224 protein-coding genes, 2 tRNA genes, 3 pseudogenes and 1 riboswitch (1 of these 230 cut by a window edge) are annotated in these 225,250 nt (G+C 62.2%); of the genes and pseudogenes, 113 read left to right on the top strand and 116 right to left on the bottom strand.

Annotation, left to right across the window (positions count from 1 at the left end; genetic code table 11):
* From NP945_RS28655 to NP945_RS28640, 4 genes are all read right to left on the bottom strand, one after another.
* A protein-coding gene (locus NP945_RS28655; protein WP_256748194.1) for an ABC transporter ATP-binding protein crosses the window boundary here: on the bottom strand, positions 1-1,768 show its 5' portion. Its footprint begins 38 nt before the window's first position; 1,768 of the gene's 1,806 nt are visible here — the first part of the coding sequence; it begins with the start codon at positions 1,766-1,768; its stop codon lies off the left edge, out of view.
* Positions 1,769-2,146: 378 nt separating this feature from the next.
* Positions 2,147-2,557 (bottom strand): GNAT family N-acetyltransferase, encoded by a 411-nt coding sequence (locus NP945_RS28650; RefSeq protein WP_127268639.1) that lies wholly within the window; start codon positions 2,555-2,557, stop codon positions 2,147-2,149.
* Between the two features lie 39 nt (positions 2,558-2,596).
* Complete coding sequence (locus NP945_RS28645; RefSeq protein ID WP_256748193.1) at positions 2,597-4,273, bottom strand: NAD+ synthase; 1,677 nt, start codon at positions 4,271-4,273, stop codon at positions 2,597-2,599.
* Positions 4,274-4,402: 129 nt separating this feature from the next.
* The gene (locus NP945_RS28640) at positions 4,403-5,119 is read right to left on the bottom strand and encodes a DNA-3-methyladenine glycosylase I (RefSeq protein WP_127268644.1); all 717 of its coding nucleotides are present in this window, start codon (positions 5,117-5,119) and stop codon (positions 4,403-4,405) included.
* Between the two features lie 92 nt (positions 5,120-5,211).
* Between NP945_RS28640 and NP945_RS28635 the strand changes: the two genes are divergently transcribed.
* Both NP945_RS28635 and NP945_RS28630 read left to right on the top strand, forming a co-directional pair.
* The gene (locus NP945_RS28635) at positions 5,212-5,775 is read left to right on the top strand and encodes a DUF1003 domain-containing protein (RefSeq protein ID WP_256748192.1); all 564 of its coding nucleotides are present in this window, start codon (positions 5,212-5,214) and stop codon (positions 5,773-5,775) included.
* Complete coding sequence (locus NP945_RS28630) at positions 5,772-6,359, top strand: DedA family protein (RefSeq protein WP_127268646.1); 588 nt, start codon at positions 5,772-5,774, stop codon at positions 6,357-6,359. Before NP945_RS28635 ends, NP945_RS28630 begins: the two co-directional genes overlap by 4 nt.
* A gap of 3 nt (positions 6,360-6,362) precedes the next feature.
* Here the strand turns inward: NP945_RS28630 and NP945_RS28625 are convergent, their stop codons facing one another.
* From NP945_RS28625 to NP945_RS32055, 4 genes and pseudogenes are all read right to left on the bottom strand, one after another.
* A complete protein-coding gene (locus tag NP945_RS28625; RefSeq protein ID WP_127327280.1) occupies positions 6,363-6,950 on the bottom strand; it encodes a hemerythrin domain-containing protein in 588 nt (195 codons plus the stop codon).
* A 40-nt stretch (positions 6,951-6,990) separates the two neighbouring features.
* Positions 6,991-7,350 (bottom strand): diacylglycerol kinase, encoded by a 360-nt coding sequence (locus NP945_RS28620; RefSeq protein ID WP_023810560.1) that lies wholly within the window; start codon positions 7,348-7,350, stop codon positions 6,991-6,993.
* 81 nt (positions 7,351-7,431) lie between these two features.
* Positions 7,432-7,848, bottom strand: a complete 417-nt coding sequence (locus NP945_RS28615; RefSeq protein ID WP_027036778.1) for a GFA family protein — start codon at positions 7,846-7,848, stop codon at positions 7,432-7,434.
* Positions 7,849-8,396: 548 nt separating this feature from the next.
* Positions 8,397-8,474: pseudogene (locus NP945_RS32055) on the bottom strand (hypothetical protein); the annotation flags it as partial.
* A 191-nt stretch (positions 8,475-8,665) separates the two neighbouring features.
* On the opposite strand from NP945_RS32055, the gene NP945_RS32050 reads away from it, so the two are divergent.
* Positions 8,666-9,325, top strand: a complete 660-nt coding sequence (locus tag NP945_RS32050; RefSeq protein ID WP_372337997.1) for a GGDEF domain-containing protein — start codon at positions 8,666-8,668, stop codon at positions 9,323-9,325.
* Between the two features lie 104 nt (positions 9,326-9,429).
* Here NP945_RS32050 and NP945_RS28605 read toward each other — a convergent pair whose 3' ends face one another.
* From NP945_RS28605 to NP945_RS28595, 3 genes are all read right to left on the bottom strand, one after another.
* On the bottom strand, positions 9,430-10,803 hold the full coding sequence (locus NP945_RS28605; protein ID WP_127272015.1) for a class II 3-deoxy-7-phosphoheptulonate synthase: 1,374 nt from the start codon (positions 10,801-10,803) through the stop codon (positions 9,430-9,432).
* Between the two features lie 136 nt (positions 10,804-10,939).
* Complete coding sequence (mfd, locus tag NP945_RS28600; protein WP_127272017.1) at positions 10,940-14,437, bottom strand: transcription-repair coupling factor; 3,498 nt, start codon at positions 14,435-14,437, stop codon at positions 10,940-10,942.
* Between the two features lie 71 nt (positions 14,438-14,508).
* The gene (locus tag NP945_RS28595) at positions 14,509-14,796 is read right to left on the bottom strand and encodes a succinate dehydrogenase assembly factor 2 (protein ID WP_027036782.1); all 288 of its coding nucleotides are present in this window, start codon (positions 14,794-14,796) and stop codon (positions 14,509-14,511) included.
* Between the two features lie 92 nt (positions 14,797-14,888).
* Here NP945_RS28595 and recG point away from each other — a divergent pair, with 92 nt between their 5' ends.
* On the top strand, positions 14,889-16,997 hold the full coding sequence (recG, locus tag NP945_RS28590) for an ATP-dependent DNA helicase RecG (RefSeq protein ID WP_127272019.1): 2,109 nt from the start codon (positions 14,889-14,891) through the stop codon (positions 16,995-16,997).
* Here the strand turns inward: recG and NP945_RS28585 are convergent.
* The gene (locus NP945_RS28585) at positions 16,949-17,704 is read right to left on the bottom strand and encodes a DUF502 domain-containing protein (protein ID WP_027036784.1); all 756 of its coding nucleotides are present in this window, start codon (positions 17,702-17,704) and stop codon (positions 16,949-16,951) included. The genes recG and NP945_RS28585 overlap by 49 nt on opposite strands.
* Before the next feature lie 286 nt (positions 17,705-17,990).
* On the opposite strand from NP945_RS28585, the pseudogene NP945_RS28580 reads away from it, so the two are divergent.
* A pseudogene (locus NP945_RS28580) lies at positions 17,991-18,276 on the top strand (GIY-YIG nuclease family protein).
* A gap of 108 nt (positions 18,277-18,384) precedes the next feature.
* Here NP945_RS28580 and glmS read toward each other — a convergent pair.
* The 4 genes from glmS to NP945_RS28560 form a co-directional block, all read right to left on the bottom strand.
* Entirely contained in the window at positions 18,385-20,208 is a 1,824-nt protein-coding gene (glmS, locus tag NP945_RS28575) for a glutamine--fructose-6-phosphate transaminase (isomerizing) (protein WP_127272024.1), read from the bottom strand.
* Between the two features lie 177 nt (positions 20,209-20,385).
* A complete protein-coding gene (gene glmU / locus NP945_RS28570; RefSeq protein ID WP_256748190.1) occupies positions 20,386-21,744 on the bottom strand; it encodes a bifunctional UDP-N-acetylglucosamine diphosphorylase/glucosamine-1-phosphate N-acetyltransferase GlmU in 1,359 nt (452 codons plus the stop codon).
* Between the two features lie 149 nt (positions 21,745-21,893).
* The gene (locus tag NP945_RS28565) at positions 21,894-22,331 is read right to left on the bottom strand and encodes a nuclear transport factor 2 family protein (RefSeq protein WP_256748189.1); all 438 of its coding nucleotides are present in this window, start codon (positions 22,329-22,331) and stop codon (positions 21,894-21,896) included.
* A 79-nt stretch (positions 22,332-22,410) separates the two neighbouring features.
* Positions 22,411-23,157, bottom strand: coding sequence for a cytochrome c biogenesis CcdA family protein (locus NP945_RS28560; protein WP_127268355.1), 747 nt, complete (start codon positions 23,155-23,157; stop codon positions 22,411-22,413).
* A 173-nt stretch (positions 23,158-23,330) separates the two neighbouring features.
* On the opposite strand from NP945_RS28560, the gene NP945_RS28555 reads away from it, so the two are divergent.
* The 9 genes from NP945_RS28555 to NP945_RS28515 all read left to right on the top strand — a co-directional run bounded on the left by NP945_RS28555 (position 23,331) and on the right by NP945_RS28515 (position 33,264).
* The gene (locus tag NP945_RS28555; RefSeq protein ID WP_127327270.1) at positions 23,331-23,708 is read left to right on the top strand and encodes a hypothetical protein; all 378 of its coding nucleotides are present in this window, start codon (positions 23,331-23,333) and stop codon (positions 23,706-23,708) included.
* 368 nt (positions 23,709-24,076) lie between these two features.
* The gene (gene topA, locus NP945_RS28550; RefSeq protein ID WP_256748188.1) at positions 24,077-26,713 is read left to right on the top strand and encodes a type I DNA topoisomerase; all 2,637 of its coding nucleotides are present in this window, start codon (positions 24,077-24,079) and stop codon (positions 26,711-26,713) included.
* Between the two features lie 6 nt (positions 26,714-26,719).
* Entirely contained in the window at positions 26,720-29,038 is a 2,319-nt protein-coding gene (rnr, locus tag NP945_RS28545) for a ribonuclease R (RefSeq protein WP_256748187.1), read from the top strand.
* 11 nt (positions 29,039-29,049) lie between these two features.
* Positions 29,050-29,484, top strand: coding sequence for a DUF983 domain-containing protein (locus tag NP945_RS28540; protein WP_174800363.1), 435 nt, complete (start codon positions 29,050-29,052; stop codon positions 29,482-29,484).
* An 86-nt stretch (positions 29,485-29,570) separates the two neighbouring features.
* Positions 29,571-30,311 carry an NUDIX domain-containing protein gene (locus tag NP945_RS28535; RefSeq protein ID WP_127398794.1) on the top strand — a complete coding sequence of 247 codons (741 nt, stop codon included), beginning with the start codon at positions 29,571-29,573 and terminating at the stop codon, positions 30,309-30,311.
* Positions 30,312-30,400: 89 nt separating this feature from the next.
* Positions 30,401-31,579 carry an MFS transporter gene (locus NP945_RS28530; RefSeq protein ID WP_023810543.1) on the top strand — a complete coding sequence of 393 codons (1,179 nt, stop codon included), beginning with the start codon at positions 30,401-30,403 and terminating at the stop codon, positions 31,577-31,579.
* A 110-nt stretch (positions 31,580-31,689) separates the two neighbouring features.
* The gene (locus NP945_RS28525) at positions 31,690-32,148 is read left to right on the top strand and encodes a hypothetical protein (protein ID WP_127271458.1); all 459 of its coding nucleotides are present in this window, start codon (positions 31,690-31,692) and stop codon (positions 32,146-32,148) included.
* Between the two features lie 153 nt (positions 32,149-32,301).
* A complete protein-coding gene (rpmG, locus tag NP945_RS28520; protein WP_006201775.1) occupies positions 32,302-32,469 on the top strand; it encodes a 50S ribosomal protein L33 in 168 nt (55 codons plus the stop codon).
* A 585-nt stretch (positions 32,470-33,054) separates the two neighbouring features.
* Entirely contained in the window at positions 33,055-33,264 is a 210-nt protein-coding gene (locus tag NP945_RS28515; RefSeq protein WP_127271560.1) for a hypothetical protein, read from the top strand.
* A 311-nt stretch (positions 33,265-33,575) separates the two neighbouring features.
* Here NP945_RS28515 and NP945_RS28510 read toward each other — a convergent pair whose 3' ends face one another.
* The 9 genes from NP945_RS28510 to NP945_RS28470 form a co-directional block, all read right to left on the bottom strand.
* Positions 33,576-34,643 (bottom strand): ABC transporter ATP-binding protein, encoded by a 1,068-nt coding sequence (locus NP945_RS28510; RefSeq protein WP_256748186.1) that lies wholly within the window; start codon positions 34,641-34,643, stop codon positions 33,576-33,578.
* A 4-nt stretch (positions 34,644-34,647) separates the two neighbouring features.
* Entirely contained in the window at positions 34,648-35,496 is an 849-nt protein-coding gene (locus NP945_RS28505) for a carbohydrate ABC transporter permease (protein ID WP_256748185.1), read from the bottom strand.
* Positions 35,496-36,419, bottom strand: a complete 924-nt coding sequence (locus NP945_RS28500; RefSeq protein ID WP_256748184.1) for a carbohydrate ABC transporter permease — start codon at positions 36,417-36,419, stop codon at positions 35,496-35,498. The genes NP945_RS28505 and NP945_RS28500 overlap by 1 nt, the downstream gene beginning before the upstream one ends.
* 185 nt (positions 36,420-36,604) lie before the next feature.
* Entirely contained in the window at positions 36,605-37,882 is a 1,278-nt protein-coding gene (locus NP945_RS28495; protein WP_127270754.1) for a sugar ABC transporter substrate-binding protein, read from the bottom strand.
* A 29-nt stretch (positions 37,883-37,911) separates the two neighbouring features.
* Complete coding sequence (locus tag NP945_RS28490) at positions 37,912-39,099, bottom strand: PLP-dependent transferase (protein ID WP_256748183.1); 1,188 nt, start codon at positions 39,097-39,099, stop codon at positions 37,912-37,914.
* The gene (locus NP945_RS28485) at positions 39,096-39,830 is read right to left on the bottom strand and encodes a FadR/GntR family transcriptional regulator (protein WP_256748182.1); all 735 of its coding nucleotides are present in this window, start codon (positions 39,828-39,830) and stop codon (positions 39,096-39,098) included. Before NP945_RS28485 ends, NP945_RS28490 begins: the two co-directional genes overlap by 4 nt.
* Positions 39,831-39,969: 139 nt before the next feature.
* Positions 39,970-41,442: an FAD-dependent monooxygenase gene (locus NP945_RS28480; protein WP_256748181.1), complete on the bottom strand. Its 1,473-nt coding sequence runs from the start codon at positions 41,440-41,442 to the stop codon at positions 39,970-39,972.
* A gap of 521 nt (positions 41,443-41,963) precedes the next feature.
* Positions 41,964-43,337 carry a PleD family two-component system response regulator gene (locus NP945_RS28475; RefSeq protein ID WP_023810534.1) on the bottom strand — a complete coding sequence of 458 codons (1,374 nt, stop codon included), beginning with the start codon at positions 43,335-43,337 and terminating at the stop codon, positions 41,964-41,966.
* 33 nt (positions 43,338-43,370) lie between these two features.
* Positions 43,371-43,742: a response regulator gene (locus NP945_RS28470; RefSeq protein WP_013531932.1), complete on the bottom strand. Its 372-nt coding sequence runs from the start codon at positions 43,740-43,742 to the stop codon at positions 43,371-43,373.
* A gap of 245 nt (positions 43,743-43,987) precedes the next feature.
* On the opposite strand from NP945_RS28470, the gene NP945_RS28465 reads away from it, so the two are divergent.
* Both NP945_RS28465 and NP945_RS28460 read left to right on the top strand, forming a co-directional pair.
* Entirely contained in the window at positions 43,988-44,287 is a 300-nt protein-coding gene (locus NP945_RS28465; protein ID WP_024503583.1) for a DUF3572 domain-containing protein, read from the top strand.
* The gene (locus NP945_RS28460) at positions 44,284-44,937 is read left to right on the top strand and encodes a hypothetical protein (RefSeq protein WP_127271109.1); all 654 of its coding nucleotides are present in this window, start codon (positions 44,284-44,286) and stop codon (positions 44,935-44,937) included. Before NP945_RS28465 ends, NP945_RS28460 begins: the two co-directional genes overlap by 4 nt.
* A 16-nt stretch (positions 44,938-44,953) precedes the next feature.
* Here the strand turns inward: NP945_RS28460 and NP945_RS28455 are convergent, their stop codons facing one another.
* Entirely contained in the window at positions 44,954-46,477 is a 1,524-nt protein-coding gene (locus tag NP945_RS28455; protein ID WP_256748180.1) for a hypothetical protein, read from the bottom strand.
* Positions 46,478-46,648: 171 nt separating this feature from the next.
* Entirely contained in the window at positions 46,649-47,224 is a 576-nt protein-coding gene (locus NP945_RS28450; RefSeq protein ID WP_256748179.1) for a GNAT family N-acetyltransferase, read from the bottom strand.
* A gap of 65 nt (positions 47,225-47,289) precedes the next feature.
* Here NP945_RS28450 and NP945_RS28445 point away from each other — a divergent pair, with 65 nt between their 5' ends.
* Positions 47,290-48,618 (top strand): DNA polymerase IV, encoded by a 1,329-nt coding sequence (locus tag NP945_RS28445; RefSeq protein WP_256748178.1) that lies wholly within the window; start codon positions 47,290-47,292, stop codon positions 48,616-48,618.
* Here NP945_RS28445 and NP945_RS28440 read toward each other — a convergent pair.
* Positions 48,615-49,121, bottom strand: a complete 507-nt coding sequence (locus NP945_RS28440; RefSeq protein WP_256748177.1) for a hypothetical protein — start codon at positions 49,119-49,121, stop codon at positions 48,615-48,617. The two genes, NP945_RS28445 and NP945_RS28440, sit on opposite strands and share 4 nt — an antisense overlap.
* 197 nt (positions 49,122-49,318) lie before the next feature.
* Here NP945_RS28440 and NP945_RS28435 point away from each other — a divergent pair, with 197 nt between their 5' ends.
* On the top strand, positions 49,319-50,200 hold the full coding sequence (locus tag NP945_RS28435) for a DMT family transporter (RefSeq protein ID WP_127269138.1): 882 nt from the start codon (positions 49,319-49,321) through the stop codon (positions 50,198-50,200).
* A gap of 11 nt (positions 50,201-50,211) precedes the next feature.
* On the opposite strand, the gene NP945_RS28430 is transcribed toward NP945_RS28435, so the two are convergent.
* The 3 genes from NP945_RS28430 to NP945_RS28420 form a co-directional block, all read right to left on the bottom strand.
* Positions 50,212-51,015, bottom strand: a complete 804-nt coding sequence (locus NP945_RS28430) for a potassium channel family protein (RefSeq protein WP_127270750.1) — start codon at positions 51,013-51,015, stop codon at positions 50,212-50,214.
* 67 nt (positions 51,016-51,082) lie between these two features.
* Entirely contained in the window at positions 51,083-54,610 is a 3,528-nt protein-coding gene (gene dnaE / locus NP945_RS28425) for a DNA polymerase III subunit alpha (protein ID WP_256748176.1), read from the bottom strand.
* 108 nt (positions 54,611-54,718) lie between these two features.
* Positions 54,719-56,731, bottom strand: coding sequence for an acetyl/propionyl/methylcrotonyl-CoA carboxylase subunit alpha (locus tag NP945_RS28420; RefSeq protein ID WP_256748175.1), 2,013 nt, complete (start codon positions 56,729-56,731; stop codon positions 54,719-54,721).
* Positions 56,732-56,928: 197 nt separating this feature from the next.
* Between NP945_RS28420 and NP945_RS28415 the strand changes: the two genes are divergently transcribed.
* The 5 genes from NP945_RS28415 to NP945_RS28395 all read left to right on the top strand — a co-directional run bounded on the left by NP945_RS28415 (position 56,929) and on the right by NP945_RS28395 (position 61,078).
* Positions 56,929-58,056: an S-(hydroxymethyl)glutathione dehydrogenase/class III alcohol dehydrogenase gene (locus NP945_RS28415; RefSeq protein WP_127270241.1), complete on the top strand. Its 1,128-nt coding sequence runs from the start codon at positions 56,929-56,931 to the stop codon at positions 58,054-58,056.
* A gap of 70 nt (positions 58,057-58,126) precedes the next feature.
* Positions 58,127-58,597, top strand: coding sequence for a YaiI/YqxD family protein (locus tag NP945_RS28410; RefSeq protein ID WP_256748174.1), 471 nt, complete (start codon positions 58,127-58,129; stop codon positions 58,595-58,597).
* A 31-nt stretch (positions 58,598-58,628) separates the two neighbouring features.
* On the top strand, positions 58,629-59,306 hold the full coding sequence (locus NP945_RS28405; protein WP_256748173.1) for a DUF1345 domain-containing protein: 678 nt from the start codon (positions 58,629-58,631) through the stop codon (positions 59,304-59,306).
* Positions 59,307-59,403: 97 nt separating this feature from the next.
* Entirely contained in the window at positions 59,404-60,285 is an 882-nt protein-coding gene (locus tag NP945_RS28400) for a cytochrome b/b6 domain-containing protein (protein ID WP_256748172.1), read from the top strand.
* A 1-nt stretch (position 60,286) separates the two neighbouring features.
* Entirely contained in the window at positions 60,287-61,078 is a 792-nt protein-coding gene (locus NP945_RS28395) for a molybdopterin-binding protein (RefSeq protein ID WP_127810556.1), read from the top strand.
* A gap of 40 nt (positions 61,079-61,118) precedes the next feature.
* Here the strand turns inward: NP945_RS28395 and NP945_RS28390 are convergent, their stop codons facing one another.
* Positions 61,119-61,913 carry an aspartate/glutamate racemase family protein gene (locus NP945_RS28390; protein ID WP_256748171.1) on the bottom strand — a complete coding sequence of 265 codons (795 nt, stop codon included), beginning with the start codon at positions 61,911-61,913 and terminating at the stop codon, positions 61,119-61,121.
* A gap of 221 nt (positions 61,914-62,134) precedes the next feature.
* Here NP945_RS28390 and NP945_RS28385 point away from each other — a divergent pair, with 221 nt between their 5' ends.
* A complete protein-coding gene (locus NP945_RS28385; protein ID WP_127267800.1) occupies positions 62,135-63,415 on the top strand; it encodes a D-amino acid dehydrogenase in 1,281 nt (426 codons plus the stop codon).
* 7 nt (positions 63,416-63,422) lie between these two features.
* The gene (locus tag NP945_RS28380; protein WP_127267799.1) at positions 63,423-64,151 is read left to right on the top strand and encodes a GntR family transcriptional regulator; all 729 of its coding nucleotides are present in this window, start codon (positions 63,423-63,425) and stop codon (positions 64,149-64,151) included.
* A 58-nt stretch (positions 64,152-64,209) separates the two neighbouring features.
* Here the strand turns inward: NP945_RS28380 and NP945_RS28375 are convergent, their stop codons facing one another.
* On the bottom strand, positions 64,210-65,211 hold the full coding sequence (locus NP945_RS28375; protein ID WP_256748170.1) for a hypothetical protein: 1,002 nt from the start codon (positions 65,209-65,211) through the stop codon (positions 64,210-64,212).
* Between the two features lie 244 nt (positions 65,212-65,455).
* A riboswitch (glycine riboswitch) is annotated at positions 65,456-65,542 on the top strand.
* Positions 65,543-65,691: 149 nt separating this feature from the next.
* On the opposite strand from NP945_RS28375, the gene gcvT reads away from it, so the two are divergent.
* Genes gcvT through gcvP form a run of 3 tightly spaced genes read left to right on the top strand, consistent with a single transcriptional unit; the run spans position 65,692 to position 69,994 of the window.
* Positions 65,692-66,792, top strand: coding sequence for a glycine cleavage system aminomethyltransferase GcvT (gcvT, locus tag NP945_RS28370; protein ID WP_127267797.1), 1,101 nt, complete (start codon positions 65,692-65,694; stop codon positions 66,790-66,792).
* 5 nt (positions 66,793-66,797) lie between these two features.
* Positions 66,798-67,166 carry a glycine cleavage system protein GcvH gene (gcvH, locus tag NP945_RS28365; protein ID WP_013531953.1) on the top strand — a complete coding sequence of 123 codons (369 nt, stop codon included), beginning with the start codon at positions 66,798-66,800 and terminating at the stop codon, positions 67,164-67,166.
* A gap of 17 nt (positions 67,167-67,183) precedes the next feature.
* Positions 67,184-69,994, top strand: a complete 2,811-nt coding sequence (gene gcvP / locus NP945_RS28360; protein WP_256748169.1) for an aminomethyl-transferring glycine dehydrogenase — start codon at positions 67,184-67,186, stop codon at positions 69,992-69,994.
* Here gcvP and NP945_RS28355 read toward each other — a convergent pair whose 3' ends face one another.
* The 10 genes from NP945_RS28355 to cpaB all read right to left on the bottom strand — a co-directional run bounded on the left by NP945_RS28355 (position 69,995) and on the right by cpaB (position 80,235).
* Positions 69,995-71,170 (bottom strand): GGDEF domain-containing protein, encoded by a 1,176-nt coding sequence (locus NP945_RS28355; protein WP_128288514.1) that lies wholly within the window; start codon positions 71,168-71,170, stop codon positions 69,995-69,997.
* A gap of 160 nt (positions 71,171-71,330) precedes the next feature.
* Entirely contained in the window at positions 71,331-71,801 is a 471-nt protein-coding gene (locus tag NP945_RS28350) for a hypothetical protein (RefSeq protein WP_127320645.1), read from the bottom strand.
* A 185-nt stretch (positions 71,802-71,986) separates the two neighbouring features.
* Positions 71,987-72,808: a hypothetical protein gene (locus NP945_RS28345; RefSeq protein ID WP_256748168.1), complete on the bottom strand. Its 822-nt coding sequence runs from the start codon at positions 72,806-72,808 to the stop codon at positions 71,987-71,989.
* A gap of 134 nt (positions 72,809-72,942) precedes the next feature.
* Entirely contained in the window at positions 72,943-73,905 is a 963-nt protein-coding gene (locus NP945_RS28340; RefSeq protein ID WP_256748167.1) for a type II secretion system F family protein, read from the bottom strand.
* Position 73,906: 1 nt separating this feature from the next.
* On the bottom strand, positions 73,907-74,872 hold the full coding sequence (locus NP945_RS28335) for a type II secretion system F family protein (RefSeq protein ID WP_127327445.1): 966 nt from the start codon (positions 74,870-74,872) through the stop codon (positions 73,907-73,909).
* Positions 74,873-74,876: 4 nt separating this feature from the next.
* Entirely contained in the window at positions 74,877-76,298 is a 1,422-nt protein-coding gene (locus NP945_RS28330; RefSeq protein ID WP_256748166.1) for a CpaF family protein, read from the bottom strand.
* On the bottom strand, positions 76,295-77,509 hold the full coding sequence (locus tag NP945_RS28325) for a CpaE family protein (RefSeq protein WP_256748165.1): 1,215 nt from the start codon (positions 77,507-77,509) through the stop codon (positions 76,295-76,297). Before NP945_RS28325 ends, NP945_RS28330 begins: the two co-directional genes overlap by 4 nt.
* A 49-nt stretch (positions 77,510-77,558) precedes the next feature.
* Positions 77,559-77,828, bottom strand: a complete 270-nt coding sequence (locus tag NP945_RS28320) for a hypothetical protein (RefSeq protein ID WP_127297211.1) — start codon at positions 77,826-77,828, stop codon at positions 77,559-77,561.
* Between the two features lie 4 nt (positions 77,829-77,832).
* Entirely contained in the window at positions 77,833-79,251 is a 1,419-nt protein-coding gene (locus tag NP945_RS28315) for a type II and III secretion system protein family protein (protein WP_372337996.1), read from the bottom strand.
* A 57-nt stretch (positions 79,252-79,308) separates the two neighbouring features.
* Positions 79,309-80,235, bottom strand: coding sequence for a Flp pilus assembly protein CpaB (gene cpaB / locus NP945_RS28310; RefSeq protein ID WP_256748163.1), 927 nt, complete (start codon positions 80,233-80,235; stop codon positions 79,309-79,311).
* Positions 80,236-80,472: 237 nt separating this feature from the next.
* Here cpaB and parE point away from each other — a divergent pair, with 237 nt between their 5' ends.
* Both parE and NP945_RS28300 read left to right on the top strand, forming a co-directional pair.
* The gene (gene parE, locus NP945_RS28305; RefSeq protein ID WP_256748162.1) at positions 80,473-82,530 is read left to right on the top strand and encodes a DNA topoisomerase IV subunit B; all 2,058 of its coding nucleotides are present in this window, start codon (positions 80,473-80,475) and stop codon (positions 82,528-82,530) included.
* Positions 82,531-82,575: 45 nt separating this feature from the next.
* Positions 82,576-84,642, top strand: a complete 2,067-nt coding sequence (locus NP945_RS28300) for an FUSC family protein (protein WP_256748161.1) — start codon at positions 82,576-82,578, stop codon at positions 84,640-84,642.
* Here NP945_RS28300 and NP945_RS28295 read toward each other — a convergent pair.
* Positions 84,639-85,763 (bottom strand): DUF2336 domain-containing protein, encoded by a 1,125-nt coding sequence (locus NP945_RS28295; RefSeq protein ID WP_256748160.1) that lies wholly within the window; start codon positions 85,761-85,763, stop codon positions 84,639-84,641. The two genes, NP945_RS28300 and NP945_RS28295, sit on opposite strands and share 4 nt — an antisense overlap.
* Positions 85,764-85,913: 150 nt before the next feature.
* Here NP945_RS28295 and NP945_RS28290 point away from each other — a divergent pair, with 150 nt between their 5' ends.
* Together NP945_RS28290 and NP945_RS28285 are read left to right on the top strand one after the other, a co-directional pair.
* Entirely contained in the window at positions 85,914-86,366 is a 453-nt protein-coding gene (locus tag NP945_RS28290) for a MaoC family dehydratase (protein ID WP_023810497.1), read from the top strand.
* Positions 86,367-86,369: 3 nt separating this feature from the next.
* Positions 86,370-87,251 carry a CoA ester lyase gene (locus NP945_RS28285; RefSeq protein WP_256748159.1) on the top strand — a complete coding sequence of 294 codons (882 nt, stop codon included), beginning with the start codon at positions 86,370-86,372 and terminating at the stop codon, positions 87,249-87,251.
* A 7-nt stretch (positions 87,252-87,258) separates the two neighbouring features.
* On the opposite strand, the gene NP945_RS28280 is transcribed toward NP945_RS28285, so the two are convergent.
* Positions 87,259-87,933, bottom strand: a complete 675-nt coding sequence (locus NP945_RS28280; RefSeq protein ID WP_256748158.1) for an isoprenylcysteine carboxylmethyltransferase family protein — start codon at positions 87,931-87,933, stop codon at positions 87,259-87,261.
* Between the two features lie 107 nt (positions 87,934-88,040).
* Here NP945_RS28280 and NP945_RS28275 point away from each other — a divergent pair, with 107 nt between their 5' ends.
* Positions 88,041-88,772, top strand: coding sequence for a TetR/AcrR family transcriptional regulator (locus NP945_RS28275; RefSeq protein WP_256748157.1), 732 nt, complete (start codon positions 88,041-88,043; stop codon positions 88,770-88,772).
* Here the strand turns inward: NP945_RS28275 and NP945_RS28270 are convergent.
* Both NP945_RS28270 and NP945_RS28265 read right to left on the bottom strand, forming a co-directional pair.
* Positions 88,769-89,377, bottom strand: a complete 609-nt coding sequence (locus NP945_RS28270) for a flavin reductase family protein (RefSeq protein ID WP_256748156.1) — start codon at positions 89,375-89,377, stop codon at positions 88,769-88,771. The two genes, NP945_RS28275 and NP945_RS28270, sit on opposite strands and share 4 nt — an antisense overlap.
* A complete protein-coding gene (locus NP945_RS28265) occupies positions 89,378-89,962 on the bottom strand; it encodes a nitroreductase (protein ID WP_256748155.1) in 585 nt (194 codons plus the stop codon). It lies immediately after the preceding gene.
* 152 nt (positions 89,963-90,114) lie between these two features.
* Here NP945_RS28265 and NP945_RS28260 point away from each other — a divergent pair, with 152 nt between their 5' ends.
* Positions 90,115-91,077 carry a hypothetical protein gene (locus NP945_RS28260; RefSeq protein ID WP_256748154.1) on the top strand — a complete coding sequence of 321 codons (963 nt, stop codon included), beginning with the start codon at positions 90,115-90,117 and terminating at the stop codon, positions 91,075-91,077.
* 24 nt (positions 91,078-91,101) lie between these two features.
* Here NP945_RS28260 and NP945_RS28255 read toward each other — a convergent pair whose 3' ends face one another.
* The 5 genes from NP945_RS28255 to NP945_RS28235 all read right to left on the bottom strand — a co-directional run bounded on the left by NP945_RS28255 (position 91,102) and on the right by NP945_RS28235 (position 95,869).
* Entirely contained in the window at positions 91,102-92,040 is a 939-nt protein-coding gene (locus tag NP945_RS28255) for a lysophospholipid acyltransferase family protein (protein WP_256748153.1), read from the bottom strand.
* Positions 92,041-92,123: 83 nt separating this feature from the next.
* Complete coding sequence (gene thrS / locus NP945_RS28250; RefSeq protein ID WP_127396400.1) at positions 92,124-94,100, bottom strand: threonine--tRNA ligase; 1,977 nt, start codon at positions 94,098-94,100, stop codon at positions 92,124-92,126.
* Positions 94,101-94,275: 175 nt separating this feature from the next.
* Positions 94,276-95,103 carry a class D beta-lactamase gene (blaOXA, locus tag NP945_RS28245; RefSeq protein ID WP_256748152.1) on the bottom strand — a complete coding sequence of 276 codons (828 nt, stop codon included), beginning with the start codon at positions 95,101-95,103 and terminating at the stop codon, positions 94,276-94,278.
* A 147-nt stretch (positions 95,104-95,250) separates the two neighbouring features.
* Positions 95,251-95,625, bottom strand: a complete 375-nt coding sequence (gene yidD, locus NP945_RS28240) for a membrane protein insertion efficiency factor YidD (RefSeq protein WP_256748151.1) — start codon at positions 95,623-95,625, stop codon at positions 95,251-95,253.
* 79 nt (positions 95,626-95,704) lie between these two features.
* Positions 95,705-95,869: a hypothetical protein gene (locus NP945_RS28235; protein ID WP_256748150.1), complete on the bottom strand. Its 165-nt coding sequence runs from the start codon at positions 95,867-95,869 to the stop codon at positions 95,705-95,707.
* Positions 95,870-95,959: 90 nt separating this feature from the next.
* Here NP945_RS28235 and NP945_RS28230 point away from each other — a divergent pair, with 90 nt between their 5' ends.
* Positions 95,960-96,877 carry a LysR substrate-binding domain-containing protein gene (locus NP945_RS28230; RefSeq protein WP_256748149.1) on the top strand — a complete coding sequence of 306 codons (918 nt, stop codon included), beginning with the start codon at positions 95,960-95,962 and terminating at the stop codon, positions 96,875-96,877.
* 21 nt (positions 96,878-96,898) lie between these two features.
* On the opposite strand, the gene NP945_RS28225 is transcribed toward NP945_RS28230, so the two are convergent.
* Together NP945_RS28225 and NP945_RS28220 are read right to left on the bottom strand one after the other, a co-directional pair.
* The gene (locus NP945_RS28225) at positions 96,899-97,345 is read right to left on the bottom strand and encodes a cell envelope integrity protein TolA (protein WP_256748148.1); all 447 of its coding nucleotides are present in this window, start codon (positions 97,343-97,345) and stop codon (positions 96,899-96,901) included.
* 2 nt (positions 97,346-97,347) lie between these two features.
* Positions 97,348-97,794 (bottom strand): iron-sulfur cluster assembly scaffold protein, encoded by a 447-nt coding sequence (locus NP945_RS28220; protein ID WP_127267647.1) that lies wholly within the window; start codon positions 97,792-97,794, stop codon positions 97,348-97,350.
* 240 nt (positions 97,795-98,034) lie between these two features.
* On the opposite strand from NP945_RS28220, the gene folE reads away from it, so the two are divergent.
* The 3 genes from folE to NP945_RS28205 all read left to right on the top strand — a co-directional run bounded on the left by folE (position 98,035) and on the right by NP945_RS28205 (position 100,222).
* The gene (folE, locus tag NP945_RS28215) at positions 98,035-98,670 is read left to right on the top strand and encodes a GTP cyclohydrolase I FolE (protein WP_127327458.1); all 636 of its coding nucleotides are present in this window, start codon (positions 98,035-98,037) and stop codon (positions 98,668-98,670) included.
* 34 nt (positions 98,671-98,704) lie between these two features.
* Positions 98,705-99,166 (top strand): phosphoribosyl-AMP cyclohydrolase, encoded by a 462-nt coding sequence (hisI, locus tag NP945_RS28210; RefSeq protein WP_127321550.1) that lies wholly within the window; start codon positions 98,705-98,707, stop codon positions 99,164-99,166.
* A gap of 84 nt (positions 99,167-99,250) precedes the next feature.
* A complete protein-coding gene (locus NP945_RS28205) occupies positions 99,251-100,222 on the top strand; it encodes a patatin family protein (RefSeq protein ID WP_127267650.1) in 972 nt (323 codons plus the stop codon).
* Positions 100,223-100,229: 7 nt separating this feature from the next.
* On the opposite strand, the gene recJ is transcribed toward NP945_RS28205, so the two are convergent.
* From recJ to NP945_RS28165, 8 genes are all read right to left on the bottom strand, one after another.
* Positions 100,230-102,014 (bottom strand): single-stranded-DNA-specific exonuclease RecJ, encoded by a 1,785-nt coding sequence (recJ, locus tag NP945_RS28200; protein WP_256748147.1) that lies wholly within the window; start codon positions 102,012-102,014, stop codon positions 100,230-100,232.
* Positions 102,015-102,194: 180 nt separating this feature from the next.
* Positions 102,195-102,428, bottom strand: a complete 234-nt coding sequence (locus tag NP945_RS28195) for a DUF6434 domain-containing protein (protein WP_256748146.1) — start codon at positions 102,426-102,428, stop codon at positions 102,195-102,197.
* A 73-nt stretch (positions 102,429-102,501) separates the two neighbouring features.
* On the bottom strand, positions 102,502-103,485 hold the full coding sequence (gene glpX / locus NP945_RS28190; protein ID WP_256748145.1) for a class II fructose-bisphosphatase: 984 nt from the start codon (positions 103,483-103,485) through the stop codon (positions 102,502-102,504).
* Positions 103,486-103,688: 203 nt separating this feature from the next.
* Positions 103,689-103,856 (bottom strand): Thivi_2564 family membrane protein, encoded by a 168-nt coding sequence (locus tag NP945_RS28185; RefSeq protein WP_013531988.1) that lies wholly within the window; start codon positions 103,854-103,856, stop codon positions 103,689-103,691.
* 71 nt (positions 103,857-103,927) lie between these two features.
* Positions 103,928-104,284, bottom strand: coding sequence for a YqjD family protein (locus NP945_RS28180; RefSeq protein WP_127379827.1), 357 nt, complete (start codon positions 104,282-104,284; stop codon positions 103,928-103,930).
* Between the two features lie 132 nt (positions 104,285-104,416).
* Positions 104,417-105,730, bottom strand: coding sequence for a homoserine dehydrogenase (locus NP945_RS28175; protein ID WP_127398513.1), 1,314 nt, complete (start codon positions 105,728-105,730; stop codon positions 104,417-104,419).
* A 47-nt stretch (positions 105,731-105,777) separates the two neighbouring features.
* Entirely contained in the window at positions 105,778-106,995 is a 1,218-nt protein-coding gene (locus tag NP945_RS28170) for an LL-diaminopimelate aminotransferase (RefSeq protein WP_023810473.1), read from the bottom strand.
* Between the two features lie 45 nt (positions 106,996-107,040).
* Positions 107,041-107,433 carry a hypothetical protein gene (locus NP945_RS28165; RefSeq protein WP_127323218.1) on the bottom strand — a complete coding sequence of 131 codons (393 nt, stop codon included), beginning with the start codon at positions 107,431-107,433 and terminating at the stop codon, positions 107,041-107,043.
* A gap of 97 nt (positions 107,434-107,530) precedes the next feature.
* Between NP945_RS28165 and phaC the strand changes: the two genes are divergently transcribed.
* From phaC to NP945_RS28150, 3 genes are all read left to right on the top strand, one after another.
* Complete coding sequence (phaC, locus tag NP945_RS28160; protein WP_127269943.1) at positions 107,531-109,366, top strand: class I poly(R)-hydroxyalkanoic acid synthase; 1,836 nt, start codon at positions 107,531-107,533, stop codon at positions 109,364-109,366.
* 216 nt (positions 109,367-109,582) lie between these two features.
* Positions 109,583-110,833, top strand: coding sequence for a YcbK family protein (locus NP945_RS28155; RefSeq protein ID WP_256748144.1), 1,251 nt, complete (start codon positions 109,583-109,585; stop codon positions 110,831-110,833).
* A 292-nt stretch (positions 110,834-111,125) separates the two neighbouring features.
* Positions 111,126-111,200: transfer RNA gene (locus NP945_RS28150), tRNA-Glu, on the top strand.
* Positions 111,201-111,578: 378 nt separating this feature from the next.
* Here the strand turns inward: NP945_RS28150 and NP945_RS28145 are convergent.
* From NP945_RS28145 to NP945_RS28105, 9 genes are all read right to left on the bottom strand, one after another.
* Positions 111,579-111,881 carry a DUF1330 domain-containing protein gene (locus tag NP945_RS28145; RefSeq protein ID WP_256748143.1) on the bottom strand — a complete coding sequence of 101 codons (303 nt, stop codon included), beginning with the start codon at positions 111,879-111,881 and terminating at the stop codon, positions 111,579-111,581.
* A gap of 112 nt (positions 111,882-111,993) precedes the next feature.
* Complete coding sequence (locus tag NP945_RS28140; protein WP_128308316.1) at positions 111,994-112,236, bottom strand: hypothetical protein; 243 nt, start codon at positions 112,234-112,236, stop codon at positions 111,994-111,996.
* 400 nt (positions 112,237-112,636) lie between these two features.
* Positions 112,637-113,044, bottom strand: a complete 408-nt coding sequence (locus NP945_RS28135) for a TadE/TadG family type IV pilus assembly protein (protein WP_256748142.1) — start codon at positions 113,042-113,044, stop codon at positions 112,637-112,639.
* Positions 113,034-113,459, bottom strand: coding sequence for a TadE/TadG family type IV pilus assembly protein (locus NP945_RS28130; protein WP_127270090.1), 426 nt, complete (start codon positions 113,457-113,459; stop codon positions 113,034-113,036). The genes NP945_RS28135 and NP945_RS28130 overlap by 11 nt, the downstream gene beginning before the upstream one ends.
* Positions 113,460-113,478: 19 nt before the next feature.
* Positions 113,479-114,660: a pilus assembly protein TadG-related protein gene (locus NP945_RS28125; protein ID WP_127327468.1), complete on the bottom strand. Its 1,182-nt coding sequence runs from the start codon at positions 114,658-114,660 to the stop codon at positions 113,479-113,481.
* A 327-nt stretch (positions 114,661-114,987) separates the two neighbouring features.
* Positions 114,988-115,251, bottom strand: coding sequence for a DUF6074 family protein (locus tag NP945_RS28120; RefSeq protein WP_023810460.1), 264 nt, complete (start codon positions 115,249-115,251; stop codon positions 114,988-114,990).
* Between the two features lie 219 nt (positions 115,252-115,470).
* Entirely contained in the window at positions 115,471-115,767 is a 297-nt protein-coding gene (locus tag NP945_RS28115) for a DUF982 domain-containing protein (RefSeq protein WP_127271426.1), read from the bottom strand.
* 159 nt (positions 115,768-115,926) lie between these two features.
* Entirely contained in the window at positions 115,927-116,166 is a 240-nt protein-coding gene (locus NP945_RS28110; RefSeq protein ID WP_256748141.1) for a hypothetical protein, read from the bottom strand.
* Positions 116,167-116,279: 113 nt separating this feature from the next.
* Positions 116,280-116,702 (bottom strand): hypothetical protein, encoded by a 423-nt coding sequence (locus NP945_RS28105; RefSeq protein WP_127272230.1) that lies wholly within the window; start codon positions 116,700-116,702, stop codon positions 116,280-116,282.
* 200 nt (positions 116,703-116,902) lie between these two features.
* Between NP945_RS28105 and map the strand changes: the two genes are divergently transcribed.
* On the top strand, positions 116,903-117,730 hold the full coding sequence (gene map / locus NP945_RS28100) for a type I methionyl aminopeptidase (protein WP_013532002.1): 828 nt from the start codon (positions 116,903-116,905) through the stop codon (positions 117,728-117,730).
* A gap of 26 nt (positions 117,731-117,756) precedes the next feature.
* Here the strand turns inward: map and NP945_RS28095 are convergent, their stop codons facing one another.
* From NP945_RS28095 to NP945_RS28085, 3 genes are read right to left on the bottom strand one after another with little or no spacing between them, the layout of a single operon-like run.
* Positions 117,757-119,082 (bottom strand): HAMP domain-containing sensor histidine kinase, encoded by a 1,326-nt coding sequence (locus tag NP945_RS28095; protein WP_256748140.1) that lies wholly within the window; start codon positions 119,080-119,082, stop codon positions 117,757-117,759.
* On the bottom strand, positions 119,079-119,840 hold the full coding sequence (locus NP945_RS28090; protein ID WP_032900681.1) for a response regulator: 762 nt from the start codon (positions 119,838-119,840) through the stop codon (positions 119,079-119,081). The genes NP945_RS28095 and NP945_RS28090 overlap by 4 nt, the downstream gene beginning before the upstream one ends.
* A 41-nt stretch (positions 119,841-119,881) precedes the next feature.
* Positions 119,882-120,739: a MipA/OmpV family protein gene (locus NP945_RS28085; protein ID WP_127321127.1), complete on the bottom strand. Its 858-nt coding sequence runs from the start codon at positions 120,737-120,739 to the stop codon at positions 119,882-119,884.
* 234 nt (positions 120,740-120,973) lie between these two features.
* Between NP945_RS28085 and radC the strand changes: the two genes are divergently transcribed.
* From radC to NP945_RS28045, 8 genes are all read left to right on the top strand, one after another.
* Positions 120,974-121,735, top strand: coding sequence for a DNA repair protein RadC (gene radC / locus NP945_RS28080; RefSeq protein ID WP_128308310.1), 762 nt, complete (start codon positions 120,974-120,976; stop codon positions 121,733-121,735).
* 254 nt (positions 121,736-121,989) lie between these two features.
* A complete protein-coding gene (locus tag NP945_RS28075; protein ID WP_256748139.1) occupies positions 121,990-123,171 on the top strand; it encodes a carbohydrate kinase family protein in 1,182 nt (393 codons plus the stop codon).
* 72 nt (positions 123,172-123,243) lie between these two features.
* Positions 123,244-124,020: a glutamine amidotransferase gene (locus tag NP945_RS28070; RefSeq protein WP_127271194.1), complete on the top strand. Its 777-nt coding sequence runs from the start codon at positions 123,244-123,246 to the stop codon at positions 124,018-124,020.
* A 27-nt stretch (positions 124,021-124,047) separates the two neighbouring features.
* On the top strand, positions 124,048-124,818 hold the full coding sequence (locus NP945_RS28065) for an ATP-binding cassette domain-containing protein (protein ID WP_127271196.1): 771 nt from the start codon (positions 124,048-124,050) through the stop codon (positions 124,816-124,818).
* Between the two features lie 32 nt (positions 124,819-124,850).
* Positions 124,851-125,837, top strand: a complete 987-nt coding sequence (locus NP945_RS28060; RefSeq protein WP_256748138.1) for an autoinducer 2 ABC transporter substrate-binding protein — start codon at positions 124,851-124,853, stop codon at positions 125,835-125,837.
* Positions 125,838-125,884: 47 nt separating this feature from the next.
* The gene (locus NP945_RS28055; RefSeq protein WP_256748137.1) at positions 125,885-126,832 is read left to right on the top strand and encodes an ABC transporter permease; all 948 of its coding nucleotides are present in this window, start codon (positions 125,885-125,887) and stop codon (positions 126,830-126,832) included.
* Positions 126,829-127,788 carry an ABC transporter permease gene (locus NP945_RS28050; protein WP_256748136.1) on the top strand — a complete coding sequence of 320 codons (960 nt, stop codon included), beginning with the start codon at positions 126,829-126,831 and terminating at the stop codon, positions 127,786-127,788. Before NP945_RS28055 ends, NP945_RS28050 begins: the two co-directional genes overlap by 4 nt.
* Positions 127,788-129,104, top strand: a complete 1,317-nt coding sequence (locus tag NP945_RS28045; protein ID WP_127270153.1) for a M20 family metallopeptidase — start codon at positions 127,788-127,790, stop codon at positions 129,102-129,104. The genes NP945_RS28050 and NP945_RS28045 overlap by 1 nt, the downstream gene beginning before the upstream one ends.
* A gap of 177 nt (positions 129,105-129,281) precedes the next feature.
* On the opposite strand, the gene NP945_RS28040 is transcribed toward NP945_RS28045, so the two are convergent.
* Positions 129,282-129,806 (bottom strand): hypothetical protein, encoded by a 525-nt coding sequence (locus NP945_RS28040; RefSeq protein ID WP_256748135.1) that lies wholly within the window; start codon positions 129,804-129,806, stop codon positions 129,282-129,284.
* A gap of 160 nt (positions 129,807-129,966) precedes the next feature.
* Positions 129,967-131,433, bottom strand: a complete 1,467-nt coding sequence (gene tig, locus NP945_RS28035) for a trigger factor (RefSeq protein ID WP_127270945.1) — start codon at positions 131,431-131,433, stop codon at positions 129,967-129,969.
* A gap of 375 nt (positions 131,434-131,808) precedes the next feature.
* On the opposite strand from tig, the gene NP945_RS28030 reads away from it, so the two are divergent.
* A tRNA-Leu gene (locus NP945_RS28030) sits at positions 131,809-131,893 on the top strand.
* Between the two features lie 90 nt (positions 131,894-131,983).
* On the opposite strand, the gene NP945_RS28025 is transcribed toward NP945_RS28030, so the two are convergent.
* Positions 131,984-132,562, bottom strand: a complete 579-nt coding sequence (locus NP945_RS28025; protein WP_256748134.1) for an NUDIX domain-containing protein — start codon at positions 132,560-132,562, stop codon at positions 131,984-131,986.
* Positions 132,563-132,786: 224 nt separating this feature from the next.
* Between NP945_RS28025 and NP945_RS28020 the strand changes: the two genes are divergently transcribed.
* The 3 genes from NP945_RS28020 to NP945_RS28010 all read left to right on the top strand — a co-directional run bounded on the left by NP945_RS28020 (position 132,787) and on the right by NP945_RS28010 (position 134,685).
* Positions 132,787-133,890 (top strand): NADH:flavin oxidoreductase/NADH oxidase, encoded by a 1,104-nt coding sequence (locus NP945_RS28020; RefSeq protein ID WP_256748133.1) that lies wholly within the window; start codon positions 132,787-132,789, stop codon positions 133,888-133,890.
* Positions 133,891-134,136: 246 nt separating this feature from the next.
* Positions 134,137-134,415: a DUF982 domain-containing protein gene (locus NP945_RS28015; protein ID WP_013532012.1), complete on the top strand. Its 279-nt coding sequence runs from the start codon at positions 134,137-134,139 to the stop codon at positions 134,413-134,415.
* 30 nt (positions 134,416-134,445) lie between these two features.
* Positions 134,446-134,685, top strand: coding sequence for a DUF2188 domain-containing protein (locus NP945_RS28010; RefSeq protein ID WP_013532013.1), 240 nt, complete (start codon positions 134,446-134,448; stop codon positions 134,683-134,685).
* Positions 134,686-134,836: 151 nt separating this feature from the next.
* Here the strand turns inward: NP945_RS28010 and NP945_RS28005 are convergent, their stop codons facing one another.
* On the bottom strand, positions 134,837-135,118 hold the full coding sequence (locus NP945_RS28005; RefSeq protein ID WP_084016230.1) for a hypothetical protein: 282 nt from the start codon (positions 135,116-135,118) through the stop codon (positions 134,837-134,839).
* A 321-nt stretch (positions 135,119-135,439) separates the two neighbouring features.
* Here NP945_RS28005 and NP945_RS28000 point away from each other — a divergent pair, with 321 nt between their 5' ends.
* From NP945_RS28000 to NP945_RS27965, 8 genes are all read left to right on the top strand, one after another.
* On the top strand, positions 135,440-136,183 hold the full coding sequence (locus NP945_RS28000) for a competence/damage-inducible protein A (protein ID WP_127271427.1): 744 nt from the start codon (positions 135,440-135,442) through the stop codon (positions 136,181-136,183).
* Positions 136,184-136,264: 81 nt separating this feature from the next.
* Entirely contained in the window at positions 136,265-137,098 is an 834-nt protein-coding gene (locus NP945_RS27995; RefSeq protein WP_127272270.1) for a universal stress protein, read from the top strand.
* Between the two features lie 133 nt (positions 137,099-137,231).
* Positions 137,232-137,732 (top strand): xanthine phosphoribosyltransferase, encoded by a 501-nt coding sequence (gene gpt, locus NP945_RS27990; RefSeq protein WP_057145797.1) that lies wholly within the window; start codon positions 137,232-137,234, stop codon positions 137,730-137,732.
* Between the two features lie 212 nt (positions 137,733-137,944).
* Positions 137,945-138,433, top strand: coding sequence for an NUDIX hydrolase (locus NP945_RS27985; RefSeq protein ID WP_023810435.1), 489 nt, complete (start codon positions 137,945-137,947; stop codon positions 138,431-138,433).
* 132 nt (positions 138,434-138,565) lie between these two features.
* Complete coding sequence (locus NP945_RS27980; RefSeq protein WP_127268764.1) at positions 138,566-138,877, top strand: PilZ domain-containing protein; 312 nt, start codon at positions 138,566-138,568, stop codon at positions 138,875-138,877.
* Between the two features lie 600 nt (positions 138,878-139,477).
* Positions 139,478-143,260, top strand: coding sequence for a vitamin B12-dependent ribonucleotide reductase (locus NP945_RS27975; protein ID WP_256748132.1), 3,783 nt, complete (start codon positions 139,478-139,480; stop codon positions 143,258-143,260).
* A 6-nt stretch (positions 143,261-143,266) separates the two neighbouring features.
* Positions 143,267-143,467 carry a type II toxin-antitoxin system HicA family toxin gene (locus NP945_RS27970; RefSeq protein WP_013532021.1) on the top strand — a complete coding sequence of 67 codons (201 nt, stop codon included), beginning with the start codon at positions 143,267-143,269 and terminating at the stop codon, positions 143,465-143,467.
* Between the two features lie 4 nt (positions 143,468-143,471).
* On the top strand, positions 143,472-143,678 hold the full coding sequence (locus NP945_RS27965) for a type II toxin-antitoxin system HicB family antitoxin (protein WP_027036892.1): 207 nt from the start codon (positions 143,472-143,474) through the stop codon (positions 143,676-143,678).
* Positions 143,679-144,007: 329 nt separating this feature from the next.
* On the opposite strand, the gene fghA is transcribed toward NP945_RS27965, so the two are convergent.
* From fghA to NP945_RS27935, 6 genes are all read right to left on the bottom strand, one after another.
* Complete coding sequence (gene fghA, locus NP945_RS27960; protein WP_256748131.1) at positions 144,008-144,838, bottom strand: S-formylglutathione hydrolase; 831 nt, start codon at positions 144,836-144,838, stop codon at positions 144,008-144,010.
* A 102-nt stretch (positions 144,839-144,940) separates the two neighbouring features.
* The gene (locus tag NP945_RS27955) at positions 144,941-145,750 is read right to left on the bottom strand and encodes a formylmethanofuran dehydrogenase subunit C (protein WP_256748130.1); all 810 of its coding nucleotides are present in this window, start codon (positions 145,748-145,750) and stop codon (positions 144,941-144,943) included.
* Positions 145,747-146,655, bottom strand: coding sequence for a formylmethanofuran--tetrahydromethanopterin N-formyltransferase (gene fhcD, locus NP945_RS27950; RefSeq protein WP_256748129.1), 909 nt, complete (start codon positions 146,653-146,655; stop codon positions 145,747-145,749). The genes NP945_RS27955 and fhcD overlap by 4 nt, the downstream gene beginning before the upstream one ends.
* Positions 146,643-148,274, bottom strand: a complete 1,632-nt coding sequence (locus tag NP945_RS27945) for a formylmethanofuran dehydrogenase subunit A (protein WP_256748128.1) — start codon at positions 148,272-148,274, stop codon at positions 146,643-146,645. Before NP945_RS27945 ends, fhcD begins: the two co-directional genes overlap by 13 nt.
* On the bottom strand, positions 148,268-149,131 hold the full coding sequence (locus NP945_RS27940; RefSeq protein ID WP_256748127.1) for a tungsten formylmethanofuran dehydrogenase: 864 nt from the start codon (positions 149,129-149,131) through the stop codon (positions 148,268-148,270). The genes NP945_RS27945 and NP945_RS27940 overlap by 7 nt, the downstream gene beginning before the upstream one ends.
* A 342-nt stretch (positions 149,132-149,473) precedes the next feature.
* Positions 149,474-149,854 (bottom strand): 4a-hydroxytetrahydrobiopterin dehydratase, encoded by a 381-nt coding sequence (locus tag NP945_RS27935; protein WP_256748126.1) that lies wholly within the window; start codon positions 149,852-149,854, stop codon positions 149,474-149,476.
* A 156-nt stretch (positions 149,855-150,010) separates the two neighbouring features.
* On the opposite strand from NP945_RS27935, the gene NP945_RS27930 reads away from it, so the two are divergent.
* From NP945_RS27930 to fae, 7 genes are all read left to right on the top strand, one after another.
* Complete coding sequence (locus NP945_RS27930) at positions 150,011-150,982, top strand: beta-ribofuranosylaminobenzene 5'-phosphate synthase family protein (RefSeq protein ID WP_256748125.1); 972 nt, start codon at positions 150,011-150,013, stop codon at positions 150,980-150,982.
* A 29-nt stretch (positions 150,983-151,011) separates the two neighbouring features.
* Entirely contained in the window at positions 151,012-151,905 is an 894-nt protein-coding gene (locus NP945_RS27925) for an NAD(P)-dependent methylenetetrahydromethanopterin dehydrogenase (RefSeq protein ID WP_127269828.1), read from the top strand.
* A gap of 13 nt (positions 151,906-151,918) precedes the next feature.
* Positions 151,919-153,013, top strand: a complete 1,095-nt coding sequence (locus tag NP945_RS27920; protein WP_256748124.1) for an ATP-grasp domain-containing protein — start codon at positions 151,919-151,921, stop codon at positions 153,011-153,013.
* Positions 153,010-153,966, top strand: a complete 957-nt coding sequence (mch, locus tag NP945_RS27915) for a methenyltetrahydromethanopterin cyclohydrolase (RefSeq protein ID WP_127409106.1) — start codon at positions 153,010-153,012, stop codon at positions 153,964-153,966. The genes NP945_RS27920 and mch overlap by 4 nt, the downstream gene beginning before the upstream one ends.
* A 128-nt stretch (positions 153,967-154,094) precedes the next feature.
* The gene (locus NP945_RS27910) at positions 154,095-155,042 is read left to right on the top strand and encodes a RimK family alpha-L-glutamate ligase (protein WP_306283315.1); all 948 of its coding nucleotides are present in this window, start codon (positions 154,095-154,097) and stop codon (positions 155,040-155,042) included.
* Positions 155,043-155,053: 11 nt separating this feature from the next.
* Positions 155,054-155,914, top strand: coding sequence for a triphosphoribosyl-dephospho-CoA synthase (locus NP945_RS27905; protein ID WP_256748122.1), 861 nt, complete (start codon positions 155,054-155,056; stop codon positions 155,912-155,914).
* A gap of 149 nt (positions 155,915-156,063) precedes the next feature.
* Positions 156,064-156,570 carry a formaldehyde-activating enzyme gene (gene fae, locus NP945_RS27900; protein ID WP_013532036.1) on the top strand — a complete coding sequence of 169 codons (507 nt, stop codon included), beginning with the start codon at positions 156,064-156,066 and terminating at the stop codon, positions 156,568-156,570.
* A 137-nt stretch (positions 156,571-156,707) separates the two neighbouring features.
* Here the strand turns inward: fae and NP945_RS27895 are convergent, their stop codons facing one another.
* Positions 156,708-157,502 (bottom strand): HisA/HisF-related TIM barrel protein, encoded by a 795-nt coding sequence (locus tag NP945_RS27895; protein ID WP_256748121.1) that lies wholly within the window; start codon positions 157,500-157,502, stop codon positions 156,708-156,710.
* Here NP945_RS27895 and NP945_RS27890 point away from each other — a divergent pair.
* A complete protein-coding gene (locus tag NP945_RS27890) occupies positions 157,452-158,489 on the top strand; it encodes a hydantoinase/oxoprolinase family protein (RefSeq protein WP_256748120.1) in 1,038 nt (345 codons plus the stop codon). The two genes, NP945_RS27895 and NP945_RS27890, sit on opposite strands and share 51 nt — an antisense overlap.
* 19 nt (positions 158,490-158,508) lie before the next feature.
* On the opposite strand, the gene NP945_RS27885 is transcribed toward NP945_RS27890, so the two are convergent.
* From NP945_RS27885 to NP945_RS27870, 4 genes are read right to left on the bottom strand one after another with little or no spacing between them, the layout of a single operon-like run.
* Entirely contained in the window at positions 158,509-159,099 is a 591-nt protein-coding gene (locus NP945_RS27885) for a DUF447 domain-containing protein (RefSeq protein WP_127268113.1), read from the bottom strand.
* A 3-nt stretch (positions 159,100-159,102) separates the two neighbouring features.
* Complete coding sequence (locus NP945_RS27880; RefSeq protein WP_256748119.1) at positions 159,103-160,497, bottom strand: DUF6513 domain-containing protein; 1,395 nt, start codon at positions 160,495-160,497, stop codon at positions 159,103-159,105.
* Entirely contained in the window at positions 160,490-161,041 is a 552-nt protein-coding gene (locus NP945_RS27875) for a flavoprotein (protein ID WP_127412445.1), read from the bottom strand. Before NP945_RS27875 ends, NP945_RS27880 begins: the two co-directional genes overlap by 8 nt.
* A 3-nt stretch (positions 161,042-161,044) precedes the next feature.
* Positions 161,045-162,874: a (5-formylfuran-3-yl)methyl phosphate synthase gene (locus NP945_RS27870; RefSeq protein WP_256748118.1), complete on the bottom strand. Its 1,830-nt coding sequence runs from the start codon at positions 162,872-162,874 to the stop codon at positions 161,045-161,047.
* A gap of 250 nt (positions 162,875-163,124) precedes the next feature.
* Here NP945_RS27870 and NP945_RS27865 point away from each other — a divergent pair, with 250 nt between their 5' ends.
* The 6 genes from NP945_RS27865 to NP945_RS27840 all read left to right on the top strand — a co-directional run bounded on the left by NP945_RS27865 (position 163,125) and on the right by NP945_RS27840 (position 168,166).
* A complete protein-coding gene (locus NP945_RS27865) occupies positions 163,125-164,354 on the top strand; it encodes an ABC transporter substrate-binding protein (protein ID WP_127268108.1) in 1,230 nt (409 codons plus the stop codon).
* A 21-nt stretch (positions 164,355-164,375) separates the two neighbouring features.
* Complete coding sequence (locus NP945_RS27860) at positions 164,376-165,347, top strand: YVTN family beta-propeller repeat protein (protein ID WP_256748117.1); 972 nt, start codon at positions 164,376-164,378, stop codon at positions 165,345-165,347.
* A 29-nt stretch (positions 165,348-165,376) separates the two neighbouring features.
* The gene (locus NP945_RS27855) at positions 165,377-165,820 is read left to right on the top strand and encodes a hypothetical protein (RefSeq protein ID WP_127269840.1); all 444 of its coding nucleotides are present in this window, start codon (positions 165,377-165,379) and stop codon (positions 165,818-165,820) included.
* A 56-nt stretch (positions 165,821-165,876) separates the two neighbouring features.
* A complete protein-coding gene (locus NP945_RS27850) occupies positions 165,877-166,665 on the top strand; it encodes an ATP-binding cassette domain-containing protein (protein ID WP_256748116.1) in 789 nt (262 codons plus the stop codon).
* Positions 166,666-166,700: 35 nt separating this feature from the next.
* On the top strand, positions 166,701-167,537 hold the full coding sequence (locus NP945_RS27845) for an ABC transporter permease (RefSeq protein WP_050580490.1): 837 nt from the start codon (positions 166,701-166,703) through the stop codon (positions 167,535-167,537).
* Positions 167,538-167,728: 191 nt separating this feature from the next.
* A complete protein-coding gene (locus NP945_RS27840) occupies positions 167,729-168,166 on the top strand; it encodes a hypothetical protein (RefSeq protein ID WP_245456783.1) in 438 nt (145 codons plus the stop codon).
* Positions 168,167-168,182: 16 nt separating this feature from the next.
* On the opposite strand, the gene NP945_RS27835 is transcribed toward NP945_RS27840, so the two are convergent.
* Together NP945_RS27835 and NP945_RS27830 are read right to left on the bottom strand one after the other, a co-directional pair.
* Positions 168,183-168,383, bottom strand: a complete 201-nt coding sequence (locus tag NP945_RS27835) for a hypothetical protein (protein ID WP_127269848.1) — start codon at positions 168,381-168,383, stop codon at positions 168,183-168,185.
* 198 nt (positions 168,384-168,581) lie between these two features.
* Positions 168,582-169,520, bottom strand: a complete 939-nt coding sequence (locus NP945_RS27830) for a LysR family transcriptional regulator (protein WP_127319312.1) — start codon at positions 169,518-169,520, stop codon at positions 168,582-168,584.
* A gap of 124 nt (positions 169,521-169,644) precedes the next feature.
* Between NP945_RS27830 and NP945_RS27825 the strand changes: the two genes are divergently transcribed.
* The 10 genes from NP945_RS27825 to gph are packed head-to-tail and all read left to right on the top strand — an operon-like array spanning position 169,645 to position 179,624.
* Positions 169,645-170,691, top strand: a complete 1,047-nt coding sequence (locus tag NP945_RS27825) for a class 1 fructose-bisphosphatase (protein WP_256748115.1) — start codon at positions 169,645-169,647, stop codon at positions 170,689-170,691.
* Between the two features lie 8 nt (positions 170,692-170,699).
* Entirely contained in the window at positions 170,700-171,572 is an 873-nt protein-coding gene (locus NP945_RS27820) for a phosphoribulokinase (RefSeq protein WP_027036917.1), read from the top strand.
* A 10-nt stretch (positions 171,573-171,582) separates the two neighbouring features.
* Positions 171,583-173,595, top strand: a complete 2,013-nt coding sequence (gene tkt, locus NP945_RS27815; RefSeq protein WP_256748114.1) for a transketolase — start codon at positions 171,583-171,585, stop codon at positions 173,593-173,595.
* A gap of 11 nt (positions 173,596-173,606) precedes the next feature.
* Positions 173,607-174,686 (top strand): class II fructose-bisphosphate aldolase, encoded by a 1,080-nt coding sequence (gene fba, locus NP945_RS27810; RefSeq protein WP_127267899.1) that lies wholly within the window; start codon positions 173,607-173,609, stop codon positions 174,684-174,686.
* 21 nt (positions 174,687-174,707) lie between these two features.
* Complete coding sequence (locus NP945_RS27805) at positions 174,708-176,201, top strand: ribulose-bisphosphate carboxylase large subunit (protein WP_256748113.1); 1,494 nt, start codon at positions 174,708-174,710, stop codon at positions 176,199-176,201.
* A gap of 18 nt (positions 176,202-176,219) precedes the next feature.
* Positions 176,220-176,654, top strand: coding sequence for a ribulose bisphosphate carboxylase small subunit (locus NP945_RS27800; RefSeq protein ID WP_013532057.1), 435 nt, complete (start codon positions 176,220-176,222; stop codon positions 176,652-176,654).
* Positions 176,655-176,661: 7 nt separating this feature from the next.
* Positions 176,662-177,600 carry a CbbX protein gene (gene cbbX / locus NP945_RS27795; RefSeq protein ID WP_128288647.1) on the top strand — a complete coding sequence of 313 codons (939 nt, stop codon included), beginning with the start codon at positions 176,662-176,664 and terminating at the stop codon, positions 177,598-177,600.
* A gap of 60 nt (positions 177,601-177,660) precedes the next feature.
* A complete protein-coding gene (gene rpe, locus NP945_RS27790; protein ID WP_027036921.1) occupies positions 177,661-178,347 on the top strand; it encodes a ribulose-phosphate 3-epimerase in 687 nt (228 codons plus the stop codon).
* 21 nt (positions 178,348-178,368) lie between these two features.
* Positions 178,369-178,926, top strand: a complete 558-nt coding sequence (locus NP945_RS27785) for a thioredoxin family protein (RefSeq protein ID WP_256748112.1) — start codon at positions 178,369-178,371, stop codon at positions 178,924-178,926.
* On the top strand, positions 178,923-179,624 hold the full coding sequence (gene gph / locus NP945_RS27780) for a phosphoglycolate phosphatase (protein ID WP_256748111.1): 702 nt from the start codon (positions 178,923-178,925) through the stop codon (positions 179,622-179,624). Before NP945_RS27785 ends, gph begins: the two co-directional genes overlap by 4 nt.
* A 47-nt stretch (positions 179,625-179,671) precedes the next feature.
* Here the strand turns inward: gph and NP945_RS27775 are convergent, their stop codons facing one another.
* The gene (locus NP945_RS27775) at positions 179,672-180,052 is read right to left on the bottom strand and encodes a cytochrome c family protein (protein WP_127321093.1); all 381 of its coding nucleotides are present in this window, start codon (positions 180,050-180,052) and stop codon (positions 179,672-179,674) included.
* A 363-nt stretch (positions 180,053-180,415) separates the two neighbouring features.
* On the opposite strand from NP945_RS27775, the gene NP945_RS27770 reads away from it, so the two are divergent.
* From NP945_RS27770 to NP945_RS27745, 6 genes are all read left to right on the top strand, one after another.
* Positions 180,416-180,625, top strand: a complete 210-nt coding sequence (locus NP945_RS27770) for a hypothetical protein (RefSeq protein ID WP_127269602.1) — start codon at positions 180,416-180,418, stop codon at positions 180,623-180,625.
* A 33-nt stretch (positions 180,626-180,658) separates the two neighbouring features.
* Complete coding sequence (locus NP945_RS27765) at positions 180,659-181,645, top strand: ABC transporter substrate-binding protein (RefSeq protein ID WP_256748110.1); 987 nt, start codon at positions 180,659-180,661, stop codon at positions 181,643-181,645.
* The gene (locus tag NP945_RS27760) at positions 181,642-182,466 is read left to right on the top strand and encodes an ABC transporter permease (RefSeq protein ID WP_127321095.1); all 825 of its coding nucleotides are present in this window, start codon (positions 181,642-181,644) and stop codon (positions 182,464-182,466) included. Before NP945_RS27765 ends, NP945_RS27760 begins: the two co-directional genes overlap by 4 nt.
* Positions 182,435-183,175, top strand: a complete 741-nt coding sequence (locus tag NP945_RS27755; protein WP_032900692.1) for an ABC transporter ATP-binding protein — start codon at positions 182,435-182,437, stop codon at positions 183,173-183,175. The genes NP945_RS27760 and NP945_RS27755 overlap by 32 nt, the downstream gene beginning before the upstream one ends.
* A 34-nt stretch (positions 183,176-183,209) precedes the next feature.
* Entirely contained in the window at positions 183,210-184,181 is a 972-nt protein-coding gene (locus NP945_RS27750; RefSeq protein WP_256748109.1) for a quinoprotein relay system zinc metallohydrolase 2, read from the top strand.
* Between the two features lie 117 nt (positions 184,182-184,298).
* Positions 184,299-185,162 (top strand): quinoprotein dehydrogenase-associated SoxYZ-like carrier, encoded by an 864-nt coding sequence (locus tag NP945_RS27745; protein ID WP_256748108.1) that lies wholly within the window; start codon positions 184,299-184,301, stop codon positions 185,160-185,162.
* 124 nt (positions 185,163-185,286) lie between these two features.
* On the opposite strand, the gene NP945_RS27740 is transcribed toward NP945_RS27745, so the two are convergent.
* On the bottom strand, positions 185,287-185,640 hold the full coding sequence (locus NP945_RS27740) for a hypothetical protein (RefSeq protein ID WP_023810388.1): 354 nt from the start codon (positions 185,638-185,640) through the stop codon (positions 185,287-185,289).
* A gap of 812 nt (positions 185,641-186,452) precedes the next feature.
* Between NP945_RS27740 and NP945_RS27735 the strand changes: the two genes are divergently transcribed.
* The 8 genes from NP945_RS27735 to pqqE all read left to right on the top strand — a co-directional run bounded on the left by NP945_RS27735 (position 186,453) and on the right by pqqE (position 193,868).
* On the top strand, positions 186,453-188,228 hold the full coding sequence (locus NP945_RS27735) for a methanol/ethanol family PQQ-dependent dehydrogenase (RefSeq protein WP_372337995.1): 1,776 nt from the start codon (positions 186,453-186,455) through the stop codon (positions 188,226-188,228).
* Positions 188,229-188,404: 176 nt separating this feature from the next.
* Entirely contained in the window at positions 188,405-188,929 is a 525-nt protein-coding gene (locus tag NP945_RS27730) for a c-type cytochrome, methanol metabolism-related (protein WP_127267401.1), read from the top strand.
* Positions 188,901-189,794 (top strand): substrate-binding domain-containing protein, encoded by an 894-nt coding sequence (locus tag NP945_RS27725; RefSeq protein ID WP_127267402.1) that lies wholly within the window; start codon positions 188,901-188,903, stop codon positions 189,792-189,794. The genes NP945_RS27730 and NP945_RS27725 overlap by 29 nt, the downstream gene beginning before the upstream one ends.
* The gene (locus tag NP945_RS27720; RefSeq protein ID WP_127267403.1) at positions 189,791-190,351 is read left to right on the top strand and encodes a PQQ-dependent catabolism-associated CXXCW motif protein; all 561 of its coding nucleotides are present in this window, start codon (positions 189,791-189,793) and stop codon (positions 190,349-190,351) included. Before NP945_RS27725 ends, NP945_RS27720 begins: the two co-directional genes overlap by 4 nt.
* A 412-nt stretch (positions 190,352-190,763) precedes the next feature.
* Positions 190,764-191,702: a pyrroloquinoline quinone biosynthesis protein PqqB gene (pqqB, locus tag NP945_RS27715; protein ID WP_256748107.1), complete on the top strand. Its 939-nt coding sequence runs from the start codon at positions 190,764-190,766 to the stop codon at positions 191,700-191,702.
* On the top strand, positions 191,699-192,457 hold the full coding sequence (pqqC, locus tag NP945_RS27710) for a pyrroloquinoline-quinone synthase PqqC (protein ID WP_256748106.1): 759 nt from the start codon (positions 191,699-191,701) through the stop codon (positions 192,455-192,457). The genes pqqB and pqqC overlap by 4 nt, the downstream gene beginning before the upstream one ends.
* Positions 192,454-192,750, top strand: a complete 297-nt coding sequence (gene pqqD, locus NP945_RS27705; RefSeq protein WP_127322059.1) for a pyrroloquinoline quinone biosynthesis peptide chaperone PqqD — start codon at positions 192,454-192,456, stop codon at positions 192,748-192,750. The genes pqqC and pqqD overlap by 4 nt, the downstream gene beginning before the upstream one ends.
* The gene (pqqE, locus tag NP945_RS27700) at positions 192,747-193,868 is read left to right on the top strand and encodes a pyrroloquinoline quinone biosynthesis protein PqqE (protein ID WP_256748105.1); all 1,122 of its coding nucleotides are present in this window, start codon (positions 192,747-192,749) and stop codon (positions 193,866-193,868) included. Before pqqD ends, pqqE begins: the two co-directional genes overlap by 4 nt.
* Before the next feature lie 19 nt (positions 193,869-193,887).
* Here pqqE and NP945_RS27695 read toward each other — a convergent pair whose 3' ends face one another.
* From NP945_RS27695 to NP945_RS27680, 4 genes are all read right to left on the bottom strand, one after another.
* Positions 193,888-194,505 (bottom strand): hypothetical protein, encoded by a 618-nt coding sequence (locus NP945_RS27695; protein WP_256748104.1) that lies wholly within the window; start codon positions 194,503-194,505, stop codon positions 193,888-193,890.
* Positions 194,506-194,580: 75 nt separating this feature from the next.
* Positions 194,581-195,546, bottom strand: a complete 966-nt coding sequence (locus NP945_RS27690) for a DUF3592 domain-containing protein (protein ID WP_256748103.1) — start codon at positions 195,544-195,546, stop codon at positions 194,581-194,583.
* Between the two features lie 118 nt (positions 195,547-195,664).
* Positions 195,665-196,273, bottom strand: coding sequence for a bifunctional 2-polyprenyl-6-hydroxyphenol methylase/3-demethylubiquinol 3-O-methyltransferase UbiG (locus tag NP945_RS27685; protein WP_256748102.1), 609 nt, complete (start codon positions 196,271-196,273; stop codon positions 195,665-195,667).
* 153 nt (positions 196,274-196,426) lie between these two features.
* Positions 196,427-197,437, bottom strand: a complete 1,011-nt coding sequence (locus tag NP945_RS27680) for a GH25 family lysozyme (RefSeq protein WP_372337994.1) — start codon at positions 197,435-197,437, stop codon at positions 196,427-196,429.
* Here NP945_RS27680 and NP945_RS27675 point away from each other — a divergent pair.
* Positions 197,325-197,600 carry a hypothetical protein gene (locus NP945_RS27675; RefSeq protein ID WP_164773642.1) on the top strand — a complete coding sequence of 92 codons (276 nt, stop codon included), beginning with the start codon at positions 197,325-197,327 and terminating at the stop codon, positions 197,598-197,600. The genes NP945_RS27680 and NP945_RS27675 overlap by 113 nt on opposite strands.
* A gap of 72 nt (positions 197,601-197,672) precedes the next feature.
* On the opposite strand, the gene NP945_RS27670 is transcribed toward NP945_RS27675, so the two are convergent.
* The 7 genes and pseudogenes from NP945_RS27670 to NP945_RS27645 form a co-directional block, all read right to left on the bottom strand.
* Positions 197,673-198,461 (bottom strand): phosphodiester glycosidase family protein, encoded by a 789-nt coding sequence (locus tag NP945_RS27670; RefSeq protein ID WP_256748101.1) that lies wholly within the window; start codon positions 198,459-198,461, stop codon positions 197,673-197,675.
* A gap of 76 nt (positions 198,462-198,537) precedes the next feature.
* Positions 198,538-199,410: an undecaprenyl-diphosphate phosphatase gene (locus NP945_RS27665; RefSeq protein WP_127269867.1), complete on the bottom strand. Its 873-nt coding sequence runs from the start codon at positions 199,408-199,410 to the stop codon at positions 198,538-198,540.
* 188 nt (positions 199,411-199,598) lie between these two features.
* Positions 199,599-199,796 carry a hypothetical protein gene (locus NP945_RS27660; RefSeq protein ID WP_013532087.1) on the bottom strand — a complete coding sequence of 66 codons (198 nt, stop codon included), beginning with the start codon at positions 199,794-199,796 and terminating at the stop codon, positions 199,599-199,601.
* A 186-nt stretch (positions 199,797-199,982) separates the two neighbouring features.
* Positions 199,983-200,099, bottom strand: a pseudogene (locus tag NP945_RS31885) (GFA family protein); the annotation flags it as partial.
* Between the two features lie 91 nt (positions 200,100-200,190).
* Positions 200,191-201,147: an alpha/beta fold hydrolase gene (locus NP945_RS27655; protein WP_256748100.1), complete on the bottom strand. Its 957-nt coding sequence runs from the start codon at positions 201,145-201,147 to the stop codon at positions 200,191-200,193.
* A gap of 43 nt (positions 201,148-201,190) precedes the next feature.
* Positions 201,191-201,676, bottom strand: a complete 486-nt coding sequence (locus tag NP945_RS27650) for an SRPBCC family protein (RefSeq protein ID WP_127397604.1) — start codon at positions 201,674-201,676, stop codon at positions 201,191-201,193.
* Positions 201,677-202,049: 373 nt separating this feature from the next.
* Positions 202,050-202,298: a ParB N-terminal domain-containing protein gene (locus tag NP945_RS27645; protein ID WP_013532091.1), complete on the bottom strand. Its 249-nt coding sequence runs from the start codon at positions 202,296-202,298 to the stop codon at positions 202,050-202,052.
* 155 nt (positions 202,299-202,453) lie between these two features.
* Here NP945_RS27645 and NP945_RS27640 point away from each other — a divergent pair, with 155 nt between their 5' ends.
* From NP945_RS27640 to NP945_RS27620, 5 genes are read left to right on the top strand one after another with little or no spacing between them, the layout of a single operon-like run.
* Positions 202,454-204,097: a N,N-dimethylformamidase beta subunit family domain-containing protein gene (locus NP945_RS27640; RefSeq protein ID WP_256748099.1), complete on the top strand. Its 1,644-nt coding sequence runs from the start codon at positions 202,454-202,456 to the stop codon at positions 204,095-204,097.
* Position 204,098: 1 nt separating this feature from the next.
* Positions 204,099-205,478, top strand: a complete 1,380-nt coding sequence (locus NP945_RS27635) for an aspartate aminotransferase family protein (protein ID WP_256748098.1) — start codon at positions 204,099-204,101, stop codon at positions 205,476-205,478.
* 4 nt (positions 205,479-205,482) lie between these two features.
* Entirely contained in the window at positions 205,483-206,412 is a 930-nt protein-coding gene (locus NP945_RS27630; RefSeq protein ID WP_127322215.1) for a 3-keto-5-aminohexanoate cleavage protein, read from the top strand.
* A gap of 12 nt (positions 206,413-206,424) precedes the next feature.
* On the top strand, positions 206,425-206,940 hold the full coding sequence (locus NP945_RS27625) for a GNAT family N-acetyltransferase (RefSeq protein ID WP_256748202.1): 516 nt from the start codon (positions 206,425-206,427) through the stop codon (positions 206,938-206,940).
* Positions 206,937-207,965, top strand: a complete 1,029-nt coding sequence (locus NP945_RS27620; protein ID WP_256748097.1) for a histone deacetylase family protein — start codon at positions 206,937-206,939, stop codon at positions 207,963-207,965. The genes NP945_RS27625 and NP945_RS27620 overlap by 4 nt, the downstream gene beginning before the upstream one ends.
* Before the next feature lie 15 nt (positions 207,966-207,980).
* On the opposite strand, the gene NP945_RS27615 is transcribed toward NP945_RS27620, so the two are convergent.
* The 3 genes from NP945_RS27615 to NP945_RS27605 form a co-directional block, all read right to left on the bottom strand.
* Entirely contained in the window at positions 207,981-209,246 is a 1,266-nt protein-coding gene (locus NP945_RS27615; RefSeq protein WP_256748096.1) for a cysteine desulfurase-like protein, read from the bottom strand.
* A 52-nt stretch (positions 209,247-209,298) separates the two neighbouring features.
* On the bottom strand, positions 209,299-210,366 hold the full coding sequence (locus NP945_RS27610) for an aldo/keto reductase (RefSeq protein WP_256748095.1): 1,068 nt from the start codon (positions 210,364-210,366) through the stop codon (positions 209,299-209,301).
* Positions 210,367-210,480: 114 nt separating this feature from the next.
* Positions 210,481-210,936 carry a hypothetical protein gene (locus tag NP945_RS27605; protein WP_256748094.1) on the bottom strand — a complete coding sequence of 152 codons (456 nt, stop codon included), beginning with the start codon at positions 210,934-210,936 and terminating at the stop codon, positions 210,481-210,483.
* 395 nt (positions 210,937-211,331) lie between these two features.
* Between NP945_RS27605 and NP945_RS27600 the strand changes: the two genes are divergently transcribed.
* Positions 211,332-211,496, top strand: a complete 165-nt coding sequence (locus NP945_RS27600; RefSeq protein ID WP_023810361.1) for a hypothetical protein — start codon at positions 211,332-211,334, stop codon at positions 211,494-211,496.
* Between the two features lie 55 nt (positions 211,497-211,551).
* Here the strand turns inward: NP945_RS27600 and NP945_RS27595 are convergent, their stop codons facing one another.
* Positions 211,552-212,058: a DUF1993 family protein gene (locus NP945_RS27595; RefSeq protein WP_256748093.1), complete on the bottom strand. Its 507-nt coding sequence runs from the start codon at positions 212,056-212,058 to the stop codon at positions 211,552-211,554.
* Positions 212,059-212,194: 136 nt separating this feature from the next.
* On the opposite strand from NP945_RS27595, the gene NP945_RS27590 reads away from it, so the two are divergent.
* Positions 212,195-213,247, top strand: coding sequence for a DUF1176 domain-containing protein (locus NP945_RS27590; RefSeq protein ID WP_256748092.1), 1,053 nt, complete (start codon positions 212,195-212,197; stop codon positions 213,245-213,247).
* A 29-nt stretch (positions 213,248-213,276) separates the two neighbouring features.
* Here the strand turns inward: NP945_RS27590 and NP945_RS27585 are convergent, their stop codons facing one another.
* The 7 genes from NP945_RS27585 to NP945_RS27555 form a co-directional block, all read right to left on the bottom strand.
* Positions 213,277-214,167, bottom strand: a complete 891-nt coding sequence (locus tag NP945_RS27585) for an alpha/beta hydrolase (protein ID WP_256748091.1) — start codon at positions 214,165-214,167, stop codon at positions 213,277-213,279.
* 32 nt (positions 214,168-214,199) lie between these two features.
* Complete coding sequence (locus NP945_RS27580; RefSeq protein WP_256748090.1) at positions 214,200-215,810, bottom strand: molybdopterin-binding/glycosyltransferase family 2 protein; 1,611 nt, start codon at positions 215,808-215,810, stop codon at positions 214,200-214,202.
* A gap of 66 nt (positions 215,811-215,876) precedes the next feature.
* A complete protein-coding gene (locus tag NP945_RS27575; RefSeq protein ID WP_256748089.1) occupies positions 215,877-216,614 on the bottom strand; it encodes an XdhC family protein in 738 nt (245 codons plus the stop codon).
* 6 nt (positions 216,615-216,620) lie between these two features.
* Complete coding sequence (locus NP945_RS27570) at positions 216,621-216,959, bottom strand: XdhC family protein (RefSeq protein ID WP_013532112.1); 339 nt, start codon at positions 216,957-216,959, stop codon at positions 216,621-216,623.
* Positions 216,960-217,019: 60 nt separating this feature from the next.
* A complete protein-coding gene (locus NP945_RS27565) occupies positions 217,020-218,264 on the bottom strand; it encodes a VWA domain-containing protein (protein WP_256748088.1) in 1,245 nt (414 codons plus the stop codon).
* Between the two features lie 3 nt (positions 218,265-218,267).
* Positions 218,268-219,197: a MoxR family ATPase gene (locus NP945_RS27560; protein WP_023810354.1), complete on the bottom strand. Its 930-nt coding sequence runs from the start codon at positions 219,195-219,197 to the stop codon at positions 218,268-218,270.
* Positions 219,194-219,721, bottom strand: coding sequence for a flavin reductase (locus NP945_RS27555; protein WP_095791541.1), 528 nt, complete (start codon positions 219,719-219,721; stop codon positions 219,194-219,196). Before NP945_RS27555 ends, NP945_RS27560 begins: the two co-directional genes overlap by 4 nt.
* Before the next feature lie 179 nt (positions 219,722-219,900).
* On the opposite strand from NP945_RS27555, the gene NP945_RS27550 reads away from it, so the two are divergent.
* The gene (locus NP945_RS27550) at positions 219,901-220,974 is read left to right on the top strand and encodes a branched-chain amino acid ABC transporter substrate-binding protein (RefSeq protein ID WP_256748087.1); all 1,074 of its coding nucleotides are present in this window, start codon (positions 219,901-219,903) and stop codon (positions 220,972-220,974) included.
* A complete protein-coding gene (locus tag NP945_RS27545; RefSeq protein ID WP_256748086.1) occupies positions 220,974-221,999 on the top strand; it encodes a P1 family peptidase in 1,026 nt (341 codons plus the stop codon). The genes NP945_RS27550 and NP945_RS27545 overlap by 1 nt, the downstream gene beginning before the upstream one ends.
* 8 nt (positions 222,000-222,007) lie before the next feature.
* On the opposite strand, the gene NP945_RS27540 is transcribed toward NP945_RS27545, so the two are convergent.
* On the bottom strand, positions 222,008-222,262 hold the full coding sequence (locus NP945_RS27540; protein ID WP_127269889.1) for a DUF2171 domain-containing protein: 255 nt from the start codon (positions 222,260-222,262) through the stop codon (positions 222,008-222,010).
* Between the two features lie 127 nt (positions 222,263-222,389).
* Here NP945_RS27540 and NP945_RS27535 point away from each other — a divergent pair, with 127 nt between their 5' ends.
* The 3 genes from NP945_RS27535 to purB all read left to right on the top strand — a co-directional run bounded on the left by NP945_RS27535 (position 222,390) and on the right by purB (position 225,003).
* A complete protein-coding gene (locus tag NP945_RS27535; RefSeq protein ID WP_127382285.1) occupies positions 222,390-223,115 on the top strand; it encodes a DUF2259 domain-containing protein in 726 nt (241 codons plus the stop codon).
* 107 nt (positions 223,116-223,222) lie between these two features.
* The gene (locus tag NP945_RS27530; protein WP_127269893.1) at positions 223,223-223,636 is read left to right on the top strand and encodes a hypothetical protein; all 414 of its coding nucleotides are present in this window, start codon (positions 223,223-223,225) and stop codon (positions 223,634-223,636) included.
* Positions 223,637-223,695: 59 nt separating this feature from the next.
* The gene (gene purB / locus NP945_RS27525; protein ID WP_256748085.1) at positions 223,696-225,003 is read left to right on the top strand and encodes an adenylosuccinate lyase; all 1,308 of its coding nucleotides are present in this window, start codon (positions 223,696-223,698) and stop codon (positions 225,001-225,003) included.
* The last annotated feature ends 247 nt before the right edge of the window (positions 225,004-225,250 follow it).

The raw sequence follows: 225,250 nt of genomic DNA, 5'->3' as shown, positions 1-225,250 counted from the left end.
GCTCGAACAGGCGGCGGTAGATGCCGCCTTTCAGCCGGATCAGTTCATCATGCGAGCCTTCCTCGACGATGTTGCCGCGATCGAAGACCAGCAGCCGGTCCAGCGCCCTCACCGTCGAAAGCCGGTGCGCGATGACCAGCGTCGTGCGGCCGACCATCAGCCGCTCCATCGCCTGCTGGATCAGCACCTCCGACTCCGAATCGAGGCTCGATGTCGCCTCGTCGAGGATCAGGATGCGCGCATCGGCAAGGAAGGCGCGCGCGATCGCCACGCGCTGACGTTCGCCGCCCGACAGTTTCACGCCGCGTTCGCCGACCAGCGTGCCATAGCCCTTCGGCAGGCTGGTGATGAAGTCATGCGCACTCGCCAACTTCGCGGCATGCTCGATCTCATCCTGCGTCGCACTCGGCCTGGCATAGGCGATGTTTTCGGCCAGCGACCGGTGGAACAGGATCGGCTCCTGCTGGACGATGGCGATCTGCCCGCGCAACGAGGCTTGCGCCACCTGCGAGATGTCCTGACCGTCGACCAGTATTTTCCCCGCATTCACGTCATAGAGCCGCTGGATAAGCTTGACGAAGGTCGTCTTGCCCGACCCCGAATGGCCGACCAGCCCGACGCGCTCACCCGGTGCGATATCGACCGAAAAGTCGCGGTAAAGCGCCGATCGGTGATGGCCATAGTGAAAGGTGACGTTGTCAAAGCTGATCCGTCCTTCGGTGATCCGGATCGGCTTGGCACCGGGCCGGTCCTCGATGCCGAGCGGTTCGGACTGGAAATCGACCAGCTCTTCCATATCGTTGATGGAGCGCTGCAGATTGCGGATATGCGTGCCGATATCCCTGAGATAGCCCTGCAGCACGAAGAGCGAGGTCAGCACGAAGGCAACGTCGCCGGCGCTCGCCTGCCCCCACGACCACAGCATCAGCGCCAGGCCGATCACCGCGGCGCGCATGACCAGCAGCAGCACCCCTTGCGTGGTGCCGTTGATGGTGCCGCGCACCCAGGTGCGCCGTGTGCGCGCACGCCATTTGGCGACGACCTTGGCCAGTCGGCGTTCTTCGCGCTCCTCGGCGCCAAAGCCCTTGACCACGGCGTTGCAGCTGACCGCGTCGGCCAGCGAGCCGCCGAGGCGGGTATCCCACGTGTTGGCGAGCCTTGCCGCCGGCGCGACATAGCCAAGCGACAGCAGCGCCGTCACCGTGATGAACAGCACCGAACCGGCAGCAACGACCGCCCCCATCAACGGCCAGAACCAGCCAAGCAGCAATGTCGAGCCGACCAGCATGACGATTGACGGCAGCAGCGCGATGAGGATGGTGTCGTTGAGCAGGTCGAGCGCCCACATGCCGCGCGTCACCTTGCGCACGGTCGAGCCGGCAAAGCTGTTGGCATGCCAGTCGGTGGAAAAGCGCTGGACGCGATGGAAAGCATCGGCGGCGATGTCGGCCATCATCTTCAACGTCAGCTCGACGATCCCCATGAACGCCAGGTTGCGCAACACGACGCCGGCCAGCGCCAGCGCCATCAGCATCGAGAACGCCACCAGCGCGGCATTCCAGGCAATCGCGTCGGCGCCGGCGCTGCTGGCGACGGCGTCGACCAGCCGGCCGGAATAGAGCGGCGTCAGCACATCGGCCAGCGTCGACAGCAGGAAGCTGCCCATGATGAGCGAAAGCCGCCACGGCTGGCGCCGCCAATGAGTGAGCGTGAAGCCAAGAACGCTGCGAAAGGCGCTCGCGCGCAAATCGATCTTGAAACGAGCCATGATGTCATTCGGGCACAAACGAGCCCGATCCCAGTAAGTCGAAAATTGAAGAAGCCGCGCAAGGAGCCAATGAGTGCCCGGAAGCGGAGTGGCATATTTGGCGTATCGCCCAAATCGGGCGGCGATCGGCATCGGCATAAGCCTGTGCTCGGTCCGGCATCGGCACGAAGGGGAAACCTTCGCGGAGCGCCGGATGAGACCTAGGCTTCGCGGCCTCGCATTACCATGTGAAATACTGCCATTCGGACCTCCCGCAAGACAATTGCGGAGGTGTCCTTATAGAGACGCTCCGATGCATCGCCAAGACGAGTTCACGCCAAAAGTGTATCTGGTCCAACCACTGCGATTATTTTGCAACAACGGAGCAAGCCGCGCGCCTCATTCAGGAATGCGATCCAAGCGCATGTAGCGGCCATCGGTCGATGGCTTGAACCCAAGCTTCTCATAGACGCCGTGTGCGTCGCTGGTCGACAGGCTCCAGTGGAAAACAGTCCTGACTTCAGGATGATCGATAAGGGCCTGGACGAGCCGGCTGCCGATGCCTTGCCCGCGATGCCCGGGCCAGATGATGATGTCGGCGAGATAGGCGAACACCGTGCGGTCGGTGATCGCGCGGCCGAAGCCGACTTGCCTGCCGTCGACATAGGCGCCGACGCAAAGCGAATTGGCAAAGGCGCGGCGATGGACTTCATCAGTGCGTCCGGCGCCCCAATAGCTTGCCATCAACAGGTCCGATGTCGCACGGAAATCGATCCGTGACATGTCGAAGCTGATCTCACAATCGGGCATGGCTGTCTCCGACCGCACCGCCGCGCGCGCTTTCGGTACCTAGCTGCGATCCCTGAACCGGTTGGTGATGGGATAGCGGCGGTCGCGGCCAAAATTCTTTTTGGTGATCTTCACGCCCGGCGCCGCCTGCCGTCGCTTGTATTCTGCGATGTAGAGCAGGTGCTCGATGCGCGTCACCGTCGCCCGGTCATGGCCGCGCGCAACGATGTCGTCGACGCCCATCTCATTTTCCACCAGGCATTCGAGGATGTCGTCCAGCACCGGATAGGGCGGCAGCGAATCCTGGTCGGTCTGGTTCTCGCGCAATTCCGCCGATGGCGCCTTGTCGATGATGTTTTTCGGGATCACCTCGCCCGAGGGCCCGAGCGCGCCCGGCGGCACGTGGCTGTTGCGCCAGCGCGACAGCGCGTAGACCTGCATCTTGTAAAGGTCCTTGATCGGATTGAAGCCGCCATTCATGTCGCCATAGAGCGTGGCGTAGCCAACCGACATCTCGCTCTTGTTGCCCGTGGTGACAACCATCGAGCCGAACTTGTTGGAGATCGCCATCAGGATGGTGCCGCGCGCGCGGCTCTGCAAATTCTCCTCGGTGATGCCTTCCTTGGTGCCTTCGAACATCTGCGTCAGCGCGTGCAGGAACCCTTCGACCGGCTCGAAGATCGGCACGATGTCATAGCGGCAGCCGAGCGCCCGGGCGCAATCCTCGGCATCCTTCAGCGAGTCCTTCGAGGTGTAGCGATAGGGCATCATGACGGCGCGCAGGCGTTCCTCGCCGAGCGCATCGACGGCGAGCGCCGCGCAGATCGCCGAATCGATGCCGCCGGACAGACCAAGCACCACATTCTTGAAACCGTTCTTGTTGACGTAGTCGCGCAGGCCCAACATGCAGGCGCGATAGTCGGCCTCCTCCCGGTCCGGGATTTTCGACATCGGCCCTTCCGAACAGACCCAGTGATCCCCTTGTCTTTTCCAGGTGGTGATGTCGACCGCTTCCTCGAACTGGCTCATCTGGAAGGCAAGCGTCTTGTCGGCGCCAATGGCAAACGACGCGCCGTCGAAGATCAACTCGTCCTGCCCGCCAAGCTGGTTGGCATAGATCATCGGCAGCCCGCATTCGATGACCTGGCGGATGACGACCTGGTGGCGGACATCGATCTTGGCGCGATAATAGGGCGAGCCGTTCGGCACCAGCAGGATTTCCGCCCCGCTTTCGGCCAGCGACTCGCAGATATCGACATCGCCCCAGATGTCCTCGCAGATCGGAACTCCGATGCGCACGCCGCGGAAATTGACCGGCCCCTGGATCTCGGGTCCGGCCTGGAAGACGCGCTTCTCGTCGAACTCGCCGTAGTTCGGCAGATCGAGCTTGTAGCGTTCGGCGATGATCTTGCCGCCATCGGCGAAGACGATCGAATTGTGCGTGCCGCTCTTGCGCTTCAACGGCGTGCCGATGATGACGCCGGGACCGCCATCCGCGGTGTCGGCGGCAAAGTCCTGTGCCGCCTTTTCGCAGGCTTTCAAAAAGGCCGGCTTCAGCACCAGATCCTCCGGCGGGTAGCCGGCGAGGAAAAGCTCGGTATAGAGCACGAGATCGGCGCCTTGGCGCGCGGCATCCGCCCTCGCCTCGCGGGCCTTGGCGAGATTGCTCGATATGTCGCCGACAGTCGGATTGAGCTGGGCGACGGCGATGCGCAGGATGTCGAGCTTCTTGGTCATGCCTGCTGACTTAGCGCGGCAAAATTGCCCGGGCAATGGCGTTCGTTTGGACCAATTCGGACCGATTGACATACGTCAATCGTGTGCGGACCGATCGACGTGCTTCAATCGTGGCGAGACGACCAGGTATCAATCGTCGCCCATATATTCGCGCAACGCTTGCGGCGAATGATTCTCGCCGATCGACATCGCCAGGATGCGTGAAATATGCCGGCGCGGCAGGCCTGTCTGCACCACCCACTGGTTGATCTGTGCCTGGATCTTGTCGAGGTCCCTCTTCGAAGTCGGGCTTTCGGCGATGTCGAGGCCAGCGTCGCGCAACGCCGCGGCCATATCGCCCGAGATGACGAACGCATCCCAACCCAGCCAGCGCAGGAAATACTGGCCCGTATTGCCGCCCAACCGGCTGCCATGCTTGCCGAGCCAGGCCATCAGCCCGACCTGGTCGTCCGCCGGCCAGTTTGCAAGGAATTGGCCGAAGCCGCCATATTCCTTCGACACGCGCTCGACGAAGGCGGCGTTGTCGCGCACGGATCTGATCTTCTGCGGGTTGCGCACGATGCGCTGGTCGGCCGTCAGATCGTGCCAGAAATCATCGGGCTGGAACAACAGCCGCTTCGGCTCGAAGCGCAGAAACGCCTCCTCGAAGCCCGGCCATTTCTGCTCGATGACGCGCCAGACGAAACCGGCGGCGAAGACGCGTTCGGCCATAACAGAGAGAATGCGGTCATCGGCGATGTCAGCCACGGCGGCATTGTCAGGCGCCGGACCCAGCAGCGACGTCAGTTCCTCTTCGCCGCCCTTGCGTTTTGCGGCGCGTGCGCGAATTTTCTTGAAATCGGCCATTGGTCCCTCGGCAACTGGAATCAATCTAACACTTCCCGTGTGAGCCGGCAGCCTCTACCTCTTACGGCAAGCCAAAGACCCTGGAGATGGCCATGAACAAGACGATCGACGACCTGGCGAACCGCTGGCTCAAGCGGCGGCCGGACGGCCTCAGCCATCTCGAAAGCCGGGTGCTGCAATCGACGCTCGAACGCACCACCATCTCGCGCGACACCAACAAGGCCGTCGCCTTCCACCAGACCTTCGGCGACCAGCTCGCCGACACGATCGCCCGCATCGGTGGGTCATGGTCCTTCATCCTGACCTTCATCGCCTTTCTGATCCTGTGGACATCAGCCAATGTCTGGCTGCTTTCGCGTGACGCCTTCGATCCCTACCCGTTCATCTTCCTCAATCTCGTTCTGTCGATGGTCGCCGCCTTGCAGGCGCCGGTGATCATGATGGCGCAGAACCGCCAGACCGAACGCGACCGCATCGACGCCGCCCACGATTACGAGGTCAACCTGAAAGCCGAGATCGAGATCATGGCGCTGCATGAAAAGCTGGATGAACTGCGCCACGGCCAGATTCTCGGTATGCGCGACGAGATCGTGCAACTGACCGAAATGATCAAGCGGATCGACGAAAGGCTGTCTTCGCAGCAGTCGGCTTCATGACCGACGCGATCCATCATTTCATCGAACAATACGGGCTGCTCGCGGTCTTTATCGGTTGCGTCGCGGAGGGCGAAAGTGCCGCCATTCTTGGCGGTTTCTTCGCCCACCAGCAGGTCTTCGTCCTGTGGCACGCGGTTCTTGCGGCGGCGCTCGGCGCCTTCGTCGGCGATACTTTCTTCTTCATCCTCGGACGAAGCTTCGCCGACCATCCCTATGTCGTCAGATTGCGCAAACGGCCCGGCTTCCGCCGCGCCTTTCGGCTGCTCAACACCCATCCCGACATTTTCGTGCTGTCCAACCGCTATATCTACGGCATGCGCCTCGTCGGCGGCATTGCAGCCGGGCTTTCCAACATCGCTGCGCCGCGCTTCGTCATCCTCAACGCGCTTTCATCGGCGGTCTGGGCGGTGCTGTTCGGTACGATCGGTTATGTCTTTGGACTTGGCGCCGAGCACGTCATCGGCCAGGCGTTGATGCATCACGAACGGTTGCTGATCGGGCTTGGCATCGGCTTGACCGTGGCCGTTCTGGCATGGCTCGTCGCCCGTCACATCGCCAGCAAGGAACGCGCCAGGGAGGGCTGATCGTCAATCCACGCCGAGCGCCCGATCCCCCCGATCGAGGATAAGCGGGATGATCAGGTCTTCCTCGTCGGCAAGATGCCTTGTCAGCATGGCGATCAGCCGGCTGTTTTCGTCGGCATAGGCGTCGGCGGCAAAGCGCTGTCTGTCTTCGCTCTCCTGAAGCGTCTTGATGAACGCATTGGCCGCCTCGGCATTACGCTCCAGCCCCTCATGGATGGTGTGATGGTCGGCATCGAGTATCTCGAAGCCGTGCTTCAAACGGGGCTCGGCCTTGGCGAAGACCGGGAAATATTGATAATCCTCGACGTTGTGGTGACCGTCGAGGTTGCCTAGAAAATGATTGAGGCGGGGCGCGAACCAGCGCGCGAAATCAGGCGCCGTCAGCCGTCCCTCACGGTAGTCGCCGATGCCGTTGGCCAGCATGCCGCCAAGTTCGCGGAACATGTCGTGCCGCTGCAGCCACATATTGGCGATGCCGTGGATGTTGGCATGGTCCTGCCAGTTTTCACGCGGATATTTCTCGGCCAGCCAGCGCAGATCATCCGGCAGGCCTACGCGTTCGAGAAGCAGAAAATTGGCGGCCCCGGCCATGACAGTCTCCTTTGGTGACTGGCATATAGGCATCGAAAGGCTAGATCGGTAGCCCGGTGATCCGCTCGATAATGGCAATGCCCCAGACGCCGGCGACGATGAGCACCGAAATCAGCACCGCCAGCGAACCGCAATCCTTGGCCAACTGGATATCGACATTGAACTCGCGGCTGAAAGCGTCGCATGCCGCCTCGATGCCGGTGTTCAGCACTTCGACCATGATCAGGAGCAGCACCGCGCCGATCAGCAAGGCATAACCGCGCCACGAGATCGAAACGAACCAGCCGAGCGGCAAGGCAAGCGCCAGCAGCATCAGCTCCTGCTGGAAAGCCTTCTCGCTGGTGGCCAGCTTGCGAAACGCCCGCACCGAATTGAAATAAGCATCGATCAGCCGCTGCATGCCAAACCCCTTTGCGAATCACCGGCACGGGATAATGCAATGGCTGGCCAGATCAATGGAATAAGGTGACTTGTCCAAGATTCATTCAGCAACCGGTATGGACGGTGTCGACTTTTCAAACTGTGGCAGCCCGTCGTCGATCGAATAATAGTCGCCCTTGTCACCGACGAAGATATGGCATTCCCCCTCAAGACCTGTCGGCTTGTCGAACGATCCCGCCATGACCGAAACGTAGTCCTGGTCTCGCGGCTTCCAGAACAGCACCGATCCGCATGCCTTGCAGAACCCACGCCTGGCGAAGGTAGAGGCTTCGTACCAGGTGATACTTTCCGTGCCCTCGATCACGATGTCGGCGTTGGCAACATTGGTCGCGGCATAGAAATGTCCGCTCTGCTTGCGGCATTGCGAGCAATGGCAATAGACGACGCCACGCAGCGCCCCGTTCGTTCTGAAGCGGACGGCTCCGCACAGACACGATCCCTGGTGACCATCACTCACGTCGATCCTCCTTGAAGAAAAGTGCCGGGCATGGCTTAGGATTCCAGCTTTGCCGCGCAAGCACGCAAGCAAATGCGACATGTGCTGGCGTGGAGAATCCGAAATTCGGTTTCATTTTCAAGAGTGCGATGCGCGAATCGCGAATTCAAGCCGCCGCACCGGCTTTGTTTCCAACTGTTGGACGCACGGACTAAGGCTTTTACAGCCCGCAGACAGAGAAAACCCGCTGAACCTCTGCCAGTTAAGGAAACTTTAGCGACGGCGCATTTATGGTCACCTGCAAGCGAAGGCCGTGGGTGGGGACGCATCCCTTCGCAAGTTGTTCGAAGCGTCGGTCGCATTCCCCAGGGCTCGGCGACAAAGGGAAACCGCGAATTCCGCGGAGGATCCGAGGGGAAGAACCAAGATGCAGCCGGCAGCTGTCCCGACCGAACGAAGCACCGACATCGCAGCCACTGTTGTCGCGACAATGCGCCAATTGGGCGTGCTCGGCCTGCCGCGCAATTACGAGATCTTCTATGAGGCCCTGAGCGGCACCAATCGCGAACTCAGTCTGGCCGTCGTTTCGCTGGCCAGCCGGCCGACACAGGATGAACTGGACCAGATCGGGCGCACTTTCTTTGCCCACAACCATGGCCCTGGCATCGTCGAGCATGCCAGAGACGTCATTGCCAGGGAGCTCGAGGAGGTTGCTTCGCTGCTGCGGAGCGAGCGCAGCCACATCGAGAAATACGGCAGGATCCTCGATGAGACATCGAGCGGCCTCAGCGGACGCAGCCTTCTCTCTCAGGATCTCCTGCAGAAGATCGCCAACGCCATGGCGGTTGCCACCAATTCGACGATCGATCACGGCCGGCAGGTGGCCTCGACGCTCAGCGACAAGACGGCCGAACTCGAAAGCGTCAAGTCGAAGCTTGAGGAGTACAAGCGCCTGGCTGACACCGATCCCTTGACGCATATCTGGAATCGGCGCGCCTTCGACAAGGAGATCGCCAGGATCTACAACAGCAACAGGGGCATCCTGTTCAACGCCCTGGTTCTTGTCGACATCGACCGCTTCAAGGACATCAACGACCGCTATGGCCACCCGGTCGGCGACAAGATCATCCAGAGCATCGCCGATATTTTCCAGACCAGCATTCGCGGCGACATGTTCGTCGCCCGCACCGGCGGCGAGGAGTTCGCGCTGATCATCGAGGGCGCCAGCGAGGACGCCACCTATGACGTCGCAGAGCGCATTCGCGCCCTGATCGAGCAGACGCCGTTCACCAGCAGCCAGACCGGTACGAATTACGGCACCGTCACCGTCTCGATGGGTATCTGCATGGCGTCCGAAGCCGAAGGACCCGAAGATCTCTACACCAAGGCCGACCGGGCGCTCTATCGCTCCAAGGTCAGCGGCCGCAACCGGGTCACCAGGCACTCGACGATGGCAGGCCGGGCCGGCAAGAGCTGGCTGCTCTACAAGAAGGACTGACAGTCCCTGCCGGCTGGTGCCGGGAACACTGGACTAGCGCAGACATAAAAGGCGCCCGATTTCTCGGACGCCCTTTCATGGATCTTATTCGGACTGCGCGAAAATCAGCCGTTGACCGCCTGCTTGTGCTGCACCGGGTGGCTCTTCTTCAACAGATCCGAGACCAGGAAGGCCAGTTCGATCGCCTGGTCGGCGTTAAGGCGCGGATCGCAATGGGTGTGGTAGCGGTCCTGCAATTCCTCGGCGGTGATGGCGCGCGCGCCACCGGTGCATTCGGTGACGTTCTTGCCGGTCATTTCGACATGGATGCCGCCCGGATGCGTGCCTTCGGCGCGGTGCACCTCGAAGAAGGTCTGCACCTCCTTGAGAATGCGGTCGAACGGCCGCGTCTTGTAGCCGGCGGCCTCGATCGTGTTGCCGTGCATCGGGTCCGACGACCACACCACGGAGCGGCCTTCCTTCTGCACCGCGCGAACCAGCTTCGGCAGATGGTCGGCGACCTTGTCGGAACCGAAGCGGGCGATCAGCGTCAGCCGGCCGGGCTCGTTCTCGGGATTGAGCAGGTCGATCAGCTCCAGCAAGCCGTCCGGCGTCAGCGACGGACCGCATTTCAGGCCGAGCGGGTTCTTGATGCCACGGCAATATTCGACATGCGCATGGTCGGGCTGGCGGGTGCGGTCGCCGATCCAGATCATATGACCCGAGGTGGCGTACCAGTCGCCGGAGGTCGAGTCGACGCGCGTCAGTGCCTCCTCGTAGCCGAGCAGCAGCGCCTCGTGGCTGGTGTAGAAATCGGTTTCGCGCAGCGCGTAGTTGGTTTCCGAGGTGATGCCGACGGCTTTCATGAAGTCCATCGTCTCGGTGATGCGGTTGGCAAGAGACTCGTATTTCTCGCCCTGCGGACTGTCGGACACGAAGCCGAGCATCCAGCGGTGCACATTCTCCAGGCTGGCATAGCCGCCTTGCGCGAAGGCGCGCAAAAGGTTGAGGGTCGCCGCCGACTGGCGGTACGCCATCTCCTGGCGAGCGGGATCTGGAATGCGCGACTTGGGGTCGAATTCGATGCCGTTGATGATATCGCCGCGATAGCTGGGCAGCGTCACCTCGCCCTTGGTCTCGTTGTCGGACGAACGCGGCTTGGCGAACTGGCCGGCAACGCGGCCAACCTTCACCACCGGCTGCGCGCCGGCGAAGGTGAGCACCACGGACATCTGCAGGAAGACGCGGAAGAAATCGCGGATGTTGTCCGCGCCATGCTCGGCGAAGCTCTCGGCGCAATCGCCGCCCTGGAGAAGGAATGCGTCACCGGCGGCCACAGAAGCGAGCTGCTTCTTCAGCTTGCGCGCCTCACCGGCAAAAACCAGCGGCGGAAAGGTTGCGAGCTGGGCCTCCGTGTTCTTCAGCGCGGCAAGGTCCGGATAGGCAGGAACCTGCTTGATCGGCTTTGCTCTCCACGAATTCGGCGACCATTTCGTCATCGCTGCACCCAACGCTCTTTCCGGCAAGCACCCTCGCCTGCCATTTCCCGCCCCTATATGGGATGGCGGCTCCATACACGAAGCCGATTTCCTATTCTAGACCGGAATTCAAGCGCTGGCGAATGGCCTGGGCCGGCTACGCCGCCTTCTCCACCAGCCGCGCCAACTGGGTCATGACGACCGCCGAGCCCGCCAATCGCTTCTCGGGGGTTGGCCAATCGCGCACGAAGACGACGCTGTGGTCCGGCCGGATCTTGGCCAGCGAGCCCTGCTCGCCGATGAACCGGACGAGCCCGACCGGGTTGGAGAATTCGCGCTTGCGGAAATGGATGACGACGCCCTTCGGCCCGGCGTCGAGCTTCTCGACATTGGCCTTGCGGCAGAGCGCCTTGATGAAGACGATCTTGAGCAGATGCTTGACCTCGTCCGGCAGCGGGCCGAAGCGGTCGATCAGCTCGGCGCCGAAAGCGTCGATTTCCTCGGTGTTTTCGAGATCGCCAAGCCTGCGGTAGAGCGCCAGCCGGAGCTGCAGGTCCGGAACATAGCTTTCCGGGATCATCACCGCCGTGCCGACGGCAATCTGCGGCGACCAGCCGCCATCCTGCACTTCGCCGGAATCCTTCACCTCGGCGACGGCCTCTTCCAGCATCTGCTGGTAGAGCTCGAAGCCGACCTCCTTGATGTGGCCGGACTGCTCTTCGCCAAGAAGATTGCCGGCGCCCCTGATATCGAGGTCGTGGCTGGCGAGCTGGAAGCCGGCGCCCAACGTATCCAGCGATTGCAGCACCTTCAGCCGGCGCTCGGCGGTGTCGGTCAGCTTGCGGTTGGCCGGCAGCGTGAACAGCGCATAGGCGCGCACCTTGGAACGCCCGACGCGGCCGCGCAGCTGATAAAGCTGCGACAGGCCGAACATGTCGGCGCGGTGGATGATCAGCGTGTTGGCGGTGGGGATGTCGAGACCGGATTCGACGATGGTCGTCGACAACAGCACGTCGTACTGGCCGTCATAGAAGGCATTCATGATATCGTCGAGTTCGCCCGGCGGCATCTGGCCATGTGCCACCGCCACCTTCAACTCCGGCACGGATTCCTTCAGGAAATCATGGATTTCCGAAAGATCGCTGATGCGCGGCACCACATAGAAGGAATGGCCGCCGCGATAACGCTCGCGCAGCAGCGTCTCGCGAATGACCAGGGGATCGAACGGCGAGATGAAGGTGCGCACCGCCATGCGGTCGACCGGTGGCGTGGCGATCAGCGACAGCTCGCGCACCCCGGTCAACGCCAGTTGCAGCGTGCGCGGGATCGGTGTCGCCGAGAGCGTCAGCACGTGCACGTCGGTTTTCAAATCCTTCAGCCGCTCCTTGTGCTTGACGCCAAAGTGCTGCTCCTCGTCGATGATCAGCAGGCCAAGGTTCTTGAACGAGATCGCGGAACCAAGCAGCGCGTGCGTACCGATGACAATGTCGACCTGGCCCTCGGCGATGCCTTTCTTGGTCTCGGCCAGTTCCTTGGCGCCGACCAGCCGCGACGCCTGGCCGACACGGATCGGCAGGCCGGAGAAACGCTGCGAAAAGGTCTTGAAATGCTGGCGCGACAACAATGTCGTCGGCACCACAACTGCCACCTGAAAGCCTTCCATCGCCGCGATGAAGGCGGCACGCAGCGCCACTTCGGTCTTGCCGAAGCCGACATCGCCGCAAATCAGCCGGTCCATCGGCTTGCCGGCAGCAAGATCGTCGCGCACCGAATCGATGGCCGTCTGCTGGTCGTCGGTCTCTTCATAGGGGAAGCGGGCCGCGAACTCGCCATAGAGGCCTTCTGCCGGCACCAGTGGCGGTGCGGAGCGCATCTGCCGTTCGGCGGCGATGCGGATCAGCTGCCCGGCCATGTCGAGCAGGCGCTTCTTCAGTCGCGCCTTGCGCGACTGCCAGGCGCCGCCGCCAAGCTTGTCCAGCGTCGCCTCGGCTGTGTCAGAACCGTAGCGCGACAGAAGCTCGATGTTTTCCACCGGCAGGAACAGCCGGTCGTCACCCGCATAGTGGATTTCAAGGCAGTCATGCGGTGCGCCGACCGCTTCGATGGTACGCAGGCCGATGAAACGGCCAATGCCATGATCGGCATGGACGACAATGTCGCCGGCCGACAGCGCCGAGGCCTCGGCAATGAAGTCCGAGGGACGCTTCTTGCGTTTCGAACGCCGGATCAGCCGGTCGCCCAAAATGTCCTGTTCGGCGACGACGACCAGTTTTTCGGTCTCGAAGCCGGATTCGAGCGGCAGTACGGCCAGGGCCGCCTGCCCCGGTTCGAGCTTTTCGGCTTCCGCCAGCGTCGCCACCTGCTTGAGATTGCCGAGATGGTGTTCGGCAAGGATCTGGCCAAGCCGGTCGAGCGAGCCTTCGGTCCAGCCGGCAATGACAATGCGGCGGCGCGCCGCGCGCTCATCGGCGATGTGTTTGACGACGACATCGAACACATTGGCGTTCGGATCGGCGCGCTCCTCGACGAAGCTGCGGCCGTGGCGCGAGCCGGCGTGATAGACCTTCTTGGCGCCAACTTCGGGCGCGTCGAATGGCGTGAAGTCGATCGCTTCACGCGGCCCGAGCGAGGCAATCAGGTTTTCCGGGGAGAGATAGAGCAGGTCCGGTGCGACCGGCTTGTAGGGCACGGCGTCCTTCAAGGCACCGTCCGCCTGCTTCTTGCGCGCCTCGTAATGGTCGAGGATCAGCGTGTGGCGTTCGGCCAACGCCTCATGCGCCAGATGGTCGAAGATGACAGGCGTGTCAGGCAGATAGTCGAACACCGTCTCCAGCCGCTCATAGAAAAACGGCAGCCAGTGTTCCATTCCGGCAAACCGCCTGCCTTCGCTGACTGCTGCATAGAGCCCGTCATCGCGCTGTGGAGCGCCAAAGGCTTCGATATAGGAGCGGCGGAAACGGCTGATGGTTTCGGGCGTCAGCGCCACTTCGCTCATCGCCTGCAGCGCCATCGACTTGCGCTGGCCGGTGGTGCGCTGCGTGGCGGCGTCGAAGACGCGGATCGATTCAAGCGTGTCGCCGAAGAAGTCGAGCCTGAGCGCTTCGGTCCAGCCAGGCGCGAACAGGTCGAGAATGCCGCCGCGCACCGCGAACTCGCCGATGCCACGCACGGTCGGCACGCGCTCAAAACCGGACGTTTCCAGCCGCGACACCAGTACGTTCATGTCGATCTGGTTGCCGGGCCTGGCGTGGAACGTCTGTGCCTCGACGAGATCCGCCGGCGGAATGCGCTGCAGCAGCGCATTGGCGGTGGTGAGGATGACGGCGCGGTGCGGCTTCTTCGCCAGAGCGATCATGGCGGTCAGCGCATCGAGGCGCTTGGCGGCAGCATCCGAACCGGGCGAGACGCGGTCGTAGGGCAGACAATCCCACGCCGGCAGTTGCAGCACCGGCAGGCCGGGGGCAGCGAAAGACAGCGCCTCAACGATCGCCGGCAGGCGCTGACCGTCGCGCGCGACGAACAGAACCGGCTTGTCGGGCGCGATCTCGAGTGCCGCCTGCACCAGCGCAAAGGCTTCATAGCCATCAGCGACGCCGTCGACGATGAACTGGCCGGCGCGGTCTTTCGGCAAACCGATGGTGGGAATGAGGCTCATGAAATCACGGTCTTGTTTTATCGCAATTCACTAGGGGAAGCGCTTTGCACTTTTCCTGGAATTGCTTGTGTTCAGAATGTCAGAGAATGGCGGAAAGCCAGGATCTTTTGCAGGACGGCACAATCGATATCGGCCGGCACCGGGCGTTCGCCGGTGACCATGGGCAGGAATTCGGTATCGGGAATGTCGAGGAGCCTCTCATATTGGTCGATTTCCTCGGCCGTCAAGGCGCCGATCTCAGCGTCGGCGAAAGTGCCGAGGATCAGGTCCATCTCGCGCATGCCGCGATGCCAGGAGCGAAACAGAAGCTTGCGGCGGCGGACGTCGAGCCCCTCGCTTGATCTCGTCGTTCCGGTCATCGTGCCGCATCCTTGCTTGCTGCGGCGCATATAGCGTGGATAGAAGGGGCTGTCAGCCTTGCGCTGCCGCCATCGCAACATAAGCTGACATCATGCGCCCGACCATCCTCGATCCCTTGTTTGTACCGATCACGTCGCTTGCAGGCGTCGGACCGAAAGTCGGCGCGCTGATCGAGAAGGTTGTCCCGGCCGATCTGGGTGACCGCCCCGCCCGCGCGGGCGACCTTCTGTTCGTGCTGCCGCACACCGTCATCGACCGGCGCAGCCGCCCGGGCATCGCAGGATCCGCGGAAGGCCAAATCGTGACGCTGGAGGTGCGCATCGACCGCCACCAGCCGCCGCCGCGCGGCAACAGGTCGGTGCCTTACCGCGTCTTCGCCCATGACGACACCGGCGAGATCGCGCTGACCTTCTTCCATGCTCACGCTTCCTATCTCGAAAAGGCGATGCCCGAGGGCGAGCATGTCGTGGTCTCGGGCCGCATGGAATGGTTCAATGGCCGCCCGAGCATGGTCCACCCCGACCATATTGCGCTGGCCAGCGAGGCGGAAAACCTGCCGCTGGTCGAACCGGTCTATCCCCTGACAGCCGGGCTCTCGGGCAAGGTGCTGCGCCGGGCGATCGGCCAGGCGCTGGCGCGTGTGCCTGAATTTCCCGAATGGCAGGACGGCGCCTTCATGCGCCGGCACACCTTTGCGGCCTTTGCCGATGCGCTCGCCCGCATCCACAATCCGGCCGACCCGATCGATGTCTCCATCGATGGCGCTGCCTGGCGGCGCCTGGCCTATGACGAGCTGCTGGCGGGCCAGGTCTCGCTGGCGCTGGTGCGGGCGAAAGTCCGCCGCCTGTCCGGCCGTCCCCTGGTCGGCGACGGCCGCATCGTCGAAAAACTGAGGGCCGCACTGCCCTACTCGCTGACATCGAGCCAGGAGTTCGCGCTGGCCGAAATCAATGCCGACCTTGCCGATCCCGAGCGCATGCTGCGGCTCCTGCAGGGCGATGTCGGCTCCGGCAAGACGGTCGTCGCGCTGCTGGCCATGGCGCGCGCCGTCGAGGCCGGCGGCCAGGCAGCACTGATGGCGCCGACCGAAATCCTGGCGCGCCAGCATCTGGCGACCATCACGCCGCTTGCCGCCAAGGTCGGGCTGCGCATTGCTATCCTCACCGGCCGCGAAAAGGGCCGCGAACGCGCGGATACGCTGGCCGGCCTGGCAAGCGGCGAGATCGACATCGTGGTCGGCACCCATGCGCTGTTCCAGGAGACGGTCATGTTCCACGACCTGGTCTTCGCCGTGATCGACGAGCAGCACCGTTTCGGCGTCCATCAGCGGCTTGCCATCACCGCCAAGGGCGACGCGCCCGACATGCTGGTGATGACGGCCACTCCCATCCCCCGCACGCTGGTGCTGACCGCTTTCGGCGACATGGACGTGTCGAAACTGACGGAAAAACCGGCCGGCCGCCAGCCGATCCGTACCGTTACACTGCCGCTCGAGCGGCTCGACGAACTGGTCGACCGCATGGTGGACGCCGTCGCCGGCGGCCAGAAGATCTACTGGATCTGTCCGCTGGTCGAGGAATCCGAAGAAATCAAGCTGATGTCGGCCGAGGACCGCTTCGCCTCGCTGAAACCATTGTTCGGCGAACGTATCGGGCTCGTTCACGGCCGCATGAAGGGTGCCGAGAAGGACGAGGCGATGCGTGCCTTCAAGCAGGGCGAGACACGCATCCTGATCGCCACCACCGTCATTGAGGTCGGCGTCGACGTGCCGGACGCCACCGTCATGGTCATCGAGCACGCCGAGCGCTTCGGCCTGGCCCAGCTGCACCAACTGCGCGGCCGGGTCGGGCGTGGCGACAAGCCCTCCTCCTGCGTGCTGCTCTACAAGGACCCGCTCGGCGAGACCGCAAAACGCCGGCTGTCGGTGATGCGCGAGACCGAGGACGGGTTCCTGATCGCCGAAGAAGACCTGAAGCTGCGCGGCGAAGGCGAATTGCTGGGCACCCGCCAGTCCGGCACGCCGGGTTTCCAGGTTGCGCGCATCGAGGCGCATGCCGACCTTCTGGAGGCCGCCCGCGACGATGCCAGGCTGATCCTGTCGCGCGACCCGGAGCTGCAATCGCAGCGTGGCGAGGCGTTGCGCCTGCTGCTTTATTTGTTCGGCCGCGACGAGGCCGTGCGGCTCCTGCGCGCCGGCTGAGCCAGGGCGGCAACCGACGGGTTGGCGAGCATCCCTTCGATCGGCTCGCCATTCACGACAACCATTTGCTTGACCTCGGGCGCCACCAGCCCGGCCGACACAATCAGCTTGGCGCCGTCCTCAATCGTCATGTCGAGCAGCACGATGTCCGACTTCGGCACATACATCAGGAATCCGGTGGTCGGGTTTGGCGTGCACGGCATGAATACGGCAATCAGCGGATCGCCTTCCTGGTCGAGCTTCTGGTTGATCTCGGTTTCCTTCTCGCTGGCGACGAACACCAGCGACCACACACCCTTGCGCGGATATTCGACCAGTCCGACCTGGCGGAACATGTCGCCCTTGTTGGACAGCACGGTCTCGAAAATCTGTTTCAGCGAGCCATAGATGCCGCGCACCAACGGCATGCGGCCAAGCAGGCGCTCGCCGAAATTGACGATGGCGCGGCCGACGATGTTGGCCGTAAGGAAGCCGATCAGCGTGATCAGGATGAGCGCCACGATCAGCCCGAATCCCGGCACAGGAAACGACAAATAGGTGTCAGGGCTGTAGCGGGCCGGAATATAGGGTTTCACCCAGGAATCGACCCAACCGATGAATGACCAGGCGATGTAGGCGGTGATCGCCAGCGGCGCGCAGACGATGAAGCCCGTGAGGAAGTAGTTCCTCAGCCGGGTCACGCCGGAAGTCTTGGGAGCGTCGGACATGATTCACCGGAGGCGCGGGTTGCAGCGCAACATTAGTGAACCGCCGTCCAGTTTGGAACTGCGAAGTTTTTAAAGAGCCGATTATGCCGCCACTTTCAACGAAACAATCCAAACGGAAGCAGCATACGTTCGCGATTAGCCGAAACACCCCTCCCCTTCGTCATCCACGGGCGGAGCAAGGAGCGAAGCGACGCGGCGCAGACCCGAGGATCCATTCCGTGGCGTCGGCCGAAGAATGCAACCCCTCAAGATGGTCGGCGGATCGTTCGGTCGCTATACTTCGTTCATGACGGGCTATGTCTATTTAACTGCGAGCCGGAAACGCGGCACCATCTATATTGGCGTCACAAACGATCTCGGCCGCCGAATGCCCGAGCACAAGTCTGGTGGGGTTCGCGCTTTACTGGGCGGTATGGCGTAGAACGCTTGGTTTGGTACGAAGAGTATTTCGACATCCGCGATGCAATCCAGCGCGAGAAGTCGCTGAAACGTTGGCCGCGTCATGGAAGATTGAATTGATCGAAAAGGCCAATCCGGAGTGGTTCGAGCTTTTCCGCGGGACTGGGTGGTAGCGCCAAGTTCTGCACTGCTTTGATCCGCCATACCGTCACGGAATGGATCCTCGGGTCTGCGCAGGAGCTTCGCTCCCGCTACGCCCGTGGATGACGAAAGGATGAGGCCTATTCCACCGTCACCGATTTCGCCAGATTGCGCGGCTGGTCGACGTCGGTGCCCATGAAGACGGCGGTAAAATAGGCCAGCATCTGGATCGGCAGCGCGTAGATGATCGGCGAGATGATTTCCGGCACGTCCGGCAGGATGATCGTCTCCATCGTCTTGACGCTCGTCAGCGCCGCACCCTTGCTGTCGGTGATCAGGATGATCTTGCCGCCGCGCGCCGCCACTTCCTGCATGTTCGACACGGTTTTTTCGAAAATGTGGTCGTGCGGCGCAATGACGATGACCGGCATGTTCTCATCGATCAGCGCGATCGGTCCATGCTTCAGCTCGCCGGCCGCATAGCCCTCGGCGTGGATATAGGAGATTTCCTTGAGTTTCAGCGCGCCTTCCATGGCCAGCGGAAAGTTGGTGTCGCGGCCGAGATAGAGCACGTCCTTGTAGCGTGAGAGTTCACGCGCGATCCGTTCGATCTGCTCTTCAAGCTTGAGCACCTGATTGGCATAGCGCGGCGCTTCCGATAGCGCGCGCACCAGGGTCTTCTCTTGTTCTTTCGAGATTGTCCCGCGCGCCACGCCGGCCCGCACGGCAAGCGATGCCAGCACGGACAGCTGGCAGGTGAACGCCTTGGTCGAGGCAACGCCGATCTCCGGCCCGGCGAGCGTCGGCAGCACGACATCGGATTCGCGCGCCATGGTCGATTCGCGCACATTGACGATCGCGCCGATCTTCATGCCGGCCTTGCGGCAATAACGCAGCGAGGCCAGCGTGTCGGCAGTCTCACCGGACTGCGAAATGAAGAACGCCGCGTCGTTCTTCGACAATGGCATTTCGCGGTAACGGAATTCGGAGGCGACATCGATGTCGACGGGCAGGCGCGCGTAGCGCTCGAACCAGTATTTGCCGATCAGGCCGGCAAGATAGGCGGTACCGCAGGCCGAAATCGCCAGCCGGTTGATCTCTGCGAAATTGAACGGCAGATCCAGCGGCTTGGAGACGCCGCCGACAAAATCGAGATAATTCGCCAAGGTATGCGAGATCACTTCGGGCTGCTCATGGATCTCCTTCTCCATGAAATGGCGCCGATTGCCCTTGTCGACCATGAAGCTGGTCGAAAGCGACTGCTGGCGCTTGCGGTCGACCTTTGTGCCGTCGATGTCGAAGATGGTGACGCCGTCGCGGCGCACCACCGCCCAGTCGCCATCTTCGAGATAGGTGATCGAATTGGTGAACGGTGCGAGCGCGATGGCGTCGGAGCCCAAAAACATCTCGCCATCGCCATGGCCGACAGCCAAAGGCGGACCATTGCGCGCGCCGACGATCAGGTCCTCGTCGCCCTTGAACATGATTGCCAGCGCAAAGGCGCCTTCCAGCCGCTTCAGCGCCTGGTGCGCGGCCTCGACCGGCTTCAGGCCTTTGGCGAGTTCGCGCGCCACCAGATGGGCGACGACCTCGGTGTCGGTCTGCGAGGAGAAAGAATAGCCATCGCGGATCAGTTCTTCGCGCAATTCGGCGAAATTCTCGATGATGCCGTTATGGACGATGGCGACACCGTCGGAAAAATGCGGATGCGCATTGGTCTCGTTGGGCACGCCGTGTGTCGCCCAGCGTGTGTGACCGATGCCGATCGTACCGTCGAGCGGCTCGTCCTTGAGCCGGCGCTCGAGGTTGATCAGCTTGCCTTCGGCGCGGCGGCGAGCAAGCTGGCCGTGCTCGATGGTGGCGACGCCGGCCGAGTCATAGCCGCGATATTCCAACCGCTTCAGCGCATCGACGATGAGCGGCGCAACCTGCGAGTGGCCGACGATTCCAACGATACCGCACATGCAGACAGCCCCCGAGTCCCCGTGGAAAACCAGCGCTATTTAGGGATGGCCGGCCTGCCGCGAAAGTCACATTGCATTTCGTCCCGTGTAACGGAACGCTCATTCTTGTCGATGCACCATGACAGACCGCTCTTGCAATCCGGTTACTGCAATCGTTCGGTTTTTTGCGGGCTGGTCTTACTTTTTCTTCGCAGCCGCGGCCGAAGCAAAGCGTTCGCGCAATTCCTTGCCCTTGCCCGGGATCGTCTTTTGGCGAGCACGGCCGAAGGCCAGCGCATCGTCGGGCACGCTTTCGGTGATCACGCTGCCCGAGGCAATGTAGCCGCCCTTGCCGATGGTGACAGGCGCCACCAGCGACGAATTGGAGCCAATGAACGCGCCCTCGCCGATGTCGGTGAAGAATTTCGAATAGCCGTCATAATTGCAGGTGATGGTGCCAGCGCCGATATTGGCGCCCGCGCCGACGCGGGCATCGCCGATATAGGTCAAATGGTTGACCTTGGCGCCCTCTTCGATAACCGCCTGCTTGACCTCGCAAAAATTGCCGACCTTGGCCTTGTCCCGGAGATCAGCACCCGGCCGCAGCCGCGCGTACGGCCCGACATCGCAATTGGACGCAATGGTGGCGCCTTCGATGTGGCTGAACGCATGTATCTTGGCGCCCGTCGCAATCTTCACGCCCGGACCGAACCAGACATTGGGCTCGACGATTGTGTCAGTGCCGATCTCGGTGTCGTGCGAGAAATACACCGTCTCCGGCGCGATCAGCGTCACGCCCGACAGCATCGCTTCATGCCGCCGGCGCGCCTGCCATATGCCCTCGGCTTGCGCCAGTTCGGCGCGGTTGTTGATGCCGAGCGCGCTTTCGAAGCTGGCTTCGGTGGCGACGACATCGAGGCCTCGCGCGCTGGCGATCTCGACAATGTCGGTGAGATAATACTCGCCTTTGGCGTTGTTGTTGCCTACCTGATCGAGCAGTTTCAGCGCGTGATCACCGGCCACCGCCATCATGCCGGCATTGCAGAAGGCTATTTTCCTCTCCTCCTCGGAGCAGTCCTTCTCTTCGCGGATGGCGATCAGCTTGCCGTCCTTTTCGAACAGCCTGCCATATCCGGTCGGGCTGGGCGGGCGGAAGCCGATCACGACGACGGCGGCGCCCTCGGCCAGCTTCAGCCGCGCCACGGTCAGCGCATCGGCGTCGATCAGCGGCGTGTCGCCAAACATCACCAGGATATCGTCATAACCCTTTGATATCGCATCGCGTGCGGCCAGCACGGCGTGCGCGGTGCCAAGGCGCTTTTCCTGCACGAAAGTCTCGGCCTTCGGCGCGAACTTTGCCGCCGCCTTGCGCATCTCTTCCGCGCCATGACCGATCACCAGCGCCTGGCTGCCCGCGCCGGCAGCTTCGGCCGCCCTCACCACATGGGCGACCATCGGCAGGCCGGCAATCTGGTGCAGCACCTTCGGCAGCACGCTCTTCATGCGCGTGCCTTCGCCGGCGGCGAGAATGACGGACAGGCAGGATCTCTGGCTCATGGAAGGGACAACCATATGAAAAGGGTTGGGAATCAAAGCATGCTAGCAGTGGCGCCTTGCTTCACCAATGCGGTTAAATTTCGGTGAGATGGCGGAGCAGCTGACTCTTAATCAGCGGGTCTTAAAACGGAATTCGGCAGTCAGCACACCTACAACAGGCCGTGTTTCCTGAATTCCGCCTGCTCGTCACCTGATATCCAGCCAAACACCTTCAGCTTGCCGTCACGCTTTTCGACGAGATAGTTGACCGCAAAGTCGATGGTCACGGGACTCCCATCCTTGCGTTCATAGTCACCGGCCCAGCTTACCTCAGCCACGCAATGGTCCTGGTCGACAGGTGTCACAGAGACCTCCTTGCAGGTCATCCTCTTGCTGCCGAGGGCACGATAGGCCTCAAAACCCTTTGTCATGATGGCCTTCAACTGCTCGCCATTCTCGCCAACCATGACCGCTGCCGGCGTCACCGAGACAAAACCGGCCGAATACATGTCCGCGACGTCGTTGAGATCGACGGTGTCGGCGATCGCGTCATTGTAGATTTTCTCATAGACCTTGAAGAATTTTCGCACATCCGCCTTGGCTACCATTCTCGCCTCCCGGCTCGAAAAAGTGTTGATCAACGGTACTGCAAATGCGGGCTGCCGTGCATCGTTCCGCCGACGCGACCTACCCCAGCCGCCCCAGCACCGGGAAATTTTCCAGCAGCCAGTAAGACACCGTCTGCACGCCGCCGGTGAGGAAAAACACGCCGGCGACCACCAGCAGCGCGCCGATCGCTTTTTCGACGCGGCCGAGATGGACGCGGAATTTGCCAAGGAAGCGCATGAAGGCGCCGGAAAACAGGGCGGCGATCAGGAACGGGATACCCAGCCCGAGCGAATAGGCGGCGAGCAGCAGCGCGCCCTCGCCCACCGTCTCGCGGCCGCCGGCCAGCGTCAGGATCGGACCGAGCACCGGGCCGATGCAGGGCGTCCAGCCGAAGGCGAAGGCCAGCCCCATGACATAGGCCGCGACCGCACTTGCCGGCTTGCCCTGCGACTGGAAGCGCGCCTCGCGTGAAAGCAGCGGAATGCGCAGGATGCCGAGGAAATTCAGGCCCATGAGGATGATCAGCACACCGGCGCCCATCGCTAGCGGCTCCTGCCAGATACGCAGCAGCCGGCCGATGGTCGAGGCCCCGGCGCCAAGCGCGACAAAGACGGTCGAGAAGCCGAGCACGAAGGCGATCGAGGAATAAAGCAGCGCGCCGCGCGCGCCTTCCCTCGCCGTAGTTCCCGCATTGCCACGGAAATCGTCGACCGACACGCCGGCCATATAGCAGAGATAGGGCGGCACCAGCGGCAGCACGCAAGGCGACAGGAACGAGATGGCTCCCGCCCCGACCGCGCTGACATAGCCGATGTCCAATGCCATTTCCAGGAACTCCACTGTCGTGCCGCTGATATAGCGACGCGCAGCCTTGTCCACCAATCACCATTGTGTTGGCAAGATCATGCTTGCCGGGGAAGAAACGGCAGCCCCTGGGCGTTGACACAGCGAGGCCGCGATTTCCCGCGCGTCTCCAGATACCAGTCAGGGAGATTTCCATGAAAACCATAACCGCAGGACTGGCAGCGCTTCTGCTCAGCACCGCCGCATCCTTCGCCGCCGACGCGTGGAAGGAAGCCGAGGTCAATGGCACCAAGATCTACACCGACGCCAATGGCATGACGCTCTACACCTATGACAAGGACGAGAAGGGCAAGAGCAATTGCTACGACAAATGCGCCACCAACTGGCCGCCGCTGAAAGCCGAAGCCGGCGCCAAGGCGGACGACGAATGGACCGTTGTCGACCGCACCGACGGCACCAAGATGTGGGCCTATGACGGCAAGCCGGTCTACACCTTCATCAAGGACAAGAAGCCCGGCGATGTGACCGGCGACGGCGTCGGCGAAGTCTGGCATATCGTCAAGGCCGACTAAGATACTCAATACATTCACGCCTGATGGCGGAACAAGGCTGGTCGCCAGGCATCGCTCTATGCAGCCGGCGGCCAGCGTCGATCAATTTGCCACTGGCGTCGCCCCGATGCCACTGCTCCAGCAGCTTTCCGCGACTCGGCGAAAATGAAAACCAGTCGTTTCCGCTGACTTGAGACCACCATCTCCCTTTCCCAAATTCTGTGATTTTCTCCATACACTCTAAGAGTGTATTGCCGCGGGCCGGCCCGCAATTTGGGCGCTTCCCCTTGACCGGACGCAAAAGCGCGGCCATGTGAGCGACAAATAGAACGAGATTTCGTCGCGCGCAGCGGAATTCTTCTGCCGCACCACAGCTGATATGAGACCTCATGGACGTCGTCGTCGTCGAATCGCCGGCCAAGGCGAAGACAATCAACAAATATCTCGGCAAGAACTACAAGGTTCTGGCCTCGTTCGGCCATATCAGGGATTTGCCGGCCAAGGACGGCTCGGTGCGTCCGGATGAGGATTTCGCCATGTCCTGGGCGGTCGACACCGCCTCGGGCAAGCGACTCGCCGACATCGCCAAGGCGGTCAAGGATGCCGATGGCCTGATCCTCGCCACCGACCCGGATCGCGAAGGTGAAGCCATCTCCTGGCATGTGCTGGAGGTGCTGAAGCAGAAGCGCGCGCTGAAGGACAAGCCGGTCAGCCGCGTCGTCTTCAACGCCATCACCAAATCGTCGGTGCTGGAGGCGATGGCCAATCCGCGCCAGATCGATGCGCCGCTGGTCGATGCCTATCTCGCCCGCCGGGCGCTGGATTATCTCGTCGGCTTCACGCTGTCGCCGGTGCTGTGGCGCAAGCTGCCGGGCGCCCGCTCGGCCGGCCGCGTCCAGTCGGTTGCGCTGCGTCTCGTCTGCGACCGCGAATCCGAAATAGAGCGCTTCATCCGCGAGGAATACTGGCAGATCGCTGCACTGCTGGGCACGCCGCGCAACGAGAATTTCGAAGCGCGGCTGACTGCCTTCGATCGCAAGAAGCTGCAAAAGCTCGACATTTCCAACAAGGCGCAGGCCGACGACATCAAATCGATGCTCGAAGGCGCGACCTTCAAGGCGGTGTCGGTCGAAGCCAAGCCGACCAAGCGCAATCCCGGCCCGCCCTTCACCACTTCGACGCTGCAGCAGGCCGCCTCATCGGGCCTCGGCTTCTCGGCCAGCCGCACCATGCAGGTGGCGCAACGGCTCTATGAAGGCATGGAGATCGGCGGCGAGACCACAGGTCTCATCACCTATATGCGAACCGACGGCGTGCAGATGGCACCCGAGGCGATCGACGCCGCGCGCGATGCCATCGCCAAGGAATTCGGCCCGAAATACCTGCCGGAAAAGCCGCGCCAATACACAGCCAAGGCCAAGAACGCCCAGGAAGCGCACGAAGCGATCCGTCCGACGGATTTCATGCGCACCCCGGCATCGGTCAGGCAGTATCTCGATTCCGACCAGATGCGGCTCTATGAACTGATCTGGAAGCGCGCCATCGCCAGCCAGATGCAGCCAGCCGAGATCGAGCGCACCACCGCCGAGATCGAGGCAGTCAACGGACCGCGCACCGCGGAGCTGCGTGCCATCGGTTCGGTCGTTCGGTTCGACGGTTTCATCGCCGCCTACACCGACCAGAAGGACGACGATGCGGAAGACGAGGAAAACCGCCGCCTGCCCGAAATCCGCGCCGGCGAGCAGCTAGCCCGCCAGGCGATCAATGCCACCCAGCACACCACCGAGCCGCCGCCGCGCTATTCCGAAGCTTCACTGATCAAGAAGCTGGAAGAACTCGGCATCGGCCGGCCTTCTACCTATACGGCGATCCTGAAGACGCTCGAGGACCGCGATTACGTCACCATCGACAAGCGCCGGCTGGTGCCGCAGGCCAAGGGCCGGCTGCTGTCGGCCTTCCTCGAAAGCTTCTTCAAGCGCTATGTCGAGTACGACTTCACCGCGTCCCTTGAGGAAAAGCTCGACGAGATCTCGGACGGCAAGCTCGCCTGGAAGGACGTGCTGCGCGATTTCTGGAAGGATTTTTCCGGCGCCGTCGCCGACATCAAGGAACTGCGCGTCACCGACGTGCTCGACGCGCTCAATGAAGAACTGGCGCCGCTGGTGTTCCCGACTCGGGAGGACGGCTCCAATCCCCGCATCTGCCCGAAATGCGGCACCGGCAATCTGTCGCTGAAGCTTGGCAAGTTCGGCGCCTTTGTCGGCTGCTCCAACTATCCCGATTGCTCCTTCACCCGCCAGCTCGGCGATGCCGCCAATCCCAATGGCGAGAATGGCGGCGGCGAGGACGGCACCAAGGTGATCGGCAAGGATCCTTACACGTCAGAGGAAATCACGCTGCGCAGCGGTCGCTTCGGCCCCTATCTGCAGCGTGGCGACGGCAAGGAGGCCAAGCGTTCCAGCCTGCCCAAGGGCTGGACGGCCGAGTCGATCGACCACGAAAAGGCGCTGGCGCTGCTGTCGCTGCCGCGCGATGTCGGCCAGCATCCGGAAACCGCCAAGATGATCTCAGCCGGGCTTGGCCGCTACGGCCCGTTCGTGCTGCATGACGGCACCTATGCCAATCTCGAAAGCATCGAGGACGTGTTCTCGATCGGCCTCAACCGCGCCGTATCGGTGATCGCCGAGAAGCAGCTGAAGGGCAAGGGCGGCCGCAATGGCGGTACTGCCGCGGCGCTGAAGGAGCTTGGCGACCATCCCGATGGCGGCGGCAAGATCGTCGTGCGCGACGGCAAATACGGGCCCTACGTGAATTTCGGCAAGGTCAATGCTACGCTGCCCAAGGGCAAGGATCCGCAGTCGGTGACGATCGAGGATGCGCTGGCGTTGATTGCCGAGAAGGAAGCCAAGGGCGGCGGCGGCAAGAAGCCTTTCCGAAAGGCAGCCGCGGCCAAGGCCCCGGCGACCAAGAAGGCGGCAGCCAAGAAGCCGGCTGCGAAGAAGCCGGCCGCGAAGAAAAAAGGATAGGACAGCGTGGCGCGCAAGATCACCGGCAGAACCCACGACGATCCGCGCACCGCCGACACCAGGGCCAAGGTCAAGGACGACTACCGGCCCTCGCGTGACGAAATCCTGCGCTACATCGCCGAAAATCCCGATCGCGCCGGCAAACGCGACATCGCCAAGGCGTTCGCACTGCGCGGCGACGACCGCATCTGGCTGAAGGACATTTTGCGCGACTTGCAGGACGAGGGCGTCCTCACCAAGGAGCGCAAGGGGCTGGCTCGCGTCAGTGCCCTGCCCCATGTCACGGTCCTCGATATTTTCGACCGCGATGCCGATGGCGTGCTCTTGGCCCGTCCTACCGAACACACGGCCAATGGGCCGCCGCCCATCGTTTCCATCCGCCTGTCGCGCAGTGGCAGTGGACCGGCGCCCGGCATTGGCGACCGCGTGCTGGCCAAGACCTTTCCGGCCGACGACACGAACGTCGCCCTGGGCGGCCCCGCCTACACCGGGCGGGTGGTGAAGATTTTCGAAAAACGTACCGATGCCGTGCTCGGTGTCTTTCGCATCTTGCAGGACGGCACCTTCCGCATCGAGCCGGTGGAACGGCGCCAGCCCGAACTGATCGTCGACAAGGAATTCCAGAACGGCGCCAAGAACGGTGATCTGGTGGAGGTCGAGCCGGCGCGGGCTTCCCGCTATGGGCTGCCGAGGGCCAAGGTGCTTAACGTGCTGGGCTCTCTGACCAGTGAAAAGGCGGTCTCTATGATCGCCATCCACGCGCACGACATTCCGCATATCTTCCCGGCCGACGTCATCGCAGAATCCGAAGCGGTCAAACCGGCGACGTTGGATCACCGCGAGGATTGGCGCGACCTGCCGCTGATCACCATCGATCCGGCCGACGCCAAGGACCATGACGACGCCGTCTTCGCCACGCCGGATCTCGACGAGAAGAACCCCGGCGGCGTGGTTGCCACTGTCGCAATCGCCGACGTCGCCGCCTATGTGCGCTACGGCACGGCGCTCGACCGCGAAGCATTGAAGCGCGGCAATTCGGTCTATTTCCCGGATCGCGTCGTGCCGATGCTGCCCGAGCGCATCTCCAACGATCTCTGCTCGCTGCGCGAGGGCCAGGACCGTCCGGCGCTCGCCGTGCGCATGGTTTTTTCAGCCGAGGGCCGCAAGCTCAGGCACTCCTTCCATCGCATCATGATGAAGTCGGCGGCAAAGCTCGCCTACCAACAGGCTCAGGCGGCAATCGACGGCGCGCCGGACGACAAGACAGGTCCGATCCTCAAAACCGTGCTGAAGCCACTGTGGGACGCCTATGCGATCCTGAAGCGCGGTCGCGACGGCCGCCAGCCGCTCGAACTCGACCTGCCCGAGCGCAAGATCGTGCTCAAGCCGGACGGCACCGTCGATCGCGTCATCGTGCCGGACCGGCTCGATGCCCATAAGCTCATCGAAGAATTCATGATCCAGGCCAATGTCGCGGCGGCCGAAACGCTCGAGGCGAAGAAACAGGAACTGGTCTATCGCGTCCATGACGCGCCATCACTGGCCAAACAGGAATCGCTGCGCGAGTTCCTGCAGACATTGGGCCTGTCACTCGCGCGCGGCGCGCAGATGCAGCCAAGCCAGTTCAACGGCATTTTGGAGCGCGTGCGCGGCGCCGACAATGAAGGCCTGGTCAACGAAGTGGTTCTGCGCTCGCAGAGCCAAGCCGAATACTCGCCAAAGAACATCGGCCATTTCGGTCTCAACCTCCGCCGCTACGCGCATTTCACCTCGCCGATCCGCCGCTATGCCGATTTGATCGTGCATCGCGGACTTATTGCCGCACTCGGATTGGGTCCGGGCGGGCTGACGCAGGACGAAGCGGCACGGCTCGAAGATGTCGCCGTGCTGATCTCCGGCACGGAACGCCGCGCAATGGCGGCCGAGCGGGACACGGTCGACCGTCTGATCGCCGCCTACCTTGCCGAACGCGTCGACGACCGGTTCGACGCCCGCATCTCCGGCGTCACCAAGTCAGGACTATTTGTCCAATTGCCGCAGTACGGCGCGGATGGTTTCATCCCGGTGTCAACATTGAACGGCGATTACTATATATACGACGAAACGGCCCGCTCCCTGTTCGGAGAACGCTCGGGCAAAGGCTACCAACTCGCGGACCGCGTCGAGGTCCGTCTCATCGAGGTGGCGCCGATGGCCGGGGCGATGCGCTTCGAGATGTTGACCGACCCGAAGCCTCTGCCGGGCTCCAAGCGGTCGTTTCACAAGGCCAAGGGCCGCGCTCGCGCGTCGCAATCGCGACCGGGTTCGCGCGGCAGGAGACGATGATGACAACAGCCATGGAAGAACAGGTTTTCGGCGGAGAACATCACTCGGGCCGGACCGCGCGCCCGCTGTGGACGGCGATGAAGCGCGGCCTGCTCGGCCGCTGCCCGCATTGCGGCGAAGGCAAGCTGTTTCGCGCTTTCACCAAGACCGTCGACACATGCAGTGTCTGCGGCGAGGAATTGCATCACCACCGGGCCGACGATCTGCCCGCCTATCTGGTCATCGTCATCGTCGGCCATGTCGTGCTGGGCGCCTTCATGGGCGTTGAGGCCACGTCGACGCTGTCCACATGGCAGCACATCGCCATCTGGGTTCCGCTGACCATCCTTTTGTCGGTTGCGTTGCTGCAGCCGATCAAGGGTGCCGTCATCGGACTGCAATGGGCCTTCTATATGCACGGCTTCGGCGGCGAGCACGACGTGATCGAGCCGCATCCCGGAGCCTAGGCCGCAGCCAAGAATGCTGCCTGGCGCAACATACCAACCGTGAAAGGCCACTTTCGCTTGCCAGAAGTTTCCGCTAGGTCCTGCGCATGGACGGTATGACCAAGGCGGAAGTCGACAGGATCGAGCGGAGCATGATCGCTCATAGCGACCGGCCAATTCGCCCGCGCGACGCGGCAACCCTCATCCTGCTCGACCGCAAGGACGATGACGTGCTGGTTCTGATGGGTCGCCGTCATGCCGGCCACGCCTTCATGCCGGGCAAGTTCGTCTTTCCCGGCGGCCGCACCGATCCGGCCGACAGCCGCATACCGGTCGTCGCCGCATTGCACCCGGAGCAGGAAGCCAGGCTGATCGCCGGACCGGGCCGCACAAGCGCCGCACGAGCCCGCGCCATCGCCCTGTCCGCCATCCGCGAAACCTATGAGGAAGCCGGGCTGCTGATCGGCCGCAAGGGTGCTTTCGCAACCCCCAGGCCCGATTGGCAAGGCTTTGCCGAACACGGCGTGCAACCCTCTCTCGACATGCTGCGCTTCGTTGCGCGCGCCATCACGCCGCCCAACCGGGTGCGCCGCTTCGACACCCGCTTTTTCAGCGCCTGGCGTGACGACGTCGCCGTCGAACTGCCCGGTGGCGGTCCCACCAACGAGCTCGAAGAGCTGGTCTGGCTGCCGCTCGCCAAGGCCAGGGAAGCCGACATACCCGACATCACCCGAATGATCCTGGACGAGCTGGAAAAGCGCCTCGCCCATGATCCACTGTTGCGTCCAGGCGGACCCGTGCCCTTCTACCGGCTTGTCCGCAGCCGCTTCACCCGCGAACTTCTCTAGAGCAATTCCAGGAAAAGTGTGACGCGGTTTTCCCGGGAAAAGCGCTCAGCACTTTCCTTAGATCAAACAGGCAGAGTATTCAGCATCCCATGACGGTCGATACCCAACCACAGGGCGACGAACGCGTACACTGGCTGCCGATGGTGGCGGCGATCTCGTCGATCAGCGTCGTCGGCATCGCCATCGGCCTCGGCATGCCGTTGCTCAGCGTCATCCTTGAAACGCGCGGCCATTCGGCTTCGATGATCGGCCTCAACACCGCCGTTGCCGGCCTCGCCTCGATCGCCGGTGCGCCGCTGGCTACTCCGCTCGCCATGCGGTTCGGCGTTGCCTGGACCATGATCGCCATGATCGCCGCCGGCGCGCTGGCCTTTGTCGGCTTTCATTTCGCACCCGATTTCTGGATGTGGTTTCCACTGCGCATCGTGCTGCACATCGCGCTGACGGTGCTGTTCATCCTGTCCGAATTCTGGATCAGCACCTCGGCGCCGCCGCACCGACGCGGCCTTGTGCTGGGCATTTACGCCACTGTCCTGTCGCTCGGCTTTGCCGCCGGACCGTGGCTGTTCGCCCATCTCGGCAGTTCCGGCTTCAGGCCGTTCGGCGTCATCATCGCCTTGGTGACGCTGGCGGCGATACCCGTGCTGGCAGCACGCAACGAGAGCCCCTCGATCGCCTCGGATGGCGAAACCAGCAATTTCCTGCGCTACATCTGGCTGGTGCCGTCGGCGACCGCAGCCGTGCTGGTGTTCGGCGCGGTGGAAACCGGCGGCTTTGCGCTCTTCCCGATCTATGGTAGCCGCATCGGCTATTCCGAGGCCGATGCGGCCCTTCTGCTGACCATGATCGGCCTCGGCAATGTGTTGTTGCAGATCCCGATCGGCATGATCAGCGACCGCGTCAGCGATCGCCGCTACCTGCTGATTGCCTGCGCCACGGTCGGTCTTATCGGCACCGTCTTCATGCCCTTCTTCGCCCAGAATTGGCATTTGATGGCCGCGCTTCTGTTCGTCTGGGGCGGCGTCGTCGCTGCCATGTACACGATCGGCCTTGCCCATCTCGGCTCGCAGCTTTCCGGCCATGAACTGGCGTCGGCCAACGCCGCCTTCGTGCTGTGCTACGGTGTCGGCATGGTGCTCGGCCCGCAGGCGATCGGCATCGGCATGGATGCGTTCGGCCCGTCCGGCTTCGGCTGGTCGCTCGGCCTGTTCTTCGCCGCCTATATCGCTTTGGTCGCCGTCAGGTTGGTTCGCAAGATCCTGCTGTAGCGCAACTGCCGCCAGCCCTGCATTTGGCGCGCACGGTGGCAGGCTGCTGACAGAACCGTGTCAGGAGCACAGGGCTAAAAGAGTGTCCCAAAACACTTGAGGACACTTCCATGATCGACAGCGGCTTTGAAACCACATCGCTACGAATGACACTGCTTCTGCTCGTGACCTTCCAGGCTCCGGCCGCCGACGTCGACCGCATCATGGATGCTGTGGTGGCGATTGCGCCGCTGGCCATGGGCAAATATGACCGCAATGCCTATCAGTCGGCGCACGGCATCGAACGCTACAGGCCGCTTGACGGTGCGGCCGCCGGTGCCGAAACCGAATTGCGGCGGCGGCCCGGCACGGTCGAGGTTTCCTTCGAACTGCCGGACGATCAGGTGCTGGCCGCCCGCGTCGTCGAGGCGATTTTCCAGGCCCATTCCTACCAGGAACCGGTGATCCGCATTCAACCGATTCTCGCCAGCCGTTCCAAGGGACTGGACGACCGCGCCAATCCGAATCGCTGGTGGAACACGACCGGAGACTGGAAGAAGGTTGCGTCACCGGCGACAGAAACCGCATGATTTCCGTTCACCAGCAGGCTCAGGCGGGTCGCACCAGGCTTGCCGGGCTTGACTTTCCGGGCGCGTTCTTTATGTGTCGCGCCAAGTTTCCCGCGTCCGGGTGTTTCCCCGTGCTCCAGCGGCCAAAACCCCACGAACAAACGGACTGATATCATGGCCAAAGCCGCAAACATCAAGATCAAGCTTCTGTCGACCGCCGACACCGGTTTCTTCTACGTGACCAGCAAGAACAGCCGCACCAAGACCGACAAGCTGTCGTTCCGCAAGTACGACCCGGTCGCCAAGAAGCACGTCGAATTCAAGGAAACCAAGATCAAGTAATCTGGTTTCCCGCTGCAATGCCGAAACGCCGCCCAATGGGCGGCGTTTTTCGTTTGTAGCCAGTTGATTTCGTTGCACGTGAGCAGAGACTGCAGCCAAAAGGATTGACCCTTCGCCAAGGTTGCGGCACCCTTCGCCGTGGGTTGGGTGTCATGAACAAGGCGCCTATGGATGTCGAAGAAGGTGAAAGCTGCAATCATTGCAGCCCTTGTCGCTCTGGTTGCTGGCTTCGCCGTCAGCAACGGGCTGATAAGCCAGCAGACGGCCGATGAGATCAAGGCCAGGACTGACCAGGTTCTGAGTGAGGAAGAGGCCGCACCGCCTGCACCTCAGCCTGACAGTCCCGCCGCGCCTTCCACGGAACCCCCACCGCAGGCTCCGACCCCTCCCGCCGCCGCACCCCCGCAAGGATCACAACAGGGTCAATGAAGGAGCCCCGCCAGTATTGGCTCCTCTCGTGCGATCGTGCCACCTTGAGTGTATCGTTTTAATACAATCGGCGATTGGTAGACTTGCACCACGGATAGGCAGTTAGTTTCAGCGTCAGGCAAAAAGGGGGGAAATGCCTCGCACTGGGAGAAAACGATGTCCGTACAAAAAGGCGACTTTCGAACCAACAGAGCCGACTACGTGATTGCCGCGATGCATGGCGGAGTGACCGCCGACGACAGCGTTCGAGACGAGAACCTGGCAAGGAGAAAGAAGTCCCTGTGGCTGAAGGAGCGGCGATCGGCCAAGTCGGCTGAGAACCCGTTGGACAGTTCGCCGCTGTCCAAAAGAAGCCCTCGCGGTTAGCGGTCTACAATCCTCTTCCGCGATCACACCATATCCGCACACAACCCACTCGCCCATATTGCAGGCGCCGCCGTCGGTGTGACTAACTCCGACGGCGGCCCAATTCGTGGCGAAACGACCTCCGTTCTTTTGAGAAGACGGCGGGACTAAGGTCTTGCGCTGTAGACGCAAAGGTCCGAGTGGTCCTGTTAGGTTCCGGAAATGTCTGTTGGACGTTCCGCTATTTTATCCAATTGAAATGTAGCGTTACCTGTATTTCCCGCCCGACATCGGCGCCTCATACGGCTGCCCGCCGCCCGGCTGAGTCCCCCTCAGCCGATGCGATCACCGCTTTTCGGATCGAACAGATGCAATTGGTCTGGTTCGACAACCAACCTCACCTCGTCGCCTGGCTTCACGCCGGCACGGCCCATGGCAAAGACGCAAAGCTGCTGGCTGGCCAGCTTGACGTAGAACTGCGTCGAAAGCCCGAGCGGCTCGACCACCCCCACCTCGCCCTTCAACGCGCCGTCATCCGCCAACTTGATATGCTCGGGCCGCAGACCGACGGTGATGGCGTCACCGTCCGTCAGCGGCAGGCCTTCCGGCAGGCGCAGCGCCTGGCCATCGGTCAGTACAGCCTCCGGGGTACCACCCTTGCGAACAATCGCCGGCAGGAAATTCATGCCGGGGGAACCGATGAAACCGGCGACGAACATGTTGGCCGGCCGATCATAGAGATCGAGCGGTGCGCCGACCTGCTGGATCAACCCGTCATGCATGACGACGATCCGGTCGGCCATGGTCATCGCCTCGATCTGGTCATGCGTGACATAAACCGATGTCGTCTTCAGCTGCTGGTGCAGCGCCTTGATCTCGGCGCGCATATGGACGCGCAGCTTGGCGTCGAGGTTCGACAGCGGCTCGTCGAACAGGAAAACCTTGGGATCGCGCACGATGGCACGCCCCATGGCGACGCGCTGGCGCTGGCCGCCGGACAGTTGCCGCGGCAGGCGCTGCAGGAACGTGTCGAGCCCGAGCCGCCTGGCGGCGCCGTCCACCCTGGCGTCGATCGTCGTTTTCTCCGCCTTCTTCAGGAGCAGGCTGAAACCCATGTTCTTCGACACGTCCATATGCGGATAGAGCGCGTAGGACTGGAAAACCATGGCGATGTCGCGGTCCTTGGGTGCCACGTCATTGACCAGCCGCTCGCCGATGCGGATCTCGCCGCCGGAAGCCTCCTCCAGCCCGGCGATCATGCGCAAGAGCGTGGACTTGCCGCAGCCTGACGGCCCAACCAGGACGACGAACTCGCCATCGGCGATTTCAAGGTCGACCGCGTGCAGGACGCGGACGGCGCCATAGTCCTTGCGGACGTTTTCGAGCGTAACAGAGGCCATCGATCTATCCTTTGACGGCGCCGGCGGTAAGGCCGGTGACGAGATAGCGTTGCAGGAAGGCGAAGAAGATACAGACCGGGATCAGCGCCAGGATGGACGCCGCCATCATTTGTCCCCAGTCGACGGCGAACTTGCCGATGAAGGTGAGCAAGCCGACGGCAAAGGTCTTCTGGTCGTCGCTGGAAATCAGCATCAGCGCGAACAGAAGCTCGCTCCAGGCAGCGGTGAAGACGAAGCCGAGCGTCGCGCCCATGCCGGGCAGCGTCAGCGGCACGATCACCTTGCGCATGGCCTGCGCGCGGGTGCAGCCGTCGATCATCGCGGCCTCTTCCAAATCCTTGGGGATGCCGTCGAAGAACGACTGCATCAGGAAGGTGGCAAAGGCCGTGTTGAAGGCGGTGTAGATGATGATCAGCCCGGTCAGGCTGTTGATCAGGCCGATCTGCCCCATCACGCGGTAGATCGGCGGAATGACCATCACCAGCGGAAAAGTCTGGGTGAGCAGCAACATCAGCGCCAAGGCTGCCTTGCCGCGAAAGGTGAAGCGCGACATGGCATAGCCGGCGAGCGTGGCGATGATCGTCACCAGTGCCGCTGTCGAGACCGAGACGATGACGCTGTTGAGGAAATAGCGCGGGAAATCGGTCGTCTCGAGCACGGTGACGAAGTTCTGCAGCGTCATGTGCGATGGCCAGAAGGTGATGCCTTCGGAATAGAGCAGCCGCTCCGGCGTGACCGAGATCTTCAGCGTCCAGTAGATCGGGAACAGGGCAAAGAGCACGTAGGCCGCGATTGCCGCGTAGAGGCCGATGCCGCCGAAGAAGCGCTGCGAGGCTGTGCGTCCTGCGATCATCAGACGTGCCTCACCAGCGTGCGACGGATGCCGATCAGGGCGATCGCATAGGCGATGAGCAGGACCAGCAGCAGCACGGCCACCGCCGAGGCATAGCCCTTGTCCAGCGATTTGAAGGCGCTGACGTAGATGTAGACCGGCACCGTGTTGGTCGAGCCGGCCGGCCCGCCCTCCGTCATCACGAAGATCAGGTCGGCGAAGGTGGCGATCCAGATGGTGCGCAACATCACAGTGATGGCGATGGTCGGCGCCAGGAACGGCAGCGTCACCTTGGTGAAGCGCTGCCAGGGCGAGGCTCCATCGATAGCCGCTGCCTCATGCAGTTCCGATGGAATGGATTTCAGTGCCGCAAGGAGCGTGATGGCGAAGAACGGAATGCCGAACCAGATATTGGCGACGATCGGTCCCCACATGGCGGTTGAGGGATCGGACAGCACATTGGTCGGCTGGGCTTTCAGCCCCAACGCAAACAGCCAGTGCGGCAGCGGGCCGATGATCGGATTGAACAGCCAGGCCCAGGTCAGGCCTGACAGGAAGGACGGCACCGCCCAAGGCAGGAAGACCAGGGCTTGTACTGCCTTGCGGCCGCGAAACGGCTTGTCGAGCAGGAGCGCCAGGCCAAGGCCGAGGAAGAACTGGAAGAAAAGGCTGGCGACGGTCCACCACAACGTGTTGACCAGCGCCTGCCCCAGCACCTGATCCGACAGCATCGCCTGGTACTGCCCGAGCCCGACATATTCGGACTTGAACGCTGAGAACTTGCGGAAGGAGTAGCTGATGCCGATGACCAGCGGCACCAAAAGCACCACGACCAGCAGGATGATCGCCGGGCTGAGATAGAGCCATGGCTCGATGGCGGCGTGGGATAGCCGCTTGCGACGCGGCTTGCCGGCGGATCGTATTTCGGACACGGCATAAGTCATTGGGTGCTAAATCGTCTCCTGGAGGAGCGCCGGAATTGGCGACAAGCGTCCTTCTCCCCGTTCACGGGGAGAAGATGCCGGCAGGCAGATGAGGGGCAGCGCGAACCTATCGAGGCATAGCGCCGCCCCTCATCCGGCCCTATCGGGCCACCTTCTCCCCGTAAACGGGGAGAAGGGAAGAAAAACTACTTCTTGTTCTTCGCCAGCCAGTCCTGCTGTTCCTTGGTCAGGAAGGCAGCCCATTGGTCGGCGACGTCCTTGGCCGTCTTCTGGCCAAGCAGCACTTCCTGAAAATTCTTGATCGCCACCTGGTCGACGAAATTGCCGAGGTTCTCCAGATGCGTCGGCGGGGTGACCATTTCATATTTGGAGCTGTCGCTGAGCTCCGTGAACCAGCCCTTGAACTGCTCCGTCTTGAAATGGGGATCCTGGTCGGCGCCGTTGTGGATCGGGACGACGCCGACTTCCTTGGCCCATTCCAGATTGTCCTTCGGCGACAGAAGCGTCGCCATCAGCTTCCAGGCGTCGTCCTTGTGCTGCGAGTTGGCAAACATCGCCCAGCCGGCATAGCCCAGCGTCGGATAGGATTTGCCGCTCGGTCCGACCGGCAAAGGCGCCACGGCGAAATCGTCCGCGCTCATCTTGTCGGCGATGCCGAGCAGCGCGTCCGGATCCTGGTTGAGCATGGCACAGGTGCCGGAATAGAAGCCGGTGACCGTTTCGTTGAAACCCCAGCTCACCGCATCCTTCGGCGCCAATCCGTCCTTGTACATGTCGGCCAGCATCTGCAGGCCCTTGACCGAGCCTTCTTCGTTGATCGTCGAAGTGCCGTCCTCGTTGAAGTAGCCGCCCTTGCCGGCGGCGATGTTCATGAACATGTGCATGCCGTTGAAGGCGCCCGGCCCGCCGCGCAGGCAGTAGCCGTACTTCCCCGGGAGCGCGGAAATCTTCTTGGAATCGGCGATGAAATCGTCGAGCGTCGCCGGCGGTCCGTCGAGGCCGGCCTCCTTGAACAGCTTCTTGTTCCAGAACAGCGCGTTCACATAGTAGCCGTAGGGGATCATGAACTGGGTGTTGTTGACGGTCGAGCCGAACTGCTTGGCGCGGTCGCCGAGCGTCTTGGCATCATCCCATTTGGCCATATAGGGGCCGAGATCCTCGAGCTGGGCATTGTTGGCATAGAGGCCCATCCAGCGTTCCGGCATTTCGACGATGTCAGGCGTATCGCCGGCCTGCACCATGGTCAGAAATTTCTCGAACGCCTGGCCCCAGGGCAGCGAGATAAGCTCGACCTTGATGCCCGGATTGGCTGTTTCGAATTCGGCGATCTGCTTCTTCAGGAATTCGGTGCGCGGCGGGCTGGTGATGACTTCGACCATTTTCAGGGTCGAGTCGGCCACGGCATTTCCGGCGGAAATCGCCAGCCCCGCAACGGTGGCCAGCATGACGGTCAGTTTTTTCATGTTCAAGACTCCCATTTTGAACCCGCTTGTTATTTTCTGGCTTTTTCGAAGGCCTGGGCGACGTCAGCCCACAGGTCTTCGACACTCTCCAATCCGACATTGAAGCGGATGGTTCGGGGGCTGACGCCGAAGCGCGCCATCGAATTCAGGCCCGGCGTCTGCTCCAGCGACGCCTTGGCCGGTACGACCAGGCTTTCATGCCCGCCCCAGCTGACGCCGATGCGGAAATATTTCAGCGCGTCGACGAAGACGGGAATGTCGATCTCGTCCGTCACCTCGAAGGAGAACAGACCGGCATAGCCGGCCAGCGTCGCCTTGCCCGGATGGTTCGAATAGACGGGATGGTTGACGCGCTCGACATTGGCATGCGCCTTCAGCCGTTCGGCGATGGTCAGGCCGCTCTTCATGTGGTGCGGCAGGCGCAGCGGCAGCGTGCGCAGGCCGCGCAGCAACAGCCACGCCTCGAATGGCGACAGCTTGCCGCCGAGATAGGAATAGGTCTGCTCGTTGATGTGCTTGATATGAGCAGCCGCACCCGCCACGACGCCCGCGACGGTGTCGCTGTGGCCGCCAAGGTATTTCGAGGCCGAATGCAGAACCAGGTCGACACCATGCGTGATCGGCTTCTGGAAGACCGGCGTCGCCCAGGAATTGTCGATGGTGGTGACGATGCCCTGTTCCTTGGCCAACCGTGTCAGATGCGCGATGTCCTGCAACTCGAACATCATCGAGGTCGGGCTTTCCAGATAAAGCAGCTTGGCGCCGGGAAGTGCCGCCGCGACCGCATCCGGGTCGGAGCCGTCGACATAGTCGACCTTGATGTTAAGCCGCGGCAACAGCCGCTCGAACAAACGATAGGCATCGCCATAGCAATTGCGCACCGCCACGATGCGCTCGCCTGCCCCAACGAATGCAAGCACCGTGGCGCTGATCGCCGCCATGCCACTGGAAAAGCCGCGCGCTGCTTCTGCGCCTTCGAGCGCGGCGACACGTGCCTCGAACTCCATCACCGTCGGATTGTCGCCACGCGAGTAGATCGGCTGCTTTCGTTTGCCGGCAAAGGTATCGGCCATCTCGGCATAGCTGGCGAAGGTGAACAGCGAGGTCTGGTAGATCGGCGGCACCACCGCACCGCCGGGAAACGGTTCGTCATGCGCCAAAAGTGTTGCCGCCTCCAAGAGATAGTCGTGATCGAAACCGGATGGATGCTCGTTCATGTCTGGCTCGAAAGTTTGAGTTTGGCCGCACCGCGCTTGAGATCGTCCTCGACGGTGGCGATCAGCTTGAGCGCTTCGGCGCGGGCGCCCTGTGGGTCGCGCGCGGCAATGCATTCGTAGATGGCGCGGTGATAGGGAAAGCTGGCGTGGCCGAAATCACGAACGCCGAGCGGATGCTCCCAGAAGCGGTGGAACAATTCGTACATGGCGGCGATGATCTGCTCGAACAGCGGATTACCCGAAGCCCGGTAGATCGCCTGGTGGAACTCCCAATCCTCTTCCGACGACATGCCGTCGCGCGTGCGGAACGCCTGCTCCATGATGTCGAGCTTGCGTGCGATTTCGGCGATGTCGGCCTGGCTGGCGCGTTCGGCGCAAAGGGCTGCGGCTTCCGCCTCCAGCGCGCGGCGGATCTCCATCGTCTGCATCAGACTGGTGAAATCATTGCCGCCCGCCAGCGTCAGCGGCATGTGCAGCATATCGTGTGAAACAGCCGCCTTGAGATAGGTGCCGCTGCCCTGCCGGCGCTCGACGAGGCCGAGCCCTTCCCAGCGTGTCAGTGCCTCGCGCACGGTGTTGCGGCTGACCTTCAGCCGCTCGGCCAGAATGCGTTCGGTTGGAAGCCGCTCGCCCGGCTGCAAGGCCTCGGCGCGAACAAAGCCCACCAACGCCTTCAGCACGGCGTCGTCGCGCGCCGTGGTCTGAATGGGTGGCAGGCTGTTCTGGTCCACATTTCCTCCAAATGGTCCAATGGTCCAACCAATTTCTGCACAGAAGGAAGCTCCTGTCAACCAACTGTCAAGAGCACTGTCGGAGGGAGGAGCGCAATACTCTCAAGGCGATCGCGCGGTCGCACTTCGATCGTGTCTGCTAACCTGCGGTGGCAGGCGGCCCGAACCAGGTGGTCAGCGCGTCCACCAGGCCCTGCTGGGTTCCCGCCCCGACCCAAGCCACATAACCATCGGGCCGGATCAAGACCGCGTCGGGCGAAACGACCGTCCCGAGAGCCGGGAGGTCCCAGATACCGGCGTAACCGGCGTCGATCTGCCGGACCCGATCAGCCCAGGACGCGATGTCCAGCCTGCCGGGCTCACCGAGGTTGAGCAGCACGGGCCGCGCGTCGTGCAGCAAGGTGAAGACCCGCAACCGTCCGCCGGCGGTGGTCAGATCGAGATCGGGCATTCGCCGCCCAAGCAGTGGATGCCCCTCGCCAAGGTCGTAATGAACACCCAGACCAGACACCTCCGCGGCGATTTTCTTGCGGGGTTCATCCATGCCGAGCAACTCGGCAACGGTGTCGGCCAAGGCCTTGCTGCGGTCATCCGTGCGGCGAAGCGCAACCTGCGCCATCGTGTTGCGCAACACGCGGGCGGCGACCGGATGGCGCTCGGCGTGATAGCTTTCGAGCAGGCTTTGCGGCGATGTCCCCTTGATGATTTGGGCCAGCTTCCATCCAAGGTTCACCGCATCCTGCACGCCGATGTTGAGGCCCTGTCCGCCCATCGGCGGATGGATGTGCGCGGCATCACCCGCCAGCAGCACGCGCCTGTCGCGATATGCGGTGGCCTGGCGCGTCATGTCGGTGAAGCGGGAGAGCCAGGTCGGGCTGTGGACCCCGAAGTCGGTGCCGTAGATCACAGTCAGCGCCTCGCTGAGCTCGCGCAGGGTCGGTTCGCCGCGCGCCTCCAGGCGGGGCTCCGTCAGCACGACGCCAACCTTCTTGCCGCCCTCGATCTTACCCAGAGCATGAATTCCGGAGGCGTTGCTGCGGAAGCCCCATGCCGGTTCTTCCGACATTTCGACCTCGGCAATCATCCAGCTCATCGTCGGATCCCATCCGGCGAACTCGATACCGGTCGCCTTGCGAATGGTGCTGCGGCCTCCGTCGCACCCGACCAGATATGCGGCCCTCAGGCGGTGACCGGTGGACAGTTCGACATCGACGCCGCTGTCGTCCTGGGCAAACCCCGCAACCTCGTGTTCACGATAGATCGGCACCTTCAACTCGCCGACCCAGTCGGCCAGGATGCGCTCGATGTGGTTTTGCCGCAGTGCCAGCAGATAATTGTGGCGCGTGGGAAAATCGCTGATGCCTAACCGGATCATGTGGAAGCCCACGGACGGCGATATCTGTCCCTGTGAAAGAAACCGATCCACAATTCCGCGCTGGTCGAGCACCTCAAGAGTGCGCGCATGCAGGCCGCCTGCGCGCAATCCTGCCAATTTCTGATCCGGTCGCCTTTCGAAAATGGCAACGTCCACGCCTGCCAGCGCCAGTTCGCCTGCCAGCATCAATCCCGTCGGACCACCCCCGGCGATCACAACCGCATGATCTGAAATCATTATCATAACTCCCGTTTTCCGCACCCTGGCTTGGGTCGCGGTTTTACGGGAGGAGCCGGGTCTTGCCGCAAGCCCCTTGTGCGCCATATCTATGAAATGGAAGGGGTGCTCTTCCCCTCATCGTTGGCTGCTCTCACAGCGAAGCTGTGTTGGAACGGCTAGAACGGGTGTTCCGATTCACATGCAAAAACGCAGATTCCTCCGTGCTTTAGCACGGAGTTCTGATGTTCTTTTGGAGAGAAGGGGGCCGGTCGGCGTTTGGCAGCGGTACGAGGAGGCCACTATGTGCCAGCGCCGGCCGGCCGACCCCACGGACCCAGGAGATGCGGCGGACCTGAGCATCATGGGGTGTTCCCAGGATCGGAGCCGGTTTTCTATCCTCGTGCCGGCTTCGTCTTGGCCTGCACAGTTGCGCAAGAGTTTATGAAAATCAACAGTTTCTTAACCAAGGCTCGCGAATCGCTTGGATTAAGGTAAACGGGTAACCCTGTCGGGTTGACAGGATAATCGGGGCTGGATCGCTACGCCGCCTTGGCGACGACGCGATTTCGGCCGCCGCTTTTGGCTTCGTAGAGCGCGAGATCGGCACGCTTCATCAGCGCCGCCACCGTGTCCACGCCCTTCAGCACCGACGACACGCCGACGCTGACCGTGACTTCGATCGCCTTGCCGTCCTGCCCGATGGCGAAAGCCGCCTGGGCGATTTCGGCGCGAATGCGCTCGGCTACCTTCTCGGCCACCGCGCCCTCGGTGTCCGGCATCACCACGACGAACTCCTCCCCGCCAAAGCGGCAGGCAAGGTCGATACCCCTGACATTCTTGCGCAGCCGTCGTGCGAATTCCCGCAGAACCTCGTCGCCGCCGTCATGACCGTGCGCGTCGTTGATCGCCTTGAAGCGGTCGAGGTCGGTGATCATCACCGACAGCGGCCGGCGCCGCGCCACGGCGCGATCGAACAGCGTCTGCAGGTGGCTGTCCAGATAGCGGCGGTTGTGCAGCCCGGTCAGTCCATCGGTCACCGCCATTTCGATGGTCTGGGTGACGCTGGCGCGCAGCTGGTCATTGTAACGCTTGCGGCGCACCTGGGTGCGCAGCCGCGCCGTCAATTCCTGCTGGTCGATCGGCCGCATCAGATAATCATTGATGCCGAGTTCGAGGCCGCGGATGATGCGTTCCTCCTCGCCCTCCTCCGCCAACAGGATGATCGGCACGAAACGGGTGCGATCGAGCGAGCGCAACTGCGAACAGAGCCTCAGCGGATCGAAATCGGCGAACGCGGTCGAGATCATCACGCATTCATAGGACGTCTCGGCGGCCTGGAAGAAACCGGCATGCGGATCATGTGTGACGTCGAGATCGGCCCGGTCGCGCAGCATCTTCTGGATGCGCTCGACGGATGATTTGCGCTCGTCGATCAAAAGCACCTTGGGCGTCGTGTCCTCGGATGCGAAATTGCGGCTGAGCAACTCCTCGATGCCGATGTTGCGCGTCGTCGAGGCGCGCAGCCGCAACTCGTCGGTCAGCGACTTCAGGCGAACTAGGCTCTTGACGCGCGTCATAAGCTGCAGGTCGTTGACCGGCTTGGTCAGGAAGTCGTCGGCACCGGCCTCGAGCCCGCGGACGCGGTCGGAGACCTGATCGAGCGCGGTGATCATCACCACCGGAATGTGCGATGTCGCCGGATCGCTCTTCAGCCGCCGACAGACCTCGAAGCCGTCCATGTCCGGCATCATCACGTCGAGCAGCACGACATCGACCTTGCCGTTCTCGCAGGTCTCGATCGCATCCGGCCCGTTGGTGGCGGTCAGCACTTCGAAATATTCGGCCAGCAGCCGCACTTCCAGCAGCCGCACATTGGCAGGGATATCGTCGACGACGAGGATCCGCGCAGTCATTTCACAAGGCTCCGGCTCGGCTGAAGGGGCACATCACGCATCGCCCAGATAGGATTTGATGGTTTCGATGAAACGCGGCACCGAGATCGGCTTCGAAATATAAGCCTCGCAGCCGCCCTGGCGGATACGTTCCTCGTCGCCCTTCATGGCGAAGGCGGTCACCGCAATGACCGGGATGACGTGCAGCTCGTCGTCTTCCTTCAGCCATTTGGTCACTTCAAGCCCCGACACTTCAGGCAATTGGATATCCATCAGGATCAGATCCGGCCGGTGCTGGCGCGCCAGATCGAGCGCTTCCAGACCGTTGCGGGTGCGCACGGTCTCGTAACCGCTTGCCTCGATGAGGTCCCGAAAGAGCTTCATATTGAGCTCATTGTCTTCGACGATCATAACCTTCTTCGGCATCGATTTCCCGTCCCGGCTGCCCTTCCGCTTCGAAGGCGACCGTCATGCGCCCATGTCTGAACGCACCAAACCCTGCTTCACTTTACGGCAATATGATTGACGAAACGGAAATCCGCGGCTGGAAAACAGCGCTAATTCCACCTCGTCCCTGCGCGTCCAAAGGGCGCGCCGCGCTCTAATGGCTTGCCGCAAGCAACTCTTGCCATTACTGCGGGAGAGACTCATTCCACACACCGAAGGTAGTGATGGCAAACGCAGCGTCAATGCGCGAAGAAGCGGAATCGATTGCCGTGAAGGCCCTGGGCTTCGTCGCCTCCGATCCGGAGCTTCTGCCGCGCTTTCTGGCAATCACCGGCATAGAGGTCCATTCGATCCGCAAAGCCGCCAGTGAGCCGGGTTTTCTGGCCGGTGTCCTGCAGTTCATCCTCGCCCACGAGCCGACTCTGATGCGCTTTGCCGAGGAAACCGGTACCCCGCCGGCGGCTGTCGGCAAGGCCTTGCGGTCGCTGCCGCTGGGCGACGACAACCATGAGCATTCCATATGAGCGATGATCCGGAAACCGCGCGCCAGATCGAAGAACTGGCAGCCGACGACCGACCCTTGCTTGTCCTCGATGTCGACGATGTCGTGCTCGAATTCATCCGACCGTTTCCGAATTTCCTCAAGGCGCGCGGCTATGGCCTGACGCTGGCCTCGTTCCGGCTGACCGGCAACATCGCAGAGACCGCCAGCGGCCGCCTGATCGAACAGCCCGAAGTCACGGCACTGCTGGCCGATTTCTTTGACGCGCAAGCCGATTGGCAAAACATTACTGACGGCGCGTCAGAAGCCCTGGCAGGGCTTGGCGATCGCGCGGAAATCATCTTGCTGACGGCCATGCCGCACAAACACCGTGCCGTGCGTCGCGTCCATCTCGACGCGCTTGGGCTGAGTTACCCGCTTCTGACCACTGAAATGGCCAAAGGACCGGCAGTGGCCAAGCTTCGCGGCAAGGCTGGCCGACCGGTGGTCTTCGTCGACGATCAGCCGCACAATCTGGCGTCGGTACGGGAATCGGTCGCCGACGCCGAACTGTTCCACCTGATGGCCGACAATTCGCTGCGCGCATTCCTGCCGCCGGTGACGGACGATGTGGTCGTCGTCCAGGACTGGCACGAGGCAGCGCCCAAGATCGCAAGCGCGCTGGGGCTCTGAACTCCAGCTTCAGGGTTCAGTTCGCACCTGCGCCGCCGCTGTCGTCTCCGCTGTCATCGGCGCCGTCACCATCATCCATGCTGTCGTCCACGACCGGATCGGCGGGCTTCAGCATGACGCCATTGACGGTGACCGAGCCATCGGCCTTGGCATTGACGATCCATTCCAGCCGGCCATCGGGCAGCGTCTTGCCAAAGCCCTTCGCCATGAGAGCGACTGGCACGTATTGGCCAACCTCCGGTTCCGACTTTGCCGCTTCCTGCAGGCCTTCGACAAGCTTGTCGAAGCCGGCGACATCGACGGTTACGCTTCCTTCGGGCTTTTCGCCTGGGAATGTCATCTCACCTTCCAGCGCGATCTCCGTATCCTTGTTCTTCACGGTGCTGTGGCCAAGCACGACCTTCGGCATCTTGGCCAAGAAGTCGACTTTAAGCTGCTCGCCGAATTCGGCCGACAGCAGCGGATTCTTATTGAGATCAAAGGCTTCGATCGCCTTCTTCGCCATGCTGTCGAGATCGATATTGGCGCCGCCAAAGTTCAAATCGACATCGGTGGGTAACAACCCCACGCTCCAGCTCGGCAGAAGCTGGGTCGGCACGGTCAGCCCCGATGCCTTGATGCCGTACGTGATCGTGCCGTTCTGGGCCACGCCATCGGTGCCGAACACGGTGCTGAGCTGGGTGGCGCCGAAATTGCCGACCGGGCTTTCCACCGCAAAATCCTTGAAACCGTAGGTCCCGTCGATACGCTGCCAAAGCGGCAAGGCGGCGAGCAGAAGCGATTTGAGCTGCGCCTGGTTGGCCTTCAGCGTCGCCTCGTCCTCGTTGGCCACCGCAAATGCCAGGAGATCGAGCAATGGCTTGGTCCGCACGCCTTTGCCGCTGGCTTCGACAGACAATTCCGGCGACCTGACGGTGACCGGGAATTTCAGCCCGCTCTCCGGATCGTCGAAATTGATCGCTTCGACAAAGCTCGACACCTTTTGCGAGGTTGTGAAATCGACGCCCCCGGTCGCCGACTTGGTCGCGGCAACGGTCGCGATGCCGGCGCCCGTGCTGGCTTCCATGTGCTGCTTGGCATCCTTCGATGCCATCGTCATGCCGGCCATCGAGCTGGTGCCGCTGGTGAAGGCCGCCAGATTTGGATCGTAGACGCCCGAACCCTTGCCGTCCTTGATCGAAAACTGAGTGCTTTGCAGCCCCTCGGGTCCGTTGAACTCGAAGGAGGCAGTTTGGGAGAAATCCATGGAGACATCCCAGGACCCGTCGCTGCGCGGCTTGACCATCAGGGCATAGGGCGCGAAGTCGAACTTCAGCAGTTTCTGGTCCGGAAACGATGCGGCAAGTGCCTTGAAATCGAACAGGATCCTGTAAGCGCCACCTTCAAGCGAAACCTTCAAAATGCCTTTGTCGATGGCCTGCTTGCCGACATAGCGGGACAAGTCGTCGGATAATTGCTTCGCACCCTGACTATCGACGGTCTGACCGAACGCAGGCGCGCTCAACGCAAGGAGGAAAACGAATGGCAGGGCACGGTTCACGCGAATTCTCCGTTTGACCTAATGCATGTCGCCCAAAAGTGGTCCCCGTTTGGGAGAACGACATGCATAAACAAAACCCCAAAGCGCATGCGCTTTAGAAGGGACGTCCGTCTGGTATGAAATTACTGCTGCAACCGCAAGGTGAGATCAACAAGCCACGAGCGGACCTCATCAAAGCACCAGCCGCATCAGCGGGCGGCCGGCCTTGCGTTCCACCAGCCGCTCGAAACCCGCCTTCTCGAAGATCCGCGACGAGCCGACGAACAGGCCGATCGAGCGCGAATCGCGAGACAGATCCATCGGGCACGCCTCGAGCAGCCGGGCTCCATTCTGGCGGGCGAAATCTATGCCACCTTCGACGAGGCGATGCGTGATGCCCCTGCCGCGGGCCTTGGCGCGGATGAAGAAGCAGGAGATCGCCCAGACGGCCGGATCCGCGGCGTCGGCAGGATCGACCGGTGCCGAGCCCCTGCCCTGATTGTTCCATTCGGGCACGTCGGCGCGCGGTCCGATCTGCATCCAGCCGACCGCCTGACCGTCCTCGAATGCCAGCAGTCCGGGCGGCGGGCCGGCCTCGATACGCGCCTTGATGTGGTCCTTGTTGCGTTCCCGGCTGCTCTCGCGGCGCATCGCCGGCGCCAGCCGGAAATGCGTGCACCAACAGCCGTAGCAGGCGCCTTGCTTGCCGAAGAGGTCCTCGAATTCAGCCCAAAGCTCGGGTGCAAGTGGCGCTATGGTCGTGCTCATGCGTTCTCCCCAGGCCAGCCTTGTCGCTGGCCTTGCACTGTCGTACCATTGCATCTGTTCTCTTTATGTTCGCAGCGATGGCGGCCCCTGTCAACAATCCCGATCACGGTTTTTGCCGCGACTGCCTGACGTTTCAGCGCAGCCAGGCGCGCCGCTGCGAGCGCTGCGGCAGCCCGCGGCTTGCGCGCCATCCAGAGCTTTACCGGCTGCATCTGGCCCATATCGATTGCGACGCCTTCTATGCGGCGATCGAAAAGCGCGACAATCCGGCGCTCAAGGACAAGCCGCTGATCATCGGCGGCGGCAAGCGCGGCGTCGTCTCCACCGCATGCTATATCGCCCGCATCCAGGGCGTGCGCTCGGCCATGCCGATGTTCAAGGCGCTCGAAGCCTGCCCGGAGGCGGTGGTCATCAGCCCCAACATGGAAAAATACGTGCGCGTCGGCCGCGAAGTGCGCGCCATGATGCAAGCGCTGACACCGCTGGTCGAGCCGCTGTCGATCGACGAGGCGTTTCTCGACCTCGCCGGCACCGAACGACTGCACGGCCTGCCGCCCGCTGTGGTGCTGGCGCGCTTCGCGCAGGCCGTCGAGAAGGAGATCGGCATCACCGTTTCGGCCGGCCTGTCCTATTGCAAGTTCCTCGCCAAGATTGCGTCTGACTTTCGCAAGCCGCGCGGTTTCTCGGTCATCGGCGAGGCCGAGGCAGTCGGCTTCCTCTCGGCGCAGCCGGTGACCATGATCTGGGGTGTCGGAAAGGCATTCAACGCCACGCTGGAGCGTGACGGCATCCGCACCATCGGCCAGTTGCAGCAGATGGATCGCGGCGACCTCATGCGCCGCTACGGCACGATGGGCGACCGGCTCTACCACCTTTCGCGCGGTGAGGACGTCCGCCGCGTCGATCCCGACCAGGATGCCAAGAGCGTATCGGCCGAAACCACCTTCGACACCGACATCGCGTCGCTGGAGGAACTGGTCGCGGTTCTCAGGGGCCTTTCGGAAAAGGTCTCTGCACGGCTGAAAAAGTCAGGCATTGCCGGGCGCACCGTGGTGCTGAAGCTGAAGACCCAGGATTTCAAGCTGCGCACGCGCAATCACCAGCTCGGCGATCCGACCCGGCTCGCCGACCGCATCTTTCAGACCGGGGTGGAGCTTCTGCGCAAGGAAACCGACGGCACGAAGTATCGGCTGCTTGGCATCGGCGTCAGCGACCTCTCGGACGACGACAAAGCCGACCCGCCCGATCTGGTCGACATCCAATCGCGCAAGCGCGCCATGGCCGAAGGCGCCATCGACGCCCTGCGCGACAAGTTCGGCCGCAAGGCGGTGGAAACCGGCTACACATTCGGCAAGGGCCGCGACACCCATCCGCCGGAGCCGCTCGAGGATTAGGTGCGCTGCAGATCAATCCTGCTCGTCACCACGCTCTTGCCGGTTTTCGGGTCGGTGTCGATGACGGTCAGCCGCATGCCGTTCTCGCCGCGTTTCTCGACCTTCATCTGCGCCCTTCGGTCGCCATTGACCTCCTTGGCCCAGCGAATGCCCAGGTTGATCGCGTTGCCCGAACGGCTGCCGTTAAGCTGCGCCGGTCCCGTGCGAGAGCCGACATAGGTGCCGCTGTATTTGGCACCGCTGGCCTTCAGGTCCGCGCTGATGGCGCGCGTGACCACGACAAGTCCCCGGCAATTGCCGTCGAGCGACAGGGAGGTCGATGTCGCGTTCGAGCTGAACGTGCAGGACACGTTCACGGTCGGCGCATCGGTGGTGACCTTGACGATACCCTTGCCGGCGAAATTGCCCTTGAACGCCTGGAGAAATTGGGCCTCGTCGGCATGTGCCGCACCTGCCGCAACCAATAAGCCGCCGGTAAGCGCGAATTGCACGAAGGATCTCATCGAAGCTCTCCTTGTCGATCTTGAAAAAGGCGGGACGGTCCGCGAGCACGGCTGACCACCGGAACTCAACGCCACTTGCGGTTTCAGGTTCCGCCCGCCACACGACTGTTTTACAACATCCAGCCAGTCGCGACTGGCCCAGAAGAATGCCTTGTGTAGCGATTGCGGCAGAAGCCCTCGCCTGCGACATAGCGCGAATGGCACCCACCCCCTCGATCCCCAAGGCCGCGTTCTGGATGGCACTGTCGATCGCTTCCTTCCTTGGGATGACGGTCGCCGGCCGAGCCACGACAGCGGAGCTCAACGTCTTCCAGGTGCTTGAGTTGCGCTCTGTGATCGGCTTCTTCATTCTTCTGCCGCTGGTGATGATGAGTGGCGGTTTTCGAGCCATGCGCACGCAGCGCCCCATTGCCCATATCGCCCGCAACGTCATCCATTACACGGGCCAGGCGGCCTGGCTCTACGCCCTCACTTTGATCCCGCTGGCGGTGCTGATCTCGATCGAATTCACCACGCCGATCTGGACAGCTATCCTGGCGGTGATTTTTCTGGGCGAAAGGCTGAACCGGCCCAAGCTGGCAGCGATCGGGCTGGGGCTGATCGGCGTGGTGATCATCGTGCGCCCCGGTGTCGGCTCGGTCGATCCTGGACATCTCGTCGTGCTGGGTGCCGCGGCCTGCTTCGGCATCTCGGTGGTCACGATCAAATCGCTGACCCGGACTGACAGCGTCGTGCGCATCATCTGCTGGATGCTGATTATCCAGTCGATGGTCGGTCTCATCCCGGCGCTCTATACGTGGCGCAATCCGCCACTGGAGCTATGGCCGTGGATCGTGCTGATCGCTTTCACCGGCATGTCGTCGCATTTCTGTATGGCCCGCGCGCTTGGCTATGCCGATGCGACCATCGTCTCGCCGATGGATTTTCTGCGCGTGCCGCTATCGGCGCTGATTGGCTGGCTGCTCTATAGCGAGCAGATCGATGCCTTCACCGCCGGCGGCGCGCTGCTGATCCTGATGGGCAATCTGCTCAATCTTCAGCGCAGGGCTATAAAGCCGGCCGAAGTGGCGGCGTCGTAGTACGCCGGCCGTCAGTTCCCTTCGTCGGGTATGTTGAGAAGATGACCGCAGGCTTTGCAATGCACGGCGTCCGGCTCGTGCCGCCGCAAGCCGCACTGCGGACAGGGAAACAAAACCTTGGCTGGCCGGAAGATCGCCTGAGCCAGTCTGACAAACAGCGATATGCCGATGATCATGGTGACGATTGCGGTCAGCTTGCCGGCTATGCCCGGCAGCACGATGTCGCCGAAGCCGGTCGTCGTCACCGTGGCGACGGTGAAATAAAGCGCGTCGACATAGTTTTCCAGACCGGCGCCAGTGCGGAAGAAGAACGTGTAGACGAAGCCGGTGATGACGAACAGGAAGGTCAAAAGGTTGATGACCGCGTGGCTGGCCTCGCGCCACGGCCTCAGGCCGCGCATCTCCAGATGCCGCCAGAGCGAACCGCTGCGCGACAGCGACCACAGCCGCAGGATGCGCAGGAAGGCGAGATTGGCGAACGCCGTCGGCATCAGCAGCGTCAAAAGGATGAAGACATCGACCCACGACGTCGGCTGCTTCATCAGCCGCAGCATGTTTTTGGAGGCAAGCAGCCGGGCGACCAGATCCGCGGCGACAAGCGCGGCCGCCGAATAGTCGAGCCAGAGGAAGGACGGCTTGTCCTGAAGAACCGGCGTCGCGATGAAGAAGGCGATGATGGCGAGGTCGATGACGACGGCCACCAGTTGGAACCGGAAAGCGGCCGGCGTGCGCCCATGATAGAGCCTGCGCAGCCTGTCACGCAGCCGCGCCAAGGCTGAAACCGCCTGCGACCCGTTCCTCTGCGCCGGCTTCATGCTGACTGCGCTGGCGTTCGCGGCAGCGACCGCCCGGCTGACTGCCGCGCGAGAGAAAGAGCGGGGGTCACACCAACTCCACTTCGACCACACCCGGCACCGCGCGCATCGCCGAAGCGATCTGCGGCGAAATCCGGTAGCGGTTCGGCAGCTCGATCTCGATTTCGCCCTCGCCCTCGTCCTTGATTAGCACGAAACTCACCTGCCCCTCGCCCCTGACGGTCAGTTGGCCGGCCAGCGTGTTGATCGGCGAGGCGTTGCGCACGAAGATGCGCAGCGCCTTCTGGATGCGGCTTGCCTCGTCCTCCAGCGACTGCACCGAGTTGATGCGCAGATTGACGCCTTCCGGCCTGTCCTCGGCGGCAACGGTGATGACCACGGAGCGGCCGGCCTCGAGCAGGTCGCGATATTGCGCCAGTCCTTCGGAAAACAGCACGGCTTCGTACTGGCCTGACGTATCGGAGAAGGCGATGACGCCCATCTTGTTGCCGGTGCGCGTCTTGCGTTCCTGCTTGGATGTCACCGTGCCGGCCAGACGACCGGCGGCGGCACCGCGTTTGACGGCCGCCGAAAACTCGGCCCAGGTTTGCACCCGCATCTTCTGCAGGGCCGCCTTGTACTCGTCGAGCGGGTGCGCCGAGAGATAGAAGCCGACCACCTGGAATTCACGGTGCAGCCGGTCGGCGGCGAGCCATGGCTCTGTCGCCGGCAGATTGAGTGCCTGCGACTGGGCGCCGAGCGAAGCGCCGAAGATGTCGTGCTGGCCGGAAACCGCGTTCTGCTGCGCCAGCGACGCCAGTCCCATCATGCGTTCCACGCCCGCCATCATCGATGCGCGGTCATGGCCGAAGCAATCGAGCGCGCCGGCCATGATCAGGCTTTCGAAGACGCGCTTGCCGACGATCTTGGGATCGACCCGCTCGCAGAAATCGGCGAGGTTCTTGAATGGCTTTTCGCCACGCTGGGCAACGATGTGCTCGACCGCCGCATCGCCGACGCCCTTGAGCGCTGCCAGCGAATAGTAGATGCGGTTCTCACCGACCTCGAAGGGGCGAAAGCTCGACATCACCGAAGGCGCCAGAACCTCGATACCAAGGCGCAGCGCGTCCTGGCGGAAATCGGCCAGCTTGTCGGTGTTGCCCATGTCGAGCGTCATCGACGCTGCCAGGAACTCGACCGGATAATGCGCCTTGAGATAGGCGGTCTGGTACGAAACCACCGCATAGGCGGCGGCGTGCGATTTGTTGAAACCATAGTCGGCGAACTTGGCCAGCAGGTCGAAAATGAAATCGGCTTGCGGCTTGCCGACGCCACGCTCGACCGCGCCGGAGACGAAGCGCTCACGCTGCTTGTCCATCTCGGCGCGGATCTTCTTGCCCATGGCGCGGCGCAGCAGATCGGCTTCGCCGAGCGAGTAGCCGGACAGCTCCTGCGCGATCTGCATCACCTGTTCCTGGTAGACGATGACGCCTTGCGTCTCCTTCACCAGATGGTCGATCTTGGGATGGATCGACGCCATCTCCTCCTCGCCATGCTTTCTGGCGTTGTAGGTCGGAATGTTCTCCATCGGACCGGGGCGGTAGAGCGCGACCAGCGCGATGATGTCCTCGATGCAGTCGGGCCGCATGCCGATCAGCGCCTTGCGCATGCCGGCGCTTTCCACCTGGAACACGCCGACCACTTCGCCGCGCGACAGCATGGCGTAGGTCTCGGGATCGTCGAGCGGGATCGTTGCCAGGTCGATCTCGATGCCGCGCCGGCGGATCAGCTTGACCGCCGTCTCCAGCACGGTCAGCGTCTTCAGGCCGAGGAAGTCGAACTTCACCAGCCCGGCCTGCTCAACATATTTCATGTTGAACTGGGTGACGGGCATGTCCGAGCGCGGATCGCGGTACATCGGCACCAGTTCCGACAACGGCCGGTCGCCGATGACGATGCCGGCGGCGTGCGTCGAGGCGTGGCGGTAAAGGCCCTCCAGCTTCTGCGCCATGTCGAGCAGCGTCTGGACGATCGGCTCCCTCTCGGCCTCTTCGGCAAAGCGCGGCTCGTTGGCGATGGCGTCGGCGAGCTTGACCGGGTTGGCCGGATTCTGCGGCACCATCTTGGAGAGCTTGTCGACCTGGCCATAGGGCATCTGCAGCACGCGGCCGACGTCGCGCAGCACGGCGCGCGCCTGCAGCGTACCGAAGGTGATGATCTGGCCGACCTGGTCGCGGCCGTATTTCTGCTGGACGTAGCGGATGACCTCCTCGCGCCGATCCTGGCAGAAGTCGATGTCGAAGTCGGGCATCGACACGCGGTCGGGATTGAGGAAGCGCTCGAAAAGCAGCGAGAAGCGCAGCGGATCGATGTCGGTGATGGTCGTCGAATAGGCGACCAGCGAGCCTGCGCCCGAACCGCGGCCCGGCCCGACCGGAATGCCCTGCACCTTGGCCCATTTGATGAAGTCGGCAACGATCAGGAAGTAGCCGGGAAACTTCATCTTGGTGATGATGCCAAGCTCGAAATTCAACCGCTCGCGGTATTGCTCGACCGTGTAGCCGGCGGTTGGGCCATGCATGGCGAGGCGCGCGTCGAGCCCCTCATGCGCCTGGCGGGCCAGTTCGTCGGCTTCCGCCTGCACGGCGGCGTCATTGTCAGCGACATCGCCGCCGGTGAAGCGCGGCAGGATCGGATTGCGGTTTTTGGGATAATAGGAGCAGCGCAGCGCGATCTCGACAGTGTTGTCGATCGCTTCTGGCAGATCGGCAAAGAGCCTAGCCATATCGGCCTGGCTGCGCAGGAAATTGTCCGGCGACAGCCGGCGACGATTGTCGGCGGCGACGACCGATCCTTCGGCGATGGCGATCAGCGCGTCATGTGCGTCATAATCGTCACGAGAGGAAAAGAACGCCTCGTTGGTGGCGACCAGGGGCAGTTCATGGGCGTAGGCCAGATCGATCGAGGACTTTTCAATCACGCGATCATAACCGGAAACCCGGTCCAACTCGACATAGAGCCGGTCGCCGAACATTGCCTTGAGGGTTAAAAGCCGGGCTTCGGCCAGATCGCGGCGATCTTCCTTGAGCGCGGTGCCGATCGGTCCGCGCGGCCCACCGCTGAGGCAGATCAATCCGTCACAATAGCCTTCCATCATTTCGGTGGTCAGGTGCACGGCTTCGCCTGGCGGCGTTTCGAGGTAGACGCGGCTGACCAGCCTGACCAGATTGGAATAGCCGGCTTCGGTCGCGGCGAGCAGGACGACCGGCCGCATATCGGGACCTTGCCGTCGGCGGTCGCGCTGGCCATCGCTGTTTTCGCCGGAAAAGGCGAGCGCCGTCTGGCAGCCGATGATTGGCTGGATGCCGTCCTTCACCGCCTTCTGCGCGAATTCCAGGGCGCCGAACAGATTGTTGGTGTCGGTCACGGCAATGGCCGGGGCTTCGTCCTTGAAGGCGTGAGCCACCACCTTGCCGATCTGCAAGGCGCCTTCCAGCAGCGAATAGGCCGAATGCACGCGCAAATGGACGAAGGGCCGCGCCGGCGCCTCCGGCCGCGCCGCAGCAATCGCTGCTTCGCGCTTCAGGGGATCGCGGGGAAGTTTTTCGTCGGCCATGGTGCTGTGTGAAGGTCCTTGAGTCGATGGAGATGTATTGTCCGGGACCGCGCGATGCCAGTCCAGCACAAACCACTGCTGATCACAGGCTGCCTGCCCCGCCAGGCCTTACGCAAACTCCATGATCACCGCGTCGACAGCCAGGCTGTCACCCGGTTTGGCGTTGAGCTTGGAGACGACAAGGTCACGTTCGGCACGCAGCACGTTTTCCATCTTCATCGCTTCGACCACCGCCAAGGTCTCGCCGGCCTTGACCTCCTGGCCTTCGGCAACGGCAATCGACACGACAAGGCCGGGCATCGGGCAAAGCAGCAGGTTCGACGTGTCCGGCGCCACCTTTTCGGGCATCAGCCTTTCCAGCGCGGCGGTGCGCGGCAGCATGGCGCGCGCGGTCACCGACATGCCTTTCCAGGCTATGCGAAAGCCGTTGGCAACCGGCCTGACCTGAGCCGTAACCTTGCGCTTGCCGACCGTGCCGCGCCAGACCAGGTCGCCCGGCCGCCAGTCTGATGCAACGGTCAACGCCCTGCCGGCCTCGATCGACAGATCGATTTCCATCGGAATGGAAATCATGCCCTCGATAATCGAGGCCGACAGATAGTCATCGCCGATCTTTACCACCCAGTCGCGCTTCAGAGCTCCCGAATGCGGCGCCAGCCGCCCGCCCAGCCGGTCGAGCCGGTCACGGCGCAGCAGTTCCACCGCCGTCGCAATCGACGCCAGCACGGCCTTCTCATCGTCGTTCGGTACGACCGGCGCGAAGCCGTCGGGATATTCCTCCGATATGAAAGCGGTCGATATCCGCCCTTCCCGCCAACGCGGATGCTGCATCAAGGCAGCCAGGAACGGAATGTTGTGCTCGATACCGCCGACGACGAAGCTGTCGAGCGCTTCCGACATGGCATCGATGGCCTCCAGACGCGTCGGCGCCCAGGTGCACAGCTTGGCGAGCATCGGATCGTAGAACATCGAGATTTCGGAGCCCTCAGTGACGCCGGTGTCGTTGCGGATGATGACATCGCCGAATTGTCCTTCCTCAGGTGGCTGGTAGCGTGTCAGCCGGCCGATCGACGGCAAGAAGTTGCGGTAGGGGTCTTCGGCATAGAGCCGGCTTTCCACTGCCCAGCCGTTCAGCTTGACATCGCTTTGTTTGATGGCAAGCTTTTCGCCGGCGGCGACGCGGATCATCTGCTCGACCAGATCAATGCCTGTGACGAGCTCCGTCACCGGATGCTCGACCTGCAATCGTGTATTCATTTCAAGGAAATAGAAGTTCCTGTCCTTGTCGACGATGAATTCGACCGTGCCGGCGCTCTGGTAGTCGACGGCCCTGGCCAGCGCCACTGACTGCTCGCCCATGGCCTTGCGCGTATCGGCATCCAGGAACGGCGACGGCGCCTCTTCGGCGACCTTCTGGTTGCGACGCTGGATCGAGCATTCGCGCTCGCCGAGATAGAGCGCGTTGCCATGCGCGTCGGCCAGCACCTGGATTTCGATGTGGCGCGGATCGACGACGAATTTCTCGATGAAGACACGATCGTCTCCGAACGAACTCTTGGCTTCCGAGCGCGCGCGGTCGAAGCCGTCGCGCACTTCGGCCTCGCTCCAGGCAATGCGCATGCCCTTGCCGCCGCCGCCGGCCGAAGCCTTGATCATCACGGGATAGCCGATCTCGCCGGCGATCTTTTCGGCATGGTCGGCATTCTCGATGACGCCAAGCCAGCCGGGCACGGTGGAAACCTTGGCGGCGTTGGCGAACTTCTTCGATTCGATCTTGTCGCCCATCGCCTTGATCGCCTTGGGCTTCGGGCCGATGAAAATGATGCCTTCCGCTTCCAGCGCTTCGCAGAAGGCCGCCCGCTCGGACAGGAATCCGTAGCCGGGATGCACGGCCTGGGCCCCCGTTTCCTTGCAGGCGGCGATGATCTTTTCCGGGACGAGATAGCTCAGCGCGGCTGGTGAAGGCCCGATATGCACCGCCTCGTCGGCCATCTCGACATGCACGGCATCGCGATCGGCATCGGAATAGACGGCAACCGTGGCGATGCCCATCTTGCGCGCCGTCTTGATGACGCGGCAGGCAATTTCGCCGCGATTGGCGATCAGGATCTTGGTGAACATGCGAAATGTCATCCCTCGGGTCGGCCGTTCCTTTTATGGCCTGTGCTTGCAGGGTCAAGCCGACCATGCAATTCACTGCCTTTCAATCGACTTGCGATTCCAATTCATCGCTGTGGCCCAGTCAGGGAGCCAGCCGCCAGTTGATCGTGTCGGCAAAACCTGAAACCTTGGAAAAAACTCGCATTGGAGGACGTCTGATGAAAACCCGCGCCGCTGTCGCTGTCGCCGCCGGAAAGCCGCTGGAGATCATGGAGGTCGATCTCGACGGCCCACGTGAGGGCGAGGTTCTGGTCGAGATCAAGGCGACAGGCATCTGCCACACCGACGAATTCACGCTGTCGGGCGCCGATCCGGAGGGTCTGTTTCCGGCCATCCTCGGCCATGAGGGCGCCGGCGTCGTCGTCGATATCGGCAAGGGCGTCACCTCGCTCAAGAAGGGCGATCACGTCATCCCGCTCTACACGCCCGAATGCCGCCAGTGCCATTCCTGCCTGTCGCGAAAAACCAATCTGTGCACGGCCATCCGCGCCACCCAGGGCCAGGGCCTGATGCCCGATGGTTCATCGCGCTTCTCGATCGGCAAGGACAAGATCTTTCACTATATGGGCTGCTCGACCTTCTCCAACTTCACCGTGCTGCCCGAGATCGCGCTGGCCAAGGTCAACCCCGACGCGCCCTTCGACAAGATCTGCTACATCGGCTGCGGCGTCACCACCGGCATCGGCGCTGTGATCAACACCGCCAAGGTCGAGATCGGCGCCACCGCCGTGGTCTTCGGCCTCGGCGGCATCGGCCTCAACGTGATCCAGGGCCTGAAACTTGCCGGCGCCGACATGATCATCGGCGTCGATTTGAACAACGACAAGAAGGAGTGGGGCGAGCGCTTCGGCATGACGCATTTCGTCAATCCGAAGGAGATCGACGGCGATGTCGTGCCCCACCTCGTCAACATGACCAAGCGTGGCGCCGACCAGATCGGCGGCGCCGACTACACATTCGACTGCACCGGCAGCACCAAGGTGATGCGCCAGGCGCTGGAAGCCTCGCATCGCGGCTGGGGCAAGTCGGTCGTCATCGGCGTCGCCGGTGCCGGCCAGGAGATCTCGACGCGGCCGTTCCAGCTGGTCACCGGCCGCACCTGGATGGGAACCGCCTTCGGTGGCGCGCGCGGCCGCACCGACGTGCCCAAGATCGTCGACTGGTACATGGACGGCAAGATCCAGATCGACCCGATGATCACTCACACGCTGAAGCTCGAGGACATCAACAAGGGTTTCGATCTCATGCATGAGGGCAAATCGATCAGAAGCGTCGTGGTTTACTGAGGAAGATACCAGGCCGCCGCCCAATCGGCCCGCGACCTCTGTGGTTCACAAGTGGGAGGAGAAAAGAAACATGAGCGAACTCCCCGCCATTCTCGTCGATGCAGACGCCTGCCCGGTCAAGGCCGAGGTCGAAAAAGTGGCCGACCGGCATGGCATCCTTGTCACCTACGTCTCCAATGGCGGCCTGCGGCCATCGCGCGATCCGATGATCCGCAATGTCGTGGTTTCCAAAGGTGCCGATGCCGCCGACGACTGGATCGTGGACAATGCACGCACCAACGACATTGTGATCACCGCCGACATTCCGCTGGCCGCCCGCGCGGTGGCACTCGGCGCGCATGTGCTTGGGCCAACGGGGCGCCCCTTCACGCCGGAAACGATCGGCATGGCGGTAGCGATGCGTGACCTGAAGCAGCATCTGCGCGAGACCGGCGAAAGCAAGGGCTACAATGCCAGCTTCGCGCCGCAAGACCGGTCGCGGTTTCTCGGCGAACTCGACCGCATCTTGCGGCGGGCGCTCAAATCCGCCACACCAGACTAGAAACCGAGCGCCATCCCAGGTTGGAACCGACATGGCTGCCGAAACCCCGGTGAAGTCTCCCATTCAGCGCCACATGTTGTTCGCTGTGTCGGCCTGCGTTGGCGTTTTTGCGCTTCTCGTGGCGTTGCTGCTGCACGCCCCGCTCGCCTATTCGATCGGCGCCAACGCGTTCTTTGCCGCTTATGTCATTCTCGTCGTCGCCCAGATGCCGAAGTTCACCGGCAGGTATCTGAGCAGGAATGCGCGTGCCACGGACCAGCCGGTGCTGGTCATCTTCGCTGTGACGCTTGTCGTCGTCGGCGTTGCCGTTATCTCATTGTTCCTACTGATCAATCAGAAGGACAGAAGCCATCCCGTCGAGCTCACCTTCGCGCTGCTGTCGATCCCGCTCGGCTGGTTCACCATTCATGCCATGGCAGCGCTCCATTATGCTCATGTCTACTGGATGGACGGCGATGCTGTGGATGCCAAGACCAGGAAGAAAATCCCTGTCGGCGGACTGCTGTTTCCGGGCGACAAACGGCCGGAGGGCTGGGACTTCCTGTACTTCTCGACGGTGATCGGCATGACCGCACAGACCGCCGATACCAACATCTCGACCACGCATATGCGTCGTGTCGTGCTTGTCCATTCGATCCTGTCTTTTTTCTTCAACACGGTCATCGTCGCCGCCGCCGTCAATCTCGCCGTCAGCCTGGGCGGCCCGTAATAAATCCGTGATCGGATGAAACATCGGTTTGGATCGCGACGTATCAGGAAGACAATGAACGCGCAGGCCATGCCGCGAGGCCGGGAGACGAAACATCATGGAATCCGTTGCCAGAAGCCAATCCGCCGCCGATCCAGGCGCTTCGGCGTCGAACGACAAAACGCTGATCTACCGGCAGTCGCGCTGGACACGGCTGACGCATTGGCTTTGGGCTATCTCGTTGTTCTTCATGCTGCTGTCAGGTCTGCAGATCTTCAATGCCCGTCCGCAGCTCTATATCGGCAAAGAATCGGGCTTCGAATACAACAACACCATCTTCGCCATCGGCGCCGAGAATTCCGATGCGGGTCCGCGCGGCTACACGGAAATCTTCGGGCATCGCTTCGACACCACTGGCGTGCTCGGCTGGTCGGGTCCGGCCGGCCAGGAGACGTCCCGCGCCTTTCCCTCCTGGGCGACCATCCCGTCCTACTATGATCTCGGCACCGCGCGCGTCATCCATTTCTTCTTTGCCTGGATACTGGCCACGACGTTGATCGTCTGGTTTGTCGCCAGCACCGTGAACGGCCATCTGCGGCGCGATCTCGCGCCACGCCTCGACGATTTGAAGCGATTGCCGCAAGACATCGTCGACCACGCCAAGCTCAAATTCCACCACACGCGCGAATACAACACGCTGCAGAAGATGGCCTATGGCGGGGTGCTGTTCGTGCTGTTGCCGCTGATGATCATCACCGGTCTGGCCATGTCGCCGAGCATGAATTCGGTGCTGCCGTTCCTCAACGATCTGTTCGGTGGCCGGCAGACGGCACGCACCATCCATTTCACCGTCATGGTGCTATTGGTCGCCTTCTTCGTCGTCCATATCCTGATGATCCTGGCCGCCGGCCCGATCAACGAACTGCGTTCGATCATCACCGGCTGGTATCGCACCGATCCTCCCGCACAGGACGACAAAAACGTCGAGAGGAGTGCCTGACATGGCGAAGTTTGAGATCAGCCGCCGCAAATTCCTGACCGGTGCCAGCCTTGGTGCCTCCGGCATCATGCTGTCGGGCTGCGACGCCTTCGACAGTCAGCTAGGTGTTGGCAGCGGCCTGCGCAGTTTCCTCGAAAACGCCAATGGCCTGACCTACCGCGCACAGCGGCTGCTTGCCGGAAGTGACGCGCTCGCCCCGGAATTCACCGAGGCCGACATCCGCCAGCCGCAGCGGCCGAATGGTGTCACCGCTCCCGATGACGATGTCTACAAGGGCTTGCTCGCCAACAACTTTGCCGACTGGCGACTGGAGGTTTCAGGCCTTGTCGAGAAGCCGCTGTCGCTCAGCCGCGAGCAACTCCAGAATATGCCGAGCCGCACCCAGATCACCCGCCATGACTGCGTCGAAGGCTGGAGCTGCATCGCCAAATGGACCGGCACGCCGCTGTCGCTGGTGCTGGACCAGGCGATGGTCAAACCGCAGGCGCGTTACGTCATGTTCCATTGCCTCGACACGATCGACCGCAGCCTGTCGGGCGACATCAAATATTACGGCAGCATCGACCTGGTCGATGCCCGCCACCCACAGACGATTCTCGCCTATGGCCTGAACGGCAAGCCGCTGCCGGTCGAGAACGGCGCTCCGCTGCGGGTTCGCGTCGAGCGCCAACTCGGCTACAAGATGCCGAAATATCTCTACAAGATCGAGTTGGTCGATGGCTTCGCCACTGTCGGCGGCGGTCGCGGCGGCTATTGGGAAGACAATGGTTATGACTGGTACGGCGGAATCTGAATCGCACACCGCAAACGCTGCGGCCCCAAAGATGGCCAACCTATAGCGAGCGGCGAAACAGTTCGCCCTTTCCGGCAATCTGCTCGCCAATGCCGCCAAGCCGCAGCATATGCCAAGCAAGTGCATGGTTGCTCGAGGTTACCGGTTTCCCCAGTTCCTTCTCGACGTCCTCGATGATGCGGGCAACGCGCATGCTGGTGCAGGAAACGAACACCGCCTCACAGTCGCTCGACGCACCGATTTCCAAGATGGCCTGCTTGACCGATGCCGGCGTGATGCGCGCAACGACATTGTCATCCGCCTCGTTGAAGGAGCCCATGACCGGAATGTCCATCCCCCGCGCCATCAGCGATGCACGTAGCGAATGATTGATTTTCGCCAGATAAGGGGTGAGCAGCGCGATCCGCGAGACGCCCAGGGCCTTCAGCGCCGCCCTTGCCGCCGTCACCGGGTTGGTCACTTGCACGCCCGGCAGCACCTCATGAACGCGTTCGGCGACCTTGTGCTCGCCGATAACCAGCGCTCCCGAGGTGCAGGCAAAACCGATCACATCGAACTTGACGTCCGGCAAGAGCCCGACAGTTTCCGGGATGACGGCCGACATCTTCATCAGGTTTTCCGGCGTGATCTCGACATCGCTGTAGAGCCGCGCCTCGTACAGCGCGATGTCGCGCGCGGGCAGCGCATAGCGGAATTCATCCTCGATGGTCTGGTCGGTTCGAAGGACGAGCAGGCCGAGATTGGCGCGGGTGCCGATGCCGTCGTCGGTCTTGAAGGGAATGTGTTCCTTGTCGACGACAAGCGCATCGTCGGCGCGGCTAAGCGGGGCGTCCATGGCGCAGTCCCCTTCCTGATGCCAATCAGAATTGTCGACAATAGAAGCGACAACTTTGCCAAACGTGTCAAGAGCTCCGTTCCAATTTTGGGAACCGGGAAATGCCGGGATTTCGCCCTGTCTGAACGGTGAATCGATCGTCGACCCACGCGCCGTTGACAATGGCCAGCGTCTTCCTGTTGAATTGTCGACAATAGAAACGACAACCATTCGGGTCAGCGATGCGCATATTGATCTTGGGCGGTGGCGTTGTCGGGATCACCACTGCCTATCAGTTGCAGAAGGACGGCCACACGGTCACCGTTCTCGAACAGGCATCACAGGTGGCCGAAGGGGCTAGCTGGGCAAATGCCGGCATGATCGCGCCCGGCCATTCCTTCGTCTGGTCATCGCCGGCCGCGCCAAAAATCCTGCTGAAGTCGCTGTTCCAGAAAGACCAGGCGCTTCGTTTCAAGCTCTCCGCCGACCCGCATCTCTACAGCTGGTCGCTGCGCTTCCTCATGCAATGCACGGCCGCCAAAGCGCGTCGCAACACCCTTCTCAAACATCGGCTTGCGGTCCATTCCCAATCGGTCCTGCAGGCGGTCGTCAGGGAGGAAGCGATCCAGTACGACAGGACATCGGCCGGCATTCTTTACTTCCACCGCAACCGCCAGGCGCTCGACAAGGGCATCGCCAACATGCGCCTGCTGGAGGCCGACGGCCAGGAGATCCGTATCGTCGACGCGCAGGAAATCGTTGACCGCGAGCCGGCGCTGGCTTTGTCGCGCGACAACATTGCCGGCGGCGTATTGTGTCCGACCGACGAAACCGGCGACGCCGCCAAGTTCACGCGCGCGCTGGCGGCCATCGTCGAAAATAGGGGCGGCAAGATCCTGACAGGGACCAGGATCGTGGGGATCGAACGCAGAAAGGAAACGATCACCAAGATCGTCACCGACAAGGGAGAGTTTCTGGCCGACACCTACGTTCTGTGTCTCGGCGCCGAGAGCCCCGTCCTCGCCCGCAAGATCGGCCTTGGTCTGCCGATCTATCCGGTCAAGGGATATTCCATGACCATTCCCATCGTCGATCAGGCGCTGGCTCCAAAACTCCCTGTCATCGATGAGCACAATCTCGTCGCCATCACGCCGATGGGCGATCGCATCCGCGTGACCGCCACCGCGGAATTCGCGGGCTATGATCGCAGCCACAAGCCTTCGGATTTCGCCTTCATGAAGCGCGTCACGCAGGACCTGTTCCCGCGCGGCATCGCCTATGATCGCGCCGAGATGCGGGCCTGCCTGAGGCCCATGACGCCCGACAACCTGCCGATCCTCGGCCTGCGCGACATCCGAAACCTGTGGCTGAACACCGGGCACGGCCATATCGGCTGGACCATGGCGCATGGATCGGCCCGTATCGTCGCCGATCTGATCGCCGGCCGGGCAGCGCCGATCGCCCTCGACGGCATCCTTCCCACACAGGCACGGTTCGCCGAACCAAGCGCCGCAAAGGCTTGACGACGCCATGCTTCGACCCACCAGACAAACCAACCAGGACAACAATGCGGCGTTGGCATCCAAGCCGATCAAGACCGGCCCGCGTGTCTATGAAGAGATCCGTCGCATGGCGATGGACTATCGCTTCAAGCCGAACGAACGCATCAACGAAGTGGCGCTTGCCGCGAGGCTGAATGTCAGCCGCAGCCCGATCCGGGAAGCTCTCCAGCGGCTGGTCACGGAGGAACTCATCACCTTCCAGACCAATCGCGGCTTCTTTTGCCGGGGCTTCGATGTCGACGAGATCGTCAATCTTTCCGACGTGCGAGCGGTGCTCGAGGAGCGCTCCGTCAGGCTGGCGGTCCAGCGCGCGACAGATGAGGAGCTTGCCACGCTCGTCGACTGGTGGGCGCTCACCATGGCGCGCGCCGACTCGTTTTCCAGCGCCGAACTGACCGCCAGGGACGAGGAATTTCACATCCGCATCGCCAGGCTGTCAGGCAATCCCGAACTGGCGCGCATGCTCGAAGGCATCAACACGCGCATCCATTTCGTTCGCAAGATCGAAGTGGAGAAGCACCGGCGATTGTCGACAACCTACACCGAACATAGCGAAATCGCCCGGGCCATGGTAGCCCGCGATGCCAACAGCGCCGCAAGGCTCATGCACGACCACATCGCCATCAGTGTCGCCGATGCCATGTCGACCGTCAGGGAAGGCTTGGCAAGGATATACATCGACGTCGACCAGATCTAATCGGGCAACCCCAGCTTTGACCGAGGCAACCCCCTACCGCTCAGGCAACCCCTACCGCTCAGGCGACCTTGTCGAGCAGCGGCCTCAGCGCCGGATGGATTTCCGGTGAGGCGTGCTTGATCAGGGTCAACAGCGCGCGTTCGTTCTCATAAAGAGGCCTGTCGACGCCGATATGTTCGATCAGCCAGCCGGCTTCGCCGGCATCGACCGTCTGGGCGCGGCGGGCCAGAGCCTCGGCCGCCCTGTTCTTGGCTTCCCACTCGGCCTCGATGTCGCCTGGCGACCGATAGGCTTCCATGATGCCGGCAAGGCCGCCGGAGATCATGCGGCTGAAGAAGCCGCCGATTTCCGGATCGGCATGTTCGAGGAAGGCATCACGGCGCAGCGCCACATCGCGCGTCGGTGCTTCGTAGCCGGCCGAGCACATGATGAAATTGGCGATCGCCTTGACGAACAGCTCGTTCCAGGACGGATCATTGTGCCCTTGGGCAGTGCACTCGTTGATCTTGAACAGCACCTCGGCCTCGGCGCGCGTGATGGCGATGTTGCCGTCGCCGCCATGGGCGTGGAGGATCCGGCGCAGCAACTCGACCTCCGCCTGTGCGATGAGGCCGGGAGCCAGCGTGCCGCCGAGCATCAGCGGCCCCTTGCCGTCAATGACGGCATGCGCCACCTGCTCCAGCGCATACACACAAAGCTGGCTCGGCGACGATTTCGCCTGTTCCAGCACATGCACCAGCAATTCGAGCTCGGTCCGGCTGTCGACCATGCCATCGCGCGAGATCGTGCGGATCAGCCAGTCGGCATTGTCTTGCGAGATATAGCCCGACGGCTTTTCCTGGTGGACGATATAGTCGGTGACCGCCTCGACGAAGAAGGGCGGCCATTCCTGGCATTTGTCCTTCGCCGTTGCATCGAGCGCAAACAGCGCCTCGGCCTCGCCGCGCGTCACGACGCCGTCGCCGAACACTTCATGGCGCAACATCGCTACGTCCTCCGCGGCGATGCGGCTTTTCGAGGTCAGCCCGGCCACCGGCGCGCTCATGATCAATTCGCCCATTTGTCGTCCCCGTCCGCCGTCGCCAAGCGCCGGCCCCAAGCGTCATACACGCCAACATATCAGCAGTGTCTTGAAAAACCGGCAAACGGCGTGGTTAGCGAAGACTTGTCGGCCAACGCATGTCGCCCAAAAACGTGCCGCGGTTTTGAAGAATGGTACGCACGCGCTTTAGATGTCGCTGACAGGTGACAAGCCGCCGCGCGCGAGCTATGGATGGCGCGTCGAGGACTCAGGGTCTGAGTCCTACCTGTTTGCGGGAGAGAACAGCGAGAGCTGTCGCCGAAGGGGAAATCGCCCGAAATCTCTCAGGCAAAAGAACCGTAGACGGGAAAGACACTCTGGAAAGTCGGGGCTTGCCCCCGCGCCGAAGGTGTAAGCGCCGCTGACAGAGCTCCGGCTGCGCGAGTCTCTCAGGCTTCAGACAGAGGGGCACGGACTGGTCGCCATTCGCGACCGATTGCGTGCGACTCTGGAGACGACATGACGGGCGACGATACAAGACACCTCCCCCTCGAAGACATCCATGTAACCGCCGGTGCGCGCTTCGGTGCTTTTGCCGGCTGGTCGATGCCGCTGACCTATCCGGCGGGCGTCATGAAGGAACATCTTCACACCCGCGAACAGGCCGGCCTGTTCGACATCTCGCATATGAAGCTGTTCGAAGTCAGCGGGCCGGAGGCGGTTGCGCTGCTCAACCGCGCTTGCCCCTTGGATGCAGGCGCACTCCAAATCTCACAGTCCAAACTGTCCTTTTTCCTCAACGAGGCAGGCGGCATCCTGGACGACCTCATCGTCACCAGACTTGGCGATAGCAGGTTCATGATAGTCGCCAACGCAGGCAACGCCGTCGCCGACGAAAAGCATTTGCGTGCACTTGCCGCGGATTTCGACGCCAGGGTCGAGCCGCTCGACCGCGTCTTCCTGGCCATCCAGGGTCCTGAAGCCTGGGCCGCCCTTTCCCGCGCCGGCATCGAGACCGGCTCGCTGCTTTTCATGCATGGTGTCGAACCGCGCAAGAACTGGTTCATGAGCCGGTCGGGCTATACCGGCGAGGACGGTTTCGAGATCGGCCTGCCGGAAGCCGATGCACGCGATCTCGTCGCGAAGCTGCTCGGCGATGAACGCGTGCTGTGGATCGGCCTGGCCGCCCGCGACAGTCTGCGGCTGGAGGCAGGGCTGTGCCTGCATGGCCAGGACATCACGCCGGAGACCAATCCGGCCAGCGCCGCCTTGATGTGGGCAATTCCAAAGGACATCCGCGCTTCCGGCGCTTTCATCGGCGCCGATGCGCTCCGCGCCGCCGTGGAACAAGGACCCGCGCAAAAGCGGGTCGGGCTTAAGCCGGAAGGTCGCCAGCCGGTGCGTGGCGGTGCCGCGCTCTTCGACGCCGACGGCAATCCGGCCGGCCAGGTCACATCGGGCGGTTTCGGCCCCTCGGCCGGCCATCCGGTCGCCATGGGCTATGTCTCGACACCTCTGGCAAAGCCCGGAACGCGGGTGTTCGCCGACGTGCGCGGCACAAAAATCCCAGTCGATATCAGTTCCCTGCCCTTCACACCGCATCGCTACCGCAAAGGATGATCTCAATGGCAACGACCTATTTCACATCAGATCACGAGTGGCTCCGCGTCGAGGGCGGCATCGCCACGGTCGGCATCACTGATTACGCGCAGGAGCAGCTCGGCGACCTCGTCTTCGTCGAACTACCGGAGACCGGAAAGAAATTGACCAAGGGCGACACCGCCGTCGTGGTCGAATCCGTCAAGGCGGCATCCGATGTCTATGCACCGGTCGATGGCGAGATCACTGAAGCGAACGGCACGCTGTCGTCGGACCCGTCGCTGGTCAACTCGGCAGCAACCGGAGCCGGCTGGCTGTGGAAGATGAAGCTTGCCGACGAAAGCCAGCTCGCCGGTCTCATGGATGAGGCCGCCTACAAAGCCCATATCGGTTGATACCAGGACTTATTGACATGACCGCAGCACCCTACCCCTTCTCGGCCCGCCATATCGGTCCCGGCCTCAACGACACCAGAGCGATGCTGGCCGCCATCGGCGTGCCCTCGATCGAGACGCTGATCAGCCAGTCCGTACCGAAGTCGATCCGGCTCGATCGGCCGCTTGCCCTGCCAGCACCGGCGAGCGAGGCGGAAGCGCTGGCCGAACTCTCGGCTGTCATGTCCGGGAATACAGTGCTGAAGAGCTTCATCGGCGCCGGTTATCACGGCGTCCATGTCCCGCCGGTTATCCAGCGCAATCTGTTCGAGAATCCTGCCTGGTACACGGCCTACACGCCCTATCAGGCAGAGATCAGCCAAGGCCGGCTCGAAATGCTGTTCAACTTCCAGACGCTGGTCACCGAATTGACCGGCCTGCCGGTGGCCTCGGCCTCGCTGCTCGATGAAGCAACCGCCGTGGCCGAAGCCGTCGGCATCGCCTTACGCCACCACCGTGACAAGCGAACCAAGGTCGCACTTGCCGGCACGCCGCATCCGCAGACGCTGGACGTGGTGCGCACCCGCGCCGAGCCGCTCGGCATCGAGATCGATGGCGAGACGATCGACGACAACACCGCCGCCCTGCTCGTCTCCTGGCCGGATACGTTTGGCGTCTATGGCGACCACAAGGCAGCGATCGACAAGGCGCGCGCGACCGGGGCTATCGTCGTCTTCATCGCCGACCCGCTCGGCCTGACGCTGACCGACGCGCCGGCCAAGCTCGGCGCCGACATCGCCGTCGGCCCGATGCAGCGTTTTGGCGTGCCGATGGGCTTTGGCGGCCCGCACGCGGCCTATTGCGCCGTCTCCGACAGGCTCACGCGGTTGATGCCCGGCCGCCTGGTTGGCCAGTCCACCGACAGCAAGGGCCGGCCTGGGTACCGGCTTGCCTTGCAGACGCGCGAACAGCATATCCGCCGCGACAAGGCGACCTCCAACATCTGCACCGCGCAGGCGTTGCTCGCCAACATGGCGACTGCCTATGCCATCTGGCACGGTCCCGCCGGGCTGCAGGCGATTGCCGGGCGCATCCACACGCTGGCCAATCGTCTTGCCTCCGGGCTCAAAGCAGCAGGTATCTCCGTGCTCGGTTCAAGCCGCTTCGACACGGTGACGGCCGAGGTGAAGGGTAAGGCAGCTTCGATCGCCACTGCGGCTGAAAAGGGTGGCAGGTTGCTGCGTGCCGTCGATGCCGATCACATCGGCATTGCCTTCGACGAAACTTCGACCGAGGCCGACCTCGACGCAATAGCGGCCCTGTTCGGTGCCAAGGCTGGTATCTCCGCCGACAGCACGGTGCCCGGCAAGCCGCGCGGCAAGGAGTTCCTGACCCAGCCTGTTTTCCACGAAAACAAGTCGGAAACCGAGATGATGCGCTTCCTGCGCCGGCTGGCCGACAAGGACCTGGCGCTCGACCGCGCCATGATCCCGCTGGGGTCCTGCACCATGAAGCTCAACGCCGCCGCCGAGATGATGCCGGTGAGTTGGCCGAGCATTGCCAATCTGCACCCTTTCGCCCCGGCCGCGCACTCGACAGGCTACCGTGCCATGATCGGTGAGCTGGAGGACTGGCTGTCGGAGATCACCGGATTCGACGCCGTCACCTTGCAGCCCAATGCCGGGAGCCAGGGCGAATATGCCGGCCTGCTCGCCATCCGCGGCTATCACCGCTCACGCGGCGACAACCACCGCACCGTCTGCCTGATCCCCTCCTCGGCGCATGGTACCAATCCCGCGAGCGCGGCGATGGCCGGCATGAACGTCGTCGTCGTGCGCTGCACCGAAGACGGCAACATCGACATGGACGACATGAAGGCCAAGGCGACTGAGCATGCGCAAAATCTCGCGGCGCTGATGTTCACCTATCCCTCGACGCATGGCGTGTTCGAGGAAGGCGCACGCGATCTCTGCGCACTGATCCATGAGCATGGCGGCCAGGTCTATTTCGACGGTGCCAACCTCAACGCGCTGGTCGGGCTTGCCCGTCCCGGCGACATTGGCGCCGATGTCTGCCACATGAACCTGCACAAGACCTTCTGCATACCGCATGGCGGCGGCGGACCCGGCATCGGGCCGATCGGCGTCAAGGCGCATTTGAAGCCGTATTTGCCCGGCCATGTCACCGAAGGCTCGGCGCACGCCGTCTCCGCCGCCCCCTTCGGCAGCGCCTCGATCCTGCCGATCACCTGGATGTATATCCGCATGATGGGCGCCTCGGGCCTCAAGCAGGCGACCGAGACGGCGATCCTGTCCGCCAACTACATCGCGACGCGGCTCGGTGCGCATTTCCCGGTGCTCTACAAGGGCAGGCAGGGACGCGTCGCGCATGAATGCATCCTCGACACCCGCGTGCTCAAGGAGAGTGCAGGCATCAGTGTCGACGATGTCGCCAAGCGCTTGATCGACTATGGTTTTCACGCGCCGACCATGTCCTTCCCGGTTGCCGGCACGCTGATGGTGGAGCCGACCGAGTCCGAGCCCAAGCGGGAACTCGACCGCTTCTGCGAGGCGATGATCGCCATATCGGCAGAGGCAGCAAAAGTCGCCAGGGGCGAATGGCCTTTGGCCGACAATCCGCTGGTCAACGCGCCGCACACCGCCTCCGAGGCGCTGGCCGGCCAGTGGACCCATCCCTACTCGCGCCTGGAAGCGGCCTATCCGGCCGGCGACGCCGACACGGCAGCCAAGTACTGGCCCCCGGTGTCACGCATCGACAATGTCGCCGGCGACCGCAACCTGGTCTGCTCGTGCCCGCCGCTGTCGGATTATCTGGGTGCCGCGGAGTAATTACGCTGAGCGCAAGGCCGGCTTGATCGGCTCGGCCTTGCCCATCCTCTTGCGGCTGATGACGCAATTTCGTCCGGCGCGTTTGGCGGCATAGAGCGCCGCGTCCGCCTCGGCGAGCACGTTGTCCAGCCTGCTGCCGCTTGCCTCGCCAAAGCCGATGCCGCCGCTGACCGTGCTGCGCAACTTGCCGAGCTGGGTGGGGACGATTTCGGTGCCGAACGCCACGCCTATCTTGCTGGCGAGATCGTAAGCCTTTTCATCCGTCATCCGCGACATGACGATTGCGAACTCCTCGCCGCCAAGGCGAAAAGCGTCGACGCCGGGCCGGGCATATTTCTTGATGACGGCGGCAAAACGGCACAAGACCTGATCCCCTACTGGGTGACCGTAGACATCGTTCGTCCGCTTGAAATGGTCGAGGTCGAACATGACGATGGACATGAACGGACCGAAACTCCGTTCGCCGTAGAGCGACGTCAATGCCCGGCGGTTCAGCAACCCAGTCAGCGGGTCGGTCATGGTCTCGGCCTTGAGTTCAATTTGCGCCTGCAGATGATGGAGGGAGAGCGTCAATGCTCCGAGCCCGGTCATGCAGGCGACCGCCACCACGGAATTCAATCGTTCGGCCCAGTTGTCGGGCGCAACCCCGAGCGTCCATTGCCCCTTGGTCAGCAGAACCACGCCGCAAAGCGCAAACGACATCGCGCAGGTGCCGCTCAGAAACGAAACCACCAGAAGGATGCGGCGATCGTGACTGCCGTTGATCCAGAACATGGCGCCGATCGCCGACAGCAGCGCCGTCACCGTGGTGTAGGTGACTATGAAGCCAATGCCGTCAAAGCCCATAAAGGTCACGACGGCACAAATGGCCATGGCGGCAAGCGCAGGTGCAACGGCGCGTCCGTAGCCGGGCATCCCCAGAAATTGCATGGCCGACAAGCAGATGATCAGGAACCCCAGGCTGAGCAGCGCAAGCACAATCTGACAAAGCAGTGGATCGGGATCCTTTGTGTACCGCCAGAACAGGATCACATGCGCGACGAGCACCAGAATTCCGCACGCAACCGTCAGCACGAAACCTGCCTTGGGCGCGGTGAACCAAATGGCAAACATGGTGACGCTGAGGCATATGCCCGACAGCGCGGCTGCGAGCAGAAGCGAACTGAAGTCCAGCATATCGGGCAAGGGCCTCTTGAGCGTCGGCGGTTGCGCTGCATTCTAAGTCAGCGGCAGCCCTCAGATACGGGTTTTCAGGCAATCCATCGATGCAACCTGCGGATAGGGTTTACAAAGCGTCGATGGCACGTGTCCCGAAACCGGACCCATGGATGCGAGATCAACCCTTGTTCAAGAGAGCGAGGTTGGCGTTGACGACTGTTGGATCGGCCATGCCGGCCTTCGCTTCGAGCAGCAGCGCCTTGGCCTTCTTGCGATTGCCGCGCAGCAGTTGCGAATAGCCCATATTGTTGACGATCTGCGGCTTGCGGCCGGCGACCTTCAAAAGCTGGCCGTAGGCTCGGTCGGCGAAGTCGAAGCGGCCGAGTTCATCATAGGAAGCGGCGAGCCCCATCCAGGCCTCCGCATTGTCGGCTTTCAACTCGACGGCCTTGCGGAAGTGCTTTTCGGCGAGGCCGTAATTGGCGTCGCGAAACTGCGCCTTGCCTTGCGCCAGATCGGAGGTTTCGGTGTCTTTTGCCGCCGGTTGGATGGCGGTGGTCTTGGTGGTGTCGACGCCACTCGTCGTACAGCCAGACATCATCAAGACGGCCGCCATTGCGGCCATTGCCGTGAAATTACTGTGACGCATGCCCCTGCCTCATCGCCCGATTTGCCGGGTCGTTCTTCAGGAAACACAATATATCAGCGGCGATTAAAGTTCGGTGCCGAAACGCCGCCAAAATTCGGCTTCGGGCACACCAGCCATTAACCACCAGGCACCAGACGAAGACCTATTCCTAAGAGAATCCCGGCAGCAAGGAAGCGAGCGGCCTTTCACGGCCCCATGACCTTGAGTACCTCGGGAACCGGATAGCGGCTGCCGTCGTAGCGCAGCCGATAGGTCCGGTTCATCGGCTTGCCGGGATGGGACTGGCACTCGCCATCCTTGTCGGGAGACGGATCATCGGTTTGCGTCCGCTCGAGCGCGACCATGTCGTGATAGCCGTGATGGCTCGTCGGGCTCATTGCCAGGCTGACCTCGGTCGAATGAAAGGATCCCGCGCAATTGGTGTCGCCCTCGCCGCCATTGCCGGCCACGACAAGGCCATCGAGCACCAGGCGCAGGGCATCGTCGGCGAGAACATAAAGCCGCAGGTCGGTTTCGCTGAAGGGATTGGCCTGCGAATGGTTCGCGATTTCGATGCGCAGGCCGAAGGCCATCACCCCGGGCGCCAGCCTGTAGCGGCCGGTATCGAACTCGATCTTGCGGATGGCGATGGCATCATCGGCGATCAGCCGCGGCTGGAGCAGGCGCAGGCGCACACGCTGGCTGTTCCTGTCGACGACCAGAAGCTCGATATCGCCGACATGGCCATCGTCGCTGGATTGGGCGCTGTCGATCAGCGGCACGGCTACCAACAGCAGGTCGTCATGGGCAGGCCAGATCTTGCAGCTCAGCCCAAACGGCGCGTCGCCATCCGTCAGGGCGATGCTGATATGAGGTTCGAGCGTGAACGAGGTGCCGTCGGCGCTCTTTCGAGCTTTGGGATAGGCCTGCTGCACCAGGGCGGCGGCATCGCCGCAATCGTCGGCCACGGCCCAGGCGGGCGACAGGGTGGCTGCGGCAAGGCCGAGAAAGAGGGTGCGCAACAGCATGGACTTCTCACCTGCAAGGCCGAGTACGGTCATAACAATGGTTTGTCAGTCCCCTTGCTAGGACTTTTGTGGGGCGCTCGCTAGAGCCGGACGATTTCAGCTCGAATCGAAGCCTCACACCTTTCGGCATCATGCTATTGCGCCGTCATTTTGACGATGACTGGAATGGCCGCGATCATCAGCACCACCGGCAGGATGCATACCACCACCGGCACCGACATCTTGGCCGGCAGAGCGTGCGCCTTTTCCTCGGCCAACGACATACGCTTATGGCGCATGTCGTCGGAAAAAACGCGCAGCGCCCCCGATAGGCTGGTGCCGAGTTCCTTGGACTGCTGCAGCAGCGTGGCGAAGGAACGCACCTCGTCCAGGCTGAGGCGGTCGGCGAGCGCCTTCAGCGCATCGTCGAGGCTGCGCCCTGCCCTCAGCTCCAACGACACCAGCTGCAGGTTCTGGCTGAGCGCGGGATAGGTCTTGGCGAGTTCCTTGGAGACGCGCTCTATGCCCGCCTCCATGCTCATGCCGGCATCCGAGCAGACAATCATCAGGTCCATGAAATCGGGAAAGCCGTTGCGGTACTCACGCCTGCGTTCCCGCACTTTCTGGCTCAACATTAGGCCGGGCAGGAAATAGCCGGCCGCTCCCGACAGGATGACGAATGTCCAGCGACTGGCCATCGTCGCGTCCGGGCTGGCCATCCACCGGTTGAGCACAAACACACCGATTGCGGTGCCGATCATCGCGCTGAACCGGATCAGGAAGAACGTGCCGACAGCGCGCGGCTCCATGTAGCCCGCCTGGATGAGCTTCATGCGCAGCCGGGCGACATTTTCCGGATCGCTCCTGGCGTAGAATTCCTGCGCCCGCTTCACCGCCTTCTCGCGCACGACGCCGGTATTCTTCTTCTGCACCGGCTCTGGTTTGGCGACCACGGGGCCGTTGTCGACCCTGAGCCGGCGCATGACCTCGTTGCGGTCGCCCTTCGCCATGACAACAGGCCAGGCAACAGCGGCAGCACCCGCCGCCAGCAGCAGGATGGCCACCGGCATCAATGAGGTCGGCGCAAGCGAGGCGAGGAATTCGATGAAGCCCTGCATGTCAGAACTTGAAATTCGACATTTTGAACATGATCAGATTGCCCAGCATCAGCCAGGTGATCGAGCCGCCGAGCAGGTACCAGGTTTTCGCCTCGCCCCAGACGTCGCGGTAGAAGCCCGGCATCAGCGCCATAATGGCGGTGAAAAGCAACGCCGGCACCGCTGTCAGGATGTAGGCCGACATCCGACCTTCTGTCGCAATGGCGCGCACCTTGCGGCGCAGCTTGCCGCGCTCGCGGATCGTCGTCGCCAGGCCGTCAAGGATCTCGCGCAGATTGCCGCCCGAACTGGTCTGGATCGAGACAGCGGTGACGAACAGCGGCAGATCCTCCTGGCCGACCCGGTCGAACAGCGAGTTCAACGCCGAAACCAGATCGGAGCCATAGGTCACCTCGTCGGCGATGACGCCGAACTCGGTGCCGATCGGGTCGGGCATCTCGCGCGCCACCATGGCGATCGCCACCGGCACCGGGTGGCCGGCCTTCAGGCCACGCGTGATCAGTTCCAGCGCCTCCGGCAATTGCATGCCGAACCGCTTTACCCGGCGCTTGCGCTTGAAGCGCAGCGTGATCACCGGCAGCACCGGCACAAGCACCACAAACAGCACAAGCCCCATCAGCGGCGGCAAGCCGTACCAGATGGCGACCAGGGTCATCGCCATCGCCACGCCGCAGCTGATCATCAGGAATTTCGACAGCGGCATGATCATGCCCGACTGGGTTCGCAAAGCGCGGAACCGATCCAGCGAAAACAGCGGCGTGCCTGCGTCGAGGCCGCGTTCCTTGCGCAGTTGGACAAGCACCTGCTCCTGGCTGATCTTGTTTTCCTGCAGCTTCATGCGCCGGTTGATGGCGGTGCGCTTGTCGCTGCGGCCGGCATAAAGCAGGTAGCAGGCCTCGGCGATCAGGATGCCGGTCAGCGCGGCCGCGGCATAAACGACATAGATCGCGCTCATTCCATCGAACACTTGGCTACTCCTGCGGCCGGCCGGGTTCGAAATATCGTCCGGGAAACTCGATGCCCATGGCGCGCAGATCCTCGAGGAAGCGCGGCCGGATGCCGGTCGCCTCGTAGTGGCCCAGAATCCTGCCGTCGGCCTCCATGCCGGTACGCACAAAGCGGAAGATCTCCTGCATCTGGATGACATCTCCTTCCATGCCGGTCACCTCGGCGACACTGGTCACCTTGCGCTTGCCGTCGGACAGGCGCGTCAACTGAACGATCAGGTCGAGCGCGCTGGCGATCTGGCTGCGGATCGACTGCACCGTCATCGGCATGCCGGTCATGCCGAGCATCTGCTCGAGCCGCGAAATGGCGTCGCGCGGCGTGTTGGCATGGATGGTCGCCATCGACCCTTCGTGGCCGGTGTTCATTGCCTGCAGCATGTCGAAAGCCTCCTCGCCGCGGCACTCGCCGAGGATGACGCGGTCGGGGCGCATGCGCAGTGCGTTCCTGACCAGGTCGCGCTGCTTCAGCTCGCCATGGCCTTCGATGTTGGCCGGCCGCGTTTCCATGCGTGCGACATGCGGCTGCTGCAGCTGGAGTTCGGCCGCGTCCTCGATGGTGATCAGCCGCTCGTCTTCCGGAATGAAGGCCGACAGCGCATTGAGCATGGTCGTCTTGCCGGTGCCGGTACCGCCCGAAATGATCGTCGTCTTGCGGGCATGCACGGCCGCCGCCAGCACTTCGGCCATGTTCTGGGTGATGGCGCCGAATTCGACCAGTTTGTGCAGGCCGAGCTTGTTCTTGGAGAACTTGCGGATCGACACCAGCGGCCCATCGACCGCAACCGGGCGGATGGCCGCGTTGAAGCGCGAGCCGTCCAGCATGCGGGCATCGACCATCGGCTGGGATTCGTCTACGCGGCGACCGACCGCGGCGACGATCTTGTTGACGATGCGCAGGAGATGGGCCTCGTCCTTGAACGGAATGTGGACCGGCTGCAGCTTGCCCTTCTTTTCGACAAAGCAGTTCATGTGGCCGTTGATCAGGATGTCGTTGATGTCGGGGTCCTTGAGCAGCGGCTCGAGCGGACCGAGGCCGACCATCTCGTCGACGATGTCGTCGACCAGCGCGTCAAGCTCGACGGTGTTGATCGCCATCCGCTCCTGCTTGGTTTTTTCCGACACGAAATCATGCACTTGCCGGCGCATCTCGTCCTTTGGCAAACGCTCCAGCGCGACAAGATTGATCTCTTCGAGCAGCAGCCGGTGGATACGCACGCGCGCATCGAGCACCTTGTTGGCATTCTTTGCCGGCGCTGTGTCCGGCTTTGCCGGCAAAGCCTTTCGGCTGGTCGGAATGACGACGGCATGATGGGCGACCGGCGTCGTGTCAGGCACGCGCTGCGGAAGCGCATCGCGGTTCTGCAGGGCGGAGAAGCGGCTGGTCATCCGGCTTTCCTCTTCAGCAATTCACGGCCCATGCCAAACAGCGAGCGCGATTTCGCCCGTGTTGGGGCCGCCTCCTCCGGCAGGATGATCTTCTTCAGATCGTTGATGACGTTGGCGTTTGGATCAATCTCGTGCAACGGCACGCCGCGATCGACCGCCTCGCGCACCAGCCGATAGTTGTTGGCGATACCGCCGACGAAATGCTCGCCGAGAATTTCCTGGACGTCCGCCTGCTTGATGCCGTTATCGAACATCTTTTGTTCGAAACGGTTGACGATGACGTTGGGCTTCACTTCCTTGCCGGCGGTCTCGTAGACCGCCTGGATCAGCCGCTGCGTGTGGCGCAGGCACGGCACCGTCATTTCCGCGACGATGTAGAGCTTGTTGGAACCGAGCAGCACGGTTTCCGTCCATGGGAACCAGGTGCGTGGCATGTCGATGACGACATTGTCGAAATAGGCCGAAACGAGGTCCAGCATACGCACGACGACATCGGTCTTGAACGAGCGCATCTCTGCTGGATGCGCCGGTGCCGCCAGCACGCACAGTCCGCTGGCATGCTTGGACAGCATCACGTCGAGCAGTTGGCGGTCGAGACGCTCGGGCTGGTTCTCGATCTCGGTAATGTCGAAACGCGGTTCGAGGTCGAGATATTCGGCACAGGCGCCCTGCTGGAAGTTGAGATCGACGACGCAGGTCGAGGCGCCGCGCGTCACCGAGTGATGCAGCTGGAAAGCGGTCTGCAGCGCCAGCGTCGTGGTGCCGACGCCGCCCGCCGCAGGCATGAAGGTGTAGATCTGCGACTCGGTGTTTTCCTCCCGCCCGGGCCCTTGCAGCGCCCGTACCACGGAGCGCACCAGATCGGCGGTGGTGATCGGCTTGACCAGGAAATCCGCGACCTTGAGCTGCACGAGAATACGCACCGCGGCCGCGTTGAACTCCTGGGTGACGACGACGACAGGAACCTTGTCCTCCAGCCGGCGCATGATGCGCTGCAGCGACTCGACCTCCTCCAGCCTTGCCGCATCCATGTCGACGATGATGGCGCCGAAGTCGGCTTCCTGGATCTCGCCGCGCAACTCGGTAACGTTCTTCTCCACTGTCGAGAGCTGTATGATCTCGGAGGCGGAAAACGCGGTGCGCGTGTCCTGCGCAAACGTCCTGTCGGTCGATACGAGCAGGATTTTCCTGGTCTTGATGCCGTTTGCCATTCTGTCAGCCTGTCAGGTCGATCGACCGTTGGATCAGTTGCCCGTGGGATCAATTGGTCGTGCTGGACTGCGACGCCTTGGCACCGGCCGCCTGATCGGGTGTGACGGCCGCGGCACTGCCTCGTTGGGCCGGCACGAGGAGCCTGGTGTTCTGGACCCCGTATTTCCAGGGATCGACCATCTGCATGACGGTGTTGGCGGCCTGCGCATTTCCGGCACCGGCCGTCGGCCCTTCGCTGCGCACATAGTCGTCGCTGGTGCAGCCGGCGGCAAAGCCGGCCAGCAGCAAGGCGACGCTCGATCCAAAGACCAGACGCATGGTTTCAATCCTTCGGCAGGTCGAGGAAATGCCCAGCCGAAGCGGCCGCTGCAGGTTGAGTGACGCGGCCGTCTGCCAGCGCCACGGTGCGACCGGCATCGGAATCCTTCACTTCCTCGGTGTTGTTGAGAAAATAGTCGGCGTTGCTGGCCGGCTGCGTGCCATCGGTTGGCTCGACGAGCTTCTTCGACGGATCGACCGGCTTGACCAGATAGGGCGTTACGATGATGACGAGGTCGGTCTCGCGCCGCTGATAGGATTTCGACGAGAACAGCGCCCCAAGCACCGGCATCTTGCCGAGGCCGGGAATGCGCGACGTGGTGATGTCGTTTTGCGACTGCAGCAGTCCAGCGATCATGAAGCTCTGGCCGTTCTTCAGGTCGACCGACGTTCTGGCACGTCGCACGATGAAGCCGGGAACCGAGATGGAGCCGATATTGTAGGAGGCCGAAGCGTCGATCGAGGAGACTTCCGGCGCGATATCAAGGCTGACCAGCCCGTCTTTCAGAACCGTCGGCGTGAAATCCAGGCTGACGCCGTATTTCTTGTAGCTGACAGAGATCTTGCCGTTGTCCTCGGAGACCGGGATAGGGAACTCGCCGCCGGCGAGGAAGCTCGCCGTCTGGCCGGACCGGGCGATCAGGTTCGGCTCGGCCAGTCGCCGCGCCAAGCCGCGCTCTTCCAACGCCTTGATGGCGATATCGATGGATACGCCGTTCGACAGGAGCCGACCGATGATCTCGCCCGTGCCGGCCGTCGGCACTGTACCCGGATCAAGCGAGACGTCGCGGCCGCCAAGGCCATAGGCGAAATTGGCGGCGTATTTGGCGCCCAGATCCTGACCCGCCTGGCGGTTGATCTCGACAAAGCGGACATTGAGCTGGACCTGCTGCGACGATGAGATGTTGACCGAGTTGATGACCTCCTCGGCACCGGAAAAGCGCGTTGCGATCTTGTTTGCCTTTTCGGCGGCGACCGCGTCATCCGCCTCGCCCGACAGCACGACCCGGCCATTGGCCGATCCGACCTTGATCCTGGCATCTGGCACGCTGGCGCGAATGGTGCTGGCCAGTTGGTCTGTGTCGAGCGTCACCTCGATGTCGACGGTGCCGACAAGCTGCTTTTTCTCGTCAAACAGCGCAATGCCGGTAGTGCCGAGATTGTTGCCGAGCACATAGAAGGATTTGTCGGTCAGCGGATTGACGTTGGCGATCTCCGGATCGCCGATGACGATCTGGTAGAAGGCGGCACTGGTGATGATTGTCTTCGGCTTGCCCTTGGCAACCTTGATCGACGCATTCTTGGTCGACGAGACATAGACGATGTCGTTGTCGGCTCTCGCCGAGGCGCCGAAGGCCAGCATCGCCGCAGCAGCCAGCGAAGACGCGACAGCCACCGCACGCAAAACGCGCATCCGCCCCATGACCCGATATGTGAACAGCCCGAACATTGTCCCGTCCCTCACCCAGTCCCCACTGGCTTATTTCTGGTCCCGCGAAGGAACCTGGTATTCCTCGGCCGTTGTGCCGCGCGTTACGATGACCGTCTTGAACTTCGGTTTCTCCGGCTCCTTGGTGACGACGTCGAACACCGAGCCGGCCGCGGCCTGCACATCCGAGGCGACCGATCCGCCGAAGGAGGAGATGGTGGTGACGCCGTTCTTGCCGTCACCGCCTTCGCTGGCGGACCGAAGCGACAGGGACAAGGTGCCGACGGTGCGGGCGAGCGCCACTTTCTGCGCGCCGTCTGTCGTCACCTCGATGGTCACCGAATTGGAAATCTGCGGCGTCGTCTGGCGCTCGTCGGCGCCCTGCCCGACGCTCAGCACCTTGGCATCGGCGACGACGATCTCGGAGGTGATGGTCGAGCCGGCGGCCCCTTGCGCATTCTTGGCCACTTCCTGAATTTCGCCGGCATCGCGCGTCAGCACCACGTCGACGCGGTCACCGGGCGTGACGAAGCCGCCCACACCGGCGATCTCGTCGGTTCGGATGGTGACCGCCCGCATTCCGGGCGTCATCATGTTGGAGAGTGTCGCGCGGCCGTTCGGGCCGGACAGCTTGGTCAGCAGCACCGGTTCGTTGATCTCCATCGGCGACAGCACCACGCGAGTGCCGTCGGCGAGCAACGCATTGATGGTGGTGAAGGCGCCCTGCGGCACGGACTCTTGCGACCACGGGATTTCGCTGAGCTGCGCGCGGTCGAGCTCCATGCCGTAGCGCAATGGGGCATTCGCCACCACGATGGTCTTGAATTCGACCTTCGGCACGACAGGTGCTGGAATCGACGACGTCTTCTCTTCGGAATCGGCCTTGGCCTGGCTTTTGACCCAGAAATCCGCGGCAAAGATCGAGATCGCCCCGAAAACGGCGGCGATGCCGATCATCGATATGGCCTTGCCCCTCACGCCGAAAACCCCTGATGCCCGCAGTTTCTTGTTTTGTTGGGCTTGACCCTAGGCGGCATTGTTAAAGAATCAGGAATCCCGGGCGTTGGTATCGGATCTATTCCGCCGGCTTGGTTATCGAATGGTTTTGGGGTAAGAGGGGCAGATCCCCGAACGGAACAGGAACCTCGGTCGCTTGGCGCTGAAAAGCGTGGCAGTATCGTGAGGTGATTCGCAGCACCGGAACCTATGGCAGGCATGGACGACAACAACGATCTCTTCGGCAATATGGACAAGCAGCCGCAGCCGGTGCGTACCTCTGCGCGCCCGGCCGATCCACTGGTGGTGCAAGCCACCAAGCGTCCTGCCTCGACCAAGGACGGCAGCGAGGGCTATGGCGCCGCCGACATCGAGGTGCTGGAAGGGCTGGAGCCGGTGCGCCGCCGGCCAGGCATGTATATAGGCGGCACCGACGACAAGGCGATGCACCATCTGTTCGCCGAGGTCATCGACAATTCGATGGACGAAGCGGTGGCCGGCCATGCCACCTTCATCGATGTCGAGCTCTCGGCCGACGGCTATCTCGCCGTGACCGACAATGGCCGCGGCATCCCGATCGATCCGCATCCGAAGTTCAAGAAGCCGGCGCTCGAAGTGATCATGACGACGCTGCATTCGGGCGGCAAGTTCGACTCCAAGGTTTACGAGACATCAGGCGGCCTGCATGGCGTCGGTGTGTCCGTGGTCAACGCGCTGTCGGACCATCTCGAGGTTGAGGTCGCGCGGGGACGGCAACTCTATCGGCAAAAATTCTCGCGCGGCGTTCCCGTGACCGGCCTGGAACAGTTGGGCGAGGTCCACAACCGGCGCGGCACAAAGATCCGCTTCCACCCTGACGAGCAGATTTTCGGCAAGGGCGCGGCGTTCGAACCGGCGCGGCTCTACCGTATGACGCGCTCGAAAGCCTATCTGTTTGGCGGCGTCGAGATCCGCTGGACCTGCGATCCGTCGCTGATCAAGGAAAAGGACCAGACGCCGGCCAAGGCTGAATTCCATTTTCCCGGCGGCCTGAAGGATTATCTCAAGGCATCGCTGGGCGACGACTTCCAGGTGACTCGCGAGATTTTCGCCGGCAAGAGCGAGAAACAAGGCGGCCATGGCTCGCTCGAATGGGCGGTGACCTGGTTCGGCGGCGACGGCTTCATCAATTCCTACTGCAACACCATCCCGACCGGCGAAGGCGGCACCCACGAGGCCGGCTTCCGCAACGTGCTGACGCGGGGCCTGCGCGCCTATGCCGATCTCGTCGGCAACAAGCGCGCCTCGATCGTCACCTCCGAAGACGTGATGATCTCGGCGGCGGGCATGCTGTCGGTGTTCATCCGCGAGCCGGAATTCGTCGGCCAGACCAAGGACAGGCTGGCGACGATCGAGGCAATTCGAATTGTCGAGACCGCGATCCGCGATCCGTTCGACCATTGGCTGGCCGACAATCCGCAGGAAGCGTCGAAGCTGCTCGAATGGGTGATCGCGCGCGCCGACGAGCGGGTGCGCCGGCGCCAGGAAAAGGAAGTGTCGCGCAAGAGCGCGGTGCGCAAATTGCGGCTGCCGGGCAAGCTTGCCGACTGCACACAGAATGCCGCGGCCGGTGCCGAACTCTTCATCGTCGAAGGTGACTCGGCCGGCGGCTCTGCCAAGCAGGCGCGCGACCGCGCCAGCCAGGCCGTCCTGCCGCTGCGTGGAAAAATCCTCAACGTCGCCAGTGCCGGCAACGACAAGCTGGCGGCCAACCAGCAGATTTCGGACCTGATCCAGGCGCTCGGCTGCGGTACGCGTTCGAAGTACCGCGATGAAGATCTGCGCTACGACCGCGTGATCATCATGACCGACGCAGACGTCGACGGCGCCCACATCGCCTCGCTGCTGATCACCTTCTTCTACCAGGAGATGCCGGCGCTGGTGCGCGGCGGCCACCTTTACCTCGCCGTGCCGCCGCTTTACTCGATCAGGCAGGGCGGCAAGGTCGCCTATGCCCGCGACGACGCGCACAAGGACGAGCTCCTGCGCACCGAATTCACCGGGCGCGGCAAGGTGGAACTGGGCCGCTTCAAGGGCCTGGGCGAGATGATGGCCGCCCAGCTCAAGGAAACCACCATGGACCCAAGGAAGCGCACGCTGCTCAGGGTCGATGTGAACGAAATCGATTCAGCCACCAAGGACAGGGTCGATGAACTGATGGGCACCAAGCCGGAAGCCCGTTTCCGCTTCATCCAGGAACGCGCCGAATTCGCCGCGGCGGAAGTGCTGGATATCTAGCCGCCAGCCGGTCCATAACAAGGCTCCAGTTGCGGAGACGAGCATGTGACCTGGGCGCGGCTGAAAGGTTACTTCGAGACGAGTTTAGCCGGATTGACGCAACCGACGCGCTCCGACTGGATCTTTGCCTTGCGCACCGTTTCAGCCGGCCTGATCGCGTTGCTGGCCGCCTATGCGCTGAAGCTCGACCATCCGCAATGGGCCATGATGACGGTGTTCATCGTCGCCCAGCCGGTTGCCGGCATGGTGCTGGCGAAAGGCTTCTACCGGCTGCTCGGCACGCTGGTCGGCGGCATCGCCGCGATCGGCATCACCACCGTTTTCGGCACCAACCCTTGGGTGCTGGTGACTGTGCTTGCCGTCTGGATCGGCATCTGCACCTTCGTCTCGTCGCTGCTGCGCAATCCGGAAGCCTATGGCGCCGCGCTCGCCGGCTACACCGCAATGATCATCGGCCTGCCTGCCTTCGGACAGCCACACCTCGTCGTCGACCTCGCGGTCGCACGTTGTGCCGAGATCGTGCTTGGCATTGTCTGCGCCGGCCTGACCAGCCGCCTGATCCTGCCAAAACTGGCCAGCGACGCCATCGTCTCGCGCCTGAAACGCTGCATCCTCGATCTTGCCACCTATGCCGGCGGTGCGTTCTCCGGCGGCGACCCGGCAACGCTGTCGGGCCTGCACCGAAAGCTGGTCGCCGATACCCAGACGCTTGGCGAAATGCGCGCCTATGCCAGGCTCGAGGCGCCGAGCTTCGCGCCGCGCGCCCATCCGGTCCGGCGCACCATCGGACAACTGCTCTCCGCGCTCTCTGCGGCACGCGCGCTGCATTCGCATGCCGCTCCGAAGAACGCCGCACTCATTCCGGTGCGTTCGGAGTTGCAGGCCCTTGTCGGTGAACTGGCCGCGAAGCCCGGTGCGCTGGATGACACCGCGCCTTGGGTGGCGCGGCTCGACACCATCTCGGCCAAGGCCCGGCAAATGCCCGATGCCTCGACCGACCAGGGCGACGACAGGGTCGGTACCATCACCCGCCTGACCATTGCCGCCGATTTCGCCGATGCGCTCAAGCAGGTGCTGCGTGGCCTCGACGCCCTGCGCGCGCCTGCCACGCGCCTGGCCAGGGGCAGCAGGCAGCCTGCGCTGGTGGTTCACCGCGATTATGCCGGTGCATCGCGCAACGCGGTGCGCGCTGCCCTTGCCACGCTGCTGGTCGCGGCCTTCTGGTTGACGACGAAATGGTCGGAGGCGGCCGGTACGGTCATTCTCGTCGCCGTCGTATCGAGCCTGTTTGCTGCTCGCCCCGACCCTGTGCAGGTCGCCTGGGGTTTCTTCAAGGGAACGCTTCTGGCGCTGCCGTTTGCCTTTCTCGTCGGCCAGATCGCATTGCCTGCGCTGCCCGGTTTCGGCTGGTTCATGCTGTTTGTCGTGCCCATCCTTGTACCGACGGCGCTGGCCATGGCCAATCCACGCTATGTCGGCGTGGCGACGGCCTTCGCCATCAACTTCCTCGCCTTCCTGAGCCCGCACCAGGCGATGACCTACGATCCCGGACCCTTCTTCGCCGGTTCGGCGTCGATCCTGGTCGGCATCCTGCTGGCGATCGGTGTCTTCATCGTCGTGCTGCCAGCCGATCCATGGCTCGCGGCCAACCGCATCGTGCGCGCCATGCGCGAGGATCTGGCGCGGCTTTGCCTGCATGAGCGGGTGCCGAGGCGGTCGGCCTTCGAGAGCCTCGCCTACGACCGCATCAACCAGTTGATGCCGCTGGTGCAGAATGCCGGTCAGAAAGGCGATGCGGTTCTGGGCGGCGGCGTCGCCGCCGTCACCGTCGGCCTGGAGGTCCTTCGGCTGCGCGATGCGAGCCAAAGCCATGCCATCCCATCCGAGACCGCGCTTTCGATCGCCAATTTCCTGAGGGGGCTGGCGCGCGAACTGCTCTTCCGCGCCCCCGGCGATCCGCAGACATCGACCGTCACCGTCGCCCGGCAATATGCGGCGAGCATTGCCCAACGAAACGGTACCGGCGAATTGCTGCAGATCGCGGCATCGTTGCGCATCATCGCCGCAGCGATGGAGGACTTTCCGGATTTTTTCGCGAGCGATAAAGGCTAAGCCGCCGCTATCGCCAGTGCGTGATCCCGCGCGTTTTCGCGCAGCGCGTCGAGATGGATCGACTTGACCAAGGCGGCGAGATCACCCTCGGCGGATTGACCGCCCACTTCCTTGAGCATCAGCCAGCTGACCTCTTGCACACCGGCGACGCGCTTGCCGTTGGCGACCTCGCGCCAGATCTTCAGCGCACGCAGGATGATGGCGTGCGTCGCGCCGGCGAGCCCGGCGCTGCGGAACAGCGCCTGCAAGGCAACGTCGTGCCCGCCGGCCAGCAGCGCCCTTACCCGTTGTTCGGACTGCTGGCTGAGCGCGACCAGCGCCGAGCCGAAGAAATCGACCTTGCCATGCGCGATCGTCCGGATGAGGAAGCTCGCGGTGAGGTCGCCACGCAGCCTGAGATGCTCGATCAGGGCCGCATGTTCTTCCTGGCGCGTGCCTTCGATCAGCGTCACCGAAGCCTTGACGCAGGCGTCGCGCATGACGCGATCGGCTCGCGCCGCGCCCATCATCGCCATCACCAGTGGCGACGTTTTCAACATTTCGCCAAGCTTGACGAGCAGCATATGCCGACAGTCGGCCGGCAGCCTGATATCCGATATCAGCGCCTCGCGCACCAGCGGCAGGTGCCCATGCCGTTCGGCCATGCGGCGGAAGCTGAGCGAGGCGATGTCGGCGCCGCTGTTGGCGAGCAGCACGGCGCAGGCGTCCGCCTCGCCGATCTCGGCGATGGCCGCCGACAGCGCCATCGAGACGAGTGGCCGGTCGGCGATCAATTTCTGTGTCGCCTTCGGACTTGAGGCCACGCGGTTGATCAGGTCGGCGTCGGTGAGCAGCGGCGAGCGCGCCAGCACCACGCCGGCGACTTCCGGCTGATCGGAGGCCAGCACGCTGATGATCTGCATTGGCGCGTGGTGGCTCATGGACAGCGCCTCGGCCATCGCCAGCCGCACCTTCGACGAGGCATCGTCGAGCAATAGCGTCAGCGCCGCCTCGGCGGCGCAACGGTCCTCGAAAGGCAATTCGGAATTGATATAGGCCCGGGCCAGAGCGCTCGCCGCCGCTGCACGCTCCGACACCTTGGCCGTGTAGATCCATTTCAGGAAATGCGAAACAACAACCATGCCCGTCTGCTTACGCCCCTTGTCAGAAGCTTCTGACCCCACTGCCGACCGTAGGCAGAATTGGTTTACGAACCGTTCACCATGTTCATTAACTGGCTTGCGAGGCTGATTTGCAGCGCCTATCACCGTCAAGCACCTGAGGAGAAAGAAATGGCCGGGCTTTATCTCGAAGAGTTCGTTGTCGGCCATGTCTTCCAGCACACGCTGCGCAAGACCGTTACCGAAAGCGACAACATGCTGTTTTCGGTAATGACGCTGAACCCGCAGCCGCTGCATATCGACTTCGATTTCGCCGCCAAGAGCGAATGGGGCAAGCCGCTGGTCAACTCGCTGTTCACGCTCGGCTTGATGATCGGCATTTCGGTCAATGACATCACAGTCGGCACTACGGTCGCCAATCTCGGCATGAAGGAGACCGTGTTTCCGCATCCGGTCTTCCATGGCGACACCATCCGGGTCGAGACGACAGTCATCTCGGTGCGCGAATCCAGGTCGAAACCCGATCGCGGCATCGTCGAATTCGAGCATCGCGCCTACAACCAGCATGGCGATCTCGTCGCCAAATGCACCAGGCAAGCGATGATGCTGAAGAAGGCGATCTGACGCATGCGTTCGCTGCTGTTCGTCCCTGGCGATTCCCAGAGGAAACTGGAAAAAAGTTTTGGTGCCGGCGCCGACGTGATCATCGTCGACCTCGAAGATTCCGTGGCGCCGCACAACAAGGCGCTGGCGCGCGAGGTGGCGGCGCGCTTCATCCTGGAACGCAGGGCGCAAACCAGTTCAGCCATCTATGTCAGGGTCAACGACCTCACGACCGGGTTGACGGATGACGATCTGGCGGCGTTGGTGCCGGCACGACCCGACGGCATCATGCTGCCCAAGTCGAACAGCGGCCAGGATGTGCAGCATCTGTCGGCAAAGCTCAGGGTGCGCGAGGCCGAAAATGATCTGGCCGACGGCGCGATCAAGATCCTGCCGATCATCACCGAAACGCCGGCAGGCGTGCTGGCGGCGGCGACCTATGCCGGGACAAGTGCGCGGCTTGCCGGCCTCACCTGGGGCGCTGAAGACCTGTCGGCGGCGATCGGCGCGCGCAGCGTCCGCGACGAGCATGGCCGCTACACGGACGTGTTCCGCCACGCTCGCACAATGACCATACTTGCCGCTGGTGCGGCGGAGGTCGCGGCGATCGACACCGTCTTCCCGAATTTTCGCGACATAGCGGCCTTCGAAGTGGAATGCGCGGAGGCCGAGCGCGATGGCTTCACCGGCAAAATGGCGATCCATCCCGATCAGGTGCCGGTCATCAACGCCGCCTTCACGCCGTCGGCCGAGGCCGTGAGACAATCGGCAGCAATCGTCGCCGCGTTCGCGGCAGCGGGAAGTCCCGGCGTCGTCGGCATTGACGGCAAGATGTTCGATCGACCGCATCTGCGGCTAGCCGAGCGGCTTCTGGCGCGGGCAAAGGCGGCAGGTGTTTCCGCCTGAGCGCCTGCTACCAAACCAATGGGATCAGGCGGTAATGGACCCGGGCCACATAGTCGTCATAGCCGCGCAGGCCGGTGCGAAGCGTCTTCTCTTCAATGAAGGTGCGGATGGCCAGGAGAACGATGATCACGAGTACCGACGCCAGCCCCCACCAGGAACCAAGCAGAAGTGCAGTGCCAGCGAAGAAAAGGATGGCGCCGGCGTACATCGGATGGCGGACGTAGCTGTAAGGCCCCGTGGAGATCACACGTTGTCCGCGTTCATCCTGGATCTTCACCACGGGCGCCGCGAAACTGTTCTCCAGCATCGTCAGATAGCAGATCCAGATTCCGAGCAGCAGGACGAGCGCGCCGACCACCTGCACCCAGACGGGAACCACGGACCAGCCGAAACGGACGTCGAACCCCATGAATATCTGCGAACCAAAGATGGCGAGCAGTAGTATGGACAGCAGGACCTTGTCGGCCGTGTCCTGATTCTTCTGGATAGGAGAACTCAGCCGCTCATTCATCAGGCCGGGATCGCGCCTTGCCAGCGCCACGCCCAAGGTGAGACTGAGCCCCACCATCCCCACCAGATAGACCCAGGCCCCCGGCCAGCGCAGCGTGCCGGCCGACAGGAAGAGCAAGGCGCCCATGGCGCCAAACCAGACGAATGTTTGGAGGACCAATTTCGCGATCATGATCGACCTTTCATGATATCCGCTCACTGCACTGGCAATTTCAGACCATTGGTCTACCATACCGACCATCGGTCTGTAATTCAAGCGAACTGTGCAGAAGGTTCATCATGCCCCGTGTCATCAAGCATCCAGAGTTCAGGCGAGAAGAGCTTCTGGACCATGCCCAGACCCTTTTCCTGACGCAGGGCTATGACAAAGCGAGCCTCAACGACGTGATTGCGTCCGCCGGCGTCTCGAAGGGCGCCTTCTATCACTACTTCCCCTCCAAGGAGGCTCTTCTGGAAGCATTGGCCGATCGCTTTGCAAGACAGGCACTGGCTGGGGTGCAGGACATACTCGACGATCCGGGCCTAGACCCGCTTGGCCGCCTGAATGGCCTGCTCAGCCAGTCGCGGCGGGTAAAGATCGAGACCGCGCCGGAAGCTTGGACTCTTTTCGAGACGATGTTTCGGCCTGAGAATCTGGTGCTTTTCCACCGTATCAATCTGGCCGCCAGCGCGTCGTTTTCACCTCTGCTGGTCAAGATCATCAGGCAAGGGATCGAAGACGGCACTTTCAGGACCTTCGATCCGGAAGGTGTTGCCGACATCGTCATGCAGTTCGGCATGGCCACGCATGACGTCGTTGCCAAGGCAATTGCCGGCGGCAGCGACGCCGATATGGAGATCGCGATCGAGGCCCTGGAGAAACGCGTCAGGCTCTACGAGATCGCTCTCGACCGCATACTGGGCCTGCCCGATGGAAGCATCCGGATCGGCGAGCCCGGCTATGTGCGCACCGTCATGACGGCCAGGCGGCGAAAGATTGCCGGCAAGGCGCTGGCCAAGCCTGATATCTAGTCCTTGTCCCAGCGCGGCCGGCGCATCGAAAACACCTCGTCGACGCTGGCATAATCCATATAGCCGAGACGGGCGACATTGCCGGCCTTGGTGATGTCGAACAGGCCGTCTGTCAGGAAGGCGTCGTCGATGTGCACGCCGACCACTTCACCGGCAACAATCACAGCGCTTGTCGGCGATCCGTCCAGCGCCTTTGGCCGAAAGACTTCCGTCACCCGGCATTCGAGCGCGGCCGGCGCTGCCGCCACGCGCGGCGGCGCCACCAGCCGAGACGGCGCCATGGCAAGATCGGCATAGACGAACTCGTTGACGCCGCGCGGTGCGTTGACCGATGTGCGGTTCATCTTCTCCGCGAGATCGCGGCCGACGAGATTGGCGACGAACTCGCCGGTTTCCTGGGCGAAGGAGGCGCTGTCCTTCTCGCCTTCGGAGGAGAACCAGACGATGAAAGGCCGCGTCGAAACGGCATTGAAGAAGGAGTATGGCGCGAGGTTGATCTCACCAGCCCTGTTCAGTGTCGAAATCCAGCCGATCGGACGCGGCGCCACGATCGCCTTCGAAGGGTCATGCGGCAGGCCGTGGCCCTTTGAGGGTTCGTAGAACATTCAGCCCGCCCACGGCCCCGAATAGTCACTGTACAGCTTTGCCGGATCGGGCCGGGGCCGCTCCGGTGCCGGGCCGGCATAGGAGCCGATATGGATGAAGCCGATGACCCGCTCCTGCGGCGCCAGCCCCAGCAGCGCCCTGCCCTCCGGCACATCCGAATACCAGTTGCTGATCATGTTGGTGCCATAGCCCAGCGCATTCGCTGCTATCATCAGGTTCATCGCCGCCATGCCGCCCGACAGGAACATTTCCCATTGCGGGATTTTTGGATTGTCCCTGGGGATCGAAACGACGCCGATCACCAGTGGCGCGCGCGAGAATCGCGCCAGTTCCTGGTTGCGGCGGCCTTCGGACAAGGGACCTTCCCGCTGCTCTGCAAGCGCTGCCAGTTGCCTGCCGATCTCGACGCGGGCGTCGCCTCGGTAGAGGATGAAGCGCCAGGGCTCCAACCGGCCATGGTCAGGCACCCGCGAGGCAGCAGTGATCATCGTCGCGATCTCCGCATCGCTCGGCGCCGGCTCCTTCAGATCGGGGATCGGTGCGGAGTTTCGGGTGAGCAGGAAGTCGATGATCGGCGACGCCATGGGCGCAAGTCTCCTGGACATTCTGTTTTGAGCTGAAGCGCACCATCGGGGATTCGGGCGGCTCGGGCATTGGCGCGGGATACGCCGGAGGGAAGAGTCGTTTCAACTCTTAAGCCTTGAAATTGCCACCGCCATGGGCTTCAACGCAAGGCATGTTTGAGGGGACTGTCCGTGTTTTCCTGGTCTGGCTCGGCGCGCTGATGTTGATGGCGCCGGTTTCGCTTGCCGTGGCGCAGAACGTCGACGGTGTCAGCGACCTGAAGCTTCCGGGAATTTCGAGCTACGCGACGCCGAAAGGCGAGACGTCGCTGGCGCTGAGCGGCGGCGGCGCCATTACATTGTCCGCCCAACTGACCGACAAGGGTTCCGACATCACGCGCGGCATCGTCTGGCGGGTTTTCAAGCCCGAAGCCGTTAACGGCAAATTGCCGATGGTTGCCTCCTCCCATGGCGGCACCGCCGTCTTCCAGCTCGAACCCGGCAGCTATCTGGTTCACGCCTCCTACGGCCGGGCCGGCGCCACCAAGCGCATCACTGTCGGCAAGGACGCCAAGCGCGAAAGTCTCGTGCTCGACGCCGGCGGCCTCAAGCTCGATGCCGTGCTGTCCGGCGGCGTGCGCATTCCACCAAAGAAGCTGCGATTTTCGATCTACGAAGGCACCGCCGAGGCCAATGGCGACCGCGCGCTGATCATTCCCGATGTCGAGCCCAACAGCGTCGTGCGGCTCAACGCCGGCATCTACCATGTCGTCTCGACCTATGGCGCGGTCAACGCGGTCATCCGCTCCGACATCCGTGTCGAGGCCGGCAAGCTGACCGAAGCCACCGTCGAGCACCACGCCGCCGAGATCACCATGAAGCTGGTGCGCGAAACCGGTGGCGAGGCGATCGCCGACACATCCTGGTCGCTGCTCAACGAATCGGGCGATCCGATCAAGGAAACCGTCGGCGCCTTCGCCTCGATGGTGCTGGCCGAGGGCGACTACACCATCATCGCCAAGAACCGCGACCGCATCTATCAGAAGGATTTTACGGTCGTAGCCGGGCAGAACCAGGAGATCGAGGTTCTGGCCACCGAGGCCGCGGCGATGGATCCCGAAGAAGGCGCGGACTAACCTTCCGCGGCAGGTTTCCTGTTTTCAGGCTGCCATCTTGGTCCGCGCTGGCAGGAACGGAATCCGGCGGCGCGCCACGATTGGCGCCAGATCGAACACGCCGCGATACAGCCGGTCGAGCAATGCCTTGCGGTCGCGCAACGGCTCCAACTCGCTCCAGCTCAGCACATCGCCGACGCGCACGTCTATCGCCTTGCCGGACAGCCGCGCGAATTCGTGGATGAGCAGCGACGTGCGCAGCGTCAGCGAGGCCTTGCCGACAAATTTCGCCACCCGGCCATCGCGCTCGGCCATGTTCATCGGCCCGCTGACCAGATGGAACAGCCTGCCGTTCTGCCCGGAAAAATGCATCGGGATGACCGACGCCCTGGCGTCCTGGACGAGACGGGCTGGAAACATCTTCCACGGCAGATCGCGTGCCCGGCCAAAGCCCTTCGGCGCGGTGGCGACACCGCCGGCCGGAAACACCACGATGGTGACGCCTTCCTTCAATAGCCGCACCGCCTCATGGCGCACGGCCATGTTGTTCTTCAGCGCGTCCTTGGTCTCGGAAAAGTCGATCGGCAGCGAGTAAGGCTCCATCTCGCGGATCTTGAGCAGGTCCTTGTGAATCATCACCCGGAACGGGCGTCCGAGCTGCTCGACCAACGACAGCACGGCAATGCCGTCACCAATGCCGAACGGATGATTGGCGACGATCACCAGCGGCGTGTTCGGCAACTGTGCCGGCGGCCACTGATCCGATGTCCGCACGCGGACGTCGATCAGTTCGAGCATACGGCTGAACACGCGTTCGCCTGTCGGCACGACCTGGCGGCGCCAGAAATCATAAAGTGCTGTGTAGCGGTCGCGGCCCGACAGGCCTTCGACCGAATGAATGAACCAGCGTGTCAGCGCCGGCTGGCGCGGATTGGCATAGGAAAGCTCGGGAAAGGGTCGTTCGCGCAATTTCAGCTTGAGCATGAGGGCTCGTTACAAGGTCGGCGTGACAGGGATATGAAAATGGCGGTGGATCGCTCCACCGCCATTAATCGAAACTATGCCAATCAAGCCGCGCGTTTGCGCCGGCGGTCGGGTGTAACAGCTTCTTCGGCCAATTGCGCGATCGCCTGGTCAAGGCCAAGCGATTCCTGGTCGCGTGAGCCCAACCGGCGCATGTTGACGGTCTGCTCTTCGGCCTCGCGCTTGCCGCAGACGAGGATGACCGGAACCTTGGCCAGCGAGTGCTCGCGGACCTTGTAGTTGATCTTCTCGTTACGCAGATCCGCTTCCGCCAACAGCCCTGCGGCCTTCAGCTTTGCCACCACCTCGGTCGCATAGCCGTCGGCGTCGGACGTGATCGTCGCCACCACCACCTGTAGCGGCGCGAACCACAGCGGGAAGTGGCCGGAATAGTTCTCGATCAGGATGCCGAGGAAGCGCTCCATCGAGCCGCAGATGGCGCGGTGCACCATCACAGGCTGCTTCTTCTCGGAATCGGAGCCGATATAGAAGGCGCCGAACCGTTCCGGCAGGTTGAAGTCGACCTGCGTCGTGCCGCACTGCCATTCGCGGCCGATGGCATCCTTGAGCACATATTCGAATTTCGGTCCGTAGAAGGCGCCCTCGCCCGGATTGATGGAGGTCTTGATGCGATTGCCGGACCGTGTCCTGATCGTCTCCAGCACGCTCCCCATGATCGCCTCGGCATGATCCCAGGCTTCGTCGGTGCCGACGCGTTTGTCGGGCCGCGTCGACAGCTTCACGCTGATTTCGTCAAAACCGAAATCAGCATAGGTCGACAGGATCAAATCGTTGATGCGCAGGCACTCCGCAGCCAACTGCTCCTCGGTGCAGAAGATGTGCGCATCGTCCTGCGTGAAGCCGCGCACACGCATCAGCCCGTGCAGCGCGCCCGACGGCTCGTAGCGATGCACATTGCCGAATTCCGCAAGCTTCACGGGTAGATCGCGATATGACTTCAACCCATGCTTGAAAATCTGCACATGGCCCGGACAGTTCATCGGCTTCAACGCGAAGACCCGGTCGTCATCGGTGTCGTCGCCGGCGACCGTCACCTTGAACATGGCGTCGCGATACCAGCCCCAATGGCCTGACGTCTCCCACAGGCTCTTGTCGAGGACCTGCGGCGCGTTGACCTCCTGATAGCCCTGCTCGTCGAGGCGGCGGCGCATGTAGTTGACCAGGTTCTGGAACATCTTCCAGCCCTTGGCATGCCAGAAGACGACGCCCGGTCCCTCTTCCTGGAAATGGAACAGGTCCATCTCGCGGCCGATCTTCCTATGGTCGCGCTTCTCGGCCTCCTCCAGCATCATCTGGTAGGCTTCGAGCTGCGCCTGATCAGCCCAGGCCGTGCCGTAGATGCGGGTCAGCATCGGGTTGTTCGAATCACCGCGCCAATAGGCGCCGGCCACCTTCATCAGTTTGAAGGCATTCCCGATCTGCCCGGTCGAGGCCATGTGCGGGCCACGGCAGAGGTCGAACCAGTCACCCTGCGCGTAGATCTTGAGATCCTGATCCTCAGGAATGGCATCGATCAGCTCCAGCTTGTAGCGCTCGCCCTTGTCGGCAAACACTTTTTTCGCCTTGTCGCGCGACCAGACTTCCCTAGTGAACGGCTTGTTGCGCGCGATGATCTCACGCATCTTCTTCTCGATCACCGGAAAATCGTCGGGCGTGAACGGCTCGTTACGGGCGAAGTCGTAGTAGAACCCGTTCTCGATCACCGGCCCGATGGTCACCTGCGTTCCCGGCCATATCTCCTGCACGGCTTCCGCCAGCACATGGGCCGCGTCGTGGCGGATCAGCTCCAGCGCGCGCGGGTCGTCGCGGGTGACGATCTCGACCTTGCCGGACTTGCCGAGCGGATCGCTGAGATCGCGAACCGTGCCGTCGATCGCATAGGCGACCGCCTTCTTGGCCAGCGATTTCGAGATCGATTCGGCGAGGCCAGCACCGGTCATCGCCGCGTCATATTCGCGGACGGAGCCATCGGGAAATGTCAGGGAAACGGAATTCAGCATATATATCTCCTATCCAGTCCCGCAAACGAGCGCGGGTGGTTGAAATGCATGTCGCCCAAAAGTGTATGGCGGTTTTGGGTTACGACATGCATAGGGAAAAGCCGGATGCGTCCGGCAGCGGCTGTCTTTTATGGACAGATTCCGCCGCCGTAAAGCCCGGCTCAAATGTCAGCGTTCATTTGATGAGGAGCGGCAAATCCTTCAGGAACGCAGCCCGGGTCTTGAGGCCCTTTGGCATGTCCGTACGGTTGGCGTCGACGACAAGCCGCGCAAAGACGATCTGGCGGCCATCCTTGTTCGCCCATCCGACGAACCAGCCAAGCGAGCGCTTGTCCTGGACCTTGTCGGCGTCGTTGCGCAGCCTGGTGCTGCCGGTCTTGCCTTGCACCGTCCAATCCCCGGCCTGGAAGGTCGGGATGATGGCTGATGTCATGTCGTAGGCCTTGGCCGAGACAGGCAGCTTGCGGGCCAGCAGCTTGCGCAGGAATTCGACCTGCTCGACCGGCGTGATCTTGAGCGAGGAATTCACCCAGGACTTGGTCAAACCATCATTCTTGCCGGGATTACCGGAAACATCGGCATTGCCGTAGTCGAATTTCGAGGCATAACCGGCAAAACTCTCAGACCCAAGCCGGCGGGTGATTTCCCGGGAAAACCACAGGATCGAATCTCGCTCCCAGACCACCGGATCGACGGTCTTCTGATCCCGCTTCACCGCGTTGAATTCAGGCTTGTAATCCCAGCTCGGCGTGTGCTCGTCGCTCAGGATCCCGCTGTCATAGCCGATCAGCGACAACGGCACCTTGAACGTCGAAGCCGGGCTGAACCGCTGGTCGCACACCCCGTCCTGGTAGAGCGTCTTGCCGCTCGCCGCATCGGCGATCATCGTGCACTGCACGTCTCCAAGCGGCGCCGATTGCGCGCGCAGCGGAAATCCCAGCAGCCAGGCGAGCAGGAACAGGATTCCGGCAAAGATGAAGGGAAGACGGTCGAAATTGCGCATTTTCTGCTCGCTCCAGAAGGGGGTTCGCGAGCGGCTTAGCGAGGCCTCTTGTCTCGATTTTGTCTCAAATGCGCAGTCTTTGTGCAGGCTGTTGTTAACCCTACCAGATCGTAAACGGGCAGGACCGCCGGGACCTGACTGACGCGATCACCCCTGCGCTTCGCCGCGCTTGCTGACGATCCGCCAGTACCGCCATGGCGTGAACCAGACATAACGTTCCGCCAAGGTTTCCGGCACGCGGTCGATGCCATGCGTGCCGAATGGCCCGCAGCGCAGCACGCGGAAGAATCCCATCCAGCCGCCGGCCCACAGGCCATGGCGGGCGATCGCCTCATGGGCATATTCCGAACAGGTCGGCAGATGCCGGCAGGAATTGCCGACAAAGCCCGACAGCGTCAGCTGATAGAGGCGCACGAGCGACGTGCCGAGAAGACGGCCCGGCGTCTTGCGCCATGGACCGGGCCAGTTGCGGCCGCGTTTCGGCGGCCTGGCGATATGCGCATGCCCATGCTGGTCGCGCACCACAGTCTCCGTTTCGCGTTTCCCAGGCGATAGATGTGGGCTTCCACTGGAAAACGCAATCCCCACTCCTTGCGCGCACTTAGTCGTCACGGGCGGAACGGCGAAACGGCTGCCAGTCAGCCGAAGCCACCCACCGGCCACGACTGGTCGGCTCTTCGTAACGCTTTTCATGCTTTCTTCTGTCACGCCATTGAAACGTTGCGATCCGCATGACATCGCCAAAGATGCTCAGCAACTGGATCATGGTCGGTCTCCTTTGATGCGATTAGACCGCCGCTGGCCTTCGCCTTCAAACGAGTATAATTTCCACTTCGGATAATCCTGGGTTATGTGAATGAAGCGCGGACGCTTGCCGCTGACGGCATTGAGAAGCTTCGAGGCGGCGGGCCGGCATCTGAGCTTCAGCCGGGCCGCCGAGGAGCTTTTCGTCTCGCAGGCGGCGATCAGCCGGCAGATCCGGGAACTCGAAACCTTCCTGCGCCAACCCTTGTTCGAACGTCACCATCGCCGTGTCGAACTGACCGACACCGGACGGCGTCTACTGGAGCAGCTTGTCAGAAGTTTCGACGCCATCGACACCTTGCTTGGAGAACTGGTGGCGACACCGGCGCAGTCCGTGGTCCGCGTCAGTGTCGAGCCGTCGCTTGCATCCGTGTGGCTGGTGCCGCGGCTCAACCGGTTTCGCCAATTGCGGCCTGACATCGACGTCTCGCTCGAGGTCGACCCAAGGCTGATCGAGTTCCGCAGCGATCAGCCGGAGCTTGCCTTGCGCTTCAGCGCGCATGCCACCGCGTGGCCGCGCAGCCAGGCTGAGCGGCTTGCCTCGACTGTCGATTCACCGGTTCTGTCGCCGGCGCTGCTTGCTTCTGGCCCTGCCCTCGATAAGCCGATCGATCTTGCCCGCTACACGCTTCTGCACGAGGAAAACCGTCAAGGCTGGGCGCGCTGGTTCGAAGCGGCCGGTGTGCCCGCCGACGCCATACCGGCGCGCGGGCCGATGCTGGCGGATGCGTCGCTTTCAAAGCAGGCCGCCTTGCTCGGACATGGCGTGGCCTTGGGCGATCTCTTGCAGATCGGCGCGGAAATCGCATCCGGCGCGCTGGTCAAGCCGTTCGACATCGACGTCGCATCCGGCGCCTATTGGCTGGTGGCCAGAAACTTGCGCGACCTCTCGGAACCGGCCGCCGCGTTCGCCGACTGGCTCAGAAGCGAATTCGTCGAAAGCAGGCGGGTGCTGGAAGCGCGGGCTTGAACCCTTCCGGCCGGGCTCCCGCTACTTTGCCTTTTTGCTGTATTTTTCGAAGAGTTTGTCGAGCGCATCCGCGGCCGGAAGCTCGCCCGGTGAGTCTTCTCCCGGGTTGAATGTGAGGATGACATCGCGCCACATATCATAGTGGGCAGCATATGATGTCAGCCTGGGAAATGGCGCGCAGCGTGCGATGGCCCGGACAGCGGACTCGGCAACCTTGTCCGGCGGCGTCGTCACAGGACCGAGGATTTTTGGCGGGCCTGCGAGTGACCCGTCCTTGTTCAGACTGATCTGGACGTGTGCAATGCTGTGGGTGTTTGCAGGCATGTTCCAACAATGCTGGATTGCCTTCATGAGATAGTCGCCGATATCGCGCTCGACCGCTACGTCTGCCCGGCTCGGGGTCCCGCTCAACGCGAGTGAGCCAGCAAGGCTCCCGGCAAACACCAGGCTTTGGTAGCCAAACCCCAAGGTCAGGCCGCTTCTTCGGCGCGCTTCTTCTCGATCTGGCCGATGGCGTCGACCACGGCATCGAAAGTCAGCATGGTCGAAGCGTGCCGCGCCTTGTAGTCGCGCACCGGCTCCAGATATCTGAGGTCGGCGAAGCGACCGTCCGGCGGGGCGCCATTTTCCTTGAGCATCTTCAGCATGGTGTCGCGCACCGCGCGCAATTCCTCAGCACTCGCGCCGACGACATGCTGCGCCATGATCGATGACGACGCCTGGCCGAGCGCACAGGCTTTCACGTCATGGGCAAAGTCCGTGACCAGGCCGTCCTGCATCTTGAGGTCGACGGTGACCGTGGAACCGCATAGCTTGGAGTGAGCCTTGGCGGTCGCGTCAGGATGATCGAGACGGCCGATGCGGCCAATGTTCCCGGCAAAACCGAGAATTTTCGCGTTGTAGACCTCGTTTATCATTATTTTCCAATCCGTCGCCGCCAAGCGAACAGCGATTGCCGCTGTCGTGTCTTCCTTTCGCTCGCTATGACCTTATATAATGCTGGCAGTCCGGTATCGACAAGAACGACGAAAGCCAATGTCCTTGCCGGGAAGTTCACGCCACTTACGGGGCTGGAAACTGGGCGAGTTTCCGACGCCGAAAGGTCGTGGTCCGTTCAACTCGTTCCTCCGCCGAGAGGGACTACGGGAGACGCCTTTATGGATGCCGTCATCAAGAAGCTCATGCCACAGTCAGCCTATATGGAAAAGCCGGTCACCGACCGGCCAAGCGAAGCTGAAGTCGAAGCCGCCGTGCGCACGCTTTTGCGCTGGACCGGCGACAATCCGGACCGCGAAGGGCTGGTCGACACGCCGAAGCGGGTGGCAAAGGCCTATCGCGAAATGTTCGGCGGCTACGACATGTGCCCGGCCGACGAGCTCGGCCGCACCTTCGAGGAGGTCGCCGGCTACGATGACCTGGTCATCGTCAAGGACATAACATTCCATTCGCATTGCGAGCACCATATGGTGCCGATCATCGGCAAGGCACATGTCGGCTATCTTCCGGACGGCAAGGTCGTCGGCCTGTCCAAGATCGCTCGCGTCGTCGATATCTTCGCCCATCGCCTGCAGACGCAGGAGGCGCTGACGGCGCAGATCGCCGGCGTCATCCAGGAGGTGCTCAATCCGCGCGGCGTCGCCGTCATGATCGAGGCCGAGCACATGTGCATGGCCATGCGCGGCATCCGCAAGCAAGGTTCAACCACGCTGACCTCGACCTTCACCGGCGTTTTCAAGGATACGCCCGAAGAGCAGGTTCGTTTCGTGACCATGGTGCGTGGCGGCGGGATCTGAATGGCCCTGCGACTTCGCTAGATAAGGACCGGCGATGTCGGCATTGGAATTCCCGAAAGCTTCGTCAGACAAGAAGGCCATGGAGGAAGGCGCGGTGTTTTCACCACGCTTCGATGCCGCTGGCCTCGTCACGGTCGTCGTCACCGATGCCGCGGACGGCATGCTGTTGATGGTGGCGCACATGAACGCGCAAGCGCTGGCGCTGACACTGGAGACAGGCATCGCCCACTACTGGTCGCGCTCGCGCAACGTGCTTTGGAAAAAGGGCGAAACATCAGGCAATTTTCAGCATGTCGTCGAGATGCTCACGGATTGTGACCAGGATGCCATATGGTTGCGCGTCAAAGTGTTAGGCCACGACGCAACCTGTCACACTGGCCGGCGTTCATGCTTTTATCGGACGGTGGGGCTGATCGATGGCAAGGGGACGCTTGCCGACGACGGCAGCAAGCCGCTGTTCGATGCGGTAAACACGTATCGGAAACCACCAGCTTGAACCTTCTGCCTGACACCAACCACACAGATTCATCATTTCGATACGGCCCGCTCGTATAGTGGCCGTGGGACAAGGGAGATCATGATGCTCGAGTGGGCGTCATTGCGTAACAGACCAGATGTCAGGGAGGCCAACGGCCTATCCTCGTCAGGCGGCGCGTCCGAAACGAACTCCCAGAAGAAAACAGCCATTTCGCTCGCCTTGGGTGGCGGTTGCGCCCGCGGCTGGGCGCATATCGGCGTGCTGCGCGCGCTCGACGAAGCCGGCATCGAAGTGTCGATGATCGCCGGCACCTCGATCGGCGCGTTGGTCGGCGGCTGCTATCTCGCCGGCAAACTGGACGAGCTCGAAGAATTCGCCCGCAGCCTGACCAAGCGCCGCATCTTCGGCCTGCTCGATCTCAATTTGCGCGGCAGCGGCCTGTTCGGCGGTATGAAGCTCGATGCAAGGCTGCGCGAGCACATGGCCGGCATTCGTTTCGAGGACCTTGCCAAGCCGTTCGTCGCGGTCACCTCCGAGATCCGCACCGGCCACGAAATCTGGCTGTCGAGCGGCTCATTGATCACCGCCATGCGCGCCTCCTACGCGCTGCCCGGCGTGTTCGAGCCGGTGAATTGCAATGGCCGCGTGCTGGTCGACGGCGCGCTGGTCAACCCGGTACCGGTTTCGGTCTGCCGCGCCTATGAGCAGCCGCTCGTCGTGGCGGTCAACCTTCACTATGATCTGTTCGGCCGCGCCGCCGTCATCAAGCACAGCGCCGGCGAGCTGGTCGTTGAAAAGGACGCGCCGCGGCCTGGTCAGATCGACGCCGAGCGCCAGTCGCATCAGACGCGGCTCGGCATCACCGGCGTCATGGTCGAGGCCTTCAACATCATTCAGGACCGTATTTCGCGCGCCAGGCTTGCCGGCGACCCGCCCGATATGTCGCTGCAGCCGAAGCTCAGCCATATCGGCCTGACCGAATTCCACCGCGCCGACGAGGCGATCAACCTCGGCTATCAGGCGACGATGGCGCAGATCGGCGAACTGACCCGGCTGCAGACCGTTCTCGCCTGATCAAAGCCTACGCCCGCGCCGCATCGGTGATGCGAAACTGCACGGTGCGGTTGCCGTTCCAGTAATTGCCCGACAGCGAACCGGCGACGTGGATCGTCTTGCCCCGGTTCTTGAACAGGAATTCGCCAAGTGCGGTATCGACAGCGCGAAAGGCGATCGCCTGGATGCGGCCGCCGCTTTCCGATTGCAGTTCGACGCGGATGTGGTTGGTGCCGACCGGCCGCGCATCGGCCAATCGGTGGCGCGGCAACGCGAAAACAGGGGCCACATGCCCGGCACCGAAGGGTCCGGCCTGTTCCAGCGCGTCGAGCAGGCTGAGCGTCGCGCCTTCAGCGGCAAGTGCGCCGTCTATGGCCAGGCTTTCCTCGCCCTGCAGGCGAAACACGTCGGCTGCCGCCCGTTCTTCGAAAAACGCCCTGAGTTCGCCAAGCCTTGCCCGCTCCACGGTGATGCCCGCCGCCATGCCATGGCCGCCGCCCTTGACGATCAGACCGGCAACGGCCGCCTCGCGCACCAGCCGGCCGAGGTCGAAACCCGAGACCGAGCGGCCCGAACCGGTGCCGATGCCCACAGCATTGAACGCGATGGCGAAGGCGGGCCGCCGGGCATGATCCTTCAATCGCGAAGCGAGCAGGCCGACAATACCCGGATGCCAGCTGTTGGAGGCGGTGACGACGATAGCCGGGCCATTGCCGCCGGCGAGCTCTGCATCGGCCTCGACGCGCGCCGCCGCGAGCATCTCCTGCTCCATCAACTGCCGTTCCTGGTTGAGCCGGTCGAGCGTCTCGGCAATGGTGCGCGCCTCGACCGGGTCGTCGGTCGCAAGCAGCCGGCTACCAAGTGCGGCATCGCCGATGCGTCCGCCGGCATTGATGCGCGGGCCGATCAGATAGGCCAGATGGAAAGTGCTGATCGGCTCGCCGATGCGCGACACGCGTGCCAGTGCCGCCAACCCTTCATTCTTCTGCTGGCGCGCCATCTGCAGCCCCTTGACCACGAAGGCGCGGTTGACGCCGGTCAGCGGCACCACGTCACAGACTGTGGCCAATGCCACGATATCAAGCAGCGAAAGCAGGTCCGGCGGCGTAGCATCGGCCATGCGGCCGCGCAGGATCCTGGCCGTCTGCACAAGGGCGAGGAAGACCACGCCGGCGGCACAGAGATGGCCCTGCCCGGAAAGGTCGTCGTCGCGATTGGGATTGACGACGGCAATTGCCGCCGGCAAGGCACCGCCGACCTGGTGGTGGTCGAGCACCACGACATCGGCCCCAGCCTCGTTGGCGGCATCGATGGAAACGGCGCTGTTGGTGCCGCAATCGACAGTGACGATCAGTGTCGCGCCACGCGAAACAAGTTCGCGCATGGCATCCGGGTTGGGCCCATAGCCCTCGAAAATACGATCCGGAATGTAGATTTCCGACGGCACCGAGAAATGCGTGAGGAACCGCTTCAGCAAGGCCGACGAGGCGGCGCCGTCGACATCATAGTCGCCGAAGATCGCCACCTTTTCCTTGGCCATCACCGCGGCGGCGATGCGGGCCGCCGCCATGTCCATGTCGGTCAGCGATGCCGGATCCGGCAGAAGATCGCGGATCGTCGGGTCGAGAAACCGCTCGGTCTGTTCGGCGGTAACACCACGGCCGGCAAGCACCCGCGCGACGATGTCGGGCACGCCATGGCCTTGCGCGATGGCGAGCGCAATCATGTCCTGGCGTTCTGTCAGCCGATGTTCCCAGGAAACCCCTGATACCGACTGCCTGACATCGAGGAAGAGGCGTTTTTCGCCGGTCATACGCTTTGCCAACTCATCGTTGGCCGCACGATAATGCATGTCGCCCATAAGTGGGCAGCGGTTTTGGGGCGACGACCTGCATTGGCAACAATTTTAAGCGCGTCGCGTTCACGCGACGCTCTATAAGCCAAAGGCAGGCAAAGCCAAGCGATTCACGGGTGCGCGCGGTCCCGAAACAAGTCAAGAAAACTGCGCTTTCCGCTTTTCAGCCTGGCGCCGAAGCCATTCGTCGGCCGCATCGCCCATCGTCTTTTCCACACCGTCCTTGAGCCAAGCCATGAAAGGCCGGTCGAACCTGAATGCATCGCCGCATTCCCGGATGAGAAAGCGACGCACATTCTGGGTGTTGCGATAGAACTTTGTGATGGCGGTGGCACGCGAAATCGGATCCGCATGCCAGTCGAACGGTTTCATCGTCAAATCCTTGCAGCCAGCATCGGATGCGCCCGAATGGCTAGCAATTGCAAGGTGGCTTCGCAAGCGAGCGTCAGAACTTATCCAGATCCTGATGGCGGGCCTTGATCTCGCGCACCGTCCGCGACGACGAGCGCAGCACGATCGTGTGGGTGGTGATGTAATTGTGGCCGAACTTGACGCCAGCCAGCATGTTGCCGTCGGTGACACCGGTGGCCGCGAACAGCACATCGCCGCGCGCCATGTCCTCCGTCCGATAGACCCGTTTCGGATTGGAAATACCCATCTTTGCCGCGCGAGCAACCTTTTCCGGCGTGTCGAGGATCAGCCTGCCTTGCATCTGGCCGCCGGTGCAGCGCAGCGCGGCAGCGGCCAGCACGCCCTCTGGTGCGCCGCCAGTGCCGAGATAGATGTCGATGCCGGTTTCTTCCGAATCCGTGGTGTGGATGACGCCGGCGACATCGCCATCGCCGATCAGCCGGATCGCGGCACCCGTGGCGCGCACGGCATCGATCAGCCTGGCATGACGTGGCCGGTCGAGAATGCAGGTGGTGATATCCGATATGGCCACGCCCTTCGCCCTGGCGAAGCTGGCGATGTTCTCAGCCGCCGAGGCGTCGATGTCGATGACGCCGTCCGCATAGCCCGGACCGATGGCGATCTTGTCCATGTAGACGTCGGGCGCAAACAGCAGGCTGCCCTTTTCGGCGATCGCGATGACCGCGAGTGCATTGGGCAGGTTCTTGGCGCAAATCGTCGTGCCTTCGAGCGGATCGAGCGCGATATCGACGGCCGGACCTTTGCCGGAGCCGACTTCCTCGCCGATGTAGAGCATCGGCGCCTCGTCGCGCTCGCCTTCGCCGATCACCACAGTGCCCTTGATGGCAAGCCGGTTGAGTTCCTGGCGCATGGCGTCAACTGCGACCTGGTCGGCCGCCTTTTCGTCGCCGCGCCCGCGCAGCCTGGCGGCCGCGACGGCGGCTCGTTCGGTGACGCGCACCAGTTCCATGGTGAGTATCCGGTCAAGGCCGGCGACGATGTTCTGGGCCACATTCATCTGGTGATTTCCTCGTTGGCAATGCGGCCTCCCGCCGGAGGCGGGCCTGTTTTGTCAAACGAGCATGACAACGGCAAGACCCATCAAGGATTTTATCGAATATATAACAATATCAATCGATTAAACTGTATCCCGAAAATAAGACTGGCCCGATCGCCATGCGCCGGGCCAGTCTTAAAACGGTGAAATGGCGGCGTTCGCGGCTAGAAAACCGCGAGGTATTTGAGCAGTGAAATGATGCCGATGATGATGACGATCACCTGAACTATCTGCCTCATTCGGCCATCGAGCGGCAGGCGTTGAACCAGATAGAGAACAAGGATGATGACGAGGAATGTGATCAGGATGCCGATCAATGCTGATGAAGCCATGGTGCCCTCCTTAAAAGTGATGTGCTGAAAACAAGCGAGTGGGCCGGAAGCCCGGCCCTATCGCGCTGCGGTCAATACCAGCGGCGGGAGGTATCGTTCGTCGATTGACCAATGGCGAAGCCGGCCAGAAAGCCGAGCAGGCCGATCACGCCGACCAAAGCTGTCGTCGTACCTGGATTTTCACGCGCGACCTCCGAAACAGCCTGAGCCTGGCTGCGCAGCTGTTGCGCCGTACGCGAAGCGCGGCTCGCGGCCGTGTCGTACAACTCGGACGCCTGTTCGCCGGCGTCGTCGAGCATCTCCGCGCCCCGCGCCGAAATGCTCTTGTTGATCTTGGTGATCTCCTTGCGCAAATCGGCAATCTGCTTTTCCAGCGTCTTCTGGATGTCGTCGATATTAGGGGTGTCGGACTTGTTGGTATCGGCCATGAAGCGGTTCCTCTGGTTGCTGACCAAGAGAACGGCGACGACACCAATTCGTTCCCGCGTGGCGGCTGTCCCCACCAGACCAGACCTCAATGCCTGCGGGATTCCTGTCCCGCAGGGCCTATCGGGCGAAAGCTACCCTGCCCGCTCGATGCGGATGACCTGCGGCTTGTCGGTCAGATGGCCATCCTTGGTGATGCCATCGACGGCCTTGCGCACAGCAGCCTCGGTCGTCTCGTGGGTGACGAGGATCACCGTCTTCTGTGCCGCCGCCTCGCCATTGACCGCGTGCTGGACGATCGATTCCAATGAAATGTCATTATCGGCCATGCGCTTGGCGATTGCCGCGAAAACGCCGATGCGGTCATGCACGGTCAACCGGATGAAATAGCCGCCGGCATGGCTGCGCATCTGCGCCTTCTTGTAGGGTTTCAGCTCCTTCGCCGGCCGTCCAAAGACCGGACCATGCTGGAAGCCTGGCCGGCTCTTGGCGATGTCGGCGATGTCGCCGATGACGGCCGAGGCGGTGGCGTTGCCGCCGGCACCGGGGCCTGACAGCAGCAGTTCGCCCAGAATGTCAGTCTCGATCGCCACCGCATTGGTGACGCCATGCACCTGCGCGATGACCGATGCCGTCGGCACCATCGTCGGATGCACGCGCTGCTCGATGCCGCTCTCGGTGCGCTGGGCGACACCCAGCAGCTTGATCCGGTAGCCAAGATCGGCGGCCGCGCGGATGTCGGCCTGGGTGATGTTGGAGATACCTTCCATATAGATGTCGTTGGCGGCGATCCTGGTGCCAAAGGCAAGGCTGGTCAGGATCGACAGCTTGTGCGCGGTGTCGTGGCCCTCGATGTCGAACGTCGGATCGGCTTCGGCATAGCCCAGCCGCTGCGCGTCCTGCAGGCAAGCATCGAACGAGATGCCCTCGGCCTCCATGCGCGTCAGGATGTAGTTGCAGGTGCCGTTGAGGATGCCGAACACGCGCGTAACCGAATTGCCGGCCATCGCCTCGCGCATGGTCTTGATGACGGGAATGCCGCCCGCCACCGCCGCCTCATAGTTGAGCAGAACACCCTTTTTCTCGGCGATCTCGGCCAGCGCCACACCATGCTTGGCCAGCAGCGCCTTGTTGGCGGTGACGACGTGACGGCCGGCTTCGAGTGCCGCTTTCACCGACGAGCGCGCCGGGCCCTCGTCGCCGCCGATCAGTTCGACGAACACGTCGATTTCTGCGGTCTGCGCCATCTTGACCGGATCGTCGAACCACTTTGCCGAGCTCAGATCGACGCCGCGATCGCGCTTCTGGTCGCGCGCCGAGACGGCGGTGACGATCACGTCACGGCCGCACTGGCGGGTCAGTTCCACCGCTTTGTCGCGCAGCACGCGCGCCACCGACGCGCCAACGGTGCCGAGGCCGGCAATTCCAACACGCAATGCTTCAGCCATGTCCGGCGACGTCCCTCAAAGTCAGATCGAATTTGCGTGCGGCAAGCTTACCGGTGAGCGGAGAGCGGCACGACATTGTTGGGCTGCTTGGCGCTGGTCGACAGGAAGCGCTTGATGTTGCGCGCCGCCTGCCGGATCCTGTGCTCGTTCTCGACCAGAGCGACGCGCACGAATTCGTCGCCATGCTCGCCGAAGCCAACACCGGGCGCCACGGCCACGTCGGCATGTTCGATGAGCAGCTTGGAGAATTCGAGTGAGCCGAGATGTCGGAACGGCTCCGGGATTGGCGCCCAGGCGAACATCGATGCCGCCGGTGCCGGAATGGTCCAGCCAGCGCGGCCGAAGGCATCGACCATCACATCGCGGCGCTTGTGGTAGATGTCGCGCACTTCGGCGATGTCGGCGCCGTCGCCATTGAGCGCATGTGCCGCCGCCACCTGGATCGGCGTGAAGGCGCCGTAATCGAGGTAGGATTTCACCCGCGTCAGCGCCGAGATCAGCCGCTCGTTGCCGACGGCAAAGCCCATCCGCCAACCGGGCATGGAGAAGGTCTTCGACATGGAGGTGAATTCGACGCAAACGTCGATCGCGCCAGGCACCTGCAGCACCGAAGGCGGCGGATTGCCGTCGAAATAGATCTCCGAATAGGCAAGGTCGGACAGGATAATGATGTCGTTCTTCTTGGCGAAGGCGACCACATCCTTGTAGAAATCGAGCGAGGCGACCAGCGCCGTCGGGTTCGACGGATAGTTGAGGATCAGCGCCAGCGGCTTCGGGATCGAATGTTTGACCCCGCGCTCGAGCGCCGGGATGAAGCCGTCGTCCGGCTCCACCTGCAGCGAGCGGATGACGCCACCCGACATGATGAAGCCGAAGGCATGGATCGGATAGGTCGGGTTCGGGCACAGGATCACGTCGCCGGGCGCCGTGATCGCCTGCGCCATGTTGGCGAAGCCTTCCTTCGAACCAAGCGTGGCCACCACTTGCGTGTCGGGGTTGAGCTTCACGCCGAAGCGCCTGCCATAGTAGGCGGCCTGGGCCCGACGCAGGCCCGGAATGCCGCGCGACGAGGAATAGCGATGCGTGCGCGGGTCGCGCACGACCTCGCACAATTTGTCGACGATAGCCTTGGGCGTCGGCAGGTCCGGATTGCCCATACCCAGGTCGATGATGTCGGCGCCACGCGATCGGGCGCTGGCCTTGAGCCGGTTGACCTGCTCGAACACGTAAGGCGGAAGCCGGCGAACCTTGTGAAATTCTTCCATGGCAGTTCCAGACAGCGAAGGGGGTGTTGGGCGCGCGCTATATACTTATTTGCAGGTAGGGTCGAGGGCGGGGTCGCATTTGGCTTCGATCTGCTTCAGCGTTTCGTCGCCATGCTTCTTGGCCAGATCCGTCAGCGCCGCCTGGTTGGCGACCTTCGGGCCGCCGCCCTTTGCCGCCTGCGCATTCTCATCCGCCTTCAATTGCGCGAGCTTGGCGTTCTTCTCGGCTTCGGTGAACTGAGGCGCCGCCACTTGCGGCTTGATGTTCAGGTTCGGAAAGGTGCCGGTATCCTTCGGCCCCGTACCCGCAGCGACAGGCGTCGGGCCATTCGTGTTGGTGCTCGAGCACCCGGCAATCCCGATGAGGACGATCGCCGCGCCGATGCGGCAAAAACGTCCGGCACCGAAAAAAACAGTTTCGCCAATATTAATCGTCATATTGTTTCCTTGGCAGCCGAGGTAGAGCGAGATTGGCCCGGTCGGATGTCCCATGTTAATATGTCAAGAAAAGGCCTCGGGAGGAACCCCGCCAACCATGTCCAAAACACCCGATTCGGGCAAAGCGGAAGATGACGAGCCTTCGACCGTCGAGCAATATCTGGTGAAGGACCCGGAACGCTTCGCCCTGAACATGGCGCGCATGATCGAGCAGGCCGGCAAGGCCGCTTCCGCCTGGGCCGAGCCGCGCGAAAAAGGCGACGTGCGCGACCATGTCGCTGAGCCCGTTGTCGATATGGTGAAGACCTTTTCCAAGCTCAGCGAATACTGGCTTGCCGATCCGCAGCGCGCGCTGGAAGCGCAGACGCGGCTGTTCTCCGGCTATATGACGGTCTGGGCCAACGCCATTCAGCGCACCAGCAACGCCGCGCAAGACACCGAAGACGCGGTCAAGCCGGAGCGCGGCGACAAGCGGTTCCTCGACCCGGAATGGGGCCGCAACGCCTTCTTCGATTTCCTCAAGCAGGCCTATCTCGTCACCTCGCGCTGGGCGGCCGATCTGGTCGAGCACGCCGAAGGCCTTGACGAGCACACCCGCCACAAGGCCGGCTTTTACGTCAAGCAGGTGTCCAACGCCATCTCGCCGTCGAATTTCATCCTGACCAATCCGGAACTGTTCCGTGAAACCGTCGCGTCGAACGGCGAAAACCTGGTGCGCGGCATGAAGATGCTGGCCGAGGACATCGCCGCCGGCAAGGGCGACCTGAAGCTGCGGCAGGCCGACTACTCGCCCTTCGAGATCGGCAGGAACATCGCCACCACTCCTGGCAAGGTGGTCGGCCGCAGCGACGTCGCCGAAATCATCCAGTACGACCCGGCGACCGAGACGGTGCTCAAGCGGCCCTTGCTGATCTGCCCGCCATGGATCAACAAATTCTACATCCTCGATTTGAACCCGCAGAAATCCTTCATTCGCTGGGCGGTTGAACAGGGCCACACCGTGTTCGTCATCTCCTGGATCAATCCGGACGAGCGCCACGGCACCAAGAGTTGGGAAGCCTATATCCGCGAGGGTCTGCAATACGGCCTCGACACCGTCGAGAAAGCCACCGGCGAACGCGACGTCAACGCGATCGGCTATTGCGTTGGCGGCACGCTTCTGGCGGCGGCACTGGCGCTGATGGCGCAAGAGGGCGACGACCGCATAAAATCGGCTACCTTCTTCACCACGCAGGTCGACTTCACCCATGCAGGCGACCTGAAAGTGTTCGTCGACGAAGAACAGGTCGCCGCCGTGGAAAAGTCGATGAGCGAAAAGGGCTATCTCGACGGCACCAAGATGGCGACCGCCTTCAACATGCTGCGCTCAGGCGACCTGATCTGGCCCTATGTCGTCAACAACTACATGCGCGGCAAGGATCCCCTGCCCTTCGACCTGCTCTACTGGAATGCAGATTCCACCCGCATGGCGGCGGCCAATCACTCTTTCTACCTGCGCAACTGCTATCTCGAGAACAATCTTTCGCAAGGCACGATGGAACTGGCGGGCCACACGGTCTCGCTCGGCGACATCACCATCCCGGTCTACAACCTCGCCTCCAAGGAAGATCACATCGCGCCGGCGCTTTCGGTGTTCCTCGGTTCGAAATATTTCGGCGGCACGGTCGAGTATGTGATGGCCGGGTCGGGCCATATCGCAGGGGTCGTCAATCCGCCGGCATCCAACAAATACCAGTACTGGACCGGGGGTACGCCGACGGGCGACTTCAGCCAGTGGATAGCCAATGCCACCGACCATCCAGGATCCTGGTGGCCGCACTGGCAAGACTGGATAGAGGCCAAGGACAACACCCGCGTGCCTGCCCGCAAACCGGGCAAGCATATGAAAACCTTGGGTGATGCTCCCGGCACCTATGTGAAAGTACGTGTGTAACGGACTGTAATGTGTGGTGAGTTGACGGACCGCCAAAAGCGGGCGAAATGGTGTCGTCAACCATCAAGCGGCCGTAATTCGGCAATCACCGCAAAAATACTTCCAGGCTTGCGGATTTGACACAGGTCTCGTTTCCGGATCGGAGACAAAGGTCACCCTGGCACCGACGCATGCGTGTGGCGCCAAGGATATACCGACCGGACATCGAGGGGGAATTTGACTTTGAAATCAGCAGGATGGAGCCTCGCAAAGGGAGAACGCCGCGCCATTGTGGCAGCGCTCTGCTCCTTGCTTCTGGCCTCCTGCACTTCGGCTGGCGACCCGACAATGTCGGTCGGAATGCCCGGTTACAATGCCACCGCATCGGATATGAATGCTGCCTCAAGTGGCAAGTCGGCCGCTGTCGCCGATTCGTCCGAGGTCACGACCGAGCAGACGACCGTGATGACGGCGAGCGATACGGCGCTGCCTGAAAAAGTCGCCTACGTGCCTATGTCCAAACCGGGAGCTGCCTTTCCGCTGACCACGCCGGCGGGCACCGAAACCATCGTTGGAAACACGCCGCAATCGCTGACGCAGCAGGCACAGACCGCGCAGCAAACCGACGCGGTCGCCCAGCAGATTGCCGCGGTCGACGGCGACGTGGCGGCGCCGAAGCCCGCTGCCGCTCCGGCCATGAACAACCCGGTCTATGTGACGGCTGGCGAGATGCCGCAGGCCGAAGCACCAAAGAAGAAAGGCTTCCTCGCCTCGATGTTTGGCGCAACGCCAGCTTCGGCGACACCAGGCCCCATCATCAGCAACGCCCGGACGGGCGAGCAGCCCCTGGCGCAGGCAAAAGCGGCGCCAGCAGCGGCAAAGCCGATCATCACGCTTGCCTCGGCCAGTTCCACGGCCAAGCCGGTGCAACTGGCTTCGCTCGGCGACGATAGCAATCACATCACGGGTAGCGACGCCCTGCCCGGCGTGCGCCAGACGGCCCTGTTCGAGATCAAGCGCAAGTCCGGCCTCGACGACGAAAGCGACGTCGACCTCAACGAGGATGAGGGGCCAATCGGCGGCTCCTATCAGGTTGCGTCAGCCGCCGGCATGGCCCGGTTGGCGCCCAACGGGCTGCTCAAGCAGAACGAGAGCGTCGATGTGGCCTGCCTGAAGCCGTCGCTGGTGCGCGTGCTGAAGACGATCGAAGGCCACTACGGCCGCAAGATGACGGTGACGTCGGGCTATCGCGACCCGGCCCGCAACCGGCGCGCCAACGGGGCCAAGAATTCGCTGCACATGTATTGCGCCGCCGCCGATATCCAGGTTCCCGGCGTTTCGAAATGGGAACTGGCGAGCTACATCAGAAGCATGCCCGGCCGCGGCGGCGTCGGCACGTACTGCCACACAGAATCGGTTCACGTCGACGTCGGCCCCGAGCGCGACTGGAACTGGCGCTGCCGCCGGCGCAGCGGCGGTGACGGCTAGTCTAGCAGACGGTCTTAGGCCTATTAGCAGCCAAGATCGTACCGGTGACCATTCTGAGCATTCGGGATTAGCCGAAGCCTCCCACAAACTTCGTCATCCTAGGGCGAAGTAGGGCGAGGCTCCGTCGCGGAGACCCTGGGATGACGAAACGATGGGTGTCGCCGCTAATTATCAAAGCCTGCCAACCCTCGGGAAATCGTTGATTTGGCTGGCCCGGAAAAAAGTTGTCCAAGGTGGCACCTGACGGGTTGCCGGTTGCGCACAACGCCAGTATAAGCCGCTTCGTCTGAGCGCGCCCATCGTCTAGCGGTTAGGACACCGCCCTTTCACGGCGGTAACAGGGGTTCGATTCCCCTTGGGCGTACCAGAAAAATAATGCGTTTAGCGCAAACCTCCCTCCCAATGTGGCCAATTTCGCCTGGCTCTCTGCCGCGGTCTTCAACTGACGCGCAGTCTTCCGCGATCACACCATAGGCTAACGCGGCCACACAGGTCATAATCCTGCTACAAAGTGGTCGATTCCTCAGGGATGTAGCCGCTCCAAGAGCCCGCCGCAGGTCGCCCCCGTGGCGGGCTTTTCATTGCACGGTCGAGTTGGGTTCTCGGGCACTGCGACAATGAGAAAGCCCCGCAGTGGTAAGCCCCCATTTATTGCCTGGTTTCCCGGCTTTAAACAGCTGACTTCGCGGTGTACGGATTCGGGCAAAAAAGCCGGATACTACCTGATGAACGCGAGCCACCACGGTCAAAGAGTGGGTGTTGCAACCCCCTCAAGCGCGATGATCCTGGTGTTGGCGCAACGCTTCCGGATTTCAATAAGGCGGGCGTATTCCGGCGAATTGTACCAGCCCATCAACGACGTCATGTCGGGGAATTCGATAATAACCAAACGGTGTGGCTCCCAATCGCCCTCCAAAACCTTGGTCGCACCGCCACGACCTAGATATCTCCCACCATAACGCTCCTCGGTGGCTGGCACATCCCGCCGGTATTCCTCGAACGCGGCAGCGTTCTTTACGTCTACATCCGCGATCAGATAGGCGGCCATCTGCGCTTCCTCCTTCTCGACGGCGCCCGACCGTTACGCTCCGGTCGCGGGGCGACGCCCGCCGGTCAAGACGCCCCTCTTCAGCGCTTCACCGGCAACCGCCGATGCGAAGTCAAAAGCCTGTTATAATCCACGGATTGGCGTCGTATCCGAGGCGCGGCTCTGCTTTTGCGCCGCTATCTCCCGATTTGGCGGTTCCGGTGAAACCACAGTCCAGATTTGGTGCGGACTTCTTGGCTGACGGGTTGGTGGAACATAAAGCGGCGGCGTCACTGACCGCCGCCTTCTTTTCCTTGGCAACAGCGACACCAGTCGCAGCGAAAACGACAGCCGCGCAAAATACAGCCACTCTCATTGGAACCCCCACATTGCACCCGACGGATGGTCGGACATGACGTAACGTCATCTTAACATTAGCACTAACGAATATATTAGCTAGCCCTGTGCCATCAAAAGCTGGCCGGAGTGCCAAGCTTGCGTCGTGGCCGCCAAAAACGGTGCCATCTCGACACCGGCCGGCATGAGTCGCATTCTGCCCGTTGGAGAAGGGTGTGGATAAGCCAAATACAGGGGCTGATCAGGCTAAACGCTGGCGGGACCTGGCCCTGCGCGGCCGGAGGCGTCTGTCACACAACGTCATGTCGTGGGCGCTGATCCTGACGGCGATAACCATTCTCGGTGGCCTGATCGCGTTCAAAGCGTACAAATGAGCAGAGCCCTAGCGCGCATTCTCGCCGACGGTTATCGGCCACAGCCTAGCCGCTGCCAAGCAGCGGCACGGTAACGGTTGTCGCGTAGTTGATCGGGAAGGAACTGAAGTAGGGGAAGTCGATGACGAAGGCATAGGCCGCGGTCAGATGCGCCATGCGGAAGCCGCCGCTCACGGGGTCGATGGCGATCGTGACGTTCACGTCCTTGAACCCCAAGGCCTGCAATTTCTGCGTGGCGATCGATTGAATGTCGGCCTGGGTCAGCGTGTTTTTAAGCTGCAGCGAGCGCGCTGACGTCTCCAGCGTATAGCGAACACTGGAGACCGAGTGCATCGACCAGCCAAAGGCGAAGATTCCGAACAGCAGCATGACAAGGAAGGGCGCGATCAGCGCGAACTCCAGCCCGGCCCCGCCCGATCGATCCCGCCAGAACGCGCTTACCCTAGCGGACACGGATCGTCTCCTGGTGACCGATTACAGTGGAAGTGGCAAATGGGCCGAAGGCAATTGGCGGCACCCAGGTGCCCGATGCCTGTATCTGGACATAGACCGCCGGCACCTTCGGCCCACTGCACATGGTGGACGCGTCGACCACCGTCGCCCCGCACATACGGATGCGGCTTAGCGTGACCTGGCCGTCTTCCGGCCGATTTTCCCAACTCGCAATGGCAAGGGCCTGGGTCGCCGCATCATCGGTCGATCCGCTCATGACCAGGTTCGCGGCGGTCTTCACACCGGCGCGCATCGACAGTGAACTCGTTACGTAGGACCAGCCGTCCAGAATACCAAGCAGCACCAGGCACAGAATGGGCAGCACCATCGCGAACTCGACCGCCGCAACGCCCGAATCATCACCAAGGATCGGCATCGATGGGCGCCCCACGGAGCTACTCGGACAGTGCCACGGACCGCGCGGCTGGAATGTTGGGCACTCCGAGGCTCGAGCAATCCTGATTGATGGTTGAGTTACCGGACCATTGGATCGTATTGGCGACGACCCTGGTGCAGCCGCCATTGCCCGAGAAGTTGCCAAGATAGTTCACTTGCTGCTTGGGGAAGTAGATGGCCCCGGTCAAAAGCGAGTCCGCTGTGCCGTTGAATGTGCTGGATGCGATCATGCCGGTCCTGTCGCCGTAGAACAGAACGCCTGAGTAGGTGCCCGAAGTCGCCGCGCTGAGCTTCACGGACGCATTGCCATTCATGCTGACGGTCGAACTGCCCGACATGAAGATGGTCACCCCGCTGCCGGTGATGGCTGCGTTGGCGTTTATCTTGAAACTGCCCTGGACGACATAGACGCCGGGCGAAAGCGTGACATTGCCCTTCAGGTTCATGCCGCTGCAATAGGTGCCTGGACCGAGCGTCGCCTTGTTGTCGTTCTGGCAGGGGGTGGCGGCCACCGGGGCCGGCAGGTCGACAAAGGGATCGCCGGCAGGCAGTGCCTGGGTGATCGGGACCGCGCAGACGGTGGTGACGGGGTTGCTGAGAGAGACACCGCCTGCCGATATCAGGCAATCGGCCTGCAGGCCGGCCGAGCCCTGAACCTTGATGGCGTCCGAGGCGATCGAATTGGACATGACCGAGCAGCCGTTGAGCTTGACGCTGGTGCTGCCGGAAAACAGCGCCGCCTGCGAAGCGGACGGATCGAGCGCGAGCATGCAAGCACTCGAAGCATCGGTAATGACGGCCACCGCCCTTGCCTGTTCGGGGACCTTGTCTTGCGTGAAGATCAGGGTGAACATCCGGTCGAGCTGCTGGCCGACGATCACCTCGACCGCTTTTTTCGCCGTATTCGGGCCGGAGGCCGGCGGCGTGTTGACGACGATCGTGCCCGAGCCCAGTCCGTTCGACGCCGCGGACTGGGTCGCGGCCGCGACGATCGTCGGCTTGTCGGAACCCGAGATCTGTTCGAGCGCACCGGCATAGGCGGCTGCATCGGCCGTCGCCTGTAACCTCAGGCTGTTGTAGTACCAATAGGAGGTCTCGACGCCGAAGCCCGCAGCGCCGACAACGACCGGCAAGGTCAGAGCAAAAATGGTAGCGACGTTTGCGCCCGTGCTCCGGCGCATGGCGTCCATTACAAGCCGAACACGGGTGAAGCTACTCAAGGCCATGGTTTAAATTAGAAAGCACGCATAAATGAACGAATGGCTAAAAAGTTCGTTGCATTTTTGAGCAGTGGTCCATTGGCTTCAAAAAAGAAGTGTTTCGCTGGCTGACCAACGCGCAAGCGCGTCGATGTCTCAGAGTGGGCCGCCCCTCAAGGCCGGCGGGAAATTGCCGGATTCGCAGCCGAGACCGCGCGAACAACGACCGGGTCTCCGAAAAACACACCGGAGTAAACGTATTTACAAATTACTGTTCCATGTGTGGAGGATGGAGGTTCAGGATTTGCTTCAAGCGGAAAGAATTGGCATCGACTCCGCGACCGTATCAGCCAACATCTCTCGCTGCACGGCCAGGAAAAACCTGCGCACTTCATCGCTGGCTGCCGTTCTGTCTCTGCCGGACCCGACGACGAGATCGAGCAACTCCGACGCCTTGGCTCTCCAGAACGAGGTGGCGGTCTCGCCATGCAGATTGCCGAGCTTGGCGGCAACCTCCCTGACCAAGAATACCTGACGGTCGATCGGGAACGCACGGACTTTTTCTGGGGACATCTTCCAAACCATGAGACTGACGCAACGAATCAACCATTGCCAACAAGCAATGGCGTAGCCGGGAAGGTGGAAACGGAAGCTTAACGGCGCTGACGTGGATGCAACGTGGAGCGGTCGTCGGGGACGAAAAGGGCGCAGCCCTACGCTCGCGCCATCGCCGTGTGCGTTCAAACGCGACTGTTGACGTAGGAATCGGGGGCAGGCGAAACGGCGACGGCCTCAGGCCTGGAGCGCCCTCGCCTCACCGCCGCGCTTGCGCGGCGTCATCATGTCCCTGGCCATCAATCCACTGGCGCGGCAAAACGCCATGAATGCCCGGCAGGCATCCTCGGTCTTGACCACGTCCACCGTGGCGCCAAAGCAGGCGTTGAACGCTTTCTGATAGATCGGGCCCTGACGGCGCGCAGGCCAGTCCTGGAGAAAATCGAGCGCCTGTTCGACGCCATAGATTTCCTCGACCGGCAGGCCGGGTCCAGGCGCTATGCGCACCGGCACCTCGAATTGCAGTCTGTCCATTTCCTGTCTCCCGAACCGCGTCACCGCAGCAACGCCGTTCGTCGTCAAAAGTTGCTTTGATCGGCTTTGACCCAGAAATGTGTCGTCACTTGGGTCGCTGAACCGCCACGCCGCCCAGAATAGATCGCGCTCCCCAGATATGTCTTGGGCGACATACGCTCACTGGTTCGCCGGATCCGTCTCCGCGTCGAAGGCCATGCGAATGGCGGCGATCAGTACAAATACCGTCGGCACGGCGAAGATGCCGCCGAGAACAAGGGCCGCCATCGCCGACAGACCGAGCGTCTCGGCAACCGCCCAATAGACGGTTCCGATGCAGATGAGCGCCTGGACGGAGAGGAACGTGGCAGCCGAGGCCGCGCGCGACAGGGTTTTGAAAGTCTTGATGCGTTGTTGCATTGAAATAATCCGGAAATGACGCGCCGCGCGACCGCTGCGCGGCCGACAGCCGCCGCACGATCACGACGCGAACAGGAATAGCGATGAGGTGAAGGGTACGGTTTCTGGACCGCTCAGGCCGTGATGGTCGGCGGTGCGCGCGGCTGGTTGGTGCTCGCCCCGGGAACCGAGGCGGCCCCATATCCCGAAACCATCGCTCTTTGCGATGGCCGTTCGGCCCAAAGAAAAACAGCGTCGGGGACCGGAAGCGCGGGGTGGCCGCCGGCGAACTTGACCAGGACCGGACGGCCGGCACGAACCTCCAGCGCTTGCGCCTTGCCGGTGACACGCAGCAGCGCCGCCACTTCGCCCGACCGCTCGACACCGACGCTGACACCGCTTGGCGCAGACCCCGCAAAGCCTGACGCCACCGGCAGGCCGAAGCACAGCATCGCGAGCAGCACCATGCCCATCAGGCATGAGCACGCTGCCGTCAGCGGCGCTTCAGGCCATCCGGTTTGCCTGGCCGCCGCGAAGGGACGCGATCTCGAAAACATCACCCGCCCTAACGCACCATGGCCAGAAAGGGAAGCAAACCGGGCAAAAACCGGCAAGACATCGCCCTTGCGAGGCAAATATCGGCAAGCGCGCGGCCGCATCAGACAGTTCTTCCTTGAACCTTTTGCCCTCAAGTGCCAAATCTGGGGAAATTTTCACGCTGGCTCTCCTGCAGAGCCCTACCCGCTACACGGACAAAATGGTCACCTATCTCGACGCTGCCACGGCCCCGCTCAGAAATACCGGCCAGATCCGCCTCTATGGCGAGGACGGCTTTGCCGGCATGCGCAAGGCATGCGATCTCACCGCACGCTGCCTCGACGAGCTGGTGCCGATGGTCCAGCCCGGCGTCACCACCGAAGCAATAGACCGCTTCGTCTTCGAATTCGGCATGGACCACGGCGCGCTGCCGGCGACGCTCAACTATCGCGGCTACACGAAATCGTCCTGCACCTCGATCAACCATGTCGTCTGCCATGGCATTCCCGACAACAAGCCGCTCAAGGATGGCGACATCGTCAACATCGACGTCACCTACATCCTCGACGGCTGGCACGGCGATTCTTCGCGCATGTATCCGGTCGGCACGATCAAGCGCGCCGCCGAGCGCCTGCTCGAAGTCACGCATGAATGCCTGATGCGCGGCATTGCAGCGGTCAGGCCTGGCGCCCGCACCGGCGCCATCGGCGCCGCCATCCAGACCTTTGCCGAAGGCGAGCGCTGTTCGGTGGTGCGCGACTTCTGCGGCCACGGCGTCGGCCAGTTGTTCCATGACGCGCCGAACATCCTGCATTACGGCAGCGCCAATGAAGGCGTCGAGATGCGGCCAGGCATGATCTTCACCATCGAGCCGATGATCAATCTGGGCAGGCCGCATGTGAAGGTTCTGTCGGACGGCTGGACTGCGGTGACGCGCGACCGCTCGCTGTCGGCGCAGTACGAGCACACGATCGGCGTGACCGACACAGGGTGCGAGATTTTCACGCTGTCGCCCAAAAAGCTCGATCGCCCCGGCCTGCCGGCTTAGAGCGCGTCTACCCGGCAGGAGGCCGTCTATGCCGACTGCACGCCAGCGGCATTCGGCAGGTCGATGGTGACGACCAGTCCGGTGGGGTGGTTGTCCTGCAATTCGATCCTGCCGCCGTGGCCCTGGACGATGTCGGCAACGATCGACAGGCCCAGACCGAAGCCATGCTTCGATGCAATGCCGCGCGACGCGTCTTCCTTGAAGAATGGTTCGAAAACACGGGCGCGTGCCGTCATCGGAATACCCGGCCCGTCGTCCCCTACCGTGATGCGCGCCGCCGTGCCGGTCGCCGTCAAGGCGACCGTGACGTTGCCAGCGAATTTGACCCCGTTGTCGCAGAGATTGGCGATCGCACGCGCCAATGCATTGGGCTTGCACCAGCCCAGGAGCCGGTCCGGCCCGGAATATGAGACAGGAAATCCGACATCGGAGAACTCGGCGCAGACGGTTTGCAGAACGCTGGCAATGTCGGCGAGCTGCAGCTTCTCCGTCGAAACATCGTTGCGCAGATAGGTCAGGGTCTCGTCGATCAAGATTTCGATGTGCTGGACATCGGACAGGATTGCGGTTCGGATGGGGCCATCATCCATACGCTCGGCGCGAAGCCGCAGCCGCGTCAACGGCGTGCGCAGATCATGACTGACGCTGCGCAACATGCGCGTGCGGTTTTCGATCATCGTGCGGATGCGCGTCCTCATCCTGTTCAGGGCGCGCGCCAATCCCACCATTTCAATGGAGCCGTGTTCGACGAAGAGCTGGTCGCCATTCTCAATCTCGGCCGAACCGACTGCTGCCGAGATGCGCTTCAATGGATCCGTCACGGCCCAAACCGCAAACAGCCAGATCAGCGCGGGCAAGGCGACGAAAGCCATGAACCTGTAGAACGAGGCACGGACGAGGCCCGATGTCAGCCAGGAATCGGGCATGCCGAAATGGGCCAGGACGTCCTGCTGGTCCAAGTCGATGACAAACGCGTATCGGCCGCCGATCCTTAGCCAGCGTCCATCAACCGTCCCCCTGTCGATACGCAAAAGCCATTCGACACTTCGCCATTGCAGATAGGACTGGGGAATGCCGGCTATCTGGTCCTTGGGCAATATCTCGAAATCAAAGCCGGCCCGCTTTGCTGTCGCCAGAATTGCGCTACGCGCCTCCGCCGGCGTTTCTTGCAACAAGGCAGCAACAACGCCTGCACGCCTTGCGTTATCTTCCGCGGCGGGAAGGTCGACGTTCTCTATGAAACTCTCAACGACCGAACCGACGAACATGATCACGATCACCGCGATGAAAATGATCGCCACAAACTGCCCACGCACGGACTGCGGCAGGAAACGGCGGAGGATATCACTCATGCTTCCTCCACCGTCGCGGTGAAGATATAGCCACCCAACCGAACGGTCCTCAAAAGCACCGGATCGCGCGCATCCTTTTCGATCTTCCTGCGGATTCGACTGATATGGACATCGACGCTACGCTCGATCGGCCCCGCGAGCCCGGCATGGGTTACGCCCAGAAGTTCCTCGCGAGAGAGAACCCGGCCCGCATTGCGACAAAAGGCAAGCAGCAGGTCGAATTCATGCGTCGTGGTCGTAACCCGCGCATTGTTGGGGTCATGCAATTGCCGGCGTATTGGATCGAGGCGCCAGCCGTTGAAACGAAGCACCTTCGACCAGTCCCGCTCGTCTGGAGCATAGGCTGTGCGGCGCAGCAGCGCCCGTATCCTGGCCGTCAGTTCGCGCGCGCTGAACGGTTTCGTCACATAGTCGTCGGCGCCGATTTCCAGCCCGAAGATGCGGTCGATTTCCTCACCGAGCGCGGTCAGCATCAGGATCGGAATGTTGGTTCCGGCACGAAGACGGCGGCAGATGTTGAGACCATTTTCGCCCGGCAGCATGACATCAAGCACGATGAGATCGAATTTCTGGTTGCGAAGCGCGGCGTTCATCTGGACGCCGCTCTCGGCAATTTCCACGATCATGCCGTTGTCGGTGAGCGTCTCGCCCAGCATGCGCGCGATCTCAAGATCGTCTTCGACAATGAGGATGCGCGAACCTTGCCTGGCCGACCTGGATTCGGCGCTCAAATCGCTTTGGTGCCGTTGCTGTGCCATTCCGGAGTTTGTCTAGCCTGCATTTGGTGCCTGGGTAGGCGTCAGAACCGATATCCGACGAGAAGCATCCCTGAAGGCTGGATCTTTTCGAGGACAACAGGGCTGTCGGCAGCGTCCCCCAAGAGAACACCGACCCCCGCTTCGCCGCGCACCATCCAGCTCTCGTCGAGCATATATGTGGCGGAAATCGAAAAATCGGCGCGCTTCAAACCGGCGCCGGCATCATAGCGCGCCAGCCCCGAGCGAGCCGATTGTTCTGGCGTGACACCAAAATAGGCCTGCATGTAATTTTCGTCGGCGAAGACGGCGGACGCGCTGGCGCCGATCATCAACGATTGAGACAGAGGCCGGGTCACCTCGATCCCCACCCTGCCCTCAAGGCCATCGCTGCCGCCGATGGTCTTGTCGAGTTGCGCGAATATTTCGGCCGGACCGAACTTCGCCGCTGCCTTCACGCCGACCGTCGCGCCCATGTCGACGTCCCCCAAGCCGCGCAGATGGTCGGAGTCGTCTTCCTTGCGGCCCATCTCGTAGCCAAGCCGAGCGCTGAACGCGAACGGTCCTTGTTCATAGACGGCGATGTTGGCACCTGTCGGGTCGATCGTCACCGTGTCGAGGAATGTCGCCGTGACGAAAGGCACCGGCATGATCTTGAACTCATTGCTGCCTTCGTATTTGGGGACGATGATGGCGCCGCCGCCAAGCACGACATGCCAGTCGGCCAGCTTCTGTTCGAAACGCCCGAAACGGGAAGGCTCGGGCGGCAGGGTAAAATCATCGGAATTCACCGCAATGGCGTCTGCCGCCAGCGCGCCCTCCGAATGCGTCGAAAGCAGGATTGCCATGGCCGCGAGAGATGCCCGGCCGGCCAACAGTCCAGAGTCAATTTTGGCGAACATGCGCGCTCCAGTATAGCGAGGCAACGAGCCTCCGATGGCGCCAACATGTCAGGTGAAAGTGGCCGCATGCGTTAAGTGATGTTAAGTTTTGTTGCGCAATCGTGGTTTCATCTTGCCGTATGAGAAAGCCATAGCCACGATCTGCCGTGGGACGTCTCGCGATCGGGGAACAGAACTGTTTCAATCCCGGCCAGAACAGTTCTAATGTCTGCGCTGGAGCAATGTGGGCGGTGTATGGGGAACACAAACGACGACGACGAGCGGAGTTTCTTCTCCGAAGCGCCGATGCGACCTGCGGCGAAAGCCAAGGCAACGCTCGACGAAAAGCCGCATTACCTCGGTCACCGCGACCGACTGCGCGAGCGCTTTGCCTTGGCGGGTCCGGACGCCCTGCCCGATTACGAACTTCTGGAACTTCTGCTTTTTCGCCTGATCCCTCGTGCCGACACCAAACCGGCGGCCAAGGCGCTGCTGGCGCGCTTCGGCACGCTGGCCGAAGTGCTCGGGGCGCCGGTTGGCCTCTTGCAGGAGGTCAAGGGCGTTGGCCCTGCGGTGGCGCTCGATCTCAAGATCGTCGCGGCAACCGCGCAGCGCATGGCGCGCGGAGAGGTGCAGGGTCGCGAAGTCCTCTCGTCCTGGACACAGCTTCTTGCCTATTGCCGGTCGGTCATGGCCTTCGAGGCGCGCGAGCAGTTCCGCATCCTGTTCCTCGACAAGAAGAACGCGCTGATCGCCGACGAGGTTCAGCAGACAGGCACCGTCGACCATACGCCCGTCTACCCGCGCGAGGTGGTCAGGCGCGCCCTCGAACTCTCGGCCACCGCCATCATCCTGGTCCATAATCACCCGTCGGGCGACCCCACACCCTCACGAGCCGATATCGAAATGACGAAGGAGATCATCGAGGCGGGCAAGCGGCTGGGCATCGCGGTGCATGACCACATCATCGTCGGGCGGAAGGGATATGCCAGCATGAAGGGCCTGTTGCTGATCTGACGGGCCGGGGGCATGCCAAGACCGTCCGATCAAGCCCGGGCGATCGAATGAGGTGCAGGAAATTCGCTTGCACAATCTTTTACCAAAAAATTTGAAAATTGTTCAATCTTGGAAAGAGGGCCCAAGGTCCGCCCTATCTCTGGATTAAACTTCCAATCGAGAGGAGTGCTCTCTTGATTTTTAGAAGACAATTCCGTTGAGGCATCGCATTTTCGCTGCTACCGTTTTGAAACGCTTCAATTGGAACTCCGCCATTGCAACGCAAGCGCCCGACCATAGCGGATGTCGCACGAACTGCCGGTGTCTCCATCGGCACGGTGTCGAATTTCATCAATGGAACGGCAAGCCTGAAGGAAGGCACGCGCGACCGCATCGAGAAGGCGGTTGCCGCGCTGATGTATCGGCCGAGCTCCTTTGCGCGCTCACTGCCGGGCCGCGCGCCACACAGGCCAAAGAACCTCGATCACCTGCCAAGACTTCTGGTCGCAGGTAGGGTGAGTGTCGACTTCCTGTGCCGCGTCGACGTGCTGCCGCATCGCGACGACCGGATCACCGCCAGCCACATCGACAAGGCGCTGGGTGGCCCCGCGGCCAATCTCGCGGTTGCCGCCGCCGGCATCGGAGCACCCTACGCGCTGGACGTTGAACTGGCGACAGCAGTTGGCCAGGATCCAGAGAGCGATTGGGCGCTCGGCGCGCTTTCGAAACTGGGTGTCCACGCCTTGCCGATCCGCAACACGCCCAACAACCGCCTCTCCCAGGCGATCGTGATCATCGAGCGCAATGGCAGCCGGACGATCATCAGCGAACCGTTCGAGCTTGGCGAGGTCGACCTGACAGCCAATCTGGATATCCAGCCCGAGCAACGTCCGGCCTGCCTTCATATCGAAGGCTTCCACTACGAGACGATGACCGCGTCCATCGCTCGCTTTCATCAGGCGGGCTGGAAGGTGAGCCTGCATTCGGCCGGTCTTCCCAAAAGCGCACGCACGCCGGAAACCTTCTCGCAGATGGTCAAACAGATCGATCTGACCTTCATCAACGATGTGATGATACGGGAGATCTTCGACTTTCGCAGCCGCATGGCAACGACGATCGAAGAGGTGCGAGCGATGTTATCACGCATCAAACAACGGGGAACGGTCGTGCTCACCCTCGGCGAGTTCGGCGCCGTCGTTTTTCCGGCGAATGGCGGTCCGCAGATCGAGGTGCCGGCGCTGCCGGTCAATCGCGTCGACGCGACGGGCGCCGGCGACAGCTTTGCCGGCATCTTCCTTGCCCTTTGGCTGCATGGCGCGTCGCTCGACGACGCCGCGCGCTATGCGGCAATTGGGGCGAGCCTGACGACAACGGTCGAAGGCGCGCAGGGTTACATCGCAGACTTTGCCACGCTGAAGGCTGCGGCCCTGGCGAACAATGCCGTGCTGGCCAGTTGAAACAATGGCTTATCGACGTTTCGACCTGGCGCGGAACACCGCATCAACCGACGAAATCAGGAGAGTATGATCATGGCGAAAACAAAAGTCCTTCTCGTCGGCGAAAGCTGGGTGAGTTCGGCGACCCACTACAAGGGGTTCGACCAGTTCGGCAGCGTCACCTTTCACCTGGGCGCAACACCCCTGGTGGACGCTTTGAAGGGCAGCGAATTCGATCTCGACTACATGCCCGCTCACGAGGCCGTCGAGAAGCTGCCTTTCACCATGGAAGGGCTGTCGCAATACAGGGCGATCATCCTGTCCGACATTGGCGCGAATTCGCTCCTGCTCCACCCCGATGTCTGGCTGCACGGCAAAACGGTTCCCAACCGGCTCAAGCTCCTGCGCGACTGGACGCTGGCCGGCGGCGGCCTGATCATGATCGGCGGCTATTTCAGCTTCCAGGGCATTGACGGCAAGGCGCGCTGGCATCGCACGGCGGTCGAGGAGGCGCTGCCGGTGACCTGCCTTCCCAATGATGACCGGCTCGAAATTCCTGAAGGCTTTCGTCCTGAGATCACTGGCTCCAGGGATCATCCGATTTTTGCCGGCATCGAGGGCGAATGGCCGCTGCTGCTCGGTGCCAACGAGGTCATCGCCCGTGATCGCGACGATGTCGAGGTCCTGGCGCGGCTGCCGCAGGACCAGGGCGGCCATCCCCTGCTGGTTACCGGGCGCCATGGCGAAGGGCGTACGCTGGTCTGGACGTCGGACATCGGTCCTCACTGGCTGCCGAACAGTTTTGTCGAATGGCCTGGCTACGCGCGGCTTTGGACCAACGTGCTGCGCTGGGTCAGCAACGCCGCCTAGCCGATCCACAATCGTCGGGGAACCGTCATGACAGAGCCCTTTCTTGTCGCCAGAAACATCGCCAAGCGCTTCGGCGCTCTGACCGCGCTGGCAAATGTCGATCTGGAGATCCGCTCCGGCGAGGTGCTGGCGCTTCTCGGCGACAATGGCGCCGGCAAATCGACCTTTATCAAGATCCTGGCAGGCGCTCATCCGCCCAGTGGTGGGGAGCTCGTGATCGAGGGCAATCCGGTCGCCTTTCACTCGCCCAAGGATGCCGCGGCATCGGGGATCGCGACGATCTTTCAGGAACTGGCGCTTTCGGAGAACCTGTCGATCGCAGAAAACGTCTTTCTCGGCCGTGAATTGAAACGCTCCATTTTTGGCATTCCGTTCCTGAAGCGCAAGGAAATGCGCCAGCGCGTCGACGGCCTGCTGAAGGAGCTCGACGCCCATATTTCCGATCCAGAAGCGCCTGTTGGCAGTCTGTCGGGTGGCCAACGCCAGGCCGTCGCAATCTGCCGGGCGCTCAATCTGAATGCCAGGCTGGTCATCATGGATGAGCCGACCGCGGCCCTTGCCGTTGCCGAAACGCGCAAGGTCCTGGCGTTGACACGGCGGCTTGCCGCGCGCGGCTGTGCCGTTGTGCTCATCAGCCACAACATTTCCGAAGTCTTCGAGGTCGCCGACCGCATCGTGGTGTTCCGGCGCGGCCGCAAGGTGGCCGAACGGCTGGCGGCCGATACCGATCACGAGGAAGTCGTTTCGCTCATAACAGGCGCTCATCCCGACGTGCGGGCGCTTGAAAAAACAAACTGAAACGCACGTCATTTCCAGAGAGGTTCAAACACATGCTTTCACAGTTCAAGAAAGTGCTCGCCGCTTCCGCACTGTCACTCGCCATTGCAACCGCGGCGCATGCCGCGGACAAACACAAGGTCGCCTTCGTTCCGCAATTGATCGGCATCCCTTACTTCAACGCCATGGAAGCCGGCGGCAATCGCGCCGCCAAGGACCTGGGCGTCGATTTCATCTATTCCGGTCCCGTCGACACCAATCCGGTCGACCAGTTGCAGATCGTCCAGAACCTGATCGATCAGGGCGTCGAGGCGATCTCGGTCAGCGTCCTCGATGCCTCCAGCATCGCGCCCGTTGTCGAGAGCGCCAAGGCGAAGGGTATAAAACTGTTCACCAGTGACAGCGACGCGCCCGACAGCGGCCGCGCCGTCTATGTGGCGCAGGCGACCGACGAAGGCCTCGGCACAACCATTGTCGACGAACTCGTCAAGCGCGTCGGCGAGGACGCAACCATCGGCATCGTCTCCGGCGAGGCAACGGCGTCCAATCTCAACGCCTGGATCGGCTTCATGCAGAAGCAAGCCACCGCCAAATATCCGAAGCTGAAGCTGCTCGCGCCGCAATTCGCCGGCGGCACCGCCGAACGCGCCGCGCAAATATCAGGCGATCTGATGGCGGCCAACCCGGACATCAAGGCGATCATCGCCGTCGCCTCCTCGACATGCCCGGGCGTAGCCCAGGCCATCGAAACCGCCGGCAAGATCGGCTCGGTCATCGGTGCCGGCTACTGCAGCCCGAACACGGCACGGTCTTACCTGAAGAGCGGAGCCTTCGGCTTCACCGTTCTCTGGGATCCCGAGCAACTCGGCTATCTCACGGTCTGGGCCGGCAAACAGCTGATCGACGGCAAGAGCTTCGAAGCGGAAAACAAGGTCGTCGGCCTGGAAAAGCCCGTCACCTATGATGCCGCCAAGGGCATTTTGCTTCTCGGGCCGCCGGCCGTCTTCACCAAGGACAATGTCGACAAGTTCAACTTCTGAGCTCTGAGATGAACGTGGTGCGGCAGTTTGGAAACGGTGTCTTCTCCATGAACGGGCGGGAGTGGTCTCTGCTTGTCGCCTGTTTGCTGGCGATCGTCATCTTTTCTGTCGCATCGCCGCACTACGCGACATCAGGCAATGCAGCCACGGTCTTGCGCAACAGTGTCGAACTGCTGCTGATCGGCCTTGGCATGACCCTGCTGCTCGCCATGGGCGGCATCGACGTCTCGATCGGCATCGTCATGGGTCTGGCGGCCATCGCCATCGGGCGTGTGCTCGGCGCCGGCGGCAATCCGCTGCTGGCGCTCATTGCAGGCCCTTTGGTCGGTGCGCTGCTGGGATGTGTGACCGCCACCGTCGTTGTCCTCGGCCGCGTTCCGGCAGTTGTCGGTACGCTCGGCCTGCTCGGTGTCTACCGCACCGCCGTCTTCGTACTTCTCGGAGGGCAATGGCTTTCCGGCCTGCCCTCGAGCCTTACAAATCTTCTTGCAACCAGCGTGCTCGGCGTCCCCGTCCCTGCCCTGGTGATTGCCGTTGTCTATCTGGCCGTCTGGCTGGCGCTGCGGCGAACCCCTTATGGGCTGCATCTGCTGGCGATCGGCAATTCGGAGGAAAAAGCGCGGCTTTCTGGCATCCCAGTGATCAAGATCCGCTTCATGACCTTCGTCATCAGCGGTGTGCTGACTGGCATTGCCGCCACGTTCTATGTCGCCACCTATCGCAATGTGGAGATGACGATCGGCAGTACGCTGGCGCTCGATGCCATTGCCGCGGTCATTCTTGGCGGGACCAGCATATTGGGCGGCAGATGCAGCCTGATCGGCACCGTGCTCGGCGTGCTGCTTCTGAGAATCCTGCAGAACGGTCTGCTGCTGATCGGTGTCCCTTCCCTTTGGCAGCCTGTCGTCACCGGCGTTCTCATCATCGGCGTGCTTGGCTTCGAAGCTGTTTGCAACCGATTGCCGCTCGGCAGATTTCAACGAGCCCGCGCATGAAAACGCTCCGCAACCTGCAAGGCCCGGCCCTTACCCTGGCTCTGCTCTGTATGCTTTGGCTGATCGTGATTGTCGGCCTGCTGGCGCTCAGGCCTTCTGTCTTCAATCTCGGCACCGTCACCACCATTCTTCAGTTCTCGACGATCCTTGCCCTAGTCGGCCTTGGACAAGGGCTGGTCATCATGGCCGGTGGCGCCGGCATCGACCTCTCGGTCGGCGGTGCGGTCTCGCTGTCCGCCATCGTCGCGATGCTTTGCCTCAAGCTGGGATTGCCGCCGGTCCTGCTGCCCGCCGTCTGCATCCTGGCCGGCGCGATGCTCGGTGCCTTGAACGGATGGCTGGTGAACGGGCTCGCGCTTCTCCCCTTCATCGCGACGCTCGGCACCTTCTTCGTCTATTCCGGCGCTGCACTTGCCATTACCGGCGGCGCGGCCCAAGCAGGCGTGCCCTCCTGGCTGCTTGTGTGGGGGCGCGGCGTCGTCATGGGCATTCCCCTGCCCTTTCTCACCCTTGCCATCCCCTGCTTTGCGCTAGCCGGTTTGGTGCTGCTCTCGACAGCGTGGGGGCGCTGGATCTACGCCATGGGCTTCAACGAACGCTCGGCCAGGCTGGTCGGTATTCCGGTCGATCGCGTTCGCTTGGTCCTCTACGCCTTGAGTGGCGCGCTTGCCGGCGCCGCTGGGCTCGTCTCGATCTCCTGGCTCGGCAGCGGCAGGCCCAATATCGGCCAGAACCTCGAACTCGAATCGCTGACTGCCGCCATGCTTGGAGGCATCGCCATCACCGGAGGGCGCGGTGGCGTTGGCGGCGTGTTCGCGGCCGTCCTGCTACTGGTCACGCTGAAGACCGGCCTTCTGCAATTGAACATCAACACGGTTTGGCAGGTGGGGATTGTCGGCGCCCTTCTGGTTTTCGTCCTTCTCGCCGACCGACTTTCCCAACGTTGGAGATCATGATGCCGTCCATGGAAGAGATCATTGCCGCGCGCGTCGAGGCAAGCGCTGACCGTATCGTCCAAACGCTGAGCGATCTCGTCGCCTTCCCCTCGATCGTGAAATCCGATCCAAAGGAGGCCGGCCCCGGCGAGCGTGATTGCCAGCTCTATCTGCAAAAGCGGATCGAGGCGCTCGGCTTCTCGACCGATCTATGGGACCCGGATGGCCCAGCACTCTACGAAAAATACAAGGGGCGGGCCGGCGCCAACAAAGGCAGGACGTTCGAAGGCCGGCCCAATCTCGGCGGCGTCTTGAAGGGCACGGGCGGCGGTCGCTCCATCATGCTGACCGGCCATATCGATGTCGTCCCGCCCGGCGCCGCAGGGCACTGGACGACCGACCCGTTCCAGCCCGTCCTCAAGGACGGGTTTCTACACGGCCGTGGTACCGTCGACATGAAAGGCGGCGTCGCCTGCATGCTGATGGCGGTCGAGATCCTGAAGGGACTCGACATTCCCCTGTCCGGAGACGTCGTCTTCACCACCGTCGTCGACGAGGAAATCGGCGGCATGGGGTCGCTGGCCATGGTCGATCGCGGCTTTCACGCCGACGCCGGCATCATGACCGAACCGACGGCGAACAAGATCGCACCGCTCTGTCACGGCATTCTGTGGGGGAAGATCATCATTGACGGCATAGGCGGGCATGCGGAGCTGACGCCCAATGCCTGGTATTCGAGCGGCCCGGTCGATGCCGTCCAGCTTTGCCGGCAAATCCTCGACGGCATCGACATCCTCAACCGGCGCTGGATGTTCGATCCCAGAAAGAACCATCCGTTGATGGACCTGCCCAACCAGATCATCGTCACCCAGATGAGCGCCGGCGAACATCCGTCCTCCATGGCAGGGCGCGGCGAGATCATCATCGACGCTCAATATCTGCCGAGCGAGCACGACGAGTTCAAACTGGGTGGCAACGTCAAACGCGAAATCGAAGAGCACATAGCCAATGTCTGCCAGGCAGACCCATACCTGCGAAAGCACCCCGCCCGCGTCGAGTGGATCCTCGACGCCGATTGCGCCGAAATCCCCTCGGACAATCCCTTTGTCGGCGTCTTCCAGGAGGCCGTCAAAGAAGCCAATCTCTCGCCGGTCCTGAGTGGTTTTGGCGCGCACAGCGACATCGGCCTGCCGACCGGCCTCGGCAACACGCCGACCGTCAATTTCGGTCCCGGCGACCCCGCGCAGGCGCATCAGCCGAACGAACGCGTTTCGGTGCGCGATCTCGTCGATTGCACCAAGGCAATTGCAATTGCCGTCGAAAAATGGTGCCGCTAGCGGGCACCGCCAACATCAATGGATCGGTTAGCAATGCCACGACAGGCGGCGGCATCGTGGCCGAACTTGCGCTACCGCCTGGTGATGTCGTCGCGTTCTGACAGCCGGAGGTCCTGAGCAAGAGATTTTGAGGTCCTGAGCAAGCCATTCCTGTCGCCGCCCTGGCTCACGATCCGTTCACGGCGGATCGGTGTTGCAGCTGCCGGCTACCTGATTGACCGCTTCGCCGAACCCGGCGAGGTCGAAATCGGCCTCGCCGCGCCCCGCCAGCAGCCCGAACCGCCACGAAAGCTGGAGCCGGTTCGCGGCGACAAGGCGCCTGATGCCGTCGGCTCCATCGCGCACCAGCATCCGGCCGCGCGGCCCGACCGACCAGCTTTCATCGAACTTGCTCTCCTGATCGACCGTGATCGACATGGTGATCTTGCGGCTGGCCGAAACAGCGTCGTTCAGTTGCAGCCATTCAGTCCAATGCGGCTCGCCGTTTGCCCGGCAGGCAATCGTCAGGATCGGGCTGTAGCTCAAGGCACCGCCGCCGGTGATCAGCTTGTTGGTGGCATAGAGCGAGGCCGTGACGAGGCCGTCTTCACTCGTGCCGAAGCGCCAGTTGTCAGACACCGTGCCGGCCTGGGCAATGCCGCAGGCCGAGACAAGGACCAGCGCGATTGCCGAAGCGTGTCCCAATTCGACGAACAGTCTCAACACGCCCTCCAACAACCAAGCGGCTTGCAATAGAAGCGCAGATAATGATCAAAGCTTGGTCGCCACAGGCCGCCGCTCGCGAAGCATGGCGGCTGTTGCAGTTTGGCAACGAAAAAGGCCGCCTCGAGGGCGGCCTTCCTGTTTCAGCGGAGCGCTGGTGTTATTCGGCGGCCTTCTTCTTCGGCGCGGCCTTCTTCTTGGGCTCTTCCGCGTCGTCGGCCTTCTTGGCGTCGGCCTTCTTGGCGGCGGCTTTCTTCGCCGGCTTCGCCTTGACGGAGGTCTCGTCCTCTTCGTCGTCGGCCATCAGCTCTTCCTTGCTGACCTTGACGTCGGTGACCGAAATCTGACCGAGCAGATGGTCGACCACTTTTTCCTCGAACATCGGCGCCCGCAGCGTGTTCAACGCTTCCGGGTTGTTGCGGTAGAACTCGAAGACTTCCTGCTGCTGGTTGCCCGGATAGCGGCGCACCTGCTCGAACAGGCCGCGCTGCAGCTCTTCGTCCGATACGGTCACGCCGGCCTTCTCGCCGATTTCAGCCAGCACAAGGCCGAGACGCACGCGGCGCTCGGCAAGCCGCAGATACTCGGCACGCGCCTCTTCTTCCGTCGTCTCTTCGTCGGCGAAGGTGCGTCCGGCTGCTTCCAGGTCACGATTGACCTGCGCCCAGATGTTGTTGAACTCGGCGTCGACGAGCTTCGACGGCGCCTCGAACGAATAAGCCGCGTCGAGCTGGTCGAGCAGCTGGCGCTTGACCTTCTGGCGCGTCATGGCGCCGAACTGGTTCTCGATCTGGCCACGTACGACGTCGCGCAGGCGCTCCAGCGACTCCAGGCCGAGGTTCTTGGCGGTCTCGTCGTTGATTTCCAGCGCGCCGGGCTGGGACACTTCCTTGACGGTGACGTCGAAGGTCGCTTCCTTGCCGGCAAGATGCGCGGCCTGGTAGTTCTCCGGGAAAGTCACGGTGACCTGCTTTTCGTCACCGGCCTTGGCGCCGACCAGCTGATCCTCGAAGCCGGGGATGAATTCCTTCGAACCCAGCACCAGCGGCTGATCGGTGCCCGCGCCGCCATTGAAGGCTTCGCCGTCGATCTTGCCGACATAGTCGATGGTGACGCGGTCGCCATTGGCGGCCTTGCCGGTCTTCGGCTCGTAGCTGCGCGCCGATTCGGCAACACGCTGGACCTGCTCGTCGATCTCGGCATCAGGCACGTCGAACACCTGGCGTGTCACCTTGATGTCGGAAAAGTCCTTGATCTCGATCGCCGGGATGATCTCGTAGTTGAGGCGGAATTCGAAGTCGGCGCCACCGGCCAGGATCTTCTCGGCTTCCTTCTCGTCCTCGGTCATGATGACTTCGGGCTGCATGGCAGCCTTTTCACCACGCCCGGTAATGATCGAACGGGTCGAGTCATTGAGGATTTCGTTGACCACTTCGGCCATGAACGACTTGCCGTAGACCTTGCGCAGGTGCTGTACCGGCACCTTGCCTGGACGGAAGCCGTTGATGCGGACCTTGTTGCGGGCATCCGAAAGCCGCGCCATCAGCTTGGCTTCCATGTCACCGGCCGGCACGGTGATCTTGATCTCTCGCTTGAGACCGGAGTTGAGCGTTTCGGTGACCTGCATCGTAAAACCTTTGTTTTCACCAATGAGACTGCCACGGCCTCTGCCGTTCACAGCCTGCCGGTATATTCTTGCCGGGAATGGCTTTTGGTACGGAACCTGGCGATTTGACCGAAAACCCGGCTCAAACTCTCCCAAACTGCGTTCCAAAATGTGAATAAGTTCTTGTTTTTCCTACTTCTTATCACATTCTGCAGAAGCGGATCGTCGCGTCCCGTCACATTTGACACGCCTTTTGTCACAGGCGAGGCCAATTTTCAACAGTCTTCGCATCCCGGCGAATAACCAGCATTTGGACCCGACCACATCTTTTCCCTGACCTCTACATCTTGTCTCCGACATTGACAGAATGATGGCCACATGGGATTGCCGGTCCATGCGGATGTGGCGGAACTGGTAGACGCCCTGGATTTAGGTTCCAGTGCCGAAAGGCGTGGGGGTTCGAGTCCCTTCATCCGCACCACCCTTCGCTCTTCGAGCTTCGGGTGGCGGGCCACCCGAATAGATGAAGGAGTGTCCTCCCGAAGCCTTGGCTAAGGAGGACCGGCTCCGTTCAGGCGGCGATCGGGTTGAGCTTCAGATGCTGGATCAGGATAATGGTCTTGGCGTCGATGATGCGGCCGTCGGCGATGCCGGCCAGTGCCTCGTCGAGCGGCATTTCCAGAACCTCGATGTCCTCGCCCTCTTCTTGCGCGCCGCCGCCGGCCGAGATGCGGTCGGCGGGTGAATAGCGGGCGATGAAGAACCAGAGACGTTCGGTGACGCTGCCGGGGCTCATATAGGGCGAAAACAGCCGCTCGACGTTCTGCAGCCGGTAGCCGAGTTCTTCCTCCGCCTCCTTGCGGATGCAGGTTTCGGGATCGTTTTCGTCCAACAGGCCGGCACAGGCCTCGATCAGCGGCTCGCGGTGGCCGGTGACGTAGGCGGGATAGCGGAACTGGCGCACCAGAAGCACGGTCGAGCGCGAGGGATCGTAAGGCAGGATCACCGCGCCGTCACCGCGATCATAGGTCTGGCGGATTTGCGTCTCCCACTGCCTGTCGCGCCGGCGGTAGTCGAGGACGGTCTTCTTCAGGACGGCCCAGTCGTCGGAGAGGATTTCCTCCGAACGGACGCGCATACGATCTTCCATCGTGGTCTCCATGCAAAAGCGCGTCGCGCTTTATGCTCCTGTTTTATGCATGTCGCTCTCCCAAACCGGGCCACTTTTGGGCGCCATGCATTGCCGAGGCGTATCCGCGAACCGGCATTTCGGCAATCCCGTCAGTGATTGGTCCAGAACCCCTTTCACCGCCTCGTGTCTGGCGCAGGCGCCATCGGTCGCCTAAATAGCTGCGAACCCTCCCGGAGTTTCTCATGACAGCGTCGCTTTTCCAGTCGATCACCCTCGACGGCCTCACTTTCCCCAACCGTATCGCCGTCGCGCCGATGTGCCAGTATTCCGCCGACGACGGCTCGGCCAGTGACTGGCATCTCCATCACTGGATGAACCTCGCAATGTCCGGCGCCGGCATGGTCACAGTCGAGATGACCGATGTCGAGCGGCGCGGGCGTATCACCCATGGCTGCCTCGGCCTTTATTCCGAAGACAATGAAGCCGCCGCCCGCCGCGCACTGGACGCCGCACGACGCGTCGCCGCACCCGGCACGAAATTCGGCTCCCAACTCGCCCATGCCGGCCGCAAGGCTTCGAACCGCAAGCCGTGGGAAGGCGGCGGGCCACTGCAGCCAAACGAGGATCCCTGGCAAACCGTCTCCGCCTCGGCCATCCCCTACGACACCGGTTGGAACGTGCCGCACGCACTGGAGGACGAGGAGATCCTGCAACTGATCGAGCGCTTCGCCGAAGCCGCAAGACGGGCCGAACGCGCCGGCTTCGATTTCATCGAACTGCATGCCGCGCATGGCTATCTGATCTTCCAGTTCCTGTCGCCCTTGTCCAACCAGCGCACGGACCGCTGGGGCGGCTCGCTGGAAAACCGCATGCGTCTTGTCGTCGAGATCGCCAAGGCGGTGCGCAAGGCTACGCCAAAGCTGATGCTCGGCGCGCGGCTGTCGGTGACGGATTGGGTCGATGGCGGCTTCGACGTGGCGGACGCGATCGAAGTGGCCAAAGCGCTCAAGGACGAGGGCGTTGCCTATCTCTGCTGCTCGAGCGGCGGCAATTCGCCGTTGCAGAAATTGCCCACCGGCCCCGGCTATCAGGTGCATCTGGCGGAAGCGGTGCGCAAGGGTGCTGATATTCCGACCCGTGCCGTCGGCCTGATCGACGACCCCAAGCAGGCCGAAGCGATCCTCACCGAGGGCCGCGCCGACATGGTGGCGCTGGCGCGGGCCTTCCTGGCCGATCCGCGCTGGGGATGGCGTGCGGCGGCCACATTCAGCGAAACGCTCCACCCGGCGCCGCAGCTTGCCCGTTCGGTGACCACGATGCAGCATTGGATGAAGGCGACGGGCTGAACGGTCCGCGCTCCCGACACGCGCGCCCTCCTGCCTCCAGACGGCTTGACGGTGCTTCGCTGCTATTCCGTCGGCAAGCTGTTGGCGTGGAGTGGGCGTGGCTGGGCTTGGGAGGAACCTGTTCAGGGCATTCTTGCCGGTTGCGGCGCTGACCGAAGGTGTAGAGCCTTCAAACAGCCTCTGAGACGTTTGGGCGCAGGCTGACGGCCATGGTTGCAACCAAATTGGCTGCTTTGCGTTGCGGCCATGATGGACAACAAACCTTTTGAAGTGCCGGTCGTCGTCGAACTTGGCCACGTCGGCAAATATCGCCACATCCGCAGCGCCCAGGAGGCCGCGGAATGCCTGATGACGGTGTGGCCGCTCAATCGCGGCCCGCGCCATCGTGATGCCCTCGACACTTGCCTCAAAGTGCTGGAAGGTTATCGTTCGACAGCAGATGCGCGCCGGGCGCTGATTGAAGCCGCCAAGGAATCGGAAGTGCTGGTGCCCGACGACAGACTGCCCGACGACCGGCTGCATTGAGCAGACGGACCTTTCAACCGGAGGTTTTCCATGGCGAAGCTGACTTACAAGATCGTCGAACATGACGGCGGCTGGGCCTACAAGGTCGGAGCGACCTTTTCCGAGACGTTCCCCACGCATCAGGACGCATTGCGTGCGGCCGAAATCGCCTCGGCCGAGCAGCAGGTCGCCGGAGCGACCGACGGCATCCAGTATGAGGACGCCGAAGGCAAATGGCACGAGGAACTGGCCGACGGCCGCGACCGGCCGCAGACAGAAGTGTCAGATTAATTCGCTATCGCGGTTGATGTTGAGCGGTCCGGCAGGCGCCGACCGCAGCGCCGTCCGAGAGAGGACGCGCCAGCGGCCAGCGATTGGCCTTGCGGACTAGCCCTTAAACATCCATAAAATCGGTATCCGCTTTTCGGAAATCGCGTTCTGGCTATTTGCCGCAATACTGATCGTTGACGTTTTGCCCAGCGTTAGCGTCCGGGCCTGGCGTGTTGTGGGCACATGGGCCTATCGCGCCGGTATTGCCTTGGGTGTTCAACCCGGAGCCGTCACTGATGCTTCCCGTGGTATAGGGATCGACAGTTGTCTGGTCGTTGTTGCCGAATAGCCACCAGTCGCGATTGTTGGAATACCTGTCGTCCAGTGACTGCGCCATCGCCGATGTTGCGAGACCGATCGTCAGAACAGATGCTGCGAGAATTTTTGTAACCATTGAATCACTCCGTATCTTAGCCGCTTTGGTGCGACACTCATAAAACCCGGTAGTCAGCCGAATGGTTCCTTGAAATTGTCGTGAGGCTCAGGTGAGGCCCTGACCAGCAAAGCCCGGCCGGCGATGCGCTCGATGAACGCGGCGGTTCGCTCCGGGACGACGAATTGCTGCATGTGCCCTATTCCCTCGAACGGTTCGAACCTAGATCCTTGACGTCATCGGCTCGCCTTGGCGGCGCGAAGATGACATTGCGGCTACCGTCGCGCCGCGCTATCTCAGACCACTCGCCTTCCCAGGCCACACGCCTTGCCGGAGCCTTCCATGCCTGAAATCGTGACCGCTGCCATGCTCGTCATTGGCGATGAGATTCTGTCCGGCCGAACCAAGGACAAGAACATCGGCCATCTCGCCGACATCATGACGGCGATCGGCATCGACCTGAAGGAAGTGCGTGTCGTCCCTGACGAGGAAGACGAGATCATCGCCGCGGTGAATGCCGTGCGCAGCCGTTACACCTATGTGTTCACCACCGGCGGCATCGGTCCGACGCATGACGACATCACGGCCGATTCCATATCCAAGGCTTTTGGCGTGCCTTGCGAATACGATGCCCGGGCCTATGCGATGCTGGAAGCAAGCTATGCCGCGCGTGGCATCGAATATACGCAGGCCCGCAAGCGCATGGCGCGGATGCCGCGCGGCGCCGATCTCATCGACAATCCGGTGTCGGTCGCACCTGGCTTCCGCATCGGCAACGTCCACGTCATGGCCGGCGTGCCATCGATTTTCCAGGCCATGCTCGACAATGTCGTGCCGACGCTGAAGGCCGGCACGAAGATGCTTTCGGCGACCGTGCCCTGCCCGTTCGGCGAAGGCCTCATCGGCGGGCCGTTGGGTGATATCCAGAAAGCGCATCCCGATACGATCATCGGCTCCTACCCGAAATATGGCGACGGCAAGTTCTGGACCGAACTGGTCGTGCGTGCCCGCAGCCAGGAGGCGCTGGACGCCGCCCGCGCCGACGTCGAGGCGATGGTCGCCGGCTTCGCCAGCAATCCCGGCTGATCTGGTCCAGACCGGAACAAAGCACGACCCTGCAACGTTTCCCCGGCACGAGTTCACCAGCTCGTAAATCGAGGGATTGTCATGCGATTCAAAACCATCGTCGCCATTCTGCAGAACGAGCAGGACGCCGAGCGCGTGCTCGACTGCGCCATTCCGCTCGCCACCCGGTTCCAGAGCCATCTGGTCGGCATCCATGCCGAAACACTTCCCGTGCCGTACACCTCGGCCACAGGCTTTCCGGACACCGAATTCCTGCAGGTTTCGGCAGATATGAACCGGGAACGGGCCGAGAAATTAAAGGCGCTGTTTCTCAGACATATCGAGGATTCCGGTCTTTCCTTCGAGTGGCGAAGCCTGGAGAGCTTTTCGGGTGACAGCGCGCTGACCGGGATTTCGAGCGTGCGGGCCGCCGACCTGATCATAGCGGCGCAGCGCGAAACGGGCGGCGATTCCAGCGCGGACGTGGACACGCTGGTCTACGATGCCGGCCGGCCGGTGCTGGTGGTGCCGCACGAGGGTCCGCTGATCACCACCTTCAAACGCGTCTTGCTCGCCTGGAACGGCAGCAAGGAAGCGGCGCGGGCCGCCTTCGACGCGCTGCCCTTCATCATCGAAGCCGAGAAGACTGACATATTGGTTATCGACCCTCCTGAAACGCTCGACGACAGCCCGGAGGCCGCCGGCGCCGAAATCGCGTCGGCGCTGTCGCGCCACGGCGCCACCGTCAGCGTCTCGGTGCAGCAGTCGGGCGGCAATTCGGTCGATGACATCATCCAGACCAGAATCGCGGAAACCGGCGCCGATCTGCTGGTGCTCGGCGCCTACAGCCACTCATGGCTGCGTCAGCTTCTGTTCGGCGGCGTGACGCGCAGCGTGCTGCGCACTGCGCCGGTGGCGGCCTTCCTGTCGCGGTAGGTCCACAGCGATCGCTGGGCCTTGCCTTTGCCAAGGCCCCTTGCTCTTGCCAAGATGGGGGCTTTCCAGCTAATTCCGCGCGCATTCCCCTGTTTTCCTGCGCGCGATCCCCGCGTGCTGTGGAGTGCGCGACATGTCCCTTCCCGAAAAAGCCTTTCCGGTCTCCTGGGACCAATTCCATCGCGACGCCCGGGCGCTCGCCTGGCGGCTTGCCGGCGCCAACAAGGGACAATGGAAAGCGATCGTCTGCATTACGCGAGGCGGGCTGGTCCCCGCGGCGATCATCTCGCGTGAACTCGGCATCCGCGTCATCGAGACGGTCTGCGTCGCCTCCTATCACGACTATACCAGCCAGGGGCAGTTGCAGGTCCTCAAGGAGATCACCCCTGCCCTGCTCGCCGAAGACGGCGCCGGCGTGCTGATCATCGACGACCTGACCGACACCGGCAAGACGGCCGGCATCGTGCGCGCGATGATGCCCAAGGCGCATTTCGCCACCGTCTATGCCAAGCCGAAAGGCCGGCCGCTGGTCGATACTTTCGTCACCGAAGTCAGCCAGGACACCTGGATCTATTTCCCGTGGGACATGGGCTTCACCTACCAGAAGCCGATCGCCGACGACCACGCCGGCTGATTCGCAACTACCTGCCTGTTACAGACCAGCAGCTTGCACCCGCGCATGATTGCTTTCGCAAACAGGTCCGGCAGGGCCGGATATTTAGCCAAATCGACGTCTATTGGCGGAAATCGGCCAGGCGAATGAAATTTTTTACTTTTATTGCCGACAATTAGCCGTAAGATTCGTGAGACGGCAAACGATTCCGGAGGCTGGGGCTAGCTTCTTCGATGTTGACGAGGCCAACGACACACAATCATCTGGCCGAAAGGGTCCGACGGCTCTTCGGCACGGCGCCGTGCCGCCTGCAGGTTGCCGCCCTGCCCTGGCGCGACACGGGCGACGGCGTCGAAATCATGCTGATCACCAGCCGCGATACCGGCCGCTGGGTATTGCCCAAGGGCTGGCCAGAGGCCAGGGAGCCGCTCTGCGAGGCCGCGGCGCGCGAAGCCGGCGAGGAGGCCGGGCTGCGCGGCCGTGTCTCTCATCTTGAAGCCGGCCGTTACTTCTACGCCAAGGTCCTGGCTTCCGGCGAAGAAGTGCCGTGCGAGGTCTTGGTGTTTCCACTGCATGTCGACAAAGTCGCGGACCGCTGGAAGGAAAAACACTCACGCACCCGCAAATGGGTCCGTGCTAGCGAAGCGGTGCGCATGGTCAACGAACCCGACCTTTGCCAGATCATCGCCTATTTCTGCGCCGACCCGCACAGCTTCTCCTGACGGGCGGCCACACCGCTCTCTTTGCAAAACGGAACTGGCTTGCTAAGGTTAGACACGCGTTGCCGCGCTTCGACATGAATGCTTTGCTAAGGAATCAAGGGTAGGATTCGGCAGCTCTGGTATTTTTGATCGATGGCGAATCCCGCAAATCCAATTCCAAACGAGTCCGACGACCCCCAGCGCGAGCATCGTCCGCGCGTGCTCAAGGGTGGGTCGATCATCACCGGAATTTCGAATTCGGAAGTCGGTTGCACGCTGCGCAACCAGCACGAAGGCGGCGCCGAACTGAAGATACCGCTCGAAGCCCGGGTCCCAGATCGGTTCCTTCTCTATGTGCCGCTCGACGGCATTGCCTATCGGTGCGAGGTCCGCTGGCGTCGCAACGACCGTATCGGGGTGCAGTTCACCGGCACCGAGCCAAAGCCCCGGCTGCATTACGGCTGACGCCCGGGCAAGCTTGCGCGCGGAAAATCGTGATCCGCGCCTGCATTCTATCCCCGTTATCCACATATGTGACACACAAGATGTTGGGGTCACAAAAGCTACGCAAACGAATCCTTGACGGCGCAAAACGAGTCGCCTTTTATAGGCCATGTGCTCCTGTTGAGAGTGCGACCGGAAAGTTCTGAGCCCGGTCTTTTTTCCCGGATTATGTGCGTTTTTGCTCGCATTTCCGCCTGTTTACGAGGCCGGCGGAAGCGTTGGGATTGTGGGGCGGTTGGGGACGATAGGGACAATTGTCGGGCTTGAATAAATTGTCTGTTAATACTATATTTAGTGTTTGCAGGTAGGTTCGACGCTAGATAGTGTGAATTTCCCTCGATCGAGGGAATCGGAAAAAATCAGTTTTGAGGGACCCGCGGGTTCGTCGGCGCGTTGGACAGATACTTCGCAAGGAGTTTGACCAGCAGGGCCGGCGGAGACCGCGAAAATGGAGAGCCGGCCGTTTTCGAACGCCCGGCAGACGGCGGACATGCGCGTTTCGCATCGGGGGCAGAAATCCCTGGAGGAAAGCGCTATATATAGACAAAAGGGACCGGACCAATGCGCATCGAGCGTCGTTTCACCAAGCCAGGACAATCTGCCTATGCGGAGATTGAATTCCGCAAGGCGCTTTCGGAGATTAAGAATCCGGATGGTTCGGTGGTGTTCCGCTTGGACAATATCGACGTGCCGGCGCAGTTCTCCCAGGTCGCAGCCGATATCCTGGCGCAGAAATATTTCCGTAAGGCCGGTGTGCCGGCGCGCCTGAAGAAGATCGAAGAGAACGACGTCCCCTCCTTCCTGTGGCGCTCCGTCGCCGATGAGACGGAACTTGCCAAGCTGCCGGAAGCCGAGCGCTACGGTTCCGAGATCGACGCCCGCCAGGTCTTCGACCGGCTTGCCGGCACCTGGACTTACTGGGGCTGGAAGGGCGGCTACTTCAAGGGGTCGGAGGAAGACGCGCGCGCTTTCCGCGACGAGCTTGCCTACATGCTCGCCACCCAGCGCGTCGCGCCGAACTCGCCGCAATGGTTCAACACCGGCCTGCACTGGGCCTATGGCATCGACGGCCCGAGCCAGGGCCACTTCTATGTCGACCCGTTCACCGGCAAGCTGACCAAGTCGAAATCCTCCTACGAGCATCCGCAGCCGCATGCCTGCTTCATCCAGGGCGTACAGGACGACCTCGTCAACGAGGGCGGCATCATGGATCTGTGGGTGCGTGAAGCACGCCTGTTCAAATACGGCTCCGGCACCGGCTCCAACTTCTCGCTGCTGCGCGGCGAAGGCGAAAAGCTGTCGGGCGGCGGCCGCTCGTCGGGCCTGATGAGCTTCCTCAAGATCGGCGACCGTGCGGCGGGCGCCATCAAGTCGGGCGGCACCACGCGCCGCGCCGCGAAAATGGTCATCGTCGACGCCGACCACCCCGATATCGAGGAATTCATCGACTGGAAGGTCAATGAAGAGCAGAAGGTCGCCTCGCTGGTGACCGGCTCGAAGATCGTCAAGAAGCATCTCGAAGCGATCATGAAGGCCTGCGTCAACTGCGAAGGCAATGGCGATGACTGCTTCGACCCGTCGATCAACTCCGCGCTGAAGCGCGAGATCAAGGCGGCCAAGAAGTCCGCCGTGCCGGAGAACTACATCTACCGCGTCATCCAGTTCGCCAAGCAGGGCTATAGCTCGATGTCGTTCAAGACCTACGACACAGACTGGGATTCGGATGCCTACCTCACGGTTTCGGGCCAGAACTCCAACAATTCGGTGTCGCTGAAGGACAATTTCCTGCGCGCCGTCGAGGACGATGCCGACTGGCACCTGACCGCCCGCAAGGACGGCAAGGTGCTGAAGACGCTGAAGGCCAGGGATCTCTGGGAAAAGATCGGTTACGCCGCCTGGGCGTCGGCCGATCCCGGCCTGCATTTCAACACGACGATGAACGACTGGCACACCTGCGCATCGGCCGGTGCGATCCGGGCGTCCAACCCGTGCTCCGAATACATGTTCCTCGACGACACGGCCTGCAATCTTGCCTCGATCAATCTGCTGCCCTACCGCAACGCCGACGGCACGATCGACATCGCAGCCTACGAGCACACGGTGCGGCTGTGGACCATCGTTCTCGAAATCTCGGTGATGATGGCGCAGTTCCCGTCGAAGGAGATCGCCAAGCAGTCCTACGAATACCGCACGCTCGGCCTCGGCTATGCCAATATCGGCGGCCTGCTGATGACGTCGGGCATTCCCTACGATTCCGATGAAGGCCGCGCGATCTGCGCCGCACTCACCGCAATCATGACCGGTGTCGCCTATGCCACCTCGGCCGAGATGGCCGGCGAACTCGGCGCCTTCGCCGACTACGACCGCAATGCGCAGAACATGCTGCGCGTCATGCGCAACCATCGCCGTGCCGCCTATGGCGAGAAGCAGGGCTACGAGAAGCTCGCCGTCAATCCCGTGCCGCTGGTCGCTTCCGACCTGAAGCAGCAGGACCTTGCGACCCACGCCAAGGCCGCCTGGGACCGCGCCATCGAGCTCGGCGAGGAGCATGGCTACCGCAACGCGCAGGCGACCGTGATCGCGCCGACCGGCACGATCGGCCTGGTCATGGATTGCGATACCACCGGCATCGAGCCCGACTTCGCGCTGGTGAAGTTCAAGAAGCTGGCCGGCGGCGGCTATTTCAAGATCATCAACCGCGCCGTGCCGGAAGCACTGCGCACGCTTGGCTACTCCGAAGCCCAGATCGCCGAGATGGAGGCCTATGCGGTCGGCCACGGCAACCTCAACCAGGCGCCGGCCATCAACCCCGGCGCGCTCAAGGCCAAGGGCTTCACCGACGACAAGATCGCCGCGCTCAACGCAGCCTTGAAATCGGCCTTCGACATCAAGTTCGTCTTCAACCAGTGGACGCTTGGCGCCGACTGGGTGAAGGAGAATTTCGGCTTCACCGACGAGCAGCTCAACGACTTCTCGTTCGAGATCCTGCCGGCGCTCGGCTTCTCCCGGAAAGATATCGAGGCCGCCAACATCCATGTCTGCGGTGCGATGACGCTGGAAGGCGCGCCGTTCCTCAAGGCCGAACACCTGGCGGTGTTCGACTGCGCCAGCCCGTGCGGCAAGATCGGCAAGCGTTCGCTTTCGATCAACAGCCACATCCAGATGATGGCGGCTGCACAGCCCTTCATTTCCGGCGCCATCTCCAAGACCATCAACATGCCCAACGATGCGACGGTGGAAGACGCCAAGGGCGCCTACATGCTGTCGTGGAAGCTGGCGCTGAAGGCCAACGCGCTCTACCGCGACGGCTCGAAGCTGTCGCAGCCGCTCAACTCCTCGCTGCTCGCCGATGGCGAGGACGATGAGGATGAAGCCATCGAGCAACTGCTCGCCGCACCTGCGGCAGCACGTGCCGCACAGATCACCGAGCGGATCGTCGAGCGCATCATCGAGCGCGTGTCGCGCGAGCAGGAAAAGCTGCCCGGCCGCCGCAAGGGCTACACCCAGAAAGCCAAGATCGGTGGCAACACCATCTTCCTGCGCACCGGCGAATATGACGATGGCCGTCTCGGCGAGATCTTCATCGACATGAACAAGGAAGGCGCGACCTTGCGTGGCCTTCTCAACAATTTCGCCATCGCAATCTCGCTGGGCCTGCAATATGGCGTGCCACTCGACGAATATGTGCACGCCTTCACCTTCACCAAGTTCGAGCCGGCCGGCATGGTGCAGGGCAACGATGCCATCAAGAGCGCAACATCGATCCTCGACTACGTGTTCCGCGAACTGGCGATCTCCTATCTCGGCCGCAACGACCTCGCCCATGTCGACCAGTCGGACTTTTCCAACACCGCACTTGGCCGTGGCATCAGCGAAGGCAAGACCGACGCGGTCTCCAAGGGCCTGACCCGTGGCGCCTCGCCGGTGAAGCTGGTGTCGCGCGTCAGCGGCAATGATCCGAAAGGCTTTGCGGCCCCCTCGGGCGCCCCTGCCCGCTCGGCACCGACCGCCTTCTCCGGCTCCAACGTGCTGGCGTTGAAGCCGGCCAGCGACGAAGCGGTCGCCTACAAGCGCGACTATGAGGAGCGGGCAAAGGAACTGGCCGAGGACATCGCCTTCGAGGAAGCGGCGGGTGTTGCTTCCGACGCCACGGCTGCGCTGTTCACCGACGCCGCGGCCATGGAGGCGGCCGAAGCCAAGAAACTCGCCAACGACCGCCGCGCAAGATCCCTGCTCCAGGGCTACACAGGCAATTCCTGCTCCGAGTGCCAGAATTTCACGATGGTGCGTAACGGGACCTGCGAGAAGTGCGACACGTGCGGCTCGACGAGCGGGTGCAGCTGAGGTCTAGTGCCACCTCGGCTTACAGTTCGCGAGATCATTCGCCTGCTGGAGGCCGACGGCTGGTATCTGGTTGCAACCAAGGGCAGCCATCGCCAATATAAGCATGAAGTCAAAGCCGGCCGCGTCACCGTGGCTGGCAAGCCGTCTGAAGAGGTTGCGCCAGGAACACTGAACAGCATCCTCAAGCAGTCAGGTTTGAAGGAGTGATGACATGCGTTACGCGGTGGTGATTGAAAAAGCAGGAAGTAATTTCTCTGCCTATGTGCCGGACCTACCCGGCTGCATCGCGACAGGTGCCACTGTGCCTGAAGTGGAAACCGAGATTCGCGACGCAATACGCTTTCACATCGAAGGTTTGCGAGCCGATGGGCTGGATGTGCCCAAGGGTGTCAGCCTCGCGGAATACATAGAGGCATAAAATTCCTGCAATCAGGATTCTCGGCATCTACCCCGCCGGCAACACCCGCAGCGTCTGCTCGTCAACGGCTCGTCCTGCCCCACGAATAGCAGCTTGCGCCCCTCACCCGCCGGCACCTCGAAATACTGGATCCCGTCAGGCATTTCGCCCCAGTCGCCGCACGGTGGCTCCGGGATTTCATCGAGGCTTGCTACCGCTTTCAGCTCTTTCGCATAGGCCGCGTTGGAGCTGAACGCTTAGCGCTTGACGGCGGCAGGCGCGGCGCCCTCGGTGTAAGGCGTCGGATTCAATAACTTGTTTGCATCTGGCCATGCCTTCGGCCTGCCAGATCAAAGCCTCTCAGCATGCCATCTCAGATGGTCGTCCATGAAGCTGGAGATGAAAAGATACGAGTGATCGTATCCATCCTGCATCCGCAGCTTCAGCGGAATACCTGCTTTGGCGCAGGCCGTCTCAAGCAGCCAAGGCCTCAGCCCGTCGTCAAGAAATCCATCCGACGTTCCCTGATCCACCAAAAATTCGGGGAAACGGTATCCGTCCTCGATGAGCGACGTCGCATCGCAGGTTCGCCACGAGGCCTCATCCTTACCCAGATACTTCTCAAAAGCCGGTCTCGACCAGCCGGCGGTGCTTGGCTGGGCGATCGGGGCGAACGCCGAGCAGCTCTTGAAACGCCGCGGAGTCTTCAAGGCAATCGTCAGCGCGCCATGCCCGCCCATCGAATGGCCAAAGATTGCCTGGCGCGCCATATCGGCTGGAAATTCAGCCGCGATGAGGGCCGGCAACTCCTCGGTGACATAGGAATACATGCGATAGTTCTTCGCATAAGGCTCTTGCGTCGCATCGAGATAGAAGCCGGCGCCGGAGCCGAACTGCCAGTTGTCTTTTTCATCCGGAATGTCGGCCCCGCGCGGGCTGGTGTCGGGACAAACGACGATCAGGCCAAGCTCGGCGGCCATGCGCCTGTACTCGCCCTTGTCCATTACATTGGCGTGGGTGCACGTCAGGCCTGAGAGATACCACAAAACGGGACAAGGCGTCTCCCGCGCCTGCGGAGGTATGAAAACGGCAAAAGTCATGTCGCAACGGCAACTCGTCGACAAATGGGAATAGACGCCCTGCACGCCGCCATGGGCCTTCGTTTGAGAGATGATTTTCATGTGTTCTCCACGTTGCGGGTCGGATGACGGTCGGCCCCACCACTGCCACCCAGCGGCAAGCACTTGCGTCCTGCCATCCTGTGGTTCTTGTGTCGACGGATCTCAGCGCGGAAAAAGAACCTCGCCCATTCCGAGCACTGCGTTATCCCCGCCATATTTGCGCGGTGCGCTCCCCAGAAGCGGCCGTTTCAAAATGCCCTCGGCGATCAGATGACGATCGATGATGGCGGCGAAAACGCTCTCGGGCGCGCCGCATTCGACGAAGCTCGGCGACATGCGTGCCGGCGCGCGATCGAGAAGGATCGAACCGCGACGCATCAAATAGCCGGGCATCTCGCCGGTGCCACCGGCCACCACCAGCGTGCCGGCGATCATGCGGCTGCCGGCGTGGTCGCCGGAGCCTTTCAGCACCGCGATCAGGCCGCGCCGCATGCGGTCCGCGGCGAAGGCGCCCGCCTTGCCCCTGACGATCAACACACCGCCGTTCATGCCAGCCAGTTCCCCGACGAGCGGCGCACCGAGGTGGTCCCCGGCATTGCCTGTTATCTCAAGCCTGCCGCCGCGCATGCCGGAGCCGGCGTATGGACCCGCATTGCCTTCGATCGTGAGCTCCCCACCGCGCATGGCGCGCCCGGCCTGGGCGCCCGCATTGCCAACGAGGCGGACCGACCCACCCCGCATGCCTTGCGCCACAAGGTCAAGGCGCATGCTTCCGCCTTCGAACACGATGTTTGTCGGATCGCTGCCGGCGACGCGAAAAATGTCGCCCACCTTCGAGCCGTGTTTCGACATGCCGATCTGGATTCTTTCGACGTCGCGCCTTTCGATCCCGGCCAGCCGCTCCGGCGTCAGCGGCGACAGGTCAAGGCGCTCCGGCGGCTCTGCAACCAGGGTGAAGGTCAGCGCCTTCATGGCAGCATATCCTTCAGCGAGTAGATGAATTTCCCGAGCTTGCCGCCGTAATTGCCGGCGCTGATCCGAACCGCGCCTCTTTTCGGGCCGAGCTCTATGACAGCCTTGATGCCGGCCTTCATCGCGGCGGCAACGGCCTCATTGGTCTCACCATCGATGACGATTTCCAGGACGGCGTTGATGTCGGGACCGAGCTCACTCGCGACGACGCCGCGCAGCGTCGGCGCGTAGGCTTCGTTGGCCGAAGCGATCATGCCTTTGTATTTGCCACCTATCTTGGAACCGGAACGGGCAATGCCGCCCGGAAACGGCACGATGGCGCCAGGCACCATGCCGATCGCAGCGACCGCGGCCTCGGCAGCGGCCAAAGCGTTGGCGCTCCTTTGCGCCATGACAAAGAAATTGCCGCCACCGACAGCTTCCTTCGTCAGTCCGGTCGTTGCTTCGCACAGGAACTCGCCATCCATGACGGGAATACGCCAGAAATGCCTGTCGCCGATCTTCTTGGAGATTTGCCAGCCGTCGGCGAAATAACGCAGCGCCGAACCGAGCTTGAGCTCGGCGCTGCCCTGCAGCCCGGCAAAGCAGGCGGAACCCGGCGAGGTCAAAACGCACTGGCCGACACGATTGAGCAGTTGTTTCTGCAATTCGTCCGTTCCCATCGCGAAAATCATGACGCGGCAGCCCGGCCGGCCATCCGGTGTGGCCGATGGCGGCAGGTCGAGATCGATTGCCGCTTCGCAGCCGCAACCGATCACCGAGGTGGCGAAGCCAGTCATCGTGATCGCCGCCTGGCGAGCCCATTTCCGGCTCGGCGCGGTGATGACGATGGCGGTTGCGCGCATGCCGAAGGCTTCGGCGAAGGTATCGTCGATCGTCACCCCATTGACGCTCATGTTCGGCATGGCACCTCGCCGAATGGCTGTTCGCGCGCAATCGCGGAATCCGGAAAATTGAACCAGTCCAGCGACAGGCCGTAGCGCTGCTGGTGATAGTCCTCGAGCCGTCGCACCATTGCCTTGTCGACAGGCGGCTTGAGCCTCAATGCCTTGCCCCAGCGGTAATGGATGATTTCCCCGTCTTGCACGACGAGATCGCCATCCTTGAAAACATACGCCGCCTGTCCGAGCATTTTCGCGATACTGCGGTCCCTGCGATAGACAGCGATGTCGGCTATTGCACCGGCGCCGAGATGGCCTCGATCCGTCAAGCCGAGCAGCTTGGCCGGCGCCGCGCGCGTCATGATGGCGATTTCCTCGAACGTGTATTCGCGGTCGATTGCGGCCAGGGTAGAGAGCGCCAGGGCGGATCGTGAAAGTCCGGCGGTCATCTCGGTGCGCGCTTCCCGGCTCATCAGCAGTTCGAACAGCGCCGGATAAGCCGTAAAAGGTGCACCGTTGGGATGATCGGTGGTGAAGAACACACGCCAGGGATCGTCGATCAGGAGAAAAAGCTCGAGCCCGATCGCCCACTGCATCGTGCCGTAGAAGTCCTTGCCATAGCTGTAGGGCACGATGCCGCCGCCATTGCCGTCACCATCATGAATGACGGTCTTTTTCGGGTGCGCGCTGCCACGCGCCGAAAACTGCCGCATGACGTCGGAGGAGACCGTGACCGTCTGGCCGAACATGACCTGGCCGATATCGATGGTGACTTCCGGCGTCGCGTTGACCAGTTCGGCAAGCCGTGCGGCGGCAGAGGAAAACCCGCGTTTTCCTTCCGTGCCATAGCCATAGAACTGGAGGTGGGCGAGATGCAGCGGCAGCCCATCCGCCGCTGCGATCGTCGCAGCCGCCGTATCCGCCGATCCGGGGCTGCCCAGATTGTTGCAATGGACATGCAGGGGATGCGGCAGGCCAAGACTGTCGACGGCGGCCTGCAGCGTCTTGACGATCTTGCGCGAACTGACGCCATAGGAAGGCACGACATCGTCCAGCGAGAAGGTGCGGACGTTCTCCTTGAAGGCGGCCGCCGCACCGGCGTTGATCACCTTGACCCCAAGCGCTCGCGTCGAAGCGACCGTCCAGGCGACATAGTCCTCGATCATCGTGGAGGGGGCGTCGTCGCGGATCATCGACAGAAGGAAATCGTCATTGCCGAGAATGGCGAGGGTTGCCTTGTCGATGATCGGGATGTCAGCCAGTTCGAGATGCGTGTGAAGCGCCGCTCCCGGCGACATCGCCGGCTCGACCACCGTCGTAAAGCCCATCTTTGCGTAGAGGCAGCCCGTCTGGAACGTCGACCAGCCGGCATTGGAGAGCGGCGTCATTGCTGGCCTCAGCTGATGGGCGGCATGCTGTTCGGGCAAGAGCAGCCGCGCGGTGTTCACATTGCCGCCACCGATGTGGGAGTGGATGTCGATGGCGCCAGCCATCACGATGCAGCCGCTGGCTTCTATGATCCGGTCGGCCGCCCCTCCCGCCGGCGCCGAAACGATCTTGTCGTCCTTGACCCAAAGGTCGCCCTTGCCGAGACGGCCGTTGACGGGATCGATGATGTCGCCGCCGGCGATTTTCGTCAGCATGGCAGTGGCTCGGCGAAGGCGTGGGTAGCGATCAGGCGGATGATCGTCGCGGCGGAGGGCAATTGCGAGGCCGCTTGCGCATCGATCGACCTGAGCGAGCCCGTGCGGCTGGAGTAGACAACCGCATCGTGATCGACCCCAGCCTCGCCGATGGCGATGGTGACTGCGGCGCCGGCAACCGGCTCTTGCGTTTTCGTCAACGCAATCAGTGCCATGCGGCGCTTTTTTTCCTTCGGTTGGGCCGTTGTGGCGGAGATCCGCAGGTGCAAGTCGGCTTCGCCGGCAGCGATCATGCGCGCCACATCGCAGCGCCAGGGATCGAATTCCGGGAAGCCGCGCGCAAAGCCGGTGCGCAGCGGAAAACCTGTCATCCAGGCCGAGGCGAGCGTGCTACCCCAGCCGTTTTCGTTCGCCGGCAGATGAAGGCCGGATGCGCGCGAGTTGCGATTGAGATCGGCGATCAGTCCTTGCAGCATCTCCAATGCCAGGCCTTCGGCGGCGTGGCCTGAAAACAGGAACACGGGAAAATGCGCGGCCGCCAACGCTTTGGCGAAATCATTGAAATTCGACACCGGTTGCGATGTACGCCGCCCTTTGTGCTGTGTCCTCAGCGCCGCTAGCGTGGCGGCGAGGCTAGCTTGGCCACAGGAAAGTCGCGTTGCCTCGCGCCCGCCGTTCAGCGGCGGCACAGACATCCCGTTCGGGCCTACCACGAAGAACGCGCGCTGGTTCACGGTCGAGAGGTCGGGAACCGTCCCGGCGAGTTCGCCAACAAGACCATGATGGATCCGCGGGAGCTCGCCCACGATCACGACGACATCGGCACGCCGGCGCGTCTCTCCGGGGGCGACGGTCATTGCCCCCTTGTCCGTAAAAAGCGCAGTCTCCCGGGCAAGTGCCGCGCCATCGGCATGGTCGTATGCCGCGCCAGCCCTCTCAGCCAGCGCGATCGCCGCCCTCGTGCCGTCTATATCCGTATCAAAGCTGAAAACCGGGCACCGACTTGACGACAATAGCGACGCGGCATGCGCAGCCGCGCGCTCAATCAGCGCTTCCCGGTTGCCGATCCAAGCAACCGCCATTCGCTAAACTACTTTCTGGTGCCGCCACGATCCTAGACGAAACTGGATTGGCCGTGAACCCCACCTTGCAGCGGATCAGCGAATGTTTTCATACGCGTCAAGAAATTCCGACCCTGCCTAGTCATATTTGACATAAGCGAAGCGTTGATCGGTCAGCGGAGTGCCCTCCAGTGCCCCGCCTTCCTTGGCCGGCTGCCACTGGACAACATCCTCGATCTTCTTCGCCAACTCGAAATCCTTGTCGGTAATGCCTTTCGCCGCGTGGTTCGTCAGTCGTACCTCGACCCAGGCATAGGAGGCGGTGATATCAGGATGGTGCCACGCCGCCTCGGCGAGATGGCCAACCGTGTTGATGACCATGAGCGTCGATTTCCAGCTGTGGGTCTTGTATTTGCGCCGGATCCAGCCGTTTTCGTAGCGCCATTTTGGCAGCTCCTTCTCAAGCCGCTCGGCGATCTCGGCTTCCGAATAGACCTTTTCCTTGACTGTCTCGTTCATCTCGACCTCCGCGAATTGCTCGGTCTGTCTACACGCCGGAGCCAGCAAACACGTGGATTCATTCTCTTTGGCTTGCCCCATCGACGAAAACAGTTATCATGGTACCGGGCACCTAAACTTCCATGATGCATCCATGATGCACCCATCGGGGGGCAGATGTCGAATTCTGTTACCATACGAGTGCCCGCTCGCCTGCACCTTGGCTTCCTTGATCTCAATGGCGATGCCGGACGGCGGTTCGGCAGCGTCGGGCTTCCATTGAGCGAACCCGAAACCGTCGTCACCCTGTCGCGGTCCGGCGAAACCATCGTCGAAGGCTCCGAGAGCACCCGCGCCAGCGAGCATCTGTCGACGCTCTGCAAGCATCTCGGCATTCGCGGCCAGCACCATCTGGTGGTCGAGCAGTCGATCCCCAGTCATGCGGGTCTGGGGTCCGGCACGCAGATCGCCCTTGCCGTCGCCTCGGCGTTGCGCACTCTCCATAATTTGCCTCTGGATATCGTCGGCGACGCGAGCCTGCTCGAGCGGGGCGGCCGATCCGGCATCGGCATCGCAAGTTTCGAAGATGGCGGCGTCATAGTCGACGCCGGCAAGAACGACCGCGGCGGAACGCCTCCGGTCGTCGCGCGGCTGCCGTTTCCGGAAGAGTGGCGCGTCATCCTCATCCTCGACCATTCCGGGCATGGACTGCATGGCGCTGCCGAGGTCGCGGCGTTTCGTTCGCTGCCGCCATTCCCAACGGCAGGCAGCGGGGAGATCTGCCGGAGGGTGCTGATGGGCATTATGCCGGCTTTGGTCGAGCGGGACCTTCCGGCATTCGGCGCCGCCGTCACCGCGATACAGATGCTGATCGGCAGCCATTTCGCCCCGGCGCAGGGCGGCGTGTTCACCTCGAAGCGGGTCGAGATGGCGGCCCACCGTCTCAATGAAGCAGGCGCCGTCGGCATCGGCCAGAGTTCCTGGGGGCCGACAGGCTTTGCCTTCGCGCCATCACATGACGCCGCACTCAAGTTCGTCGACGCGGTTCGGAGGACAGCAACTGAGGACGGCCTTGAGATCAAGATCGTCAAGGGCAGGAACTCCGGCGCGAAGATCAGCTCAACCAGGCTGAATCTCGTCGGCAGCTGACGCTCCCGTTTCAGGCAGAAAGGCAAGAAATGGCCCGCAAACACATCCTGCACATGCTGACACCGTTGAAGCAGATGAGCCCCTTCGACGTGAACATGGCGCTCGATGCAGGTTTCGACGCCGTCGTCCCCTATGTCGATGTAAGCCTCGCCGAAGTGACAGGCCTGGTCCAGGACGCGATCTTTTCGCGCCCGCCGGATGCGGGTGTCGACACCGGCATCTTCATCGCCGGGAAGGACGCCTCGTTGGCGCTCGACATGTTCGACGCCGCGAAGAAGGCGATGGTGCCGCCTTTCCAGGTTTCGGTGTTTGCCGATCCGGCCGGCTCGTTCACCACGGCCGCGGCGATGGTGGCCAAGGTCGAAAAGGCGCTGGAGAAGAAATTCCAGCGTGCGCTCAGGGATACGAGGGTGGCTGTTTTCGGTGCCACCGGCGTCGTCGGCTTCTGCACCGCCGTCATCGCGGCAGGGGAAGGTGCCCGGGTCACACTTGTCGGCCATGACGGCATCGAACGGGTCAAGCAGATCGCGGCCGAGATCGAAAGCAGGTTCAACATCATCGTCGATGCCGCTGACGGATCGAGCGACGCCCGCAAGACAAAGCTGGTCGAGGCGAACGAGATTATCCTGGCTTGCGCCAAAGCTGGCGTCCAGGTGGTCTCCAAAGCCCAGTTGAAAGGCAACGACCTGCTTATTGCGGCCGACGTCAATGCCGTTCCCCCGGCCGGTATCGAAGGATTGGCCGTCAATGCCAATGGTGATCCACTCGAAGCGGCAAAAGCTGTCGGCATTGGTCCGCTTGCCATTGGCAATGTCAAATATAAGGTCGAATTCGGTCTCTTCAAAAGAATGATCGAATCCGAAAAGACGATCACGCTCGATTTTCAGGAAGCGTTTTCCCTTGCACGCGAGATTGCCAAGTAACGCCGGATCTCTCTTGATCGCGGCAATTTCAGGCCGGGCGCTGGCCGCCGCCGCGCGTCGCGCCGGCTATCGTCCGCTGGTTGCCGATTTCTTTTGCGATACGGACACCGTCGCGCTCGCAGGACGCGCGACGATGCTGCCGGGCGACCTGCAGAGGGGCATCGACGGCGAGCGCATCGTCGACACGCTTCGGCGATTGGCTGGCGACGACCTGCCGGTCGCCATTATCCTGGGCTCAGGGTTTGAGCGGATGCCCGAGACCGTGGACGAGATCGCGCGACACTTTCCGCTCGCAGGCAATGGCGGCGCCGCGATCCGCAGGATCAAGGATCCGCAGTTGCTGGCCGATGATTGCGCCGAACTTGGCATCCCGCATCCGCAATTGCGATGGGACCAGCCGCCTGATCGGGAGAACTGGGTGGTCAAAACTGCGGGTGGCGCCGGCGGCGGGCACGTCAGACGAGCAGCCGGAGAAAGCCCGACCGCCGGCCGCTATTTCCAGCGCTTCGTTGCCGGACGCAGCATTTCGGCCCTGTTCGTCGGCAACGGGCAAACCGCGCACGTCGTGGGCTTCAGCCAACAATGGACGTCCCCCTCCCCGACAGCGCCCTATCGCTATGGCGGCGCCGTGCGGTTGAGACGCTTCGCTCGCAGACAGGCGGCGGTGATCGGCGGTTGGCTCTCAAGTCTGACGCGGCGCGCCGGCCTGGTTGGATTGTGCAGCGCCGATCTTATCCGCGGGCCGGACGGCTACAAGTTCATCGAGATCAATCCGAGGCCAGGCGCCACCCTCGACATTTTCGACGATGTCGACGCGCCATTGATCGAAGCGCATCTGCGCGCCGCGACGGGTCAGGTCTTCCGCTTGCCGCGCTTCGTCGATTCGATGGCGTCGATCGTGACTTACGCCGCGACGCCAATCACTCACTTTCCGTCGATCGCCTGGCCTGAATGGACAGCGGACCAGCAGTCGGCTGGCACCCGTTTGATTGCCGGCGACCCTGTCTGCACGGTCTTCGCGCGCGGGCCGAGCGCCCAATCGACCAAGCGACTCATCAAGGGACAAGCCAGTCAATTGCAACTCCAATGGGAAGGAGACCGGACATGAAAGACGGTTCGGCATTCCTGAACGACAATGCACAGCGCATCGTTGACGGCATGATCGGCGACGCCGAACGCCTGCGCATCGTCGTTTCCAGGGGGCCATTGGGCGAGCGCCTGATCGATGCCGGCGCCAAGACCGTAGGCAGCGTCGAAGCCGGGCTGCGCATGGCTGAGGCCGCGATGGGCGGTCTCGGCAGCGTTTCTGTGTTCATGGATCGCGCGTCACAGCAATGGCCGTTCACTGTCGAAGCGCGATCTTCGCAGCCGGTGCTAGCCTGCCTGGGCAGCCAATATGCGGGCTGGAACCTGTCTGGCCAGGACTATTTCGCGATGGGATCTGGGCCGGCGCGCGCCCTCGCCCGGGTCGAACCGCTGTTCGAAACACTTTCCTATCGCGACATCGCATCGTCCGCGGTGCTTATCCTTGAGACGGCCGAACCGCCTCCCCGCGCGATCGTTGAGAAAGTGGGCAAGGCAACTGGACTGGCGACGGAAAAGCTCACCTTCCTCTATGCGCCGACACAAAGTCTTGCCGGCAGCGTGCAGATCGTTGCGCGCGCGCTCGAGGTTGCCCTGCACAAGATTAACGATCTCAAATTCCCGCTGGAGAACGTTGTCGACGGCATCGGAACGGCTCCGATCCCCGCCCCCCATCCGGATTTCCTGACCGCCATGGGCCGAACCAACGATGCCATCATCTATGGCGGCAGCGTCCAGCTCTTCGTGAAAGGATCTGCGAAAGAGGCTGGCAAACTCGCGGAAAAACTTCCCAGCAGCGCCTCACGGGACTACGGCCAACCCTTCGCCGAGATCTTCGCGCGGTTCAAGGGCGATTTCTATGCCATCGACCCGCTGCTGTTCAGCCCGGCCGAAGTGATCGTGACAGCGATCGAAACCGGCGATACGTTTCGCGCCGGTCGGCGTGATCTGAAAATGCTCGAACGAAGTCTCGGCTAGAGCATGGCGGTGCCAAGGGATTCGTCCGTCATTCGCCTGCCCGACGACTGCATTTCGTGCAGCCCCGACGCGGCCATGGGGGCGCGGGATCGCTCGCGCCTCCGAGGTTCCCGTACCCGAGAGGCCACATGATCCCTCGTATCCTGATCGTCAGCGACAAAGTGGACACTGGCTCGAACGGCCTGGCGGCAGGGCTTGGTCGGCGAGGCGCCGCCGTTGCAGCCGTGCCGCTGGCGGCGATCGCATTCGACACCAGCAGCCCGAGCGGGCTTTCGATCCCTGGCTTCGGCGGCACGCTGCCCGACGCCGTGGTCGTCCGTTCGATCGCCGCCGGATCGTTCGAAGCGATTACCCGGCGCCTCGGCGTGCTGCACGCGTTAAGCAGACTGTCGGTTCCCGTGTGGAATTCCGCGCAGGCGATCGAGCACTGCGTCGACAAGTCGATGACGACATTCCTCTTGAAAAATGCCGGCCTCCCCACGCCACCCACCTTTGCCGTGGAAGGACTTGCTGCCGCCGCGGAGATCGCGGCGCAAGAGCTTCCGCGGGGACCGCTGGTGCTGAAACCATTGTTCGGGGCGCAAGGCCGCGGGATAAAGCTGATCCGCACGCTCTCGGACCTGCCGGCCGCAGACGAAGTAAACAACGTCTACTACCTTCAGCAATATGTGTCGCGTGCCGGTCCGCCTTTCCGGGATTTTCGCGTCTTTGTCTGCGCCGGCGAGACCGTGGCGATGATGAGCCGCATCAGCGACGACTGGATCACGAACGTCAACCGGGGCGGCGTGCCGGAACAGGTTTCCGACCATGGCAAGGCGGAACTGGCCTCGCTGGCTGTCGCTGCGTCAGCCGCGGTCGGCGCGGATTTTGCCGGCGTGGACATCGTGCGGGCTGACGACGGCAATCTGTTCATACTCGAAGTGAACAGCATGCCCGCCTGGTCGGGATTGCAATCGGTGGTCGCCGTGAATATCGCCGAGGCAATCGCCGATGCCTTGCTGAAACTCCTGGCCGACCGTGCCGAAGCGGCCGCCGCGCCGCGGCCCTACCGTTTTGCCGCGCCTGCGAATTCGTGAGGGCCGGTAGGATGGCGCTGTCGCGTGAACGCCTCCGGGCCAGCTACAAGGATGCCTGCAGGATGGAGATCGAAGCCCTCAAACCGGGCAACGTCCATCTGTTCGCCGACGGACACGGAATGTCCGCCGCCCAATTCATGATGAGTGCGGAGGTTTCCTCCGGGCCGCTGACCGATCCTCGTCTGCCGGTCGGACAGCGCATGCTGGAGGCCGTGCGCGCGACCCGACTGGCGGTCGCAACCAATACCAATCTCGGAATCATCCTTCTGGCAGGGCCACTGATATGCGCCGCCGAAATGGGCGGTGACAGACTGCAGGACAATCTCGACTTGCTGCTTCGGGCTTTGAGCGTGCAGGATACCAAGGCGGTATTCGAGGCGATCGTCACGGCCGCGCCAGGCGGCCTGGGAGAAGCCGCCAACGATGTGCGGCAGGAGCCGAAGGTCCATTTGCTGGACGCGATGCGGGAGGCCGCCGACCGCGACATGATCGCCCGCCAGTACGGCAGCTGTTTCGGCGACGTGTTCGGGGTCGGGCTCGCCGCGCTGGATGGAGCGTTGGCACGTGGAGAAACCGGCATGTGGCCGACGGTATTCGTCTACATGGCGTTTCTCGCCGGCTTCCCTGACAGCCATGTGATGCGCAAGCATGGCGTTGACGTCGCAAATCAGGCGGGGCAGGAAGCCGTTGCCGTCCAGGCGGCGCTCCATGCCGAGGGCGACGAACCGTCGCGCATTCGCCTGCTCATGGAATTCGACCGTCGGTTAAAGACCGACAACATCAATCCCGGCACCTCGGCCGACCTCACCGTGGCTACTCTTTTAGTCCACACCCTCGCCCTCACCTTGCATAATCGCGGCGTTGGTGCTTGACTTCCAAAAGCGGAAGCTGTGCTTCCGCGGCTATCTAGCCAACCGGTCCGGGCAAATCCGGACGCTGCCAACAAGGATAGCTGTCCATCGAGCGCCTGCTCGGTTGCAGCGTCCGTGGACATCATAATTGTGTCTTGGAGGAAATTGGCATGGCAAAAATATCAAAGGTTATGGTCGGTGAATCGCTGGTGGGAGACGGCAACGAAGTCGCGCATGTCGACCTGCTCATCGGCCCGCGGGGGAGCGCGGTCGAAACGGCATTCTGCAACGCGCTTACCAACAACAAGGATGGCTTTACTTCGCTTTTGGCGGTGATCGCGCCTAATCTTCAATGCAAACCCAACACCGTGATGTTCAACAAGGTCACGATCAAGGGCGCCAAGCAGGCGGTCCAGATGTTCGGCCCGGCGCAGCACGCCGTGGCAAAGGCCGTGCAGGACAGCGTTGCGGACGGGACCATTCCGGCCAACGAAGCGGACGACGTGTTCATCTGCGTCGGGGTGTTCATCCATTGGGACGCGGCGGACGACGCCAAGATCCAGAAATACAATTACGAGGCGACAAAGGAAGCTATCCAGCGCGCCGTTGCAGGAACCCCGACCGCCGCCGAAGCAACGGCCCAGCGCGACAAGGTCAAGCATCCGTTCGCAGCCTAGACAAGAGACAGCCCCGCACAGGAAAAACCCTCTTCTGAGACGGATGGTCTGTTGCGCCGGCTGAAAAAAGTTCTGGGCTTTTGAAACGTCACCTCCCGAAGGGCGCACGTCCTTCGGGAGGTGACGAGCAACGATGATCAGGCGCCGAGTGACGCGAGGCGGCCGGGTGTGAGCGTAGCGTTGTGCAATGAGGTTGCTACCAGCGCCGCGGCGACACCCATTGCGGACAAGGCGCTGATGTCGGCCTCATCTCGGACGCCGCCGGCCGCGATGACGGCGCGATTTCCGGCCTTGGCCTTGACCTCCTGCAGCAGCCCGAAGTCAGGGCCGGCGGCCGCACCGACCTTGGCCAGCGTCATGACAATCACCTTTTGCGGCCAAAGCTCGGGCTCTTCGAGAAGAGAACGCGGTCCGCAAAAACTATCGCCGATGAAATCAAGGGACAGGATGAGATCGGGATGATCGCAAAAACGCCGCAGCAACATGTCGTCCCGCTGCGATTCAGAGCCCAGAACAGGAGACAGCGAGCGTTCGGCAAGCGCCGCCAAAAGTGTCTTTTCGTCGGCCACGCCGGCATCGACCCAAAGTTCCGGCGGCTCCGCCATCGTCCTCAGCCGGGCGAGTGCGTCGCTGTTTGGCGCTCCGCCTTCGATAGCGTCCAGATCTGCGATGTAGAAGGTCGAAAAAGGATAAAGCCCACGCAGTCCTTCAGCGACCGCGACGACATCGGGGCTTCGGCTGAGAGGCGTAACGATCGGCCTGTAGCGATCGCGTTTTCCCTGCTGGGCGCGAACCACCACGCCGTCTTTCAGGTCGAGAACCGGAATGATACGCAACGCTTTTCTCACCGACCGATTGCCCCCGTCATGAAAGCTTGAAGCGTGGAAAAAAGAAAGGGCATCATTGCCGGTTTCGACATTGGCGGCGCGCATCTGAAGGTGACCCGCGCACAAGACGGTCGCATCGTCGAGGCGGTAACGATCGCCACGCCGCTTTGGCAAGGCCTGCACAAGCTGGCTTCAGCCCTCGACGAAACGGCTCCGATCTACGCGGGTGCGGATCTCAACGCATTCACCATGACAGGCGAACTGTCGGACATCTTTCCGTCCCGCGATGTCGGCGTAGCGGCTCTGCTGGGTCAGATTTCCACCCATTTCCCCACAGACAAAAAGCTGGTCTATGCCGGACCATCCGGTTTCGTCGGGGTCGAGCAGGCAGCGCAGTTAGGCGCCGATGTGGCTTCTGCCAATTGGCACGCGACAGCCTTGTTGGTGGCAAAACTCGCCGGCGATGCCCTGTTCGTCGACATGGGCTCCACCACCACCGATATCATTGCCATCAAGAACGGCGCCGTGGCCAATGACGGCTACACCGATGCCGGACGGCTTCTAACCGGCGAATTGGTCTATACCGGCTTTACCAGGACATTCCTGTTCGGCGTAGCCTCGTCGGCTCCCGTCCATGGCAGGCTAACGCCGCTGATGAACGAGTATTTCGCCTCGATCGCCGACGCGCACCGCATCCTGGGCGTGCTCGACGAGGACGACGACAGGCACCCTCCCGCCGACGGCAAGGAAAAGACCGTGGACGGCTCGATCGCGCGGCTGGCGCGCATGGTGGGGCGCGACGCCACTGACCTGACCCCGCCGGAATGGGGTGAAGTCGCGCGCTGGTTCAGCGAGCAGCAACTGCGCAAAGTGCACGATGCAGCGTCTCTGGTTGCCGGGACCTTGCCGCGGCATGTCCCGATCGTCGGCGCCGGAATCGGTCGCTGGCAGATCAGGCGACTGGCCGAACGCATGGAACGCAGCTACGTCGATTTCGCCGACATCATCCCCGCCGATGACACCGTTCGCGGGCAAGCGAGCAGCGCGGCCCCCGCGTCCGCGGTAGCGCTTTTGGCGGGATATCCGTTGTAAGCAGGGTGCGGCGCTCGGCCTAACCCCGCGCGTCCTCGCTACCGGAACCTTTGGCGGTCAAGTGATCGCTGACACGCTGCATCAGCCAGCCCCAGGCCTCCTTTTCGCCCTCGCCTGCGGTCTTTTCGATGGCAATCGAAAGGTAGGCGATTTCCGCCTCGATCTTATCGCGCGGCAGCATGCCGAGCCGGCTGACCAGGATGGCCAGCTCAAGCACTGCCGCCTTGGCTCGGTTGAGGCCGGTGAACGGCGCGAGCGCTTCCTCCCGCACCACGCGGCAGAAATGGCGGGGGCGCACGCCATTGTCATCGACCGCCTGGACTTCGAGACCCGAATACGCCAGCGCCGCCTCGAGCCTCGGCACCGGAAACCCGTCAACCGGAACGGTTGGCCAATGCTTGCGGCCTGTCAGGCAGCCGGCAAAGACACGCACGTCGTCGGTATAATTGGCGATGGCGAATGGCACTTCGGCGAGATTGTCGAGCGTGACCGACGGCCGGAACGGTGCAATCACCCAGCCGTCATTCTCGGCAATGATGCCGATCGGCGCGATGTGGACGTTGCCTGCCTTGTTGACCGTCGTGATGATCGATTCGCGAATGTAGGGCATGGTCTAGCGCTCTTTCCTTGCGCGGAGCGTCTGGCCCGGCTCGGCAAGACGGGTACGGTCGGTTTCAGGAGCCGGCGCGGCAACGCCCCATGCGAGCGGTTCGTCCTGCACATAACGCTTGCCGAGGCGCCACGCGATCTCCGCTTTCATCAGTTCCGCGCCGAGGTAAAAAGCGTGTGCGCCATCGGCGTTGACGTCCAGCCCGGCAAAAAGTTCGAACGCATCCGTGGCAACCGCATGCCCTTTGCTATTGAAAACATGGATGCCGTCCTCCGCTACCGCGATCCGGAAGTTGGCGTCGCGGACCTGGGCCGCCAATGCCTCGATATCGTCGGTTGAGGCTGTGAAAGGCTTGCGATCGTGGACCTGCAACAGGCCTGGGTGATAGCCGCGCGGCAACGCGCCGTCCGTGCAAGCAGCCAACATGACGCGGCGGGCGATATCGTGCTCCTCGATCGTCCGCACCGTGTGTGGGCTGACATGCACCGCCAGCACGTTTCGGATCCGGAGTTCCGAGCAGAGTCCCGCTAGAACGGCCGTAACACCGGAACTGTCCGCGTCGGTCAATTCGGTGAGATTGCCGGTACCCATCAGCAATTCGGCGTCCGGCCAGCGGCGCCGCGCCTCGATGAAGCGCCCGAGTGAAACGGCGAAGCCGAAATGGATCGGGTCGAGCACGGGATCGGCAATGAAGGCAACGCCGGCCTTTTGAGCGGCTTCGATGGCCCGGCCGAGCGAATCCAGATCGCCGGGCGTGGACGGTATCAACACTGCCGTAGCCCTATGGTCGAAGATCAACGGCAGCGTGTTCTCATCGAGGCTGAGAAGATAGTCCGCGCCGGCGCGTGCCCCGATCGTCAGTTCGTCCACGCTGGCCGAATCGACGCTGACCATAAATCCCCGTGCCTTGAGCGCTCGCACAGCCTCCGGCAGCAATGGAAACGGCGTCTCCGGCAGGCAGCCCAGATCGATGACATCGGCGCCGGCCGCGGCCAACATCGAGGCCCTCGCCATCAGCGCCTCGACCGACAGCATCGGCGCATCGACGATCTCGGCGAAGATGCGCATATCGTGACGCGTCAGATCCGGCGGTTTGCCCGCCCGGCCAAGGAAGGCCGGCAGGTCAGCGATCTCGTCGGGGCCGCGCACAAAGGGCACGCCGAAATGCTCCGACAGGTGCTCGATGTTGCCCCGATAGCGTCCGGGCAGGACGACGCGGTCGACGTCTCCTGTCAGAGTGAGCCGACGCTTCACAATGTCCTCGCTCATCAGCGCGGCGACCTTGACGCCGACGTCGACGATTTCCCACGCGAATTCGGTACTGCCCAGCCCGGCCAGCAGCCGTTCCAGCCGCGCCTTGGCCAGATGGCCGGTAAGAAAAACCAGCCGCTCAGCCATCGCTTGCGAGTTCGGCCTGGCGCCGTGTGAGCGAGGCTTCGAGATCAGCGAGCGACTCGACCACCTGGGTCCGCTCGAAACTCTTCAACTGCTTGGTATTTTCCAGGTCGATCCTGCGCGGATAGACCTTGACCAGCCCGTGCGGTGCCTGGGTTTCGAGTTCCGGCGCGGTGTCGCAAGCAAAGACGATAGCTGGCACACGGCACTTTCCCGCTTGGGCAAAGACATTGGTGGCGAGCGTGTCGGAAATGCCATGCACGCATTTGGCGACCGTGTTGGACGTGGCCGGCGCCACCACGACCGTGTGATAGACACCGTGGTAGAATTCGCCGACAGGGATCGCACTCGCGGTCTTGTCGTGCAGCACGCGCGTCGTCTCCGGGAAATCAAGTTTAAGCTTGTACATGCGCAACACTTCGTTGGCAGCCTTCGACACGAAGACATCGCAATGTTCGAGTTGGCGAACAAGTGCGAAGCTCTCCGTAAAAAAATGCCCGGAACCCGTCAAAACCCATGCCCAGCGCGGCACATGCAGCTTCACCATCGGCTATCCCGCCTTCTTTGCCGACGACCCTGTTGAAGCCACGATCCTGGTACCGGGCAGCTTGCCCAACGCGAGCATCGCGCCGGCCCCGGCAGCATCCTTCGGACCGGCGAGATGGAAATCGACGCCGTCGGGCAGCATGGCGGCAAAGCCGGGGTCGACAATGCCTCGGGTCCTCAGGCTGTCAGCGGTATCGCCATCGAAGAATGCACCGGTCTGCTTGATAAGCAACAGCGCGTTTGCGCCAAGCTTGCCGGCAAGCCAGGCGGCCAGAGAATCGGAGGTAATGTCCCACGAGGCCGGAACATCCAGCGCCGGCAGTGCCAGTGACGACGGCAGCCACACCGGAACCTTGCCCGCCTCCAACGCTCGCCCGATCTCGTCCAGCGACCGTGCCGGCGTCAGTCTTTCGTCCCGGTCGAGGATGACATGGCCGAACTGCTCCATGGCCAGGATCGCCATGGCATGCGCGGCGGCGTCGGAAAAATCCATGCGTGTCTGCGTCTCGCGCACATGGTCGGCAAAGAGGCCGCCGCCGGGCACGATGACGATCGGCAGCCTGGAACCCGCCAGCGCTGCGATCCAGCTCTTCATCTCCGCCGCATGGGCCGTGCTGCCGCCAAGCTTGACGATGGCCCGTCGGAGCATTTCGGGGCGTTCCTGGCGCGGCCGGAAAACAACGCTCCGGTCTTTTCGGCCGGCAGTGCCGGAGGCAGCGCCGCGTCCCGCCGATTGGCGCTTGCGTTCGATCTCGACGCCGACGCCGCCAGGGCCGAGCTCGAGCTTCTCCACCCTTACCGTGACACGCACGACACGCTGGTTCTCCAGGACGTGCGCTGCTACCTGCTCGGCCAAAGCCTCGCTGAGCTGGATATGTCCCCGCGCGACGATGGTGCGAATGCCGTCCATGATGATGTCATAAGAGAACACATGGCGCATGTCCTCGGGATGGTCGGTGATTTGCAGCACGTCGGCGGCCACATCAAAGCGCACTTTTTGAGTATGGCCATGCTCGAAGCTGTAGGCACCGATCTGGACCGGCAGAACAAAATCCCGCACAAAAATCCTGTCCGTGCCCAATGTCGGGTCGGTGTCCGGCGAATAGCCTCTCGCCGCCAACAGGCGATAGTCGATACTCGATTGACCGCCGGTCCCGGATTCCGCCGGGATCAACTCTCGAATCTGCGAGACCGCCTCGGCGCTGATCGAACTCGTGCGACCGGAATGGCCACACAGCGCCCCCCGAAAGCCGAGAAAATCGGGAGCGAAAGGCAATAGGCGCGGAATATCCGGAGCTTCCAGCGATCCACTCAGGCCGACCATCAGACCGAGCGATTTCGTTCGGTCGACGAATCCCGGAATACGCTCCGGCGGCAGATGATCGAGCAGCCGGCCCTTCCCCTTTTGCGCGGTATCGACCATCACGCCATGGAAGCGATGCCTGGCGAATATCGGCAGAAGCTCGAAGTCCGGCGCCAGATCGGCAAACAGCACGGCAATCAGCTTCGTTCGTGCGGCGAGCGGTTCGAGCGCCTGTGCGCAGGCAGAGATATTCGCCGAAGGAAAAAATCCGATCTTCACATAGTCGACGCCGGTCGCCGCGATCTCTTCGGCCTTGATGCGGATCGTTTCGGGTTCCATCGGCAGGTCGCCGCAGACCGCGCTGACCGGAGCCCGACCAGCGATGAACGAAATCGTTCGGCGCATGGTTTCCGTGGACACCGCGCCCAGAGCTCCCGCCTTCGGGTCCTTCAGGTCGACGATGTCGACACCTCCAGAAAGAGCGATCTCCGCCTCTTCGATGCCGGTGACGCTTGCCAGCATTCTGGTCATTTGAACAGTTTCTCCAGTTTGGAGGACAAGACGTTTTTATAGAGGCAGTCGATCCCCCTGCGCCACGTCTCGCCGGTGTTGCCATGCGAATCGACGCTGGCGACCTTCCGCACCGTTCTGGCAGGCGCGAAAAGTCTTCCGATAGGGTTTGATAAATTTTGCGGGTCGGCTAAGTTGATCATGGGCACCTTGACTTGGCGCGGGTCCGGCAACCGTCGAACCTTTGCGCAAGAATGGGTAATTACTATCGATGACGAGCGCGGTGCCAGGCACTCTCGCTGCCTTTTTGTGCTTTTTTTCCCTGACCGTCAACGTTTCCGACGCGACAGGCCAGGAAACGGTGGCGAAGCCGGAAAAAAAGACAACCGAAATCAAGATAGGCTATTTGCGGGCCTACGCACCGCAATTGACGCTTTCCATGCTCGACCTGCCGCCACGTGACGAAGGTGTCGCCGGCGCCGAGGTTGCGATCGGCGACAACAATACGACCGGAAAGTTCACCAACCAGAAATTCAGCCTCGACGTGACCGAGATCAAGCCCGACGGCGACGCGGTTCAGGCATTCGAAGGCATGATCGCCAAGGGCGACCGCTATGTGGTCGCCGATCTTTCAGCCAAACAATTGCTGTCGATCGCCGACATCGCCCGCGACAAAGGCGTGCTGATCTTCAACGTCGGCGCCACCGACGACAGCCTTCGCGAGGAGGACTGCCGCGTCAACGTTTTCCATGTCGCGCCGACGCGCAGCATGCTGGCCGATGCGCTGGCGCAGTATCTCATGGTGAAGAAGTGGCCGAATTGGGTGCTGCTGTATGGGTCGCATGAGCAGGATCGTCTCTACGCCGATGCGTTGCGCCGCGCGGCAACCCGCTTCGGCGGCCAGATCGTCGCCGAGAAGGAATTCAAGGATACCGGCACAGCCAGGCGCACCGACACCGGCGCCACGCAGATACAGCAGCAGATTTCCGTGTTTACGCAAGACCTCCCGGAGCATGACGTGGTGCTTGTCGCCGACGAAAGCGAGGTTTTCGGGACCTACGTGCCCTATCGCACCTGGACGCCGCGGCTGGTCGCCGGCACGGCCGGTCTGGTTGCATCGTCATGGCATCCCGCCAGCGAACAATGGGGCGGCATCCAGATGCAGAGCCGCTTCTTGAAGACGGCGAGCCGGCGGATGCTTTCAAAGGACATGTCGGCCTGGACGGCGGTGCGTGCCGTCGGCGAGGCCACCACGCGCACCAAGGGCGACGATGCGAAAAAGATCAGTGACTACATGCGCTCGGACGACTTTTCGGTTGCTGCTTTCAAGGGGCAGAAGCTGACCTTCCGCAAATGGAACCTCCAGCTTCGCCAGCCGATCTTGCTTGGCGATACCAAGTCCGTCGTCTCGACATCGCCACAAGAGGGCTATCTTCACCAAGTCTCCGAACTCGACACGCTCGGTGTCGATCAGCCGGAAACGAAATGCGCTCTCAAGTAGAGTCAATCGGGAGGAATTTGCGTGCAGAAACGAGCTTGCGCATTCACTATTCTCGCGGCCGGCCTGACGGCCAGTCCGGCATCGGCCTATACGGCCTACGTTTCCAACGAGAAGGACAACACGATGACCGTCGTCGACACGGCGACGATGCAGGTGGTGAAGACAGTTGAAGTCGGCCAGAGACCTCGCGGCATCACCATCTCGCATGACGGCAAGTTCGTCTACCTATGCGCCAGCGATGACGATACGGTCCAGATCATCGATACCGCGACGCTTGAAATCGTCGGTACGCTGCCATCCGGCCCCGATCCCGAATTGTTCGTGCTCTCGCCGGACGGCAAGACGCTTTATGTCGCCAATGAGGACGATAATCTCGTCACCGCCATCGACGTCGAAAGCAAGCAGGTCCTGGCCGAGATTCCGGTCGGCGTGGAACCGGAAGGCATGGGTGTCAGCCCCGATGGCAAGACCATGGTCAACACCTCGGAAACCACCAGCATGGCGCATTTCATCGACACCAGCACGCATGAGGTGACCGACAACGTGCTGGTCGACACGCGCCCGCGCTTCGCCGACTTCAAGCCCGACGGCTCGCAGGTCTGGGTCAGCGCCGAGGTCGGTGGCACTGTCAGCGTCATCGACAACGCCAAACGCGAAGTGGTGAAGAAGATCCAGTTCGCGATTCAGGGACTGCGGGCCGAAACCATCCAGCCGGTAGGCATCGCCATCACCGCCGATGGCAAGAAAGCCTATGTCGCGCTCGGCCCGGCGAACCATGTCGCGGTAATCAATACCGACACCTACGAGGTGGAGAAATACATCCTCGTCGGCCAGCGCGTCTGGCATCTGGCCTTCACGCCCGACCAGAAAACGCTGATCACCACGAATGGCAATTCGAACGATATCACCTTCATCGACACGGCCACCGACGAGCCGGTCCAATCGCTCACCGTGGGCCAGCAGCCCTGGGGTGTGGTCATTTCGCCCAAATAGCAGACATTGATCATCGGGAGGCTCAAGACATGAAACTTTTCCGCAGGTTTTTCTTCGCCGCGCTCGCCGGATTCGTCCTTGCTCCGACCGGAGCAAGCGCCGACGACGCAACACCAAAACCGTCGCGTGCCAGCAAGAACCTGCCGGAACTGATTATTGGTTCGGCCGATTCCACTTACGCCGTCAATCAGAAGGATTTCGAGCTGATCGCCGGCCAGGGCTATCGCTGGAAGATCACCTCCAAGGGCGGTTTCGAATACAAGTTCGTCACCGACCTATTCCGCAATGTCTGGATGGACCAGATCGTCATCAACGATTTGGAAGTGCATATGGACGGCGGACCAGCCTGGCTGGAATTCGACGACGCGGGAACGATCCAGGTGCAGTTCCATACCGTTCGCCCGGGCGAATATACCTGGTCGGTTCCCGACCTTGCCGACAAGGGACTGAAGGGCAAGATTACGATCAAGTGAGACAAAAGGCGATCAAGGCGCCAGATAGCCAACGCGTCCTGAAGGAGCGGCCCGGCATGCAGCATATGAGGACAAGCGGTCCGGGAGAAGAGGTGGCGGCGCTCGATGTCGGTGCCGTCAGCCATTCCTATGGCCAGAAGCGGGCGCTCAACGACGTCTCCTTCTCGATCGCGCCGGCGACTTTCACCGTTCTGCTCGGCCTCAACGGGGCCGGCAAGACAACGCTGTTCTCACTGATAAGCCACCTCTACGACACGCGTCACGGATCGATCCGCATCTTCGGCCATGACATTCGCCGCGCATCCGGCGAAGCACTCAGACGCGTCGGCATCGTGTTCCAGGCACGCACCCTCGACCTCGACCTCAGCGTCTACCAGAATCTCTCATACCACGCCTCGCTGCATGGCATTGGCGGACGCGAAGCTCGCCAGCGCATTGCCGCGCTGCTTGAAACGGTCGACATGCAGGGCCGCCAGCATGACAAGGCACGCAGCCTCTCCGGCGGTCAGATGCGGCGCATCGAAATCGCCCGGGCGCTGTTGCACCGCCCTTCCCTGCTCCTGCTTGACGAGGCGACCGTAGGCCTCGACATCGAGTCTCGCGCGGGCATCCTCGCCACCATCCGCAAGCTCGTCCAAGCCGAGGGCATCGGCGTGCTCTGGGCCACGCATCTGATCGACGAAGTCGAAGACGCCGACCATGTCGTCATACTGCGGCGGGGTGATCTGGTCGCGAGCGGCAAGGTGTCGGATGTGACCCGTGCGAACGGTGGAAATTCGATTCGCGAAACCTTTTCGAAGCTCAGCCGCGTCGATACGGCGGGCATGGTGGAGACGTCGCCATGAGCGCTCCTGCGATGCCTGGAAAGCTCGCCGGCATCATGCCAGTGCGGTCTGAACCATTCGGCCTGCGCCACTATCTCATTTGCCTGAAAGGCGTCGTCCTGCGCGAATGCCTGCGCTTCCTGCACCAGCGCGAACGCTTCATTTCCTCGCTGGTCCGGCCGCTCGTCTGGCTGTTCATCTTCGCCGCCGGCTTTCGCCAGGTGCTCGGCGTGTCGATCATCCCACCCTACAAGACCTATGTGCTCTACGAGGTCTATATCACGCCGGGCCTTTGCGGCATGATCCTGCTGTTTTCCGGCATGCAGTCTTCGCTGTCGATGGTCTACGACCGCGAGATGGGCAACATGCGCATCCTGCTGGTCAGCCCGTTTCCGCGCTGGTTCCTGCTGGTGTCGAAGATGCTCGCCGGCGTGGCCGTATCGATCGTGCAGGTCTACGCGTTCCTGATCGTTGCCTGGTTGTGGGGCGTCAAGGCGCCGCCACTCGGCTACCTCTATGTGCTGCCGGCACTGTTCCTGTCGGGCATGATGCTTTGCGCGCTCGGCATGCTCTTGTCTTCGCTGATCAAGCAGCTCGAAAACTTCGCCGGCATCATGAACTTCGTCATCTTTCCCGGCTATTTCGCGTCTCCGGCGCTGTATCCCTTGTGGCGCATCCAGGAGGCGAGCCCGCTGCTCTACAAAATCTGCCTCTGCAACCCGTTCACCTATGCCGTCGAACTGATCCGCTTTGCCTTCTACGGGCAGATCGAATGGCTGTCGCTGGGCGTCGTGGCCGGCTGCACGCTGCTGTTTCTGGGCGGCGCCATTATCGCATACGACCCTTCGCGCGGGTTGGTGATCCGCAAGCAGGACATGGGAGGAAACGCCTGATGGCGCGAATGAGACTTGTTCACACTCTCGTTGTGGTCGCCACGCTTGCCTTGATGGGAGGCGCCGGCGCGGCAAACACCGATCCCGACTGGCCTTGCATACAACGTAAGGTGCCACGGCTCTCGCTTGGCCAGATCTGGAATGGGCCGGAGCTTCCTGCGACCGCGAAAGATTGGGCGAAGGATGCCCGTGTGTCGGCGCTTGTCGAAGCGGTGGCGGCCCGGCGGACGCCGATTGCCGAAGCCCAAAAAGAGATCAAGGATTTCGCGACTTCCCTGCCGCCCGAGCAGGTCGCACCAAAAATGACGATGCTGGTGCAGGGAATGTTCGAGCATATGGACGCCGAGCGTTCGCACGTGATCTCCGGCATCTCCCGCTATGCGCACAAACAGCTCGAAATGGCGGCACAGTTGCGCAAGGAAGCATCCGAAGTCGACGCGCTGCGCGCCAAGGCCGATGCGGATCCGGACGAAGTCGAACGGCGAACCGACCAGCTGAATTTCGCGACACGAATTTTCACCGAACGGGTCCAGTCGCTGACTTATGTCTGCGATGTGCCCACGATAATCGAGCAGCGGCTTTACCAGTTGTCGAAGACCGTCTCGGAAACGCTCGTCGTGAAGAAATAGAGCTTGGCTGCCTGTCTCATGACTCCCTGCCAGGCAGCACACGCCAACGCTGCACGAAATAACCGGGATGTGTTTCGATCCACCGAGCCACCAGCGGCTGCGCCTGCATGAAGGCAGTCCCGGGATTCATCGCCAGACCGTCCACCATTTGTTCGCGTTGTTCGCAGGTCCGCGGTATATCCGTCAGGCAGACCATCATAACGAGTGTGTAAAGCATTACCCCTTTTCCCCATCGAATTCCCGAACCCTACCCGGGAGATTTCCGAACAGTCTGCAGGGGTTGCACATACAGATCGCTTACGGGTGTGAAAGGACGTGGCCCCCGCTCTTTCGCACTGCAACATAACACATCGCTTATATAACACCAACGATCGCGGGCGTTCTCCACCGGACTTTCCGTCGCGTTCGTGCAATGTCATCCCGCCTTGTCTGGATACAGCTTTCCGAAAAGGGGCAGGTACATCGCGCCCTTGCGCATCAGGAAATCGTTGAACGTGGCCATGGCCGGCGAGATTGCGTGATCGGTTCGCATCACCGAGAACCATTGCCGGCGGATCGGCATGCCGACAACGTCGAGGATGACAAGCCGGCCTGCTTCGGTTTCCGCAGCGATGGTGTGGGCAGAGATGAAGGCGATGCCCAGACCAGCCATCACCGCCTGCTTGATCGTTTCGTTCGAGGCCATCTCGACACCGAGGTCGTCGATGCGCCCAGGCACGTCGCTCAGGAATATTTCCAACGAGATGCGGGTTCCGGAGCCGGGCTCGCGAATAAGGAAATGCTCCTCGGCGATGCGCTCCTTGGAGATATCGCGGGCCGCGACCAACGGATGGTCTGGCGGCGCGATGATGACCAGCGGGTGATCGCCGAAGACCGAAGCACGCACCGGAACCTCTTTCGCCGGGCGCCCCATCAGCGCGATATCGATGTCGTGGTTCCGAAGGTTGTCGATCGTCTGGGCGCGGTTGCCGATGGCAAGCCGCATGTCGATGTCGGGATGGTCCTTCATGAACGCAGCCATCAGCCGCGGTGCGAAATATTTGGCGGTGGAAACGACGCCGAGCCTCAAGCTGCCGGTGCGTACGCCCTTGATGGCATCCATCTTGTCTTCGAGCAAACCGAGATGCTCCTCGATAACCTGCGCTGTCTCGACGAAAGCCCGACCTGCGGCAGTGGGACGCATGCCGTCCGACGTTCGGTCGAACAGAGCCAGCTGGAATTCTTCCTCCACTTGCCGCAACTGGATTGTCAGCGCTGGAGGAGACAGGCCTAACATCTTGGCCGCGCTGACAATTTTGCCGCACTTGATGATTGCCTGGACGGTCTTGAAATGCTTGAGCGTGAGGTTCCTCATGCCGCATGCTAAATTATTTTTAGTGGCTAAGTAAAGTTATTGAATTTTACTTATCTCGCGACGTTTGTTTCCATTCCTCCAGTCCAGCCGCTCCGAGGAGATGCGGCCGGACCGGGAGGTTACGATGCCAGCGGCAACGCTCGACGCTTTTCTGAACTCCTATCTCGGCCAGCCTGACGAATTCCGCTCGGCAGTTGTGACGACCGTCCGTCAGTTGACACAGGCCGCCATCAAGGTCCGCAACACCATCAATCAAGGGGTGCTCGGCGCCGCCTTTGCCGAAACCCGTAGCGCCAATGCCGATGGCGACGTCCAGAAGGATCTCGACGTCTTCTCCGACGACATCTTCCTCGACGCCATGCGCCGGGCGCCTGTCGCGCTTTACGCCTCCGAGGAACTGGAGCAGCCGGTCCTGCTCGACAGGCAAGCGCCACTCGCCATCGCGATCGACCCGCTCGACGGCTCTTCCAACATCGACACCAACGTCTCGATCGGAACGATCTTCTCGCTCCTGACCGCAACTGGCGCGCCGGACGCTGATCCGGCCGCCTCTTTCCTGCAGGCGGGCGTGAATCAGCTAGGCGCCGGTTTCTTCATCTATGGGCCGCAGCTGGCACTCGTCCTGTCGCTCGGCAGCGGCACGCATGTCTTCGTCTTCTCGACAAGGCTCGGAACCTTCGTCCAGGCCTATGAAAGCCGGATCATTCCGCAACGCACTCAGGAGTTCGCCATCAACGCCGCCAACTACCGACACTGGGACGAGGCCGTGCGGCTCTATGTCGACGACTGCCTGGAGGGCACCGAAGGACCGCGCGAGAAGGATTTCAACATGCGCTGGATCGCCTCTCTGGTTGCCGACTGTTACCGCATTTTGATGCGCGGCGGCGTCTTTCTCTACCCCGGCGATCGACGCAAGGGCTATGGTCAGGGACGGCTGCGCCTCGTCTACGAGGCCAACCCGATCGCCTATCTCATAGAACAGGCTGGTGGTGCCGCCACCGATGCAATCAACCGAATCCTGGAAATCGAACCCGAGAGCCTGCATCAGCGCGTGCCGATGATCTTCGGGTCGGCGCGGGAAGTCGCGCGCATCACCCGCTACCACACAGAGCCGAGCAACATCGGTGAGCGTGCGCCGCTGTTCAGCCGCCGCGGCCTATTCAGAGCTTGAGCAGCACCATGTCAGCCAAGCACCCCATCATCACCATCACCGGGTCGTCGGGCGCCGGCACGACCTCGGTCAAGCGCATCTTCGATCTGATTTTCCGGCGCGAGAACATCGAGGCCGCTTTCATCGAAGGCGACGCCTTCCACCGCTACGATCGCGCGGCGATGAAGGCAAAGGTGGCCGAGGAGGAAAAGGCCGGCAACCCGAACTTCACCCATTTCAATGCCGCGGCCAACGAACTCGGAATTCTCGAAGAGGTGTTCGCGGAATATGGCCGCCGCGGAACCGGCAAGACCCGCACCTACATTCATGATGAGGAAGAGGAAAAGCAGCACGGCACGCCACCGGGAACCTTTACCGAATGGCGCGAATTCGCTCCCAGCGACCTGCTCTTCTACGAGGGGCTGCACGGCTGTGTCGTCACCGACACGATCAATTTGGCCAAGCATGCGGATCTCAAGATCGGCGTCGTGCCGGTCATCAATCTCGAATGGATCCAGAAGATCCATCGCGACCGTTCGACACGCGGCTATTCCACCGAGGCGGTGATGGACGTGATCCTGCGCCGGATGCCCGACTATGTCCGCTACATCGTCCCGCAATTCTCGCAGACCGCCATCAACTTCCAGCGCGTGCCGATCGTCGACACGTCCAACCCGTTCATCGCGCGCTGGATCCCGACGCCCGACGAATCGATGCTGGTTATCCGCTTCGCCAATCCGCGCGGCATCGATTTTCCGTATCTGCTGTCGATGATCCACGACTCGTTCATGTCGCGGCCAAATTCCATCGTGGTGCCAGGCAACAAGCTCGATCTTGCCATGCAGCTGATCCTGACGCCGCTCATCCTGCAATTGATTGAACGCAAGAGCCGTGTGTCGTGAGGAGGATGCAATGACCAGCCAAACAGCACTGAAGCCCGTCACCACAACCGCTCCCGTCTCGGAGCGCGACATGGCGAACGCCATTCGCGCGCTGGCGATGGACAGCGTCCAAAAGGCGAATTCGGGTCACCCTGGCATGCCGATGGGCATGGCCGATGTCGCAACGGTGCTGTTCAACCGCTTCGTCAACATCGATCCGTCGAGGCCGGGCTGGCCCGACCGTGACCGTTTCGTGCTTTCAGCCGGCCACGGCTCGATGCTGCAATACGCGCTGCATCATCTGCTCGGCTATGAAGACATGCAGATCGAGGAATTGCAGCGATTTCGGCAGTTGGGCAGCCGCACCGCCGGACATCCGGAATACGGCCATGCGCTTGGCGTGGAGACCACCACCGGACCGCTCGGACAGGGCATTTCCACGGCGGTCGGCATGGCGCTGGCGGAACGTATGCTTGCCGCCCGCCACGGTGCCGATCTGGTCGATCATCATACCTATGTCATTGCGGGCGACGGCTGCCTTCAGGAGGGCATCAGTCACGAGGCGATAGACCTCGCTGGTCACCTGAAGCTTTCCCGCCTGATTGTTTTCTGGGACGACAATGCGATTTCCATTGACGGGCCGACCTCCCTCTCCACGTCGATGGACCAGCCGGCGCGCTTCAAGGCCGCCGGCTGGGATGTCCAAAGCGTCGCCGGCCACGACATGGAGGCAGTCGCCGCGGCAATCGAGGCGGCGCGGCGATCGGATCGGCCATCGCTGATTGCCTGCCGCACAGTGATCGGCATGGGTGCCCCCAATCTCGGCGGTTCGGAAAAGACGCACGGCGCACCGCTGGGTGAAGCAGAGATCGCCGCGACACGCGAAAACATCGGCTGGGCGCACGCACCGTTCGATGTGCCGGATGATATCCTTTTCGCCTGGCGCGAGATTGCCGGTCGCGGCGAAGCGATGCGGCGCGCTTGGGAGCAGCGGCTTGCCGCCTCGCCGCGGCGCGAGGCTTTCGAGAGCGCCGTCGCCGCCGAACTGCCCGACACGGTCTTCGAAGCGCTCGACGCCTTTCGTCGCGAACATGTCGAGAAGGCAACCAAGGTGGCGACGCGAAAAGCCTCCGAAATGGCGCTGGAGGCCATCAACGGCGCAACGGAGTTGACCGTCGGCGGCTCGGCCGATCTGACGCATTCGAATCTGACGATCACCAAGGGCATGAACCGCATTGCACCGGGTGACTATGCCGGCCGCTATATTCACTACGGCATTCGTGAGCACGGCATGGCGGCCGCCATGAACGGCATCGCGCTGCATGGCGGTTTCGTGCCCTATGGCGGTACGTTCCTGTGCTTCGCCGATTATGCGCGCGGCGCGATGCGGCTCTCGGCGCTCATGGGCCAGCGCGTCATCTATGTGATGACACACGATTCCATCGGCCTCGGCGAGGACGGCCCGACGCACCAGCCGGTCGAGCACCTTGCGATGCTGCGTGCCACGCCTAATCTCAACGTCTTCCGCCCGGCGGATGTCATCGAAACGGCGGAGTGCTGGGAACTCGCGCTAAAGAGCAAGGATCGGCCGAGCGTCCTGGTGCTGTCGCGCCAGAACCTGCCGATGCTGCGTCGGTCGCACAGCGACGAGAACTGCTCCTGCCAGGGCGCTTACATCCTGCGGGAGCCGGCAAGGCACCGCGCCGTCACCCTGATCGCCACCGGCTCGGAGGTCGAGATCGCGGTTGCTGCCGCCGAAAGGCTGGAGACCGAGCATGGCGTCGCCGCCGCCGTCGTGTCGATGCCGTGCTGGGAGCTTTTCGAGGAGCAGGAAAGCGCCACCCGCAAGGCCGTCCTCGGCTCGGCGCCGCGCGTCGCGGTCGAAGCGGCAGCCCGGCTGGGTTGGGACCGCTGGATCGGCGAGACCGGTGCTTTCGTCGGCATGACCGGCTTCGGCGCCAGCGCCCCTGCCCCCGACCTCTACCGGCATTTCAACATAACGTCCGAAGCGGTTGCTGCAGCGGCGCTGAAGCTCATCATCTAGGAGGATTCACAATGGCTCGCATCACCCTTCGCCAGCTTCTCGACCATGCCGCCGAGCACGGCTACGGCGTACCGGCATTCAACATCAACAACATGGAACAGGGCCTCGCCATCATGGAAGCGGCCAAGGCCTGCGACGCGCCTGTCATCATCCAGGCTTCGCGTGGCGCCCGATCCTATGCCAACGACATCATGCTGGCCAAGATGATGGAGGCGCTGACCGAAATCCACCCGACCATCCCGCTATGCATCCATCAAGACCACGGCAACAGCGAGGCCACCTGCCTTTCCGCGATCCGCCACGGCTTCACCTCGGTGATGATGGACGGATCCTTGATGGCGGACGCCAAGACGCCGGCCAGCTACGACTACAACGTCGCCATAACCGAACGCGTCGCACGCATGGCGCATTGGGTCGGCGCTTCCGTCGAAGGCGAACTGGGTGTGCTCGGCTCGCTGGAAACCGGTCAAAGCGAGGCAGAGGATGGCCACGGCGCCGAAGGCGCGCTTTCCCACGACCAGTTGTTGACCGATCCCGATCAGGCGGTCGACTTTGTGACCGCAACCCAGGTCGACGCGCTGGCGATCGCCTGCGGCACCTCGCACGGCGCCTACAAATTCACCCGCAAGCCGGACGGCGACATCCTGGCCATGCAGGTGATCGAGGCGATCCACGAAAAGCTGCCCAACACGCATCTGGTCATGCACGGCTCTTCCTCGGTGCCGCAGGAGTTGCAGGACATTATCAACAGATACGGCGGCGAGATGCCCCAGACCTTTGGCGTTCCGGTCGAGGAGATAGAGCGCGGCATCCGCTACGGCGTGCGCAAGGTCAACATCGACACCGATTGCCGCATGGCAATGGCCGGGCAGTTTCGCCGCGTCGCGACGGAAGACCCGCGCGAGTTCGATCCCCGTAAATTCCTGAAACCCGCCATGGACGCCTTGCGCGACCTTTGCCGGGACCGGTTCGAGCGTTTCGGCACGGCGTCCAACGCCTCGAAGATCAAGGTCATCGCCATGGACGAGATGGCGAAACGTTACGCCGCGGGAAAACTCGATCCCCATATCGCAACCGCGAAAGCCGCCTGAGCAACAAACAGGAGACCTGTCATGAACAAGATCGACATACTGCCAGCGGGGACGCTCAAGGAAGGCAAGGAACGCTACAAGTCAGGGGTCATCCCCTACAAGAAGATGGGTTACTGGGAGCCGGACTACAGGCCCAAGGAGACCGATCTGATCGCCATGTTCCGGATCACGCCGCAGCCGGGCGTCGACCACGAGGAGGCGGCCGCGGCCATCGCCGGCGAATCCTCCACCGCGACGTGGACCGTGGTGTGGACCGACCGACTGACCGCGTGCGAGCTCTATCGCGCCAAGGCGTTCAGATCCGAGCCGGTGCCGAACACCGGCCCGGGAACCAAAACCGAACAGCAATACTTCGCTTACATCGCCTACGACCTCGACCTGTTCGAGCCGGGCTCGATCGCCAATTTGACCGCATCGATCATCGGCAATGTGTTCGGCTTCAAGGCAGTCAAGGCGCTGCGGCTGGAAGACATGCGTGTCCCGGTGGCGTACCTCAAAACCTTCCAGGGGCCGGCGACCGGTATCGTGGTGGAGCGTGAGCGGCTCGACAAGTTCGGCCGGCCGCTGCTCGGCGCGACGACGAAGCCGAAGCTCGGCCTGTCGGGACGCAATTACGGGCGCGTCGTTTACGAAGCGCTGAAGGGCGGCCTCGACTTCGTCAAGGACGACGAGAACATCAACTCGCAGCCCTTCATGCACTGGCGCGACCGCTTCCTCTACTGCATGGAGGCCGTGAACAAGGCGTCGGCCGCCACCGGCGAGGTCAAAGGACATTATCTCAACGTCACCGCCGGCACGATGGAGGAGATGTACGAGCGCGCCGAATTCGCCAAGCAGCTTGGCTCCTGCATCGTCATGATCGACCTCGTCATCGGCTACACGGCGATCCAGTCGATGGCCAAGTGGGCGCGCCGCAACGACATGATCCTGCACCTGCACCGTGCCGGCAACTCGACCTATTCGCGCCAGAAGAACCACGGCATGAATTTCCGCGTCATCTGCAAATGGATGCGCATGGCCGGCGTCGACCACATCCATGCCGGCACGGTGGTCGGCAAGCTGGAAGGCGACCCGCTCATGATCAAGGGATTTTATGACACGCTGCGCGAGGAGCGCACGCCGCAGAACCTCGAAACCGGGCTGTTCTTCGATCAGGAATGGGCCTCGCTCAACAAGGTGATGCCCGTCGCCTCGGGCGGCATCCATGCCGGCCAGATGCACCAGTTGATCCACTATCTCGGCGAGGACGTCATCCTGCAGTTCGGCGGCGGCACGATCGGCCATCCGGACGGCATCCAGGCTGGCGCGACAGCCAATCGTGTCGCCTTGGAAGCGATGATCCTGGCCCGCAACGAGGGGCGCGATTATTTGCGCGAAGGGACCAAGATCCTCGAACAGGCGGCCAGATGGTGCACGCCGCTGAAGGCTGCCCTGGAGACCTGGAAGGACGTCACCTTCAACTACGAATCGACCGACACGGCCGACTTCGTGCCAACCGCAACGCCCAGCTTCTAGACGAAAGGAACCGTCGTCATGATGACCAATCCGGGAAACAAGGTCACGCAGGGACAGTTCTCGTTCCTGCCCGACCTGACCGATGAGCAGATTTCGGCGCAGATCAAATACGCGCTGAAGAACCATTGGGCGGTCAGCGTCGAGTACACGGACGATCCGCATCCGCGAAACACCTATTGGGAAATGTACGGCAACCCGATGTTCGACTTGAAAGATCCGGCGGGCATACTGCTCGAGGTCAACGCTTGCCGGAAAGCCTGTCCGAACATGTATGTGCGGGTAACCGCCTTCGATTCGACCAAGGGCTGGGAAGCCCCGCGCATGTCGTTCATTGTCAACCGGCCGCCCAGCGAACCCGGGTTCCGGCTGCTACGCCAGGAGCGCGACGGCCGCAGCCAGGGTTATTCGATCGTGCCTTATGCGACCGACAGGCCCGAGGGCGAGCGGAGCTAGCTGAACCATGCTGAACGCGATGACCAAGGACGCTGCCGCACAGGACGCGACGGTTGATCTGCAGGCCGAGTTCGAGGCGTCCAACATCGACGAGGTCATGGACAAGCTCGACCGTGAGCTCGTTGGCCTGAAGCCGGTCAAGACTCGCATCCGCGAGATCGCCGCTCTCCTCCTGGTCGACCGGCTTCGCCGCAAGTTCGGGCTGACTTCGGGCGCCCCGACGCTGCACATGAACTTTACGGGAAATCCCGGCACCGGAAAGACCACCGTGGCGCTGAGGATGGCCGAAATCCTGCATCGTCTGGGCTATGTCCGCGAAGGCCACATGGTCGCCGTGACGCGCGACGATCTCGTCGGCCAGTATGTGGGCCACACCGCGCCCAAGACCCGCGAGGTGATCAAGCGTGCCATGGGCGGCGTGCTTTTCATCGACGAGGCCTACTATCTCTACAAGCCCGAGAACGAACGCGACTACGGCCAGGAATCGATCGAAATCCTGCTGCAGTGCATGGAGAACAACCGTGACGATCTGGTTGTGATCCTTGCCGGCTACAAGAACAAGATGGACCGCTTCTTCGACAGCAATCCCGGCATGCGTTCGCGCATCGCCCATCACCTCGATTTCCCCGACTATGGCGTCAGCGAACTGAAATCGATCGCCGAGATTATGCTCGCGGAGCAGAATTATCGCCTCAGCGAGGCGGCGTCCCGTGCGCTCGAAGAGTATCTTCCGATCCGCATGAGGCTGCCGCATTTCTCCAACGCGCGTTCGGTCCGCAATGGGCTCGACCGGGCGCGGCTGCGGCAGGCCAACCGGCTTTTCGCATCGCGCAGCCGGGTGTTGACCAAAGCCGATCTTATCACCATCGAGGAATCCGACATCCGCGGCAGCCGCGTGTTCGCGGAAGGGAAACTCGAAGGCGAACCGGAGACGAAGATGCGCTGACGGGATGGAGCCGGCTGGCGCAGCGACCAACACCCGCAGACAGAATTGGAGACGACGACCATGGTCACCAGGACAATCATCGCACCCTCCGTGCTTTCCGCGGATTTCTCGCGGCTCGGCGACGAGGTCGAAGCTGTCGTGCGGGCGGGTGCCGACTGGATCCATCTCGACGTGATGGACGGCCATTTCGTACCCAACATCACCTTCGGTCCGCCGGTGATCAAGGCGATCCGCGACCGAACGGACAAAATCTTCGACTGCCATCTGATGATCGCGCCGGCCGACGCCTATCTGGCCGCCTTCGCCGACGCGGGCTGCGACATCATCACGGTGCATGCAGAGGCCGGGCCGCATCTCGATCGTTCTCTGCAGGCGATCAAAAATCTCGGCAAGAAGGCCGGCGTATCGCTGAATCCTTCGACGCCGGAGAGCGTCATCGAGTATGTGCTCGACAGGCTTGACCTGGTGCTGCTAATGACGGTCAATCCAGGCTTTGGCGGCCAGGCCTTCATTTCCGCGGTCATCGAGAAGATCAGGCGAATCAAGGCACTGGTTGGCCACCGCCCGATTGACATCGAAATCGATGGCGGCGTCACGGCCGAAACCGCCCCGCTGGTCGCCGCGGCCGGGGCCAATGTGCTGGTCGCCGGGTCGGCCGTGTTCAAGGGGGGCACCGAGGCGGCTTATCGCGCCAACATTGGAGCCATCCGACAGACGGCCGACGGTGCGATCCGGAAAGCGGCGTAAACAATTCCATCGGAGGCAAGCATGGCGGCCGTCCCCCCTGTCTGCGATTTCGGCTGGCGCGCCATCGATGCCGTTTTGCCTGGCGTCGACGGGAGGTCGCATTCGATCTTCAGCCAAGCCGGCCCGAACGGTCTGGTCGTGGCCTTCATCTGCAATCACTGCCCTTATGTGAAGGCAGTGATTTCACGTATCGTGCGCGATGCCAACGACCTCAAGGCCGAAGGTATCGGCTTTGTCGCGATCAACTCAAACGATGCCGACACCTACCCGGAGGATTCCTTCGACCAAATGAAGCTCTTCGCCACGACGAACGGCTTTAGCTTCCCTTACCTGCACGACCACCGCCAAACTGTGGCGCGCGATTACGCAGCCGTGTGCACTCCCGATTTCTTCGGGTTCAACAGCGAGTTGGGACTGCAATATCGCGGTCGGCTGGACGCCTCGCGACGAGAAGCCGGAGCGCCCGGGCTGAGACGCGACCTGTGCGAGGCGATGAAGCAGGTTGCCCGAACCGGCGACGGGCCGCTGGATCAGATCGCCTCGATCGGCTGCTCGATCAAGTGGAAGGATGCCGCATGAACGTCGGTGCAGGTAGGCCGCTTCGATCGCCGAAGGCGATCCTGTTCGATCTCGACGGCACGCTGGTCGACTCGGCACCGGACATAGCGGCCGCCGTCAACGAACTGCTGGCCAGTCGCGGTCTGCCGCCGCTGCGCCTGGATCAGGTCACGGCCATGATCGGCGGCGGCGTCAGGAAATTGATCGAGCGAGCCTTCGCGGCGTCGGGAGCGCCACTGCTCGGCAACGCTCTCGATGAGGCCAACCGCGTCATGGCGCCTATCTACCGCCGGCATCTGACCGGCCTGACAAGGCTGATGCCTGGAGTCAGGGAGGCTCTCACCCACTTTCATTTGGGCGGAGTAAGCATGGGGGTGGCAACCAACAAACCGCAGTTGGCGACCCGCGAAATCCTGCTTCATTTCGGATTGACGGAATATTTCGGCGCAATCGTTGGCGGAGACGCGGTGACATTCCTGAAACCGGCGCCCGATGCCCTGCTGCTGGCGTTGGCACAGCTTGGGGTCGACCCCGGTGACGCGCTGCTGGTCGGAGACAGTGGCGCCGACCTGGGTGCCGCACGCGCCGCCGGAATGCCCGTCATTCTGTTGCGCGGCGGCTACAGCCACATTCCGGTGGAAGAGCTTGGCGCCGACCTCGTTTGCGACAATCTCTTCGATCTGCCTTCGGCCATGCAGAAGCTGCAAGCCGATGCGTGATCAAGGCGTCCGCCGGCCGAACGCAAATTCGAACGGCCGGCTGCGCTCTATTTCGAGAATTGCTTCAGATAGGCAATGACATTGGCGATGTCTTCGTCCTGCTTGAGGCCGACAAACGCCATCTTCGTTCCTTTGATCATGGCCTTGGGATCGTGAAGATAGGTTTTCAGCGAGGGCTCATCCCATTTGACGCCGGATTTGCCAGCCGCGACCATCGCCTGAGAATAGCTGAACCCCGGGTGTGTCCCAGCCGTTCGGCCTATGACGCCGTTCAACGACGGGCCGACCTTGTTCTTGTCCTGGTCGGCGGCATGGCAGACCTTGCATTTGGCGAAGACCTTCTCACCAGCCGCCGCATCCTGGGCCTGGGATTGGCTCGCGATGAAGGGCACAACGGACATGACTGCGAAAAATGCGATTGCGCGCATGGTATTTCCTCATTGATCGTCTGGGTGCCCTGGACGATTTGCGCATGCCGATCCTTTGATCCGTCTGCATGCGCCTTACGCGGTGGAGTGGAATATCCGCTTCTCCCGTGGAGCCGCGCCGCGTGGCTCAGAAGCTAATTGGCATGTTGTGAAAGTCAATCGTACAAAGGTTTAGAGGCCTGGGTGCTCAAGAGACCTGTCCATTCGTCTTTGTTGACGGCTATCCGGCGAGCGCGTAGCTTGACCTCATTCCGGTTTCTCCATTGGCACCTCGGGAAATCCGGCAAGCGGTGATTTTGTCCTCGCTCCTGGTTGGGCTGGGCTCGCCGATATGGGCGTTTGGGAACGCGCAAGAGGCGCTGAATGGACATGGTCGATCTCATATTGACGGTTTGCCTCAGCGCCAATCCGAGCAATTGCCGAGACGAACATCTCTATTTCGAGAGCCGCGGCACTCTGTTCCAATGCATGATCCTTGCCCCCAGCGAAATCGCGAAATGGTCTCAAGAACACCCGAACCTCAAGGTCATGCGCTGGAAATGCGCATTTCCGAGCAAGGAACGAGCCATCTGATTTGGCAGCGCGGAACCCTGGGGAGGAGGTGTCATGATGGTTTCACGGCGCATGACGCTGCGTCTGGCGGTTCTCGGGACAGCCGCTGTTCTTGCTACCAGGCCGGTCGTTGCGGCAGCCAGGATTCGCCTCGGTGTGCTGAAGTTTGGAACCGTGAGTTGGGAACTCGATACGCTAAGGCGGCACAAATTCGATGCCGCCAACGGGATCGATCTGGAGATCATCGACTTCGCCGGCGAGGATGCAACCAACGTCGCGATGCTGGCTGGCGCGATCGACATGATCGTCTCCGACTGGCTGTGGGTCTCGCGCCAGCGCTCCGAAGGCGGCGACCTCACATTGACCCCCTATTCGACCGCCGTGGGGGCGATCATGGTGAAGGAGGACTCGCCGATCCGGACGGTCGCCGATCTCAAGGACAAGAAAATCGGCGTCGCCGGCGGCCCGCTCGACAAGAGTTGGCTGCTTATACAAGCGCTGACCAGACGCGACCTCGGCGTCGACCTGTCGGCAACCAGCGACATCGTCTTTGGCGCGCCGCCGCTGATTTCGGAAAAGGCGATACAGGGCGAACTCGATGCGGTGCTGAATTTCTGGCATTTTTGCGCCCGTCTCGAGGCCAATGGCTTCCGTCGACTGATCGGCGTGAACGACGCGGCAAGGTCGCTCGGGGCTCTGGGACCCGTTTCGGCCCTCGGTTACGTCTTCCATGACCAATGGGCAAACGAGAACCCGGATGCGGTCAGGGGTTTCGTGAGGGCGTCCGCGCAAGCCAAGGACTTGCTGGCCAGATCCGATGACGAATGGCTGCGCCTGGCGCCGATCATTCGCGCGGAAGGCAAGGAACTGGAAAAGCTGCGCGATCGCTACCGCCAGGGCATTCCCAGACGGTCGGTCGCCGAGGAAGCGGCCGACGCCGGCAGGCTATACCATGTGCTGGCGGCGATCGGCGGCGCGAAACTTGTCGGCAGCGCGCCGGAGATGGCGCCCGGCACGTTCTGGCAGGATCCCCGGAAATGACCGCATTGGGAACCGACGGCACGCGTGATGCTCCGCCGAGCATGTCCGGCCGACGCAGTCTGGCGACGGCACTCATGCCCGCGCTGACCGTAGCGGTCTCCCTGCTCGGGCTTTGCCTGCTGTGGAACCTTGCGGCAAGCGTCTGGCCAAGCCGTGCCTTTCCAGGACCTGGGCAGGTCTGGCAAGTGCTTCTCAGGGAGGCTGCGAGCGGCGACCTTTTTTACCATCTCGGCGTGACTCTCGGCCGGGTCGCCGCGGCATATATCGTCGCCATGATCATCGGATCCGTCATCGGCGTTTTGCTCGGCAGCCATCGTCGCGTCGACCGTTTTTTCAACCCGTGGGTGATCCTGTTCCTCAACATCCCGGCGCTGGTGGTCATCGTCCTCGGCTACATCTGGTTCGGCCTCAACGAGGCGGCGGCGATCGGCGCGGTGGCGGTGAACAAGATCCCGAATGTCGTGGTGACGATGCGCGAAGGCGCCAGGGCGCTCGATCCAAGTTACGCCGAAATGGCCACCGTCTATCGCTTCGGCCGCCTTGAACGCATCCGCCATATCCTGCTGCCGCAATTGCAGCCCTATCTTGCCGCCGCGTCGCGATCCGGCATCGCCCTCATCTGGAAGATCGTCCTGGTCGTCGAACTGCTCGGCCGCTCGAACGGTGTCGGCTTCCAGATCCATCTCTATTTCCAGCTCTTCGATGTCGCCGCCATCCTTGCCTACACGCTGGCTTTCGTGGCGGTGATGCTTGTCATTGAACTCCTCCTGGTGCAGCCCGTTGAACGACATGCAACCCGTTGGCGCCGTCGTCCCGCTTAAGGTCGACATCGCCGAAAAGACCTTCAGGTCCGCGCGAGGCGTCTCGATCACGGCGCTTCAGGACCTTTCCTTCGAGGTCCGGCAAGGCGAATTCGCCTGCTTGCTGGGACCGTCGGGCTGCGGCAAAACCACGACGCTGCGTATCCTGCTTGGCTTGGACAAAGACTTTTCCGGCTCCTTTCAGTTGCCGCAAGGAGGTTCGAACCGCATCGCCGCCGTATTCCAGGAACCGACCCTGCTGCCGTGGCGAACGGTGGAACAGAATGTCAGGCTGGCGTTGCCGAAAAGCTTGAGAGCGAAAAATCTGGACGGGCTGTTCGACACGCTCGGCCTCGCCGGCATGCGCTCGCTCTATCCTGCCGAACTGTCGCTCGGCCTTGCGCGCAGGGCAGCACTTGCCAGGGCTTTCGCCACCGAGCCGGCGGTGCTTTTCCTGGACGAACCTTTTGTCTCGCTCGACGAACAGACCGCCGAGCGGCTTCGGCATCTGCTTTTGACCGTGTGGTCGGCACGGCCAACGACCGCCTTGATGGTGACGCACAATCTACGCGAGGCACTGATGCTGTCGGACCGCATCATCGTGCTCGCGCCACGGCCAACCCATGTGCTCGGCGTGTTCGACGTACGGTTGCCACGGCAACATCGCAATTCGCAGGTGATGAGCGACCTCCTGCGGTCGTTCCATCATAGATTTCCGGACGTCACCTGATCGCCTGCTGGTGAAATGCATATCGGAGGCCTTCATGTCGGTTGATCGGCTAAGACGCAGGCTTGTGAGTGGCTTCACCTGCACCGCTGCCAGCGCCGCCTTGCTGCCATGCTGCCTCGGACGAGCCGTTCTGGCCGCAGGCGGCAGCTTGCGGTTCTCGACCACGCAAATCGCCGACGGCGTCTTCGCCTTCCAGGGCGCGGATGAATTGATGACCGCCGCCAACAACGGTGCGATCTGCAATCTGGGCGCCGTCATCGGCACCGATGCGGTTGCCGTCATCGACAGCGGTGGCAGCCTGATCGAGGCGGAGGCCTTTCTCGCCGCGATCGGAAAGCTGACAGCAAAGCCGGTTCGCTTCCTGGTCAACACCCACATGCATCCCGACCACATCTTCGGCAATGCGGCATTCCGGAAGATCGGCGCGACCATCGTCGGTCACCGCAATCTGCCGCGTGCTCTCGAGGCGCGCGGCGCGTTCTATCTGCACAACTATCGCGAACAGCTTGGCGAGGCGTTGATGGAGGGGATCGAGATCGTGCCGCCGACCATGCTGGTCGACGATCGCCTGCAACTCGACCTCGGCGGGCGCATGATCGAACTGCGGGCATGGAAGGCGGCGCACACCGACAACGACCTGACCGTATTCGATACCGCGACCAGAACGCTCTTTGCCGGCGATCTCGTGTTCATGGGCTCCTTGCCGACGCTCGACGGATCACTGCTTGGATGGCTCCGCCAGATGGATGCGCTCACCGCGATCGACGCCGCGCGCGTCGTTCCAGGTCATGGTCCTGTAACGGCCGACTGGCCACAGGCGCTGGCGGGGGAGCGACGCTATTTCGAGATTCTGGCGCGCGATATCCGAAAGGCGATCGCCGACGGAACGCCGCTGCGCGAAGCAGTCAAAACCGCTGGCGAAACCGAACGGGATAATTGGCACCTGTTCGACGACTACAACCAGCGCAACGCAACGGCCGCATTTGCCGAACTCGAGTGGGAATAGACGATGCCGACATGCGTCCAGCAGCTGTAAGGCACGGCGATTTGCCAAGGCGTCGCCAAAGGCTTATCCTCAACGCCAGCCTGGGCACCACCTCTCTGCATTGGTGGAGGCATCGAAATGCAAAATCACGCTTACTCGAGCCGGCAGCTCGCTTTGCCGCTCGCATCCGTTTTTGTCGCGATCATCTTGGCCATCGGCACGCTGCTCGGTTCCTCCGGAACCGCCAGCGCACAGCAAACAACCGCGTCCTCGGACAGAATCTGGCATGACTTGAAGGGCGACGTGTTCGGCGATCGGGCAATTCTGGTCGATACCGGCGTCGTCAGGATCGAAGCGCCGAAGCGGGCGCAGGATGCCGCCATCGTGCCCGTGGACATCTATCTCGATCCAGCCAAGGCGCCGGACGGCATCAAATCCGTTACCTTGATCATCGATGCCAACCCTGCACCGGTGGCGGCAACGTTCCAGCTCGGCAAGGATGCCGGCGTGACGCATCTGTCGACGCGCGTGCGCGTCAACGACTATTCCTATCTGCGTGCCATCGCTGAGACGCAGAGCGGCCAGCTCCATATGATGCAGACCTTCGTCAAGGCATCAGGCGGATGCTCCGCCCCTGCGGTCAAGAACCAAGACGAGGCCAACGCGACGATGGGTCAGATGAAGCTGCGCCAGTTCCCGCCCAAAGAGACGATGACCAAGACTGAGGAACTGCAGTTGATGATCCGGCATCCTAACAATTCGGGCCTGCAGCGGGATCCGCTGACCCAGTATTTCATACCGGCGCATTTTGTTCAGAAACTGTCGATCTCGCAAGCCGGCCGGCCGATCCTCTCCATGGAAGGTGGAATATCGATTTCGGAAGACCCCAATTTCCGGTTCGATTTCACCGTGCATGGCAACGGCGAAATCCAGGTGGAAGCGACCGACACGGATGGCAAAACATTCCGCAATCAGTGGCCCCTGGAGACAGCAGGTCTCTGAAGTATCCCTCTTGCGCCGTAATGCCGGCTGCTTGCCAGCTCGATCCCGGAAGTGAAGCTCGTTTCGGGAGGAACATGTCCAGGCAAAGGATGGAACTCCATCCGGCTTGCGGAGGGAGCAGGCTCTAAAAGCAGCGCACGTCGGCTTCCGACTGCGCGCGCTTCAATTCGGTACGGGCGGCCTTCGCCGGTGCGCTTTCGCGAAACAGCCCAGCGTTTTCGCCTGTGGTCAAAGACATACTCTTGAAAGTCTCGGCCCTCTCATAGTGGTCGTACGGAAGGATCGAGGCGATGACGTCGATCGAGCAGGAACAGCTTTCCAGCGCCTGACGTGTCTGGCCGTTCGTCTGCATGCAGCCGAGCACGTAATCGGCAATCGTTGCTGTCGGGTAATCTCCCGCGGCGCCCGCCGGGTTTGCGAAGGCCAGCGGCGCGGCCAGGAGCAGCGGCAAGGTCGAAAATCCAACATATCTGATCATGGGAAAACCTCCGGTTAGCCTGGGCGCGATGTGCCAAGTCGGGATCACCGTGGCAGTTGGCAACGAGCCGCAGAGTCAGTCAAGCGCCCATGGCTTCCGTATACGACCAAAGGAGGAATGCGGTACTCATCGACCGTGGTTCCGCATGGCGGCCTGATGGCCCGCTCCACACCCCAACTCCAACGATCATCTCATGCTTGGCCCACTATCGATTCTCCATGCAGCACGTAGATGGCCAGGCCGAGACATCGAAGTGAATACCGCTAAATAAAATCTTTGCTTAGGTGAAATGTAAAACTCAAAAAATAATCAAATTTTATGCGGTCAACCGTTATTTAGCTAGTAGAAATACTTTATCTAACCAATACTGTCCTAGTTATTTCCTTATATTGCACCGCATCATTCACGATATTGCGGTGCAAAAAGACACCCAGGCTTTTTTGCTTGCCTAGCGTTTTGCGATGACATAGCCTCACCCTGTTTCCGGCTTCAAGGGCGTCACCGTCATTAGGGAGCGGCGACAGTCTTTCGTAGGCCAAGGTGAGGTGGGCAGTAACGGTGCCCTCTGCACATCTGGCTTAGGTCGTGACACGCTGCCGGAAATATTTCCCCCCCGTGAATCGCTTGGGCAAGCCCTTGTGGGCTCAGCAAATGATTCATCACTATGAACCTCGGGAGGAATTCGGATGCGTGTACTTACGAAAGCTACCTATATTCTAACCACTGCGGCGTTTCTGTCGCTCGGCGCGGCCTATACGGCGTCGGCTAACGAGGACCTTGCAAAGCTGGCTTCGGATTCGAAGAACTGGGCAATGCAGACGGGTGACTACGCCAACACCCGCTATTCCAAACTCAACCAGATTACTGCGGACAATGTGAAGAACCTGCAGGTCAAGTGGACCTTTTCCACCGGCGTGCTGCGAGGCCACGAGGGTGGACCGCTTATCATCGGCGATGTGATGTATGTCCACACGCCTTTCCCGAACAATGTCTTTGCGCTCGACCTCAAGAATGACGGGAAGATCCTTTGGAAATACGAACCCAAGCAGGATCCCAACGTCATTCCGATCATGTGTTGCGATACGGTCAATCGCGGTGTTGCCTATGGTGACGGCAAGATCATTCTCAATCAGGCCGACACCACGGTCGTCGCCCTCGATGCGAAGACCGGCAAGGTCGTCTGGTCGGTCAAGAACGGTGACCAGACCGATGGCGGCAAAGGCGAATCCGGTACGGCTGCCCCCGTCGTCGTCAAGGACAAGGTGCTCATCGGCGTCTCCGGCGCCGAATTCGGCGTTCGCGGCTGGCTGGCCGCCTACAATCTGAAAGATGGCAAACTCGCCTGGAAAGCCTATTCGGAAGGTCCGGACGCAGACACCCTGATCGATCCCGAAAAGACCACGCATCTCGGCAAGCCGGTGGGCAAGGACTCCGGCACGAACACTTGGGAAGGCGAGCAGTGGAAGACAGGCGGAGGCACGACATGGGGATGGTATTCCTATGATCCCAAGCTGAACCTGGTCTACTATGGCACCGGCAATCCCTCGACGTGGAACCCCGTACAACGCCCCGGCGACAATCGCTGGTCGATGACGATCATGGCCCGCGATGCGGACACGGGTGTTGCCAAATGGCTCTACCAGATGACCCCGCATGACGAATGGGACTATGACGGCGTCAATGAGATGATCCTCGTCGACGGCATGGAGGTCAACGGCGCCAAGCACGATGTGCTGGTGCATTTCGACCGCAACGGCTTTGCCTACACCATGGATCGCGCCAGCGGCGACCTTCTCGTCGCCAAAAAATACGATCCGTCAGTGAACTGGGCGACGGAAGTCAACATGGATCCCAAGAGCGACCAGTATGGCCGCCCGCAGGTCGTGGCGAAATACTCGACTCAGCAGAACGGCGAAGACACCAACTCGACGGGCATCTGCCCGGCGGCGCTTGGAACGAAGGACCAGCAGCCGGCGGCCTATTCGCCGAAGACCGGGCTGTTCTATGTCCCGACCAACCATGTCTGCATGGACTATGAGCCTTACAAGGTAAGCTACACCGCCGGTCAGCCCTATGTTGGCGCCACCGTGTCGATGTACCCGGCCCCTGGCGGCGACGGCAGCATGGGCAACTTCATTGCCTGGGATGCAGCCAAGGGTGAGATCGTCTGGTCGAAGCCCGAGATGTTCTCGGTGTGGTCTGGCGCGTTGGCCACGGATGGCGACGTCGTCTTCTACGGCACGCTCGAAGGCTACATCAAGGCGGTCGATAAGGACGGCAAGGAACTCTACAAGTTCAAGACCCCGTCCGGCATCATCGGCAACATCACGACCTACGAGCAGGGCGGCAAGCAGTACATCGCCGTTCTGTCGGGTGTTGGCGGCTGGGCAGGTATTGGCCTGGCAGGCGGCCTGCTTTCGCCTGATAACGCCGCTGCCTGGCATGGCGCCGTCGATCAGGGCCGTGCCCAAGGCGATGAGGCCGCCGTCGTTGGCACCGCTGGTCTTGGTGCCGTCGGTGGCTACGCGGCACTTGCCGACTACACGACGCTGGGCGGTCAGCTCACCGTCTTCGGTCTCCCGGATTGATGCGCTGGGAACCTTGAGAACGCCTCAGGTCTTGTGAGACCAAAGGCTTGAAGAACGAGAGCCCGGATCATCCGGAAGCCATGGCCGGGCTCTCGATTCGGTTACGCACCCAAAACACCGATCAATGCCGGTCGCGCCAGCAAAACCGTGTCCATTGGCAAATGAAGGAAGTTTGAATGTCCGTTCGCATTGTAATTTCGGCTTTGGTCCTGGCTCTGCTGCCTCTGGCAAGCTCAGGCGTCGCCCAGGCCGACGACAGCATGGAAAAAGCCAAGGCGGTGAAGGAAGAAGGCGGCAAGTATTTGGATGCGGATGGAAATCCGACCTACAATATCGAAAACGGAACCGTCGATTGGTACACGTTCAGCGGCTACCGCCGGTATCACTCCGATTGCCATGTCTGCCACGGACAGGATGCAACAGGTTCGAGCTATGCGCCGGCTTTGGTCAACAGCCTGAAAAACATGGATTACGGCACGTTCCTCTCGATCGTCGCCGAGGGCCGCAAGAATGTCGGCGGCGGCAAGGAAAACGTCATGCCTGCCTTTGGCGACAACAAGAATGTCTATTGCTACATGGACGACCTCTACATCTACCTGCGCGCGCGCGCAGATGGCGCGGCGCCCCGCGGACGGCCGCCCAAGCACGAAGACAAGGCCCAGGCGGCGAAGGATGCCGAAGCATCCTGCATGGGTGGGTGACATGATTGGCCGCGATGCATTGAAGCTGCGCGTCGTTCTGCCGATCCTCGGCACGCTCGCCTTGCTGCCGTCGAATGCGCATGCGCAAAGCGCCGGCCTTGGTGCGGCGGGAGAACTGGTCGACCCCGACATCTTGCGCGTCTGCGCCGATCCCTCGAATATGCCCTTCACCGACAAGAGCGGCGAAGGATTCGAAAACAAGCTGGCAGAGCTGGTTGCCGCGAAAACCGGGCGCAAGTCCGTCTCCTACACCTGGTTTCCCACGATCACCGGCTTCGTGCGCAATACGTTGGGGGCCAACCGATGCGACATCATCATGGGCTATGCCCAGGGCGATGAGCTGGTGCAGAACACCAACGCCTACTATCGCTCCGCCTATGTGCTTGTGCATCCGAAAAGCCACGATATGGAAGGCGTGGAAACGATCGAGGATCCCAGACTCAAGGGCAAGACGATCGGCGTCGTTGAAAGCACGCCGCCAACCGCCAACATGGCCGCCAACAAGCTCCTGCGGACCGCCAAGATCTATCCGCTTGCGGTGGATACGCGCGTCACCCCATCCATGGGGGAGGTCATGATCAAGGACATGCTGGCACACAAGATCGATGCGGCGGTGCTGTGGGGACCGATGGCAGGTTACTATGCCAAGGAACTCGGAGCTGATGTGACGATCGTTCCACTGGTGAAGGAAAAAACCGGCTCGCGCATGTCTTACCGCATTACCATGGGCGTACGTCCGTCCGACCAGGAATGGAAGCGGACGCTCAACCGGGTGATCAGGGAAAACCAGGCGGAGATCACCAGGATCCTGCTGAGCTATAACGTGCCGCTGATCGACGAACACGACAACCTGATTACCCAATGAATGGAAGGGAGACTATTTTCTTGCTGGTCGCCGCGAGCCTTCTGGGTCTGACCGAGCCGACATGGGCTGGCGATGTCGCCGAACCCAGCGGTTTCCGGATGGACGACTATCGGGCACCGGTGCCGCGGACGCTGCAAGGCGCGAGGGTGGTGACGACGGTGGAAGCGGAAGCGCTGTGGCGGGCGAAAAAGGCGATCTTCTTCGACGTGATGCCGGACACGCCCAAACCGACCAATTTGCCGGCAGGAACCATATGGAGGGACAAGGTCAGAAAGGACATCCCAGGCAGCATATGGCTGGCCAATGTGGGATACGGCGCTATTTCTCAGGAGACCGCCAGCTATTTTCGCCAAGGCCTCGAGGCCAAGGCCGGGACGGACAAGTCGCGCGCGATTCTGTTCTACTGCATGACGAATTGCTGGATGTCGTGGAATGCGGCGAAACGGGCCGTCGAGTGGGGCTACAGTTCGGTAATCTGGTATCCGCTCGGCGCTGATGGGTGGGAAGATGCAAACCTTCCACTGGAGGAGAAAAAACCCTACACAACGAACAATTGAAGTAAGGACTGCAATTATTCTCGATAGTTTGTTTTCAACTTTTCAAAACCTATTGTTTCATTTGTCCATTTTGAGACTTGATGGACGAGCCATTGCGTCGGTGCCCTGCAATGGTTGGCTAACGACAGGATCGGTCCCTTCGGGCTGGTATAAGAGGAGAAATGTCATGAAGAAGAACTGGAAAAAACCGACCATGTGTCAGGTTGCCGCTGGCTTCGAAATTTCACGGTATCTGCCTGCTGAAATTACTCCCAAGAAGTAGGCCGCAGAGGTGCGCGTCCCTGGCAACAGGGGCGCGCATCCCCTCGCATGGGACTTTCGTGAAAGATTTTGACGCACGCAAAGCGCGCGAAGCGTTTTTTGTGACTGCAAATTGCCTGCAGGTCAGAGAAGCCGGCGCGCGGGCATTTTCATGCATTTGAGGATCATCGGATCGGCGGCGGGCGGCGGCTTTCCGCAATGGAACTGCAACTACCGTCTGAGTCGTGCGGCTCGCACCGGCATGGCCGGCGTGCATTCACGAACCCAGTCAAGTGTCGCCGCCTCGGCGGACGGGTTCGGCTGGGTTCTTTTCAATGCCTCGCCCGACATTCGCCAGCAAATCGCTGCAACACCTGAACTGCAGCCTGCGGACGATGCGCCGCTGCGCTCGACGCCTATTCGCGCGGTGGTGCTGACCAACGCCGATGTCGATCATATCGCCGGACTGCTCAGCCTGCGCGAGCGGCAGCCTTTCGCCATCTATGCAACGGCGCAGGTACTGGCGACGCTGGAGGCGAATTCGATTTTCAACGTTCTCGATCCAGCGCTTGTGCCGCGGCGCATCCTGCCGCCGGCGAAAGAATTCGCCATTTGCGACGCAGAAGGCCGCGAGACCGGCGTAATGATCGAGCCCTTTCCAGTGCCCGGGAAGATAGCACTCTATCTGGAGGATAGAGACCATCCGGATGCCAATTTCAGCTCCGACGCAGGTGATACGATCGGAGTCCGAATCGCCGGCATCGGCAGCCGCGGCTCCGTCTTCTATATCCCAGGCTGCGCGCGCATCGATGCGGCCTTGCGCGCGCGTCTCGCCGATGCCGCCTGTCTTCTGTTCGACGGCACGGTCTATACCGACGACGAGATGATCGTCGCCGGCGTCGGTCAGAAAACCGGCGCGCGCATGGGGCATCTGGCAATCTCGGGAGAATCGGGTTCGATCGCCGGCTTGGCCGATGTGAAGGTCGGCCGTCGCGTCTTCGTCCACATCAACAACACCAACCCCATCCTTGACGAGAACTCCGCCGAGCACGCGGCGGTCAAGGCGGCCGGCTGGGAAATCGCAAGCGACGGTATGGAGATGGAATTTTGAGCGACTTCCGCGATGCAGCCAAAGGCGGACTCTCCACGAGCGCTCTCGAAGCCGTGTTGAGGCAGGTTGGCGCCGAGCGCTATCACAATCGCCATCCCTTTCACCACAGGATGACCAGCGGCGCATTGTCGAAGGCCGAGATGAAGGCCTGGGCGCTGAACCGCTATTGCTATCAGGCGGTCATCCCGCGCAAGGATGCCATGATACTCGTGCATGCCGAGGATCCAGCGTTTCGCGCCGCGTGGCGCAAGCGGATCGAGGATCATGACGGCGAGGACGGCTGGAGCGGCGGCATCGCGCGCTGGCTGCATCTGGCAACTTCGCTCGGCCTGGACGCCGAGGCCGTGAAGAGCGAAAGGCTGGCACTGCCGGCGACGCGCTTCGCGGTGGACGCTTACCTTTCCTTTTGTACAAACCGGACGTTGTTCGAGGCGGTCGCGTCGTCGCTGACCGAGATGTTCTCGCCACTCATCATAGGCGAGCGGGTGCCGGCAATGCTGGCCAAATACGACTACATCACCGAGGATACACTGGCCTATTTCAGGCAACGGCCCGAACAGGCCTCGCGTGACGCCGACTTCGCCCTCGCCTACGTGCTCAGCCATGCCGATACGGCGGAGCGCCAGCAGCAGGCAATCGATGCACTGGTGTTCAAATGCGATATACTCTGGGCCATGCTTGACGCGCTTCAACACGCCTATGGCGAGCAGGGAAACATACCGCCCGGCGCCTTCCAGCCCGAGGCAGCCCAATGATGGCGCTGCGCGAAAGAGCCGTGGTGTCGTTGCGATCGGTACCTTCGCTGCCGAAACACGTGCGCATACAATACGATTCCGTGCGGCAGGCATTCGCCGTGCTTTCACCGGAAAAGATATTCTGGCCGAACGATGTCAGTCTCGACATATTGCGCCGCTGCGATGGACGGTCCACGGTCGGCGATATCATTGCCGGCCTTGCCGCGGATTATGAGGCCGAACAGGAGGCCGTGGCGACCGACGTCATCGCCTTCCTGCAGGAATGGTCGGACAAGCTGTTGGTGAGGCCATGAGCACGCCCCTCCTCCCTCCAATCGGCATGCTGGCGGAACTGACGCATCGCTGCCCGCTGCAATGCCCTTATTGCTCCAATCCGCTGGAACTGCTGAAGGCCAATCGCGAACTCGACACTGAGACCTGGCTCGCCCTGTTCTCGGAGGCCGCCGATCTCGGAGTGCTCCAGGTGCATCTGTCCGGTGGCGAGCCGACACTGCGCCGCGACCTCAAGCAATTGATCGCCGGGCTTGCGGGGCGCGGCGTCTACACCAATCTGATTACCGCGGGCGTTGGCATCGTCGAGGGCCGTATCGAGGCATTTGCCGAAGCCGGCCTCGACCATCTGCAACTGAGCTTTCAGGGCGCGCGTCCGGCGACCACCGATCGCATCGGCAACCACAAGGGCGCTCACGAAAAGAAGCTGGAAACGGCACGCCGCGCGCGCGCTGCCGGTCTGCCTCTTACCATCAACGCACCGATCCATCGCCATAACATCGAGGAAGTGCCGGAATTCATCGATCTCGCCCTTTCGCTGGGCGCGGAGAGGCTCGAAATCGCCAATGTGCAGTATGCCGGCTGGGCGTTGACCAATCGCGACCAACTGATGCCCGAGCGTGAAGCGGTCGACAGGCAGGCGGAGATCGTCGCGGAGGCACAGGAGCGACTGGCCGGCATCATCAACATCGATTTTGTGACGCCGGACTATTTCGCGATCTATCCCAAGCCGTGCATGGGCGGCTGGGCGCGGGACGCCTTCATGGTGACGCCTGACGGCACCGTACTGCCCTGCCATGCCGCACAGACGATCCCGTCGCTCAGCTTCGAGCGTTTCGAACCACGCAGGCTGTCCTCGATCTGGGCCGATTCACCGGGGTTCAATGCCTTTCGCGGCACGGACTGGATGCAGGAACCCTGTCGCGGCTGTGAGCGGCGCGAGATCGACTGGGGCGGCTGCCGCTGCCAGGCGATGGCGATCGCCGGCGATGCCGCTGCAACGGACCCGGCTTGCGCGAAATCGCCGATCCATGCTCGCATGGCAATGCTGATCGACGAAGCCAAGCGCATTGCCACAGCCCCTTCGAGAGAAGAACCATTCGTCTACCGGCGGATCGGCGCCATGACCGAATCCGCCTGACCTGGCGAGAAAGCGCGTCTCACCCCCTCCGCAAAACGCGAAGCGTCTGCTCGTCAAACAATGGCTCGTCCTGGCCGATGCGCACAAACAGCAGGCTGTGCCCCTCACCCGCCGGCACCTCGAAATACTGGATGCCGTCAGGCATTTCGCCCCAGACGCCGCAGGGCGGCTCCGGAATCTCGTTGGGATCGGCAAGTGCTTTCAGCTCTTTCGCATAGGCGGCGTCGGGGCTGAATGTGTAGCGTTTGACGCCGGCAGGCTCCGTGCCCTGCGTGTAAGGCGTCAGCACACAGCGGGCGCTGACAGTCTTGTCGGTTTTTTCCAGGAACAGGCGGCGCAAGGCAGCCTCGGCAGTTTCACCTGATATGATGTCGAACAGTTCGACGAGAGGATCGGCCGCGCCGCCGTCGCTGTATTTGATGGCAAGCGCGTTGTCGGCGAATTCGAAATGAATCTGGCGGAAGCCGAAGTCGCAGCGTTGCGCCCAGGCGGCCAGCCCGATATTTTTGTCAGACAACCTTTCCCAGACGCATTTGTCGATCGGCGAGCGCGACGGTGCCGGTTCGTCCGCCACGGCGGACATCGTCGCGGATGCAAGCAGGGCGCTGGCTCCAATGATCGATCGCACCCTATTCATCGCTGCATCCTGTCAAGGTAAAGGCATCCCATGCGGAGCCGTCTGGATTGGCATTGGCGAAGTCGGCTGGCACGCTCAAACCAGCCCGAGCAGAAAGGCCGCGCCACCGAGAAAACCTGCCGAGCAGGTCCATAGCAGCCAAAGCCCCCGGACCCGGCATTCGAGCACCGCCGAGCCGGGGTTGGCGGGGTCATAGTGGACGTCGACCTTGCTGCCTTCGACATACTGCCGTGCCTGGCCGCCGACGAGGCCGGACAGCGAGGCGGTCACGGTGGCGCCGAACGTTACACGATCGGCGCTGTAGCGCTGGCCGGCGACGCCATAGGAGTAGACGATGCGGGATTTGAAGACGGTGCGCCAGCGGCCATAGCCTGAATGGTTTCGGAGCGCCTGCAGACCTGAAGTGTCGATGCGGCCAACCACGATCGGCCATTTTGCCGCCTGCTCGGCCAACGCTTTCTGGGCGAAACCGATGCTCAGGATGAACAAGCCCATAAAAAGCAGCAACGCCGCGGCACCGAGATTCTGCGGCTTGGGCAAATGCGGCCCGATCGCTTCCAGAACACCGCCGACGGAAAACACCAGCACAACCGCGCCGAACACTAGGCCGGCCGAGAGTTGGACCATGAACTTGAAGGCGCCGTCCGGCAGGGTGCGCTCGATCACCGCTTTGCTCGGATCGGCCGGATTGTAGAAGACAGTCACGTCCGCGCCGCGGGGAAACTGGGCAAGGGTCTCCGTGACTTCGAAATTCCCCAAATTCTCTTTCACGCTGTAGCGCGAGCTTTGAAATTTCTTGCCGCCGATCTTGTATTCGAAGGTGATCGCCGGAAAATTGCGCATTTCGGTGGTGTCAGTGCTGTCCGAACCAACGCCCGAGTTTCTGACCTCACGTGCCTCGACGCGCGAGGAAATGATCTTTCCCGGCGTCGGCAGCCAGCGGCTGAGTGCCTTCACCTCTCGCCATTTCATGAAGGTGATGAACGACAGCGCGCCCGCGACCACGCAGGCAAAGCCGACAAGCATGATCTTGAGTTCCAACTCGTCTCCCCCCAGGAGTGCAGGAACTCGCACATAGACAGCATGGCGGCGGCAATGTCTTGTATTTTCGCAAATCTGAAAAGGCTGAGCAGCGCAAACGGCAACAGCCCACGCCGCGTCATGCAGGCTTCACGGCCAGGAACGTGTTCCATTCTTCGCTATTGCGGCCGACGTTGAAATCGTCCCTGATGAGGACGAGCCCGGCGCCTTCGAGACGGGCCGCGAAGTCGTCCCTGCGCCAGTAGACCGTATGATATTCGCCTGATGTCTCGCCGTCGCCATTGCGCATCAAGACGAGGAAGGCGCCGCCCGGGCGCAGCGACCCGGCTATCTTGGCAAGCACCTGGTCGGTCTCGTCGCGAGGCACATGGATGAGGACGCACAGGGCCAGAACTGCGTCGTAGGGGCCGCCGAGATCATCGGTGATGAGATCGAGCAACTCGCCATGCTTGCCACGCGCGGCCTGCAGTCCCAGGAACCGCTTGGTCGCGTCGGTGCGCCGGACTTTGACACCCAAACTCTCCAGAAAATCCGCGTCGTATCCGGCTCCGGACCCGACTTCCAAAATCCGGCCGCCTGTGCCGGCAATCGCCACCAGGCGCTTCAGCGATGCCTGCTCCTTCACGTTGGGGACATGGCGCACGATGGCATCATATTGTTCCGCATAATCCTCGTAAGCGCTGATCGTTTGACGGCTCTGCGCCAGAGCCTCCGATGACACACCCATCTTTCCTCCCATGCGTCCATGTCGGTCAAAGAGCCGGACACTTTCCTCAGCCAATGCTGCCGGCCGAAGCGTGTCCATCGAGCAGTCCGATATCGCGCTTGCCCAGACCGCGGGCATCAGGCAGAGCGGAGCGCGCCGGGACTGACGACTGTCTCAGTTGGCGTCGGCTACAGTCTGCCGGCCGCCGGCCCAGGCGCGCCATTGCCGTTCGTCGCCATGGAAGACATTGAGGTCTATGCGGCCGGTGACGCCGTGCGACAGGCCGGAGCCGGAATACTGCCAGAACAGCCATTTGCGGCCGGGATAGACTTTTGACGGATGCTGGGCCACGGCACGCAGCCAGAACGGATAGTCGAGGAATTCGCCCCTGAGATTGTCGCGGTAGAAATCGGGCGCGGTGTAGATGATGGGCCGCTGGCCGTAATGCCGCTCCAGCTTGTCCATGAACACCTGCATCTTTTCCAGCACCTTTTCGCGCGACGGCCGCCGCTTGCAGCTGGACTCGCCATTCCACTCGACGTCGATCACCGGCGGCAGTGCGCCTTCGACCCTGGGCACGTTGCGGATGAACCAGTCCGCCTGCTCGCCGGCCGTGCGGCACCAGTAGAAGAAATGGTAGGCGCCGCGCTTCAAGCCGGCGGCGTCGGCGCTGCGCCAGTTTTTCATGAACATCGGATCGAGGTGGTCGCCACCGTCGGTCGCCTTGATGTAGGCGAAGTTGGCGCCCTGGGCGCGCAATTTGTCCCAGTTGACGTTGCCTTGCCAACGCGAGACGTCGACGCCGTGCACTGCAAGGCGGCGAGGCGAACCCTTGCCGAAATTGATCGGCTTGGCGTCGCGAAATCCGTAACGGGTGAGCGGCCCGGCCAGCATGGCCGGTGCCGCGCGGGTCAACAGCTTGGGCGGCGACACCAAGGCTGCCGGCTCGACCGGCAGCCCGCCGACATCAGGCACTTGGGGATCAGGCACGTCGGGTGCGGCAAACACCCCTGTCTCTTCCTCCTCCGCCAAACCGAACGGGCGCGTTTTTTCCCCCGGACCGTTGTCAGACATGGGAGCCAATCCGGCCCTTGCCGCTCTGTTGCCCCTTGCCGCCGGAGCAGCGGCGATCGGTGCCGGCGGCCGGATCACGGAACTGGTGGTCTCGTTGGACGGTTTCTGCAAATCCAGCGCGTCGACGCCGGCCGTCGACGAGCAGCCGGCAAGGCATAGCGATGCGATCAAAAAACTGACGACGCCCGGAATCCGCATCTGGACCTGTACTCAAAACACAACAGACCGAGGGCAAAACGACAGCCGACGGACAAACCAGATCAGTTATGAATGAGAAATTACCAATAAAGTTTGAATCAAGTTTTTTTCGCCCATACCGCGTGCGGGCAAGCGCGATGGAAACCGGCTAGGATTTTTTGAAAACGCCGATCATCGGCCCGAGATTCCAATAGTCGTCTTTGCGGCCGATGGCAGGCGCAAACAAGCTTGATATCGTGCCGTCGAGGAACAGCGCGTTGTCGCAGCCGAGCGCATCGCGGAACAGACGGGCGAAGGCATGGAAGGTCACCGAGCCATTCGAAATCGCAAAAACCGCGACGCCGTCCTTTCGCACCCCGACACCGTCGCGGGTTTTCCGTGAAGTGCCGTCAGCCTGGAATTTTGGATGCAGCTTGCCGTCGATCACCAGCATCGGCCCCGATTGCGTCGCATAGTCGACGGTCGGGCGCCTTTTCACGAAATCCCTGGTGGCACGGACCGCGGCCTTGCCGTTGCGCATGTAGAAAATGCCGTTCGGCTGCAGGGAAAAATTGCCGCTTCCCGATCCCGTTTTCACCGAGGCCATCTCCTGGCCACGCTCGACATAGAGGCCGACCGGCGCGAGGTTCGGGTGATACATACCGGCATTGATGCCGAACAGCATGGTGCGCCCTGCCGCCTGTTGCGTGGCATGCAGATTGTGCAGCGACTGAAACGGCTTGCCCGCCGCATCCTTCCAGAACAGCTCGAGCTGATATCGTTTTGGATCGACCTCGCAAACGAGATAGCTGGTCGCCTCGAAGGTGAAGTCCCGGCATGGCGGCAGTGAAGCGATCCACTGGCCAAATCCCATGCCAAATGCCGCCACCGACGGCAGTGCGCCCTTGGCCAAGGCCAGCAGCAACGGCAATGATTGCAGGAGGGTCAGGAAATCCATGTGCTTACCGGAATCGAAGTTCGAGGTCCGGTACGGATATAACCTGTTTCAAGCGAGACTGTGAAAGGCTCTGGACTTAGGCAAGCCATCCCATGGCGACGCTCAACAACAAGACGATGCCGAGCAGGCCGCGATAGATGACGAACGGCCAGGCCGAGAAACGCTCCAGCACGTGCATCAGCCCCCATATGGCGAAGAAGGCGGAGATCGACGCAACGACCAGCCCGACAGCAAGCACCGACCAGCCATGGGCGTCGAGATGGACCTTGTGCAGTTCCCAGAGTTCCTTGAGGCCGGCGAGCGCGATGGCAGGCAGCCCGAGCAGGAATGAGAAGCGCGCCGCCTCGGCCCGCTTGAAGCCGAGCCCCAATGCCGCCGTCAGGGTCGAGCCCGAGCGCGACACGCCGGGGACAAGTGCGCCGATCTGGGCAACACCGACGAGCAGCGCATCGGTCAGCGACGCACCCCCCATGCTGCGCCGGTGACGAGCAAAGATCTCGGCCAGCGCCAGCAGGATCGCCATTGCGATGCAGGCCCAGCCGATCACCGTCAGGCTGCGTAGCGGCGAATTGCAGGCGTTGAGCACGCCAGACAGCGCCACGCCGGCGATGACGATCGGGATCGTCGCCAGCACGATCCAGAGCGCCAGCTTGAAATGCCGGTCGGCGAAATCGCGTCGCGCCAGAGCGTTGAAAGAACCAAACAGGATATTCCTGACATCACTCCAGAAATAGCTGACCACCGCGGCAAGAGCCGCGAGTTGCATGGCGGCGGAGAAGGCGGAGCCAGGATCCTGCCAGCCGAGCACGGCCGGCACGATGCGCATATGGGCGGTCGAGGAAATCGGCAACAGTTCGGTGATGCCTTGCACCACGCCGAGGAACGCCACCTTGGCGAACCCCAGGCCGACGAAGCCCGTATCCAGGCCTTGTGTGCAGATATCGGCCAAAATCGAATTCCGTGCATGAGAGATCGGAGTTGAGTGGACCGACCATCGGTCAATCCCGGGCAAGCCTTATCGTCATGGGCCGGATAATCAATTTACGGATTTGTAAGCTGGCGTGCCGAAGTGCACGCCGTTCGAAACCGGCCCACCTTGGATCCGGCTTGAGATACACAGCGAAAATCGCAAAGCGACTACGGGCAGAGCCAGAGTTTCTGGCATGTCCTGGCGATCACATGCGCCGGCGGCACTTCGGGCTCATCGGTCGAAGGCCGGCGAGCCCGTTCGAGCAGCATGCGCACCTGTTCGGGGCGCACACGATCGCGCTCCATCACAAGCAGGACCATCGGATCGCTCAAAAGCTCGTCCAGGGTGCTGATGCTGTCGTTCATCCGTCGTCTCCTCGAATGCCGTACCCGCGACCCATAAATAGGGAGACAATGATGGCCCGCCAATGACGCTTTGCCGGCTATCTCGTGTCGATTTGGATTAAATTTTGGCCATGCTTGCGCTCTCCCCTGGCCCTTGGCGCTGCGCGTCGATCCATTTCCTTCCACAACAAGGGGAGAAGGGAAAAATTAGCCTGGCGGAGGGGCGCCTTCGTATTTCGGCAGGCTGTCATCGAGCACCACCCAGGGCTGCCTCGAGCCCGTGAAAATATGCATTTGCGGCTTGAAAACCGTGGGATCGTCGAGCCATGCGAGTGGGGGTGAAGCGATGACGCCGAAAGCCGTCATCGCTGCCACGGAAAGCCGGCTGCCCGCCAACAGCCGGCGGCTTTGGCGTTCACTCCGTTTCGCCGACGACCTCGTCCCAGGTTTTGACCTTGGTCTGGCCGTTGAGGAACGGCAGCGCGGCGGCCGTCAGTTCGGGGGCGAAGAAAGTGTCGTAGTGGGTGCGGTTGGGCAGGATCGCCAGGCGGTTCTGCGACAGGTTCTCGCGCATCCAGCCGGCATCCTTCAGCCCGCCGCCGAGCATCTGATAGAACTTGATCTCGTGTTCGGGCTTGTACATATCGCTGTCGCCATAGACCAGCATGACCGGCATCTTCAGCTTGGCGACGTCGGCCGAGTAATCGCGGTTCTGACGCATGAAGCCGCCCAGCGCATCGAGGAGCTTCGGGAACTCCTCAGGATGCGGCGCCACGGCGACGTAGGATTTGTACATCGGCGTGTCCTTCATGAACTCAGCCGCGGCCGCGCTCACCTGTGCCTGCTGGGGACGCATCTCGTCATAGAAGCCGTCCGTGGCGTAGCCCGTCGATACCAGGACGAGGCGGCGTACCGCTTCGGGATGCTGGACGGCCATGCGGAAGGCGACGCCGCCGCCCAGCGAGTAGCCCATGAGATCGACCTGATCGTAACCGAGCGCCTTGACGATGGCGGCCATGTCGTCGCCCATCGCCTCCACGGTGAATGGGCGGTCGCCCAGCGCGGTGCGACCGTGACCCTGCAGGTCGACGCCGATGACGGTGCGGTTTTCGGCAAGTTTCGGCAGGATCGGCGCGAACATATCCGTGGTGCCGAGACCGCCATGCAGCAGAAGCAGCGGCTCGCCCTTGCCATAGATGGCATAATAATAATTCAGGCCGTTGATCGGCAGCCGGCCGGATTTTTCCGGCTTCGGCAGTGCGTTCGTCTCAGTCGTCATGGCGGGTTTTGTCTCCTCCGCATTGGTGGTGCCTGGGCAGCCAACGAGCGCTGCAACCGAAGCAAGAATGGCGAAAAACAGGGTTTTGGACATATCGATCTCCTCTCGTCATGCCGGTATCAGAGCGTCAGGCGGATCAAAGCGTTTTGGCGAGTTCTTCGAGCTGGTCGGCGCACTGTCCCCAACCCTCGTGGAAACCCATCTTCTCATGCTGTTCGCGGTCGGCGACGCTCCAGTGCCTGACCCGAGCGATGTAGCGGGTCTTGCCATTGCCCTCGTCCTCGAAGGTCAGCGCGACGGTCATGAACGGCTTTTCCGAAGGCTGCCAAGCCTCTGTGTAGGCGTCGGTGAGGACGATCTTCCTGCCGGGAACGACTTCGAGGAAGACTCCCGGGTTGGGGAATTCGTTGCCGTCCGGGCTAGCCATGACGACAAGGCTTGAGCCGCCGGTGCGCACATCCATCTCGGCGCGCGGCGTCGTCCACGGCTTTGGCGAGAACCAGCGCGTAATCAGTTTCGGGTCAGTCCAGCAGCGATAGACGTTTTCGCGCGGTGCATCGATGATGCGGGCGAGAACCAGTTCACGGTCGTTGTTGGGGGCGATGTCGAGCTTGATGGTCATGATGGCGTCCTGCGTTTGATCTGGCTTCCGTCCCAAGGACGAGCCGATGAACCGCAAACCGACATCGGCCAGTGAAAAAATGTCGGCACCGTCTCGATGGGCCCAAGGCGTTCCCCACCTTCGTCATCCACGGGCGGAGCAGGAGCGGAGCTCCGTCGCGGAGACCCGAGGATCCATGCCGCGACCGTTGTCGAGGAATGCAGCGGAGCAAGAATTCCGCACCGTCGTGACGCGTTGGAGTCGCGGCATGGATCCTCGGGTCTGCGCCGCGTCGCTGCGCTCCTTGCTCCGCCCGTGGATGACGAAGCGATCAGGGTTCGAGCCAATCGCCAAGGCATTCGATAAAAACTTCTGCGCCGAGAAACTCGATGCGTCAGTGGCGCTTGGCTTGCACCAGATAAGCCTCGATCTCGGTCTCGCCGAGCCATTTTGCCGCCTCGAGCCGATGCAAACCTTCGACGAGGATGTGGCGCTTGCCGTCATGGCGGACCTGGATCGGCGTCTTCATGCCGTTTTCCAAAATGTCCTCGGCCAGATGGCGGACGGTCTCGGGATGCAGCGTCTTCTTGCGCGCCGTCGGCACGTAGATCTCGTCGACCTTGACCTTTTGCACTCTGAGCATTCCGACCCCCGTGGCGGAAACGCCGCCTCCCCTGAGATAGTCCGTTTGATGGAGGCGGCCAAGGGTGCGGCTAGCGAATGCTGGCCCGATCGTTTCTATTTGACGCGTGACCGGCAGATCGCCGAAATGGCGGCCCTCGACCTTTTCAGGTGTTCATGACCCATCTGCCGACCGAATTCCCCGATTTCGGACTGACGCCGGAGCAGCGCCGCCACGCGGTGCGTGGCCATTATTACGAATGGCCGGGGATGGACGGCGAGCGCGGCGAGATCTGGTGCTACAGCGACCGGTTTTCCTATCGCGCCGGCGAAACGGTGGCGTTGCATGTCAGTTCGACAGCTCCGAACTTCGGCATGACAATCACCCGGGATGGCGGCAGCGAAACCAAAGTGTTCGAGAAATCGGGCATCGCGGCGCGCTGGCAAGACAGTCCGGACCAATGTTCGGCTGAAGGCTGCGGCTGGGACGCTTCGTTCGAATTCCGTGTCGAGAACGACTGGCCGTCCGGAGCCTACCGGGTCACGCTGACCGCAGACGGGCGCGACGGCAAGCCGATCCAATGCCACCATATTTTTATCGTCAGCCCGCAGCCGGGACGTAAACCCGGCCGTGTGCTGCAGGTGGCGGCGACGGGCACCTGGCTGGCCTACAACACCTGGGGCGGTTCCAACCACTACCAGGGCATTACCGGGCCGGACCGCAACCAATACTCGCCCATCGTGTCGACACAGCGCCCCTGGTGCCGTGGCTTCGTCGTGCTGCCGAAAGATGCGCCGCGCGTGCCGCTGGAAGTCGCCGTACCGCCCAAGACGATCCCGCGCTATCCGCATATGGAATGGGCGCTCGCCACAGGCCATTCGAAAAAGTACGCCTCGTCGGGTTGGGCCAGCTATGACAGCCATTTCTTCCGCTTTGCCGAGCGAGCCGGCTATCAAGTCGATCTCGCCAGCCAGCACGATCTGCATTTTTCGCCGGAAATTCTCGACGGCTACGACTGCGCCGTCTTCGTCGGCCACGACGAATATTGGACCTGGGAGATGCGCGATGCCGTCGACGCCTATGTCGAGCGCGGCGGCCATGCGGCGCGCTTTGCCGGCAATTTCATGTGGCAGACGCGGCTTGAGGACGAGGGCCGCCGGCAGGTCTGCTACAAATATCGCTCGCGCGCCGAAGACCCGGCCTATCTCCCAGGCGGCGACGTCACCCGCGCCACCAATTCCTGGGAGGCGCCGGAAATCGGCCGGCCGGGTTCGGCGACCTTCGGGCTCAATGCGACGCGCGGGGTCTATACCGGTTGGGGCGGCTGTGCGCCGCGCGGCGTGCGTGGCTTTCCGGTCTACCGGCCGGAGCACTGGGCCTTTGCCGGCACCGGCATCTACTATGGTGACCTGTTGGGGGCCGACAGCCATGTCTATGGCTATGAGGTCGACGGGCTCGACTTCGAGATACTCGGCGGCCTGCCCTACCCGACCGCTACCAGCGGCGCGCCAGACGGCTTGCAGGTTCTCGCCGTCGGCATGGCATCCCAGGTTGAGGAAAGCGCCGATATCCCGATCGAGGACCAGTTCCTCACCGACGAGGATGGCCGCTTCACCGCCGAGACGCTGTTCGGCGAGGCGAGCGACGCCAATCTGGAAAAGGTCAAACGCGGCAACGGCATGATCGTCAATTTCCCGCGCGGCAAGGGCGAGGTGTTCCACGCCGGAAGCTGCGAATGGGTCGCCGGCCTGCTAAGACAGGACCCGATGGTCGAACGCGTCACCAAAAATGTCCTCGATCGTTATCTCGGAAAGCCCTGACATGTCGAAAGTCCAGACCGCCGCGCAAGCCACCGACGCCCGGCGAGACTCGCATCTGTTCTATCTGTCCAGCCTGCGCCGGCCGCTGATCGACCGCGCCGAGGGCATCTATATGTGGACGCAGGACGGCCGCCGCTTCATCGACGGCTCGAGCGGCCCGATGGTCGCCAATATCGGCCACTCCAACCGCAACGTGCTCGATGCCATGAAGCGGCAGATGGACCGCGCCACCTTTGCCTATCGGCTGCATTTCGAGAACGAGCCGGCCGAGGAGCTGGCACGCGAACTGGCCGGCAAGCTGCCGGAAGGCATGGACCGCATCTTCTTCGTCTCGGGCGGCTCGGAAGCGACGGAATCCTGCATCAAGCTGGCGCGGCAATGGGCCGTCGCCACCGGCCAGGCCAGCCGCTGGAAGGTTATCACGCGTTTCCCCTCCTACCATGGCGGTACGCTGGGTTCGCTCTCGATTACCGGCGACGATGCGCTGGCCGAAACGTTCGAGCCGATGATGCGGGCGATGCCGACCGTGCCGGCGCCGAATGCCTGGCGCGACCGCGACAACCTCTCGATGGACCAGCGCGGCATCCGCTATGCCGACATGCTGGAGGAGAAGATTCTTGCGGAAGGTCCAGACAGCGTGGTCGCTTTCATCATGGAGCCGATCGGCGGTGCGGCGACCGCGGCACTGGTCGCGCCGGACAGCTATTATCCGCGCATCCGCGAGATCTGCGACCGCTACGGCATCCTGCTCATCCACGATGAAGTGATGAGCGGCGCCGGCCGCACCGGCAAATTCCTAGGCGGCGACCATTGGAACTGCAAGCCCGACATCGTCGCGCTGTCGAAGGGGCTGGGTTCGGGCTATGCGCCGCTTGGCGCGCTCGCCGCCCCGATGCGGCTGGTGCAGCCGCTGCTTGACTCCGGCGGCTTCCAGCACGGCCACACCTATGCCGGCAACCCGCTGGCCTGCGCCGCCGGGCTTGCCGTGCTCGGTGAAATGGACCGGCTCGACCTGATCGCCAATGCGGCTGCCATGGGTGATGTGCTGATGGACGGACTGAAGGGGCTGGCGAAGCGGTTTCCGTTCATCGCCGACGTGCGCGGCAAGGGCCTGCTCACCGGCGCCCAGATGGTGGCCGATCCCGAGACGCTGAGGCCTATCGACCAGACCAAGAAAGCCACGCAGCGGCTGCTCGACCTCGCCTATGAACGCGGGCTGATCATCTATGGCCGCAGGGTCAAGGGCGGCGTCGACGGCGACAATTTCATGGTCGCGCCGCCGATGATCGTCACCAGCGAACAGGTCGGCGAGATCGTTTCCATCATCGGCGACTCGCTGGAGGTTCTGGCCTCCGAGCTCGACCTGCCGGTCGAAGGGTAAAAGCATGGTCTCGCGAAAAGTCATCATCACCTGCGCTGTCACCGGCTCGGTGCACACGCCGTCGATGTCGCCCTATCTGCCGGTGACGCCGGACCAGATCGCGGCGGAGGCGATCGCGGCGGCCGAAGCCGGCGCGTCGATCCTGCATCTGCACGCCCGCGACCCGAGGGATGGCCGCCCGACCGCCGATCCGGACGTCTACATGCAGTTTTTGCCGCGCATCAAGCAGGCGACCGATGCGGTGATCAACATCACCACCGGTGGCTCGTCACTGATGACACTGGACCAGCGGCTGGCGGCACCGCTCAGGGCCGAACCCGAAATGTGCTCGCTCAATATGGGCTCGATGAATTTCGCGCTGTTCCCGATGCTCGACAAGCCGAGGGAATGGCAGCACGAGTGGGAACCCAAGCTGCTCGAAGCGACGCGCGACACCATCTTCAAGAACACCTTTGCCGATATGGAAGGGGTGCTGGAAAGACTGGGCAAGGGCTGCGGCACGCGCTTCGAATTCGAATGCTACGATGTCGGCCATCTCTATTCGCTGGCGCATTTCCGCGACCGCGGGCTGGTGTCGGGGCCGCTGTTCATTCAGTTCGTGCTGGGCATTCTTGGTGGCATCGGCGCCGACCCGGAGAACCTCGTCCATATGAAGCGGATCGCCGACAAATTGTTCGGCGACAGCTACCAGTTCTCGGTGCTGGCCGCCGGCCGCCAGCAGATGCCGCTGATTTCGATCGCCGCGGCGATGGGCGGCAATGTCCGGGTCGGGCTGGAAGACAGTCTCTATGATGGCCGCCAGTTGGCGAAATCCAATGCCGACCAGGTGCGCCGCATCCGTGGCATTCTCGACGGGCTGTCTCTGGAGGTTGCAACGCCAACCGAAGCGCGCGACATGCTGGCGCTCAAGGGCGGCGACCGGGTGGCGTTTTGAGAGACGACCGTGATCAATCCAACATCCAATGACGTCCTCTTACGCCCCGGCCGGATCGACGACGTCGAAACCATCCACGCGGCGATCCTGAAGCTCGGCACGCATATCGGCGCACCCGAGGAGATCATTTCGACGCCAGACGATCTCAGAACGTACGGCTTTGGCGAAAAGCCCGCCTTCTCGACCCTGATCGCCGAAGTCGGCGGGGAATTTGCCGGGCTTTGCTTGCATTTTTCGATCTTTTCGACCTGGATGGGGCGGCCTGGCGTCTATGTGCAGGACCTCTATGTCGCGGACCGGTTTCGCGGCCGCAAGATCGGCGAGCGGCTGTTGCGGCATGTTGCGGCGCAGTGCCGGAAAGAAGGCGGCGTCTATCTCCGGCTATCCGTCGACACCGACAATGAAGGTGCCAAGGCCTTCTACGAAAGGCTGGGCATCGCCTGGTCGAGCTATGAGCAGACCCAAAAAATCATCGGCGAGGCCTTCTTTGCCTTCGCCGACACGCCGGAAAACGGGGATCACAAATGAAAGCCTTCTATGCCGAGGAACAGAAGCGTCACGACCCCAAGGCCTTCCTGTCAAGCGGTGCGCCGCAGCCCAATCCGGAACAGCCGGAGCGCGTCGAGAGATTGTTAGCCGGCGCATTATCTGCGGGTTGCACGATCGAGCGGCCGCGCAATCATGGGCTTGGCCCGGTCGCGGCGGTGCACACGCCGGAATACCTTGATTTCCTCGAGCATATCTACACGCGCTGGCAGCGCATCGAAGGCGCGTCGGCGGAAGTGATCCCCAACATCCACCCGATCGCCCGATCAGGCAGCTATCCGGCCTCGGCGGTCGGCCAGGCCGGCTACCATATGGCCGACACCGCTTGCCCGATCTCGGGCGAGACTTGGCAAAGCGCGCTGTGGAGCGCCTGGAGCGCGGTCGATGCGGCCGAGGCGGTGATGTCAGGCGCGCCGGCCGCCTACGCGCTATGCCGCCCGCCCGGTCACCACGCCTTTGCCGATGTCGCCGGCGGCTTCTGTTTCATCAACAACTCGGCCGTCGCGGCGCAGGTTCTGCGTAAGCAGTCCGCACGGGTGGCGATCCTCGATGTCGACCTGCATCACGGCAACGGCACGCAAGGCATCTTCTACGCACGGCCGGATGTGCTGACCGTCTCGCTGCATGCCGATCCCGTGCGCTTCTATCCGTTCTTCTGGGGCCATGCCGACGAGCGCGGCGAAGGGCCAGGCCTCGGCTACAATTTCAACCTGCCGCTGCCGCGCAAATCCGACGACGCGGCGTTTCTCGAGGCGCTCGAGGTGGCGTTCCAGCGCATCCGTGCCTTTTCGCCGGACGCGCTGGTCGTGGCGCTCGGCCTCGACGCGTTCGAGGGCGATCCGTTCGGCGGACTTTCGGTGACGACGCCGGGTTTCTTGCGCATCGGCGAGGCTATCGCAAAGCTCGGCCTGCCGACGGTCATCGTCCAGGAGGGCGGCTACCTCTGCGACGAACTCGGCGACAATCTCACCGCGTTCCTCACCGGCTTCGGCGGCAAGATGCGGTGAGTGCTCAAGCCAGCGTCAGGAGCGCTGCTGCCTGAGCATGGCGATCACACGGTGTACGCTCTCCAGCGTCTCGTCGATTTCGGCTGCAGTGTTGTAGTGGGCGATGCCGATGCGCACGACGCCATGCTCGGCTGGAATGCCGAGCTGGTGGACGATCTCCCAGGCGTAGTTATGGCCGGACCACAGGAAGATGTTTTCGGCATTCATCTGCCGCACGATCGTTTCGGGCACGATGCCATCGACGGTGAAGGAAACCGTCGGCACGCGCTCGCCGAGCCGCTTCGGATCGGTAATGCCCTGGATGGTCAGGCCCTCGATATCGGACAGGCCATCGATCAGCTGTTGCGCCAGCGGGTTTTCATAGGCGATCGAAACCGCAAACGCCTTGGCAATCTTCTGCCTTCTTGAACCGCCTTCGCCTGCCGCCGCGCCAAGGTCGGCGAAGTAGTCAACCGCCGCCGTTAGGCCGGCCAGCAGTTCGATCTGCGGCGTGCCGAGTTCGAACCGCTCCGGCAGACCGTTGGATGAACAGCGGCATTTGTAGGGTTTCAGGTCGTCGATGACGTCGCGCCGGCCCCACAATATGCCCATATGGGGGCCGAAGAATTTGTAGGCCGAACAGATCAGGAAATCGCAGCCGAGCTCCTGCACGTCGATCAGACCGTGCGGCGCGAACTGGACGGCGTCGACATAGACCAACGCGCCGGCATTCCTTGCCATGGTGGTCAGCGCTTTCACCCGGTTGATCGAGCCGGTCAGGTTGCTGGCGTAGTTCAACGCGACCAGCCGTGTCTTCTCCGAAAACAGACCAGCCAGCGTCGCCTCTTCGACCTGCCAGCTCTTTTCATCGAACGGCAGCCAGCGCACGACGAGGCCGAGGTCCTCGGCCAACTGCAGCCAGGGCGATACGTTGCCCTCATGGTCCATGCGGGTGAGGATGATCTCGTCGCCGGGCTGCATCGTGCGGCCGAGCGTGCGCGACATGTGATAGGTCAGCGTCGTCATGTTGGCGCCGATGATGATTTCCTCGGGGCTTGCGGCGCCGAGGAAATCGGCCATCGCCTGATGCGCCTCGTCAACGACAACTTGCGCGGCAATCGTCGTTTCGAAAAAGCCGCCAAGGTTGGCATTGGTGGTCAACAGGCAGCGCGACACCGCGTCCGCCACTGCCTGTGGCACCTGCGTGCCGGCCGGATTGTCGAGATAGATGCGGCGGCGGCCCTTGTCGGTCAGGAAGAGAGCCGGAAATTTTTCACGCACTGCCTCGACTGGAAAATTCATTGCTGCTCGCTCCCTTGGAATTGTCGAGTATTCGGCCTGCAGCCAGTCCCGTTCAGGGACAGGGATTGCCGACCCGCTGGTGGATCGCGTCGACCGCCTTCTGCATTTCTTCTGTCCAGGTGACGTCGACGGAAGACAGCGCCATGTCGAGCTGCGAAAGTGTCGTTGCGCCGACGATGTTGGAGGTTACGAACGGCCGGCTCGAGACATAGGCATTGGCAAACAGTGCCGGCTCCAGGCCAAAGGAGCGCGCCAGCTCATTGTATTCAAGTTGTGCTTCAGCGGCACCTGGCGTCTCGTAGCGCTGGCCGCGATTGAACAGCTGCGAGCGGGACCCCTGCGGTCGCGCGCCATGGTCGTATTTGCCGGTGAGATAGCCCTGGGCCAGCGGCGAATAGGGCAGCAGCGACACTTGCTCGCGCTCGCAGACCTCGGCGAGGTTCACCTCGAAAGTGCGGTTGACGAGATTGTAAGCGTTCTGGATCGACGCGACGCGCGGGCCGATGCCCTTGTCGGCTTCGGCAAGGAACCGCATCACGCCCCAGGAACTCTCGTTCGACAGCCCGAAATGGCGGATCTTTCCAGCCTTCACCAGTTCGTCGAAGACGCCAAGCGTCTCGGCGATCGGTGTTTCGTCGGCCGGTGCGCCGACGGAATCGGCGCGCGGCGACACGGCGCCGACGCGCGTCGGGTTGGCGCCCCAGGGGATATCCCGCTCCGGCCAGTGGATCTGGTGGAGGTCGATATAGTCGGTGCCGAGCCTGGCCAGCGACTTGTCGATGGCGTCAAAGATATCGGCGCGCACCAGTTGCGACGGCCTGTCGCCGCGAAACCATGCGTTGGCCGTGCGGCCGACGACCTTCGAGGCCAGGATCACCTTGTCGCGGTTGCCCTTGGCTTTCATCCAGCTGCCGATGATCCTTTCGGTCCGTCCCTGCGTCTCCGCCTTGGGCGGGATCGGATAGAGCTCAGCGGTGTCGATGAAATTGACGCCACGCGAGAAAGCCAGGTCCATCTGGGCGTGGCCTTCGGCCTCGGTGTTCTGCTGGCCCCAGGTCATGGAGCCCAGGCAGATCTGGGTCACAAGAAGATCGGTCCGACCGAGACGGCGTTTGTGCATGGAATTCGGCTCCGGAGGAAGGCTGGCGCGACTGCGCGGAGGAGCCGCATCTATAGGCAAAGCAGAGCCGCTCTCCAAGCCTCGCCAGACCGACTTTTGCGTGAACCAGCCGGGTTAGCGGCGAGCACCGGCCAGTGCACGGCGCTTGGCCTCATCGATCAGCATGTTGGCCACTTGCATGCGGATCATGGCGCGCTGGCGCAAATGCGGGGCGACACGGTCGGGATGGTTGGCAAAGGCAAAGCGGCGGCGCATACGACCGAAATCGGCGACCTGCCTGGGCTGATTGAGGCCGAGTTCGACGGCGATGGCTTCGGGATCGATCGGCGGCAGCTTTTCCTCGGGCTTTGGCTCTTCGCCGGCGAGAGCCAGCTTGGCATGATCGAGCAAGGCGGCGAATTCGGTCGCCAGATCAGCACCCGCCTCGCGATATTCGGCAGCGGAAACCTTGATGCGGCCGGAATGGAGTTCGTCGGCCACCGAGAGATAGTCAAACGGGATGGATGGACGAGCGCCGGCCTCTTCGCCCTCGCCATTCTTGTCGGGGGCGATGAAGAGGTCGTCGAGCAACGAAGCGAAATCCCGCTTGGCGCCAGTAGCGATGTCAGCCTCCCCCTCGCCCGACCATTCGGGTATCGAAGCATAGAACCGGCTCGTTAAAAATGCATGGCACCGATCTTAACGAATTTAGCCTTCGCCTCGTCTACCGCTTGACCCACCGCAATCCCAAAAACAAAAGCCGGACTGCATTTTCACGCAGTCCGGAATTCGCCAGGAGTGGCGAGGAAAAACCGGCCATGTAGCCAGCATTCGAGGCTACGATACGCACCGGCCAAAAGTTTCGCCCGTTAGAGAAAATGTCGAAAAATTCGCCAAGACATGGCAGGTATGCAAATGCTGCACTGCACAATTGTCACGATTCAACTATATTGGCGGATGTGGAGGACCAATTTGGGGCTTGAATCATGGGTTTCTTCACTGAAATGTTCGCCCGGCCGCGGCCGCAGGAGCATCTGAGATACCGCTCGGCGCTCGCGCTGCTTCATTCGATGAGCAATGCCGACCGCGCCGACATCGGTATCAAGCCGGCCGACTTCCCCCGCATCGCCCGCGAAATGTCCATTCGCTAGGTACTTCCGGAGATGTCCCGGATCGATCCGGGACATCTCCAAAAAACTCAATTCCCTAGCGCGATCCCAGGAACGTCGCCTTGCCCAACGGCACGCCATTGTGGCGAAGAATGTCGTAGGCCGTGGTGAGGTGGAAATAGAAGTTGGGCATAGCCACATGCAGCAGATACTGCAGGCCGGGCATCGAACTTTCCCGTCCGCCAAGCTTCAGCTCGATGATCTTGTTGTCGGAGCCGTCGAACTCGGCAGCCGAAAATGTGCCCAGAAGGTCGAGGGTCTTGGTGATGCGCGCCTGAATTTCGGCGAAACTCGCCTCGTTGTCCTCGTATCTCGGCACGTCGCGCCCGACGAGCCGTGACGGCGCGCCCTTGGCATGATCGGTGGCGATCTGCACCTGCCTGGTCAAGGCGAACATGTCTGGCGCCAGCCGCGCCGTCAGAAACACCTGCGGGTCGATCTTGCGGTCAAGCGCATTCTGTTCGGCGGTCGCCAGCACATCGGAAAGCGCTTTCAGCCTGGCCGAAAACACCGGCACGGACGCCTCATACATCGATATCGTCACGTCAAATCTCCTGTCCGGCCGAACGCCGCGGACGCGACGTAGCGCCTTCGCGCGCGATTCTTCAAGTCCGTCGAGCCTGCGTCACCACGTTGCCGCAATCGCCGTCGTAGAATCCTCTATCGAGCGGAGGTTCCCGATGAGACGCGCCCTTTTCGCAGCGACTGCCTTTCTCTCCCTGGCACCGATCGGCCAGACGGTATTGGCTGCCGACGATGCCCCCGAAGCACCCTATATCGACGATCGGTCGAGCGCCGACGCGGTTGTCCGTTCGCTGTACAGCGCCATCAGCCGGCACGAATTCGCCCGCGCATGGGGGTATTTCGGCGATACAAAGCCGGCAAAGGATTTCGATAGTTTCGTCAAGGGCTATGATGGGACGGACAAGGTCGAAGTCCAGACCGGGACGGTTTCCGACGAAGGCGCGGCTGGCAGCATTTTCTACAACGTCCCCGTCGCCATCCGCGCGACGGACAAGGCTGGCGGCGAAAAGGTCTTTGCCGGGTGCTATACGCTGCGCCAGGTGAATGCCCAGACCCAGGTGGAGCCACCCTTCGATCCGATCCACATCGAGAAAGGGGCACTGAAGCCCTCCACTGCCGATTTCGAGGAGGCGCTGCCGCCAAGCTGCGGCGATGGCCCGCCACCGCCAAAGAAAGACACCGCACTGGAGCAGGCCAAGAAGGCCTTTCTGGCAACCTATGGCGACCAGTGCGACAAGCAGTTCCTTGCCAATGAGCCGACCGTTTTTTCGATTAAATACAAGGACAAGGATGCGCAGCCCGGCGATCCCGACAAGGAGACGCGGCTGTTCCATTTTTCCTGCTCGGCCGCGGCCTACAATGAAAGCTCGATCTACTACATGACCGACGACGTGTCGGGCGTGCAGCAGTTGCAGTTCGCCGAGCCCAAGATGGACATCCGCTACGAGAACAATGACAGCAACGGCAAATTGCTGGGCATGAGTATCGTCGGTTTCCAGACGTCGGGCTGGGCAGTCAATTCCGCCTATGACGAGGCTGCCCACACGATCACCACGTTCAACAAGTGGCGCGGCATCGGCGATGCGTCCGACGCAGGGACGTATCTGTTCCGCAATGGCAATTTCTCGCTGGTCCAGTATGACGTCGATGCGTCCTATGACGGCGAGCAAAATCCCGAGACTGTCATCGACTACAACACCGCGCCCTGAGCGTCACACGAGCTTGCAGGCTGCGTCGATCAGGGCGCCTTCGACAGCATCCAGTTGAGCGTGCCGCGCCAGTCGGTCATGCGGATCGGCGTGCCATGGGTGCCGGTCTCGAAGCGGACGAAGCGGGTCGGATAGGTCTTCGATTTGGTCAGGATCGAGCGAAAGAACGCCTCCTGCTTTGCCACGGGGTAGACCACGTCATGGCTGCCTTGGCCGAAGAAGACCGGCACGCGGCGCTTGAAGGCCGGGCTGGTGAAAAAGCTCTCATCCCACAGCGAACCGAGCAGCAGCAGACCATTGATGCGTCCGCCCGTGTCCTTGCGCGCGGCCAGCTTCCAGCACAGCGCGCCGCCCATAGAGCCGCAGGCGACGAAGATCTTCGCGCCTGGCGACTGTTCGGCATAATGACCGATCAGCGCCGCCACCTGCGCCGCTCCCGTATCGCCGAAATCGGGGAAATCAGGACTGAGATAGAGGCCGCCATTGCTGGCCATCAGGTTCTTGAGCCGGTTGAAATTGCCGCCGAAAGTGAAGTCGTCGACACCCTGCTTGCGGCTGCCGCCCTGCCCGTGCAGGTAAAGCACGATGATGCCGGCGCCCTCGGTCTTGCCGACGGCGACATGCCTGACATCGCCGGCATCGGTTTTCAGCAACAGATCCTGCTGCATCTTGCGGACGCCGATGTCGGTGTATTGGGCGTTCACCCGGCGCTCCGGCACCTGGTCACGCTGGTTGATGTCGCGCATCTCGCGGTAGTCGATGACGGTATAGGCGCCATTGGTGTCGGACGACAGCGTGGCTGGATAGGCGAACAGATCGTCCTTGAAGGGTTTTAAGGACAGCGTCTGGCTTTGCGCGGCCGGAGACAGCAACGCGGTCGCGACTGCAAAGGCACAGAAAATTTGGCAGCGGATAGACATGTCCAAGGCATGCGTAATTCGGCTTGGGTTTGTCAATCCTGCAGCACGCCGCCGGCGCCTTCGAGTGCCTCGCGTGTGTCGACATCGACTGACGCCGCCGCGCCGATTTCGACATCGATGACATCGAGCCCTTCCGTCTCGACCAGATGGCGCGCGCCGGTGTCGCCTTCGAGATGGGCGATCGCCGGAAACAGCGAGCGCGGCAAAAGCACAGGGTTGCCGCGCTTGCCGTCATGCGAGGCGCGGACCACCGCATTGCCGCCGGCCTTGCGGAAAGCATCGATCAGTCTGTCGAGGTCATCGGACGTGATATCAGGCATGTCACCGAGAACGATCATCACGCCGGCGGAATCTTCCGGCAGATAGGCGATGCCGGCTTTCAGCGAGGTGGACAGGCCCTCGGCAAAATCGGGATTGTCGGCGAAGGTCACGTCGAGGCCCACCAGCGCAGCGCGCACCCGCTCGCGCTGGTGGCCGGTGACGATGACAGTGCCGGACGCCTTCGAGCCGAGCGCCCGCTCGGCGGTGCGGCGCACAAGCGGCTTGCCGTCGAACAGCGCCAAAAGCTTGTTCGGCCCGCCCATGCGGCTTGAGCGGCCAGCGGCCAGCAGCACGATGCCGACCTTGAGCTGGCTTTTGGCCGGCAGCGGTTCGCGCGGCTGCGGCCGTGTCGGGATTTCCATCAGCAGCCCGCCGACCCCCATGGCGGCAATATCCCTGGCCGTCACGTCGAGGCCAGCGATCAACCGGTCCAGCACCCAGTCGAAACCATTCTCCTTGGGGCTACGGGCGCAGCCGGGCGCGCCGATGACGTGCTTGCCGCCGAGCGTTCCGAGCACCAGCAGATTGCCGGGATCGACCGGCATGCCCGCGCGGATGACTGCACCACCCGCCTTCTCGATCGCCGCGGGAATGACATCGGCAAAATCGCTCATCGCCGAAGCGCCGAAGATCACCACCATGTCGTTGTCGCGCGCCAGCGAAGCCGTGGCCTCCGCCACCGGAGCGATCTCATGCGGCGTGCGGCGCTCCGCAGTCAGCCTGCCGCCCGTGCGCGCCAGCCGCGCTTCCGTGACGCGCAGCGTCTTGTCGAGGACGGAAGGCTTGATGCCGGGCAGAACCGTCTGGATGACGCCGACACGCACGGGCCGGTAGGCATTGACGGCAAAGATCTCGCCTGCGGCGCAGATTTTCGTCGTAGCGTCGACCAGCGCTGAACTGACCGCGAAGGGAATGATCTTCACGGTCGCGACCATCTGGCCTTTCTCGACCGGCGCATGCTGCGCCAGCGTGGCGATGGTGATGGCGGGATCAATGGCATTGATGGCATCGATGACAGCGGCATCGACCGTGAAGATGCCCGGCGCCTTGGCATGGAGATTGACCCGCCCGGTCGCGGCAGGCCTGGCTTCGATCCCGCGAAAGGTCATGCTCTCGGCGATCGTCTGCGCGGCGGCATCCTCGCCGAGGTCGTCGACGGCCAGCACGGCCGCAACGACCTCAGAAATGCCGGCAGCCCGCAGCAGCCCCACATCTTCAGCGCTCAGCCTGTGCGCCTTGCGGAAGCGGCGTTCGCCGGCGGTGGTGGAGTGCGCCAGCACCGCGCCTTCCGCCGTCTCAATCGGGATCGGGCCGAATTTCACGCCGCCGCGCCCGCAGAGCGCCGCGCGTCCTTTTGGACGCGCAACGGACGCTCTGCTATTTTGAATCTACGCATCGTGCTTTTCCAAAGTCGATTTCGATTTTGGAGCCGATGCGGAGGCATCGAGACCGCGCGAGCGGAAGGCGTGGATTGCCTGGGCCAACACCGCAACGGCGATCTCTCCCGGGCTGGCAGCACCGATGTCGAGCCCGATCGGCGCATGGATACGGGCGATCTGATCGGCGCTCGCGCCCAGCGCCAGCAGGCGTTCGACCCGCTTGGCATGCGTCTTCCTGCTACCGAGCGCCCCGACATAGAAACAGTTGGCGTCGAGCGCGGCCTTCAGCGCGAAATCATCGACCTTCGGATCATGGGTGACGGCGGCAAGTGCGGTGTAGCTGTCAAGCGGCTGGCGCTTCAGCACATCCTCCGGCCATTCGGCATGAAGCGCCACATCGGGAAAGCGGTCCGGCGTGGCGAAAGCGGTGCGGGGGTCGATGATCTCCACGGGATAGCCGGCGATCCTGGCCATCGGCGCCAGCGCCTGGCTGATATGGACAGCGCCAATCACGACCAGACGCGGCTGCGGCAGATGCGCGTTGAGAAAGAAATTCCGCCCCTCTGCTTCGACCGAACCGGAGTTGCCTGTGCGGAACGCCCTGGCGATCGCGGCGCCAAGATCGCCGGCGACCTGATCGCCTTCGCGCACGATGCGGTCGCGGCCGTCACCGAGATCGGTGACCAGGATCGCCGCACGGCGAGCTCGTCGTTCGGCGTTCAAAATTTTTAAGGCGTAGGGATCCATCCGAGATCAGCCCAGTCTTTCCACGTACACCTTGATGCGGCCGCCACAGGACAAGCCGACCTGCCATGCGGTTTCATCGGCAACACCGAACTCCAGCATCCTGGCCTTGCCGCTGTCGATGACGTCGATGGCCTCACTGACCACAGCGCCTTCGACGCAGCCGCCCGAGACGGAGCCGTGGAAATTGCCGTCGGCGTCGATGACCAGATGGCTGCCTACAGGTCGGGGCGCCGATCCCCAGGTCTCGACCACTGTCGCGATGGCCACGTCCTTGCCGTCCTTCATCCAGCCCTCCGCGATGATCAGCGGGTCGCGGGCCTCATCCAGATAAATGCTGTTTTCCATGACCGTTTCTCCAGAAGTCTGTTTTTCTCGGGATCTGTTTTCCGGATGGGAAAGATATGGTTATGCGGCGTGCCTCGCGCCAGCTTCCAGCCATCGGCGCGGATCGACGGATTGTGCCGACTTCTTGTCCAATGACGCGCAGAGATCGGCGAGCGCATCGAGATTGTGCACCGAGCGGAACTCGTCGACATGCGGCAGCATCGCCTTGACGCCACGGGCGCGCGCCTGAAAACCGTCAAAGCGCAGCAACGGGTTCAGCCAGATCAGCCGCCGGCAGGATTTGTGCAGGCGCTCCATTTCCTCCGACAGGCCGTCGACATCGTCGCGCTCCAATCCGTCGGTGATCAGAAGCACGACCGCCCCCTGCCCCAGCACGCGCCGCGACCATATCAGGTTGAACTCGGCAAGCGTGTCTCCGATGCGGGTGCCGCCCGACCAGTCCTTGACCGCCGCAGAACAGTCGGCAAGTGCTGCATCGGGATCGCGGTGGCGCATCTGCCGGGTCAGATTGGTCAGTCTGGTACCGAAGACGAAGGTGTGCACGCGACGCCTTTTTTCCGTCAGTGCATGCAAGAAATGCAGGAAGATGCGCGTGTACTGGCTCATCGAGCCTGAAATGTCGGCCAGAACCACCAAAGGCGGATGAACTTCGCGGGCTGAGCGGAATTTCGGCAGGATCAGTTCGCCGCCGGTGCGCGCGGCCGAACGCATCATGGCTCGCGGATCGATGCGGCGGCCATGCGCATCGGCCTTGAAGCGCCGGGTCCGCACCATGTCGAAAGGCAGCCGCAGTTCGGCGATCGCCTTCTTGGCGTCGGCCATCTCGGCGGCGTTCATCTGGGCAAAATCCTTGGCCCGCAGCACCTCGTTGCCGGAAAAAGTGAAGCGGGCGTCGACCTCGATCTCGGGAATTTCCTGTGGCGGCTGGTTCTTCTGGTGGCCCTCGAACATCGCCTGGCTGACCCGGTTTTCAGCGGCGCGCGGCTTCTGCTTTTCCCTGGTGTCGGGTGCCACCGGCGAAAACATAGCCAGCATCTTCTCGATCAGTTCACGCGATTTCCAGAACAGCCGGAAGGCTTCGTCGAAAGTGGCGTGATCCTCATGCCGCGACACCAGCACGGCGTGCAGCGTCCAGTAGAAATCGTCGCGCGAACCAATGCCGGCGGCGAGCACCGCCTCGATGGCGTCCTTGACCGAGGCCGGCCCGACCCGCATGCCGGCCTTGCGTAAGGTGCGGGCAAAATAGACGATGTTGTCGGCAATCCGCCCGTGCGGCATGGCCTCTTTCGGTTCGGGGCGCGGCATCGCCTACTCCGCCGCCGAAAGCTCGGCCTTCACCTCGTTGAGGATGCGCCGGCCTTCGCCCTGTTCGATGCGGGCAATGTCGTCCTGGTATTTCAACAGCACGCCGATCGTGTCGGAGACGGTTTCCGGATCGAGCGCCACCTTGTCGAGTTCGGTCAGCGCGCCGGCCCAGTCGATGGTCTCGGCGACGCCAGGCACCTTGAACAGTTCTATCTGGCGCAGCTTCTGGATGAAGGAGACCACTTCGGCCGAAAGCCGCTGGTTGGCCTGCGGCACCTTGCGGCGCACGATTTCCAGCTCGCGCTCGGCGTTGGGATAGTCGACCCAATGATAGAGACAGCGCCGCTTCAGCGCGTCGTGGATTTCGCGGGTGCGATTGGTGGTGATGATGACGATCGGCGGTTCTTCCGCCTTGATGGTGCCGAGTTCGGGCACCGTCACCTGGAAGTCGGACAGGATTTCGAGCAGAAAGGCCTCGAAGGCCTCGTCGGTGCGGTCGAGCTCATCGATCAGGAAAACCGGGGCAGCGCCCGTCTTTCCGGTCAGCGCATCGAGCACCGGGCGGCGGATCAGGTATTTTTCGGAAAAGACGTTGCGCTCCATGGCGGAGCGCTCGACCTTGCCGGCCGCCTCCTCCATGCGGATCTCGATCATCTGCGCGGCGTAGTTCCACTCATAGACGGCGGACGAAACGTCGAGGCCTTCATAGCACTGCAGGCGGATCAGCCGGCGACCGAGCGCCTGTGCCAACACCTTGGCGATCTCGGTCTTGCCGACGCCTGCCTCGCCCTCGAGGAACAGCGGCCGCTTCATACGCAACGACAGGAACAGCACGGTCGCCAGCGACCGGTCCGCCACATAGTCCGCACCGGTCAGGAGATCGAGCGTCTCGTCGATCGTCCGTGGCGCGGCGCGCGGTTTCAGCTCGGTCATTCTTTCTCCGTGAACGCCGCCGCTCCGCTGTCCAGAACGTGGTAGCCGCGGGCGTGGTAGATCAGCGGCCGCAAATTATCGCCCATACGCAGACCTGTCACCTTGCCAAAAAGCACACGATGGGTGGCCAGATCCTTGGTGTCGATCAATTCGCAGTCGAACACGGCAAGCGCGCCTTTCAGCGTCGGCGCGCCGGTGGAGATCACATCCCATTCGCCAAGCGCGAAACGTTCCTCGACCGGCAGGCCAGTGATGCCGGAAAAGCCGACCGACAGCGGCTCCTGGTGCGAGGCCAGCGTGTTCAGGGCAAACCTGCCGTTTTTCACGAACAGCTCATTCTTGGCATTTTCGCGGTTGAGACAGACCAGGATGGTCGGCGGCGTGTCCGACACCGAACAGGCGGCGATCACCGTCGTGCCGCGCTTGCCGGCCGGCCCGTCGGTGGTGACCACATGGACGTGGCCGGCAAAGTGGCTCATCGCGTCGCGATAGGCCTGCGGCCCAATGTCGTTCTTCTTCAGCACCGTATTTTTTCCATGGTCAGGATCCTACCGACATATATGGCCAGATATAGCCCGCCACAAGCGAAGTGCTTGAGCCATATCCCGAAATTCCCGTGTTGCACCAAGGCCGGGCAGCCTTTAGGTCTTGGCGGCAATAGTGCCAGGAGCATAGAGCCGGCACGGAGGGACCCATCGCTCGAATGCGACCCAAGACAAGAACAATAGCGGCGCTGTTCTGGCTGTTTCTGGCCAGTGCCGCGGATGCCCAGACGCTGCTCGTCGGCGTCGCGGCACCGCTATCGGGACCATCTGCCATTCTCGGCAAGCAGATCGAGGCCGGCACCGGCCTGGCGGCCGAAGCGAACGGCATCGAACTGAAGACCGTGGATGATGCCTGCACCGCGGACGGCGGCGCTGCCGCGGCCAAGGAATTCGCAGCCGCCAAGGTCGACATCGTAGTCGGGTTTCTCTGCACCGAGGCGATCGAGGCGGCGATGCCGATCCTCAAGGACGCCAACATTCCGGTCATCACCGTTGGCGTGCGGACCGAGAGCCTGACCGACCGCCGCGCCAAGGCCGGCTGGCCGGTCTATCGCCTCGGGCCGCGCGGCGACGATGAGCGCAACGCCATCGCGTCTGCCCTTACCCATCTGTGGCAGAACGAGCTGTTCGCCATTATCGACGACGGCACCATCTACGGACGTGAGATCGCCGAGACGTTGCGGGCCGCGGCCGAACAGGCCGCGCTGAAACCGGTATTCACAGATACGTTCCGGCCACAACTCGACAATCAGATCGGCATGATCGGTCGGCTGAAGAAGGCCGGCGCGACGCATGTCTTTGCCGGCGGCGACGGCGACGACATCGCCATCATGGGCCGCGATGCCGCACAGCTTCAGGCGGGCATCGTCTTTGCCGGCGGCGAAAATCTCCGCACACCGCCGGGCGACGTGCCCTATGCCGTGGGCACGCTGATGATCGCACCGCCGGAATGGGCCGATGTCGCCGATCCAAAAGTGCTGGCAGCCTTTGCCGCGCACAAGGTCATGCCTGACGGCTATGCGCTACCCGCCTACGCCGCGGTCGAAATCGCCAAGGCGGCATCAAGCTTGTCCGAAAGCTCGGGCAAGCCGCTGACGGAGGCCCTGACCGGACAGGATTTCACCACGGCGATCGGGCCGATCCGCTTTGATGCAAAAGGCGACCTCAGCCAGAGCCCCTACCGCGTCTTCCGTTTCGACGGCACGCGCTTTGCGCCCTTGGACAGCAACTGATGTTTCGCACCGGCCCACGCAACCTGATCACCGACGTTGCCGGCCTGCGCGTCGGCAATGCGTCCGACGCCAGCCTGAAATCCGGCGTGACGACCGTGCTTTGCGATGTGCCGACAGTGGCTGGCGTTCAGATCCTGGGCGGCGCACCGGGCACCCGCGAGACAGACCTGCTCGAACCGCACAATTCCGTCGATGTGGTGCACGCAGTCGTGCTTTCAGGCGGTTCGGCTTTCGGCCTCGACGCGGCGTCCGGCGTGCAGGCGGCGCTGCGTGAACGCGGCATCGGCCTGGAGGTCGGTGGTTTTCGCGTGCCTATCGTGCCGTCGGCGATCCTGTTCGACCTGCGCAATGGCGGCGACAAGGATTGGGGCCGTTATCCGCCCTACCGCGAGCTTGGCTATGAAGCCGCGCAAACCGCCACCGCCGATTTCCAGCTTGGCACGATCGGGGCCGGCACCGGCGCGCTGACCTCGGGGCTAAAAGGCGGCCTCGGCTCCGCCTCGACGCTGCTGGATAGCGGCGTCACCGTCGGTGCGCTGGCCGCCGTCAACCCGACCGGCTCGGTGACAACAGGCCGAACCCGCCATTTCTGGGCGGCACCGTTCGAAATCGGCGACGAATTCGGCGGGCTTGGTTACCCCTCGCCGATGCCGGCCGATGCGAAACGGATTCTTTTGAAACACCGCGACAAGCATGTTGGCAGGCAGATGGAGACCGGCGGCAACACCACCATCGCCGTCATTGCCACCGATACGGTGCTCACAAAAGCTGCCGCCAAGCGCCTGGCGATATCGGCGCATGACGGGTTCGTGCGCGCGATATGGCCGACGCACACACCGGCCGATGGCGACCTTGTGTTCGCGCTGGCGACCGGCACAAGCGGTATCGAACTCTCCGCCGATGCGGCAATCGATCTCTACGCCGCAGCCGGCGCCACCATGGCGCGCGCCATCAGCCGCGGTGTCTATGCGGCAACCCCTGCCGAAAACGATCTGTTTCCGGTCTGGTCGTCACGCCTGAGGTGAAGCGATAATCAGACCCGATCGGACTTTTCTTCCTCGAACGTCACCGCAACATCGGAATTCGCCGACAGCCAGACCTTCTTGCCGTCGACTTCGGCAATCAGGCTCAGGGGAATATAGTGATGATGGCCCTTGTGAGCGCCCTCGCCGCTATCGGCCTTGGTCAGCTTGATGCGCTGGCCATCGACCTTGTCGACAGTGCCGACATGCACGCCGTCGGCGCCGACGACTTCCATATGCTCGCGAATTTTGCTGGTGTCGGTCATGGTGGTCTCCATTGGGACTGCCGACGATAACAAATGACGGGCCGATTGGATGCATCGGCTTTCGCACCGCACGACGTTTTGATTTCGGCGTGCTAGGGGATTGAGACGATCACGGGGGTGAAGATCGATGCGAATGCTCTTTCTGTTTGCCGTTGGCCTGCTTGCACAGTTTGCCACCTCGATCGCGGCTCATGCCGGCGATGTCGCCGAACTTGAAATCCTCGGCTTCACCAAGGACGGCAGCGTCTTTGCTTTCGAGGAATATGGCGTGCAGGATGGATCGGGTTTTCCCTATGCCAACCGCTACTACATCGACACCAGCACCGACAGCTTTCTCAAGGGCACGCCGATCCGGGTCCGGCTTGAGGACGAGAATGCCAAACTGGATGCGGCGCGCCTTCAGGCCCGGCAAAAAGGCGAAGCCATTGTCAGTCAGGCCGAGTTGGACGCCAATCGCGGCATCACCGCCGGCTTCAACCCGGTGACCGAACTTTCGGCCGATCCGCACCGGATGGCAGTCAACCCGCGCCCGATCTTTTCGCCGGTCGACCCACCGCTCGAGTTTCGGCTCGACGAGCTCGGCATGAACAACACCGAGGGCTGCGAGAGCCAGGGCGAGATCAACGGCTTCCGGCTGCTGCGTATCGAGGCGCAGGATGGCGGCACGACCAAGCTGCTGCACGAGGACAAGTCGATACCGAAAAGCCGGGGTTGCCCGAACGGCTACCGCATCGGCGCTGTGCAGACCTTTTCGATGGACAGTCTCAGCGCCTATGCCGTGCTGATCGCGGTGCGCCAATACGGCTTTGAAGGCCCGGACTTTCGCTGGATCGCGGTGACCGGCCGCCTGTGACACCGCTTGTCCCACCCGCCCCGCGCGATCGTTCGCTGAACCGCCTTCGCCGCGCGATACCGACGCCGCGCACTGCGTTTTATGGCGCCTTGCTATGGGCCACGGCTATGGGCGCCAGTGCGCTCGTCGCCCTGTTGTTGGACGACTGGGAGACGCCGGCGAAAATCCGCATTGTCACCGCGCTGTTTGCAGTGGGAGCTGCGCTGGCCTTTCCCATCGGCCTGTTCGCGGCGCGGCTGGTCTCGCAGGGAAGACGCTGGGAAGTCGCCTTTGCCGCGGCCTTCGTGTGCCTAGCCGCGGCGACGATCGGCCTGACCGCCGGGCTGTTTGCCCTGCAGTACCGCTCCTACTATGCCGAGTGGCATGCGCCTGCTTTCACCCGCACCTGGGTCCTCCAGTTCGTCTTCACGACGCTGATTGCGCTCTACCAGTTCGTGGTGCTGGGCATCCGGCTCTATTTTCCAGTTGGTTTCATCGCTCTGTTTGCCGCGGGCGTCTGGTTTGCGCGCCAGCAGCGTTGAGCATTTTGCTCGCCTCTGTTAGGACGCGGGCAAACTTCTCGATACGTCAGGACTGACCGATGATCCCTCGCTATTCCCGGCCCGAAATGGTCGCCATCTGGTCGCCCGAAACCCGGTTCCGCATCTGGTTCGAGATCGAAGCCTATGCGTGCGATGCGCTGGCCGAACTCGGCGTCATCCCTAGGCAAGCGGCCAAAACCATCTGGGAAAAGGGTGGTGCGGCGAAATTCGATGTCGAGGCGATCGACGAGATCGAGCGCGTCACCAAGCATGACGTCATCGCCTTCCTGACCCATCTCGCCGAATTCGTCGGGCCGGACGCCCGCTTCATCCACCAGGGCATGACCTCGTCGGACGTTCTCGACACCTGCTTTGCCGTACAGCTGACCCGCGCCAGCGACATCCTGCTCGCCGACATCGATGGCCTGCTTGCCGCGCTTAAGCGCCGTGCGTTTGAGCACAAGGATACCGTCACCATCGGCCGCAGCCATGGCATCCATGCCGAGCCGACGACCTTCGGCGTCAAGCTGGCGCAGGCCTATGCCGAGTTCTCGCGCTGCCGCGAGCGGTTGGTGCACGCGCGGGAAGATATAGCGACATGCGCGATCTCCGGGGCGGTCGGCACCTTCGCCAACATCGACCCTTATGTCGAGGAACATGTCGCGGCAAAGCTCGGCCTGAAGCCCGAGCCGGTGTCGACGCAAGTGATCCCGCGCGACCGCCACGCCATGTTCTTTGCCACGCTCGGCGTCATCGCCTCGTCGGTCGAGCGGCTGTCGATCGAGATCCGGCATTTGCAGCGCACCGAAGTGCTGGAAGCGGAGGAGTATTTTTCGCCGGGCCAGAAAGGCTCGTCGGCAATGCCGCACAAGCGCAACCCGGTGCTGACCGAAAACCTCACCGGTCTTGCCCGCATGGTCCGCTCCATGGCGCTGCCGGCGATGGAGAACGTGGCGCTCTGGCACGAGCGCGACATCTCGCACTCCTCGGTCGAGCGCATGATCGGGCCGGACGCCACGGTGACGCTCGATTTCGCGCTGTCACGGCTGACCGGCGTCATCGACAAGCTGCTCGTCTATCCCGACAACATGCTGAAGAACATGAACAAGTTCCGCGGCCTCGTGCATTCGCAGCGCGTCATGCTGGCGCTGACCCAAGCCGGCCTGTCGCGCGAAGACTCCTACCGGCTGGTGCAGCGCAACGCCATGAGAGTGTGGGAGCAAGGCGCTGATTTCCTTGAGGAACTTTTGGCCGACAAGGAAGTGACCGCAGCGCTGCCGGAAGCCGAAATCCGCGAAAAATTCGACCTGGGCTATCACACCAAGCATGTCGACACGATCTTCAAGCGGGTGTTTGGGGAAGCCTGAGCTTCCTTCTCCCCGTCACTATACGGGGAGAAGGTGCCGGCAGGCGGATGAGGGGCGGTGCCGACTTCGGCGACGATCGCAACCATTCACGCTTTGACAAATTCACGACTTTGGCGCTGCCCCTCATTTCCCTGCCGTGTCCAGCCGATAGATGGGTAACAGTTTGAACCGGATAGATAGGTAACAGTTTTCCCCCTTATGATGGGTTCGCGGCAGCGCCAAACGGTTGGGTTGGCGCGGCGCTGCG

It is taken from the genome of Mesorhizobium sp. LMG17149 (assembly GCF_024518695.1).
GTDB lineage: Bacteria > Pseudomonadota > Alphaproteobacteria > Rhizobiales > Rhizobiaceae > Mesorhizobium.
This window is presented reverse-complemented; position numbering and strand designations above follow the sequence as displayed.

Coding starts and splice junctions, on each gene's coding strand:
- NP945_RS28180 (WP_127379827.1), bottom strand. CDS start 104,284: ATGGCCGATACCAACAAGTCCGACACCCCTAATATCGACGACATCCAG.
- folE (WP_127327458.1), top strand. CDS start 98,035: ATGGATGCCGTCATCAAGAAGCTCATGCCACAGTCAGCCTATATGGAA.
- NP945_RS28650 (WP_127268639.1), bottom strand. CDS start 2,557: ATGCCCGATTGTGAGATCAGCTTCGACATGTCACGGATCGATTTCCGT.
- NP945_RS28395 (WP_127810556.1), top strand. CDS start 60,287: ATGGCGAAGTTTGAGATCAGCCGCCGCAAATTCCTGACCGGTGCCAGC.
- NP945_RS27565 (WP_256748088.1), bottom strand. CDS start 218,264: ATGCCGCGCCCCGAACCGAAAGAGGCCATGCCGCACGGGCGGATTGCC.
- NP945_RS28290 (WP_023810497.1), top strand. CDS start 85,914: ATGGCCGGGCTTTATCTCGAAGAGTTCGTTGTCGGCCATGTCTTCCAG.
- NP945_RS27870 (WP_256748118.1), bottom strand. CDS start 162,874: ATGACCAGAATGCTGGCAAGCGTCACCGGCATCGAAGAGGCGGAGATC.
- NP945_RS27530 (WP_127269893.1), top strand. CDS start 223,223: ATGGGCGCCAGTGCGCTCGTCGCCCTGTTGTTGGACGACTGGGAGACG.
- NP945_RS28095 (WP_256748140.1), bottom strand. CDS start 119,082: ATGAGTGATATCCTCCGCCGTTTCCTGCCGCAGTCCGTGCGTGGGCAG.
- NP945_RS28415 (WP_127270241.1), top strand. CDS start 56,929: ATGAAAACCCGCGCCGCTGTCGCTGTCGCCGCCGGAAAGCCGCTGGAG.
- NP945_RS28565 (WP_256748189.1), bottom strand. CDS start 22,331: ATGGTAGCCAAGGCGGATGTGCGAAAATTCTTCAAGGTCTATGAGAAA.
- pqqB (WP_256748107.1), top strand. CDS start 190,764: ATGCATTTGAGGATCATCGGATCGGCGGCGGGCGGCGGCTTTCCGCAA.
- NP945_RS28285 (WP_256748159.1), top strand. CDS start 86,370: ATGCGTTCGCTGCTGTTCGTCCCTGGCGATTCCCAGAGGAAACTGGAA.
- NP945_RS27775 (WP_127321093.1), bottom strand. CDS start 180,052: ATGCGCGCAATCGCATTTTTCGCAGTCATGTCCGTTGTGCCCTTCATC.
- NP945_RS27750 (WP_256748109.1), top strand. CDS start 183,210: ATGTCGGTTGATCGGCTAAGACGCAGGCTTGTGAGTGGCTTCACCTGC.
- gcvH (WP_013531953.1), top strand. CDS start 66,798: ATGGCAACGACCTATTTCACATCAGATCACGAGTGGCTCCGCGTCGAG.
- NP945_RS28510 (WP_256748186.1), bottom strand. CDS start 34,643: ATGGCCTCTGTTACGCTCGAAAACGTCCGCAAGGACTATGGCGCCGTC.
- NP945_RS27885 (WP_127268113.1), bottom strand. CDS start 159,099: ATGCCCTACATTCGCGAATCGATCATCACGACGGTCAACAAGGCAGGC.
- NP945_RS28170 (WP_023810473.1), bottom strand. CDS start 106,995: ATGGAAGAATTTCACAAGGTTCGCCGGCTTCCGCCTTACGTGTTCGAG.
- cbbX (WP_128288647.1), top strand. CDS start 176,662: ATGCTGAACGCGATGACCAAGGACGCTGCCGCACAGGACGCGACGGTT.
- NP945_RS28235 (WP_256748150.1), bottom strand. CDS start 95,869: ATGATCCAGTTGCTGAGCATCTTTGGCGATGTCATGCGGATCGCAACG.
- map (WP_013532002.1), top strand. CDS start 116,903: ATGGTCACCTATCTCGACGCTGCCACGGCCCCGCTCAGAAATACCGGC.
- NP945_RS28340 (WP_256748167.1), bottom strand. CDS start 73,905: ATGCAGGGCTTCATCGAATTCCTCGCCTCGCTTGCGCCGACCTCATTG.
- NP945_RS27760 (WP_127321095.1), top strand. CDS start 181,642: ATGACCGCATTGGGAACCGACGGCACGCGTGATGCTCCGCCGAGCATG.
- gpt (WP_057145797.1), top strand. CDS start 137,232: ATGTCCCTTCCCGAAAAAGCCTTTCCGGTCTCCTGGGACCAATTCCAT.
- NP945_RS28205 (WP_127267650.1), top strand. CDS start 99,251: ATGCTCGAGTGGGCGTCATTGCGTAACAGACCAGATGTCAGGGAGGCC.
- NP945_RS27620 (WP_256748097.1), top strand. CDS start 206,937: ATGAAAGCCTTCTATGCCGAGGAACAGAAGCGTCACGACCCCAAGGCC.
- NP945_RS27615 (WP_256748096.1), bottom strand. CDS start 209,246: ATGAATTTTCCAGTCGAGGCAGTGCGTGAAAAATTTCCGGCTCTCTTC.
- NP945_RS27735 (WP_372337995.1), top strand. CDS start 186,453: ATGCAGACGGGTGACTACGCCAACACCCGCTATTCCAAACTCAACCAG.
- radC (WP_128308310.1), top strand. CDS start 120,974: ATGGGGAACACAAACGACGACGACGAGCGGAGTTTCTTCTCCGAAGCG.
- NP945_RS27535 (WP_127382285.1), top strand. CDS start 222,390: ATGCGAATGCTCTTTCTGTTTGCCGTTGGCCTGCTTGCACAGTTTGCC.
- NP945_RS27765 (WP_256748110.1), top strand. CDS start 180,659: ATGATGGTTTCACGGCGCATGACGCTGCGTCTGGCGGTTCTCGGGACA.
- NP945_RS27755 (WP_032900692.1), top strand. CDS start 182,435: ATGCAACCCGTTGGCGCCGTCGTCCCGCTTAAGGTCGACATCGCCGAA.
- NP945_RS28385 (WP_127267800.1), top strand. CDS start 62,135: ATGCGCATATTGATCTTGGGCGGTGGCGTTGTCGGGATCACCACTGCC.
- NP945_RS28195 (WP_256748146.1), bottom strand. CDS start 102,428: ATGAAACCGTTCGACTGGCATGCGGATCCGATTTCGCGTGCCACCGCC.
- NP945_RS27600 (WP_023810361.1), top strand. CDS start 211,332: ATGGGTTTCTTCACTGAAATGTTCGCCCGGCCGCGGCCGCAGGAGCAT.
- NP945_RS28165 (WP_127323218.1), bottom strand. CDS start 107,433: ATGACGATTAATATTGGCGAAACTGTTTTTTTCGGTGCCGGACGTTTT.
- NP945_RS27635 (WP_256748098.1), top strand. CDS start 204,099: ATGTCGAAAGTCCAGACCGCCGCGCAAGCCACCGACGCCCGGCGAGAC.
- NP945_RS28400 (WP_256748172.1), top strand. CDS start 59,404: ATGGAATCCGTTGCCAGAAGCCAATCCGCCGCCGATCCAGGCGCTTCG.
- NP945_RS27640 (WP_256748099.1), top strand. CDS start 202,454: ATGACCCATCTGCCGACCGAATTCCCCGATTTCGGACTGACGCCGGAG.
- NP945_RS27980 (WP_127268764.1), top strand. CDS start 138,566: ATGGCGAATCCCGCAAATCCAATTCCAAACGAGTCCGACGACCCCCAG.
- rpe (WP_027036921.1), top strand. CDS start 177,661: ATGGTCACCAGGACAATCATCGCACCCTCCGTGCTTTCCGCGGATTTC.
- NP945_RS27865 (WP_127268108.1), top strand. CDS start 163,125: ATGACGAGCGCGGTGCCAGGCACTCTCGCTGCCTTTTTGTGCTTTTTT.
- NP945_RS27695 (WP_256748104.1), bottom strand. CDS start 194,505: ATGAATAGGGTGCGATCGATCATTGGAGCCAGCGCCCTGCTTGCATCC.
- NP945_RS28020 (WP_256748133.1), top strand. CDS start 132,787: ATGACAGCGTCGCTTTTCCAGTCGATCACCCTCGACGGCCTCACTTTC.
- NP945_RS28595 (WP_027036782.1), bottom strand. CDS start 14,796: ATGACCGGAACGACGAGATCAAGCGAGGGGCTCGACGTCCGCCGCCGC.
- NP945_RS27995 (WP_127272270.1), top strand. CDS start 136,265: ATGCGATTCAAAACCATCGTCGCCATTCTGCAGAACGAGCAGGACGCC.
- NP945_RS28005 (WP_084016230.1), bottom strand. CDS start 135,118: ATGGTTACAAAAATTCTCGCAGCATCTGTTCTGACGATCGGTCTCGCA.
- NP945_RS27845 (WP_050580490.1), top strand. CDS start 166,701: ATGCCAGTGCGGTCTGAACCATTCGGCCTGCGCCACTATCTCATTTGC.
- NP945_RS28630 (WP_127268646.1), top strand. CDS start 5,772: ATGACCGACGCGATCCATCATTTCATCGAACAATACGGGCTGCTCGCG.
- NP945_RS28255 (WP_256748153.1), bottom strand. CDS start 92,040: ATGCTCAAGCTGAAATTGCGCGAACGACCCTTTCCCGAGCTTTCCTAT.
- NP945_RS27910 (WP_306283315.1), top strand. CDS start 154,095: ATGATCCCTCGTATCCTGATCGTCAGCGACAAAGTGGACACTGGCTCG.
- NP945_RS28380 (WP_127267799.1), top strand. CDS start 63,423: ATGCTTCGACCCACCAGACAAACCAACCAGGACAACAATGCGGCGTTG.
- fae (WP_013532036.1), top strand. CDS start 156,064: ATGGCAAAAATATCAAAGGTTATGGTCGGTGAATCGCTGGTGGGAGAC.
- NP945_RS28185 (WP_013531988.1), bottom strand. CDS start 103,856: ATGGCTTCATCAGCATTGATCGGCATCCTGATCACATTCCTCGTCATC.
- NP945_RS28060 (WP_256748138.1), top strand. CDS start 124,851: ATGCTTTCACAGTTCAAGAAAGTGCTCGCCGCTTCCGCACTGTCACTC.
- recJ (WP_256748147.1), bottom strand. CDS start 102,014: ATGACCGGCGAAAAACGCCTCTTCCTCGATGTCAGGCAGTCGGTATCA.
- NP945_RS27945 (WP_256748128.1), bottom strand. CDS start 148,274: ATGCTGACGAAAATCGCCGGCGGCGACATCATCGATCCCGTCAACGGC.
- NP945_RS28530 (WP_023810543.1), top strand. CDS start 30,401: ATGACGGTCGATACCCAACCACAGGGCGACGAACGCGTACACTGGCTG.
- NP945_RS28010 (WP_013532013.1), top strand. CDS start 134,446: ATGGCGAAGCTGACTTACAAGATCGTCGAACATGACGGCGGCTGGGCC.
- NP945_RS28410 (WP_256748174.1), top strand. CDS start 58,127: ATGAGCGAACTCCCCGCCATTCTCGTCGATGCAGACGCCTGCCCGGTC.
- NP945_RS28635 (WP_256748192.1), top strand. CDS start 5,212: ATGAACAAGACGATCGACGACCTGGCGAACCGCTGGCTCAAGCGGCGG.
- glmU (WP_256748190.1), bottom strand. CDS start 21,744: ATGAGCCAGAGATCCTGCCTGTCCGTCATTCTCGCCGCCGGCGAAGGC.
- NP945_RS27560 (WP_023810354.1), bottom strand. CDS start 219,197: ATGACCGAGCTGAAACCGCGCGCCGCGCCACGGACGATCGACGAGACG.
- fghA (WP_256748131.1), bottom strand. CDS start 144,838: ATGAAAATCATCTCTCAAACGAAGGCCCATGGCGGCGTGCAGGGCGTC.
- NP945_RS28540 (WP_174800363.1), top strand. CDS start 29,050: ATGGAAGAACAGGTTTTCGGCGGAGAACATCACTCGGGCCGGACCGCG.
- NP945_RS28055 (WP_256748137.1), top strand. CDS start 125,885: ATGAACGGGCGGGAGTGGTCTCTGCTTGTCGCCTGTTTGCTGGCGATC.
- NP945_RS28130 (WP_127270090.1), bottom strand. CDS start 113,459: ATGCCGATCCTTGGTGATGATTCGGGCGTTGCGGCGGTCGAGTTCGCG.
- NP945_RS28110 (WP_256748141.1), bottom strand. CDS start 116,166: ATGCAACAACGCATCAAGACTTTCAAAACCCTGTCGCGCGCGGCCTCG.
- NP945_RS28450 (WP_256748179.1), bottom strand. CDS start 47,224: ATGAGCACGACCATAGCGCCACTTGCACCCGAGCTTTGGGCTGAATTC.
- NP945_RS28085 (WP_127321127.1), bottom strand. CDS start 120,739: ATGTTCGCCAAAATTGACTCTGGACTGTTGGCCGGCCGGGCATCTCTC.
- NP945_RS28355 (WP_128288514.1), bottom strand. CDS start 71,170: ATGCTGGACTTCAGTTCGCTTCTGCTCGCAGCCGCGCTGTCGGGCATA.
- NP945_RS28465 (WP_024503583.1), top strand. CDS start 43,988: ATGGCAAACGCAGCGTCAATGCGCGAAGAAGCGGAATCGATTGCCGTG.
- NP945_RS28260 (WP_256748154.1), top strand. CDS start 90,115: ATGTTTGAGGGGACTGTCCGTGTTTTCCTGGTCTGGCTCGGCGCGCTG.
- NP945_RS28115 (WP_127271426.1), bottom strand. CDS start 115,767: ATGGACAGACTGCAATTCGAGGTGCCGGTGCGCATAGCGCCTGGACCC.
- NP945_RS27805 (WP_256748113.1), top strand. CDS start 174,708: ATGAACAAGATCGACATACTGCCAGCGGGGACGCTCAAGGAAGGCAAG.
- NP945_RS27575 (WP_256748089.1), bottom strand. CDS start 216,614: ATGGATCCCTACGCCTTAAAAATTTTGAACGCCGAACGACGAGCTCGC.
- mch (WP_127409106.1), top strand. CDS start 153,010: ATGAAAGACGGTTCGGCATTCCTGAACGACAATGCACAGCGCATCGTT.
- NP945_RS27925 (WP_127269828.1), top strand. CDS start 151,012: ATGGCCCGCAAACACATCCTGCACATGCTGACACCGTTGAAGCAGATG.
- NP945_RS28145 (WP_256748143.1), bottom strand. CDS start 111,881: ATGGCCGCCTATCTGATCGCGGATGTAGACGTAAAGAACGCTGCCGCG.
- NP945_RS27545 (WP_256748086.1), top strand. CDS start 220,974: ATGTTTCGCACCGGCCCACGCAACCTGATCACCGACGTTGCCGGCCTG.
- NP945_RS28495 (WP_127270754.1), bottom strand. CDS start 37,882: ATGAAAAAACTGACCGTCATGCTGGCCACCGTTGCGGGGCTGGCGATT.
- NP945_RS27835 (WP_127269848.1), bottom strand. CDS start 168,383: ATGCTTTACACACTCGTTATGATGGTCTGCCTGACGGATATACCGCGG.
- NP945_RS28445 (WP_256748178.1), top strand. CDS start 47,290: ATGTTCGCAGCGATGGCGGCCCCTGTCAACAATCCCGATCACGGTTTT.
- NP945_RS27850 (WP_256748116.1), top strand. CDS start 165,877: ATGCAGCATATGAGGACAAGCGGTCCGGGAGAAGAGGTGGCGGCGCTC.
- NP945_RS27800 (WP_013532057.1), top strand. CDS start 176,220: ATGATGACCAATCCGGGAAACAAGGTCACGCAGGGACAGTTCTCGTTC.
- NP945_RS28535 (WP_127398794.1), top strand. CDS start 29,571: ATGGACGGTATGACCAAGGCGGAAGTCGACAGGATCGAGCGGAGCATG.
- glmS (WP_127272024.1), bottom strand. CDS start 20,208: ATGTGCGGTATCGTTGGAATCGTCGGCCACTCGCAGGTTGCGCCGCTC.
- NP945_RS27820 (WP_027036917.1), top strand. CDS start 170,700: ATGTCAGCCAAGCACCCCATCATCACCATCACCGGGTCGTCGGGCGCC.
- NP945_RS28120 (WP_023810460.1), bottom strand. CDS start 115,251: ATGTCCCCAGAAAAAGTCCGTGCGTTCCCGATCGACCGTCAGGTATTC.
- NP945_RS32050 (WP_372337997.1), top strand. CDS start 8,666: ATGGCGGTTGCCACCAATTCGACGATCGATCACGGCCGGCAGGTGGCC.
- topA (WP_256748188.1), top strand. CDS start 24,077: ATGGACGTCGTCGTCGTCGAATCGCCGGCCAAGGCGAAGACAATCAAC.
- glpX (WP_256748145.1), bottom strand. CDS start 103,485: ATGAATGTGGCCCAGAACATCGTCGCCGGCCTTGACCGGATACTCACC.
- NP945_RS28390 (WP_256748171.1), bottom strand. CDS start 61,913: ATGGACGCCCCGCTTAGCCGCGCCGACGATGCGCTTGTCGTCGACAAG.
- NP945_RS28230 (WP_256748149.1), top strand. CDS start 95,960: ATGAAGCGCGGACGCTTGCCGCTGACGGCATTGAGAAGCTTCGAGGCG.
- NP945_RS27940 (WP_256748127.1), bottom strand. CDS start 149,131: ATGACCGTCGCCCCCGGAGAGACGCGCCGGCGTGCCGATGTCGTCGTG.
- pqqE (WP_256748105.1), top strand. CDS start 192,747: ATGAGCACGCCCCTCCTCCCTCCAATCGGCATGCTGGCGGAACTGACG.
- NP945_RS28050 (WP_256748136.1), top strand. CDS start 126,829: ATGAAAACGCTCCGCAACCTGCAAGGCCCGGCCCTTACCCTGGCTCTG.
- NP945_RS28435 (WP_127269138.1), top strand. CDS start 49,319: ATGGCACCCACCCCCTCGATCCCCAAGGCCGCGTTCTGGATGGCACTG.
- hisI (WP_127321550.1), top strand. CDS start 98,705: ATGTCGGCATTGGAATTCCCGAAAGCTTCGTCAGACAAGAAGGCCATG.
- NP945_RS28620 (WP_023810560.1), bottom strand. CDS start 7,350: ATGCAGCGGCTGATCGATGCTTATTTCAATTCGGTGCGGGCGTTTCGC.
- NP945_RS27730 (WP_127267401.1), top strand. CDS start 188,405: ATGTCCGTTCGCATTGTAATTTCGGCTTTGGTCCTGGCTCTGCTGCCT.
- mfd (WP_127272017.1), bottom strand. CDS start 14,437: ATGAGCCTCATTCCCACCATCGGTTTGCCGAAAGACCGCGCCGGCCAG.
- NP945_RS27825 (WP_256748115.1), top strand. CDS start 169,645: ATGCCAGCGGCAACGCTCGACGCTTTTCTGAACTCCTATCTCGGCCAG.
- NP945_RS28025 (WP_256748134.1), bottom strand. CDS start 132,562: ATGGAAGATCGTATGCGCGTCCGTTCGGAGGAAATCCTCTCCGACGAC.
- NP945_RS28325 (WP_256748165.1), bottom strand. CDS start 77,509: ATGGCAAACGGCATCAAGACCAGGAAAATCCTGCTCGTATCGACCGAC.
- purB (WP_256748085.1), top strand. CDS start 223,696: ATGATCCCTCGCTATTCCCGGCCCGAAATGGTCGCCATCTGGTCGCCC.
- NP945_RS28000 (WP_127271427.1), top strand. CDS start 135,440: ATGCCTGAAATCGTGACCGCTGCCATGCTCGTCATTGGCGATGAGATT.
- NP945_RS28330 (WP_256748166.1), bottom strand. CDS start 76,298: ATGACCAGCCGCTTCTCCGCCCTGCAGAACCGCGATGCGCTTCCGCAG.
- NP945_RS27770 (WP_127269602.1), top strand. CDS start 180,416: ATGGACATGGTCGATCTCATATTGACGGTTTGCCTCAGCGCCAATCCG.
- NP945_RS27975 (WP_256748132.1), top strand. CDS start 139,478: ATGCGCATCGAGCGTCGTTTCACCAAGCCAGGACAATCTGCCTATGCG.
- gcvT (WP_127267797.1), top strand. CDS start 65,692: ATGACGGGCGACGATACAAGACACCTCCCCCTCGAAGACATCCATGTA.
- NP945_RS27650 (WP_127397604.1), bottom strand. CDS start 201,676: ATGACCATCAAGCTCGACATCGCCCCCAACAACGACCGTGAACTGGTT.
- NP945_RS28045 (WP_127270153.1), top strand. CDS start 127,788: ATGCCGTCCATGGAAGAGATCATTGCCGCGCGCGTCGAGGCAAGCGCT.
- thrS (WP_127396400.1), bottom strand. CDS start 94,100: ATGCTGAATTCCGTTTCCCTGACATTTCCCGATGGCTCCGTCCGCGAA.
- NP945_RS28065 (WP_127271196.1), top strand. CDS start 124,048: ATGACAGAGCCCTTTCTTGTCGCCAGAAACATCGCCAAGCGCTTCGGC.
- NP945_RS28140 (WP_128308316.1), bottom strand. CDS start 112,236: ATGAGAGTGGCTGTATTTTGCGCGGCTGTCGTTTTCGCTGCGACTGGT.
- tig (WP_127270945.1), bottom strand. CDS start 131,433: ATGCAGGTCACCGAAACGCTCAACTCCGGTCTCAAGCGAGAGATCAAG.
- NP945_RS28505 (WP_256748185.1), bottom strand. CDS start 35,496: ATGATCGCAGGACGCACAGCCTCGCAGCGCTTCTTCGGCGGCATCGGC.
- NP945_RS27540 (WP_127269889.1), bottom strand. CDS start 222,262: ATGACCGACACCAGCAAAATTCGCGAGCATATGGAAGTCGTCGGCGCC.
- NP945_RS28625 (WP_127327280.1), bottom strand. CDS start 6,950: ATGGCCGGGGCCGCCAATTTTCTGCTTCTCGAACGCGTAGGCCTGCCG.
- NP945_RS27930 (WP_256748125.1), top strand. CDS start 150,011: ATGTCGAATTCTGTTACCATACGAGTGCCCGCTCGCCTGCACCTTGGC.
- NP945_RS28500 (WP_256748184.1), bottom strand. CDS start 36,419: ATGACTTATGCCGTGTCCGAAATACGATCCGCCGGCAAGCCGCGTCGC.
- NP945_RS28645 (WP_256748193.1), bottom strand. CDS start 4,273: ATGACCAAGAAGCTCGACATCCTGCGCATCGCCGTCGCCCAGCTCAAT.
- NP945_RS28320 (WP_127297211.1), bottom strand. CDS start 77,828: ATGCGTCTGGTCTTTGGATCGAGCGTCGCCTTGCTGCTGGCCGGCTTT.
- dnaE (WP_256748176.1), bottom strand. CDS start 54,610: ATGGCCGACGAAAAACTTCCCCGCGATCCCCTGAAGCGCGAAGCAGCG.
- blaOXA (WP_256748152.1), bottom strand. CDS start 95,103: ATGCGCAATTTCGACCGTCTTCCCTTCATCTTTGCCGGAATCCTGTTC.
- NP945_RS28640 (WP_127268644.1), bottom strand. CDS start 5,119: ATGGCCGATTTCAAGAAAATTCGCGCACGCGCCGCAAAACGCAAGGGC.
- NP945_RS28275 (WP_256748157.1), top strand. CDS start 88,041: ATGCCCCGTGTCATCAAGCATCCAGAGTTCAGGCGAGAAGAGCTTCTG.
- fhcD (WP_256748129.1), bottom strand. CDS start 146,655: ATGCCGAACATGAGCGTCAATGGGGTGACGATCGACGATACCTTCGCC.
- NP945_RS28555 (WP_127327270.1), top strand. CDS start 23,331: ATGAAAACCATAACCGCAGGACTGGCAGCGCTTCTGCTCAGCACCGCC.
- NP945_RS28480 (WP_256748181.1), bottom strand. CDS start 41,442: ATGATTTCAGATCATGCGGTTGTGATCGCCGGGGGTGGTCCGACGGGA.
- NP945_RS28605 (WP_127272015.1), bottom strand. CDS start 10,803: ATGACGAAATGGTCGCCGAATTCGTGGAGAGCAAAGCCGATCAAGCAG.
- NP945_RS28280 (WP_256748158.1), bottom strand. CDS start 87,933: ATGATCGCGAAATTGGTCCTCCAAACATTCGTCTGGTTTGGCGCCATG.
- NP945_RS28070 (WP_127271194.1), top strand. CDS start 123,244: ATGGCGAAAACAAAAGTCCTTCTCGTCGGCGAAAGCTGGGTGAGTTCG.
- NP945_RS27935 (WP_256748126.1), bottom strand. CDS start 149,854: ATGAACGAGACAGTCAAGGAAAAGGTCTATTCGGAAGCCGAGATCGCC.
- rpmG (WP_006201775.1), top strand. CDS start 32,302: ATGGCCAAAGCCGCAAACATCAAGATCAAGCTTCTGTCGACCGCCGAC.
- NP945_RS28375 (WP_256748170.1), bottom strand. CDS start 65,211: ATGGGCGAATTGATCATGAGCGCGCCGGTGGCCGGGCTGACCTCGAAA.
- NP945_RS27725 (WP_127267402.1), top strand. CDS start 188,901: ATGCCGAAGCATCCTGCATGGGTGGGTGACATGATTGGCCGCGATGCA.
- NP945_RS27880 (WP_256748119.1), bottom strand. CDS start 160,497: ATGGCTGAGCGGCTGGTTTTTCTTACCGGCCATCTGGCCAAGGCGCGG.
- NP945_RS28265 (WP_256748155.1), bottom strand. CDS start 89,962: ATGGCGTCGCCGATCATCGACTTCCTGCTCACCCGAAACTCCGCACCG.
- fba (WP_127267899.1), top strand. CDS start 173,607: ATGGCTCGCATCACCCTTCGCCAGCTTCTCGACCATGCCGCCGAGCAC.
- NP945_RS27660 (WP_013532087.1), bottom strand. CDS start 199,796: ATGAACGACAGCATCAGCACCCTGGACGAGCTTTTGAGCGATCCGATG.
- NP945_RS27585 (WP_256748091.1), bottom strand. CDS start 214,167: ATGTCTATCCGCTGCCAAATTTTCTGTGCCTTTGCAGTCGCGACCGCG.
- phaC (WP_127269943.1), top strand. CDS start 107,531: ATGTCCAAAACACCCGATTCGGGCAAAGCGGAAGATGACGAGCCTTCG.
- NP945_RS28350 (WP_127320645.1), bottom strand. CDS start 71,801: ATGCGTCACAGTAATTTCACGGCAATGGCCGCAATGGCGGCCGTCTTG.
- NP945_RS27745 (WP_256748108.1), top strand. CDS start 184,299: ATGCAAAATCACGCTTACTCGAGCCGGCAGCTCGCTTTGCCGCTCGCA.
- NP945_RS28295 (WP_256748160.1), bottom strand. CDS start 85,763: ATGGTTGTTGTTTCGCATTTCCTGAAATGGATCTACACGGCCAAGGTG.
- NP945_RS28315 (WP_372337996.1), bottom strand. CDS start 79,251: ATGGGGCGGATGCGCGTTTTGCGTGCGGTGGCTGTCGCGTCTTCGCTG.
- NP945_RS28470 (WP_013531932.1), bottom strand. CDS start 43,742: ATGCCGAAGAAGGTTATGATCGTCGAAGACAATGAGCTCAATATGAAG.
- NP945_RS28105 (WP_127272230.1), bottom strand. CDS start 116,702: ATGTTTTCGAGATCGCGTCCCTTCGCGGCGGCCAGGCAAACCGGATGG.
- NP945_RS28125 (WP_127327468.1), bottom strand. CDS start 114,660: ATGCGCCGGAGCACGGGCGCAAACGTCGCTACCATTTTTGCTCTGACC.
- NP945_RS27630 (WP_127322215.1), top strand. CDS start 205,483: ATGGTCTCGCGAAAAGTCATCATCACCTGCGCTGTCACCGGCTCGGTG.
- NP945_RS27685 (WP_256748102.1), bottom strand. CDS start 196,273: ATGGGTGTGTCATCGGAGGCTCTGGCGCAGAGCCGTCAAACGATCAGC.
- parE (WP_256748162.1), top strand. CDS start 80,473: ATGGACGACAACAACGATCTCTTCGGCAATATGGACAAGCAGCCGCAG.
- NP945_RS28460 (WP_127271109.1), top strand. CDS start 44,284: ATGAGCGATGATCCGGAAACCGCGCGCCAGATCGAAGAACTGGCAGCC.
- NP945_RS27985 (WP_023810435.1), top strand. CDS start 137,945: ATGTTGACGAGGCCAACGACACACAATCATCTGGCCGAAAGGGTCCGA.
- NP945_RS28475 (WP_023810534.1), bottom strand. CDS start 43,337: ATGACTGCGCGGATCCTCGTCGTCGACGATATCCCTGCCAATGTGCGG.
- NP945_RS28090 (WP_032900681.1), bottom strand. CDS start 119,840: ATGGCACAGCAACGGCACCAAAGCGATTTGAGCGCCGAATCCAGGTCG.
- NP945_RS27675 (WP_164773642.1), top strand. CDS start 197,325: ATGGGAGCCAATCCGGCCCTTGCCGCTCTGTTGCCCCTTGCCGCCGGA.
- NP945_RS27610 (WP_256748095.1), bottom strand. CDS start 210,366: ATGCACAAACGCCGTCTCGGTCGGACCGATCTTCTTGTGACCCAGATC.
- gph (WP_256748111.1), top strand. CDS start 178,923: ATGAACGTCGGTGCAGGTAGGCCGCTTCGATCGCCGAAGGCGATCCTG.
- gcvP (WP_256748169.1), top strand. CDS start 67,184: ATGACCGCAGCACCCTACCCCTTCTCGGCCCGCCATATCGGTCCCGGC.
- pqqD (WP_127322059.1), top strand. CDS start 192,454: ATGATGGCGCTGCGCGAAAGAGCCGTGGTGTCGTTGCGATCGGTACCT.
- NP945_RS27875 (WP_127412445.1), bottom strand. CDS start 161,041: ATGGTGAAGCTGCATGTGCCGCGCTGGGCATGGGTTTTGACGGGTTCC.
- NP945_RS27655 (WP_256748100.1), bottom strand. CDS start 201,147: ATGTCCAAAACCCTGTTTTTCGCCATTCTTGCTTCGGTTGCAGCGCTC.
- NP945_RS27720 (WP_127267403.1), top strand. CDS start 189,791: ATGAATGGAAGGGAGACTATTTTCTTGCTGGTCGCCGCGAGCCTTCTG.
- NP945_RS27785 (WP_256748112.1), top strand. CDS start 178,369: ATGGCGGCCGTCCCCCCTGTCTGCGATTTCGGCTGGCGCGCCATCGAT.
- NP945_RS28175 (WP_127398513.1), bottom strand. CDS start 105,730: ATGGCTGAAGCATTGCGTGTTGGAATTGCCGGCCTCGGCACCGTTGGC.
- NP945_RS27830 (WP_127319312.1), bottom strand. CDS start 169,520: ATGAGGAACCTCACGCTCAAGCATTTCAAGACCGTCCAGGCAATCATC.
- NP945_RS28525 (WP_127271458.1), top strand. CDS start 31,690: ATGATCGACAGCGGCTTTGAAACCACATCGCTACGAATGACACTGCTT.
- NP945_RS28560 (WP_127268355.1), bottom strand. CDS start 23,157: ATGGCATTGGACATCGGCTATGTCAGCGCGGTCGGGGCGGGAGCCATC.
- NP945_RS28515 (WP_127271560.1), top strand. CDS start 33,055: ATGTCCGTACAAAAAGGCGACTTTCGAACCAACAGAGCCGACTACGTG.
- NP945_RS28015 (WP_013532012.1), top strand. CDS start 134,137: ATGATGGACAACAAACCTTTTGAAGTGCCGGTCGTCGTCGAACTTGGC.
- NP945_RS27895 (WP_256748121.1), bottom strand. CDS start 157,502: ATGCGCGCCGCCAATGTCGAAACCGGCAATGATGCCCTTTCTTTTTTC.
- NP945_RS28405 (WP_256748173.1), top strand. CDS start 58,629: ATGGCTGCCGAAACCCCGGTGAAGTCTCCCATTCAGCGCCACATGTTG.
- NP945_RS27855 (WP_127269840.1), top strand. CDS start 165,377: ATGAAACTTTTCCGCAGGTTTTTCTTCGCCGCGCTCGCCGGATTCGTC.
- NP945_RS28430 (WP_127270750.1), bottom strand. CDS start 51,015: ATGAAGCCGGCGCAGAGGAACGGGTCGCAGGCGGTTTCAGCCTTGGCG.
- NP945_RS28220 (WP_127267647.1), bottom strand. CDS start 97,794: ATGATAAACGAGGTCTACAACGCGAAAATTCTCGGTTTTGCCGGGAAC.
- NP945_RS27550 (WP_256748087.1), top strand. CDS start 219,901: ATGCGACCCAAGACAAGAACAATAGCGGCGCTGTTCTGGCTGTTTCTG.
- NP945_RS28270 (WP_256748156.1), bottom strand. CDS start 89,377: ATGTTCTACGAACCCTCAAAGGGCCACGGCCTGCCGCATGACCCTTCG.
- NP945_RS27570 (WP_013532112.1), bottom strand. CDS start 216,959: ATGGAAAACAGCATTTATCTGGATGAGGCCCGCGACCCGCTGATCATC.
- recG (WP_127272019.1), top strand. CDS start 14,889: ATGCGCCCGACCATCCTCGATCCCTTGTTTGTACCGATCACGTCGCTT.
- NP945_RS27670 (WP_256748101.1), bottom strand. CDS start 198,461: ATGGATTTCCTGACCCTCCTGCAATCATTGCCGTTGCTGCTGGCCTTG.
- NP945_RS27590 (WP_256748092.1), top strand. CDS start 212,195: ATGAGACGCGCCCTTTTCGCAGCGACTGCCTTTCTCTCCCTGGCACCG.
- NP945_RS28490 (WP_256748183.1), bottom strand. CDS start 39,099: ATGAACGAGCATCCATCCGGTTTCGATCACGACTATCTCTTGGAGGCG.
- NP945_RS27905 (WP_256748122.1), top strand. CDS start 155,054: ATGGCGCTGTCGCGTGAACGCCTCCGGGCCAGCTACAAGGATGCCTGC.
- NP945_RS27955 (WP_256748130.1), bottom strand. CDS start 145,750: ATGAAGGCGCTGACCTTCACCCTGGTTGCAGAGCCGCCGGAGCGCCTT.
- NP945_RS27645 (WP_013532091.1), bottom strand. CDS start 202,298: ATGCTCAGAGTGCAAAAGGTCAAGGTCGACGAGATCTACGTGCCGACG.
- NP945_RS27965 (WP_027036892.1), top strand. CDS start 143,472: ATGCGTTACGCGGTGGTGATTGAAAAAGCAGGAAGTAATTTCTCTGCC.
- NP945_RS28345 (WP_256748168.1), bottom strand. CDS start 72,808: ATGCTGTTGCGCACCCTCTTTCTCGGCCTTGCCGCAGCCACCCTGTCG.
- tkt (WP_256748114.1), top strand. CDS start 171,583: ATGACCAGCCAAACAGCACTGAAGCCCGTCACCACAACCGCTCCCGTC.
- NP945_RS28585 (WP_027036784.1), bottom strand. CDS start 17,704: ATGTCCGACGCTCCCAAGACTTCCGGCGTGACCCGGCTGAGGAACTAC.
- NP945_RS28440 (WP_256748177.1), bottom strand. CDS start 49,121: ATGAGATCCTTCGTGCAATTCGCGCTTACCGGCGGCTTATTGGTTGCG.
- NP945_RS27740 (WP_023810388.1), bottom strand. CDS start 185,640: ATGATCAGATATGTTGGATTTTCGACCTTGCCGCTGCTCCTGGCCGCG.
- NP945_RS28420 (WP_256748175.1), bottom strand. CDS start 56,731: ATGTTCACCAAGATCCTGATCGCCAATCGCGGCGAAATTGCCTGCCGC.